The 229,921-nt window shown below is 68.4% G+C and carries 205 protein-coding genes, 1 tRNA gene and 1 pseudogene; 124 read left to right on the top strand and 83 right to left on the bottom strand.

The window, feature by feature from the left end:
• The first annotated feature begins 9 nt into the window (after positions 1-9).
• The 8 genes from AB4070_RS05285 to AB4070_RS05250 all read left to right on the top strand — a co-directional run bounded on the left by AB4070_RS05285 (position 10) and on the right by AB4070_RS05250 (position 10,557).
• Entirely contained in the window at positions 10-1,212 is a 1,203-nt protein-coding gene (locus tag AB4070_RS05285) for a glycine cleavage system aminomethyltransferase GcvT (RefSeq protein WP_441979199.1), read from the top strand.
• Positions 1,209-1,586, top strand: a complete 378-nt coding sequence (gene gcvH / locus AB4070_RS05280; RefSeq protein ID WP_441979198.1) for a glycine cleavage system protein GcvH — start codon at positions 1,209-1,211, stop codon at positions 1,584-1,586. The genes AB4070_RS05285 and gcvH overlap by 4 nt, the downstream gene beginning before the upstream one ends.
• A gap of 61 nt (positions 1,587-1,647) precedes the next feature.
• Positions 1,648-4,500, top strand: coding sequence for an aminomethyl-transferring glycine dehydrogenase (gcvP, locus tag AB4070_RS05275; RefSeq protein WP_441980544.1), 2,853 nt, complete (start codon positions 1,648-1,650; stop codon positions 4,498-4,500).
• Positions 4,501-4,728: 228 nt separating this feature from the next.
• Entirely contained in the window at positions 4,729-6,372 is a 1,644-nt protein-coding gene (locus tag AB4070_RS05270) for a peptide ABC transporter substrate-binding protein (protein ID WP_441979197.1), read from the top strand.
• Between the two features lie 94 nt (positions 6,373-6,466).
• Positions 6,467-7,396, top strand: a complete 930-nt coding sequence (locus AB4070_RS05265; protein ID WP_046749581.1) for an ABC transporter permease — start codon at positions 6,467-6,469, stop codon at positions 7,394-7,396.
• Positions 7,386-8,327, top strand: coding sequence for an ABC transporter permease (locus AB4070_RS05260; protein ID WP_046749580.1), 942 nt, complete (start codon positions 7,386-7,388; stop codon positions 8,325-8,327). The genes AB4070_RS05265 and AB4070_RS05260 overlap by 11 nt, the downstream gene beginning before the upstream one ends.
• Complete coding sequence (locus AB4070_RS05255; RefSeq protein ID WP_441979196.1) at positions 8,324-9,988, top strand: dipeptide ABC transporter ATP-binding protein; 1,665 nt, start codon at positions 8,324-8,326, stop codon at positions 9,986-9,988. Before AB4070_RS05260 ends, AB4070_RS05255 begins: the two co-directional genes overlap by 4 nt.
• Before the next feature lie 8 nt (positions 9,989-9,996).
• Positions 9,997-10,557, top strand: coding sequence for a PH domain-containing protein (locus tag AB4070_RS05250; RefSeq protein WP_441979195.1), 561 nt, complete (start codon positions 9,997-9,999; stop codon positions 10,555-10,557).
• A gap of 82 nt (positions 10,558-10,639) precedes the next feature.
• Here AB4070_RS05250 and AB4070_RS05245 read toward each other — a convergent pair whose 3' ends face one another.
• From AB4070_RS05245 to AB4070_RS05235, 3 genes are all read right to left on the bottom strand, one after another.
• Complete coding sequence (locus AB4070_RS05245; RefSeq protein WP_046749578.1) at positions 10,640-10,858, bottom strand: hypothetical protein; 219 nt, start codon at positions 10,856-10,858, stop codon at positions 10,640-10,642.
• Between the two features lie 124 nt (positions 10,859-10,982).
• Positions 10,983-11,195 carry a hypothetical protein gene (locus AB4070_RS05240; protein WP_441979194.1) on the bottom strand — a complete coding sequence of 71 codons (213 nt, stop codon included), beginning with the start codon at positions 11,193-11,195 and terminating at the stop codon, positions 10,983-10,985.
• A gap of 88 nt (positions 11,196-11,283) precedes the next feature.
• On the bottom strand, positions 11,284-12,090 hold the full coding sequence (locus tag AB4070_RS05235; RefSeq protein WP_441979193.1) for a CPBP family intramembrane glutamic endopeptidase: 807 nt from the start codon (positions 12,088-12,090) through the stop codon (positions 11,284-11,286).
• 102 nt (positions 12,091-12,192) lie between these two features.
• On the opposite strand from AB4070_RS05235, the gene typA reads away from it, so the two are divergent.
• From typA to AB4070_RS05215, 4 genes are all read left to right on the top strand, one after another.
• Positions 12,193-14,106 (top strand): translational GTPase TypA, encoded by a 1,914-nt coding sequence (gene typA, locus AB4070_RS05230; RefSeq protein WP_441979192.1) that lies wholly within the window; start codon positions 12,193-12,195, stop codon positions 14,104-14,106.
• Between the two features lie 196 nt (positions 14,107-14,302).
• A complete protein-coding gene (locus AB4070_RS05225; protein WP_441979191.1) occupies positions 14,303-15,199 on the top strand; it encodes a phospholipase in 897 nt (298 codons plus the stop codon).
• A gap of 97 nt (positions 15,200-15,296) precedes the next feature.
• Positions 15,297-16,343, top strand: coding sequence for a glutaminase A (gene glsA, locus AB4070_RS05220; protein ID WP_441979190.1), 1,047 nt, complete (start codon positions 15,297-15,299; stop codon positions 16,341-16,343).
• Positions 16,340-17,971, top strand: coding sequence for an MFS transporter (locus AB4070_RS05215; RefSeq protein WP_441979189.1), 1,632 nt, complete (start codon positions 16,340-16,342; stop codon positions 17,969-17,971). Before glsA ends, AB4070_RS05215 begins: the two co-directional genes overlap by 4 nt.
• Positions 17,972-17,974: 3 nt before the next feature.
• Here the strand turns inward: AB4070_RS05215 and AB4070_RS05210 are convergent, their stop codons facing one another.
• Positions 17,975-18,523, bottom strand: a complete 549-nt coding sequence (locus AB4070_RS05210) for a helix-turn-helix domain-containing protein (RefSeq protein WP_141371017.1) — start codon at positions 18,521-18,523, stop codon at positions 17,975-17,977.
• A gap of 104 nt (positions 18,524-18,627) precedes the next feature.
• Here AB4070_RS05210 and AB4070_RS05205 point away from each other — a divergent pair, with 104 nt between their 5' ends.
• From AB4070_RS05205 to AB4070_RS05180, 6 genes are all read left to right on the top strand, one after another.
• The gene (locus tag AB4070_RS05205) at positions 18,628-19,350 is read left to right on the top strand and encodes an AzlC family ABC transporter permease (RefSeq protein ID WP_441979188.1); all 723 of its coding nucleotides are present in this window, start codon (positions 18,628-18,630) and stop codon (positions 19,348-19,350) included.
• Positions 19,347-19,661: an AzlD domain-containing protein gene (locus AB4070_RS05200; protein ID WP_441979187.1), complete on the top strand. Its 315-nt coding sequence runs from the start codon at positions 19,347-19,349 to the stop codon at positions 19,659-19,661. The genes AB4070_RS05205 and AB4070_RS05200 overlap by 4 nt, the downstream gene beginning before the upstream one ends.
• 49 nt (positions 19,662-19,710) lie before the next feature.
• Entirely contained in the window at positions 19,711-20,121 is a 411-nt protein-coding gene (locus AB4070_RS05195) for a hypothetical protein (protein ID WP_046749569.1), read from the top strand.
• 9 nt (positions 20,122-20,130) lie between these two features.
• A complete protein-coding gene (gene fdxA / locus AB4070_RS05190) occupies positions 20,131-20,451 on the top strand; it encodes a ferredoxin (protein ID WP_045263079.1) in 321 nt (106 codons plus the stop codon).
• A gap of 11 nt (positions 20,452-20,462) precedes the next feature.
• Positions 20,463-21,575, top strand: coding sequence for a succinyldiaminopimelate transaminase (gene dapC / locus AB4070_RS05185; protein ID WP_441979186.1), 1,113 nt, complete (start codon positions 20,463-20,465; stop codon positions 21,573-21,575).
• A gap of 192 nt (positions 21,576-21,767) precedes the next feature.
• Positions 21,768-23,057: a citrate synthase gene (locus AB4070_RS05180; RefSeq protein WP_045263168.1), complete on the top strand. Its 1,290-nt coding sequence runs from the start codon at positions 21,768-21,770 to the stop codon at positions 23,055-23,057.
• Between the two features lie 69 nt (positions 23,058-23,126).
• Here the strand turns inward: AB4070_RS05180 and AB4070_RS05175 are convergent, their stop codons facing one another.
• Together AB4070_RS05175 and dapD are read right to left on the bottom strand one after the other, a co-directional pair.
• The gene (locus tag AB4070_RS05175) at positions 23,127-24,503 is read right to left on the bottom strand and encodes a DEAD/DEAH box helicase (RefSeq protein WP_441979185.1); all 1,377 of its coding nucleotides are present in this window, start codon (positions 24,501-24,503) and stop codon (positions 23,127-23,129) included.
• 289 nt (positions 24,504-24,792) lie between these two features.
• Positions 24,793-25,740 (bottom strand): 2,3,4,5-tetrahydropyridine-2,6-dicarboxylate N-succinyltransferase, encoded by a 948-nt coding sequence (gene dapD, locus AB4070_RS05170; RefSeq protein WP_441979184.1) that lies wholly within the window; start codon positions 25,738-25,740, stop codon positions 24,793-24,795.
• Between the two features lie 64 nt (positions 25,741-25,804).
• On the opposite strand from dapD, the gene dapE reads away from it, so the two are divergent.
• The 3 genes from dapE (at position 25,805) to AB4070_RS05155 (ending at position 28,345) form a co-directional block, all read left to right on the top strand.
• On the top strand, positions 25,805-26,878 hold the full coding sequence (dapE, locus tag AB4070_RS05165; RefSeq protein ID WP_441979183.1) for a succinyl-diaminopimelate desuccinylase: 1,074 nt from the start codon (positions 25,805-25,807) through the stop codon (positions 26,876-26,878).
• Entirely contained in the window at positions 26,860-28,077 is a 1,218-nt protein-coding gene (locus tag AB4070_RS05160; RefSeq protein ID WP_441979182.1) for a hypothetical protein, read from the top strand. Before dapE ends, AB4070_RS05160 begins: the two co-directional genes overlap by 19 nt.
• A 94-nt stretch (positions 28,078-28,171) precedes the next feature.
• Positions 28,172-28,345 carry a DUF3117 domain-containing protein gene (locus AB4070_RS05155; RefSeq protein WP_071328210.1) on the top strand — a complete coding sequence of 58 codons (174 nt, stop codon included), beginning with the start codon at positions 28,172-28,174 and terminating at the stop codon, positions 28,343-28,345.
• A gap of 117 nt (positions 28,346-28,462) precedes the next feature.
• On the opposite strand, the gene AB4070_RS05150 is transcribed toward AB4070_RS05155, so the two are convergent.
• Entirely contained in the window at positions 28,463-29,101 is a 639-nt protein-coding gene (locus AB4070_RS05150; RefSeq protein ID WP_282848077.1) for an O-methyltransferase, read from the bottom strand.
• 89 nt (positions 29,102-29,190) lie between these two features.
• Here AB4070_RS05150 and AB4070_RS05145 point away from each other — a divergent pair, with 89 nt between their 5' ends.
• Positions 29,191-29,580, top strand: a complete 390-nt coding sequence (locus AB4070_RS05145; protein ID WP_441979181.1) for a twin-arginine translocase TatA/TatE family subunit — start codon at positions 29,191-29,193, stop codon at positions 29,578-29,580.
• A gap of 62 nt (positions 29,581-29,642) precedes the next feature.
• Here AB4070_RS05145 and AB4070_RS05140 read toward each other — a convergent pair whose 3' ends face one another.
• From AB4070_RS05140 to AB4070_RS05125, 4 genes are read right to left on the bottom strand one after another with little or no spacing between them, the layout of a single operon-like run.
• A complete protein-coding gene (locus AB4070_RS05140) occupies positions 29,643-30,137 on the bottom strand; it encodes a YcxB family protein (RefSeq protein WP_441979180.1) in 495 nt (164 codons plus the stop codon).
• Positions 30,138-30,156: 19 nt separating this feature from the next.
• Positions 30,157-31,278: an Mrp/NBP35 family ATP-binding protein gene (locus AB4070_RS05135; RefSeq protein ID WP_441979179.1), complete on the bottom strand. Its 1,122-nt coding sequence runs from the start codon at positions 31,276-31,278 to the stop codon at positions 30,157-30,159.
• Entirely contained in the window at positions 31,275-31,787 is a 513-nt protein-coding gene (locus AB4070_RS05130) for a DUF1003 domain-containing protein (RefSeq protein WP_441979178.1), read from the bottom strand. The genes AB4070_RS05135 and AB4070_RS05130 overlap by 4 nt, the downstream gene beginning before the upstream one ends.
• Positions 31,787-33,055, bottom strand: coding sequence for a magnesium transporter MgtE N-terminal domain-containing protein (locus tag AB4070_RS05125; RefSeq protein WP_046749559.1), 1,269 nt, complete (start codon positions 33,053-33,055; stop codon positions 31,787-31,789). The genes AB4070_RS05130 and AB4070_RS05125 overlap by 1 nt, the downstream gene beginning before the upstream one ends.
• A gap of 85 nt (positions 33,056-33,140) precedes the next feature.
• On the opposite strand from AB4070_RS05125, the gene AB4070_RS05120 reads away from it, so the two are divergent.
• On the top strand, positions 33,141-33,848 hold the full coding sequence (locus AB4070_RS05120; RefSeq protein ID WP_441979177.1) for a general stress protein: 708 nt from the start codon (positions 33,141-33,143) through the stop codon (positions 33,846-33,848).
• A gap of 25 nt (positions 33,849-33,873) precedes the next feature.
• Positions 33,874-34,536 carry an alpha/beta hydrolase family protein gene (locus AB4070_RS05115; RefSeq protein WP_441979176.1) on the top strand — a complete coding sequence of 221 codons (663 nt, stop codon included), beginning with the start codon at positions 33,874-33,876 and terminating at the stop codon, positions 34,534-34,536.
• A 6-nt stretch (positions 34,537-34,542) separates the two neighbouring features.
• Here the strand turns inward: AB4070_RS05115 and AB4070_RS05110 are convergent, their stop codons facing one another.
• The 3 genes from AB4070_RS05110 to AB4070_RS05100 are packed head-to-tail and all read right to left on the bottom strand — an operon-like array spanning position 34,543 to position 37,941.
• Positions 34,543-35,451 (bottom strand): phosphotransferase, encoded by a 909-nt coding sequence (locus AB4070_RS05110; RefSeq protein ID WP_441979175.1) that lies wholly within the window; start codon positions 35,449-35,451, stop codon positions 34,543-34,545.
• Between the two features lie 9 nt (positions 35,452-35,460).
• The gene (locus AB4070_RS05105; protein WP_441979174.1) at positions 35,461-36,882 is read right to left on the bottom strand and encodes an aminopeptidase P family protein; all 1,422 of its coding nucleotides are present in this window, start codon (positions 36,880-36,882) and stop codon (positions 35,461-35,463) included.
• Between the two features lie 36 nt (positions 36,883-36,918).
• The gene (locus tag AB4070_RS05100) at positions 36,919-37,941 is read right to left on the bottom strand and encodes an endonuclease/exonuclease/phosphatase family protein (RefSeq protein WP_441979173.1); all 1,023 of its coding nucleotides are present in this window, start codon (positions 37,939-37,941) and stop codon (positions 36,919-36,921) included.
• 109 nt (positions 37,942-38,050) lie between these two features.
• On the opposite strand from AB4070_RS05100, the gene AB4070_RS05095 reads away from it, so the two are divergent.
• Positions 38,051-38,923, top strand: a complete 873-nt coding sequence (locus tag AB4070_RS05095) for a PHP domain-containing protein (RefSeq protein ID WP_441979172.1) — start codon at positions 38,051-38,053, stop codon at positions 38,921-38,923.
• Positions 38,924-38,986: 63 nt separating this feature from the next.
• Positions 38,987-39,901 (top strand): DUF817 domain-containing protein, encoded by a 915-nt coding sequence (locus AB4070_RS05090; protein ID WP_441979171.1) that lies wholly within the window; start codon positions 38,987-38,989, stop codon positions 39,899-39,901.
• Between the two features lie 77 nt (positions 39,902-39,978).
• Here the strand turns inward: AB4070_RS05090 and AB4070_RS05085 are convergent, their stop codons facing one another.
• The gene (locus AB4070_RS05085; RefSeq protein WP_441979170.1) at positions 39,979-41,499 is read right to left on the bottom strand and encodes a DEAD/DEAH box helicase; all 1,521 of its coding nucleotides are present in this window, start codon (positions 41,497-41,499) and stop codon (positions 39,979-39,981) included.
• 195 nt (positions 41,500-41,694) lie between these two features.
• Here AB4070_RS05085 and AB4070_RS05080 point away from each other — a divergent pair, with 195 nt between their 5' ends.
• Positions 41,695-42,408 carry a ferritin-like fold-containing protein gene (locus tag AB4070_RS05080; protein ID WP_058631835.1) on the top strand — a complete coding sequence of 238 codons (714 nt, stop codon included), beginning with the start codon at positions 41,695-41,697 and terminating at the stop codon, positions 42,406-42,408.
• A 30-nt stretch (positions 42,409-42,438) separates the two neighbouring features.
• Here AB4070_RS05080 and AB4070_RS05075 read toward each other — a convergent pair whose 3' ends face one another.
• Complete coding sequence (locus AB4070_RS05075; RefSeq protein ID WP_441979169.1) at positions 42,439-42,726, bottom strand: hypothetical protein; 288 nt, start codon at positions 42,724-42,726, stop codon at positions 42,439-42,441.
• Between the two features lie 7 nt (positions 42,727-42,733).
• Entirely contained in the window at positions 42,734-42,958 is a 225-nt protein-coding gene (locus AB4070_RS05070) for a DUF3107 domain-containing protein (RefSeq protein ID WP_045263100.1), read from the bottom strand.
• Positions 42,959-43,129: 171 nt separating this feature from the next.
• On the opposite strand from AB4070_RS05070, the gene AB4070_RS05065 reads away from it, so the two are divergent.
• Together AB4070_RS05065 and AB4070_RS05060 are read left to right on the top strand one after the other, a co-directional pair.
• Positions 43,130-46,363: an ATP-dependent helicase gene (locus tag AB4070_RS05065; RefSeq protein WP_441979168.1), complete on the top strand. Its 3,234-nt coding sequence runs from the start codon at positions 43,130-43,132 to the stop codon at positions 46,361-46,363.
• The gene (locus tag AB4070_RS05060) at positions 46,360-49,884 is read left to right on the top strand and encodes a UvrD-helicase domain-containing protein (RefSeq protein ID WP_441980543.1); all 3,525 of its coding nucleotides are present in this window, start codon (positions 46,360-46,362) and stop codon (positions 49,882-49,884) included. The genes AB4070_RS05065 and AB4070_RS05060 overlap by 4 nt, the downstream gene beginning before the upstream one ends.
• On the opposite strand, the gene AB4070_RS05055 is transcribed toward AB4070_RS05060, so the two are convergent.
• Complete coding sequence (locus AB4070_RS05055) at positions 49,830-51,224, bottom strand: hypothetical protein (RefSeq protein ID WP_441979167.1); 1,395 nt, start codon at positions 51,222-51,224, stop codon at positions 49,830-49,832. The two genes, AB4070_RS05060 and AB4070_RS05055, sit on opposite strands and share 55 nt — an antisense overlap.
• Before the next feature lie 64 nt (positions 51,225-51,288).
• Here AB4070_RS05055 and nudC point away from each other — a divergent pair, with 64 nt between their 5' ends.
• Together nudC and AB4070_RS05045 are read left to right on the top strand one after the other, a co-directional pair.
• The gene (gene nudC / locus AB4070_RS05050) at positions 51,289-52,170 is read left to right on the top strand and encodes an NAD(+) diphosphatase (protein ID WP_441979166.1); all 882 of its coding nucleotides are present in this window, start codon (positions 51,289-51,291) and stop codon (positions 52,168-52,170) included.
• Positions 52,167-53,888 carry an ATP-dependent helicase gene (locus AB4070_RS05045; protein ID WP_441979165.1) on the top strand — a complete coding sequence of 574 codons (1,722 nt, stop codon included), beginning with the start codon at positions 52,167-52,169 and terminating at the stop codon, positions 53,886-53,888. Before nudC ends, AB4070_RS05045 begins: the two co-directional genes overlap by 4 nt.
• A gap of 835 nt (positions 53,889-54,723) precedes the next feature.
• On the opposite strand, the gene AB4070_RS05040 is transcribed toward AB4070_RS05045, so the two are convergent.
• Positions 54,724-56,130 (bottom strand): zinc-dependent metalloprotease, encoded by a 1,407-nt coding sequence (locus tag AB4070_RS05040; protein WP_441979164.1) that lies wholly within the window; start codon positions 56,128-56,130, stop codon positions 54,724-54,726.
• Between the two features lie 118 nt (positions 56,131-56,248).
• On the opposite strand from AB4070_RS05040, the gene AB4070_RS05035 reads away from it, so the two are divergent.
• From AB4070_RS05035 to AB4070_RS05025, 3 genes are all read left to right on the top strand, one after another.
• Entirely contained in the window at positions 56,249-57,340 is a 1,092-nt protein-coding gene (locus tag AB4070_RS05035; RefSeq protein ID WP_441979163.1) for a YlbL family protein, read from the top strand.
• Positions 57,341-57,426: 86 nt separating this feature from the next.
• Complete coding sequence (locus tag AB4070_RS05030) at positions 57,427-60,333, top strand: UPF0182 family membrane protein (protein WP_441979162.1); 2,907 nt, start codon at positions 57,427-57,429, stop codon at positions 60,331-60,333.
• Between the two features lie 77 nt (positions 60,334-60,410).
• Positions 60,411-60,812, top strand: coding sequence for an arsenate reductase ArsC (locus AB4070_RS05025; protein ID WP_441979161.1), 402 nt, complete (start codon positions 60,411-60,413; stop codon positions 60,810-60,812).
• Positions 60,813-60,909: 97 nt separating this feature from the next.
• Here AB4070_RS05025 and AB4070_RS05020 read toward each other — a convergent pair.
• Positions 60,910-60,983, bottom strand: a tRNA-Met gene (locus AB4070_RS05020).
• A 95-nt stretch (positions 60,984-61,078) separates the two neighbouring features.
• Between AB4070_RS05020 and AB4070_RS05015 the strand changes: the two genes are divergently transcribed.
• Positions 61,079-61,894, top strand: a complete 816-nt coding sequence (locus tag AB4070_RS05015; RefSeq protein WP_441979160.1) for a carbon-nitrogen hydrolase family protein — start codon at positions 61,079-61,081, stop codon at positions 61,892-61,894.
• On the opposite strand, the gene AB4070_RS05010 is transcribed toward AB4070_RS05015, so the two are convergent.
• Entirely contained in the window at positions 61,891-63,096 is a 1,206-nt protein-coding gene (locus tag AB4070_RS05010) for an aminotransferase class I/II-fold pyridoxal phosphate-dependent enzyme (protein WP_441979159.1), read from the bottom strand. The genes AB4070_RS05015 and AB4070_RS05010 overlap by 4 nt on opposite strands.
• Positions 63,097-63,194: 98 nt before the next feature.
• Between AB4070_RS05010 and AB4070_RS05005 the strand changes: the two genes are divergently transcribed.
• The 3 genes from AB4070_RS05005 to AB4070_RS04995 are packed head-to-tail and all read left to right on the top strand — an operon-like array spanning position 63,195 to position 67,547.
• Positions 63,195-64,811 carry a S1C family serine protease gene (locus tag AB4070_RS05005; protein ID WP_441979158.1) on the top strand — a complete coding sequence of 539 codons (1,617 nt, stop codon included), beginning with the start codon at positions 63,195-63,197 and terminating at the stop codon, positions 64,809-64,811.
• Between the two features lie 49 nt (positions 64,812-64,860).
• A complete protein-coding gene (locus AB4070_RS05000) occupies positions 64,861-66,114 on the top strand; it encodes a CDP-glycerol glycerophosphotransferase family protein (RefSeq protein ID WP_441979157.1) in 1,254 nt (417 codons plus the stop codon).
• A complete protein-coding gene (locus tag AB4070_RS04995; RefSeq protein ID WP_441979156.1) occupies positions 66,111-67,547 on the top strand; it encodes a CDP-glycerol glycerophosphotransferase family protein in 1,437 nt (478 codons plus the stop codon). Before AB4070_RS05000 ends, AB4070_RS04995 begins: the two co-directional genes overlap by 4 nt.
• A 37-nt stretch (positions 67,548-67,584) precedes the next feature.
• Here the strand turns inward: AB4070_RS04995 and AB4070_RS04990 are convergent, their stop codons facing one another.
• Positions 67,585-68,658, bottom strand: a complete 1,074-nt coding sequence (locus tag AB4070_RS04990; RefSeq protein WP_441979155.1) for a glycosyltransferase family 2 protein — start codon at positions 68,656-68,658, stop codon at positions 67,585-67,587.
• A gap of 122 nt (positions 68,659-68,780) precedes the next feature.
• Here AB4070_RS04990 and AB4070_RS04985 point away from each other — a divergent pair, with 122 nt between their 5' ends.
• The 6 genes from AB4070_RS04985 (at position 68,781) to AB4070_RS04960 (ending at position 74,744) form a co-directional block, all read left to right on the top strand.
• Positions 68,781-70,064: a CDP-glycerol glycerophosphotransferase family protein gene (locus tag AB4070_RS04985; protein WP_441979154.1), complete on the top strand. Its 1,284-nt coding sequence runs from the start codon at positions 68,781-68,783 to the stop codon at positions 70,062-70,064.
• Between the two features lie 2 nt (positions 70,065-70,066).
• Positions 70,067-70,837, top strand: coding sequence for a biotin--[acetyl-CoA-carboxylase] ligase (locus AB4070_RS04980; protein WP_441979153.1), 771 nt, complete (start codon positions 70,067-70,069; stop codon positions 70,835-70,837).
• Between the two features lie 86 nt (positions 70,838-70,923).
• A complete protein-coding gene (locus AB4070_RS04975) occupies positions 70,924-71,427 on the top strand; it encodes a PH domain-containing protein (RefSeq protein WP_441980542.1) in 504 nt (167 codons plus the stop codon).
• A gap of 133 nt (positions 71,428-71,560) precedes the next feature.
• Entirely contained in the window at positions 71,561-72,685 is a 1,125-nt protein-coding gene (locus AB4070_RS04970) for a 5-(carboxyamino)imidazole ribonucleotide synthase (RefSeq protein WP_441979152.1), read from the top strand.
• A gap of 140 nt (positions 72,686-72,825) precedes the next feature.
• The gene (gene purE / locus AB4070_RS04965; RefSeq protein WP_282846583.1) at positions 72,826-73,293 is read left to right on the top strand and encodes a 5-(carboxyamino)imidazole ribonucleotide mutase; all 468 of its coding nucleotides are present in this window, start codon (positions 72,826-72,828) and stop codon (positions 73,291-73,293) included.
• Positions 73,290-74,744, top strand: a complete 1,455-nt coding sequence (locus AB4070_RS04960; protein ID WP_441979151.1) for an LCP family protein — start codon at positions 73,290-73,292, stop codon at positions 74,742-74,744. Before purE ends, AB4070_RS04960 begins: the two co-directional genes overlap by 4 nt.
• A 226-nt stretch (positions 74,745-74,970) precedes the next feature.
• Here AB4070_RS04960 and AB4070_RS04955 read toward each other — a convergent pair whose 3' ends face one another.
• Complete coding sequence (locus AB4070_RS04955; RefSeq protein ID WP_046749531.1) at positions 74,971-75,555, bottom strand: hypothetical protein; 585 nt, start codon at positions 75,553-75,555, stop codon at positions 74,971-74,973.
• A 143-nt stretch (positions 75,556-75,698) separates the two neighbouring features.
• Positions 75,699-77,462, bottom strand: coding sequence for a DUF4012 domain-containing protein (locus AB4070_RS04950; protein ID WP_441979150.1), 1,764 nt, complete (start codon positions 77,460-77,462; stop codon positions 75,699-75,701).
• Positions 77,463-77,584: 122 nt separating this feature from the next.
• Between AB4070_RS04950 and AB4070_RS04945 the strand changes: the two genes are divergently transcribed.
• Complete coding sequence (locus AB4070_RS04945; RefSeq protein WP_441979149.1) at positions 77,585-78,658, top strand: glycosyltransferase; 1,074 nt, start codon at positions 77,585-77,587, stop codon at positions 78,656-78,658.
• A gap of 1 nt (position 78,659) precedes the next feature.
• Here AB4070_RS04945 and AB4070_RS04940 read toward each other — a convergent pair whose 3' ends face one another.
• Positions 78,660-79,400: an ABC transporter ATP-binding protein gene (locus tag AB4070_RS04940; protein ID WP_371861874.1), complete on the bottom strand. Its 741-nt coding sequence runs from the start codon at positions 79,398-79,400 to the stop codon at positions 78,660-78,662.
• Positions 79,393-80,229, bottom strand: a complete 837-nt coding sequence (locus AB4070_RS04935; protein ID WP_218867324.1) for an ABC transporter permease — start codon at positions 80,227-80,229, stop codon at positions 79,393-79,395. The genes AB4070_RS04940 and AB4070_RS04935 overlap by 8 nt, the downstream gene beginning before the upstream one ends.
• Before the next feature lie 308 nt (positions 80,230-80,537).
• On the opposite strand from AB4070_RS04935, the gene AB4070_RS04930 reads away from it, so the two are divergent.
• The 3 genes from AB4070_RS04930 to AB4070_RS04920 are packed head-to-tail and all read left to right on the top strand — an operon-like array spanning position 80,538 to position 84,966.
• Positions 80,538-82,148, top strand: coding sequence for a glycosyltransferase (locus tag AB4070_RS04930; protein ID WP_441979148.1), 1,611 nt, complete (start codon positions 80,538-80,540; stop codon positions 82,146-82,148).
• On the top strand, positions 82,145-83,044 hold the full coding sequence (locus AB4070_RS04925; protein ID WP_441979147.1) for a glycosyltransferase family 2 protein: 900 nt from the start codon (positions 82,145-82,147) through the stop codon (positions 83,042-83,044). The genes AB4070_RS04930 and AB4070_RS04925 overlap by 4 nt, the downstream gene beginning before the upstream one ends.
• On the top strand, positions 83,041-84,966 hold the full coding sequence (locus AB4070_RS04920) for a DUF6541 family protein (protein WP_441979146.1): 1,926 nt from the start codon (positions 83,041-83,043) through the stop codon (positions 84,964-84,966). Before AB4070_RS04925 ends, AB4070_RS04920 begins: the two co-directional genes overlap by 4 nt.
• On the opposite strand, the gene AB4070_RS04915 is transcribed toward AB4070_RS04920, so the two are convergent.
• On the bottom strand, positions 84,950-86,200 hold the full coding sequence (locus tag AB4070_RS04915) for a glycosyltransferase (protein WP_441979145.1): 1,251 nt from the start codon (positions 86,198-86,200) through the stop codon (positions 84,950-84,952). The two genes, AB4070_RS04920 and AB4070_RS04915, sit on opposite strands and share 17 nt — an antisense overlap.
• Before the next feature lie 54 nt (positions 86,201-86,254).
• On the opposite strand from AB4070_RS04915, the gene AB4070_RS04910 reads away from it, so the two are divergent.
• A complete protein-coding gene (locus AB4070_RS04910; RefSeq protein WP_441979144.1) occupies positions 86,255-87,103 on the top strand; it encodes a glycosyltransferase family 2 protein in 849 nt (282 codons plus the stop codon).
• Positions 87,096-88,019: a glycosyltransferase family 2 protein gene (locus tag AB4070_RS04905; protein WP_441979143.1), complete on the top strand. Its 924-nt coding sequence runs from the start codon at positions 87,096-87,098 to the stop codon at positions 88,017-88,019. Before AB4070_RS04910 ends, AB4070_RS04905 begins: the two co-directional genes overlap by 8 nt.
• A 3-nt stretch (positions 88,020-88,022) precedes the next feature.
• Here AB4070_RS04905 and AB4070_RS04900 read toward each other — a convergent pair whose 3' ends face one another.
• From AB4070_RS04900 to AB4070_RS04890, 3 genes are read right to left on the bottom strand one after another with little or no spacing between them, the layout of a single operon-like run.
• The gene (locus AB4070_RS04900; RefSeq protein ID WP_058632608.1) at positions 88,023-88,415 is read right to left on the bottom strand and encodes a DUF2304 domain-containing protein; all 393 of its coding nucleotides are present in this window, start codon (positions 88,413-88,415) and stop codon (positions 88,023-88,025) included.
• 11 nt (positions 88,416-88,426) lie between these two features.
• The gene (locus AB4070_RS04895; RefSeq protein WP_441979142.1) at positions 88,427-89,164 is read right to left on the bottom strand and encodes a glycosyltransferase family 2 protein; all 738 of its coding nucleotides are present in this window, start codon (positions 89,162-89,164) and stop codon (positions 88,427-88,429) included.
• Positions 89,165-89,201: 37 nt separating this feature from the next.
• Positions 89,202-91,271 carry a hypothetical protein gene (locus tag AB4070_RS04890; protein WP_441979141.1) on the bottom strand — a complete coding sequence of 690 codons (2,070 nt, stop codon included), beginning with the start codon at positions 91,269-91,271 and terminating at the stop codon, positions 89,202-89,204.
• A 103-nt stretch (positions 91,272-91,374) separates the two neighbouring features.
• On the opposite strand from AB4070_RS04890, the gene rfbA reads away from it, so the two are divergent.
• The 10 genes from rfbA to AB4070_RS04840 all read left to right on the top strand — a co-directional run bounded on the left by rfbA (position 91,375) and on the right by AB4070_RS04840 (position 104,078).
• Positions 91,375-92,244, top strand: coding sequence for a glucose-1-phosphate thymidylyltransferase RfbA (gene rfbA, locus AB4070_RS04885; RefSeq protein WP_058632643.1), 870 nt, complete (start codon positions 91,375-91,377; stop codon positions 92,242-92,244).
• Positions 92,244-93,242: a dTDP-glucose 4,6-dehydratase gene (gene rfbB, locus AB4070_RS04880; protein ID WP_441979140.1), complete on the top strand. Its 999-nt coding sequence runs from the start codon at positions 92,244-92,246 to the stop codon at positions 93,240-93,242. Before rfbA ends, rfbB begins: the two co-directional genes overlap by 1 nt.
• A gap of 5 nt (positions 93,243-93,247) precedes the next feature.
• Positions 93,248-94,663 carry a sugar nucleotide-binding protein gene (locus tag AB4070_RS04875; protein ID WP_441979139.1) on the top strand — a complete coding sequence of 472 codons (1,416 nt, stop codon included), beginning with the start codon at positions 93,248-93,250 and terminating at the stop codon, positions 94,661-94,663.
• Positions 94,660-96,807, top strand: a complete 2,148-nt coding sequence (locus AB4070_RS04870) for an acyltransferase family protein (protein WP_441979138.1) — start codon at positions 94,660-94,662, stop codon at positions 96,805-96,807. Before AB4070_RS04875 ends, AB4070_RS04870 begins: the two co-directional genes overlap by 4 nt.
• 132 nt (positions 96,808-96,939) lie before the next feature.
• Entirely contained in the window at positions 96,940-97,833 is an 894-nt protein-coding gene (locus AB4070_RS04865; RefSeq protein WP_441979137.1) for a glycosyltransferase, read from the top strand.
• A complete protein-coding gene (locus tag AB4070_RS04860; protein WP_441979136.1) occupies positions 97,830-99,095 on the top strand; it encodes a lipopolysaccharide biosynthesis protein in 1,266 nt (421 codons plus the stop codon). The genes AB4070_RS04865 and AB4070_RS04860 overlap by 4 nt, the downstream gene beginning before the upstream one ends.
• 102 nt (positions 99,096-99,197) lie before the next feature.
• A complete protein-coding gene (locus AB4070_RS04855; RefSeq protein ID WP_441979135.1) occupies positions 99,198-101,282 on the top strand; it encodes an acyltransferase family protein in 2,085 nt (694 codons plus the stop codon).
• A 93-nt stretch (positions 101,283-101,375) separates the two neighbouring features.
• Positions 101,376-102,512 (top strand): UDP-galactopyranose mutase, encoded by a 1,137-nt coding sequence (gene glf, locus AB4070_RS04850; RefSeq protein WP_441979134.1) that lies wholly within the window; start codon positions 101,376-101,378, stop codon positions 102,510-102,512.
• A 10-nt stretch (positions 102,513-102,522) separates the two neighbouring features.
• Positions 102,523-103,341, top strand: coding sequence for an ABC transporter permease (locus AB4070_RS04845; protein WP_441979133.1), 819 nt, complete (start codon positions 102,523-102,525; stop codon positions 103,339-103,341).
• Positions 103,341-104,078, top strand: a complete 738-nt coding sequence (locus tag AB4070_RS04840) for an ABC transporter ATP-binding protein (RefSeq protein WP_441979132.1) — start codon at positions 103,341-103,343, stop codon at positions 104,076-104,078. The genes AB4070_RS04845 and AB4070_RS04840 overlap by 1 nt, the downstream gene beginning before the upstream one ends.
• Positions 104,079-104,097: 19 nt before the next feature.
• On the opposite strand, the gene AB4070_RS04835 is transcribed toward AB4070_RS04840, so the two are convergent.
• Genes AB4070_RS04835 through pseB form a run of 3 tightly spaced genes read right to left on the bottom strand, consistent with a single transcriptional unit; the run spans position 104,098 to position 106,942 of the window.
• Entirely contained in the window at positions 104,098-104,829 is a 732-nt protein-coding gene (locus AB4070_RS04835; RefSeq protein WP_441979131.1) for a cytidylyltransferase domain-containing protein, read from the bottom strand.
• Positions 104,826-105,950 (bottom strand): UDP-4-amino-4,6-dideoxy-N-acetyl-beta-L-altrosamine transaminase, encoded by a 1,125-nt coding sequence (gene pseC, locus AB4070_RS04830; RefSeq protein WP_441979130.1) that lies wholly within the window; start codon positions 105,948-105,950, stop codon positions 104,826-104,828. The genes AB4070_RS04835 and pseC overlap by 4 nt, the downstream gene beginning before the upstream one ends.
• 2 nt (positions 105,951-105,952) lie before the next feature.
• Complete coding sequence (gene pseB, locus AB4070_RS04825; protein ID WP_441979129.1) at positions 105,953-106,942, bottom strand: UDP-N-acetylglucosamine 4,6-dehydratase (inverting); 990 nt, start codon at positions 106,940-106,942, stop codon at positions 105,953-105,955.
• Between the two features lie 111 nt (positions 106,943-107,053).
• Here pseB and AB4070_RS04820 point away from each other — a divergent pair, with 111 nt between their 5' ends.
• Positions 107,054-108,547 carry a GNAT family N-acetyltransferase gene (locus AB4070_RS04820; RefSeq protein ID WP_441979128.1) on the top strand — a complete coding sequence of 498 codons (1,494 nt, stop codon included), beginning with the start codon at positions 107,054-107,056 and terminating at the stop codon, positions 108,545-108,547.
• 19 nt (positions 108,548-108,566) lie between these two features.
• On the opposite strand, the gene pseI is transcribed toward AB4070_RS04820, so the two are convergent.
• Complete coding sequence (gene pseI, locus AB4070_RS04815) at positions 108,567-109,628, bottom strand: pseudaminic acid synthase (protein ID WP_441979127.1); 1,062 nt, start codon at positions 109,626-109,628, stop codon at positions 108,567-108,569.
• A gap of 130 nt (positions 109,629-109,758) precedes the next feature.
• Between pseI and AB4070_RS04810 the strand changes: the two genes are divergently transcribed.
• Both AB4070_RS04810 and AB4070_RS04805 read left to right on the top strand, forming a co-directional pair.
• On the top strand, positions 109,759-110,457 hold the full coding sequence (locus tag AB4070_RS04810; RefSeq protein WP_441979126.1) for a hypothetical protein: 699 nt from the start codon (positions 109,759-109,761) through the stop codon (positions 110,455-110,457).
• 46 nt (positions 110,458-110,503) lie between these two features.
• Complete coding sequence (locus tag AB4070_RS04805) at positions 110,504-110,869, top strand: hypothetical protein (RefSeq protein WP_441979125.1); 366 nt, start codon at positions 110,504-110,506, stop codon at positions 110,867-110,869.
• An 18-nt stretch (positions 110,870-110,887) separates the two neighbouring features.
• Here the strand turns inward: AB4070_RS04805 and AB4070_RS04800 are convergent, their stop codons facing one another.
• Genes AB4070_RS04800 through AB4070_RS04790 form a run of 3 tightly spaced genes read right to left on the bottom strand, consistent with a single transcriptional unit; the run spans position 110,888 to position 114,340 of the window.
• Positions 110,888-111,478: a hypothetical protein gene (locus tag AB4070_RS04800; protein WP_441979124.1), complete on the bottom strand. Its 591-nt coding sequence runs from the start codon at positions 111,476-111,478 to the stop codon at positions 110,888-110,890.
• Positions 111,479-111,482: 4 nt separating this feature from the next.
• The gene (locus tag AB4070_RS04795) at positions 111,483-112,445 is read right to left on the bottom strand and encodes a glycosyltransferase (protein WP_441979123.1); all 963 of its coding nucleotides are present in this window, start codon (positions 112,443-112,445) and stop codon (positions 111,483-111,485) included.
• Entirely contained in the window at positions 112,442-114,340 is a 1,899-nt protein-coding gene (locus tag AB4070_RS04790; protein ID WP_441979122.1) for a glycosyltransferase, read from the bottom strand. The genes AB4070_RS04795 and AB4070_RS04790 overlap by 4 nt, the downstream gene beginning before the upstream one ends.
• 151 nt (positions 114,341-114,491) lie before the next feature.
• On the opposite strand from AB4070_RS04790, the gene galE reads away from it, so the two are divergent.
• Positions 114,492-115,481 carry a UDP-glucose 4-epimerase GalE gene (galE, locus tag AB4070_RS04785; protein WP_441979121.1) on the top strand — a complete coding sequence of 330 codons (990 nt, stop codon included), beginning with the start codon at positions 114,492-114,494 and terminating at the stop codon, positions 115,479-115,481.
• A 13-nt stretch (positions 115,482-115,494) separates the two neighbouring features.
• Here the strand turns inward: galE and AB4070_RS04780 are convergent, their stop codons facing one another.
• On the bottom strand, positions 115,495-116,793 hold the full coding sequence (locus AB4070_RS04780) for an O-antigen ligase family protein (protein ID WP_441979120.1): 1,299 nt from the start codon (positions 116,791-116,793) through the stop codon (positions 115,495-115,497).
• Entirely contained in the window at positions 116,790-118,205 is a 1,416-nt protein-coding gene (locus AB4070_RS04775) for an O-antigen ligase family protein (RefSeq protein WP_441979119.1), read from the bottom strand. The genes AB4070_RS04780 and AB4070_RS04775 overlap by 4 nt, the downstream gene beginning before the upstream one ends.
• 69 nt (positions 118,206-118,274) lie before the next feature.
• Between AB4070_RS04775 and manA the strand changes: the two genes are divergently transcribed.
• The 4 genes from manA to AB4070_RS04755 all read left to right on the top strand — a co-directional run bounded on the left by manA (position 118,275) and on the right by AB4070_RS04755 (position 124,391).
• Positions 118,275-119,405, top strand: a complete 1,131-nt coding sequence (gene manA / locus AB4070_RS04770) for a mannose-6-phosphate isomerase, class I (protein WP_441979118.1) — start codon at positions 118,275-118,277, stop codon at positions 119,403-119,405.
• A gap of 161 nt (positions 119,406-119,566) precedes the next feature.
• Entirely contained in the window at positions 119,567-119,887 is a 321-nt protein-coding gene (locus AB4070_RS04765; protein ID WP_082108760.1) for a WhiB family transcriptional regulator, read from the top strand.
• Positions 119,888-119,994: 107 nt separating this feature from the next.
• On the top strand, positions 119,995-123,009 hold the full coding sequence (locus tag AB4070_RS04760) for a glycosyltransferase (protein WP_441979117.1): 3,015 nt from the start codon (positions 119,995-119,997) through the stop codon (positions 123,007-123,009).
• On the top strand, positions 123,006-124,391 hold the full coding sequence (locus AB4070_RS04755) for a DUF5719 family protein (RefSeq protein WP_441979116.1): 1,386 nt from the start codon (positions 123,006-123,008) through the stop codon (positions 124,389-124,391). Before AB4070_RS04760 ends, AB4070_RS04755 begins: the two co-directional genes overlap by 4 nt.
• Positions 124,392-124,451: 60 nt before the next feature.
• Here AB4070_RS04755 and AB4070_RS04750 read toward each other — a convergent pair whose 3' ends face one another.
• The gene (locus AB4070_RS04750) at positions 124,452-124,880 is read right to left on the bottom strand and encodes a hypothetical protein (protein ID WP_441979115.1); all 429 of its coding nucleotides are present in this window, start codon (positions 124,878-124,880) and stop codon (positions 124,452-124,454) included.
• A gap of 77 nt (positions 124,881-124,957) precedes the next feature.
• Between AB4070_RS04750 and AB4070_RS04745 the strand changes: the two genes are divergently transcribed.
• From AB4070_RS04745 to AB4070_RS04730, 4 genes are all read left to right on the top strand, one after another.
• Positions 124,958-125,164: a DUF3499 family protein gene (locus AB4070_RS04745; RefSeq protein ID WP_021199833.1), complete on the top strand. Its 207-nt coding sequence runs from the start codon at positions 124,958-124,960 to the stop codon at positions 125,162-125,164.
• A gap of 101 nt (positions 125,165-125,265) precedes the next feature.
• Positions 125,266-126,192 carry an efflux RND transporter periplasmic adaptor subunit gene (locus tag AB4070_RS04740; protein WP_441979114.1) on the top strand — a complete coding sequence of 309 codons (927 nt, stop codon included), beginning with the start codon at positions 125,266-125,268 and terminating at the stop codon, positions 126,190-126,192.
• A complete protein-coding gene (locus AB4070_RS04735) occupies positions 126,168-126,941 on the top strand; it encodes an ABC transporter ATP-binding protein (protein ID WP_441979113.1) in 774 nt (257 codons plus the stop codon). The genes AB4070_RS04740 and AB4070_RS04735 overlap by 25 nt, the downstream gene beginning before the upstream one ends.
• Positions 126,938-128,152, top strand: coding sequence for an ABC transporter permease (locus tag AB4070_RS04730; protein WP_441979112.1), 1,215 nt, complete (start codon positions 126,938-126,940; stop codon positions 128,150-128,152). Before AB4070_RS04735 ends, AB4070_RS04730 begins: the two co-directional genes overlap by 4 nt.
• Positions 128,153-128,195: 43 nt before the next feature.
• Here AB4070_RS04730 and AB4070_RS04725 read toward each other — a convergent pair whose 3' ends face one another.
• Positions 128,196-129,005, bottom strand: coding sequence for an RDD family protein (locus AB4070_RS04725; RefSeq protein WP_441979111.1), 810 nt, complete (start codon positions 129,003-129,005; stop codon positions 128,196-128,198).
• 16 nt (positions 129,006-129,021) lie between these two features.
• Here AB4070_RS04725 and AB4070_RS04720 point away from each other — a divergent pair, with 16 nt between their 5' ends.
• Positions 129,022-130,014 carry a stage II sporulation protein M gene (locus AB4070_RS04720; RefSeq protein ID WP_441980541.1) on the top strand — a complete coding sequence of 331 codons (993 nt, stop codon included), beginning with the start codon at positions 129,022-129,024 and terminating at the stop codon, positions 130,012-130,014.
• A 38-nt stretch (positions 130,015-130,052) separates the two neighbouring features.
• Here the strand turns inward: AB4070_RS04720 and AB4070_RS04715 are convergent, their stop codons facing one another.
• Genes AB4070_RS04715 through AB4070_RS04695 form a run of 5 tightly spaced genes read right to left on the bottom strand, consistent with a single transcriptional unit; the run spans position 130,053 to position 135,563 of the window.
• Complete coding sequence (locus tag AB4070_RS04715; RefSeq protein ID WP_441979110.1) at positions 130,053-131,360, bottom strand: DUF58 domain-containing protein; 1,308 nt, start codon at positions 131,358-131,360, stop codon at positions 130,053-130,055.
• Positions 131,361-132,284, bottom strand: coding sequence for an AAA family ATPase (locus AB4070_RS04710; protein ID WP_218867656.1), 924 nt, complete (start codon positions 132,282-132,284; stop codon positions 131,361-131,363).
• A gap of 44 nt (positions 132,285-132,328) precedes the next feature.
• Complete coding sequence (locus AB4070_RS04705) at positions 132,329-133,570, bottom strand: DUF4350 domain-containing protein (RefSeq protein ID WP_441979109.1); 1,242 nt, start codon at positions 133,568-133,570, stop codon at positions 132,329-132,331.
• Positions 133,567-134,208, bottom strand: a complete 642-nt coding sequence (locus AB4070_RS04700) for a DUF4129 domain-containing protein (protein ID WP_441979108.1) — start codon at positions 134,206-134,208, stop codon at positions 133,567-133,569. The genes AB4070_RS04705 and AB4070_RS04700 overlap by 4 nt, the downstream gene beginning before the upstream one ends.
• A complete protein-coding gene (locus AB4070_RS04695; RefSeq protein WP_441979107.1) occupies positions 134,205-135,563 on the bottom strand; it encodes a glycerophosphoryl diester phosphodiesterase membrane domain-containing protein in 1,359 nt (452 codons plus the stop codon). Before AB4070_RS04695 ends, AB4070_RS04700 begins: the two co-directional genes overlap by 4 nt.
• Positions 135,564-135,661: 98 nt before the next feature.
• Here AB4070_RS04695 and mtrA point away from each other — a divergent pair, with 98 nt between their 5' ends.
• From mtrA to hpf, 5 genes are all read left to right on the top strand, one after another.
• Complete coding sequence (gene mtrA / locus AB4070_RS04690) at positions 135,662-136,342, top strand: MtrAB system response regulator MtrA (protein ID WP_046749491.1); 681 nt, start codon at positions 135,662-135,664, stop codon at positions 136,340-136,342.
• A 7-nt stretch (positions 136,343-136,349) separates the two neighbouring features.
• The gene (mtrB, locus tag AB4070_RS04685; protein WP_441979106.1) at positions 136,350-138,029 is read left to right on the top strand and encodes an MtrAB system histidine kinase MtrB; all 1,680 of its coding nucleotides are present in this window, start codon (positions 136,350-136,352) and stop codon (positions 138,027-138,029) included.
• On the top strand, positions 138,026-139,744 hold the full coding sequence (locus AB4070_RS04680; protein ID WP_441979105.1) for an LpqB family beta-propeller domain-containing protein: 1,719 nt from the start codon (positions 138,026-138,028) through the stop codon (positions 139,742-139,744). The genes mtrB and AB4070_RS04680 overlap by 4 nt, the downstream gene beginning before the upstream one ends.
• A 91-nt stretch (positions 139,745-139,835) precedes the next feature.
• Positions 139,836-140,483, top strand: a complete 648-nt coding sequence (locus tag AB4070_RS04675; protein ID WP_441979104.1) for a ComF family protein — start codon at positions 139,836-139,838, stop codon at positions 140,481-140,483.
• Positions 140,484-140,615: 132 nt separating this feature from the next.
• The gene (gene hpf, locus AB4070_RS04670) at positions 140,616-141,272 is read left to right on the top strand and encodes a ribosome hibernation-promoting factor, HPF/YfiA family (protein WP_378874669.1); all 657 of its coding nucleotides are present in this window, start codon (positions 140,616-140,618) and stop codon (positions 141,270-141,272) included.
• Positions 141,273-141,353: 81 nt separating this feature from the next.
• Here the strand turns inward: hpf and AB4070_RS04665 are convergent, their stop codons facing one another.
• Both AB4070_RS04665 and AB4070_RS04660 read right to left on the bottom strand, forming a co-directional pair.
• Complete coding sequence (locus AB4070_RS04665) at positions 141,354-142,679, bottom strand: hypothetical protein (protein WP_441979103.1); 1,326 nt, start codon at positions 142,677-142,679, stop codon at positions 141,354-141,356.
• Positions 142,680-142,781: 102 nt separating this feature from the next.
• Positions 142,782-143,420: a PadR family transcriptional regulator gene (locus AB4070_RS04660; RefSeq protein ID WP_441979102.1), complete on the bottom strand. Its 639-nt coding sequence runs from the start codon at positions 143,418-143,420 to the stop codon at positions 142,782-142,784.
• Between the two features lie 188 nt (positions 143,421-143,608).
• Here AB4070_RS04660 and secA point away from each other — a divergent pair, with 188 nt between their 5' ends.
• Together secA and AB4070_RS04650 are read left to right on the top strand one after the other, a co-directional pair.
• The gene (secA, locus tag AB4070_RS04655; protein WP_441979101.1) at positions 143,609-146,410 is read left to right on the top strand and encodes a preprotein translocase subunit SecA; all 2,802 of its coding nucleotides are present in this window, start codon (positions 143,609-143,611) and stop codon (positions 146,408-146,410) included.
• Between the two features lie 65 nt (positions 146,411-146,475).
• A complete protein-coding gene (locus AB4070_RS04650; protein ID WP_441979100.1) occupies positions 146,476-147,702 on the top strand; it encodes a pyridoxal phosphate-dependent aminotransferase in 1,227 nt (408 codons plus the stop codon).
• On the opposite strand, the gene AB4070_RS04645 is transcribed toward AB4070_RS04650, so the two are convergent.
• On the bottom strand, positions 147,626-148,861 hold the full coding sequence (locus AB4070_RS04645; RefSeq protein ID WP_441979099.1) for an AAA family ATPase: 1,236 nt from the start codon (positions 148,859-148,861) through the stop codon (positions 147,626-147,628). The two genes, AB4070_RS04650 and AB4070_RS04645, sit on opposite strands and share 77 nt — an antisense overlap.
• Positions 148,858-149,478 (bottom strand): SAF domain-containing protein, encoded by a 621-nt coding sequence (locus AB4070_RS04640; RefSeq protein WP_441979098.1) that lies wholly within the window; start codon positions 149,476-149,478, stop codon positions 148,858-148,860. The genes AB4070_RS04645 and AB4070_RS04640 overlap by 4 nt, the downstream gene beginning before the upstream one ends.
• A 97-nt stretch (positions 149,479-149,575) precedes the next feature.
• Here AB4070_RS04640 and AB4070_RS04635 point away from each other — a divergent pair, with 97 nt between their 5' ends.
• Positions 149,576-149,854 (top strand): helix-turn-helix domain-containing protein, encoded by a 279-nt coding sequence (locus AB4070_RS04635; protein ID WP_441979097.1) that lies wholly within the window; start codon positions 149,576-149,578, stop codon positions 149,852-149,854.
• Here the strand turns inward: AB4070_RS04635 and AB4070_RS04630 are convergent.
• A complete protein-coding gene (locus AB4070_RS04630) occupies positions 149,842-150,453 on the bottom strand; it encodes a hypothetical protein (protein WP_441979096.1) in 612 nt (203 codons plus the stop codon). The two genes, AB4070_RS04635 and AB4070_RS04630, sit on opposite strands and share 13 nt — an antisense overlap.
• Positions 150,454-150,583: 130 nt before the next feature.
• Between AB4070_RS04630 and AB4070_RS04625 the strand changes: the two genes are divergently transcribed.
• Together AB4070_RS04625 and AB4070_RS04620 are read left to right on the top strand one after the other, a co-directional pair.
• Complete coding sequence (locus AB4070_RS04625) at positions 150,584-150,970, top strand: Rv3235 family protein (RefSeq protein ID WP_045262053.1); 387 nt, start codon at positions 150,584-150,586, stop codon at positions 150,968-150,970.
• Positions 150,971-150,994: 24 nt separating this feature from the next.
• Complete coding sequence (locus tag AB4070_RS04620; protein WP_441979095.1) at positions 150,995-152,479, top strand: sensor histidine kinase; 1,485 nt, start codon at positions 150,995-150,997, stop codon at positions 152,477-152,479.
• A gap of 63 nt (positions 152,480-152,542) precedes the next feature.
• Here the strand turns inward: AB4070_RS04620 and AB4070_RS04615 are convergent, their stop codons facing one another.
• A complete protein-coding gene (locus AB4070_RS04615) occupies positions 152,543-152,791 on the bottom strand; it encodes a WhiB family transcriptional regulator (protein WP_017203224.1) in 249 nt (82 codons plus the stop codon).
• Positions 152,792-153,021: 230 nt separating this feature from the next.
• On the opposite strand from AB4070_RS04615, the gene AB4070_RS04610 reads away from it, so the two are divergent.
• Positions 153,022-153,408, top strand: coding sequence for a hypothetical protein (locus AB4070_RS04610; protein ID WP_441979094.1), 387 nt, complete (start codon positions 153,022-153,024; stop codon positions 153,406-153,408).
• Positions 153,409-153,455: 47 nt separating this feature from the next.
• On the opposite strand, the gene bcp is transcribed toward AB4070_RS04610, so the two are convergent.
• Genes bcp through aroA form a run of 3 tightly spaced genes read right to left on the bottom strand, consistent with a single transcriptional unit; the run spans position 153,456 to position 156,328 of the window.
• Positions 153,456-153,929, bottom strand: a complete 474-nt coding sequence (bcp, locus tag AB4070_RS04605; protein WP_058633158.1) for a thioredoxin-dependent thiol peroxidase — start codon at positions 153,927-153,929, stop codon at positions 153,456-153,458.
• Between the two features lie 9 nt (positions 153,930-153,938).
• Positions 153,939-155,009 (bottom strand): ribosome small subunit-dependent GTPase A, encoded by a 1,071-nt coding sequence (rsgA, locus tag AB4070_RS04600; RefSeq protein WP_441979093.1) that lies wholly within the window; start codon positions 155,007-155,009, stop codon positions 153,939-153,941.
• 2 nt (positions 155,010-155,011) lie between these two features.
• Entirely contained in the window at positions 155,012-156,328 is a 1,317-nt protein-coding gene (gene aroA / locus AB4070_RS04595) for a 3-phosphoshikimate 1-carboxyvinyltransferase (RefSeq protein ID WP_441979092.1), read from the bottom strand.
• Between the two features lie 73 nt (positions 156,329-156,401).
• On the opposite strand from aroA, the gene AB4070_RS04590 reads away from it, so the two are divergent.
• The 3 genes and pseudogenes from AB4070_RS04590 to AB4070_RS04580 form a co-directional block, all read left to right on the top strand.
• Positions 156,402-157,064 (top strand): sigma-70 family RNA polymerase sigma factor, encoded by a 663-nt coding sequence (locus tag AB4070_RS04590; RefSeq protein WP_046749476.1) that lies wholly within the window; start codon positions 156,402-156,404, stop codon positions 157,062-157,064.
• Complete coding sequence (locus tag AB4070_RS04585; RefSeq protein WP_046749475.1) at positions 157,061-157,306, top strand: zf-HC2 domain-containing protein; 246 nt, start codon at positions 157,061-157,063, stop codon at positions 157,304-157,306. The genes AB4070_RS04590 and AB4070_RS04585 overlap by 4 nt, the downstream gene beginning before the upstream one ends.
• A gap of 33 nt (positions 157,307-157,339) precedes the next feature.
• A pseudogene (locus AB4070_RS04580) lies at positions 157,340-158,554 on the top strand (GNAT family N-acetyltransferase); the annotation flags it as partial.
• 132 nt (positions 158,555-158,686) lie between these two features.
• Here the strand turns inward: AB4070_RS04580 and AB4070_RS04575 are convergent.
• Positions 158,687-162,373 (bottom strand): multifunctional oxoglutarate decarboxylase/oxoglutarate dehydrogenase thiamine pyrophosphate-binding subunit/dihydrolipoyllysine-residue succinyltransferase subunit, encoded by a 3,687-nt coding sequence (locus AB4070_RS04575; protein WP_441979091.1) that lies wholly within the window; start codon positions 162,371-162,373, stop codon positions 158,687-158,689.
• A 160-nt stretch (positions 162,374-162,533) separates the two neighbouring features.
• Here AB4070_RS04575 and AB4070_RS04570 point away from each other — a divergent pair, with 160 nt between their 5' ends.
• From AB4070_RS04570 to AB4070_RS04560, 3 genes are all read left to right on the top strand, one after another.
• Entirely contained in the window at positions 162,534-163,988 is a 1,455-nt protein-coding gene (locus tag AB4070_RS04570) for a GuaB1 family IMP dehydrogenase-related protein (RefSeq protein ID WP_441979090.1), read from the top strand.
• 112 nt (positions 163,989-164,100) lie between these two features.
• On the top strand, positions 164,101-165,417 hold the full coding sequence (locus AB4070_RS04565; RefSeq protein WP_441979089.1) for a hemolysin family protein: 1,317 nt from the start codon (positions 164,101-164,103) through the stop codon (positions 165,415-165,417).
• Positions 165,414-166,475, top strand: a complete 1,062-nt coding sequence (locus tag AB4070_RS04560) for a hemolysin family protein (protein WP_441979088.1) — start codon at positions 165,414-165,416, stop codon at positions 166,473-166,475. The genes AB4070_RS04565 and AB4070_RS04560 overlap by 4 nt, the downstream gene beginning before the upstream one ends.
• 64 nt (positions 166,476-166,539) lie before the next feature.
• On the opposite strand, the gene AB4070_RS04555 is transcribed toward AB4070_RS04560, so the two are convergent.
• The gene (locus AB4070_RS04555; RefSeq protein WP_441979087.1) at positions 166,540-167,607 is read right to left on the bottom strand and encodes an NADH:flavin oxidoreductase/NADH oxidase; all 1,068 of its coding nucleotides are present in this window, start codon (positions 167,605-167,607) and stop codon (positions 166,540-166,542) included.
• 56 nt (positions 167,608-167,663) lie between these two features.
• On the opposite strand from AB4070_RS04555, the gene AB4070_RS04550 reads away from it, so the two are divergent.
• From AB4070_RS04550 to AB4070_RS04525, 6 genes are read left to right on the top strand one after another with little or no spacing between them, the layout of a single operon-like run.
• Complete coding sequence (locus AB4070_RS04550; protein WP_441979086.1) at positions 167,664-168,497, top strand: NAD(P)H-hydrate dehydratase; 834 nt, start codon at positions 167,664-167,666, stop codon at positions 168,495-168,497.
• Positions 168,494-169,726, top strand: a complete 1,233-nt coding sequence (locus AB4070_RS04545) for a hypothetical protein (protein ID WP_441979085.1) — start codon at positions 168,494-168,496, stop codon at positions 169,724-169,726. The genes AB4070_RS04550 and AB4070_RS04545 overlap by 4 nt, the downstream gene beginning before the upstream one ends.
• A gap of 4 nt (positions 169,727-169,730) precedes the next feature.
• Positions 169,731-170,105 carry a thiamine-binding protein gene (locus AB4070_RS04540; RefSeq protein WP_441979084.1) on the top strand — a complete coding sequence of 125 codons (375 nt, stop codon included), beginning with the start codon at positions 169,731-169,733 and terminating at the stop codon, positions 170,103-170,105.
• Positions 170,098-170,574 carry a GNAT family N-acetyltransferase gene (locus AB4070_RS04535; protein WP_441979083.1) on the top strand — a complete coding sequence of 159 codons (477 nt, stop codon included), beginning with the start codon at positions 170,098-170,100 and terminating at the stop codon, positions 170,572-170,574. The genes AB4070_RS04540 and AB4070_RS04535 overlap by 8 nt, the downstream gene beginning before the upstream one ends.
• A 9-nt stretch (positions 170,575-170,583) precedes the next feature.
• The gene (locus AB4070_RS04530; protein ID WP_441979082.1) at positions 170,584-171,873 is read left to right on the top strand and encodes an MFS transporter; all 1,290 of its coding nucleotides are present in this window, start codon (positions 170,584-170,586) and stop codon (positions 171,871-171,873) included.
• 39 nt (positions 171,874-171,912) lie between these two features.
• Positions 171,913-172,521, top strand: a complete 609-nt coding sequence (locus AB4070_RS04525) for an NUDIX hydrolase (RefSeq protein WP_441979081.1) — start codon at positions 171,913-171,915, stop codon at positions 172,519-172,521.
• A gap of 9 nt (positions 172,522-172,530) precedes the next feature.
• Here AB4070_RS04525 and metX read toward each other — a convergent pair whose 3' ends face one another.
• The 3 genes from metX to AB4070_RS04510 form a co-directional block, all read right to left on the bottom strand.
• Positions 172,531-173,736 carry a homoserine O-acetyltransferase MetX gene (gene metX, locus AB4070_RS04520; RefSeq protein WP_441979080.1) on the bottom strand — a complete coding sequence of 402 codons (1,206 nt, stop codon included), beginning with the start codon at positions 173,734-173,736 and terminating at the stop codon, positions 172,531-172,533.
• Positions 173,737-173,776: 40 nt separating this feature from the next.
• A complete protein-coding gene (locus tag AB4070_RS04515; protein ID WP_441979079.1) occupies positions 173,777-174,667 on the bottom strand; it encodes an endonuclease/exonuclease/phosphatase family protein in 891 nt (296 codons plus the stop codon).
• A gap of 204 nt (positions 174,668-174,871) precedes the next feature.
• The gene (locus AB4070_RS04510) at positions 174,872-176,194 is read right to left on the bottom strand and encodes a bifunctional o-acetylhomoserine/o-acetylserine sulfhydrylase (RefSeq protein WP_441979078.1); all 1,323 of its coding nucleotides are present in this window, start codon (positions 176,192-176,194) and stop codon (positions 174,872-174,874) included.
• Positions 176,195-176,390: 196 nt separating this feature from the next.
• On the opposite strand from AB4070_RS04510, the gene AB4070_RS04505 reads away from it, so the two are divergent.
• Genes AB4070_RS04505 through AB4070_RS04495 form a run of 3 tightly spaced genes read left to right on the top strand, consistent with a single transcriptional unit; the run spans position 176,391 to position 178,511 of the window.
• Positions 176,391-177,173 (top strand): SDR family oxidoreductase, encoded by a 783-nt coding sequence (locus AB4070_RS04505; RefSeq protein WP_441979077.1) that lies wholly within the window; start codon positions 176,391-176,393, stop codon positions 177,171-177,173.
• A gap of 2 nt (positions 177,174-177,175) precedes the next feature.
• Positions 177,176-177,889, top strand: coding sequence for a uracil-DNA glycosylase (locus tag AB4070_RS04500; protein WP_441979076.1), 714 nt, complete (start codon positions 177,176-177,178; stop codon positions 177,887-177,889).
• Between the two features lie 4 nt (positions 177,890-177,893).
• Positions 177,894-178,511, top strand: a complete 618-nt coding sequence (locus AB4070_RS04495) for a GNAT family N-acetyltransferase (protein ID WP_441979075.1) — start codon at positions 177,894-177,896, stop codon at positions 178,509-178,511.
• Between the two features lie 30 nt (positions 178,512-178,541).
• Here AB4070_RS04495 and AB4070_RS04490 read toward each other — a convergent pair whose 3' ends face one another.
• The 6 genes from AB4070_RS04490 to AB4070_RS04465 all read right to left on the bottom strand — a co-directional run bounded on the left by AB4070_RS04490 (position 178,542) and on the right by AB4070_RS04465 (position 184,497).
• Complete coding sequence (locus tag AB4070_RS04490; RefSeq protein WP_441979074.1) at positions 178,542-179,339, bottom strand: ABC transporter ATP-binding protein; 798 nt, start codon at positions 179,337-179,339, stop codon at positions 178,542-178,544.
• On the bottom strand, positions 179,336-180,127 hold the full coding sequence (locus tag AB4070_RS04485; protein WP_441979073.1) for an ATP-binding cassette domain-containing protein: 792 nt from the start codon (positions 180,125-180,127) through the stop codon (positions 179,336-179,338). Before AB4070_RS04485 ends, AB4070_RS04490 begins: the two co-directional genes overlap by 4 nt.
• Positions 180,124-180,993: an ABC transporter permease gene (locus AB4070_RS04480; protein ID WP_441979072.1), complete on the bottom strand. Its 870-nt coding sequence runs from the start codon at positions 180,991-180,993 to the stop codon at positions 180,124-180,126. Before AB4070_RS04480 ends, AB4070_RS04485 begins: the two co-directional genes overlap by 4 nt.
• Entirely contained in the window at positions 180,990-181,940 is a 951-nt protein-coding gene (locus AB4070_RS04475; protein WP_441979071.1) for an ABC transporter permease, read from the bottom strand. Before AB4070_RS04475 ends, AB4070_RS04480 begins: the two co-directional genes overlap by 4 nt.
• Before the next feature lie 17 nt (positions 181,941-181,957).
• Complete coding sequence (locus AB4070_RS04470; protein WP_441979070.1) at positions 181,958-183,478, bottom strand: ABC transporter substrate-binding protein; 1,521 nt, start codon at positions 183,476-183,478, stop codon at positions 181,958-181,960.
• A gap of 92 nt (positions 183,479-183,570) precedes the next feature.
• The gene (locus AB4070_RS04465; protein WP_441979069.1) at positions 183,571-184,497 is read right to left on the bottom strand and encodes an alpha/beta fold hydrolase; all 927 of its coding nucleotides are present in this window, start codon (positions 184,495-184,497) and stop codon (positions 183,571-183,573) included.
• Positions 184,498-184,669: 172 nt separating this feature from the next.
• Between AB4070_RS04465 and AB4070_RS04460 the strand changes: the two genes are divergently transcribed.
• The 3 genes from AB4070_RS04460 to AB4070_RS04450 all read left to right on the top strand — a co-directional run bounded on the left by AB4070_RS04460 (position 184,670) and on the right by AB4070_RS04450 (position 186,422).
• Positions 184,670-185,146, top strand: coding sequence for a carboxymuconolactone decarboxylase family protein (locus AB4070_RS04460; RefSeq protein WP_441979068.1), 477 nt, complete (start codon positions 184,670-184,672; stop codon positions 185,144-185,146).
• Positions 185,143-185,871: a tyrosine-protein phosphatase gene (locus AB4070_RS04455; RefSeq protein ID WP_441979067.1), complete on the top strand. Its 729-nt coding sequence runs from the start codon at positions 185,143-185,145 to the stop codon at positions 185,869-185,871. Before AB4070_RS04460 ends, AB4070_RS04455 begins: the two co-directional genes overlap by 4 nt.
• A gap of 62 nt (positions 185,872-185,933) precedes the next feature.
• Positions 185,934-186,422: an SIP domain-containing protein gene (locus AB4070_RS04450; RefSeq protein ID WP_441979066.1), complete on the top strand. Its 489-nt coding sequence runs from the start codon at positions 185,934-185,936 to the stop codon at positions 186,420-186,422.
• Between the two features lie 72 nt (positions 186,423-186,494).
• On the opposite strand, the gene AB4070_RS04445 is transcribed toward AB4070_RS04450, so the two are convergent.
• The 4 genes from AB4070_RS04445 to AB4070_RS04430 all read right to left on the bottom strand — a co-directional run bounded on the left by AB4070_RS04445 (position 186,495) and on the right by AB4070_RS04430 (position 190,641).
• Complete coding sequence (locus AB4070_RS04445; RefSeq protein ID WP_441979065.1) at positions 186,495-186,938, bottom strand: Fe-S oxidoreductase; 444 nt, start codon at positions 186,936-186,938, stop codon at positions 186,495-186,497.
• Entirely contained in the window at positions 186,935-187,738 is an 804-nt protein-coding gene (locus AB4070_RS04440) for an arginase family protein (RefSeq protein ID WP_441979064.1), read from the bottom strand. The genes AB4070_RS04445 and AB4070_RS04440 overlap by 4 nt, the downstream gene beginning before the upstream one ends.
• Positions 187,739-187,802: 64 nt before the next feature.
• Complete coding sequence (locus AB4070_RS04435; protein ID WP_441979063.1) at positions 187,803-188,546, bottom strand: PspA/IM30 family protein; 744 nt, start codon at positions 188,544-188,546, stop codon at positions 187,803-187,805.
• Between the two features lie 58 nt (positions 188,547-188,604).
• Complete coding sequence (locus tag AB4070_RS04430) at positions 188,605-190,641, bottom strand: TPM domain-containing protein (protein WP_441979062.1); 2,037 nt, start codon at positions 190,639-190,641, stop codon at positions 188,605-188,607.
• Between the two features lie 122 nt (positions 190,642-190,763).
• Between AB4070_RS04430 and AB4070_RS04425 the strand changes: the two genes are divergently transcribed.
• The 5 genes from AB4070_RS04425 to AB4070_RS04405 all read left to right on the top strand — a co-directional run bounded on the left by AB4070_RS04425 (position 190,764) and on the right by AB4070_RS04405 (position 194,845).
• A complete protein-coding gene (locus tag AB4070_RS04425) occupies positions 190,764-191,603 on the top strand; it encodes a DUF3097 domain-containing protein (RefSeq protein WP_441979061.1) in 840 nt (279 codons plus the stop codon).
• Between the two features lie 53 nt (positions 191,604-191,656).
• Complete coding sequence (trmB, locus tag AB4070_RS04420) at positions 191,657-192,382, top strand: tRNA (guanosine(46)-N7)-methyltransferase TrmB (protein WP_046749446.1); 726 nt, start codon at positions 191,657-191,659, stop codon at positions 192,380-192,382.
• A gap of 29 nt (positions 192,383-192,411) precedes the next feature.
• On the top strand, positions 192,412-193,266 hold the full coding sequence (locus tag AB4070_RS04415; protein ID WP_441980540.1) for a CPBP family intramembrane glutamic endopeptidase: 855 nt from the start codon (positions 192,412-192,414) through the stop codon (positions 193,264-193,266).
• A 67-nt stretch (positions 193,267-193,333) separates the two neighbouring features.
• On the top strand, positions 193,334-193,726 hold the full coding sequence (locus AB4070_RS04410) for a DUF1304 domain-containing protein (protein ID WP_441979060.1): 393 nt from the start codon (positions 193,334-193,336) through the stop codon (positions 193,724-193,726).
• A gap of 45 nt (positions 193,727-193,771) precedes the next feature.
• Positions 193,772-194,845, top strand: a complete 1,074-nt coding sequence (locus tag AB4070_RS04405) for a DNA polymerase IV (protein ID WP_441979059.1) — start codon at positions 193,772-193,774, stop codon at positions 194,843-194,845.
• Between the two features lie 35 nt (positions 194,846-194,880).
• Here the strand turns inward: AB4070_RS04405 and AB4070_RS04400 are convergent, their stop codons facing one another.
• The 3 genes from AB4070_RS04400 to AB4070_RS04390 are packed head-to-tail and all read right to left on the bottom strand — an operon-like array spanning position 194,881 to position 196,803.
• Positions 194,881-195,282, bottom strand: a complete 402-nt coding sequence (locus AB4070_RS04400) for a RidA family protein (protein ID WP_441979058.1) — start codon at positions 195,280-195,282, stop codon at positions 194,881-194,883.
• 55 nt (positions 195,283-195,337) lie between these two features.
• A complete protein-coding gene (locus AB4070_RS04395; protein ID WP_441979057.1) occupies positions 195,338-196,315 on the bottom strand; it encodes a zinc-binding dehydrogenase in 978 nt (325 codons plus the stop codon).
• Between the two features lie 29 nt (positions 196,316-196,344).
• Positions 196,345-196,803 (bottom strand): MarR family winged helix-turn-helix transcriptional regulator, encoded by a 459-nt coding sequence (locus tag AB4070_RS04390; protein WP_441980539.1) that lies wholly within the window; start codon positions 196,801-196,803, stop codon positions 196,345-196,347.
• Between the two features lie 171 nt (positions 196,804-196,974).
• Here AB4070_RS04390 and AB4070_RS04385 point away from each other — a divergent pair, with 171 nt between their 5' ends.
• The 3 genes from AB4070_RS04385 to AB4070_RS04375 all read left to right on the top strand — a co-directional run bounded on the left by AB4070_RS04385 (position 196,975) and on the right by AB4070_RS04375 (position 202,299).
• Positions 196,975-198,615 (top strand): SulP family inorganic anion transporter, encoded by a 1,641-nt coding sequence (locus AB4070_RS04385; protein ID WP_441979056.1) that lies wholly within the window; start codon positions 196,975-196,977, stop codon positions 198,613-198,615.
• Positions 198,616-198,626: 11 nt separating this feature from the next.
• Positions 198,627-199,604 (top strand): FUSC family protein, encoded by a 978-nt coding sequence (locus tag AB4070_RS04380; protein WP_441979055.1) that lies wholly within the window; start codon positions 198,627-198,629, stop codon positions 199,602-199,604.
• Between the two features lie 202 nt (positions 199,605-199,806).
• Positions 199,807-202,299, top strand: coding sequence for a LuxR C-terminal-related transcriptional regulator (locus AB4070_RS04375; RefSeq protein ID WP_441979054.1), 2,493 nt, complete (start codon positions 199,807-199,809; stop codon positions 202,297-202,299).
• Positions 202,300-202,326: 27 nt separating this feature from the next.
• Here the strand turns inward: AB4070_RS04375 and AB4070_RS04370 are convergent, their stop codons facing one another.
• The 6 genes from AB4070_RS04370 to AB4070_RS04345 all read right to left on the bottom strand — a co-directional run bounded on the left by AB4070_RS04370 (position 202,327) and on the right by AB4070_RS04345 (position 210,025).
• A complete protein-coding gene (locus AB4070_RS04370) occupies positions 202,327-204,669 on the bottom strand; it encodes an arylsulfatase (RefSeq protein ID WP_441979053.1) in 2,343 nt (780 codons plus the stop codon).
• A 131-nt stretch (positions 204,670-204,800) separates the two neighbouring features.
• A complete protein-coding gene (locus tag AB4070_RS04365) occupies positions 204,801-205,517 on the bottom strand; it encodes a GAP family protein (RefSeq protein ID WP_441979052.1) in 717 nt (238 codons plus the stop codon).
• A gap of 34 nt (positions 205,518-205,551) precedes the next feature.
• Positions 205,552-206,223, bottom strand: a complete 672-nt coding sequence (locus tag AB4070_RS04360) for a GAP family protein (RefSeq protein ID WP_441979051.1) — start codon at positions 206,221-206,223, stop codon at positions 205,552-205,554.
• Positions 206,223-207,899 (bottom strand): SulP family inorganic anion transporter, encoded by a 1,677-nt coding sequence (locus tag AB4070_RS04355; RefSeq protein WP_441979050.1) that lies wholly within the window; start codon positions 207,897-207,899, stop codon positions 206,223-206,225. The genes AB4070_RS04360 and AB4070_RS04355 overlap by 1 nt, the downstream gene beginning before the upstream one ends.
• A 131-nt stretch (positions 207,900-208,030) precedes the next feature.
• A complete protein-coding gene (locus AB4070_RS04350) occupies positions 208,031-209,170 on the bottom strand; it encodes an AI-2E family transporter (protein ID WP_441979049.1) in 1,140 nt (379 codons plus the stop codon).
• 21 nt (positions 209,171-209,191) lie between these two features.
• Positions 209,192-210,025, bottom strand: coding sequence for a mechanosensitive ion channel family protein (locus AB4070_RS04345; RefSeq protein ID WP_441979048.1), 834 nt, complete (start codon positions 210,023-210,025; stop codon positions 209,192-209,194).
• A 140-nt stretch (positions 210,026-210,165) separates the two neighbouring features.
• Here AB4070_RS04345 and AB4070_RS04340 point away from each other — a divergent pair, with 140 nt between their 5' ends.
• The 3 genes from AB4070_RS04340 to AB4070_RS04330 all read left to right on the top strand — a co-directional run bounded on the left by AB4070_RS04340 (position 210,166) and on the right by AB4070_RS04330 (position 214,536).
• On the top strand, positions 210,166-210,795 hold the full coding sequence (locus AB4070_RS04340) for a hypothetical protein (RefSeq protein ID WP_441979047.1): 630 nt from the start codon (positions 210,166-210,168) through the stop codon (positions 210,793-210,795).
• 70 nt (positions 210,796-210,865) lie between these two features.
• Positions 210,866-211,936 carry a DUF998 domain-containing protein gene (locus AB4070_RS04335; protein WP_441979046.1) on the top strand — a complete coding sequence of 357 codons (1,071 nt, stop codon included), beginning with the start codon at positions 210,866-210,868 and terminating at the stop codon, positions 211,934-211,936.
• Positions 211,937-211,992: 56 nt separating this feature from the next.
• On the top strand, positions 211,993-214,536 hold the full coding sequence (locus AB4070_RS04330; protein ID WP_441979045.1) for a LuxR C-terminal-related transcriptional regulator: 2,544 nt from the start codon (positions 211,993-211,995) through the stop codon (positions 214,534-214,536).
• A gap of 24 nt (positions 214,537-214,560) precedes the next feature.
• On the opposite strand, the gene AB4070_RS04325 is transcribed toward AB4070_RS04330, so the two are convergent.
• Both AB4070_RS04325 and AB4070_RS04320 read right to left on the bottom strand, forming a co-directional pair.
• The gene (locus AB4070_RS04325; RefSeq protein WP_058631318.1) at positions 214,561-215,007 is read right to left on the bottom strand and encodes a DUF6325 family protein; all 447 of its coding nucleotides are present in this window, start codon (positions 215,005-215,007) and stop codon (positions 214,561-214,563) included.
• A gap of 4 nt (positions 215,008-215,011) precedes the next feature.
• Positions 215,012-215,398, bottom strand: coding sequence for an SHOCT domain-containing protein (locus AB4070_RS04320; RefSeq protein WP_046746410.1), 387 nt, complete (start codon positions 215,396-215,398; stop codon positions 215,012-215,014).
• A gap of 165 nt (positions 215,399-215,563) precedes the next feature.
• On the opposite strand from AB4070_RS04320, the gene AB4070_RS04315 reads away from it, so the two are divergent.
• From AB4070_RS04315 to AB4070_RS04295, 5 genes are all read left to right on the top strand, one after another.
• Positions 215,564-216,712, top strand: a complete 1,149-nt coding sequence (locus AB4070_RS04315; RefSeq protein WP_441979044.1) for an AI-2E family transporter — start codon at positions 215,564-215,566, stop codon at positions 216,710-216,712.
• Between the two features lie 82 nt (positions 216,713-216,794).
• Positions 216,795-217,229 carry a DUF6325 family protein gene (locus tag AB4070_RS04310; protein WP_441979043.1) on the top strand — a complete coding sequence of 145 codons (435 nt, stop codon included), beginning with the start codon at positions 216,795-216,797 and terminating at the stop codon, positions 217,227-217,229.
• A 1-nt stretch (position 217,230) separates the two neighbouring features.
• Positions 217,231-217,572, top strand: coding sequence for an SHOCT domain-containing protein (locus AB4070_RS04305; protein WP_378874724.1), 342 nt, complete (start codon positions 217,231-217,233; stop codon positions 217,570-217,572).
• A 47-nt stretch (positions 217,573-217,619) separates the two neighbouring features.
• Positions 217,620-219,032 carry a hypothetical protein gene (locus AB4070_RS04300; RefSeq protein ID WP_441979042.1) on the top strand — a complete coding sequence of 471 codons (1,413 nt, stop codon included), beginning with the start codon at positions 217,620-217,622 and terminating at the stop codon, positions 219,030-219,032.
• 15 nt (positions 219,033-219,047) lie between these two features.
• Positions 219,048-221,381, top strand: a complete 2,334-nt coding sequence (locus tag AB4070_RS04295) for an arylsulfatase (protein ID WP_441979041.1) — start codon at positions 219,048-219,050, stop codon at positions 221,379-221,381.
• Here the strand turns inward: AB4070_RS04295 and AB4070_RS04290 are convergent, their stop codons facing one another.
• Complete coding sequence (locus AB4070_RS04290) at positions 221,382-222,317, bottom strand: HAD family hydrolase (protein WP_441979040.1); 936 nt, start codon at positions 222,315-222,317, stop codon at positions 221,382-221,384.
• Between the two features lie 207 nt (positions 222,318-222,524).
• Here AB4070_RS04290 and AB4070_RS04285 point away from each other — a divergent pair, with 207 nt between their 5' ends.
• From AB4070_RS04285 to AB4070_RS04265, 5 genes are all read left to right on the top strand, one after another.
• Positions 222,525-222,734: a heavy-metal-associated domain-containing protein gene (locus AB4070_RS04285; protein WP_378874728.1), complete on the top strand. Its 210-nt coding sequence runs from the start codon at positions 222,525-222,527 to the stop codon at positions 222,732-222,734.
• A complete protein-coding gene (locus tag AB4070_RS04280; protein ID WP_441979039.1) occupies positions 222,734-223,696 on the top strand; it encodes a heavy-metal-associated domain-containing protein in 963 nt (320 codons plus the stop codon). Before AB4070_RS04285 ends, AB4070_RS04280 begins: the two co-directional genes overlap by 1 nt.
• 63 nt (positions 223,697-223,759) lie before the next feature.
• A complete protein-coding gene (locus tag AB4070_RS04275) occupies positions 223,760-226,087 on the top strand; it encodes a heavy metal translocating P-type ATPase (protein WP_441979038.1) in 2,328 nt (775 codons plus the stop codon).
• Positions 226,088-226,106: 19 nt separating this feature from the next.
• Entirely contained in the window at positions 226,107-226,367 is a 261-nt protein-coding gene (locus AB4070_RS04270; RefSeq protein ID WP_441979037.1) for a YHS domain-containing protein, read from the top strand.
• 70 nt (positions 226,368-226,437) lie between these two features.
• A complete protein-coding gene (locus AB4070_RS04265; RefSeq protein WP_441979036.1) occupies positions 226,438-228,624 on the top strand; it encodes a heavy metal translocating P-type ATPase in 2,187 nt (728 codons plus the stop codon).
• 84 nt (positions 228,625-228,708) lie between these two features.
• On the opposite strand, the gene AB4070_RS04260 is transcribed toward AB4070_RS04265, so the two are convergent.
• Positions 228,709-229,203, bottom strand: a complete 495-nt coding sequence (locus AB4070_RS04260) for a DUF1269 domain-containing protein (protein WP_441979035.1) — start codon at positions 229,201-229,203, stop codon at positions 228,709-228,711.
• Positions 229,204-229,475: 272 nt separating this feature from the next.
• On the opposite strand from AB4070_RS04260, the gene AB4070_RS04255 reads away from it, so the two are divergent.
• Positions 229,476-229,921: pyridoxal-dependent decarboxylase (locus AB4070_RS04255; protein WP_441979034.1), on the top strand; the 446-nt coding region annotated here is incomplete at its 3' end.

Genomic DNA, 229,921 nt, shown 5'->3' with positions numbered 1-229,921 from the left:
GAGAACTCCATGTCCGACCCCCGCTACACCCCGCTGCGCGAACGCCATGAGGCCCTCGGCGCGTCGTTCACCGACTTCGGCGGCTGGCAGATGCCGGTGCGCTACACCTCCGACCTCGCCGAGCACCACGCCGTGCGCCAGAGCGCGGGCATCTTCGACATCTCGCACATGGCCGAGTTCCTCGTGACAGGGGAGGCCGCAGCAGCCTTCCTCGACTACGCACTGGCCGGACGTATCTCCGCGATGCCGATCGGCAAGGCGAAGTACTCCCTGATGCTCTCCGAGGACGGCGGCATCGTCGACGACGTCATCGCGTACCGGCTGGCCGAGGACCGCTATCTCGTGATCGCGAACGCCGGCAACCGGGGCTTCGTCGACTCGGCATTCGCGAAGCGCGTCCGTGATTTCCCGTCCCTCATCGAGCGCGATCTGCCCGATCGAGCGCCGGGCGAGGAGCGCAGCTTCGCGGGATTCCTCGGCGATCGCGGAGTCGACGTCGAAGACGTCTCCGACGACTACGCCCTCATCGCCGTGCAGGGGCCGAACGCCGAGGCGATCCTGGCCGCGACCGCTGACATCACCGACCTGAGCGTTCCCTGGTCCGAGCAGAAGTACTACGCCTGGGCATCCGCGGAGTACCAGGGCAAACCGCTCCTCCTGGCGCGCACCGGCTACACGGGCGAGGATGGCTTCGAGCTGCTGGTCGCCACCGACAGCGCCGCGTCGCTCTGGGACGCCCTGCTCGAGGCCGGCTCACCGCACGGACTCGTCCCCGCCGGTCTCGCCGCGCGCGACACCCTTCGGCTCGAGGCGGGGATGCCTCTCTACGGGCATGAACTGAGCCTCGACACCCGCCCCTCGCAGGCCGGCCTCGGCCGTGTCGTGGTGACCGCGAAGGAGCGCTTCGTCGGCAAGGAGGCGCTCTCGTCCTTCGAGGACTCGACCGAGGCATCGGAAGCACCGGTCCTGGTCGGCCTCGTCGCCGAGGGCAAGCGCGCAGGACGCGCCGGGTACGCCGTCGTCGACGAGGACGGATCCGTGCTCGGAGAGATCACGAGCGGCGCTCTCAGCCCCACTCTCGGCCACCCGATCGCGATGGCCTACGTGACCCCATCTTCCGTGGAAGAGGGAACCGCAGTATTCCTTGACGTGCGGGGAACCAAGATTCCCGCGACCGTGACCGCCCTGCCTTTCTATCGGAGGACCAAATGACCGACCTCGCCGCACTCCACTACACCGAAGAGCACGAGTGGATCGCCGCCGACGGCGACACCGTGACCATCGGCATCACCGACTACGCCGCCGAGAAGCTGGGAGACGTCGTCTTCGTCGAGCTCCCCGCCGTGGGCACCGAGGTGACCGCAGGTGCGGTCGTCGGCGAGATCGAGTCGACGAAGTCGGTCGGCGAGCTCTACGCACCGGTCTCCGGAACCGTCGTCGAGATCAACGACGCGGCCGTCGACGATCCGTCGCTGGTCAACGCCGCCCCCTTCGAGGGCGGCTGGCTGCTCAAGGTCTCCGTCGCAACCGGCGCGCTGGACGGACTGCTCGACCGCGACGCGTACGTCGCACTCACGGAGGGCTGATTCGCCAGTGGTCACTTTCGCCGATCGTCACATCGGACCCACGGATGCCGCGCAGCGCACCATGCTCGCGGCGCTCGGTCTCGACACCAACGGGGCCGACGGCGCGCTGAGCCCGGTCGAGGCGCTCATGCGCCAGGCCGTGCCCGCGTCGATCTACACCGGTCCCTCCTCGGGCGCGGGCGACGCGCCCTCGAGGATCCCGTCCGCGGCGAGCGAGACCGAGGCTCTCGCCGAGCTGCGAGTGCTCGCCTCGCGCAACACCGTGAACCGACCGATGATCGGCCTGGGATACTACGGCACCATCACGCCGCAGGTGATCCAGCGGAACGTGCTGGAGAACCCGTCGTGGTACACGGCCTACACGCCGTACCAGCCGGAGATCTCCCAGGGGCGTCTGGAGGCGCTCATCAACTTCCAGACCATGGTCTCGGAGCTCACCGGGCTCACGACGGCCAACGCGTCCATGCTCGACGAGTCGACCGCGGTGGTCGAGGCGATGCTGCTCTCGCGGCGCGCGTCGAAGTCGGCGTCGACCGTGTTCGCGGTGGACGCGGATGCGCTTCCGCAGACCAAGGCGATGCTCGCCACGCGCGCGGAAGCTCTCGGTATCGACATCGTCACGGTCGATTTCGCCGCGGGTGAGGAGCTGCCCTCCGACCTGTTCGGTGTCTTCGTGCAGTACCCCGGCGCTTCCGGACGCGTCTGGGATCCGTCCGCCGTGTTCGACGCCGCGCACCTCTCCGGCGCTCTCGCTGTCGCGGCCGCCGACCTGCTCGCTCTCACGCTGATCGCTTCTCCCGGTTCGCTCGGCGCCGACGTGGCGGTCGGCACGACCCAGCGCTTCGGCGTGCCGATGGGCTTCGGTGGTCCGCACGCCGGCTACATGGCCGTCCGCTCCGGCCTCGAGCGTCAGCTCCCCGGTCGCCTCGTCGGAGTGTCGGTCGACGCCGACGGCAAGCCCGCTTACCGGCTCTCACTGCAGACGCGGGAGCAGCACATCCGCCGTGAGAAGGCCACCTCGAACATCTGCACCGCCCAGGTGCTGCTCGCGGTCATGGCGTCGATGTACGCCGTCTACCACGGTCCGGACGGGCTGCGGGAGATCGCGACCCAGACCACGGCGAAGGCGGCGCTGCTGCGTGACTGGCTGACCGAGGCAGGGGTGGAGGTCGTGCACGCGGACTTCTTCGACACCCTGCAGGTGCGCGTCCCCGGTCGTGCGGCAGAGTTCGCCGCGCGTGCCCACGATGATCACGGGATCCTGCTGCACGTCGCCGACGCCGACACGGTCGGCATCGCCGTCGACGAGACCACGACCCTCGGCGAACTGCACCACGTCACGGCTGTCTTCGGCGGCAAGAACGACCGCGCGTTCGGCATGTTCGGTGGGGACAAGCTGCGGGGACTGCCGGAAGACCTGCTCCGTCAGGACGAGTACCTCACGCACCCGGTGTTCCACTCCCACCGCTCGGAGACCGCCATGATGCGGTACCTCAAGAGCCTGTCCGACCGGGACTACGCCCTCGATCGCGGCATGATCCCGCTGGGCTCGTGCACCATGAAGCTCAATGCGGCCACCGAGATGGCGGCGATCACCTGGCCGGAGTTCGCAGGGATCCACCCGTTCGCTCCCGCCGCCGATGTGCAGGGCTACCTCGAGCTCATCGATCAGCTCGAGGGCTGGCTCGCGGAGGTCACCGGCTACGACGCGGTGTCCTTGCAGCCGAACGCCGGTTCGCAGGGCGAGCTGGCCGGCCTCCTCGCCATCCGCGGATACCACCACGCGAACGGCGACACCCACCGCACCGTCTGCCTCATCCCGTCCTCGGCTCACGGCACGAATGCGGCCTCGGCCGTGCTCGCCGGCATGAAGGTCGTCGTGGTGGCGACGGACGAGCTCGGCAACGTCGATCTCGACGACCTGCGGGCGAAGATCGCCCAGCACGCCGACGACCTGTCGGCCCTGATGATCACCTACCCCTCGACGCACGGTGTGTACGAGGAGCAGGTCGTCGAGATCACGGCCGCCGTGCACGATGCGGGCGGCCAGGTGTACGTCGACGGGGCCAACCTCAACGCGCTGCTCGGCTACGCGCGCTTCGGCGACCTGGGAGGCGACGTCTCGCACCTCAACCTGCACAAGACGTTCGCCATCCCGCACGGTGGGGGAGGTCCTGGCATCGGCCCGGTGGCGGCGAAGTCGCACCTCGCCCCGTTCCTTCCCTCGCATCCCCTCGCCCAGCGCGCCGAGCACTTCGGTGGATACACGTTCGGTGGCGGGGTGATCTCGGCCGCTCCCTACGGATCCGCGGGGATCCTGCCGATCTCGTGGGCATATGTCCGCATGATGGGCGCCGACGGTCTGCGCCGCGCCACCGCGGCAGCCGTGCTCTCCGCGAACTACATCGCCGAGCGGCTGGGCGGCCACTTCCCGGTGCTCTACACGGGTGAGAACGGTCGCGTCGCGCACGAGTGCATCCTCGACCTGCGTCCGCTCAAGGAAGCGACCGGAATCACCGTCGACGACGTCGCCAAGCGTCTCATCGACTACGGCTTCCACGCACCGACGATGTCGTTCCCCGTGGCGGGCACGCTCATGGTTGAACCGACGGAATCGGAGGACCTCGACGAGATCGAGCGCTTCATCGAGGCCATGGTCATGATCAAGGCCGAGGCGGAGGCCGTGGCGGCGGGACGCTGGCCCGCGGACGACAATCCTCTGGTGCACGCGCCGCACACGGCGGTGTCGCTCATCGCCGGGGAGTGGGAGCATCCCTACACGCGGGAGGAAGCCGCCTACCCCGTCCATGCGCTCGTCGCAGGCAAGTACTGGCCGCCGGTGCGTCGCATCGACCAGGCGTACGGCGACCGGAACCTCGTGTGCGCCTGCCCGCCGGTGGAGGCCTTCGCCTGAGCCCGTGCGCATCTGAGCAGACGGTGTCGCGCTTCCGTGCGGAAGTGCGACACCGTCTTTCGTTTCCCGGTGTTTCCCGGTGTTTCGGGGGTGTTACGGATGGTCACCACTCAGTAACAGTTCGTTAGCTGAGCGCGGCGGTTCCGGAGACGGCGGGTTACGCTCAGGTATCCCTGCGTGCTCGATGGTGAGCGCGCAGACTCAGCACTGTCCACAGGAGGACGAAAAGTGAAACGAAACAGGATTGCCCTCGCGGGCAGCGCTCTGCTCGTGGTCGGCGCCCTGGCGCTGGCCGGTTGCGCAGGCGGGAACGACTCCGGCGATGAGGGCTCCAAGGGCTCGGCATCGGCGATCATCTCGGCGAACGGAGGCGAGCCGGAGAACGCGCTGATCCCGACCAACACGAACGAGGTCAACGGCGGCAAGATTCTCGACTCCGTCTTCGCAGGTCTCGCCTTCTACGACGGCGACGGTGCCCTCGTCAACGACATGGCCGAGTCGATCACGGTCGACGCACCGAACAAGGTCACGGTGAAGCTGAAGGAGGGCAACAAGTTCACCAACGGTGAAGACGTCGTCGCCCACAACTTCATCGACGCGTGGAACTACGGTGCGCAGCTCTCCAACGCGCAGCTGAACCAGTCCTGGTTCGCCGACATCGTCGGCTTCAACGCCGACGCGGACTCCGAGCTCACCGGTCTCACCGAGGTCGACGACCAGACCTTCACGATCGACCTGAGCAGCGACGTCGCCTCCGACTTCGTGACCCGCCTCGGCTACTCGGCGTTCTACCCGCTGCCCGATGTCGCGTTCGAGGACATGGACGCCTTCGGTGAGAACCCGATCGGCAACGGTCCGTACATGCTCGCCAAGGAGGGAGCATGGCAGCACGACGTCCAGATCGACCTCGTCAAGAACGACGACTACAAGGGTGAGCGCGTCGCCCAGAACGGCGGCCTGACGCTGAAGTTCTACACGGCTCCCGAGGGTGCGTACGCCGACCTGCTCGGCGGCAACATCGACGTCATCGACCAGATCCCCGAGGCTTCCCTCGCGGTGTTCGAGGACGAGCTCGGCGAGCGCGCGACCAACCAGCCTGCGGCCATCTTCCAGTCGTTCACCATCGGTGGGCAGCTCCCGCACTTCTCGGGCGAAGAGGGCACCCTGCGCCGCCAGGCCATCTCGCTGGCGATCAACCGCGACGAGATCACGAGCAAGATCTTCGCCGACACCCGCACCCCGGCGAGCGACTTCACGACGCCCGTCATCGACGGCTGGAGCGACAGCGTTCCCGGTTCCGACGTCCTGAAGTACGACCCGGAGAAGGCCAAGGAACTGTGGGCGAAGGCTGACGCCATCTCCCCGTGGTCCGGAACCTTCCAGATCGCGTACAACTCCGACGGTGGACACCAGGTGTGGGTCGACGCGGTCTCGAACTCCCTGAAGAACACGCTCGGTATCGAGGCGTCGGGCGCACCGTACGTCGACCTCGCCACGCTCCGCGCAGCGGTCAACGCACGGGACGACGCCGGCAAGCGCACGATCCAGACGGCGAACCGCTCCGGATGGCAGGGCGACTACCCCGCCGTCTACAACTTCCTGCAGCCGCTCTACGGCACGGGTGCATCGTCGAACGACGGTGACTACTCGAACCCCGAGGTGGACTCTCTGCTCGCAGAGGGTGCAGCGGCCACGAGCGCGGACGACGCGAACGCGGCTTACGAGAAGGTCCAGGAGATCCTGTTCAACGACCTCCCGGTCATCCCGCTCTGGTACCAGAACTCGATCGGTGGCTTCGGCGACTCGGTCGACAACGTCACCGTCGGCTGGAACTCTGTTCCGCTCTACTACGAGATCACCAAGGCCGAGTAGGCCCTTGGAGTGAACGGCAGCGAGGCGGTGGCGGCGACGTCACCGCCTCGCGTCGTGCACTCCGGCTGACTCCGACTCCACGAAAGGAGCAAGGATGCTCGCCTACACCCTGCGGCGACTTCTTCAGCTGATCCCGGTCTTCTTCGGTGCGACGCTTCTCATCTACGCGCTCGTCTTCCTGATGCCGGGTGACCCCATCGCGGCGCTCTTCGGTGACAAACCGCCGAGCCCGCAGCTGCTCGCCACGATCCGAGCGCAGTACCACCTGGACGACCCGTTCCTCGTCCAGTACTTCTACTACATCACCGGCGTCTTCAAGGGCGATATGGGAACGACGTTCTCCGGTGAGTCCGTGAGCACAGTGCTCGCCAGGACGCTTCCTATCACCGGCCGCCTGGCCATCATGGCGATCGCGATCGAGTTCACGCTCGCGATCATCATCGGAACGCTCTCCGCCCTTCGCAAGGGCAAGCTGTTCGACCACGCTTCTCTCATCGTCTCGCTCGTCTTCCTGTCGATGCCGATCTTCGTCGTCGCCTTCCTCGCGCAGTATTTCCTCGCGATAAAACTGGGCTGGTTCCGTCCGACCGTCGGCGGCCAGAACGACTGGGGTGATCTGTGGCTTCCCGCGATCGTGCTGGGGCTGAGCCTGTATGCGACCAGCATGCGGCTCATGCGAGGGTCTGTGCTCGACACCCTCAACCAGGACTGGGTGCGCACGGCATACGGCAAGGGGCTCTCACGCAATCGCGTGATCCCCGTGCACGTGCTGCGCAACTCCCTGATCCCGGTGATCACCAACTCGGCGACGAACTTCGGTGTGCTCCTCGTCGGCGCGACCGTGACGGAGTACATCTTCAACATTCCCGGCGTGGGGCAGACCCTGTTCCAGGCGACGTTGAGACACGAAGGACCGACGATCGTCTCCTTCGTGACGGTGTTCGTCATCATCTACGTTCTCGTCAACCTGCTCGTGGACCTGCTCTACGGGCTGCTCGACCCGAGGATCCGCTATGTCAAGTGACCGTCCCTCCCATTACGTCGCACCGGTGGTGGCCGAACAGCCGCCGACGGATGCCATCAATGTCAAAGGCAAGCCTGCGAGTCTCTGGCGGGACGCGTGGACCGATCTGCGCCGTCGCCCGTCGTTCTGGATCTCGCTCGGCATCGTCGCGCTCATCCTGCTGATGGCCCTGTGGCCGACGCTCTTCACGCAGACGCCTCCGAACAACCAGTGTGAGCTCGGGAACTCCAATGCGGGACCGGCCGCAGGCCACCCTCTCGGCTACACGTTCCAGGGGTGCGACATCTGGTCGCGCATCGTCTGGGGCTCGCGCACCTCGATCAGCGTCGGTCTGCTGGCAACGATCATCAGCTCGACTCTCGGTCTGATCATGGGTGCCTTCGCGGGATACTACGGAGGATGGCTCGACGCCGTGCTCTCCCGCGTCGGCGACATCTTCTTCTCGATCCCCTACATCCTCGCGGCGGTCGTCGTGATGACGGTGTTCGCGCAGTACCGCAACGTCTTCACGCTCGCTCTCGCGATCGGTGGGTTCGCCTGGGCTGCGACGGCCCGCGTGGTCAGAGCGGAAGTGCTCAGGGTGAAACAGGCGGACTTCGTGATGGCGTCGGCGGCGCTGGGGAAGGGGCGTTTCGGCACCCTGCTGTCCCACGTGATCCCCAACGCCTTCGCGCCGTTGCTCGTCCTGGCGACACTGGCGCTTGCCGGCGGTATCGTCGCGGAGGCGACCCTGAGCTTCCTCGGTGTCGGTCTCGGCAGCGATGTCATGTCCTGGGGCAACGACATCAGCCAGGCCCAGCGTTCACTGCGGGTCGCGCCGATGGCGCTGATCTATCCGTCGATCGCGCTCACCATCACGGTGCTCGCGTTCATCCTCCTGGGCGAGCTCATCCGAGACGCCCTCGACCCGAGGGCGAGGGCACGCCGATGAGTGAGTCAACGACACCCCTGCTGAGCGTCCGGGACCTCACGGTCGCGTTCGATACGCAGAACGGCACGCGACAGGTGCTGCATGGCATCAGCTTCGACGTCATGGCAGGCGAGACGGTCGCGATCGTCGGCGAGTCCGGATCGGGCAAGTCGACGGCGGCGACGTCCATCATCAAACTGCTGGCCGGCACCGGAAAGGTCACCGGCGGGAGCATCACACTGGACGGAGAGGAGCTCACGCACCTCTCCGAGCGGGAGATGGAGCGCATCCGCGGGAAGGCGATCGGCTACGTGCCGCAGGACCCGATGTCGAACCTCAACCCCGTCTGGAGCATCGGCTTCCAGGTCGAGGAGGCGGTCCGTGCCAATGGTCTCGCCCAGGGGCGGGCGGCGGTCCGGGCTCGGGCGATCGAGGTGCTCCAGCAGGCGGGTCTCGCCGATGCGGCCAAGCGGCTGCGCCAGTTCCCCCATCAGTTCTCGGGCGGAATGCGCCAGCGTGCGCTCATCGGTATCGGACTGGCGGCAGACCCCCGGCTCCTGATAGCGGATGAGCCGACGTCGGCCCTCGACGTCACCGTGCAGCGCGTGATCCTCGACCATATGGCGAGCCTGACCCGCGACCGCGGAACTTCGATGCTGCTGATCACGCACGACCTCGGTCTCGCTGCCGAGCGCGCGGAGCGCCTGATCGTCATGCAGAACGGCACCATCGTGGAGTCGGGACCGAGCCGGGAGATCCTGCAGAACCCGCAGCATCCGTACACCAAGCGCCTCGTCGCCGCCGCGCCCAGCGTGGCATCGCAGCGCATCCAGGCCGTGGTCGAGGACCGCGGTGTGGAGACGCTCGAGGACCTCGCCGCCATCCCGCCCACGGTGCGAGTGGCCGGTCTCACCAAGGACTACCGCATCCGACAGGGCGGCTTCCGCAGTGAGATGTTCCGTGCTGTCGACGACGTGTCGTTCGAGATCCCGCGCGGGAAGACGCTGGCTCTCGTCGGCGAGTCGGGCTCGGGCAAGTCGACCGTCGCCAAGATGGTCCTCAAGCTGGAGGACCCGACGTCGGGGACGATCGAGATCGACGGCATGGACGTGTCGGGGTTCTCCCGCGCACAGTCGTTCGGTCTTCGTCGGCGCATGCAGCCGGTGTTCCAGGACCCGTACGGTTCTCTGGATCCGTTGCGCAACCTCGAGAACACGATCGCCGAACCGCTCGAGATCCACGGTGTGGGTGACCGCACTTCGCGTCGCGAGCGCGTGCGTGAGCTTCTCGATCAGGTATCGCTGCCGCAGGATCTGGCGACCCGCTACCCGAGCGAGCTGTCGGGTGGACAGCGTCAGCGTGTCGCGATCGCGCGCGCTCTGGCGCTCAAGCCGGACATCGTGGTGCTGGACGAGGCGGTCTCCGCTCTGGACGTGCTCGTCCAGGCGCAGATCCTCAGGCTGCTGGCCGACCTGCAGACGGAGCTGGGACTCACCTACCTGTTCATCACACACGACCTCGCGGTGGTGCGTGTCTCGAGCGATCTGGTCTGCGTCATGGAGCGCGGCAGGATCGTCGAGCAGGGCACGGTCGACGAGACCTTCGCGAACCCGAAGCAGGAGTACACGAGCCGTCTGCTCGAAGCGATTCCCGGTGCGTCCATCCCTCTGGGTGGCCTCTGATCGTGGCGATGCCGAACTCTCCCGAGGGCGGGCGGACCTTCCGCTCGTCCTCGGGCACGGTCGTCATGGTCGTCAGCCTCGCTCTGGCGGTGTTCCTCGTCGGCGACGCCGTCGTGCGCGGAGGTTGGGGGCAGACGCTGCTCCTCGCACCGTGGGTGCTTCTCGGCCTGTGGATCATCTACGAGATCAGCTTCGTGTCGATGGTCCGCATCAGCGACGACGGGGCACTCGTCCAGAACATGCTGCGGCGCACCGAGTTCGGTTGGCATCGGGTCCGTGACATCGACCTGCAGTGGCAGCTGCGGTTCTCGCTCGACGACGACACCGAGCTCACCTGCTGGGGTGGACCGGCGCACGCGCGTCCGAGACGAAGCAAGATGCGCGACGAGGAAGTGCAGGTCTCCGCGTCGTTGCGCGGCCTGACGGACATCCGCGACCGCTGGCAGGCTGCTGCGGGTCACGCGGCGAGTGCGCCGATCCGTCGCTCCTGGGATGCCAGGGCGCTGTTGGCGCTCGGGATCATCATCGTGTGGGCGGTCGTCGCCGTGATGATCGCCTCCGCAGGCTGAGATCCATCCCGCTTCCCCGCACACGTGCCCCCTGGCTTCTCACGAGGACAGGGGGCACGCTGCGATGCGGCTCGGACTCGGTTCAGGAGTAGGAGAACCAGTACCCCGGCTGGCCGCTGCGGTGCACGCAGGAGCCGACGCTGTAGCCCTCCTGCATGAAGATCCGTCGTTCGGCCTGGCAATAGGACAGATCGGTGAACGGGCCGAACCAGCTGGCGGCCTGCGCTGCAGCGGCCCCGCCGAACACCATTCCTGTGACGAGGACGATGCCTGCGGCTGTTGCGGACAGTTTCTTCTTCATTCGAATCCCCCCGGATTGTCGTACCCACGTCGTCGTGGGTGCCCCGAGCCTAGGGGCGAGGTCCGACGGGTGTCAACGATCGAGGCGACGGGCTGATGCCCGCCGCCCCGATCCTCGATGATGCTCAGTACGTCTGGAAGTACCAGCCTCCGGTGCCGGGGATGCAGGGGGCGGCCTTCCCCCCGCCCCTGACATAGTCGGTGCGATCGGCGTTGCACTGCGCCGCCGACGAGTAGGGCCCGAAGACACTTGCCGATGCGGGCGCAACGCTGAGCAGCGTGATCCCTGCTGCCATGGCGATCGCGGCCCCCGCCTTGGTCGTCCTGTTCATCTTCATGAGACTTCCCTCCGTTTTCCATCGTTGGAAGCCTTCAGGCTAGAGCACTCCGTCAGCGAAGGGGGAGAGCCAGCCCACCCGTCGTCACTCAGCCGGGGAGCCCGAACAGCTCCGGCCACATAGCCGCGGCCCAGGGGTACCCCACGAAGGCGGCCGCATCGATGACGAAGTGCGCGACGAGGAAGGGCATCAGCCGTCCACTGCGGTGGTACAGCCAGCCGAAGAGCAGCCCCATCGCGAGGTTGCCGACGAACGCCGGGTACCCCTGATACAGGTGGTAGCTCGCCCGCAGGACCGATGTCGAGATGATGATCACCCACGGGCTCCACCCGAGCTGTCGCAGCCGTGTGAAGAGGTATCCGAGCACCACGAACTCCTCCTGCAGAGAGGCGCGGGCCGCCGCGAGCAGGAGCACGGGGACGGTCCACCAATACGCGTCTATCCCGGCAGGATCGATGGCCACGGTGAGTCCGAGCGCCCGACCGGCGAGATAGAGACCGAGGCCGGGGATACCGATCGCGAGCACGAGCAGGATGCCGCGGCCCGCATCCTTCGCGACACCGGTGCCGTCCAGCCCCAGACGCGCCAGATGGGGGCGTCGCGACTGCCACAGCAGGAAGCACACCAGCACGACGGGGACGAGCGAGAACCCGATCGCGAGCACCTGATAGATGAGGTCGAAGATCTCCCTGTCGCTCCGAGACGGGTTGAGCTTCGCCACCTGATCGGCGATCGGCACGTCGTCCGTGAGACGGTAGGCGAGCTGGACGACCGCGTAGACCGCGGACTGGCCGAGACCCAGCGCCAGGACGATCGCGATCTCCCACCACAGTCGAGCACGGGAGGGAGCGGGGGAGAGGTCGGGGAGGTCCCACGGAGCCTGCGGTCGGGTCACGATCTCGATGCTACGACCTGCTTTTCAGGAACCGGCCCCGAGCTTGCGTTATCCTGGAACGTCGGCTTCCCGGCGAAACCCCACATCTTTTAGGACACCTGCATGGCGCACGCCCTCCGTTCTGACCTCCGCAACGTCGCAATCGTGGCGCACGTCGACCACGGCAAGACCACTCTCGTCGACGCCATGCTGCGTCAGACGGGTTCCTTCGGCGAACACGCTCACGTCGATGAGCGCGCCATGGACTCGAACGACCTGGAACGTGAGAAGGGCATCACGATCCTCGCCAAGAACACGGCGATCACCTACAAGGGCAAGCACGCCGGCGGCAAGGAGATCACGATCAACGTGATCGACACCCCCGGCCACGCCGACTTCGGTGGCGAGGTCGAGCGCGGCCTGTCGATGGTCGACGGCGTCGTGCTGCTCGTCGACGCCAGCGAGGGTCCGCTGCCGCAGACCCGCTTCGTGCTGCGCAAGGCGCTCGAGGCCAAGCTTCCCGTCATCCTCCTGGTCAACAAGACCGACCGTCCTGACGCGCGCATCGCCGAGGTCGAGGAAGAGGCGCACGACCTGCTGCTGGGTCTCGCCTCCGACCTGGTCGACGACGTGCCCGACCTCGACGTCGACGCCCTTCTCGACGTGCCGGTGGTCTACGCCTCCGGTCGTGCCGGCGCTGCATCGCAGAACCGTCCCGCCGACGGCACGCTGCCGGACAACGACGACCTCGAGCCGCTCTTCGAGGCGATCCTCGAGCACGTGCCGGCACCGGAGTACGACGACGAGCACCCGCTGCAGGCCTGGGTCACGAACCTCGACTCCAGCCCGTTCCTCGGCCGTCTCGCCCTGCTCCGCATCTTCAACGGCACCCTCAAGAAGGGGCAGACCGTCGCCTGGGTGCGCGCTGACGGCACGCACCAGAACGCGCGTGTCACCGAACTCCTGAAGACCCGTGCGCTGGAGCGCTACCCGGCCGAGTCCGCAGGCCCCGGTGACATCGTCGCCATCGCCGGATTCGAGAACATCACGATCGGCGAGACCATCGCCGACCCCGAGGATGTCCGTCCGCTTCCGGCCATCACGGTCGACGACCCCGCGATCTCCATGACGATCGGCACCAACACCTCACCGCTCATGGGCAAGGTCAAGGGGCACAAGCTCACGGCTCGCATGGTCAAGGACCGTCTCGACAAGGAGCTCATCGGCAACGTCTCGCTCAAGGTCGTCGACATCGGCCGTCCGGACGCGTGGGAGGTGCAGGGCCGAGGCGAGCTCGCTCTCGCCATCCTCGTCGAGAACATGCGTCGCGAGGGCTTCGAGCTCACCGTCGGCAAGCCGCAGGTGGTCACGAAGAAGATCGACGGCAAGACCTACGAGCCGTTCGAGCACCTCACGATCGACACCCCTGAGGAGCACCTCGGCGCGATCACGCAGCTGCTCGCGAACCGCAAGGGTCGCATGGAGAACATGACCAACCACGGCACCGGCTGGGTGCGCATGGAGTTCATCGTCCCGTCGCGCGGCCTGATCGGCTTCCGCAGCGAGTTCCTGACCACGACCCGCGGCACCGGTATCGCGAATGCGATCTCGCACGGCTACGAGCCGTGGGCCGGCTCCATCACGACGCGTCAGAACGGCTCGATCGTCGCCGACCGTCAGGGTGTCGTCACCCCGTTCGCGATGATCGCCCTGCAAGAGCGCATGTCCTTCTTCGTCCAGCCCACGCAGGAGGTCTACGAGGGCATGGTCATCGGCGAGAACTCGCGCGCCGACGACATGGACGTGAACATCACCAAGGAGAAGAAGCTCACCAACATGCGTGCAGCGAGCTCCGACACCTTCGAGTCGATGACGCCTCCGCGCCAGTTGACGCTGGAGGAGAGCCTCGAGTTCGCCCGCGACGACGAGTGCGTCGAGGTGACCCCCGAGGTCGTGCGCATCCGCAAGGTGAACCTCGACGCGAACACGCGTGCACGCGAGACCGCACGCCTGAAGCGCCAGGACGCGAACGTCTGAGAACAGCCTCGGACACGTTCCGAGTGAGAGGGCCCCGTGTCGCCGAAAGGCGTGCGCGGGGCCCTCTTCTCATGTAAATCCCAGGTGAGGGATGGTTTTCGTTCAGGTTCATCGTTCAGAGTGGTTCACTTGCGCCTGGGACGAGCTCCCGATGAGTCTCCTTAAAGGGCGTACGACCACCCGAAAGTCGAACCCAATGCTTCAGAAGACCCGTGCGCTTCGGCGCGCCTCCGCAGCGGCATCAGCCCGCAACGCGGCCCACCGTCCCATGACCATCCTCGGCGTCGCATCGGCGACGCTGGTCGGCATCACCCTGAGCGTCGGTCTGGCCTCCACCCCCGCGGTGGGAGCCATGAGCCCTGCTGCGGCCGTCACCGCACCCGCACTGGCGGGCGCCCAGCCGCTGGCGGAGATCGCGGAGGATGCCTCCGCCACTCTGACACAGGCGAAGGACGCGGTCACTGCGGCCGAGACCCTGAGCGCTGAGGTCGCCGCCGCCGGCCTCGATGTGGGAGCAGTGACGTCCGTCGACACCTCCGACCTCGAAAGCGACATCGAGAAGCTCGATGACACCGAGGTGACGCCGGTGCTGCTCGTCGGCGTCCTCGCCGACAAGGCACAGGATGAGACCGCGAGCGTGGTCGCGGACACCGCGGAGCTGCGCGGGGCGCTCACCGCCGCCCAGCAGAAGCAGGCCGAGGAAGAGGCAGCGCGGATCGCGGCGGAGCAGGCGGCGGCCCAGGCCGCCGCGGAGCAGCAGGCCGCAGCCGCGCTGGCTGCAGCGAACACTCCCGAGGGTGCGAAGGCAGCCGCACAGCAGATCATGTCGAGCACGTACGGATGGGGCGGGGACCAGTTCTCCTGCCTGAACTCGCTGTGGAACAAGGAGTCCGGCTGGAACTACAAGGCGTACAACCCGAGCGGTGCCACCGGCATCCCGCAGGCGCTCCCCGGAAGCAAGATGGCCTCCGCCGGCTCCGACTGGCAGACGAACGCGGCCACGCAGGTGGCGTGGGGGCTCGGGTACATCTCATCGGTGTACGGCACACCCTGCAGCGCGTGGTCGCACTCGCAGGCGATGAACTGGTACTGATCGCGTCCGCAATGCCGCATCTGCTCTAGGCGACGACGGCCGTCGGGCGCTACGGTGACTCTGACGGCTGGGGGCGTCTCGGATCCGAGGAGGAGATGTGCTCGACCCCGCAGCATGGCACGGCGTCCCTCAGGAGGCGTCCACCGGCGCGCTGCCGGGGTGGGACCGTGTCGAGGAGGTGGTGCGCGATGCTCATGCCCGCTACGCCGACGAGCGAGGCGGGAGCGTCGCGGACTACATCCCGGTGCTCGCCGAGGTCGATCCGGAGCTGTTCGGTCTGGCGGTGATCGAGGTCGGCGGCGGGCTGCACGACGCGGGCGATGCGCTGCATCCGTTCTCGATCCAGTCGATCTCGAAGATGTTCGTGTACGCCCTGGCGATCCAGGAGCACGGCCATGAGCGCGTGCGCGAAGTCGTCGGGGTGAACAACACCGGCCTCGCCTTCAACTCCGTGATGGCGCTGGAACTCAACGACGGCCACCCGATGAACCCCATGGTCAACGCGGGAGCGATCGCCACGACAGCGCTCATGCCCGGCGCGACGTCGGTGGAGCAGTGGGAGCGGGTGCGGGAGGGACTCTCGGCGTTCGCCGGCCGCCCGCTGAGTCTCGACGGCGTCGTGTACGCCTCGGAGGCCGCGACCAACGACCGCAACCGCGCTCTCGGACGCCTGCTGCGCAGCTACGGGCGACTCGCGGGGGACCCGGACGAGGTGGTCGACGTGTACACGCGCCAGTGCGCGCTCGGGGTGACGGCTCACGACCTCGCGGTCATGGGCGCCACACTCGCCGACGGGGGAGTGAACCCCGTCACGGGCGAGCGGGTCGTCTCGGCGGACGTGTGCCGCGACACGCTCGCGGTCGTCGCATCGACGGGCCTCTACGAACGCTCCGGCGACTGGCTGTTCGAGATCGGACTCCCCGCGAAGTCCGGTGTCGCCGGAGGCATCGTCGCGATCGCGCCGGGAAAGGGCGCCGTCGCGGGGTTCTCTCCTCGACTCGACGAGGCTGGCAACTCCGTCCGCTCGCAGATGGCCATCGGCTACCTGTCGCGGGCGCTCGGGCTGAACCTGTTCGCCTCGTCGCCCGTTCCCCACCATGCGGCCTCTCCCGCCTCGCCCTCCGCACCCCTGGAGCTGTCATGACCCAGATCCCCGCGCCGCAGGCCCCGATCAAGACCTCGTGGCTGCCGATGGTCAGCCTGTTCCTCGCGCAGGTGCTGATGTCGTTCAACGTCGCCGCGCTGCCGATCTCACTCGGGGGCATGGTGAGCGAGTTCGGAGTTCCGCCGACGGTCGCGAGCACGACCATCGTCATGTACGGCCTTGCCGTCGCGGCGCTCGTGATGACCGGCGCGAAGCTCGGGCAGCGGATCGGCTGGGTCGTGATCTTCCGGATCGTGATCGCCTTGTTCGCCGGTTCGTCCATCATGATGATCCTCGCTCCCACCGTGTGGTGGGCCATCGCGGGGCAGGCCGTTGCCGGAGCGGCTGCCGCGATCATCGTGCCATCGATCGTCGCGCTCATCGCCGAGAACTACCGGGGGCCTCAGCAGGCGACCGCCATCGGCGCCATCGGCTCGGCGCGCGCGATCTCGGGCGTCAGCGCCTTCCTGATCGGAGGAACGCTGGGGACGTTGGTGGGCTGGCGACCGATGTTCTTCATCGTGCTCGGCATCGCCGTGGTGGTGTTCGCCCTGAGCTTCACCCTGCGGGGTGATCGCGGCGATGCGTCGATCCGCATCGACCTCGTCGCCTCGCTGCTCATCGGTGCGGCGATCGTGCTGCTGACGCTCGGTTTCAACAACCTGAACTCCTGGGGTGCCGTGGCGGCGACGCCCGATGCCCCCTTCTCGGTGCTCGGCCTCTCGCCGGCCCCCGTGTTCATCGTGGTCGGCCTCGTGCTCGGCCAGGCGTTCTTCCTGTGGACGAGGAAGCGGATGGCGGAGGGGAAGGTGCCCCTGATCGACCTGAGTGTCCTCGGGTCCTCTCGCGAGCGCGCCGCGGTGTACGCGATGTTCATCGTGGTGGCGCTGGAAGCGTGCGTGAACTTCACGATCCCGCTCTACATCCAGATCGTGCAGGGCAGGACGCCGTTCGACACCTCGATGGCCATGATGCCGTTCAACCTGACGGTCTTCGTCACCGCCACCCTCGTGGTGCGGCTGTACAAGCGGTTCCCGCCGCGAACGATCGGCGTCGTCGGATTCATCCTCACCACGGCCGCTCTGGTGTGGTTGTCGTTCGTCGTGAACAACAACTGGGAGACGATCCCGACGATCCTGGGCCTGATCGTCTTCGGCATCGGGCAGGGGGCGCTCGTCACCCTGGTGTTCAACGTGCTGGTGACGGCGGCTCCGGCTGAGCTCGCGGGGGATGTGGGCTCGCTGCGAGGCACCACTCAGAATCTCGCCTCGGCGGTGGGCACCGCCCTGGCGGGAGCGCTGCTGGTGTCCCTCCTCGGTCTCAGCGTCGGTCGTGCGGTCGTCGAGCATCCCGAGCTGCCGCCGTCCCTCGTCGCCCAGGTCGACATGGACAACATCAACTTCATCAGCAACGACGATCTGCGCGCCGCACTCGAGGCGACGGACGCGACCCCCGAGCAGATCGACGCCGCAGTGGTGGTGAACGAGGAGTCGCGACTGGGTACTCTCAAGCTCGGACTCCTTCTGCTGGCGGGGATCAGCGCGCTCGCGATCCTTCCCGCTTCCCGGCTGCCTCAGTATCGGCCGCACGAGATCCCGGATCCGTCGCCGGTCTCGGGAGGGGAGTGAGGCTCAGCGCAGCTCCGAGATGAGCACGGCTCTGGTGCCCGCCGCGGTCGCCTCGAAGACGTGGGGTGCATCCCCGGCATAGGTCAGGTAGTCGCCCGGGTCGAGGAGGACGGGATTCTCCGCCGGGCCGATCCGCGCCTGTCCGGCCATCAGGACCACGTGCTCGATCGTCCCGGGGTGATGGGGATCCGATCGACGAGCGTCCCCCGGCTCCGCCTGGATCAGATAGACGTCGCGGCGCGCGCCGGGCGGGCTCGCCGACAGCAGGGTCGCGCTGTAGGCGGCAGCGGAGGACGGCACCCCGGACAAGTCGTCTGCGCGGATCAGCGTCGGCGCATTGGACTGCTGATCGACGAGCACGGCGAACGGCACCCCCAGTGCGACGCCGAGGGCCCACAGCGTCTCGACGCTGGGGTTGCCTGAACCGCTCTCGAGCTGGGACACGGTCGCCTTGGAGACCCCGGCCCGTCGAGCCAGTTCGGATACCGACAGGCTCGCCGCCTCACGTTCCCGGCGCAGGGTGCGGGCGATGCGTGTACGAAGTTCCTCCATGCGTTCATCATGTCAAACGATCGTTCGCTTGACTATGCCGGTGATCGTGTTCAGAATTATGACCATGTGTTCATTGAAACGAACGGCACCTCCCGGGCGACGCGATGACCGCGGAGCGTGAGGTCTGGCGCGAGGCCCTCGGCGTGGTCCTGGCGACCAGCGCGTACGGGGTCTCCTTCGGCGCGCTCGCCGTGGCGTCGGGGTTCGACGTCTGGCAGACCTGCGTGCTGAGTCTGCTGATGTTCACCGGTGGGTCCCAGTTCGCCTTCGTCGGCGTCTTCACTGCCGGGGGCATGTCGGCACTGCCTTCCGCGATCGCCTCGGCTGCGCTCCTCGGAGTCCGCAACGTCGCCTACGGCATGCGGATGTCGCCCATCATCGGGGGCGGACCGGCTCGCAAGGCAGCCGCTGCGCACTTCACGATCGATGAGTCGACGGCCGTGGCGATCTCGCAGGGCGATCCTCGGCTGCGGCAGGTCGGCTTCTGGGTGACCGGGATCGGCATCTTCGTCGGGTGGAACATCACCACTCTCGTCGGGGCGCTCGTGGGCGACGTGCTCGGCGACCCCAGGACGTGGGGCCTTGATGCAGCCGCAGCCGCGGCATTCCTCGCTCTCCTCTGGCCTCGGCTCCGGCAACGGCAGGCCGTCGCGGTCGGCGTCGCAGCGGCTGTCGTCGCCGCGGCCTTCACACCGTTCCTGATGCCGGGCCTTCCTGTTCTGGTGGCCGCGGTCGTCGCGATCGTCGTCGGCTGGTTCGACTGGTGGGGTCGTCCTGCGGCCGCGACCGACGGTGGAGCGGACCGGGGTGCGGGGGCGGCCTCGTGACCGTGTGGAGCGCGATCCTCCTCGCCGCCCTGATCTGCCTCGCCCTCAAGGCGGCCGGATACCTGGTTCCCCCTCGGGCGCTGGAGGCGCCGCGCACCGCCCGCATCTCCGATCTGCTGACGGTGGGTCTGCTCGCGGCGCTCGTGGCCGTGCAGGCTCTCGGCGACGGTCAGGCGATCACCGTCGATGCCCGCGTGCCGGCGCTGCTGGTCGCCGGCGGCCTCCTGTGGCTGCGGCAGTCCTTCCTCGTGGTCGTCGTCGCCGCGGCGGCGGTCGCAGCCCTGTTGCGTCTGTGCGGGATCGCCGCATGATCCACCTCCCCGAACCCGTCCGGTGAGGGCTCCTCGGTAAGATCGACAGGTGCGCGTGAGCTGGGTGTCGAGAGTGTTGTCGTGGATCGCTGCCGCCCTCGTGGGCGGTGTCTACGGCGTCGCGGGCACCATCAGTCACAGCGTGATGTGGGGTCCCATCCCCATCGGGATGATCATCGCGGCCATCGCGTGCGCTGCCATCCTCATCGCCGTCCGAACCCTCACACATGACAGGGGCGCCGCTGTCGCTGCCGGACTCGGGATGATCGGCATGCTGGTGCTGATCTCCGGAGAGGGGCCGGGCGGATCCGTCGTCGTGCCTGCCTCGTTCCTCGGGCAGATCTGGACCTATCTGGTCGCCGGAATCGTCCTGCTCGTCGTCGCCTGGCCCTCCGTCCGACGCCTCCCGGTGCGCACGGAGGCGCCTGCCGCGCAGGAACCCGAGCCGCGCGAGTCGTAGACTGAGGGGGTGACGTATGTGATCGCCCTCCCGTGCGTCGATGTCAAGGATCGCGCCTGCATCGACGAGTGCCCCGTTGACTGCATCTACGAGGGCGAACGCTCGCTCTACATCCACCCGGACGAATGCGTGGACTGCGGTGCCTGCGAGCCCGTCTGTCCCGTCGAGGCGATCTACTACGAAGACGACCTGCCCGATGAGTGGCAGGACTACTACAAGGCCAACGTCGAGTTCTTCGACGAGATCGGGTCGCCCGGTGGCGCCGCCAAGGTGGGTGTCTACTCGTTCGATCACCCGATCGTCGCGGCTCTGCCGCCTCAGGGCGAGTAGGCGCTGGCTCCGTGAGCGTCCGCGATCTCGCCGACTATCCGTGGGATGCCGTCGTCCCGTTCCGTGAGCGCGCGCAGCAGCACCCGGACGGACTGATCGACCTCTCGGTCGGTTCTCCGGTCGACCCCACCCCCGACATCATCCGCCGCGCCCTGGCCGAGGCCACGGATGCGCATGCCTATCCGCAGACGGTGGGCACACCCACCCTGCGGGAGGCGATCGTCGAGTGGTACGCCCGGCGTAGGGGAGTGCCCGGCCTCCGGGTCGACAACGTGCTCCCGACGATCGGATCCAAGGAGCTCGTCGCGCTGCTGCCCACGCTGCTCGGTCTGGGGATCGGAGACATCGTCGTCCACCCGCGAGTGGCCTACCCGACATACGAGGTCGGCGCCCGCGTCGCCGGGGCGAAGCCCCTTCCCGCGGACGACCCCGCTGACTGGCCGGAGGGCACCAAGCTCATCTGGATCAACACCCCGGGCAACCCGGACGGGCGCACATGGACCGTCGACGAGCTCGCCGCTGCTGTGCGTCGTGCTCGTGAGCTCGGTGCCGTGCTCGCGAGCGACGAGTGCTACGCCGAGCTGGGCTGGGACGGTGTCTGGGCGACCGAATCGATCCCCTCGATCCTCGACCCGCGCGTGACGGGCGGAAGTCGTGCGAACCTGCTCAGCGTCTACTCGCTGAGCAAGCAGTCGAACCTCGCCGGATACCGTGCGGCGTTCGTGGCCGGGTGCGCTCGCGTCGTCGGAGAACTTCTCACGGCTCGCAAGCATCTCGGACTGATGCCGCCGGCGCCGGTGCAGCACGCGATGGCGGTCGCGCTCGCGGATGACGAGCACGTCGCCGCCCAGAAGGCGCTCTACCGGACCCGCCGCGATGCCCTGCGTCCCGCGTTGGAGGCCGCAGGCTTCCGCATCGACGGTTCCGAGGCCGGGCTCTACCTCTGGGCGACCGAGGGGCGCGACTCCTGGGAATCGATGGGACGGCTGGCCGATCTCGGCATCCTCGCCGGTCCGGGTCCGTTCTATGGCGGTGATTCCGGGCAGCATGTCCGCCTGGCGCTCACCGCATCGACGGCTCACGTAGCCGAGGCCGCGCGCCGTCTCACTGTGGCCGATATGTAGATTCCCTCCTCGGAGAGGGTGTCCCTTTGGCGGATGTCACAGTAGGCCTGTGCGACTACTAGGCTGTAAAGGCGATTCGGTCGTGACCCGACCTGGCGCCTGAGCGCCGTGAGATCGCCAGTTCAGGCTTGATCAAGATCTTGTTCGAACCCACCGCGACGAGCGGGGGGCGGACACTACGAGGAGGTCCGCGTGAGTGCAGCGGCAGACCAGACGGCGAAGCTGACGATCGGCGACACGACCGCTGAATTCCCGGTGCTGCGCGGCACGGCGGGGCACGACAGCATCGATTTCTCGACGTTGACGCGGCAGACGGGCTACACCGGCCTGGACTACGGTTTCGTCAACACGGCGTCGACGAAGTCGGAGATCACATTCATCGACGGCGACAAGGGCATCCTGCGGTACCGCGGGTATCCGATCGAGCAGCTCGCCGGTTCGACGAGCTACCTCGAGGTCGCGTGGCTCCTCATCTACGGCGACCTGCCCTCCGCCTCCGAGCTGGCGGAGTTCGACGAGAAGATCCGCCGGCACACCCTCCTGCACGAAGACCTCAAGCGCTTCTTCTCGGCGCTTCCCCACACGGCGCACCCGATGTCGGTGCTGTCCTCGGCCGTCGCGGCGCTCTCCACCTACTACGAGGGTCAGACCGACCCGCACAACCCGGAGCACGTCGAGCTGAACATGGTGCGCATGCTCGCGAAGCTCCCCGTGATCGCCGCCTACGCGCACAAGAAGAGCGTCGGCCAGGCCTTCCTGTACCCCGACAACTCCCTGAGCTTCGTGGACAACTTCCTGAAGCTGAACTTCGGCGTTCACAGCGAGGAGTACGAGGTCAACCCGGTGATGTCGAAGGCTCTCGAGCTGCTCCTCATCCTGCACGAGGACCACGAGCAGAACGCGTCCACCTCCACGGTCCGCCTGGTCGGTTCGACCGGAGCCAACCAGTTCGCATCCGTCTCCGCCGGTATCCAGGCTCTCTCCGGACCGCTCCACGGCGGGGCCAACGAGGCCGTGCTGACCATGCTCGGTCAGATCCGCGACTCCGGGCAGAGCGTCTCGCGCTTCGTCGAGCGGGTGAAGAACAAAGAAGAGGGCGTGAAGCTGATGGGCTTCGGGCACCGGGTCTACAAGAACTACGACCCGCGCGCCAAGCTCGTCAAGGACGCTGCCGACGAGGTGCTCTCCTCGCTGGGCGTCACGGACCCGCTCCTCGACCTCGCCAAGGAGCTCGAAGAGCTGGCGCTGGCCGACGACTACTTCCGGGAGCGTCGCCTGTACCCGAACGTCGACTTCTACACCGGCGTCATCTACAAGGCGATGGGCTTCCCCACGCGCATGTTCACCGTTCTGTTCGCGATCGGTCGTCTGCCCGGCTGGCTGGCGCAGTGGCGCGAGCTGCAGCTCGACCCCCAGACGAAGATCGGTCGTCCGCAGCAGCTGTACACAGGATCGCCGGAACGTCAGTTCCCCACGCGCTGAGCGCGTGACGAGAAAGCGCCCCTCCCGCCGAAGCGGAAGGGGCGCTTTCTTCTTCGCCGTGCAGCGGGATCAGCGACCCTGCGAGCCGCGGCCGCCCTGGCGGGACTGACCGCTCTGCGTGGAGTAGCCGCCACCCTGGCCGGCGCCGGGACGGGGACGACGACGGCGACGCGACGGCGGGTTGGCCGCGCTGTTCCTCTCGCCGCCGGCGGGACGCTGCTTCGAGGACTGACGCTGCTGCTGCTGCGGTGCCTGCACGGGTGCCGGGCGCACGTGCGGCGCACGCTCGGGAACGAGCTCGGCGACCGCAGCGGCGCTGACGTCCTCGAGCGGTGCCGTGATGGCGGCCTTGCGCAGAAGATCCTTGACGTCACGGCGCTGCTCAGGGAGCACGACCGTGACGACGGTTCCGGCAGCGCCGGCGCGGGCGGTGCGGCCGGAACGGTGCAGGTACGCCTTGTGCTCGACGGGCGGGTCGACGTGGACGACGAGGTCGACGTTGTCGACGTGGACGCCGCGCGCAGCGACGTCGGTCGCCACGAGCACCCGCACGCCGCCGTCCTCCGGAGCGGTCGAGAACGCACCGAGATTGCGCTCGCGCGCGTTCTGCGAGAGGTTGCCGTGCAGGTCGACGGCGGGGATCCCCGCGGCGGTGAGCTGCTTCGCCAGCTTCTTCGCCTGGTGCTTGGTGCGCGTGAAGAGGATGCGTCGACCGGTGCCGGACGCGAGCTCGCGCACGAGAACGGTCTTGTTGTCGGTGGAGTCGACGACCAGCACGCGGTGCGTCATCTCGCCGACGGGAACGCTCTCCTCATCGACCTCGTGGCTGACTGCGTTCGAGAGGAACCGGCGCGCCAGGGTGTCGATACCGCGGTCCAGCGTCGCGCTGAACAGCAGACGCTGTCCGCCGGCGGGCGTGGCCGTGAGGATGCGGGTGACGCCGGGGAGGAAGCCGAGGTCGGCCATGTGATCGGCTTCGTCGAGCACGGTGACCTCGATCGCGCTGAGACGGAGGACCTGCTGCTTCATGAGGTCTTCCAGGCGGCCGGGGCAGGCCACGACGATGTCGACCCCGCCGCGCAGTGCCTGCTCCTGCGGGCGCTGGCTGACGCCGCCGAAGACGGTCGTGACGCGAAGACCGGCGGCCTCGGCGAGAGGAGTGATCGTCGCGGCGATCTGGGTGGCGAGCTCACGGGTGGGCGCGAGGACGAGACCACGCGGCAAGCCGGCGCGGCGCTGACCGCCCGAGGCCGCGAGGCGGGCGACGAGGGGGAGCGCGAAGGCGATGGTCTTGCCGCTGCCGGTGCGTCCGCGACCCAGGAGGTCGCGTCCGGCGAGAGAGTCGGGGAGCGTGTCGCGCTGGATGGCGAACGCCTCGGTCTTACCCGAGTCGGCGAGAACGGCGGCGAGCTCGGCGGGAACGCCGAGTTCAAGGAAAGTAGACATGCAGAAACTCCGTCAGCGCACGAATGAACGGCGCGAGATAGGGGTGAGGTGGGCGACGGCGCGGAATCGCGCATCGGTTCGCCGTTCGAAAGGCCAGCTCGTGCTGGTGGTGGGAGCGGTTCCGCTCGCTTCGGTCCTCGGAGACCCCGTGACGACGACGATGTTGGGTACCGGCGGTACACGCAACGGGATCAGTCTACCAGGGCGTGCATGGGCTCGGCTGCACGTCGGCTCCTGCGCGGGTCGTGGAGGCCACCCTGCGCAGGCTCACACCCGTCGCCCGGGGGTCTCAGGCGTGCAGCGCCTCGTTCAGCGTCACCCCGACGCCGGCGCGGCGGACGGCCTCGACGGCACCGCTGAGCGAGTTGCGTCGGAACAGGAGTCCGTCCTGACCGGAGAGTTCGCCGCCCTTCACCGTCCTCCGCCCGCCATCGGCGGTCACGGGGCCGTCGACCAGGACGATCTTGGTGCCGGCCGTCACATAGAGGCCTGCTTCGACGACACAGTCGTCACCGAGGGAGATGCCGATGCCGGCGTTGGCGCCCAGCAGCGTGCGCGCGCCGATCGAGACGCGGTGCGTCCCTCCGCCCGAGAGCGTGCCCATGATGGAGGCGCCCCCGCCGATGTCGCTGCCGTCGCCGACGACCACGCCCTGGGAGATGCGGCCCTCCACCATCGACGCGCCGAGCGTCCCGGCGTTGAAGTTGACGAACCCCTCGTGCATGACAGTGGTGCCGGGGGAGAGGTATGCGCCCAGACGCACGCGGGAAGCATCCGCGATGCGGACACCGGTCGGCTGCACGTAGTCCGTGAGACGGGGGAACTTGTCCAGACCCTGGACCTGGATGCCCGACCGCTGAAGGAGCGGCCGCAGGCGAGCGGCGTCCGCGGGCAGGACGGGTCCCGCGTTGGTCCAGGCGACGTTCGGGAGATGACCGAAGATGCCGTCGAGGTTCACGTCGTTGGGGCGCACCACCAGGTGGGAGAGCGCGTGCAGACGAAGATAGGCGTCGGCGGTCGAAGCCGGTGCGGCGTCGAGGTCGATCTGCAGCTGCACGACCTCCACAGTGACGTTTCGTCGCTCATCGGCTCCGGTGAGATCCGCGAGCGCGGTGACGGCGACCTCATCCGCCTCCGCGGTTCCGGTCCGCACCTCGGGGTACCACGCATCCAGGACGGTGCCGTCTCCGGCGATCGTGGTCAGTCCGATACCCCATACCGTGCGCGCGTCGTTCATTCCTCCACGCTATCGCGCCCGCAACGCGGTGACCGCACGCGTGACGGGTAAGTAGTCTTGACCCATGGTGCTCGATCTGACCGCGTCCTCCGTCGACCTCACCCGTGCGATCTGCGACATCCCCAGCGTGTCCGGAGACGAGAAGACGCTCGCCGACGTCATCGAGGCGGCCGTCACGCCGCTGGGGCACCTGCAGGGCTTCCGCTACGGCAACACCGTCGTCGCGCGCACGGATCTCGGTCGCGCGCAGCGCGTCGCGATCGCCGGGCACATCGACACCGTTCCCATCAACGCCAATCTCCCCACCCGCGACATCGAGATCGACGGTGTGCCGTACCTCTGGGGTCGTGGGACCGTCGACATGAAGGCAGGGACCGCGGTGCAGCTGAAGCTCGCTGCGGAGCTGGTCGACCCCGCTATCGACATCACGTGGATGTGGTACGACAACGAGGAGGTCGAGGCGTCGAAGAACGGCCTCGGGCTGCTCGCCGCCGTGCGCCCCGACCTGTTCGAGGCCGACTTCGCGATTCTCGGTGAGCCCTCCAACGGCGAGGTCGAGGGCGGATGCAACGGCACGATGCGGGCGATCGTGCGTACGTCGGGCGTCCGAGCGCACAGCGCGAGGGCATGGATCGGGGAGAACGCGATCCATCGTGCCGCACCGATCCTCACCCGGCTCGCCGAATATCGGGCCAGGGAGGTGGCGGTCGAGGGGCTGCTGTACCGCGAGAGCCTGAGCGCCGTGCGCATCGCAGGTGGCGTCGCGGGGAACGTCATCCCCGATGCCTGCGAGGTCGAGGTCAACTACCGCTTCGCGCCGAGCAAGTCCGCGGCAGAGGCCGAGACCCATCTGCGCGGAGTGCTCGCGGGTTTCGACGTCGAGATCACCGACGCCGCCGAAGGTGCGCGCCCCGGTCTCGATGCGGAGATCGCGAAGCAGTTCGTCGCCGCCGTCGGTGCGGAGCCGCGTCCGAAGTACGGCTGGACGGATGTCGCCCGCTTCTCCGCTCTGGGGATCCCTGCCGTCAATTACGGCCCCGGTGACCCGCACCTGGCCCACCACGACGAGGAGCGCGTGCCGCTCGCGCAGATCGACGCCGTGGAGCGGGGCCTGCGCGCATGGCTCACCTCGCACTGAGCGCAGCGCGCCGTTGGGCGAGAGCGCCGATCGCGCTGCGCGTCGCGGTGATCTACCTCGGGGCGCGGGTCGTGACGACGGTGTTCCTCATCATCGCCGCATCGCTGTCGACCTCCTTCTCGCGATTCGGCGCCGGGGCGGGCCTGATCGACTTCGTGCTCGGCTGGGATGCGCAGTGGTACTGGCTCGTCGCCGAGAACGGGTACCCGACCGAGCTGCCGCTCACGGACGCGGGCGACGTCGCCGAGAACGCCTGGGCCTTCATGCCGGTGTTCGCATATGCGGCCAAGGGGATCGGTCTTCTGCTCGGCTCCTGGGGTGCGGGTGCCCTCCTCCTCTCTCTCGGGGCCGGATACCTGGCCTGCCTCGTGCTGCACCGGTTGCTGCGCGATCGCATCGGCGATTCCGCCGCGCTGTGGGCGGTGGTCTTCTTCGCGGCCGGCCCGATCGCGGCGATGTTCCAGGTGGGATACGCCGAGACGCTGTTCCTCCTGTTGCTCTTCCTCGCCCTCGACATGACGGCGCGGCGGAAGTACGCCTGGCTGTACCTGCTCATCCCGGCGATGGCCTTCACCCGTCCCGGTGTCCTCGCCTTCGCGCTCTATCTGGGGTTGCATGGCGTGGTGCGCTGGGTCCGTCGCCGCGATGATCCGTTGGCGGGTCGGGAGATCGCGCACATCCTCGCGCTCGGCGCGCTCGCGACCGTCTGCGGATTCGCCTGGCAGGTCATCGCCGGCATCGCGACCGGGGATCCGGGTGCGTATCTCGCGACCGAGCTCGCCTGGCGTCAGCACTGGATCACCGGCGGCGTCGAAGGGTTCATCCCTTTCGAGGGGTGGATCCAGGCCTCGCAGTTCTGGTTCGGTCTCTGGGGCTTGCCGCAATGGTGGGGGCCCATCGCCCTGGTGCTCCTCGTGGCAGGTGCCGGCGCAGTGCTCCTGCTCTCACCCCAGGTGCGGGCGCTCGGCGTCGATCTTCGCCTGTGGAGTGCGAGCTACCTGCTGTACCTGCTCGCCGTCTTCTTCCCCCAGTCGAGCACCTTCCGACTGCTGCTCCCGCTCAGTCCGTTGTGGGGCGCGGTGGCCGTGCCGCGATCTCGGCTCTGGCGTCTCGGCGTCCTGGCGGCTTGCCTGGTCGGTCAATGGGTCTGGATATATCACGTGTATGGGCTCGGGAACACGTTCTGGCAGGTCCCGTGACCGTCGGGCTCGACCCAATTGTTGCTCCGTGACCTCCAGGTCCCGGTGACACCCGATAAACTCATCCCATACCACCGGAGGAAAGGGAGCCACGATGGCAGCGATGAAGCCGAGGACCGGAGACGGACCTATGGAAGCCGTGAAGGAAGGACGACTCATCATCGTGCGCGTTCCACTCGAAGGCGGCGGCCGCCTGGTCGTCTCCGTGAACGACGCCGAGGCCAAGGAGCTTCACGACGTGCTTGGCGCCGTCGTGGCACCGGCCTGATCGACCAGGGATCCGCGTCAGCGGATCCGAAAGGGCGGTGGTTCCTCGGAACCACCGCCCTTTCCCATGGGTCGGCACCTGCGTGGTCGGATCCGCCTCCGCCGGGAATCCGGGCGATCAGCCGCGCTCTGCGAGGCTGATCAGCTGCAGCAGGCCTTCGCCTGCCGGGGAGAGCGTCGCGAGCACGGCCGAAGACTCCTGCGTCTCCTGCACGAGGGACCGGTAGGCGGACGTGATCTCGTCGCGCTGCACCGGGTCGGCGACGCGGCCGCCCGCCAGGACGCGGGGCACGAGCACGAGGCCGCCGGTGCGTGCGAGACGCAGACCGTGCTCGACGTACTCGATGACGTGCTCGGGGTCGGCGTCGACCAGCACGATGTCGTAGGAGTTCTCGTTCATGCGCGGGAGCACGTCGATCGCACGCCCCGTGATGAAACGTGCTCTCGTGGAGGGGATCTTCGCGTCGGAGAAGGCCTGCCGTGCGGCGGCGAGGTGTTCCGGTTCGTTGTCGATCGAGGTGAGCACGGCCTGAGGCGCTCCGCGGAGCAGCCAGAGTCCGGAGACACCGGCACCGGTGCCGATCTCGACGATCGACCGGGCGCCGGTCGCGGCGGCGAGGACAGCGATCTGAGAGCCGACGGACGCGCTGACGGGCATGGCCCCGAGCTCGAGCGCATGCGCACGGGCGCGAGCGATGGCGTCGGGCTCCACGATGGACTCGCGCAGAAAACGCGCGTTCGCGTCATGCTCGCTCATGGCCTGTCTCTCCCTGCCTGCCTGTGATCTTCTCCAGCGTATTCGGTCCTCGAGTGCGGGGACCGCAGGCGCGGCGGTAGCCTATAGAGATGACGTTCGGGCTCACCTTCGAGAAGCTGCTGCTGATCGGCCTCATCGCGGTTCTGATCATCGGTCCCGAGCGTCTCCCGCGCGCAGCGGAGAGCTTCTCCCGGATGGTCCGCAAGGCCGGTGAGTACCTTCGTGCGACCAAGTCGAGGGTGCGCGAGGAGATGGGCCCCGAGATCGACGACGTCGACTGGCGCAAGCTCGATCCCCGCCAGTACGACCCGCGTCGGATCATCCGCGATGCCCTCATGGAAGAGCCGCAACCGGCGACCCCGATGCAGGCCACGGCGACGATCGCGGAGCCGGTCGCAGGACCCGTCGCCCCCACGCGCGCGGTTCCGCAGGAGTTCAGTGCGACCAACCGCCCGCCGTTCGATCCCGAAGCGACTTAGCCCGAAGCGACCTGACCCGGTCGGCCTGATCTGCTCGTGACGCCGGGGCCCGCCGTCGAAGGCTAGGAGATCCTGGAGCGGAGAGCGGCGATGTCGTCGTCCGTCAGCAGCTCGCGGGGTATCGCGGTCGCGGCCGAGGTGTCGCGCAGTTTCAGCAGCACTGCATCCCTTCCCACGTGCATCCTCTGGAACGTGCGGTACGCGATATCGGAGCGACGTCGCCCGCTGCCCATCTGCAGACCCTCGTCTTCCAGCGATACCCATACGCGTGTCCCGACGGGCATCGCGATCCGTACGGCGGTGCGCGCCCCTGACACCGACATGAACACGGCGAATCCTGCGAGCGCGACGATGAGCACCGGCATCCAGCCGGCGCCGAAAGGTCCCTCGTCCCCTCGCGCCACCGGCGCGGTGAGGTTGACGACGCTGAAGACGAGCGCTGCCGCGAGTGCGACCCACATGACGATGGCCGTGGGACGGGTCAGCGAGTAGATCGCGGCGTCGCGTGCCATCCTTCGCAGCAGGCTCTCGTCGACGATCAGGGAACGTGCAGGCATCCGATCATCCTCCCCGCCGCTAGCGGACCGACATGGGCAGGGACCGTCCGGAGAGCCCTCTGCCCCGGTGGGCGAGCGCGCTCGCGAGGCCGCGGATGGTCACGGCTGCGGCATCGTCCGTGTCGTCGGAGACGATCGGCCGTCCGGCGTCTCCGCCTTCGCGCAGGGTGGGGCTCAGCGGGATCGATGCCAGTAGCGGGACTGCGGCTCCCGGTTCGGAGAGTGCTTCGGCGACGGCTGCGCCGCCTCCGGAGCCGAACAGGTCGACGACAGTGCCGTCGGGGAGGGTGTACGCCGCCATGTTCTCGATGACGCCGATGACGCGCTGCCCCGTCTGCCGGGCGACGAGACCGCTGCGGATGGCGACGTCGGCGGCGGCGGTCTGCGGCGTCGTGACGACGAGCACCTCCGCATGCGGGAGGAGCTGGCCGATCGAGATGGCGATATCGCCCGTTCCCGGTGGCATATCGATCAGGAGCACATCGAGGTCGCCGAAGAACACGTCGGTGAGGAACTGCGACACCGTGCGGTGCAGCATCGGGCCGCGCCACGCGACGACGGATTCGCCGTCGCGGAGGAACATCCCGATGGAGATCGTCTTCACGCCGTGCGCGACAGGGGGGAGCATGAGGTCGTCGATGCGCGTCGGCTGTGTGCCTGCCGGGATGCCGAGCAGACCAGGGATCGAGAAGCCGTGCACATCGGCGTCGACGAGCCCGACGGAGAGACCCTGCGCGGCGAGGGCGACCGCGAGGTTGGCCGTGACCGTCGACTTGCCCACGCCGCCCTTGCCGCTGGAGACGAGGATCACGCGGGTGAGGGAGTCGGGACCGAACGGCATGTGCCGTGCCGGCCTGCCCGCGCGGAGCTTCTCCGTGAGGGCCTTCCGCTCCGCCGGAGTCATCACGCCGACCTCGACCTCGACCGCGGCGATACCGGGAACCGACGCGGCAGCCTCGCGCACATCCGTCTCGATCCTGGCGGCCGCGGGGCAGCCCACGATCGTCAGGACGATGCCGACGTGCGCGCGGTCACCGTCGACCGAGATTTCGCGGACCATGTCGAGTTCGCCGATGGGACGACGCAGCTCTGGATCCGTCACAGCGGCGACGGCGGATCGGACGCGCTCCACCGCCGTCACGATGCGGAACCGGATCGGGTCTTCTCGGGAGAGTCTTCGAGCTCGGCGAGAAGAGCCTTGAGCTCCTGACGGAGCACGTCGCGCGTCACGACCTGCGAATTGCGCTCCTCGAGCGACATCCGCAGCGCCACGATCTCGCGGGCGAGATACTCGGTGTCGGCGAGATTGCGCTCTGCGCGCTGGCGGTCCTGTTCGATCTGCACCCTGTCGCGGTCGTCCTGACGGTTCTGCGCGAGCAGGATGAGGGGTGCCGCATAGGAGGCCTGCAGCGAGAGCATGAGCGTCAGCGCCGTGAACCCGAGCGCGGCGTCGTCGAAGCGCAGCTCGTCCGGCATCAGGGTGTTCCACACGATCCACAGCACGCAGAACAGGGTGAGGATCAGGAGGAACGCCGGCGTCCCCATCGCCCGTGCGACCCACTCCGTGAAACGGCCGAAGCGGTCGCGGGAAGTCGCCCGAGGTCGAGTGGTCGTGCGCCCGGGCGCATCGAGGCGGGGGGAGCGGGGCATCAGCGCACCTCCTTCGCCGGAGCGGCGGCGTCGTCATTGTCGTGCGAGCGCCAGTCGTCGGGCAGCAGGTAGTCGAGCACGTCGTCGATGCTGATCGCTCCGACCAGGCGGTGCGCCGCGTCGATCACCGGGAGCGACACCAGGTCGTAGCTGGCCAGGAGGCGTGCCACCTCGGCGGCGGAGGCGGTGACGGGCACGGGTTCGAGGCTGTCGTCGAGGATCGCGCCGAGGCGTTCATGCGGCGGGTAGCGCAGCATCCGCTGGAAGTGCACGAGCCCCAGCAGGCGCCCCGTCGGCGTCTCGAACGGAGGGAGCGTCACGAACACCGCGGCGGCGAGGGCCGGATGCAGCTCGTGGCGGCGGATCAGCGCGAGCGCTTCGGCGACGGTGGCATCGGCGGACAGGATGATGGGTTCAGGGGTCATCAGACCGCCCGCCGTGTCCGGTCCGTAGCGCAGCAGCATCCTGACGTCTTCGGCCTCCTCGGGCTCCATGAGCTCGAGGAGCTGTTCCAGACGGTCCGGTGCCAGCTGCGCGAGGAGGTCGGCAGCGTCGTCCGGCTCCATCTGGTCGAGGATGTCGGCCGCGCGCTCGTCTCCCAGGCGATCGAGGATATGCACCTGCTCGTCTTCGGGCATCTCCTCGAGGGCATCTGCGAGGCGGTCGTCGGAGAGCTCCTCCGCGACCTCGATCATGCGCTGCTGCGGGAGATCGAGGAGGGTGTTGGCGAGGTCGGCCGCATGCAGCTCGGAGTACGAGGCGACGAGCTGTTCCGCCGATTGCGACTCGCCGGGAGCGCGCTGCTCCGTCACCTCGCTCCAGGCGGCGAAGGTCGTCGGGCCCTTCGCGAAGGGAGAGGCGCTGGTCTTCGGCCGGCGGAGGAACAGCTGGCTGATCGCCCACTCGCCGAGCCGGTTGGGCTCGATCGCGATGTCTTCGATCACGGCAGTGCCGCTGCCGTCGACGAAGCTCACCCGTCGCCCGAGCATCTCCGCCAGCACGCGGACCTCACCGGCGCGGGGGGAGAAGCGGCGCACGTTGATCAGACCCGTGGTGATCACCTGGCCGGAGCGGATCGAGGTGACGCGCCCGATCGAGAGGAACACGTGGCGTCGCCCCGGGATCTCCACGACCAGGCCGATCACACGGGGCGCCGCGGTACTTCGATAAACGACGACGACATCCCGGACCTTGCCGAGCCGGTCGCCGACGGGATCGAAGACGGCGCACCCGGCGAGGCGCGCGGCGAATACCCGTTGTGTGCTCACCTCTCCAGAGTAGTCGGCGGCTCAGGTCTCGGGCGGGATGGCCGCGCCTCGGGCCGTCCATCGGCGCGCGTGGAAGAATAGCCGGATGAGCATGCTGAACCGGCCCGCGAGCGGCACAGACACCGGCGAGATCGTCGCGTCGATGCGCGACTACGAGAGCGCGCAGAAGACGGTCTCGAAGCTGATCGCGGGGGAGGTGCCGGCGCGCGACATCGCCATCGTCGGACAGAGTGTGCGCACGGTCGAGCGCGTGACCGGGAAGCTCGGCTATGCTGCCGCAGCGCGCTCCGGCGCGATCAACGGCGTGCTGATCGGTCTCTTCCTCGCGGCGATCCTCGTGCTGGGCAACCCCGAGGTGCCGATCCAGCTCTTCCTGGGCTTCGTCCTCATCGGCGTCGCGGTCGGAATGCTCCTCAGCCTCATCACGTATGCGATCGTGCGTCGTCGCCGCGACTTCGCCAGTGTCACGCAGTTCGCCGCCGATCACTATGAGGTCACGGTGCTCTCGTCCTCGCTGGGCAAGGCCCGTCAGGTGCTCGGGGCCAACAAGGTCGCACCGGTGCGTCCCCCCGTCAACCTCGATGAACCGCCCCGCTACGGCGAGCGGATCACCCCTGGGGCGACGTCGCCGGAAGCCGCTCCGGCCCCCGAGCCCGCCCCGGCGCCCGAGGAACCCGTCATACCTCCGCGTCCGGCCGATCCGGTGGCGGAGCCGGTGGAGCCGGAGCGCACTCCCGATCCCGCTCCCGATCCCCGCCCGGACTCCGACGGAGTCCAGGGCGAGCGGGCATGACGTCGGTGCCGGTCCCTGCCGCCTGATGGTCGAGATCCAGCTCGAGCTGCCGACCGGGCCCGCCACGGTGTCCGCCGACTGGGTACCCGGCGACAACGGCGCGACGGTGATCGTCGCGCACGGCGCGGGCACGGGCAAGGACCATCCGTTCTTGACGGGCTACGTCGACGCGCTGAGCGAGAGCGGGTTCTCGACTCTGCGCTTCAACTTCCCCTACGTCGAGCAGGGGCGACGCATGCCCGGTCCGGCCCCGCATGCGATCGCCACCTGGAACGCCGTCGTGGCCTTCGCCCGCTCGGCCGACCCCGCGGCGACCGTCTGGGCGACGGGAAAGTCGTACGGCGGGCGGATGGCGTCGATGGCGGTCGCCGAAGGTCTGCGTGTCGACGGACTCGCCTACCTCGGCTACCCGCTTCATCCGCCGGGGCGGCCCGAGAAGCCGCGCATCGAGCACTTGCCGGACATCACGGTGCCGCAGCTCTTCGTCGAGGGCACCAACGATCCGTTCATCCAGCCCATCTCGCAGTTCGAAGAGGCGATCGCGAGCTGTCGAGACGCGCGCGTCGTCTGGGTCGATGGCGGCGGGCACACCTTCGAGGTGAAAGGGCGGAAGCGCCCAGCGGAGCAGATCGGAGCGTCACTCGCGCCGATCGTCGCAGAGTTCGTCCTCGCTCGCGGATCCGGCTGAGAGCGGTCAGTCGATGAGCGCGGAGAGACCTGCATCGGCCAGCAGGCGTCGCATCGTCGACATGCCCAGTGCGCTCATGGTCGGGTTCGAGGCCTCGTAGTACCAGCCGAGTCCGAGCGCCTGTTGGAGCGCCCATGCCGCGCCGCGCTGCCATTCGACGTCCTCCGCGCCGACGTCTTCACGGAGGACGCGCCGTGTCGGTGCCTCGAACAGGTGCCAGGCAACGACGAGGTCGAGGGCAGGATCGGCGGGTCCGAAGCTTCCGCCGTCGAGCACGCCGGCCAGCCGCGTCTCACCCGCACGCTCGGCGACCAGGAGATTGAACGGGGTGAGGTCCGTGTGGCTCATCACATCCGCGACCGGGGACGGGAGCTCCCGCAGTGCGGCCCAGAGCTTCTCGGCGCGTGTCGCATCGAACAGGTGCGCGCTTCTGGCGAGGCAGTGCGCGACCCACTCGTCGTGATCGCCGAGGCGTCCGCCGCGACCGTTGCCGTCGAAGGTGCGTCCGCCGAGGTCGACGGCGCGCAGTGCCCGGATCAGCGAGGCCAGGTCGCGCGCCAACGCCTGGGCGGCGGCGGAGCGCGCAGGGTCCGCCGTCTCGCCCTCGACCCAGGCCTGCATCGCCCAGGCCGAGGGGAACTCCGGCGACGGTGAGGCGATTCCGTACGGTCGCGGCGCGGGGTAGGGACTGGCGGTGGCGAACTCATCGAGCGCGGCGGCTTCGCGCGCGAGCTCGGTCTCCGTGGCCCCGAGCAGGGGAAAACGCGCGACGTGTTCCCCGCCCACGCGGAAGATCCTGTTCACGGTCCCCGTGAGAGGCACGTGTCGCACCGGCCCTCCGCGCAGTTCGGGGAATCGACGGGCGATCAGGCGTGCCGCCGCCGCCGCGTCGAGCGCGATTTCCCCGTCATGCATCCGCTGGGGTCAGCTCTGCAGGCGTGCGATCCACGCTTCGACCTCGTCGGCCGTGCGCGGGATGCCGGCCGAGAGGTTCACCGGGCCCTCCTCGGTCATCACGATGTCGTCCTCGATGCGCACGCCGATGCCGCGGAGTTCGGCGGGCACGGTGAGATCGTCGATCTGGAAGTACAGCCCCGGCTCGATCGTGAACACCATGCCCGGTGCGAGGATGCCGTCGTAGTACATCTCGCGGCGGGCCTGCGCGCAATCGTGCACGTCGATGCCGAGGTGGTGCGAGGTGCCGTGCACCATGTAGCGCCGGTGCTGACCGCCCTTGTCGGCGTCCAGAGCCTCTTCCGCGGTGACGGGGAGCAGACCCCACTCGGCCGTGCGCTCGGCGATGACCTTCATCGCGGCACCGTGCACATCGCGGAAGCGTACACCGACCTTGGCAGCGGCGAATGCGGCATCCGCTGCTTCGCGGACCGTCTCGTAGACGCGGCGCTGCACCTCGGTGAACGTGCCGGAGACCGGGAGGGTGCGGGTGATGTCGGCGGTGTACAGGCTGTCCGCCTCGACGCCGGCATCCACCAGGATCAGATCACCGGGAACAACGGTGCCGTCGTTGCGGGTCCAGTGGAGATAGCAGGCGTGCGGCCCCGATGCGGCGATCGTGTCGTACCCCTCGCCGTTCCCGTCCTCGCGTGCGCGGCGGTGGAAGACACCCTCCACGACGCGTTCGCCGCGGGCGTGCGCCGTGGCGGCGGGAAGCTCACGGATGATGTCGTCGAAGCCGTTCGCCGTGATCTCGACCGCCCGGCGCATCTCGGCGATCTCGAACTCGTCCTTGATGAGACGCAGCTCGGAGACGAAACGGGTGAGAGCCTCGTCCTCGTCGAGAACGAGCTCGCCCTCGACCGCCTCGAGCTCGTCGAGGTGCGCCGTCGTGATCTGGAGGTCGGCGGCGACGCCGGCGAGGGAGGGGCGCGGACCGATCCAGAACTCGCCGACGGTCGCGTCGGCGTAGAACTCGGTCGTGGTGCGGTCGGCGCGCTCGCGGAAGAAGAGCGTGATGTCGTGACCGTTCTCGGTCGGGGCGAAGACGAGGACGGAGTCGGGCTCGGCATCGGAAGCCCACCCCGTCAGGTGCGCGAACGCGGAATGCGCCCGGAACACGTAATCGGTGTCGTTGCTGCGCTGCTTGAGCGACCCTGCAGGGATCACCAGACGCTTGCCGGGGAACGCGGCGGAGACGGCGGCGCGGCGGACGGCTGCATATGAGGCCTGTGCACGCGGGGCAGGGAGGGTCTCCGGGCGCTCGGCCCAGCCGGTGGAGATGGTGTCGAGGAAGCCCTGCGGGAACGGCTGCTTGCGGTTCGTCGTGCCGTTCTCGGCAGACGCTTCGACGGTGGGCTCTGCGATCGTGTCGCGCTCTCCTGTGCTCATCCCTCCAGTCTGTCACCTGGTGGGCGGGCGTGGGACTCAGCCGGCGGGCTCGAGCTGCACGACGAGGGCACGGTGGTCGCTTCCGCCGGCGTCGTCGAGCACGACGGAACCGCTCGGCGACCAGTTCTGCGACGCCATCACATGATCGATCGGCGCACCGGCGAGGGCGGGCAGCGAACTCGGCCACGTGCCCGTGAGCCCGTTCCCGGTGCGGGAGGCCACATCGCGGCAGTACCCGATGTCGCCGCCCTCCACCCCGAGCGGAGCCATGTGATCGAGGGTGGCGTTGAAGTCGCCGGCGAGGATGAAGTCACCCTGCGGGCACTGATCGGCGATCCACTGCAGGTCGCTCCGCCACTGCTGCATCTCCTCCATGCGCGGGGCCACCGCGTGCACCGCGACGATCGTCGGGCCGGTTCCATCCGTCGGCATGAGCACGACGCTGGGAACCGAGCCGGTGTTGCTCGTGCCGTCCTTGGCCGATTCGATCACGGAGTACTCGCCGAGATCCGGGGCGACGAGCACGGTGGTGTGCCAGGACTGCGGGCCGTCCTGCACATCCGGTCGGAACTGCACGTGATGCACCCACATCGGATGTCCCTGCTCGCGCAGCATGATGGCGATGCGCTCGCCGACGGCCTCGGTCGTCTCCGGGAGGGCGACGATGTCGGCTCCCTGATCGAGGATCCGCTGCGCGATCACCTCGGCGGAGACGGCCTCGCCCGCGGTGTTCCAGGTGAGCACACGCACACTGCCGTCGGTCTTCTCCGGGAGTGCGGACGATCCGAAGCCGCGGACGGCTCCGATGGCCGCGGTCGCACCCGCGCCCAGCAGCGCCACGATGAGGATCGAGGCGGCGAAACCCCTCAGCGGGCGGGCGAACAGCAGGAAGAGCGCCAGGACCGCGACGACGAGGAATCCGCCGAGCACGAGACCGCGCGCCGATACCAGCTGCGCGAACGGATAGGTCTGTTCCAGACGGAAGAACTGCGGCCACACCACGATCGCCGTAGCGATCGCGAGAAGCACGGTGAAGAGGATCCCCAGGAGACGAAACATCTCCTCCAGCCTAGGAGCGCCGCCTGGGAAGTCCCTGCCTCGACATCCGCGTCGAGCGGCCGCAGGCCTGAGCAGGCCGGAGGTCGCCGATGCTCGGTACGCTCGGAGGATGGCCACTTCGTCCCCCGGGTTCGCCGGTCCCGCCGACCTGCACCTGCACTCCAACCATTCCGATGGCACGGAGTCGCCGGCCCAGGTGGTCGCCCAGGCGCACGCGCACGGGGTGCGCACTCTGGCGCTGACCGATCACGACCGCACCACGGGGTGGAGCGAGGCCGGAGATGCGGCGGTCGCGCTCGGTATGACGTTCATCCCGGGGATGGAGCTCTCCGCGAAGCACGAGTGGCGCAGCGTGCACGTGCTCGGGTACCTCTTCGACCCGGAGGATGAGGCGCTGCGAGCGGAGACCGATCGCATCCGCGGCGATCGGATCGGCCGGGCAGAGCGCATCGTGCGCAACATCGGGCGGGACTACGACCTGCAGTGGGACGACGTGGTCGCGCAGACCACGCTGGACGCCACCGTGGGGCGCCCGCACATCGCCGACGCCCTCATCGCGCGCGGCATCGTGCGGGACCGGACGGAGGCCTTCGACGGCATCCTGCACCCTCGCGAGGGCTACTACGAGCCGCACTACGCGCCCGATCCGCTGACGGCCGTGCGTCTGATCACCGACGCCGGGGGAGTGGCGATCATCGCCCACCCTGTGACGGCGGGTCGCGACCGCATGATGCCCGTGCCGTTCATCGAGCGGCTCATCGCCGCGGGGCTCGGCGGATTCGAGGTCGAGCATCGGGAGAACACGGAGTCGGGCAAGCGGGTGCTGCGTGAGATCGCCGCGAAGCACGACCTCATCATCACCGGATCGAGCGACTATCACGGCACCGGCAAGCCGAACCGCCCTGGCGAGAACACGACCGCCGAGGAGATGGTGTCCAGGCTCATAGCACGAGGCACCGGCATCGCCCCGCGTTTTCCCTGACCCTCGGCGTTCTGTCGGCGACTTCCCTGCGGGCTGTCGAGCCGGACCGATACCGTCCGAGGCATGCAGCGAGCGACTTCCCTGGAGCGGCGCGTCGACGCGTGGGCTCACCGCCTCCTCCGTGACGCCCCGTCGAACGGTGTCCGCGCCGGCCTCATCGAGTTCTCGGTGTTCGTGGTCAAGCAGGCGTGGGCGTGCATCTTCGGTGGCGCGCTCCTGGTCCTCATCGTCGCCGCGCGCCTGTGGTATCCCGACGACGCGGCGCTGGCTCGCAACGACGCGCTGACGATCGCTGCGGTGCTGATCCAGATAGCGATGCTCGTCTTCCGCTTGGAGAGCGGCCGTGAGCTGTGGGTCATCGTCCTGTTCCACATCACCGGTACCGTGATGGAGCTGTTCAAGACCGATGTGGGTTCGTGGGCGTATGCCGCAGACGGGATCCTCCGTATCGGCGGGGTCCCGCTGTTCAGCGGTTTCATGTACGCGGCGGTCGGGTCGTACATGGTGCGTGTCTACCGCCTGTTCGATCTCGGCTTCACTCGGTATCCGCGACGCTGGATGACGGCGATCCTCGCCGGGGCGATCTACGTCAATTTCTTCACGCACCACTGGTGGTGGGATGCGCGGTGGGTGCTGCTCGTCGGAGTGGTGCTGCTGTGGCTGCCGACGGTGATGCACGCGCGCGTCTGGCGGCGTACGATCCGCCTTCCCTTACTGGCCGTGTTCGCGGGTGTGGCGGTGTTCATCTATCTCGCCGAGAACATCGGCACCTGGGCGGGCGCGTGGGCCTATCCGGATCAGGCCGGTGGATGGCAGCCGGTCTCGCTGAGCAAGCTGAGCTCGTGGTTCCTGCTCATGATCATCTCGGTCGTCCTGGTGGCGTGGGTGTATCCGCCTCAGGTTCCCGGAGCGCTGTTGCGTGCGACGGGTGGTGGCACCGTGGGGAGGGCGGAAGAGGGCGGCGAGGGACGAGACTGACGCTCGTCGCGCGTGCATGCGAGAGGGCGCATGGTTCGGGGGAGTTCCCGACCCATGCGCCCTCTCGGTGTGACGGCTCAGGCTCCCGCGACGGGAGCGGTCCCTGCTCCGGAACCCCCGCGGCGACGCCGGCGGCGGCGTGCGGGAGCCGGCTTGCCGTCGTGGTGCTCCTTGCCCGCGCCATCGTGGGTGCCTGCGCCCTCGGCTCCGCGATCGGACGACGGCGCGGTCTGTCCCTCGCCGTCGGACGACGACGTGGCGCCTTCGGTGAAGGTCGAGCCCACGGGTGTCGAGCTGTTGCGACGACGCCGACGACGGCGTGTTCCGCTCTCGTCTGTGCCCTCGGCTGCGGCATCGGTCGCCCGCTCGGGGCGGCGGCTGCGCTCGGTCTTGACGGACTCGGTCTTGGGCGCCGACACCAGGCGGCCCTTCGTGCCCTGGGGGATGTCGAGGTCCTCGTACAGGTGCGGGCTCGACGAGTAGGTCTCGATGGGCTCGGGCTGGCCGAACTCGAGGGCGCGGTTGATGAGGGCCCACTTGTGCAGGTCTTCCCAGTCGACGAAGGTGACCGCGATCCCGGTCTTGCCCGCGCGGCCGGTACGGCCGGCACGGTGCAGGTACGTCTTGTCCTCGTCCGGGATGGTGTGGTTGATCACGTGGGTGACGTCATCGACGTCGATGCCTCGAGCGGCGACATCGGTCGCGACGAGCACATCCTTCTTGCCCGCCTTGAAGGCGGCCATCGAACGCTCACGCTGGTCCTGGCCCATGTCTCCGTGCACGCCGCCGACGTTGAAGCCGCGATCGCTCAGCTCGTCGACGAGACGCTGCGCCGCACGCTTGGTGCGGGTGAAGATCACGGTCTTGCCGCGCCCCTCCGCCTGCAGGATGCGGGCGATGACCTCGTCCTTGTCCATGGAGTGCGCACGGTAGACGAGGTGCTTGATGTTGGCCTGCGTGAGGCCCTCATCGGGGTCGTTGGCGCGGATGTGGATCGGGTTCGACATGAAGCGACGCGCGAGGGCGACGATCGGACCGGGCATGGTCGCCGAGAACAGCTGCGTGTGGCGGACGGCCGGCACCTTCTGGAAGATCTTCTCGATGTCGGCGAGGAAGCCGAGGTCGAGCATCTTGTCGGCCTCGTCGAGCACGACCTCGGTCGCGTTCGAGAGGTCGAGCAGGCGCTGGCCGGCGAGGTCGATCAGTCGGCCGGGGGTGCCGACCACGATCTGCGCTCCCGCCTTCAGCTGGTCGATCTGTCCCTCGTAGGCCTTTCCGCCGTAGATGGCGACGACGCTGGTGGAGCGGTTGCTGGTGAGCAGGTCGATGTCCTCGTACACCTGCACCGCGAGCTCACGGGTCGGCACCACGATGAGCGCCTTGACGCCGTGCTCAGGGTCCTTGCCGAGACGCTGGACGACCGGGATGCCGAAGCCGAAGGTCTTGCCGGTTCCCGTCTTGGCCTGACCGATGATGTCCTGGCCGGGAAGGCCGAGGGGGATGGTCTGCTCCTGGATGGGGAACGCGTCCACGATGCCCTTGGCGGCGAGTGCGTCGACGATGTCCTGATCGATGCCGAGATCGGCGAAAGTTGTCACTTTGTTCAGATTGCCTGTCCGGCGACCCTGCGGGATCGCCACGTTCACGGATCCACGCCGTCTCTTGTGCCACAGGCGCGGGCCCCGCTCCGACGGCGGGGACACGCCCAGCCTACCCGAGGGGTGCCGCAGGCCGGGAAGAGGGCTTCCGCACGAGTATTGTGAACGTCGTGGTGGACTCGGGAGGACGACCTCGTGGTTAAGTGGTTCTGGCAGCGCGATGCGGCGCCGCGACGCACCCTCGCCTTGCGCGGCAGGGGAGAGCAGGGAGACGCGACGCGCATCGACTTCGCCGAGCTCGCCCCCGAGCTGAACCGCTTCCTCGGACAGGCCGCCTATCTCCAGCTGGGCTACTTCGAGACGCTGACGCGTCTCATCCGCGCCACGCCCGAGCTCTCCGAGAAGGAGTCGCTCTCTCGCGCAGCCGGAGCCGCGCTCACCAAGCACCGCGGGATCGTGGAGCTGATCGCGGAGCGGGGGGACGACCCGACGCAGCTGATGCTGCCGTTCCGCGAGAATCTCGATGCGTTCCGTCGGAAGACCATCGGCGCCCGGCCTCGCGAGACGCTGCTCGCCGTCTACATCACCGCAGGGATGCTGGACGACTTCTACCTCGCGCTCGCCTCCAGCTACGGGGAGACCGGGCACCGCGTGGCGCAGATCCTGCGCGAGGACGATGCCAGGCACGAGATCGTCGCCATCGTGCAGGAGACCATCGAGAGCGACGAGGAGTGGCGGTCGCTGCTGTCCATGTGGGCCCGCCGTCTCGTCGGCGACACCATCCTCGTCTGTCGCTCCGCGCTGCGGCCGGAGCGTCTCGACGTCGACGAGGAGCGGATCGAGCCGGTGTACACCGAGCTCATGGGCGCTCACGCACGGCGCATGGACGCCATGGGACTCGCGTCCTGACCCGACATCGGCGGTGTCGGATAGCGGCGGTCAGATCCCGAGCGCGACCCGCTTCTGGGCGTCGGCGCGCTTGCGCATCCCGGTGATCGCCACGGTCGCCAGTGCGGCGACGATGGGGGCTCCGAGGACGCTCGCGAGCCACAGCCAGATGCTGTCCTCGCCCACGCCCGCCCACTGCAGCGCGGTGTACAGGACCGCAGCCACCGCGGTCGCGATGGCGGGGGTCAGGGCGACACCGCGCAGCTCACGATCGCCGATCAGGAAATGCGCGGCGATCCCGAGAGCGCACGCGCCGATGAGTGCGAGGAGGATGTACATCGTCGGGTCAGGCGACGAAGCCGACGCGGCGGGATTCCTCGGTGCCCAGCTCGATGTACGCGAGGTTCGCGGTCGGGACGATGTAGGAGTTGCCCTTCACATCGGCGAAGCTCACGTGCGACGCGCTCTGCTCGAGGGCGGTGGCGACCTGGGTGCGCACCTCTTCGGCGCTTGCGCCGGTGTCGAAGCTCAGTTCACGGCCGGTGTTGATGATGCCGATGCGGATTTCCACGCGTGCTCCTTGAAGTTCGGGGACTGCGCCAACTCTACCCCGGGAGCACAGGCCGGGATCGGCGGTCGCGGCCGGTTTCGCCGTGAGCGCACAGGGGGAAGGCCCCATGGCTGCGGGCTGCGTCACGCGGGTGGGACGGTGATGTCCGCGCGTCCGGATAGCGTGGATGTCATGACACCGGATTCCGCTCAGCGTGCTGTGATCGCTGCAGAGTCGCACGCGTCCGGCGTCATCATCGGCGCACCGGGAACGGGGAAGACCCGCACCCTCATCGACCGCGTCGTCCACCTTCTCGATGCAGACGCCCTGCGCCCCGAAGAGGTGCTCGCCCTCACCCCGAACCGTCAGGCGGCGACGGCGCTGCGCGACCGGATCGGGGTCAGGATCGGGCAGGCCACGCCGGGTCCGCTCGCGAGATCGCTCGGCTCGTTCGCCTTCCAGCTCGTGCGGGGTGCGATGGTGAAGGAGGGGTCCGAGCCGCCGGCGCTGTTGACGGGCGCGGATCAGGACCGCATCATCGCCGAGCTGCTCGCCGGTGACGCGGAGGACATGCGCATCCCGTGGCCGGAGAGCCTGAGCGTAGCGGTGCGGGCGTCGAAGGGATTCCGCTCCGAGCTGCGCGCTTTCCTCGCCGAGTGCACCGAGCTCGGGGTGGATGCTGCGGAGCTTCGTGCATCGGGCAACGCCGTGTGGGCGGCGACGGCGGAGTTCCTCGTGGAGTACCGAGCCGTGCTCGACGCCCTCAGGTCCGCACATCGCGATGCCGCCGACCTGCTCAGCGAGGCGAGCGCCATCCTGCACACGGCCGATCCGGCGACTCTCGGCCCGCTGGCACCGCTGCGGGTGGTGCTCATCGATGACGCTCAGGAGCTCACCCGCGGCGGCATATCGGTCGTGAAGGCCCTGCGGAGTCGGGGGATCGCCGTGCTGGCGTTCGGCGATCCGGACATCTCTTCCGGCTCCTTCCGCGGAGCCAGCCCCGAGTTGTTCGCGCAGCTCGCCGGGGTGCTGGGGGATGTGCACGTGCTCGACGGCCCCCATCGTCAACGTCCGGCGCTCACGGCGCTCACCCGCACGGTGACGCAGGCGATCGGCGTGTCGGGGCGGGTCGACCACCGGCGGGCGCCTGTGCCGGCGACGGCCGATGACGTCGACGCCGGAGTCTCCACGTTCATCGCCCCGTCTCCCTACGAAGAACTCGATCGCATCGCCGGTGTCATGCGCGAATGGCACCTATCCGAAGGGATCCGGTGGGATCGGATGGCGGTCATCGCCCACGACACCCGGCAGGTGACCACGCTCGAGACCGAGCTCGCCGCCAGGGAGATCCCGACGCGCGCAGCCGGTGTGCAGCGCCCGCTCGGCAGCGAGGGGATCGTGCGCGACATCGTCGGAATCGTTCGTCTGGCGCTCACGCCCGTCGAAGAGCGCACCTCGACCGCGCTCGAGGAGGCGCTGCGCACCCCCTTCGGGGGGATGGACGCCATCGGGCTGCGGCGCCTGCGGGCGCGGCTCCGACACGTCGAGCTCGAGCAGGGCGGCTCCACCCCTGCGCGGGAGCTGCTGCGGCAGGCGATGGCGAACCCTGCCCACCTCACTCTCATCGACGCTCCGGAGTCGCGCACCGCGGAGAGATTCGCCGATACCATCCAGGCTCTCGCCAGCGGCGCGGATGCCGGCGAGACGATCCACGACCTGCTGTGGCGGGTGTGGGACCAGGCCCGAGCCGTCGACGGGCGTCGGCTGCAGGTCGCCTGGCGCGAGATCTCGCTGCTGCCGACGGGAGCGGAGACCGCGCGTTCGCTCGACGCGCTCGTGTCGCTCTTCGACGCGGCCAAGCGCTTCGTCGAGCGCACGCCCAACGAGAGTCCTGAGGTGTTCGTGCGGGATATCCTCGACAGCGAAGTTCCCGAGGACTCGCTGTCGACCCCCGATCGGCCGGGCAAGGTCACTCTGCTGACCCCTGCGACGGCGCTCGGCACCGAGTTCGATGCGGTCGTCGTCGCCGGCGTGCAGGACGGCATCTGGCCGAATGTGCGCCTTCGCGGTGGACTGCTGCAGACCTGGCGTCTACCAGACGCGATCCAGGCCGTCCGCACGGGGACGGCGATCGAGCCGCCGGGCGTCCTCGACCGGCGACGGGCTGCGCTCCACGACGAGTTGCGTCTGTTCGTCCGTGCCGTGTCACGTGCGCGCGATCGGCTCCTGATCACGGCGGTGGACGACGACGATCTCACTCCCAGCCCGTTCTTCGGCTTCCTGCCCGCTCCCGAGCCGCCTGAGCGGCATGCCTCGGCTGAGCATCCGCTCACCCTGCGAGGCCTGGTCGCACGGCACCGACGCGCTCTCACGACGACCTCCGCCGAACCCGTGCGACGCGTCGCCGCTGCGCAGCTCGCCGTCCTCGCCCGCGAGGGGGTCCCGGGTGCGGATCCCGCGGAGTGGTACGGGGTGACACCGGTCTCCACCGATGCGCCGCTGCGCGACCTCGCCGTCACGGGTGCGCGGGTCTCGCCCTCGAAGATGGAGTCCTACGAGGAATGCGGTCTCAACTGGGTCGTCTCGGCACTCGGCGGCGACACCGTGATGCCGCCGACGGCCGGAATAGGCACGATCGTGCACGAGGCGATGGAGCGGGTTCCCGACGGAGACCTGGAGCGGATGCGGGCGATCGTGGCCGAGCATTGGCCGGAGCTCGATTTCGAGACCGAGTGGATCGGACGCAAGGAGCGACGCCGTGCTGATCTGCTCGTCGACAGGCTCCACGCCTACCTGGGCGATGTCCGTCGGGAAGGCGGAAGGGTGATCGGCAGCGAGGTCGAGTTCCGCTTCGCCGTCGACGTGGCGGGGGCGAGTACCGAGGACGACGGCGAGGATGTCCCGCCGACCGTGCATGCGGTGGGGGAGGACAGGGCGAACCAGGCGATCATCCACGGCTACATCGACCGGGTCGAGGCCTACCCCGCCGGCGCGGGCGAGCATGCGGCGGCGCGAGGCCGCGGATGGCAGCCCATGTCGGGCGGTCCCGAGGGCCCGACGGTCGTCGTCGATCTGAAGACGGGTAAGAACGATCCGGAGTCCGACTCCGGTGTGCTCGAGCATGCGCAGCTCGCCGCATATCAGATCGCGGTGCAGCAGGGCCTGGTCGAGGGTGCGCCGCCGGCCTCACTCGCCGGGGCGCGGCTCGTGATCGTCTCGAAGACCCTTGCGAAGAGCGACTACCGCATCGCCCATCAGCACACGCTCGACGACGAGTCGCGCTCGGCCTTCCTGATGCGCGTGTCGGATGCGGCGCGTGGCATGTCGGCCTCGAGCTTCACGGCGCAGGTCGAATCGCACTGCGCCGGCACCCAGCGTCGGGTGCATCCGTGCCGTATCCACACGGTGCCGGCGGTGAGCTCGTGACGGGGGAGAACCGCGCGCGGTGGAGTGTCGGCGCCTCGATCTCCGCGACCGACATCGCCGCCGCGCTGGGCCAGCCTTCGCCGACCCCCGCCCAACAGCGTGTGATCGAGGCGCCCCCGGAGCCTGCGCTCGTGGTCGCGGGGGCCGGCAGCGGGAAGACCGAGACGATGTCGGGGCGCGTCGTGTGGCTCGTGGCCAACGGGCACGTGCGCCGCGACGAGATCCTCGGCCTCACCTTCACGCGCAAGGCTGCGGGTGAGCTCGCGGAGCGGATCGGCCATCGGCTCGCGGTCATCGACGAGTACGGTCGACGTGGACTCCTGCCGCATCTCCCGGCGATCGTGGCCGACGGATCACTGCGCAGGGTGGAGAAGGCAGCTCCCGGCCGTCAGCGCGAGGTGGTCCGTGCACACGTGCTCGACGAGCTCGCCGTCCAGCGCGGGACCGGATGGGATCCGGTGACCCCTCGGGCGGCGGAGGACCTGATGATCCGGCCTCGGGTCTCGACCTACAACGCCTTCGCCGACGGCATCGTCCGTGAGCACGCTGCACGCATCGGGCGAGACCCCGACGTGGCGATGCTCAGCCAGGCGGCGTCCTGGATGCTCGCTCGCGAGGTGGTGCTCCGCAGTGATCTCCCTGAGCTGGAGAACATCGACTTCGCGCTCGGCACGGTCATCGATGCGGTGCAGCGGCTCGCCGGAGACGCCCTCGACCACCGTGTGGACCTGGATCTCGCCGAGCGCATCGCCCGGGAGCAGGCGCTCGCCTTCGAGCCCTATCGGAGCAACGGCGACGTCGAGAAGGCCGCCGTGAACCTGCTCAGTCTTCCGACGCTGTCGAGCCTGGTACGCGACTACATCGCGGAGAAGCACCGTCGCGGCGTGCTCGACTTCGCCGATCAGGTCGGCGGCGCGTACGACATCGTCGAGTCGGCGCCCGACGTGCGCGCCGAGCTTCGCGAGCAGCATCGCGTGGTGCTGCTCGACGAGTATCAGGACACGTCGGTCATTCAGACCCGCTTCCTCGCGGAGCTCTTCCGTGACGCGGCGGTGATGGCCGTGGGCGACCCGCACCAGTCGATCTACGGTTGGCGAGGGGCGAGCGCCGACAACCTCTACGCGTTCTCCGGCACGTTCTCGAGCACGGGCGCGGCGCAGACCTACAGCCTCATGACCAGCTGGCGCAACGACCGCCGCATCCTCGGGATCGCGAACCGGGTGCTCGAGCCGCTCCAGCGCCCCGGGCTCGACGTGCCCCCGCTCGAACCCCGTCCTGGGGCGGGAGAGGGCACCGTGACCGTGGAGTACCCCTTCACGGTCGACGAGGAGGCAGCAGCCGTGGCGGAGTGGTTCTCCGAGCGCCGCGCGGCACACGATGCCCGCGACGCGGCAGCGGCACACGCGACGAAGCCGCACACCGGCGCGATCCTGTTCCGCTCGAAGCGGCACATGCAGACGTTCGCGGCTGCGCTCGCAGCCCGGGGTATCCCGCATCGGATCCTCGGTCTCGGCGGACTGCTGGCGACGCCGGAGGTCGTCGACGTCGTCTCGACGCTCCGCGTGGTGCACGACCCCACGGCGGGATCGGCGCTCATCCGACTCCTCACCGGGCCGCGATTCGGCGTGGGGGTGGCCGACATGGCGGCGCTCTACGACCTCGGGCGCACGCTCTCGGAGCGCGACCCCGCGATGGCTCCGCTGCCCGAAGAGATCCGGTCGCGGCTGCGCGGGTCGCGGGGTGCCGACGAGGCCGTGTCGATCATCGACGCCGTCGACGTGGTCAGGGCCGTGCGCGACGACTACAGACTGCTCGAGGCGATCACCCCGGACGGGCGGGCACGCGTGCGTGCCGCGGGAGAGATGCTGGAGCGTCTGCGTCGAGCGTCCTCGCAGCCGATCCCGGAGCTGATCCGCCTGATCGAGCTCGAACTGCGGCTGGACATCGAGTTGGCGGCGAACGAGACCAGAGGGCCTGCCCGGATCGCCGCGACGCAGCTGCGCGCGTTCTCCGACGAGGTCAGAGCCTTCCTCGCCGCCGACGACCGCGGGAGCATCGGCAGTCTGCTGGCCTGGCTCGACAAGGCGGAGAGCACGGACGAGCTCATGCCTCGGCCGGAGCCGCCGGAGCCCGGCGTCGTGCAGCTGCTGACGATCCACGGCTCGAAGGGCCTGGAGTGGGATGCCGTCGCAGTCGTCCGACTCGTGGTCGACGAGCTTCCGAGCCGTGTCTCCGACACCTCAGGGTGGTTCGGCTTCGGCGTCGTTCCCTTCGCTCTGCGCGGCGACCGAGATGCGCTTCCCCGCTTCGAGTGGGACCCGGTCGGGGCGATGGGCGACGAGACCGACCCCGTCAAGCGTCAGAAGCTCGCGCAGGTATCGCTCTCCGGCGGTGCGACCAAGGCGAATCCGCAGGGCGGCGCGATCAAGCGCTTCAAAGATGCGTACCGGGCGTATCAGCAGCAGGAAGAGCGACGTCTGGCATACGTCGCGGTCACCCGCGCGCGGACCGATCTGCTCTTGAGCGGCTCCCACTGGGCGGGGCAGAAGTCTCCCCGCACACCGAGTCCCTATCTGCTCGAAGCCATCGAGGCGCAGGGGTTCGAGGAGATCGATCCGGTCGATCCCGACGACAATCCGTACGAGGGCCCCGGCTCCACGCTCCGCTGGCCCCTCGACCCGCTGGGGGCTCGGCGGGGCGTCGTGTCCGCGGCGGCAGCGGCTGTCGAAGAGGCCACGCTCAGGGGAACAGCAGAGCCCTCGGTCGAACTCGCCCGTCTGCTCGCCGAGCGTGCGGCCAGACAGCGCGGCGCCGATGCGGAAGCGCCGACGCGTGTGCCGGCCTCGAGGTTCAAGGACTACGTCACCGACTTCTCCGGAACCCTGTCGTCGATCGTCAGACCCATGCCGGAGCGGCCCTACCGGCAGACACGCCTCGGCACGCTGTTCCACGCCTGGGTGGAGCAGCGGTCCGAGCTGGTGGGTGTCGGCAGCCGCGTGGATGAGGCTCTCTGGGAGCTCGATGAGGACGAGTCGCCGATCGAGGCCGAGCACCTGACGAGCGCGTCAGGGCAGGGGCGCGGGACGACGGCCGATGCCGCCGACCTCGCCGTGCTGCAGGCGACGTTCGAGCGCAGCGAGTGGGGCGGGTTGCAGCCCATCGCCGTCGAGATCGAGATCGACTTCGCGCTCGGCGCAGGCCTCTCCTCGGACGAGGCGGCGGGCGGCCACATCGTCATCTGCAAGCTCGACGCCGTGTACCGGCGGGCCGACCGCGGCGGCCGCGTCGAGATCGTCGATTGGAAGACCGGCAAGGCTCCGCGCACCGCCGCCGAGCGGGAGGAGCGCATGCTGCAGCTCGCGCTCTACCGTCTCGCGTACCACCGGCGATTCGACGTGCCGCTGGAGGAGATCGATGTCGCGCTGTACTACGTGGCCGACGACCTGATCATCCGCGGCGATCGGATCTACTCGGAGGAGGAGCTCTTCCAGCGCTGGAGTGCCGCTCGCGCGGCGCGCTGAGCTTCCTCGGAGTCATCCTCGTCGTACGCGGTGTCCGAGTGCGCCTGGGAAGTGCTCTGCCTGTCCCCGGCATCGGTGCGGTGGGTGCCGGCGAAGATGCTCCGAGCTTCGGAGAGATCCTCGGTCTCGCGGTCGAGCATCTCGGCGCGGGGGGAGTTGTCGTCCCAGCCCTGTCCCTGTCCCTGGCCCTCGTCCCGGCCGTCGATACCGGTGCCGAGCGGTTCGACGACATCGGTGGAATTCTCGTCGGTCGGGCCCCCCTCGGATTCAGCCGGAGCGTCGATCCACAGCTCCTCGGGGTTGTAGGCGTCGGTCTGCATCGACGTGTCGACCTCGGTCACGGCGTCTCGGGGCACGCGGTCGAGTGCGTCCATGGCGGAGTCGACCCCGGCGCTGCGGGCATCGATCACATTCAGGTCGTCGGTGCGCAGACCCTCGGCGAGGGCCTCGAGCAGCGCGGCCGCGTCGTCGACGATATCCGGTCGATGCATGGAGTCGCCGTGCACGAGCCACCGCGCGAACTCCAGTTCGGCGAGCAGACGAGCGCGAACTTCCAGGCCGGCGTCCGGTGCGCGGTCGAGTGCGCTGGCATACGCGGCGTGGACGTCGTCGGACGCCTCGGGTGCCGCGGAGAGCCAGGACAGATCGAGCGCCGGATCACCGATCGACAGCCCGTGCCAGCCGAGGAGCCCGATGACTTCGGGGCCGCGTTCCGGGTGGTCCTCGAACAGGAAGGACGTCGACTGCAATCCGCCGAGCACGACGGTGGATTCGAAGCGCCACAGGTCGTCGTCAGCGACGGCGTCGCGCCAACGCACGGTGAGACGCGCGGGAACCCGCCCCGTCGATGCGGCCGTGTCGATCAGACGATCCAGCTCGGCGCGGCTCTCCTCGGCTGTGCGTGTGGCCAGTCCCGCCCCACGGACCACCGACGTGGGCATGCTGTGCACCGCGGCGATCGATGACCCCATCGACGGGGCGGCACCGCGCCCCGCTGGCACGTGAGCCGCGTCGATCTGGAACCCGGGCAGCAGCTCGGTGACGAGCGCGCGTCCCTCGCCGAGTCGCGTCTCACCGATGTAGGCGGGCACCCGGAACGGCAGCATCGCTCGAGCGCCGTCGGTGAGAGCACGAAGCGCGATGGCTTCGGCGGCGAGCTCCCGCGCCGTCTCGTCGTCGTCGGCGACGCGGATCGCGAGCTCACGACCATCGGCCAGGGTGGCGATGGCCGAGTCGAACCGGCCCTCGCCGTCCGCGCTCAGACCACGGGCCCCCGTGACCTCCGCCCCGGGCAGTGCGGCGGTCACTGCCGCGGCTAGAGTGAAAGGAGAGCGTCCCATGCCCCCAGGGTAGGTCGGCTCAGGGGCGGTCCCGCCTCCGCCACGCCCGTGAAAGAGGGAGTCGATGACCATTCAGCGCCCGTCCCTCGACCGTGCGGCCGAACTCCGCGAGGAACCGGATGTGCTCGCCCGTCTCCGCGACGACCCTGCGACGCGCGTCGTCGTGGTCCGTGAAGGTCGTGTCAGAGTCGTCGACTCCGCGCTCGTGCGCGTCGCACCCGATGCCGTCGTGGAGGCGAGCTGGGCGCTTCTGGGGCGCGATCTCGACGGCACCCTGCTGCTCCTCGCGGCAGCCCCGCCGGAGAACGACGCGCTCGATACGGCGCCGGACGAGATCTGGCTGGGACTGCGCGACCTGGGTGGTCGCATCGACGGCCAGGAATCCGAGCTGCTCATCAGCGCGATCGCCCTTGCCGGCTGGCTTCAGGACGCGGCGTTCTGCCCCACGTGCGGCGGGGAGACCGAGCTCCGCCAGGCGGGCTGGTCCCGGCGCTGTCTGGTCTGCGGACGGCAGCACTTCCCCCGCACCGACCCCGCCGTGATCGTCGCCGTCGAGAGCAGGGACGGCGAGCGGCTGCTGCTGGGCGCCAACGCGAACTGGGGTGGGCGGATGTTCTCCTGCTTCGCGGGCTTCACGGAAGCGGGGGAGTCCCTCGAATCCACCGCCTACCGTGAGATCGAGGAAGAGTCGGGTGTGCGTCTGTCCGCCCTCCGATACGTCTCTTCGCAGCCCTGGCCGTTCCCGCGGTCGCTCATGGTCGGCTTCCGCGCCGTCGTCGACGACGAGACGACCGCGCGCGCCGACGGTGAGGAGATCATCGAGGTCCGCTGGTTCACACGTACCGAGATCGGATCCGCGCTCGCCGGAGACGGACCGGTCGGGCTTCCAGGGCCGGCATCGATCGCTCGCGCCCTGATCGTCGACTGGTACGAGGACAGGGCGTGAGCGCACTCGATGCCCTCGATGAGCGCCAGCGGGCGGCGGCATCCGTGCTGCGCGGTCCCGTCGTCGTGCTCGCCGGAGCCGGAACAGGCAAGACCAGGGTGATCACCCATCGCATCGCCCACGGTGTCGACACGGGGGCCTACTCGCCGTCGCGTGTCATGGCCGTGACCTTCACGGCGAAGGCAGCGGGGGAGCTCCGCGGTCGGTTGCGCGCGCTCGGCGTCGAGGGGGTCGCCGCTCGCACCTTCCACGCGACGGCACTCGCGCAGCTGAACTTCTTCTGGCCTACTCTGGCCGGCTCGCCTGCGCCGTCGATCATCGACAACAAGGTGCGGATGCTCGGGCAGGCTGCCGATGCGATCCGCCTCCGGCCCAGCACCGCGACGCTGCGAGACATCGCCTCGGAGATCGAGTGGCGCAAGGTCTCGATGCTCTCGATCGACCAGTACGCCGCGCTGGGTCGGCCGGTCTCAGGGATCGACGCGACGCAGCTGGTCGAGCTGATGCGCGGGTACGAGGCGCTCAAGGACGACCGCCGTCAGCTCGACTTCGAAGACGTGCTCCTGGCCTGCGCCGGCATGCTCGAGGCGGAGCCGCGCGTCGCCGCGTCCGTCCACGAGCAGTACCGTCACTTCACGGTCGATGAGTTCCAGGACGTGTCGCCGTTGCAGAACCGTCTGCTCGAGCTGTGGCTCGGGGACCGGCACGACATCTGCGTCGTCGGCGACGCCAGCCAGACCATCTACTCGTTCGCCGGGGCCGAGCAGCGGTTCCTCCTCGAGTTCGAGCGTCGTCACCCCGACGCCACGGTGGTGCGGCTGGAGACCAACTACCGCTCGCAGCCGCCGATCCTCACCGCGGCGAATGCGCTGATGCGGGGTCGTCCCGGCGCGCTCGAACTCGTGCCGGCGCGCGAGCAGTTCACTGCGGACGCGCCGACGATCACCGCGTACGACACGGAGGGAGAAGAAGCTGCGGGGATCGCCGCCGGCATCTCCGCCCGTATCGAAGCCGGCACCTCTCCCGACGAGATCGCGGTGCTCTATCGCGCTCATGCCCAATCCGCCGTGCTGCAGCAGGCGCTCGCCGCCGAAGGCATCGCGACCTCGGTGCTCGGGGGGACGAGGTTCTTCTCGATGCCGGAGGTCCGCCAGGCGATCCTCGCCCTTCGCGCTGCGGCCGTCGCCCCGACCGAGCAGGGGTTCCTCCCCGGAGTGGAGCGCGTGCTCCGCGAGCTCGGACTCACGGAGCAGCCACCCGCTGCCGGAGGAGCGCAACGGGACGGATGGGAGGCCCGGCGGGCGATTCTGCGGCTCGCGGAAGAAGCCGGCCCCGACTCGAACCTGCGCAGTTTCAGCGACGCCCTGATGGCGCGAGCGAAGGACCAGCACGAGCCGACGATGCGCACAGTCACCCTGTCGACTCTGCATGCAGCCAAGGGCCTGGAGTGGCCGCACGTCTATCTGGCCGGGTGGGCCGAGGGGTCGCTGCCCATCTCCTACGCGACAACGTTCGAGGCCGTCGACGAGGAGCGCCGCCTGGCGTACGTCGGTGTCACGCGCGCCGCGCGGACGCTGGCGCTGTCATGGTCGAGATCGGCGGGCCGGGGAGAGCGCGCACCGTCTCGGTTCCTCGCCGAGATGGGAACCACGGGCCGCGGCACCGGCATTCTTCGTGAAACGTCACCGAACGCCACGCGAGGGAGCCGTCAGCGCTGACCCGCACCATGCGCCCCATGGCCGCGGCGTCGTCGGCGAGGAGCACGGCCGCGAGTCGGCCGGCCTCGGCGACCTGCGCGGCCCTGATCGGACCGGGGTCTCGGCCGATCATCTGCGCGTGCAGAAGCGGCCAGGCCGGCTCGAGGTCTCGGGCATGGGCGTCGCGACATGCGAGGCAGGCCGACGAGCCGGGAACCACGAGCGGCCCGACGGTGACCCTTCCCGGTTCGAACGACACGGGCAGGTGCGCGGTGTCCTCGCGCAGAAAGCGGGCGAACTGCAGCGCGGCGGTCGCTCCGTTCACGAGCACGACACCGACACCGGGCCGCCGACCGATCTCGACCAGGGGGATTCCTTCGTCCGTCAGCACTTCCCGCATGCGGTACTCGCCACGTCCGTCTGAGAGCCCGATGCTCTCCACCCAGGCCGATCGGGCGGGGGCGCGGTCGTCGACCAGGAGCGGGTCGAGTCGAGCGAGGAGCATCCGTGCCGCCTCCCGGGGTGCGCCGGCCGCATGGGCGATCACGTCGAAGGAGCCGCGGCGGAAGCCGGAGCGCAGCCGACTGAGCAACCGCTCCACCCAGGCCTCCGCGGCATCGAAGCGCGGACCGTCGTCGTCGCCGAGCTGGAGCGTGCGCTCGTCCCGCCAGAGCAGCGGAGAGCCCGGGTCCAGGCGGGTGAGGAGCGGAGGAGTCAGCGGCATCTCTCCGATTGTGGAGAGGAACCGCACGGCGCGGGGCCGTCTGCGGGCATCGGTGGAGAACTCCGTCGTATCCGCCTGACAGGGGAGGACGGGTGCGGTCGCCGGGAGCGCCCTCGACCGCACCCATCGTGCTCAGACCGGTCTGTCGCCTTCCGGCGCTGCGTCGTCTCCGTCCGAATCCGCGGAGGTCCCGTCTGCGGGCTTGTCCTGCGAGAAGTCGTCGCCGTCGAGCAGCCGGGCCAGCGCTTCATCGAACTCGTCGGCGACCGGCTGCTCGCCGCGCTCGGCGGCCTGGAGACGAGCAACGAGCCCGCTCGGGTCGTCGATGTCCTCGGCGGTCGGCATGAGGTCCGGGTAGTCCCACAGGGAGTCGCGGCCGCTGAGGCCGACAGCGTCCGTCACCGCCTGCCACATCGCGGACGCCTCGCGCATCCGACGGGGGCGGAGCTTGAGCCCGACCAGCGCGCCGAGCGCGTCCTCAGCCGGTCCTCCCGCGGCGCGACGGCGTCGAGCGGCCTCCGCGATCCGGGCGCCGTCCGGCAGACGGGAGGTCGCCTCGGCGGTCACCACGTCCACCCATCCGTCGATCGTCGCGATGAGGTTCTCGAGACGGGTCAGGGCCTCGCGCTGCGCCTCGCTCTGCACGGGGAGCAGTGCGCCACCCTCGATGGCCGCACGCAGCTCTTCGGGATCGGAGGGGTCGAGGCGACTGGCGACGTCTTCCAGGGCATCGACGTCGACGGTGACTCCCCGTGCGAAGTCGGTGATCTGCGCCATCACGTGCAGGTGCAGCCACTTCGCGTGCCTGTAGAGCCGCGCGTACGCGAGCTCGCGGGTGGCGAGGTACAGCGCGATCTGGTCCTCCGGGATCTCGAGCCCCTCCCCGAAGGCCGTGAGGTTCTGCGGGATGATCGCCGCGGTCCCCGCCGGGAGCACGGGGATTCCCACGTCGCCGCCGGAGACGACCTCGAGTGAGAGGTTTCCCAGAACCTGCCCGAACTGCGCGGCGAACACCGAGCCGCCCAGGCCCCGCATGAGCTTCCCCGCTCCCTGCACGACGCCGCGCATGTCCTCGGGCACCTGCGTGTCCAACGCCGAGGTCAGGGCGTCGGCGATGCTCGTCGATACCGGGTCGGCGATCTCCTTCCACACCGGGAGCGTCTTCTCGACCCACTCGCCCCTGGTCATCGCCGTCGGGGCCTCGGAGAGCTCGGAGATCGTCGTCGCCTCGCCGAGCCACAGGTTCGCGAGCGCGAAGGAATCGGCGAGCGAGGTGCGGGAGCCGTCGGTCACTCCCTGCCCGTCGCGGTTGGCGATGAAAAGGGCCTGGCGCAGGGCGTTCTCCCATGGATCACCGCCGAAGGCGCCCTGGAGCTGCGACATGATGGTCTGCATCATCGCCGGGTCGAGGGTGAATCCATCCATCCCCTCGAACGCGCCTCGGAGCGCTTCGGGGTCGATGTCCCCGCCGCCCTGGTTCGAGAGCATCTTCCGCAGGAACTCCTGGAAGTCCTCGGGTGTCGGGTCGTTGTCTGCCATGTCACTCGCCCTCTCAGCAGTTCTGTTGCCGTGGCATCTACGCTAGTCACAGGTTTCTGCGCGCGAACCCGATGCGGGCAGATCGGTGTACGCCGCTCGCGAACGACGGAGGAATGCAGTGGATCGAACGCGGTCTGGGAAGCTCGGACTCGGAGTCTGGGCGCTGATCGTCGCGCTCCTCGCGCTGGTCCTGCTCACCTTCCTTCCGTCGCCCTATGTGATCCAGCGGCCGGGGCCCGTGTACGACACTCTCGGCACGGCGAAGGGCGCGGACGGCGAGCAGGTGCCGCTCATCAGCGTCGAAGGTGCGGAGACGTTCGAGACCGCCGGCACCCTCGATCTGACGACGGTGCAGGTCGTCGGCAACCGCGAGCGGACTCCGAGCTGGTTCGAGCTCGCTCTGGCCTGGATGGACTCGTCGAAGGCGGTCGTCCCGCTCGATTCCGTGTTCCCCCAGGGCGTGACGACCGAGCAGCGCGATGAGCGCAACGCCACGCTGATGGTCGACTCCCAGCACGAGGCGACGGCGGCAGCACTGAATGAGCTCGGCTACGACACCGGGGCGCAGGTCGTGGTCGTCGACGCCGTCGCGGACTCGCCGGCCGACGGCATCCTCGAAGCCGACGACGTGATCACCGCCATCGACGGCACGGCTCTCACCTCGGCCACTCAGCTGAGAGAGGCGATCCAGGCCGCGGGAGGAGCCCCGGTGCAGCTCACCGTGGTCCGCGACGGCACCGAGCAGACCGTCGAGGTCACCCCGGAGGAGCACACCGAGGGTGACAAGACCACCTGGCTCATCGGCATCACGCTCCGCACCGACTACGACTTCGAGATCGACGTGACGATCCAGCTCGACAATGTCGGCGGGCCGAGTGCCGGGATGATGTTCGCACTCGGCATCATCGACACGCTCACCGAGGGTGAGCTCAACGGCGGCGAGGACATCGCCGGCACCGGGACGATCGACGCGGCCGGCACCGTCGGCCCGATCGGCGGCATCCGGCAGAAGCTCTACGGCGCCAGGGATGCCGGAGCGGAGTACTTCCTCGCGCCGGCCGACAACTGCGACGAGGTCGTGGGTCATGTGCCCGACGGGCTTCAGGTGATCCGCACGGCGACCCTCGACGAGTCGCTGGCCGCCCTGCAGGTCATCGCCGACGACGGAGACGTCGCTGCGCTCCCGACGTGCGACGTCGCCGGCCGGTGACCGCGGAAGCGTCCGCGACCGCGCCGTGATCGCCCCGTGACCGGGATGACAGCCTGCGCACAGTGAGCGATGCCTAGGATGGAGGGGTGACCTCCTCGCCCTCAGCTCCGAATCCGGCCACGCCTCGAACGTCCCGACGTATCCTCGGCATCTCACTGGTGATCATCGCCGCCCTGATCGCGGTGTTCTTCGTGTTCGCCTCGCTCTACACGGAATTCCTCTGGTTCGACCAGGTGGGCTTCACCGGTGTCCTCACCACGCAGTGGATCGCGACGGCGGTGATGTTCGTGGTCGGCTTCCTCGGGATGGCCGTGCCGCTGTTCGTCGTCATCCAGCTCGCCTACCGGCTCCGTCCCGTGTACGTCCGGCTCAGCTCGCAGCTGGACCGCTACCAGGAGGTCATCGAACCGCTTCGTCGCCTGGCGATGTGGGGCATGCCGATCTTCTTCGGCCTCTTCGCCGGTTTCGCTGCCGCCGGGCAGTGGAAGACGGTCTGGCTCTGGGCCAACGGTGTGGCGACGGCCGACGTCGACCCCCAGTTCGGCATCGACACCGGCTTCTACATGTTCGCGATGCCGTTCTACTCGATCCTGCTCGCGTTCGTCTCCGCGGTGCTCCTGCTCTCGCTGCTGGTCACCGCACTGGTGTCGTACCTGTACGGCTCGGTGCGCATCGGCCAGGGCGAGCTGCGCATCTCGAAGCCCGCCCGCATCCAGCTCGCGGTGATCGCCGGCCTCTACCTGCTCGTGCAGGCCGCCAGCCTCTGGCTCGACCAGTACAAGACCCTCGTCGAGCCCGATGACCGCATCACCGGTGCGGCCTACACGGGCGTCAACGCGACGATCCCCGGTCTCGCGATCCTCGCCATCATCGCCGCCGTCGTGGCGATCCTCTTCTTCGTCACCGCTGTCATCGGCCGCTGGCGCTTCCCTCTGGCGGCGACCGCCCTGCTGATCGTCGCGTCGCTCGTCGTGGGCATCGGCTACCCCTGGGTGGTCACCACCTTCCAGGTGAAGCCGAACCAGAACGCCTACCAGGCCGAGTACTACCAGCGGAACATCGACGGCACCAAGGAGGCGTACGGGGTCGCAGACCTCGAGACCACGCCGTTCGCCGCCAAGACGGACGCCGAGGCCGGCCAGCTGCGCGCCGACGCCGAGACCACCGCCTCGACGCGAATCATGGACCCGAAGGTGATCCCGCCGACGGTGCGTCAGCTCGAGCAGTACCGCGGCTACTATCAGTTCCAGACCACGATGGACGTGGACCGCTACGAGATCGACGGCAAGATGCAGGACACCGTGGTGTCCGTGCGTGACCTCGACATGTCGGGCCTCGGCGACGGAGACAACTGGAACAACCGTGTCGCGGTGTACACGCACGGCTACGGTCTCGTGGCCGCAGCGGGCAACCAGCGCACCACCGACGGCGAGCCCGTGTTCCTCGAGCGCGGCATCCCGACCTCGGGCTTCCTGTCCGACCGCGAGAACTTCGAACCGCGTGTGTACTTCGGCGAGAACTCGCCCGAGTACTCGATCGTCGGCGCTCCCAAGGACTCCGAGCCCGCGGAGATCGACTACCCGCGCGGCAAGGACGGCTCGAGCGAGACGAAGACCACGTTCGAGGGCGACGGCGGTCCGAAGATCGGCGACACGTTCACGAAGCTGCTCTACGCGCTGAAGTTCCAGTCCGAGCAGATCCTGTTCTCGAACCTCGTCAACGAGGACTCGCAGATCCTCTACGACCGCGACCCCAAGACGCGTGTCCAGAAGGTGGCGCCGTACCTCGAGCTCGACAGCGACCCGTACCCGAGCGTGGTGGACGGTCGTATCGTCTGGATCGTCGACGGCTACACGACCAGCCAGACGTACCCGTATTCGACGAGCGTGAGCCTGTCGGACGCGATCGCCGACTCCAACATCCCGTCGCCGACGCTCGCGATCGACGACATCAACTACATCCGCAACTCGGTCAAGGCGACCGTCGACGCATACGACGGTTCGGTCACGCTGTACGCGTGGGACGACGAGGACCCGGTGCTCAAGACCTGGCAGAAGGTCTATCCGTCGACGCTCAAGCCGATCAGCGAGATGTCCGGTGAGCTCATGAGTCACGTGCGCTACCCGACCGACCTGTTCAAGGTGCAGCGCGACATCCTCGGCGTCTACCACGTCGACAAGGCCGGATCGTTCGCTCAGCAGGACAACCGCTGGCAGACGCCGAACGACCCGCGCAGCGAGTCGATGCTGCAGCCGCCGTACTACCTGACCATGCAGATGCCGGGTCAGGACGCTCCGCGGTTCTCGATGTTCTCCACGTTCATCCCGAACTCGCAGGGCGCGGGCGGAAGCCGTGACGTGCTCATGGGCTACCTCGCGGTGGACTCGGACGCCGGCTCGGAGAAGGGCGTGAAGGCGGACGGCTACGGCCAACTGCGCATGCTCGAGATCGACACCGACACCACGGTCCCCGGTCCCGGCCAGGTGCAGAACACGTACAACTCCGACACGTCGGTGGTGCCCCAGCTCAACCTGCTCCAGCAGGGGGAGTCCGAGGTCATCTACGGAAACCTGTTGACGCTGCCCGTCGGTGGCGGTCTGCTCTACGTGCAGCCCGTCTACGTGCAGTCGTCCGAGGGAACCCAGCTGCCGCGACTGCAGAAGGTGCTCGTGGCGTTCGGTGATCGCGTCGCGTTCGAGAACACGCTCACGGAAGCGCTCGACACGCTGTTCGGCGGTGATTCCGGTGCGACCGGCGGTGACGACACGGTGGAGCCGGATCCGAACGCCGAGGTCCCGGACACCGGAGAGGTCCCCACGGAGCCCTCGCAGCCCACCGACGCCCAGGCGGACGCACTGGCGGCCGCTCAGGCGGCGCTGGTCGACCGCGAGACCGCGCTCAAGGCAGGTGACCTCGCGAAGTTCGCCGAGGCCGATGAGCGCCTCACTGCCGCGGTCCAGAAGCTGATCGAGCTGGACTCCGCGGGCAACTGACCTGCGGCAACGATTCGAATGGGCGTCCCTCGGGGCGCCCATTCGTGTCTCGACCCCCTCACACTCACAGGAGCGACATGACCGAGATGAAGCCTTCCGTGCTCTTCGTCTGCGTGCACAACGCCGGCCGTTCCCAGATGGCTGCGGGGTTCCTTCGCGACCTCGCCGGGGACCGGATCGAGGTGCGCTCCGCCGGATCCATGCCGGCAGATCAGATCAATCCGACCGCGGTGGACGCCATGGCCGAACTCGGCATCGACATCACGGCCGAGGCACCCAAGGTGCTCACGACCGAAGCCGTCCAGGCGTCGGACGTCGTGATCACGATGGGATGCGGAGATGCCTGCCCCTTCTTCCCAGGGAAGCGCTACGAGGACTGGAAGCTCGATGACCCCGCAGGGCAGGGCATCGAAGCGGTCCGTCCCATCCGCGACGACATCCGCACCCGGATCGAGCGCCTGGTGGCCGAACTCCTCTGACCCCGCTGACCGCTGCGGCTGATGCGATTCAGGCGGAACAAAGAAAGCGAAAGGCCCCCTGACCTGGATTTCTCCGAGTCAGAGGGCCTTTCATTTGTTGCGGGGACAGGATTTGAACCTGCGACCTCCGGGTTATGAGCCCGGCGAGCTACCGAACTGCTCCACCCCGCGGCACAAGAAGAAACTTATCACGGATTCCGGGGTCGGTCTAATCGAGGGGCCCTCCCGACGGTGCCCCGGGCGTGTCGATGCGCGAGGATGGAGGCATGTCCGAGACTGCAGCCGTCCCCGTCGCCGTGTGCCAGTTCGCGCCGACCGCATCCCGAGCCGACAATCGCGAACGGATCGCCGAGCTGACAGCAGCTGCGGCTGCGCGCGGCGCGAAGCTGATCGTGTTCCCGGAGTACTCCAGCTACTTCGTTGATCCGATGGACGAGAGCCTGGTGGCGAACGCGGAAGACCTCGACGGGGAGTTCGTCTCGACGCTGACGGCACTGGCGGGGGAGTACGCGGTCGTCATCGTCGCCGGCCTCGCCGAGCGGGCATCCGACGAGCAGCGGGTGCGGAACACGGTCGTTGCGGTGCGGGGCGACGGCGTGCTCGCGGTCTACCGCAAGCAGCACCTCTACGACGCGTTCGGGCAGACCGAGTCCGATTGGGTCGAGCCCGGCGAGGTGGGAGTCGCGGCCACCTTCGACCTTGGCGGTCTGCGGTTCGGGCTCATGACCTGCTACGACCTCCGATTCCCGGAGGTCGCCCGCTCCCTCGTCGACGCGGAATCCGACGTCCTGGTCGTGCCGGCGGAGTGGGTCAGAGGCCCGCTCAAGGAGCACCACTGGACCACACTGCTCGCCGCGCGCGCGATCGAGAACACCGTGTACGTGCTCGCGGCCGACCACCCGACGCCGATCGGTGTCGGGCACTCGCAGATCGTCGATCCCCAGGGCGTCGTGCTCGCCGGAGTGGGCACCGGTCCGGGGATCGCGGTCGCGGCCGTGGAGCGGGACATGATCGAGCGTGTCCGCGTGACCAACCCTTCGCTGCGGGCACGACGGTATGTGGTCGAGCCCGCACGGCCCTAGCGGCCGGACAGACCGGCGAGGCGGTCCGCCGCCTCCTCGAGCACCTCGACGCGCTTGCAGGCGGCGAATCGCACCAGACCCGAGTACTCGCTCCTGTGCGCTGCGGAGACGAACGCCGTGAGCGGGATTGCCACGACACCGGCGCGCTCAGGCAGGGCCCGGCAGAATTCAGCGGCGTCCCCTCCACCCAGCGCGGTCGCGTCGGCGACGGTGAAGTAGCCGCCCTGCGGGGCATGCACGGTGAAGCCCGCCGCGCGCAGACCATCGCCGAGGATCCCGTGCTTGCGCGCGAGCAGGGCTGCCGAGTCCGCGAAGTACGCGTCGTCCATCCGCAACCCCACCGCGACGGCGGGCTGGAAGGGCGAGCCGTTCACATACGTCAGGTACTGCTTCACGGTGAGCACGGCGGTGATGAGGGCGGCGGGTCCGTGCACCCACCCGATCTTCCATCCCGTCGCGGAGAAGGTCTTCCCGGCGGACGAGATCGTGAGCGTGCGGTCGGCGGCTCCGGGGAGGGTCGCGATCGGCGTGTGCGGAGCATGGAAAGCCAGATGCTCGTACACCTCGTCCGTGACGATGATCGCGTCGTGCTTCTCCGCGAGTCGCACCACCTCCTCGAGCACATCGCGCCCGAAAACCGCGCCCGTCGGGTTGTGCGGGTCGTTGACGAGGATGATCCTGGTGCGGTCGTTCACGGTCGCGGCGAGGCGCTCGAGGTCGGGCTGGAAGTCCGGAGCCCGCAGCGGCACCGTGCGAAGGGCTGCGCCGGCCAGGGCCACGGCGGCCGCGTACGAGTCGTAGTAGGGCTCGAACACGACCACCTCGTCCTCTGGCCCGTCGATGAGCGCCAGGAGCGTCGCGGTGAGAGCCTCCGTCGCCCCTGCGGTCACGATCACCTCGGTGGCCGGGTCGACCGAGAGCCCGTAGAAGCGCTGCTGATGCGCGCTGATGGCTTCGAGGAGATCGGGGATGCCGCGACCGGGCGGATACTGATTCGCTCCGCTCGCGATGGCCGCTCGTGCGGCCTCCAGAACCAGGGCAGGGCCGTCCTCGTCGGGGAAGCCCTGCCCGAGATTGATGGCACCGGGTCTGGCCGCTGCCGCCGACATCTCTGCGAAGATGGTGGGCGCGACGGTTCCGTCCGCAGCGAGCAGACCTGCACCCGCTGCCGTGCGCCGCCATGCGCCGGGAATGACACTCATGAAGAACAGGCTAAGGGCATAGCTGAAACTCATCCTCGACATAAGGAACGCACAGATACAGGCGTCATTCTGAAATGGTCGTCGAAGGAGCACACACCATGAACGAAGACAACCCCCAGGACCAGTCGGTACCCGCGTCGAACGACGCCGTGCCGTCCACCGAGGCCGCAGAGGTCGCCGCACAGCCGGCGACGAACGCCGCCGCTGACTCGACCGCGCCCTCCGCCGCGTCGCCATCCGTGCCGTCGGCGCCTGTCGCTCCGGCCGCCGCCGCGCCGACACAGGGCCACGAGATGCCGTCGTCCTTCACCTCGCAGGCCCCGGCCGCGCCCGTGATCGCCCCGGTTCCGCACGGCTACGCGGCACCGGCTGCCGGCGCATCGGGAACGGCCACTGCGCAGGGAGCCGCGTTCGGCATCCCCACCGCGACGGCGCACACACAGCCCACCCAGCCTCTCGGCGAAGGCGCTCCGTACGGTGCCCACGGCGACGGGACGAAGACCAAGGAGCAGAAGCCTCGTGGCGGCGCGAAGTTCGCCGCCTTCATCGTGGCCGCGGCCCTGGTCGGCGGAGTCGCCGGATTCGGCGGAGGGGCGCTGCTCAACGGCATCCAGGACCGCCCGTCGTCGGGCACGGCCACAGGTCCGCAGACCGTGACGGTGAACAACCCCGGATCCGTCAACGAGACCACCGCCGTCGCCACGGCAGCCCTTCCCTCCGTCGTGACCATCGAGGTCGCCGGCTCCGACCAGGCGGGCAGCGGGTCCGGCGTGATCATCAGCGACGACGGGTACGTGCTCACCAACACGCACGTCGTGACGCTGGGCGGCGCGGTCGCCGATCCGACGATCCGCGTGACGACGTCGGACGGGCGCATCTACGAGGCGACCGTGGTCGGCACCGACCCGATCTACGACCTCGCCGTGATCAAGCTGAAGGACGCCAAGGGGCTCACCCCGATGGAGTTCGCCGATTCCTCGAAGCTCAACGTCGGAGACACGGCCGTCGCGCTGGGTGCGCCGCTGGGGCTGGCGAACTCCGTCACGACCGGCATCGTGAGCGCCCTGAACCGGAGCATCCAGATCGCCTCCTCCGCGCTGCCCGACTCCTCGTCCCAGGATGCGCCGGATCAGCAGCAGACGCCCGATCAGGGACAGGGACAGGGACCGTTCCAGTTCGACATTCCGGGCAGCGGCACCCCGCAGACCTCCGACTCCATCTCGATCGCGGTGATCCAGACGGACGCGGCGATCAACCACGGCAACTCCGGTGGCGCTCTGGTGAACAGCAAGGGCGAGCTGATCGGCATCAACGTGGCGATCGCCAGTTCGGGGAGCTCCGAGGAGTCCGGCTCGATCGGCATCGGTTTCGCCATCCCGTCGAACGTCGCCAAGCGCGTCTCTGACGAGATCATCGCCGACGGGGTCGCGACGCACGGCCTGCTGGGCGCCTCTGTGCAGGACGCCTCGAGCGTGCAGGGAGCGACCGTCTCCGGGGCGTACATCGCCAAGGCGAACGAGGGCGGCGCAGCAGCGGCCGCTGGCATCAAGGAGGGTGACGTCGTCACCGAGTTCAACGGTGTCCCGATCACCAGTGCGAGCGATCTCACCGCCCAGGTCCGTGCGGCTGCGGCCGGCAGCGATGCCAAGGTCACGTACGTGCGCGGAGGCAAGGACTACGACGTCGACGTGACGCTCGGCGAACTCGCCGGCTGAGCACGCCTCACGCACAGAGAAGGACGCCACCCCGCGATAGGCTCGCGGGGTGGCGTCCTTCTCTTTCGGCACCGGCAATGCGGCCAAGCTGCTCCGGATCCCGCTGTATGCCGTCGGACGCATCGGCACGCTCGTGCTGCCGCGCGGACGGCGCTGGGTCTTCGGCTGTGGAGCCGGGGTCGGTGACGGCGCCCTCGCGCTGCAGCGTCATGCCGCGCGGCTCGGTCACGACACGGTATGGCTCACCTCGTCGGAGCGCGAGGACCGCGACGCCGCCGCACTCGGCATCCGCTTCGTCCGCAAGAGCGGGCTGCGAGGCTGGTGGGCGACAGCGCGGGCGGGCGTGCTCGTCGTGACCCACGGATTGGGCGACGTGAACCGCTACGCGAACGGGGGCGGGTTCGTCGTCCAGCTCTGGCACGGGATTCCGTTGAAGCGGATCGGGCTGGACTCCCGGGCCACGACGGAGGTCCCCGCCATCCCCGGAGCGGCGCTGCTGAGTCGCGCGGTCGGGGTCCTGTACCGTGCGGCCGCCCAGCGCATCCGTGTGCTCCCCGCGGCCTCGCACCGCGCGAGAGGGCGCCTGGAGTCGGCGTTCGGCCTCGGCGACGACCGCGTCGTCGTCACGGGGGAGCCCCGAGTCGACGTGCTCTCCTCCGGACCGGCCGATGAGGTGCGGTCGCACGCGTCCGCCCTGCTCTGTCGAGTCGCGGGCGATGTCCCCGCGACCTCGCGCATCATCCTGTACGCGCCGACCTGGCGCGACGGTGCCGCGGACCCCGCGGTCCCCACCGGCGACGAGTGGATCCGCATCCTGCGGGTTCTCGAGCAGCACGACGCCGTGTTGTTCGTGCGCTCCCATCCGCTGGGCGAGGGCGGGTATGCGCCGCCCCTTCCGAGCAGGCGGGTACGCACGCTCGGCTCGTCTCTGCTGGCGGACGTGACCCCCGTGCTTCCTGCGGTCGACGTGCTCATCACCGACTACTCCTCGCTCGCGTACGACGTCGGTCTGCTGCGCATGCCCGTGCTCTTCCTGGCTCCGGATGCGGAGGAGTACGGCCGCACCCGCGGCTTCTACGGCCGGTTCGAGGACGTCGCGGGGTCCGATGCGGCTTCCGACTGGACGAGCCTGTTGATGCAGCTCGACGCGCTCCTCGGCGATGCTGCCGTGCGCGACGCGGCGTCGGAGCGTTCCGCTACGCTCAGCGCGGAGATGCATGCATATCGGGACGGACGGAACACAGAGCGCGTGTACCAGGTCATCCGCGCGCGGGGGATACCCGCGCCGAAGGGAGCAGTATGACAACGGCCCGCATCGATGACGCGGCGGAGGCCCTGATCATCGAAGGGACCGGTCAGCGACCGGAAGCGGCTGAGCTCGTGGGTCCGCGAGCGCAGGTCGAGGCCCGCCTCACCGGCGGAGGGAGAACCTGGAAGGCGACCTTCCCGCTGCAGGCGTCGCGGTGGGGTGGCCCTTCCCTCCCGCTGCCGACCGGAGCCTACGATCTGCGCATCCCCGGTGTCGATCTCGATGAGCTGCAGTTGCCGCCCACGGTGCTCACGGGGGTCCGCGTCGCCGTCAACGCGGGCACCGTCCGCATCGCCGCTCCGATCGACCCGGTCTACGAGACCGCGGAAGGACGTTCGACCCTGGAGGAGCGCTACGTCGCGCAGACGGGCGGCACCGAGAACGCGGTGTTCTTCGAGAGCTTCTACGGCCGCAGCGTGGGCTGCAACCCGCGGGCCATCGATCGCGAACTCGCGGAGCGTGCTCCCGAGGTGCGGCGATACTGGAGCGTCGTCGACCTCTCCGTCGAGGTCCCCGAAGGAGCGATCGCCGTCGTCGAGGGCAGCCCGCAGTGGTGGCACGCACGCGGGGCGGCCCGGCTGCTCGTGGTGAACGATTGGCTGCGCCGACGTTTCGCACGCAAGCCGGGTCAGAAGGTGCTTCAGACATGGCACGGCACTCCGCTCAAGCGACTGGCCCTGCACCGCCCCGGCTTCGACCCCCGGCGCATGGCCGCTGTGGTGAAGGAGTCACGGCGCTGGGACGTCCTGCTGGCGCAGAACACCTACTCCGAACGCATCCTCCGCAAGGCCTACGCCTTCTTCGGACGCCCGATCTGGGTGGAGGGCTACCCGCGGAACGACGCGCTCATCACGGGGGATCCCGTCGCGGTCCGCGCGTCGTTGGGTATCGGAGCGGATGAGCGCGTCCTCCTCTACGCGCCGACCTGGCGGGACGACCGCGCGGAGATGGTGGACTTCGTCGACGCCGAGCTGCTGGCACGCGAGGCCAACGCCGTGGTCCTCGTCCGCGGGCACTCGCGCACCCTGGAGCAGGGGCGGGATCGCGCAGGTGCGCGTGTCATCGACGTGACCGGGTACCCGGAGACCGCGCGGCTGCTGCTCGCCGCCGATGCGCTGATCACCGACTACTCGTCGGTCATGTTCGACTTCAGCGTGACCGGCAAGCCCATGTACTTCCTGGTCCCCGACATCGAGCACTACCGCGGACAGCTGCGCGGCTTCTACTTCGATCTCGCCGAGAGGGCACCGGGGCCGCTCGTGCGCACGCAGGAGCAGCTCACCACCGCGCTCGCCGACTCAGGTCACGAGGCCGCCTACGCGGAGCGGTACACCGCCTGGCGGAGGCAGTTCAACTCTCGCGACGACGGTCACGCCGCCCAGCGGGTGGTCGACCGGATCCTCGATCTGGGGTTCGTCACGCGCTGATAGCGCCCAGTGATGTGGGCTGGTGTCTGCCGCTGGTTCAGGGCAGAGGCGTGTTGCGGGTGCCGAGACGCGAGGCATCCACGGTGTCGCGGGCGCCGCGAAGGACACCGCCGAGGAAGCCGAGTCCCCACGAGACGTGCATCGTCGGCAGCACCAGGATCGTCCAGAGTCGTTGGCGGACACCGCCGCCGCCGGGTGCGAGCGCGACCCCGAGGACGAGAAGAAGGTACAGCGCGAGCGGTCCGTAGACGAGGATCGACGCGACGAGGGAGGCCGCTCCGGCGAGCACCCCCGTCACCTGCAGCACAGCGAGGACGACCGCGAGGGCGATGACCACGACCAGCGCCGGGGGAGCGAAGTAGCGGATTCCGTTGCTCCTGCCGAATCGGCGTACGAGCTCACCCCTCCAGGCTCCTGTCGCCCGGAACTGTCGAGCCAGGCGCAGCCAGCTCTCCCGCGGCCAGTAGGTCACCGAGAGGGCGGGGTCGAACCACACGCGGTGTCCGGCCTGACGGATCCTCAGGTTGAGTTCCCAGTCCTCGCCTCGTCGGATCGACTCGTCGAACAGGCCGACCTCGTCGAGCACCTCGCGTCGCATCACACCGAGGTAGGCCGACTGCGCCTCGCCTTCGTGTGCGCTCCCGTGGTACGCGCCGCCGCCGAGTCCGACCGGGGAGTTGTAGAGCCGCGCGACCGCTTTCTGGAACGGAGTGCGCCCTTCGGCGTGCATCACCCCGCCGACATTCGCCGACCCGGTCCGCTCCAGGGTCTGCATCGCGCGGGCGGCGTAGCCGGGGGAGAGTTCGGAGTGCGCGTCGACGCGCACGATCGTGTCATAGCGACTCGCGCGGATGGCGGCGTTCAGGCCCACCGGGATGTGCGCGGCGGGGTTGTCGACCAACCGGATCCGGTCGTCTGCTTCGGCGAGTCGGCGTGCGAGCTCGGTGGTGCCGTCCGTCGACGGTCCGAGCGCGAGCACGAGCTCCATCGGCGCATCGACGTCCTGCGCGAGCACCGAGGCGATCGCATGCTCGAGGTATGCGCGCTCGTTGAGCACCGGCATCACGAAGGACACCCCGGAAGGGGGAGCGGGGAATTCGTCTGCGGGCACATGACGATCATGGCACGGCGCCGACGGACGTTCCCTGAGGGGTGCGGGAACGGCGCTCCTCGGTCAGCGCGAAGCGGCGCCCACGGCCGATGGGCGAGAGCAGGACGAACTATCCTGGAGGGATGGGTGCACTGTCTGACGCGAAGAAGGCATACCGTCTGCTGAAGCGGGCGCTCGCGTCACGCTCGGCGGTGCAGCGCGTGCGGCGGCACCTCGCGGAGCAGGAACCGCTTCCCGCCGGTCGCTTCAAGGTCGCGGTCTACTTCGCCGACGGTGCCGTGAACATGTACCAGATGCGCCAGTGGTACCGCCCGCTCATCGAGCTGTCGAAGCGCTGGCCCGTCGTGGTGCTCTCCCGACAGGCGACCGGGGCCGAGAAGCTGATCGAGGAGGACTCGCCGCCGGTGGCGTTCGTGCCGACGGTGCGTGATCTGGAGCGCTTCATCGCGACGCAGGACATCCGTGTCGTGCTCTACGTGAACCAGAACACCCGCAACTTCCAGATGTTCCGGTACGGACGGCGCTGGCACGTCTTCATCAATCACGGCGAGTCCGACAAGATGTACATGACGACGAACCAGTACAAGGCATACGACTACGCCTTCGTCGCCGGGCAGGCCGCGCGGGACCGGCTCTCACGAACGCTCTGGGATTACGACGTCGACCGCCGCACGATCGAGATCGGCCGCCCGCAGGCGGATCACTACTCCGGGACGCTTCCCTACACGCCGGACGAGCGCACCGTCGTGCTGTACGCGCCCACCTGGGAGGGAGATCGTCCCAGCGCGCACTACGGCTCCATCGCCTCGCATGGCGAGAACCTCGTGACCCGTCTGCTGGCGACCGGCGCTCACCGCGTGATCTACCGTCCCCACCCCCGCAGCGGGGTGGTCGACGAGGAGTACGGTGCCGCGCATCGACGCATCGTGGCGGCGATCGAGGCTGCGAACGCCGCCGATGCGACCGCTCATCACGTCTACGACGCGGCCCCCGAACTCGGCTGGCAGCTCACAGCCGCCGATGTCGCGATCGTCGACATCTCCGCCATGGTCTACGACAGGCTCGCGGCAGGGAAGCCGCTCATGATCACCCGGCCGATCGACGAGCAAGCCTCGATCGACACGCAGGGCTACCTGTCGGACTGCGAGTGGCTCACCGTCGAGGGTGCCGACGACATCGTGGCGGAGGTCGAGAGGGTCCGGGCCGACGAGGCCGCGATCGCCCGACTCCGGATGTGGGTGCAGCACTACTTCGGTGACACCACGCAGGGGGTGGCGACGGCGAAGTTCCATGCCGCTGTCGAACGCCTGATGCAGGAGTGGGAGCACTGGCATTCCCGCGAGGTCGGGAGCGTCCGTGACGACGAGGACGATGACGACGAAGAAGCCGACGACGAGGACGCCTGAGCATGCGGTTCCCGTTGTCGAGCGCGATCGTGCCCCGCTTCGTGCAGGTGGATCACACCGGTTCCACGAACGCCGACCTCCGGGCGCACGCTGATGAGGTCGAGGGGTGGCCGCACCTGGCGACTCTGGTGACCCGCGATCAGCGAGCCGGACGCGGCCGTCTCGACCGTACCTGGGTCGCTCCCGCCGGCTCGGCCCTCGCCGTCTCGGTGCTGTTGCGCACGCTGCCGGCGGAGCCCACAGCACGTGGGTGGATTCCGCTCGCGGCCGGCGCCGCGATGGTGAAGGCGATCGCCGCGCAGCTTCCCGGTCACGACGTCTCCATGAAATGGCCGAACGACGTGCTCGTCGACGCACACAAGATCTGCGGCATCCTCGCGGAGGCGACCACGGACGCAGTGGTGGTGGGTGCCGGCGTCAACACGGCGATGACACGCGAACAGCTTCCGCTGCCCACCGCGACGTCGTTCGCCGCTGTGGGCGCTGCCGTGGACGAGGACCTGCTGCTGTCGGTGTACCTGGAGACGCTCGACGGCCATCTGGCCGCCCTCACCGCATCGGAGGACGCAGTCGCCAGCGGTCTGCACGGTATCGTCTCGGCGCTGTGTGCGACCCTCGGGCAGGCGGTGCGGGTGTCGATGCCTGCCGGAGCGGTACTCGAGGGCGTGGCGTCGTCGATCGACGCGGAAGGCCGTCTTCTCGTGGTGGCGGGCGGTCGGGAACATGCTGTCTCGGCCGGTGACGTCGTGCACGTGCGGCCTGCCGGAAGCTGACACGCCGCCGCACAGACGGCTTTGTCGCAGATCACGGGCACAATGGTGGGGTGACCCAGCCTGTGACGCTCGGCGGACGGCCCCTGATGCCGCCGCCCGGAACGCCTTCGGAGGAGTTGCTGATCGCGCGCTTCCGGAGCCACGCGCGGCGCCTGTTCTGGTCTGCCGTGGTGCTCATCGCGACGTTCGGGGCCACCGGCTACTTCTTCGGCAACCTGCCGGAGGGCTTCGAGGACTGGATGCTCCTCGCCGCTGCCGGGGCGTTGGTGCTCTTCGCCGTCGTGCTGCCGTTCGTCATCTGGTACTCCCGGACCACGACGGTCACCACCAGACGGGTCATCGCCCGTCAGGGGCTCGGAGCCCGTAGCCGCCATGAGATGTCTCATGCGCGCGGCTATACCATCGCCGTGCGTCGCGGTCCGCTGCAGCGCCTGTGGGGCTCCGGAACCATCGTCCTGTCGAACGGCGTCGATGCTCCCCTCCGACTGCCCAACGTCCCCAACGTGACCCTCGTGCACGAGACGCTCGCGGACCAGATCGAGGTCGGGCAGATCCTCGCCCATCGCGACGCACAGGCCGTCGGCGACTGAACCGCGAGTCGACCGCGGCGGGTGCACCGTGCAGGTGCACGGGAGAGCAGCACCATCGCACCACCGTGTCCGCAACCTGTCGTGCGCGCCATGATCGGTGCGCGAGAATGGGAAGGACGAATGGAGGCGGCACATGGCGCTGCGTGTGGGCGTGATCGGCGGAGGACAGCTGGCACGGATGATGATCGCTCCGGCGGTCGAGCTCGGACTCGAACTGCGAGTGCTCGCCGAGGATGAGGGGATGTCCGCCGGGCTCGCGGCCACGGCCGTCGGCGACTACCGCGATCTGGAGACCGTGCGTGCATTCGCGGCCGATGTCGATGTCGTCACCTTCGACCACGAGCACGTTCCGCAGGATGTCCTTCGTCAGCTGGTCGACGGCGGTGTGGTCGTCCACCCCGGACCGGACGCGCTGCAGTACGCCCAGGACAAGATCGTGATGCGCACGCGCCTCGCGGAACTCGGAGTTCCTCAGCCCGAATGGGCTGCGGTGCGCACGGAGCCCGAACTCCAGGCCTTCCTGGACGGACACGGAGGCGCCGGCGTGGTGAAGACGCCGCGCGGCGGGTACGACGGCAAGGGCGTGCGCGTCGTGCGTGCGGCCGCGGAGGCGCAGGACTGGCTGGCGGCGCTCGCCGAGGGTGACGCGCTCCTCGTCGAGGAGCTCGTCCCGTTCGTGCGTGAGCTCGCGCAGCAGGTCGCGCGTCGCGCCGGTGGCGAGATGGTCGCGTATCCGGTGGTCGAGACGGTCCAGCGTGACGGCGTGTGCGCCGAGGTCATCGCTCCCGCTCCCGCTGCGACGGAACGACTCGCGGAGGTCGCCGAGGAGATCGGCCGCTCCATCGCCGAGGGGCTGGGGGTGACCGGGATGCTCGCGGTCGAGTTGTTCGAGACCGACGACGAGCGAATCCTCGTGAACGAGCTCGCGATGCGTCCGCACAACAGTGGGCACTGGAGCCAGGACGGTGCCGTCACCGGCCAGTTCGAACAGCACCTGCGTGCGGTCGCCGACCTTCCGCTCGGCAGCACTGCGCCGCGGGCGCCCTGGTCCGTCATGGTGAACATCCTCGGTGGGCCGGCTGAGGGCACCATCGACGAGCGATTCGGTGCGGCGATGGCGGAGCACCCGCAGGCGAAGATCCACACGTACGGGAAGGCTCCGAGGCCCGGTCGCAAGGTCGGTCATGTGAACGTCGCGGATGTGGACCTCGACGATGCGGTCTACGTCGCGAGAGCCGTCGCCGCCCACTTCGACTGATCAGCGGCCGGCATGGTCGACTCCCGGAAACATGCGGGACCAGAGGTGTGCCGTTCGGGGAATCTCACAGCACCAGACCGTACCCTGATCTGGTGACTGAGCCACTGCACTCCTCCGCCGCACCTCTCGTCGGCGTCGTGATGGGATCCGACTCCGACTGGCGTGTGATGAGCGACGCATCTCAGGCCCTCTCGGACTTCGGAATACCGCACGAGGTCGAGGTGGTGTCGGCGCACCGGACCCCCGACAAGCTCATGTCCTACGCGCGCGACGCACGGTCCCGCGGCATCCGCGTCATCATCGCCGGTGCCGGGGGAGCTGCTCACCTTCCGGGAATGCTCGCTTCGATGACGCCGCTTCCCGTGGTGGGAGTGCCGGTTCCGCTCGCCTTCCTCGACGGCATGGACTCGCTCCTGTCCATCGTGCAGATGCCCGCAGGCATCCCGGTGGCGACGGTCTCCATCGGCGGAGCCCGCAACGCCGGTCTGCTCGCCGCGCGCATCCTCGGGACATCGGATGCCGCGCTCGCGGATCGCGTCGAGGAGTACGCCCGCGACCTCGAGGCGCAGGTCGAGGAGAAGAACGAACGGTTGAAGGGCTCGCTGTGACCCTTGCGCCTCCGCGCGCATCACAGCGCCCACTCATCGAGACCCGGCCGCTGCGGCACCCGGACTCCGCCGACCCCGGCGTGATGACCAAGCGCGGCTGGTGGCTGCTCGTCCTGAACCTCCTGGTCCCGGGCTCTGCGCAGGTCGTCGCGGGCAATCGGCGACTCGGTCGATTCGGGCTCGGCGCCACTCTGCTCGCCTGGTTCCTCGCGATCGTCACGGTGGCGCTCGCCCTGTTCGCCCGTCCCGTCCTGCTGTGGCTCACGATCGGTGGGGGGTTCTTCTCCACCGTCGTCCTGACGCTCGTGCAGGCGCTGCTCGTCGGCTACGTCGTGCTCTGGGCGGTGCTGACGTTCGACACGTTGCGCATGGTGAGGCTCGTCAAGGTGCCCACCGCGTCCCGGCTCGCCATCCCTGTCGTCGCGCTGGTCCTCCTGGGACTCGTGGGCGGCGGGGCGGCTTATGCGGCCACGGCCGTGGGATCCGTCCGCAACACCATCGGATCGATCTTCGGTCAGAGCGGGCCCAGCGTCGCGCCCAGCGACGGCTACTACAACATCCTCCTCCTCGGAGCCGACAGCGGCGACGGCCGTGACTCGATGCGCTTCGACAGCATCTCTGTGGTCTCGGTGAATGCCGACACCGGTGCCGTGACGATCACCGGCATCCCGCGAGAACTCCCGAACGCGCCGTTCAGCGACGGCAGCCCGATGCAGGAGCTGTATCCCAACGGTTTCGAGGGGCATGGCTCCTCGACCTGCGGCTGGAACGGGTGGATGAACCACGTGCGCAACGCCGCAGAGGTCTGCCGGGAGGACGGCGGCAAGGGGCTCTACCCCGACGCCGTCGCCAAGGGGTCGGAACCGGGCATCGAGGCCACGAAGGACGCCGCGGAGGGCATCCTCGGAATCGAGATCCCGTACTACGTGTTCGTCGACATGCACGGGTTCGCTGAGCTCGTGGACGCGCTGGGCGGAGTCGAGATCAACGTCACGGAGCGACTCCCGAAGGGCGGTCCGCCCGAGGGGTGGACGGGCAGCGATGTGAACGAGTGGGCCATCGGGTGGATCGAGCCCGGCACACAGCGCATGGATGGCGACACGGCGCAGTGGTACGCCCGCTCGCGGTACACCACCAGCGACTGGGATCGGATGAAGCGGCAGCGGGAGCTACAGGCGGCCATTCTCGCGCAGTTCACCCCGCAGACGGTGCTCACACGTTTCAACGAGGTGGCGGCGGCGGGTACGGCGTTGATCAGCACCGACCTTCCCTCCGACAAGCTGCCCGAGTTCTTCGACCTGATGCTGAAGGCGAAGGAGCAGCCGGTCACCACGATCGAGCTCACACCCGATTCGGGCGTGGATGAGCACCAGCCGGACTACGCGTTCATCCGCGACATGATCCAGCAGAAGCTGCACCCGCCGACGGCGACGCCGACGCCCTCGCCGTGATCGGGAGTCTCGGAGGAGCCCTGGCCTTCCCGCGGCGGCCAGAGCGAAGCCGTGTTGCCGTGCCCGTCGCTCCTGAGCCCACGCGCGACAAAGCCCACGGCCACCTCCCGGAGGAGGACAGCCGTGGGCTTCCGGCGACTTTCCACCGGATGCACCAGACGACGGTGATCGGAGGGGGAGGGATCACCGTCGTCCAGTCGACCACCGCACGAGGCGGCAGCCGGACCTAGGCGCGCTTGCGGCGCGAGGCTCCCACTGCGACGAGGGCTCCGCCGGCCACCAGAGCTGCTGCTCCGCCGCCGAGGATCCACGGCGACACGTCTCCACCGGTCAGGGCCAGCTCGATGCCGCCCCCGGTGAGGGGAAGCTCGGAGCCGGCAGCCGCGACGCCGGGATCGTGGTCGCAGCTGGCCGCGGCATCGTGCCCGTGCGACACGGTGATCGTCGCGGTGTACGAGCGCGAGCCGTTGAAGGCGACCGCGTAGGAGCCTTCACCGTCGGACGGCGGGCGGAACGTGAGCGTCATGCTCCCGTCAGCGGCAGCGGTGTTGCCCGAGATCGCAGCCTTCGCGGCGTTGTAGCCGGACACCGCTACGTTGACGTTCTCGGACGGAACGAAGTAGCCGGGACCGAACACGATCGTCGAGGCTTCGCAGATGTCGATGATGGGGTCGCCGACCTTGGCGCCGGGAGGCGTCGGATAGGAATCGGACGACGCGACAGGTGCAGTCGGCGCAGCGGTGGCCACGGTTGGCGCGACGAAGACGAGCGCGCCGGCGGCAAGGCTGATGGCAGCCAGTTTCTTCAGCATGATTTCTCCCCAGAATTTCACGCGGAATCGCCTTTGGACACACCCCTGCGTCCAACTGCGTGGCGTCTTCCTGCCCCCACGGCAGGATGACAGACGCCAGATATTCCCCAGTGAGTCGACGATACCCTATCGGGCGGCGAAAGTCACGAAGCGCATCGCAGCGGTTCTCGTGTCGTCTCGGGAGTGTCGATGAGGGGGGTGTGCAGCACCTCGGTGAGTCTCAGCCCTGCACCCGTGCCCTGGAACTCGACGGTTATCGTCGTCGACTCGCCGGGCGCGAGCGACACCTCGTGCTGAACCGCCGAGCGGTCGCCGAGCATCGCGGTCTGCACACCCTCTTCCGTGCCGTCGCGATCGATGTGCGAAGGCGTCGCTCCTTCCGGGCCGTACACGGCGATCAGAGTCCGCACCGTGCCAGCGGGTACGCCGTAGAAGCCGTCGGCAGTGACGTAGGTGGGCAGTGAGGTGGCGGCGTCGGCGGGGGCGGTGTTGGTCCACGTCACGCGCACCTGCGTCGTCGGCTCGCCCTGACAGGTGCCGACGGACGTGGAGAGGGACGCCCTGGTGTAGTAGTCCATCTTGCCGCCGGTCGTGTCGTTCATCAGCACGCCGACATAGGTCGCATCGGCGGTGTCCGCGGGGATCGTGCCGCCGAGGTCGGAGTCCGCGAGCACGGCCTCCTCATCTTCATGAGCACTCCAGATGCGGATGCGTCCTTCCGCGGCGGACTCCGCGAGTGCTCCCAGCAGGGCGCGCGGCTCTGCGCCGGAGAGCGCGGCGCCGAACAGCGCCCCTGCGGCCTGCGCGAAGATCTCGTCCTGCACCGCAGGGTCGGGGACAGCGGCGTAGATCTGCGAGAGAAGGATGTCGGTGACGTTGTCGGAGCTCGCCGTGAAAGGTCCGAACGTGAGGTCGCCGGTGGCCGCGAGCAGGTGCTTCGCCACGACGGCGTCGACGGCGACGACACCGTCTACGGTTCCACCGAATCGGCCCTGCCACCGCGTGGCGATCGCGGCGCCTGCTTCGCGGAAGTCCGGGATGCTCGTGATGTTCTGCAGATAGCGACCTGGACGATCCTCGAACAGGGCGGTCGTCGAGTCGCTGAGCGGCAGGGCGGTGTCGAGCGGGGGGAAGTCGCGGGTCGACGCCTGAGTCTGGAGCGTGATCCTTCCGTTCTCGGCGTGCAGCAGCGCGATCGCCCCGATGATTCCCCCCGAGGAGCGCAGCTCCGCATTGTTCTGCATCGCGAGCACGTAGGTACGAGGGCCTTCGCCGCCGAGCATGGTCGGCAGCAGCACGGCAGCACCGTGCAGCGAGCCGACCACCGTCGCTGCTTCGGTGACGGAGGAACGCATGGTGCGGATGGCATCGGCCAGCGGGGGGAGCGTCGCATCGGCGTCGATGCGACGCGCCTGCTGCTGCGCGGCCGTGAGTGCGGTCTCGGCGGTTCCCAGGGGACCTGCGATCTCTGCGAACGGTGCGAGGTCGATCGAGCCGCCGGTGAAGCCGAGGCTCGCCAGATCGAAGTCCGCCGCCACGTCGAGGAGCGGCGTCAGTGCGTCGGATGACACGTCGTCGGCGATCTCGGCGATGTCGCTGACGGCACTGAAGTTGGGGCCGACCCATGGCAGTGCTCCGAACGCGTGCCACACCGGGTCGGAGGTGAGGTCGTGCGCGGATTCCGCATTGTGCGCGATGCTCTTGGCGAGGGGCTTCGCCGCGTCGAGGTCGCCGGCCGCGATCGCCGCCTTCAGCTGCGCGGCCCCTTTGGCCACCTGCTGCAGATCGTTCACTGCGCCGAACCCTCGGATGGCGACCCAGCCGATCGCTATGACGAGAAGGGACAGAAGAACGCCGACGGTCCACCCGATCCATCGGCGTCGGACGGGAAGTCGGCCATCGCTCACTCGAGCATTCAAGCACGAACCTCTGCCGCCGTGGTGGGCGGAAACTGTGCGAACGCTGACATTCGCGTGTCTCCGGCGGTGTGCTCCGCGGGGGAGCGACATCGCGAGGATAGCCTGGGGCCATGGGTGCTCGGCTACGCGTTGTTCTGGATCAGCTCGCGAGCGTCGTCGATCCCGACCACGCGGAGGCAGCGGTCGGGTTGGTCGCGGGTCTCGTCGCCACGGCACCGTCAGGATGCGCGGTCGATGCGATCGTCCCCGCAGGTGCTTCCGTACCGGTGGCGGGGATCGTCGACGTGCGCACGCTCGCCATGGGGCGGCGTGAGCTCGCCGCGGCCTGGCAGCTCGGGATCGCTCCCGGTGTCGGCGGAGGGCTCATCCACTCGCCGACCCTGATGGCGCCGCTCGTCCGGCATGACCGGCTGCACGACAACGATCAGACGACCGTCACGGTGTGGGATCTGCGTGCCTGGGACGCGCCGGAGCAGTTGTCCAAGGGGAACGTCGCGTGGCAGCGCGGCATGCTGAGACGTGCCGTGAGACACGCGGACGCGGTGGTGGTGCCCTCTCATGCCGTCGCCGAGAGACTCTCCGAGCTCGCGAAGCTCGGCGACCGCATCCGGGTGATCGCGGGTGCCCCGCCGCAGGGTTTCAGCGGTGCCGGCGACGTGTCAGGCCACCGCGGTGCGCTGTCGCCGGCTGACCGATATCTGGTGCTCACCGGATCCGTCACCGAGGTGGCGGAAGGTTTCCGTGGAGCGGTGGCTGCCGGTCTCGATGCCGTCGTCATCGACGCACCGGAGGGATCGGAGCCCCGCTACGTGGAGGTGGCCTCCGCGTCAGGACTCCCCGAGCGACGCGTGCATGTGCGAGGCGCCCTGTCGGCCCAAGACCGTGCTGGTGTCCTCGAGGGTGCCTCGGCGTACGTGGCCGCTGACGCCACGGCAGGATGGCCGTGGCGTGCCGTGGAGGCGATGACGCTGGGACTGCCGGTCGTCGCCGTCGACAGCGGTTCGCATCGTGATGTCATCGCCGACGGCGGAAGGGTCGTCCCCGGGGAAGCGATCCCGGAGGCGGTCGAGGATGCGGCAGGCGGATCCGCCGAACGCCTCAAGGTGCTCGCGTCCGATCGGTCGCGGGCCTTCTCCTGGGCGAGTTCAGCCGAACGCCTCTGGGGACTGCACGCGGACCTCTGAATCAGGCTCGCATCAGTTCGACGGCGTCCTTGCTCGGACCGTCGAAGTGCACCTTCCCGCCCTTGAGCAGGATGCCGCGCTCGCAGAGGTTCGACACCATGTTGAGGTCGTGGCTCACGACGACGAGGGTCTTCCCCTGCGCGTGCAGCTCTCGAACGCGGGCGAGGCACTTCTTCTGGAAGGGCTCGTCGCCCACCGACAGGATCTCGTCGATGAGGAGCACATCCATCTCGGTGTGGATCGCCACGGAGAAGGCCAGGCGCAGGAACATCCCGGAGGAGTAGTGCTTGACCTCGGTGTCGATGAACTTCTCGATCTCGCTGAAGGCGACGATCTCGTCGTAGCGAGCCTCGGTCTCCTTCTTGCTCATGCCGAGAATCGCGGCATTCAGGAAGATGTTCTCCCTGCCGGAGAGATCGGGGTGGAAGCCGGCGCCGACCTCGATGAGTCCGGCCACTCGACCACGCGTGAGGGCGGTGCCCGTGTCGGGCTCGAGCACTCCGGAGATCAGCTTGAGCATGGTCGACTTGCCGGAGCCGTTGAAGCCGAGGAGCGCGACCGATTCGCCCTCGCCGATCTCGAACGACACTCCGTCGAGCGCGTGGAAGTTCGTCGTGAGCGGCTTACGGCGGATGGCCGCGAGGGCTGTCTCCTTGATCGAATGCGTGTGACGAAGCTTGAAGGTCTTGTGCACGTCGTCGATCACGACGCGGGGCAGCGTCTGCGTCAGGGGCTCAGAGATCTTGGGCAAAACGGCCCTCCAGTCGGCGGAAGACGAGCTGGCCGATCACCAGCGCGGCGAGAGACGTCACGAGGGCGATCAGCCCGTACATCCAGAGGTCGGGGAGAGGAGAGGCGTTGTCGGGGCCGAGGGGGAACCAGATGCCGTAGTGGAACAGCTCGACGGCCGCCGTGATCGGGTTCAGTCGGTAGAGCACGAAGAGCCACTCCGGTGCGACACGGGCCACCTGCGTCCACTCGTACATGACGGGCGACGCCCAGATCGCGACCATGACGATGATCTCGACGAAGCTCTGCGCGTCGCGGAACGTGACGTTGATCGCGCCGAAGAACAGCCCGAGACCACTCGCCAGCACGGCGATGATCACCAGCGAGAGCACGATCGCGGCCACCGACGCCAGGGAAGGCGCCCACCCGAAGAAGAGGGAGATCCCCACGACGACGATGATCTGCGGAACCGTGTTGACGGCGGCGATCATCATGCTCGCGATGGGGAACATCTCACGGGGCAGATAGATCTTCTTGATGAGCGCCGCATTGTCGACAAGGGAGCGCGTGCCGTTCGAGAAAGCCTCGTTGAAGAAGGTGACGACCGTGATTCCCGACAGCAGATAGATCGGGAAGAACTCGACTCGATCGTTCAGACCGAGGAAGACGCCGATGGCGACGAAGAAGACGACGAACTGGACGAGCGGCTTCACGTACGACCAGAGCCAGCCGAAGATGGAGCCCCGGTACCTGATCTGCACTTCCTTCCGCACGATGAGCGAGAGGAGATAGCGCTGTCGGAAGACTTCGAGAAGTCCTCGATTCGCGCCGGGGGTCGTCAACCTCTGCGCCTCGAGCGTGCGAGCCTGTTGCACCGCGAATCCACCTTCCGTATGCGCCGACCGTCTCGCGCGCACCGGAGACAATCATACGAGTGACTCTGGGCGCTACCTGGCAACCAGGAGGGACCGGATGCCCGCCGTGGTGGCACAGCCGAGACCCAGGGTGACGCCTGGTGTCGCTGATAGGCTCGCCGAGGTCTGTGCGTCCGTCGATCCGAAAGCAACAGGTACTCGTGACACTTCTCCAAGCTCTCGATCAACCCGCCCTCTTTCGCTTCTCGGACGAGCGGACGGGAACGGAATTCTCCTTGCGGGAGCGTCGTCTGCTGGTGGGGGCGCTGAACTTCCACGCCCTGATGGCGCCGGAGCGGGAACTCCGCGTGCATCTCTACGACGGCACGCGTGAGACGCCCCCGCGGCTCACGGACGACAGCACCTTCGACGGCATGTCGCGGTTCAACAGGCGTCGTCTGACGACTTTCGATGTCGTCAGCACCGTCGCACCGGAGAGCCGCACGATTCTTCCTTCCGAGGCCGCGTCCGCCGCACTCACGGCTTCGCACACACGGCACCTGCACGTCTCGGCCGACGTGGTGTTGGAGTCCGATCCTTATCAGATGCCGCGCCAGGACCTGATCGGCCGTGTCGCACGGCAGGTGAAGGCCCGAGCACCCCTCTTCTACGACGACCTCCGCGATCTGTCGCTTCTCCGGTTCCGGCGCCAGCTGCACACGCCGGTGCAGCGCCGTCACTACGCATCGGAGTTCCGTCCGGGCGAACTCCATGAGGACGACGTCATCGTCCCGGCCGCGCAGACGCCCGCCGGCGCACAGAAGGCCGTGATCATCGGTCTGCACTGGTTCCAGCTCGGAGGGGCCGAGCTCTGGGCCTTCGAAACCGTCCGACTCGTGCGCGAGGCCGGCTTCCTGCCCATCGTGCTGACGAACCGTGACTCCCACCAGCCGTGGATCACGAGGCCGGAGCTCGACGGCGCGCTGCTCATCCCGTTCTCCGAGCCCACGGTCGAGTCGCAGACCCCCGGTATCGAGCCGCTGCTGCGAGCTCTACTGCGCACGTTCGACGTGCGCGGCGTCGTGATCCACCACAACCAGTGGCTGTATGACCGCATCGCATGGATCGCCGCCTCACGGCCGGGCATCCCGATCATCGACAGCACTCACATCGTCGAGTACCGAGGGGGCGGATATCCGCTGAGCAGCGCGATCGCGGCCGAGTCCCTGACGAAGCACCATGTCATATCTCCCAGCCTCGCGCGGTGGATGACCGAGGTGCAGGGCATTCCCTCCGAGAAGGTCGTGATGGCTCCGCTGGGTGGACTCACGGTCAAGCCGAAGGATGCTGTCTTCCGGTCCAGGGCTGAGGGGGAGACCTTCACCGTCGCTTTCATCGGCCGGCTTGCGAGACAGAAGGCGCCGGAGGTCTTCGTCGCGATGGCCGGTCACCTCAAGCGCCAGGGCTATTCCGTGCGGTACATCCTTCATGGAGACGGCGAGCTCGCCGGGTGGGTGGACGACATCATCGCCGCAGCGGACATGACCGACGACATCGTCCGTCGCACCTCTCATACGCCTGTCGCCGAGACGCTCGATGAAGCGCACGTCCTCGTGGTGTCGTCCCACAACGAGGGACTCACGCTGACGACGCTGGAGGCGATCGCGCACGGTGTGCCCGTCGTCTCGACAGACGTCGGCGCTCAGCGTGACATCATCCCCGCTCCCGCTCTCGTGCCACGTTTCGCGCACCGCGCGGCACGGCGACTCGCGGATGCCGTCGCGCCGCTCATCGGGGACGAGAAGGCCAGGGAGTCGCTCTGGCGCAAAGAACGCAAGGCGGAGAAGAAGCTGCTGTCGCAGCCGTCCGCGAGTTCATGGTTCAAGGAAGAGGTGAGCTCGTGGTGAGCGTCGCAGCGGTGGTCGTCACTTTCAATCGGCTGGAGAAGCTCAAGACCGTCCTCGCCTCCATCGCCGCGCAGACGCACCCGGTGGAGACGCTGTTCGTGATCGACAACGCCTCGACCGACGGTACCGCGGAGTACCTGTCGGGCCTCGAGCTCCCGGTGCCCGTCGAGGTCGTCACCATGGCGACCAACTCGGGAGGAGCCGGTGGATTCACCGAGGGTATGCGCCGGGGGTACGCTTCCGGTGCCGATCACGTCTGGATCATGGACGATGACTGCTACCCGAAGCCGGATGCTCTCGCCGCATTGATCTCAGGATTCGATGGTGCCGTGTCGGAGCTAGGCCCCGACGTGCCGTTCGCCTGCTCGGTCGTGGAGTTCACGGACGGCAGCATCTGCGAGATGAACAATCCCGTCCCGACGTGGGACTGGGGACGGCTCCTGGTCAAGGGCCAGCAGAACGTGATGGTCACCGCGTGCTCCTTCGTCTCCGTGCTGATCCCGCGGTGGGCGATCGCCGAATACGGCTTCCCCTACGCGGAGTACTTCATCTGGTTCGACGACCGTGAGTACACGTTGCGTCTGACCGCCCGCTGTCCCGGCGTGCAGGTGCTCGACAGCTCGGTGATCCATGACATGGGCGACAACCGCGGCGTGAACTTCGCGATGGTCGACCGGAAGAGCCTGTGGAAGTTCGCCTACGGCGTGCGCAACGAAGCCTCGTGGCAGCTGCACCACCGCGGACTCCTGCATTTCCTCGAGTTCGGCGCCCGGCTGTTCGTCAGCCTGCACCGCGGAAAGGTCTCCCTCGACCTTCGCGCTCGCCTCCTCGGCAAGTGGCTGCAGGGGATCACCTTCAACCCCAAGGTGCGGTATCCCGAGGCGGAAGACGCGTGAGCTGGCTGGGGGCGGCGCCTGTCATCCTCATCTCGGTAGCCCTTCTCTTCCTCCCCGGATACGTCGTCGCCAGGGCTCTCTCGCTGCGAGGCCTCTGGGCGTGGGGGGTCGCCGCTCCGGCGTCGGTGAGCGTCATCGTGCTCGCGTCGCTGGGGGCAGGCCTCCTCGGCATCCCCTGGTCGGTGCTCCCGGTACTCGTCACCGCTCTCGGCCTGGCGATCGTCGCGTACCTCGTCGCCCGATTCACCCGCACCCACGGTTCGGTGCACAAGGTCTCGCGCCGCACGGCCATGATCGCGGCATCGTTCGTGGTCGCGGCTATTCTGTTCGGACTTCAGATCGCGCTCGTGGTGGGGGCACCGGAGAACATCTCCCAGACGTTCGACAACGTCTTCCACCTGAATGCCGTCCGGTACATCCTCGACACCCAGGACGCCTCTCCGATGAGCGTGGGCGGCATGACGAGTGCGCCAGGAGCGTCGGCGTTCTACCCGGCAGCCTGGCACTCGATCGTCGCCCTCGTCGTCCAGCTCACCGGCACGACCATCATGGTCGCCACGAACGCAGTGACGATCGCGACGGCCGCCGTGGTGTGGCCCGCCACGGTCGCGCTCCTCACAGTGGTGCTCTTCGGGAGACGACTGACGATCGTCGTCGGCGCGGTCCTGTTGAGCGGGCTCCTTCCGGCGTTCCCGCTGCTGATGCTCGATTACGGTGTGCTCTATCCCTACCTGCTCGGAGTGAGTCTCGTGCCGGCGGCACTCGCTGCCGTCATCCAGCTCGTGCGGCTCCACGGCGATGACGATCGGATTCCGGACGCCGTGCTCGTCCTGCTCGTGCTCGGACTCATCCCCGGTATCGCCGTGGCGCACCCCGGTGCGCTCGTCGCGCTGATCATCCTCTCCATGATCGCGGTCTCCCTCGCCTTCATCGGATTCCTCCGCACGCGTCCGGAGCGTCGTCGTGTGATCATCACCTCGATCGGGTTCGGCGCGCTCGCTCTCGTGAGCTTCATCGCGTGGCGTGTGCTGCGTCCGCCGCTCGAAGCGCGCGGTTGGCCGACAGAGCAGACCATCAGCCAGGCGCTCGGTCAGGCACTCACTCTCTCCCCGCGCTACCAGCTGATCCCTCTGCTGATGGCGGTGCTGTTCGTCGTCGGTGTGGTCGTCGTCGCGAAGCGCCGGCATCGTGCGGACGTCGTCGCCCTCGCCCTCATGCTCGCCGTCACCGTGCTCTTCGTGGTCGCCAGCGCGATGCCTTTCCAGCCGTTGCGCGACCTCATGACGGCGGCCTGGTACAACAATGCTCCGCGCCTGGCGGCGCTTCTGCCCATCATGGCGGTACCGCTCGCGGCGGTCGGGGCTGCGTGGGTGCTGGCCTGGGTGCGTCTGAAGGTGGGAGCCCCTTCGGTGCGGCGGTCCGTCGTCGTCGGGATGTCCGTGGGGGCCGTGGTGCTCCTCGCCGGCCAGGCGCTGGCGATGGCGCAGGCGATGACCGCCGCTGCCGTGGCATACCGATACACCGAGACATCGCCTCTCATCTCGACGGATGAGCGCGCTCTGCTGGAGCGGCTTCCCGATGAGGTGCCCGACGACGCGCTCATCATCGGCTCCCCGTGGACAGGGACCGGGATGGCTTACGCCTATGCCGACCGCGAGGTCGTCATGCCGCACATCCTGATGGGGATGAGCCCCGACGAGCAGGAGATCATGGACGAGCTCTCCCGGCGCGGATCGGAAGCGCAGGTCTGCGACGCGGTCGAGCGGTCAGGGGTCGACTACGTGCTTGACTTCGGCTCGCAAGAGATCCACGGCGACGAGCATCGTTATCGTGGTCTCGAGCGACTCGGGCGATCCGATCTGGTCACCGAGATCGACGCCGAAGGCGACGCCGTCCTCTACCAGATCACCGGCTGCGACTGACGTCCTCCTGCGGCTGAGTGTCCAGAAGCGCGGCGTAGACACCTCTGAGCCTTTCGCGGAACGCGTCGAGACCGTACACGGATACGGCCCAGGCCCTGGCCGCGATCGCCGTGTCCTCTCCGGCTCCGCGCAGCGCACTGATCACGGCGTCCGCGAAGGCGTCGGGATCGTCGACGACCGCGTGGAGGAGGTCTGCCCCCTCGATTCCCTCCGCACCGACGGAAGTCGTCACAGCCGGGATGCCCCACATCATCGCGTCGATCGTCTTGAACTTCACTCCGGCGCCGTTGAGCAGCGGCACGACGCAGACGTCGGCATCGGCATACACGTCGTCGAAGGATTCGACGGCTCCGGTCACCTCGACTCCATCGGAGCGGGACGCGGCCGCGCGAAGGGCGGAGCTCGGATTCGCCCCGACGATCCGGAAGCGTGCATCGGGCAGCGTCTCGGATACGCGCGGCCAGACGGCGGACAGGAACCAGCGCGCAGCTTCGTCGTTGTCGGGCCTGTTCATCGCGCCGGTGAACACGACCGTGCTGTTCCGACGGTCCCGCTGACGAGCGGGAGGCACGGGGAAGCCGGGATGGACCACCACCGGCGCAGACGAGGGCGAGAGCTCGCGGACCAGCGCGGCGTCCTTCTCGCTGAACGTGATCACGACATCCACCTCATCGAACGAGCGACGCTCACGGCGCCTGCTCGCCCGAGCAGCGGCCGAGAACGCCAACTTCTTCAGCGGGTTCGTCGCCTGCTCGGCTGCGCGGTCCCAGCGCTGCGTGATGACATCGTGAGCGATGATGACGGTCTTCGCTCCGGGAGCCAGACGGCGCACGGAGCGGGTGAGGCTCGACATCTCCGACCACTGGTACTCGACGATGTCTGCTGCGGACAGGACCACACGCGAAGGCGCGTCGTTCGCCAGCGCACGGCGGAACCAGGGGTGCGCGCTGCTTCCCGAGATGACGGACTGAAGATCGGCGAAGGGCTTGCCGGCGTCCGTCGACAGAGGGCTCCTGCTCTGCAGCAGCCTGTAGTCCAGGTCGGGCTCGGTCGCGGACGCATCGCGGTTCAGGCGTGTCGATGGGGCGACGACGTGGATCGCGAACATGTCGCGGAGCGCTCGATAGTGCTGCAGTGCGTATTGGCCTCCCGCATGACGGATACCCTCGAAGGGCAGGTACTTCGAGACGCTGACCAGGGATGGACGAGCGGGCGGATCGGACGGTCTGGACATGTTAGCTAGCCTAGGCGTCGTTGCCTTCAGGCGACTGAAGGAGGAATCACGCCAATGAGCGACTATGCCGCGCTGGTCATCGGATACCGACGCCCTGACCTGGTCAGGGACGTGCTCGCGCGCTTGGACTCTCAGGAGGCGCCCTGCGCACAGGTCATCATCGTGGACAACGGCGGCGATCTGCCTGATGACGTGCTGACGGATGTGAACGGGAGACCACCTGTGATGATCCGACGGGGTGACAACCCCGGATACGGGGCAGCCGTCAACCTGGCTCTCGACGTGTGCGAGCAGCGAGGGATCGAGAATCTGCTCGTGCTGACGCATGATGCCTGGTTCGAAGAGGACCTCAGCGCGCGCATGCTCGATGCCTTCGATCGTCTTCCGGACGTGGGCGCGGTCGCGCCGACCCTGTACTGGGTGTCCAGGCCCGATGTCGTGTTCTCGGCGGGTGGAGTCCTCACCAAGGGTGGGCGCGCCTATCACCATGTGACCGCCCCCGCCTCCGGATCCCGCGATGTCGACTGGGTCGACGGCGCGGTCGTGATGTACCGCACCCGTGCGCTCCGCGAGATCGGGGGCATGGAGGAGATGTACTTCCTGTACTTCGAGGATGTCGACACGGGGTGGGCCCTCAGAAGACACGGCTGGCGGACCGTCGTGCTCGATGTGCGCGCCGCGCAGGAGCCCGGAGCCCATCCGCTGCGACTCGGGGTCCGGAACATGGCGCTGTTCGCGCGCAAGGCCGGGCTCGGCAGGGTGCGCAGTTCGCTCGCGCTCGGTCGTCGGGCGGCGGAGGAGCTCATCGTCGGATGGCGCAGGACAGGACGGGTACCGGTGGGGGATGCCTTGGCCGGTTGGCGAGATGCCAGGGCCGGCCGCACCGGGAAGATCGATGACTGAGCCGGGCCGTGTGACGATCGACGTCATGCTGCCCTATTACAGTCACCCGGATTCGGCATGGGAGGCGATCCGCTCGGTCCTCGAGCAGACGAGCGACTCCTGGCGACTCGTCTGCGTCGACGACGCGTACCCCGGTGATCCGATCCGAGAGCGACTCGAAGCGCTCGGCGACCCGCGCGTGGTGTACGTCAGGAACGAGCAGAACCTCGGGCTCGCGAAGAACTTCAATCGCTGTCTCGATCTGGTCGAAGCACCCTACTTCGTGATGATGGGGGATGACGACCGGATGCATCCGGACTACATCGGCGTGCTGTCAGGGCTCATCGCCGACAATCCCGGGGTGGACGTGTTCCAGCCGGGAGTGAGCGTCATCGATGAGTCTGGCCGACCCGTTCTGCCCCTTGCGGATCGCGTGAAGCGCTGGGTACGGCCGCGGGTGGGGGAGGGCGGCCGGATCCTCGACGCCCGGCACATGGCGGAGAGCCTGATCCGAGCGGACTGGGCGTACTTCCCGTCGATCGTCTGGAAGAGCGAGGTGGCGCGCGCCCACGGTTTCGATGATCACTGGGCGGTCGCGCTCGATCTCGGGCTTCTCCTGGACATCGCACTGGACGGTGGGTCGATGCTGGTGACCGACGACGTGGTCTTCGACTATCGCAGGCACATGAGTTCCGTGTCGTCGGTCACGGCCGCGTCGGGCAGCCGCTTCGAGCAGGAAGCCGCGTTCTTCGACGAGTACGCCGCGCGGATGAAGGCCAAAGGCTGGGCGCGGGCGGCCAGGATCGGTCGGCGACGGTGCATCTCCCGACTCAACGCCGCGAGCGAGATGGTCGCTGCGCTCGCAAGTGGAGACCTCACTCGGGCTCGACGCCTGTTCCTGGCCGCGGTCAGGCCCAGCGGCGCGGTGAGGCGCTGACGGTCAGCTTCGCGGACCGCCGTCGAGCTCCTCCAGTCGAGCTTCGAGCGCGCTCAACCGATGCTGGACCTCGGTGATGTGCGTCTCGGCGAGCCCCGCCTCCTCGGCGAGGACTCTGATCTCCTCTTCCGATGTCGACAGCTCCCACGAGAGATGGAGGGCGACACCGAGCAGGAGCAGGATGGCGAGCAGGAAGAAGAGGTTCGCGGGCAGCTCGACTCCGAGCACTCCGGTGAGCCAGAAGAGCAACTGCGGGAACACCGATGCGACGAGGGCGGCGACGCCGATCAGGAGCCACAGCACCGCATACTTCTCGCGGAGGCGCCGTGTCAACAGCATCCAGAGGATGAACGACAGCAGAGCGATGGACAGCACGAGTGCGCCGAGAACAACCATGGGGTGCCTTCCTACGCTGACACGACGGGGGACGGGGCGGAGGAGCGTCGGATCGGACGTCGCACGATGGCCAAGGTCAGGGCGAAGACCGATCGCAACAGGTAGACGGATGCCGAGAGCGGCCCCTGGCTGGGCTTTCCGTGCAGGCGCGGACGCATCGCGACCGGCACCTGGGTGACCGTCAATCCTGCGTGCACGGCTGCGACGAGGGAATCGAGCGTGTCGCCGAGGTACTCCGCGGGGTAGTAGGTGATGTACTGGGCGATCGCCCGACGGTTGGCCGCGCGGAATCCGCTCGTCACGTCGGTCAGCGTGGCGCCGGAGACGCGGGACACCGTCCGTGCGAGCACGCGCATCGCCCACCGGCGAGGACCCCGGGCGACGTAGTCGCCGACCTCGGCGAATCGCGCGCCGATGGAGATGTCGGCGTGCTCGAGCCCTGCGAGCACGCGATCGATGTCCTGCGGGTTGTGCTGGCCGTCGGCATCGACCTGGATGACGCGGCTGTAGCCGTGACGCGCGGCGTACAGGAACCCCGCACGCATCGCGCCGCCGACACCCAGGTTGAACGGCAGCCGCACCACGCGGGCCCCCGCGGCATCGGCGACCGCGCCGGTCGAGTCGGTGGACCCGTCATCGATGACCAGCACGTCGTACGTGGGGCATGCAGCCGTGATCTCGCGGATCGTCGTCGGGATGTTCTGCGCTTCGTTCCAGGCGGGGACGATGATCAGCGTGGTTTCTGGCATGATGTCTGAGCCTACCAAGCCGACCCTGACGGCGACCCTAGGCGGTCGGAGCGCCGACAGGCATCACCGGTGCGAGTCTGGCCGGGATCGTTGCGATCGTCGGCGCCTTTCCGCCGCCGATCCTCAGCAGGGCCTCGTACGTCGTGATGTGCGAGAGCTGCGAGCCGTTCCATCGGAAGACACGGCCGTCGCCGGCGAACTGCACGACGGTTCCCGAGGGGATCATCGGCTTGGTGACGCCGAGCACGCCCACCGTGGCGTCCTTCCACCCGACCAGGCGGATGGTGCCACCCGAGAGGGTGACCAGGTCCGAGTACGACGAGATGTACTGCAGCTGGCCGTCGAGCAGACGGTACACCTCGCCCCGTTCGTCGGTGCGGATGAAGAACGGCTGGGCGGTCGGGGTGTTGTTCGGGGTGAACGCGGCGCAGTCCGCGGCCGTGAGGGCAGTCGTGGTGAACCGTGTCGGGGGAATGCTTCCGGAGATCCGCTGCAGGCCGGCGCTCGAGATGACATACGGCGCCGCGTCGCAGGTGACGAAGGGAGACAGCGTCGTAGCGGCGGGGGTGTATCCCGTGAGCGCCCCGGACGGGAGCACGGTGACCGCGGTCGACGTGCCGAACGCCGCGCCGAGTTCGAGGCTGGGGGTGTGGATGAGCGTCGTGCCCGCCGTCGCGAGGTAGACGGCCGGCTTGTCGACCTCGCGCACCATCGACCGCGGCATGAGGACCACGCGCCCCTGCGGGAACTTCGCCGCCGCAGTCGGATCCATCGAGGCCACATAGCCGAGCTTGCCGCCCGAGAGGTATCGCCAGGTCTCGACGCTGGGGACGTATCTCTTCTGCCCGTTGTCGAGCGAGTAGATCTGGGTGTCGACGCCGACGTGGAAGAGGCTCCCGACATCCTCGCCGCGGGGGAACGCGTCGATGAGCGCGGGCGCGAGATTCACGTAGGAATTGAAGGCGTAGCCGAAATCGAGGATCTGCTTCTCGCTGCCGAACCGGTGGCGGGTGCCGTCGGGATCGATCAGATAGAGGATCCCCTCACGGGCGTCGTGCACGTAGCGGGAGATCTGCGAACCCAGGGGGATGGTCTTGAGGTAGGAGGCCGGTACCTGGCTCACGGCGCCGAGCTTCGCCGAGAACGCTCGCAGGTCCTCAGCCGTCTTGATGTGGAAGCGGTATCCGCCGGACAGCAGATACACCTCGGGGCCGTCGCCGCGCACGATCACGGAGGTGATGCGCTGCGTGCTGCCGAACCAGTCGGTGAAGTACTGGTAGAAGTTCCGGTTGCCGTAGGCAGAGCATCCGTCTCCCTCTCCGTAGCCAGCGTTGAGCGCGGCGCGGTTCGGCTGGTACGGCGTGTAGTAGTAGAGCGCTGCCGTCGCGGTGTTCTCGATGTACACCGGTGCGGAACCGCAGTTCCGCTTGGGCTCCGGATGGTACAGGATGTTCCACGTGCGGCCGGGAGCGTAGTAAGTGAACCAGCGGCCCTCGGCGTAGATCTTCATCTGCCTGGCCGCGCCGTAGACCTGGTAGAAGAACCCGGAGTACGCGGGGTCACATCCTGCGGTGTCGGGGCAGCCCTGACCCATCGCGATGTTGAAGCGACCCGCCGGTGGGTAGCTGTCGGTGACCAGGCCCTGTTCCTTCTGCAGCATCACGATGAGCACCTGGGGGTTGATGCCGCACGACTTGGAGACCTTGTCGATGATGGTCGCCGCCGATTCGTTGCCGGCACCGGCGTAGCCGTTGCAGTAGGCGTCGGCGGGACGGGTCGGGGTGTTCTGCCGGTAGTCCTTGAGGCAGACGTAGCCCGCGCGGCAGGTGGAGACCTTGCTCCGCAGGAATGAGTCGATCTGCCCGGCATTCATCGTCGCGGCGTTGAAGAAGACCGCGTCGGCGATGATGTTCCCCGGGCGGAACAGGGACAGGTCCGCTGTCTTGACGATGTCGGTCGCTTCGGGTGCGGATGCCGCGGCGCCAGCGGCGGGATCACCCCCTCCGGCAGCGGTCGCAGGGCTCGCGAGAAGCAGGGAGGCAGCAAAGACGACTGCGGCTGTACTCGCGACGAGGGCGCGCAGGCGTGGGGAAACTGAGCTGGTCACTTGCCTAGTGTGACGGAAAGATACAGATGATGCCACTGTGATTGAAGTGGCGCAAGCGAATCCTCCCACCGCGCTCTCCGCCGGGATGTGGCACGATATGGGGGTGAAAGGCATTATTCTCGCTGGCGGCTCCGGAACTCGACTGCACCCGATCACGATCGGAATCTCGAAGCAGCTGATCCCGGTGTACGACAAGCCGATGGTCTACTACCCGCTGTCCACGCTGATGCTCGCGGGCATCAAGGACATCCTGATCATCACGACACCGCACGACGCGGAGCAGTTCGAGCGTCTCCTCGGGGACGGCTCGCAGTTCGGCGTCAACCTGACATTCGCGCAGCAGCCCTCTCCGGACGGGCTGGCCCAGGCCTTCGTGATCGGCGCCGACTTCATCGGCGATGACAAGGTCGCTCTGGTCCTCGGAGACAATCTCCTCTACGGCCCTGGCCTCGGCACGCAGCTCAAGCGGTACACCGATGTCGAGGGCGGCGCGGTGTTCGCGTACTGGGTGGCGGAGCCGAACGCCTATGGCGTCGTGGAGTTCGATGCCGACGGTCGTGCGGTCTCCCTGGAGGAGAAGCCGGCGCAGCCGAAGAGCAACTACGCCGTACCCGGCCTCTACTTCTACGACAACGACGTCGTCGAGATCGCCCGCTCGCTCGAACCCAGCCCACGCGGGGAGTACGAGATCACCGACGTGAACCGTGCCTACCTCGAGCGCGGCGCGCTCCAGGTCGAGGTCCTGCCCCGCGGCACCGCATGGTTGGACACCGGCACGTTCGACCAGATGTCCGACGCCGGCGACTACGTGCGCACCATGGAGCGTCGCACCGGGCTCCGCATCGGCGTGCCGGAGGAGGTCGCGTGGCGTCAGGGCTTCCTCGACGATGACGAGCTCCGCGAGCGCGCCGAGAAGCTCGTCAAGTCCGGTTACGGCACTTACCTCCTCGAGACCCTGGAAAGAGGTCGTTGATGTCGAACATCCTCGTCACCGGCGGCGCCGGTTTCATCGGCTCCAACTTCGTGCACTACGCCGTCGAGAACACCGACCACACGGTCACGGTGCTCGACGCGCTCACCTACGCGGGCAACCGAGCCTCGCTCGAGGGTCTGCCCGAGGACCGTGTCCGTTTCGTGCACGGCGACATCACCGACGCCGAGCTGGTGGACACGCTCACCGCCGAAGCCGATGCCGTGGTGCACTACGCCGCGGAGTCCCACAACGACAACTCGCTGCACAGCCCGCGTCCCTTCCTGGACACCAACATCATCGGCACGTACACGCTCCTCGAAGCCGCGCGCCGGCACGAGAAGCGCTTCCACCACATCTCGACCGACGAGGTGTACGGCGACCTCGAGCTCGACGATCCGGAGCGCTTCACGGAGCAGACGCCGTACAACCCGTCGTCGCCGTATTCGTCGACGAAGGCCGGCAGCGACCTGCTGGTGCGGGCGTGGGTCCGCTCCTTCGGCGTCCAGGCGACGATCTCGAACTGCTCGAACAACTACGGCCCGTACCAGCACGTCGAGAAGTTCATCCCCCGACAGATCACGAACGTGATCCGCGGCATCCGTCCCAAGCTCTACGGCGCCGGCGAGAACGTGCGCGACTGGATCCACGCGAACGACCATTCGTCTGCGGTGCTCACCATCCTCGAGAAGGGGCGGATCGGCGAGACGTACCTCATCGGGGCCGACGGCGAGCGCAACAACAAGGAGGTCGTCGAGCTGATCCTCGAGGAGATGGGTCAGCCGCGCGACGCCTACGACCACGTCACCGACCGTGCCGGCCACGACCTGCGGTACGCGATCGACTCGACGAAGCTCCGCACAGAGCTGGGCTGGTCTCCGGAGTATGCCGACTTCGAATCCGGTCTCGCAGCGACCATCCAGTGGTACCGCGACAACGAGGCATGGTGGGCGCCGTCGAAAGACTCCACCGAGGCCTTCTACGCGACGAAGGGACAGTAGACGTCGTGAGCGACATCGAGTTCGGCAAGAAGCTCGGTCGAGCGGAGACCGGGATCCCCGGGCTGGTGATCTTCGACCTGCCAGTGCACGGTGATTCGCGCGGGTGGTTCAAGGAGAACTGGCAGCGCGAGAAGATGACAGCCCTCGGCCTGCCCGATTTCGGGCCGGTGCAGAACAACGTGTCCTTCAACGACGCCGTCGGCACCACGCGGGGCATCCACGCGGAGCCGTGGGACAAGTGGGTCTCGGTCGCGACGGGGCGGATCTTCGGCGCGTGGGTCGACCTGCGCGAGGGACCCACTTTCGGTGCGGTCTTCACCGCCGAGCTCGACCCGTCCAGGGCGATCTTCGTTCCGCGCGGCGTCGGGAACTCGTACCAGACGCTCGAGCCCGACACGGCGTACACCTACCTGGTGAACGATCACTGGTCGCCCGACGCGTCATACTCCTTCCTCAACCTCGCCGACGAGACCGCCGCGATCGCGTGGCCGATCCCGCTCTCAGAGGCCGAGGTCTCGGAGAAAGACCTCGCACACCCCCGCCTCGCGGACGTGTCGCCCATCTCTCCGCGTCGCACGCTCGTGATCGGCGCATCCGGTCAGCTCGGCTCGGCGCTGCGCGAGGAGTTCGACGGTTCGGAGAACATCGAGTGGACGACGCGCGCTGAGATGGACCTCGGCGCGGCCGACCTGGGATCCGCGCGCCGGTGGCGCGACTACGACACCATCATCAATGCCGCCGCGTACACCGCGGTCGACCGTGCCGAGACCATGGAAGGACGGCGGGACGCGTGGGCGGTCAACGCCGCAGGGCCCGCGGCGTTGGCTCGCATCGCCGCCGAATACGGCATCACGCTCGTGCATGTCTCGAGCGACTACGTCTTCGACGGGTCGGGGGAGCGCCCGTACCGTGAAGACGATGCCGTCTGCCCGCTCGGCGTCTACGGACAGTCGAAGGCGGCGGGTGACATCGCCGTGGCCACCGCTCCGCTGCACTACATCATCCGGACATCCTGGGTTATCGGTGCAGGCAACAACTTCGTGAGGACGATGGCCTCGCTCGCCGAGAAGGGCGTCGAGCCGACCGTCGTCGACGATCAGCACGGTCGGCTGACCTTCGCCTCGCAGATCGCCGAGCTGGTCCGCCACCTGCTCGCCGTGCGCCCGGCGCCCGGCGTGTACAACCTGACGTCGGCAGGCGACGCGGTGACCTGGGCGGACATCGCGCGGCGCGTGTACGAGCTGACGGGCCACGACCCGTCCCGCGTCACGGGGGTCTCCACGGAGCAGTACTTCGCTTCGGCATCCGGTCCGATCGCTCCTCGGCCGCGCAACAGCGAACTCGATCTGACGCGTGTGCGTGCGACCGGCTTCGACCCTCGCACGGGCGACGATCTGCTGCGGGAGTACCTCGGTTCGTGAGCGCTCCGCTGCCTACGGCGGCACCGCCATCGGCCGTCCCTCGTGAGCGTGTGTTCCGCACCGACATCCAGGCTCTGCGTGCGGTCGCCATCGGGCTCGTCGTCCTGAACCACCTCTGGCCGACGCGCATCACCGGCGGCTATGTCGGCGTCGATGTCTTCTTCGTGATCTCGGGGTTCCTCATCACCGGGCACCTCGTGGGGGAGATGACACGGACCGGCGGGGTGCGTCTCGGAGCCTTCTACGCCCGCCGGATCCGCCGCCTGCTCCCGGCGGCGTTCGTCGTGCTCGCCGTCTCCCTCGTTCTGCTGATCGCGTTCCTCCCCTATCCGCGGTGGGCCCGCAACGCCTGGGAGATCGCCGCGAGCGCCGGCTACGTCGAGAACTGGTATCTCGCGGCGATGTCGGTGAACTACTCGGCACTCAACGACGCGGCGAGCATGGTGCAGCATTACTGGTCGCTCTCGGTCGAAGAGCAGTTCTACATCGTGTGGCCCCTGCTGCTGCTCGCGGCCCTGGCCGCCTCAACGCGCCTCGGCCGCAGTTCTTCTTCTCGGCCAGGGGGTGGCGATCGGAGCGCTTCGAGAGCGCTGCTCCTCGTCGTCGCGACGGTCGGCGTGCTGTCGCTGGGGGCGAGCGTCGTGTACACGATCCTCGCCCCGCCCCAGGCATACTTCGCGACCTTCACCCGGGGCTGGGAGTTCGCGGTAGGCGGCGCCGTCGCGCTGCTCGGTGCGCGATTGCGGCTTCCGCGTATCGTCGCCCAGATCGTGAGCATCCTCGGCTTCGTGCTGATCGCTTTCTCGGCGTTCGCGTATGACCACACGACGTCCTTCCCCGGGTACGCGGCCCTGGTCCCCGTATTGGGCACCGCTGCCGTCATCGTCGCGGGCACGTCGTACGCGCGGCTCTGGCACGCGAGAGTGACGGCGTTGGCACCCGTCCAGTGGGTGGGAGGGATCTCGTACTCGCTCTACCTCTGGCACTGGCCGCTGATCGTCGCTGCTCCGTTCGTGATCGGCGCGGAAGCCAGCACGCTCTCCAAGCTGGGCGTCCTCGCGATCTCGATCGTCCTCGCGGCCCTCACCAAGACCTTCGTCGAGGACAGGGGGCAGAAGTGGCGCTACTGGCGCACGTCGACCCGCAGAGCACTCGGTCTCATGCTCGTCGGCATGGTCGTGATCGGCGGCCTCGTCGCCGGCGTGCTCGCCTGGTACCAGACACGCGTGGATGCCGACCGACCTCCGGCAGAGGTCGTCGCATCGTCGTGCGAGGGTCCGCTGGCGATGGCCCCTGGGGCGGATTGCGCCGACGCGTTCGGGCCGGCGGAGTACTCGGTGATGACTTCGAAGAACGAGTACTTCTTCACGCCGCCGGAATGCGGGACCTTCCTGCCGATCCTCACATACGGCGAGAAGCAGACGACGTTGGAGTGCGATTTCTCGGGAGGCGCTTCGGACCCGAAGCAGGTCTGGCTGGTCGGCGACTCGCACGCACAGCAGTGGCAGGGAGCCATCTTCGATATCGCCAGGGAGAACAACTGGATCGTCACGACGAGCTATCTCGGCGGGTGTCCGGTGGCCGATGTCGACTTCCTCGGGTTCCGCGGTGCGTGGGGGCAGGCGGAGGCAGATCGATGCAACACCTGGTCGGACGACCTCGCCGCGACGATCCGCACGGCGAAGCCCGATCTGGTGATCACCGCGATGGCGGCACGACAGGATCTGGTGGACGACGGCAGCGGAACGCCCGCGTTCGACCAGATGAGTGCAGGCCTGATCGACTATTGGACGGCGTGGGCCGACGAGGGGATCGACGTCCTGGCGATCGCGGATCCGCCGTACAACGGGGAGGTGCGCGGCGCGGACTGCGTGCTGCTGAACTCCACCGACCCCGAGGCCTGCGCGCGTCCCCGGGCGGAGGCGCAGCCGGCAGACCCCGTTCTGATGGCCGGCGCCGCCGAGCGCTCGGACTCGATCACGGTGCTGGATCTGACGGATCGCTTCTGCGATGCGGAGCGATGCTATGCCGTGATCGGCGGTGTCCCCGTCTACTACGACGCCGATCACCTGAACTTGGAATACGTGCGGATGCTCGCTCCCGAGATCTCGGCGACGATCGGGAAGATCCTGTCCGATGAGTGAGGACCCGGACTCGAGGGAATGATCCGGCCCCCGCTGAGCGAGCCGTCCAGCCGACCTCGGTAGGATCGTCTGGCCCGTTGCCGGCGGATGTCCGCTGCTCCGGTTCACCCGCCACCCTTACAGGAGCACTTGATGCCGCATCGCATAGTCGCCGTGATCCCGGTGTTCCGTGCACCCGAGAGTCTGCCGAGCACGATCGAGTCGATCCTGCGGCAGGTCGATTCCGTCGTGGTCGTCGACGACGGCTCCCGATCCGTTGACACCATCACGTTCCCGGAGCGGACCGAGGTCATCTCCGCCGAGGAGAACCGCGGTATCGCGACCGCTTTGAACACGGCGATCAGCCGGGCGCGCGAGCTCGGGGCGACGCACATCCTCACGCTCGATCAGGACTCTGCTCTGGCCGACGGGCATGTGGAGCGTCTGTTGAGCCGCATCGACGCAGCAGAGGCGCAGGGCGTGAACGTCGCGGCCGCCGTGCCTGGCGTCGTCGGAGGAGCACCGGTGCTGAACGACCCGACCGGTGGTCCGTTCGATCCGATCCAGTCCGGGCAACTGCTCCCGGTCGGTGCGTTCGAGGCGATCGGCGACTTCCGTACGGACCTGTTCATCGACGCGGTCGACTCCGAGTTCACCGTGCGCGCACGCGAGGCCGGTTACCAGTTCCTCGTCGATGAGGGACTCGCGATGGAGCACGCTCTGGGGGAGGCTGTCCCGCTCTCGGTGTTCGGACGGCCGCTTGTCATCCTCGGAAAGCAGCGGCACGTGCTGTACCACGCTCCGTGGCGCACCTATTACATGGTCCGCAACAGCGTGTGGCTGTCGCGGCAGTACGGCGCGGACCACCGGGGGTGGATGAGGCGTCGCAATCGCAAGATGGCGGAGATGGTGCTGTGGGGGAGCGTCCTCGCCCCCGACCGGGTCGCGCAGCTGCGCGCCGTCCGTGCCGGCTGGCGTGATGGCAGGCGCGGCACGCTCGGTCGCATCCGGCCCGACGTGCTCGGTAGGCTCGGTCGGCGAGCGTGAGCCGGCTGGGAGCGCTGCTTCGACACGACCTGCTGCGCCGGAGCGCGCTGTTCTCGGTCTCGATCGTCGCGTCCACGGTGGTGGGCATCGTCTCGATCCCTCTGCTGATCAGCACGATCGGCACCGACGAGTGGGCGCGTCTGTTCGTGCTCCAGATCATCGGCCAGTTCGCATCGATCTTCGTCGCGTTCGGGTGGGGTGCGACGGGCCCCAGCACCGTTTCCGCGCTCCCCGCGAGCAGCCGACGGCAGTTCCTCGCCGATTCGGTCGTCGCCCGAGCGCTCCTTTTCCTCATCGTCGGGCCGCTCGCCGTGATCCTCGGTATCGTGCTCGGCGCGGATCCGCTCGCGGCTGTGCTCGCCACGATCGCCTATGCCATCCCCGGAATCGGGGCCGCGTGGTACTTCATCGGGACCAACAGACCCGTGGCCATGCTCGTGTTCGACGCGCTGCCTGCCGTCCTGGGGCAGGTCGCCGCGCTGGTCGCCGTGGTGATCGCGCCGACGTTGACCTCCTACCTCTACTGCGTCGCGTTCGCGACCGTCGCGGGCGTCGTCGGCGGTCTTCTCTTCGCACTGCGCAAGCGCGACGGAGTACGCCTCCATCGCACGAGGGTGAAGGAGCTCGGATCGACGATGCGCGCACAGATCCCCGGACTCGCCACGGTGCTCTTCGGCAACCTCTCTACCATGCTCCCGGTGCTCCTCGTCGACGTGTACATGAAACCCGTCCTGCCGATCTTCGCCGCCGTCGACAAGCTGTACCGGTACGGCGTGCTCGTGCTCGCCCCCATCCTTCAGGCCGTGCAGGGGTGGGTGCCGGAAGCAGGACCGGAGCAGACCCGTCTGCGCGCACGGGGCTCGCTGTGGGTGGGCCTGGCGGTGGGTCTGTTCGGCGGCGCCTGCTTCGCGTTCCTGGCAACCCCGATCTCCATCCCCTTGACGGTGGGGAAGGCCGTCATCCCGTTCGAGATCGCGCTCATCGCGGGGATCGGCTTCGCGGGGGAGTGCGTCGCGCAGATCGTGGGTCTCGCCGGGCTCGTCGCTCTCCACAAGGAGAGAGAGCTCGCGAAGTCATCGGTCGTCGCCGCCGTCATCAGCCTCCCGCTCATGATTCCTGCCGTGCTGATGTGGGGTCTCGTCGGGATCGTCGGTGTGATCGCGGCATCCGCCGTGCTCGTCGCGACCTATCGCACGACCGTGCTGCTGCGAGCGAGCAGCGCCCGTCTCCTCGCCTCGGAGACACCGCTGACCGATCATTGAGGACGGGGCGACCACTTTCCGTCGTCGCGACGTTAGGCTGGGTGCGGCTACGGTCTCCCCGAACAGACCGCGGTGCCCGTTCGCCGGCATGCCTGCTCCGCTATGAAACAGACGTTCCTCGCGCCGTCCCCGGGCGCTCCTCACGCCTCGGGGGGAGTGTCCTCGCGCCGCGCCGACATCGACGGCCTCCGCGCTCTGGCGATCCTGCTCGTCGTCGTCTATCACGTGTGGCTCGGACGGGTCTCCGGCGGCGTCGACGTCTTCCTCATGGTCTCCGCGTTCTTCCTCACCGGGTCGTTCGCCCGGAGGATGCAGGAGGGGAGACCGTTGCAGCTCGGGTCGTTCTGGATCCGACGGTTCCTGAGGCTGGTCCCCGCCGCCGCTGTCACGATCGTGGGAGTGCTCGCCGTGGCCTTCCTCGCGTTCCCGCGGACCGAGTGGCCACGGGTGTGGAGCGAGGCATGGTCGAGCCTGTTCTACGTCGAGAACTGGACCCTTGCCTTCTCCGAGGTGGACTACTACGCGCGTGCGTCGCAGACTCCGAGCGTGTTCCAGCACTTCTGGTCGCTGTCGGTGCAGGGGCAGGTCTTCCTTCTGTGGCCGTTGCTCCTCGCCGGGGTATGGCTGACGCTCAGAACGCGTCGCCATCTGATCCTTCCCGCGCTGTTCGCCGTGTTCGGCGCCATCTTCGTCGTGTCCCTGGTGTTCTCCATCATGGAGACGAACAGTGCGCAGGACTTCGCCTACTTCGACACCCGCACCCGGCTGTGGGAGTTCGCCGCGGGTTCTCTGGTCGCGTTGGCGCTGCCAGCTCTGCGCGGTCCGATCCGCGGCGCAGGAACGCTCGGCTGGATCGGTGTGCTCGGGATCGCCGTCTGCGGCATCGTCATCGACGTGCAGGGAGGGTTCCCCGGCTATCTCGCGCTGTGGCCGATCCTGTGCGCAGCGCTCGTGATCATCGCCGGTCGGGACGGGGCTCGCGGCGGACCGACGGCGTTCCTCGCATCACGTCCTCTCCGGTACGTGTCGCGCGACGCCTACGCGCTCTACCTGGTCCACTGGCCCGTTCTGGTCATCTGGATGGTCTTCTCCGGTCGATCCGAACCGGGGATGCTGGCGGGCCTCGGCATCATCGGGCTCTCCTTCGTCCTCGCGAGGCTGCTCTCCCGTTTCGTCGAGCAGCCTGTCCGGGAGGCAAAGGCTCTCCAAGGGTCGAAGAAGCTCGGGATCGGCGTGCTCGTCGCGGCCGTGCTGGTCGTCGCGATACCGCTCGGCGCGTGGCAGGGCACCATCGTGCAGCGCACCGACGCGATCCAGGCGAGTGCCTCCCAGGGGTACCCGGGCGCGGCCCAGATCGATTCTCCCATCGACCTCGCGGGCATCGACCTGCCGTTGATCCCCGGCCCCACGGCCCTCGATGCGGAGTGGGTCTATCTCGGACAGGAGTGCACCGGCGACCTCGTCGCCCTCGAACCGGCCCTGGAAGACTCGTGCACGCAGACTGTGCGAGCCGCCGAACCAGGGACTCGGCGGGTCCTCGTGATGGGAGACTCGCACGCCCAACAGCTGATGTCGCCGCTCCGGGTCTCCGCGGAGGGTCAGGACTGGGAGCTGATCGCTCTGCTCAGGGGCGGATGCTCTATCGCGATCGGCGCACCCTCCACCTCCACCGACACGACTCCTTCTTCGGAGACCGCCTCCGATGTCGCCTCCTGCGAGGAATGGAGGTCAGCGGCGATCGACTACGCCCTTCGCGTGCAGCCCGAGGCGGTCTACCTCGTCGTCACACGTGCCAGCGCGGCATCACCGGAGGTCTTGGTGGACGGGATCGAGGACATCGTGTCGCTGTTGCTCGACCGCGGTATCCAGGTGATCGCCGTACGTGACAATCCGCGGTTCGACTTCGACATGTACGGCTGCGTCTACGCGGCCGAGGAGATGTGCGGTGTGCCGGAGATCGGGTTCGACGAGGGGGTCTCCCTGGATGCGCTCGCTGAGCGCGAGGGGATCACCGCCGTCGACTTCCGACCGTGGATGTGCCCGGACTCCATATGCCTCGGCGTGATCGGTAACGTCGCCGTGTACATCGACGACAACCACGTCTCCGACACCTACGGGCGCACACTCGCCCCGATGCTGCAGGCGATGCTGGATGAGGGCGAGGTGCTTCCGCCGACGGGTGGCTGACAGGGTTCCCGTGGTGAGCCCCGGTAGAGTGGAAAACCTGTGTGGCGCGCGTTCTCGTGCGCATCGGAGCCTCATCGGGCAGAAAGCAGCAACATGGATCTCCTCGTCGTCGGATCGGGCTTCTTCGGCCTCACCATCGCAGAGCGCGCCGCGAACGCCGGCCGCAAGGTCACGGTCATCGACCGTCGCCACCACATCGGCGGCAACGCCTACAGCGAGGCCGAGCCGCAGACCGGTATCGAGGTGCACCGCTACGGCGCCCACCTCTTCCACACGTCGAACGCCACGGTGTGGGAGTACGTCAACCGGTTCACGAGCTTCACCAACTACGTCCACCGGGTCTACACCACGCACAAGGGCGTTGTCTTCCCGATGCCGGTGAACCTGGGCACGATCAACCAGTTCTTCCAGGCGGCGTACACGCCGGACCAGGCTCGGGCTCTCGTCAGGGAGCAGGCGGGGGAGTTCGACGTGAAGTCGGCGACGAACTTCGAGGAAAAGGGCATCGCTCTCGTCGGGCGTCCGCTGTTCGAGGCGTTCTTCCGTGACTACACCGCCAAGCAGTGGCAGACCGATCCGCACAAGCTCTCCGGCGACATCATCAGCCGTCTGCCCGTGCGCTACACCTACGACAACCGCTACTTCAACGACACCTGGGAAGGTCTGCCCACCGACGGCTACACCGCCTGGATCGAGCGGATGGCCGATCACCCGAACATCGAGGTCAAGCTGGGCGTCGACTACTTCGACGACTCGCAGCCGCTGAACAAGAAGTCCACGGTCGGTCAGCTGCCGGTCGTGTACACCGGGCCGGTCGACCGCTACTTCGACTACGCGGAGGGTGCGCTCAGCTGGCGCACGCTCGACTTCGAGCAGGAAGTGCTCAGCGTCGGCGACTTCCAGGGCACCAGCGTCATGAACTACCCGGACATGGACGTGCCCTACACGCGCATCCACGAGTTCAAGCACTTCCACCCCGAGCGCAAGGACGTCTACGCGCAGGACAAGACGGTCATCATGCGGGAGTTCTCGCGATTCGCCGAGCGCGACGACGAGCCGTACTACCCGGTGAACACCCCGACCGACCGTGACGGCCTGCTGGCCTACCGCGAGTTGACCAAGGGGGAGACCGACGTGCATTTCGGCGGCCGTCTCGGCACGTACCAGTACCTCGACATGCACATGGCCATCGGCTCTGCGCTGTCGATGTGGAACAACGAGCTCGCCTAGACTCGGCACTGTGAGTCACGCTGCTGTCGGGGCGCCGGGGACGCCGCGGCGATACCTTCACTCGCTGTGGCTGCTCTCGGCACGGGACCTGAAGGTCCGCTATTCCACGAGCATCCTCGGCTACCTCTGGTCCGTGCTCGATCCGCTCGTCATGAGCGTGATCTACTGGTTCGTCTTCACGCAGGTGTTCAAGCGGGACGTCGGGGAAGAGCCGTACATCATCTTCCTCATCAGTGCGCTGCTGCCCTGGGTGTGGTTCAACAGCTCGGTCTCGGACTTCACGAAGGCATTCAAGAAGGACTCGCGGTTGGTGCGCTCGACGGCCATCCCCCGATCGATCTGGGTGAACCGGATCGTGCTGAGCAAGGGCATCGAGTTCCTGTTCTCGCTGCCGGTCCTCGTGCTGTTCATCGTCGTGAACCTTCTCGTCGAGGCTGATCCGAACCGGACGGTGCAGATCGGCTGGGGCGTCCTCTGGCTTCCCCTGGCTGTCGTGCTGCAGACCATCCTCCTCATCGGGCTGGGGCTGTTGGTGGCCCCCCTGTGCGTGCTCTTCGTCGACCTGGAGCGCACGACGGCGCTGATCCTGCGGGCGATGTTCTACGCCACGCCGATCATCTACAACGTGACCGATCTGCCGGGGATGTTCCAGACCCTCGGAGCCTTCAACCCGCTGGCGGGCATCTTCATGCTCTATCGGATGCCGTTCTTCCCGGACCAGTGGAACACGTTCACGCTGACGATCAGCATCGCGATGAGCCTGCTGATCCTCGCACTGGGGATCTGGGCCTTCCGCAAGCTGGAGCGACCCGTGCTGAAGGAGCTGTGATGGCGACCGCGATCGAAGTCAGCGGCCTCGGAGTGCGTTTCCGTCGCAACCGACGCGGGTCCCGCAGCTTCAAGGATCTGTTCGGCGGCGCCTCCCGCCGCTCACGACCCGGAGAGTTCTGGGCGCTTCGGGACGTCTCCTTCTCGGTCCGATCCGGAGAATCGATCGGCGTGGTGGGCCGGAACGGTCAGGGGAAATCGACACTCCTCCGGCTCGTGGCGAAGGTGCTCCTTCCCGATGAGGGGACGGTGACCGTCAACGGCGGAGTCGCACCGCTCATCGAGATCACCGGCGGATTCGTCGGCGATCTCACGGTGCGGGAGAACGTCCGACTCACCGCAGGTCTGCACGGGATGTCGCGCGAGGAGGTGTCGCGGCGCTACGACGGCATCATCGAGTTCGCCGAGCTCGCCGGCTTCGAGGACACTCCGTACAAGCACCTGTCGAACGGCATGAAGGTGCGGCTGGCCTTCGCGGTCGTGTCGCAGCTCGACGAGCCGATCCTCCTCGTCGACGAGGTGCTCGCGGTGGGGGACAAGGCGTTCCGCGAGAAGTGCTATCGACGGATCGACGAGCTGCTCGCGGATGGGCGCACGCTCTTCTTCGTCAGCCACAACGAACGCGACCTGCGCCGTTTCTGCACGCGCGGTCTCTACCTCGACAAGGGCGCTCTCGTCCTCGACGCGCCGATCGCCGAGGTGCTCGACCGCTACAACGACGACTACAACTCGCGCTGAACCCCGCGAGCCCGGAAGATCACTCTCCGAGCTTCTTCTGCTCCACGTCCGCGTTCATGGCCACCAGCTCGGGCCGGGCTTCGAGGACCTCGATGATCTCGCCGGCGCTGAGGTCGGCCGCGCCGTAGGTCTCGACGAGGGCGCGGATGACCGCGAGGTCTTCCGGGGTGTCGACGGTGACGCGGAAGCGCGACGCATCGCGCGTGCCGGTGATGGCGTGCAGGCTCGTGTCGGCTCCGCGGCCGCTGTACAGGTAGGGGGTGACGTGCTCGCGATCGACCGGAAGGGAAGCCCGTGCGTCCGCTTCGAGAAGCGCAGCGGCGGAGAACACCTCGAAGTCGAAGCCACGAGGATAGGTCCGCTCGAGCACATTGGACACGTGTGCGGTGGGGTCGTCGAGTTCGGCGAACCGCTGGATACCCTGCCCGATGAGCGCGGGGTCGATGAGGGGGCAGTCCGACGTGACGCGCACGACCACGTCGAGCCCGGCATCGCGCGCGGCACCCGCGAATCGCCCCAGCACGTCGGTCTCGCTGCCGCGGAAGACGCGCACTCCGCGGGACAGGGCGAGTGCCGCGATCGGATCGTCGCTCGCATTCGTCGTCGTTGCGACGATCAGCGGCACATCGAGCATCTGCAACCTGTCGATGTGATGGTCGAGCAGGGTGCGTCCTCCTGCGGTGAGCAGGACCTTGCCGGGGAGCCGGGTGCTGGTCATCCGCGCCTGCGTGATGATCCCGACTCGTGTCACCGCAGCGCTTCCGCGAGGGCGTCGACGACCTGGTCGACCTGCGAGTCGGTGAGCTCGGGATGGATCGGCAGCGACAGCTCCTCGCGGTAGAAGGCCTCCGCGTTGGGGCACATCCCTCGCCGGTAGCCTGCGTCGGCGTACACCGGATGCCAGTAGACGGGCATGTAGTTGACCTGGACGCCGACGCCGAGCTCTCGCATGCGATCGAAGACCTCACGACGTCGCCCGTCGAGGATGCGCACGGGGTAGAGGTGACGCATCGCATCGACGTTGTCACGCTGGATCGGGCGACGCACGCCGTCGAGATCGGCCAGTGCGTCGTCGTAGCGCCGCGTGATCTCCGCACGCCGACGTTTGAACGCGTCGAGTCTGGAGAGCTGGGACAAGCCGAGCGCGCAGGCGATGTCGGTGAGTCGGTAGTTCACGCCGAACTCGTGCACCTCCTGATGCCAAGCCCCTTCATCGTGCACCTGGAAACGTGCGGCGTCCCGCACGAGACCGATGTTGTGGAACTCGTGCGCACGCTGTGCCAGCTCGGGGTCCTTGGCGACGAGCGCTCCGCCCTCGCCGGTGGTGAGGTTCTTCGTCGGGAAGAACGACAGCGTCGTGATGTCGGCGAGGTCGCCGACCGGCCGACCGTTGTAGGTGCTGCCGATGGAGTGCGCGGCATCGTCGAGGACGAGGGCTCCATGACGCGAAGCCGTCGCGGTGAGCCGGTCGTAGTCGGCGGGGTGACCGGCGTAGTCGACGGCGGCGATGACGCGGGTGCGTTCGTCGATCAGGGCGTCCACCGCGGCCGGATCGATGAGGGCGGTGTCCTCTTCCACATCGGCGAAGACGATCCGCGCACCGCGCATGGATGCGGTCGACGTCGTCGCGATGAAGGTCATGGGCGTGGAGATCACGACGTCGCCCTCGGAGATCCCTGCTGCCGCATAGGCCATGTGGAGCGCCGCCGTGCCCGAGGTGGCCGTCACCGCGCGATGTCCGCCGGTGAGCTCGCTGATCTTCGACTCGAAGGCGGAGACGAGGGGCCCGGTGGTGAGCCAATCACCCCGGAGGACGTCGACGACAGCCTGGATGTCATCTTCGGAGATGGACTGTCTCCCGTACGGCAGCATCCTCAGATACCCGCTTCGATGATCGCCGCGATCTCGGCCTGCGAGTACCACCGGTCGTTGCTGTCGGATCGGTAGGCGAAGCCTTCGGGCACCGGAACGGCATCCTTCGGAACGCGATAACCCCACGACGCGAGGTCGGGCTGGATGATGAAGTACCTGCCGTCGGCGACCACCACGGCACGACGCCCTTCCTCGGGGCTGATCATCTCCTCGTGCAGCTTCTCGCCGGGGCGCAGGCCCACGTCGACGAGGTCTGCGCCTGGCACGACGGCGTGGGCGAGGTCGGTCACCTTCATCGACGGAATGCGGGGGACCAGCAGCTCACCGCCCTGCATGAGCTCGAAGGTGTCGACGACCATCTCGACGGCTTGCGGCAGCGTGATGAAGAAGCGCGTGCAGCGCAGATCGGTGATCGGCAGCGGCTTGCCCTCGGCTCCGAGCCTCTCGAAGAACGGGATGACCGAGCCGCGCGAGCCCATGACGTTCCCGTACCGCACCACGGCGAAGCGCGTGTCGTAGGCGGCCGCGTAGTGGTTCCCGGTGATGAAGAGCTTGTCGGCTGTGAGCTTGGTGGCGCCGTACAGGTTGATGGGGCTGGAGGCCTTGTCTGTCGACAGGGCGACGACCCGCTTCACGCCCGCATCGATCGACGCCTCGATCACGTTCTGGCTGCCGAGCACGTTGGTCTTGACGAACTCGAACGGGTTGTACTCCGCGGTGTCCACCTGCTTGAGCGCGGCTGCATGCACCACGTAGTCGACTCCGTGCAGAGCGCGAGCGAGGCGCCGCTCGTCGCGGATGTCGCCGATGAACCAGCGCAGCCGGGGGTCGTCGCCGAACTGCTGCCGCACCTCGTACTGCTTCAGCTCGTCGCGGGAGAACACCACGAGGCGCCGTGGATCGAGGTGCGTCAGCGCGTGGCGGATGAACGCCTTGCCGAACGATCCTGTGCCGCCTGTGATGAGGATGCTCGAGCCCTCGAGAACCGACACTCTGTCTCCCTCAGCGTCGTGGAATGGTGCGGATTCCCGGGTTGAATCACGCCCGGCCTATCCTATCGGGTGGGTACGGGCGTGCCCGCGGACGGTGATGAAGGGCGAACGATGAGTCGACGACGAGCCCTCCTCCATTGCAATGCCGGGGTCGAGTACGGCATGGGGCACCTCATGCGCACGCTCGCGATCGCCGCCCTCGCCAGGGAACGCGGATGGTCGGTGTCGCTCATCGGCGACATCGACGAGGCCGGGTCTGCCGCCGCGCACCGCATCGAGCCCGATCTCGCCATCCGGTCCGTCCGCCCGGCAGAGCTTCCCGAAGCGATGATCGCAGCGGCACGAGAGGTGGACGTCCTGCACCTCGACGCATACACGGACGTGCCCGACGTCCGCGGCTCCGGGACTCTGGTGAGCAACATGCAGGACGGCCCCTACGGCGTCAGGTCGGCCGATCTGTCGATCGACGCGAACCTCGGAGGGGAGGAGACGTTCGCGCGGCCCGACCTCACCCGCCACCCTCTGGCCGGTCTCGATGTCGCAGTGGTGCGCGAGCAGGTGCTCCGCCAGCGCGCCGCAGCGCACCGGCCAGGCGCAGTGCCCCGTGTGCTCGTCGTCATGGGCGGCTCCGACCCCCGGGGGCTCACGGCTCATGTCGTGCAAGCGCTCGACGGTGTGCCCGCGCCGCTTCGTGTCACGGTGATCGATCCGCGCGGCCGGGAGGAGGTGCGGGAGGCCGCCGCCGCATCCGCCCATGACGTGCAGGTGCGCGGGTTCGTCGACGATCTGCCTGCCCTGGCGCGTGAGCACGACTTCGCGGTGACGGCGGCCGGGACATCCGTGTGGGACTTCGCGTGCATGGGCGTTCCGATGGCCGTCCTGTGCGCGGTCGACAATCAGCGTCCGGGCTACACGAACGTCGTGAGGCGGGAGCTCGCGGTGGGACTCGGTGTTCCGCCCCACGCCGATCTGGAGGCACGGGTCGCCGCGCTGGGCGCTCTTCTGCGTGACGGCGACGCGCTGGCGGCGCAGTCAGCCGCGCTTCGGGACACGGTCGACGGGCTCGGGACGTGGCGGATCGTCGCATCCTGGGAGCAACTCGTCGATGCAGGGCCCGACGAGCCCCGTCCCTCGCCTCCGATCAGCGTGCGCCCGGCGACGCGGGACGACGCCAGGGTGCTCTACGACTGGCGCAACGACGAAGCCGCTCGAGCTCACTCCCGGTCGAGCGAACCTCTCGAATGGGGTTCGCACGTCTCGTGGCTCGACCGCACCCTCTCCGATCCGGACCGCCGGCTCCTGGTCATCGAGTCGGAAGGACGACCGGTGGCCTCGACGCGGTGGGACCGGCGTTCCCCGACGGACTGGGAGGCGTCGATCACGATGGCCCCGGAACAGCGCGGACGTGGCCTCGCCGGCGCCGTGCTCGCCGCCTCGGAGCAGGCGCTGATCGTGGATGCGCCGAGTCGCCTCCTCGCGACCGTCCACACCACGAACACGGCCTCTTCGAAGCTGTTCCAGCGGGCAGGATACCTGCCGCACCTTCCCGCCGACGCCGGCGGCTTCGCCACGTTCGCGAAGTGGCGTCTCTCGCCGAATCGCTGACTGGAGCAGATTCCAGGAGCTAGAGCAGGTCCCAGGACAGAGGGGTGCCTCGGTCCGCATCGCGAGTGAATCGACGCCCTTCGACCAGTCCGTAGGCCTCCGGTGCCAGACCGCCGGCGGGGCGGATCGAGCGGACGTTCGCCGCGCTGACGACGTCGCCGGCGCGGACATCCGCCGTCACGTACAGGGACCGGCGGAGTGCGAGGACGGTCTGCTCCTGCGGTGTGGGACCGAAGGCGGTTCCGCTTCCTGCGGCGATCCGTGCCTGCTCCGACGCGCTGACCAGCGAGGCGAACTCGGCGGGACTCAGGGAGAAGTCGGCGTCCACGCCTCCATCGCCCCGGTCGAGGGTCACGTGCTTCTCGATCACCACGGCCCCGAGAGCGGCCGCCGCCACGGCGACCCCGATGCCGAGGGTGTGGTCGGAGAGCCCGATGGGCACGTCGAAGGCCTCGCGCAGCGTCCGGATGTTGCCCAGTCGCGCCTCCTCAGGGATGGCGGGGTAGGCCGCCGTGCAGGCGAGCAGCACCAGCTGCGTGTTGCCGGAGTCGCGGATCGCCGTCACCGCGGCGTCGATCTCGGAGAGAGTGGCCATCCCCGTCGATACGATCATGGGCTTGCCCGTGCGAGCGACCTCGCGGAGGAGCGGAAGGTCGACGATCTCCGCGGACGCCGTCTTGTAGAGCTTGACGCCGAGACTCTCGAGGAACTCGACGGAGGTCGGATCGAATGGTGTGGAGAAAGGGATCAGGCCGTGCGCGGCGGCGCGCTCGAAGATCGGCGCGTGCCACTCCCACGGCGTGTGCGCCTCCTGGTACAGGGAGTACAGATTGCGTCCACCCCAGAGATCGTGGTCGCCCTTCACACGGAACTCGGGGCGGTCGGAGTCGATCGTGAGGGTGTCGGCGGTGTAGGTCTGGATCTTGAGGGCGTTCGCCCCGGTCGATGCCACGGCATCCACGATCGCGAGCGCTCGTTCGAGATCTCCGTTGTGGTTGCCCGACATCTCGGCGATCGTGAACACGGGGGAACCGGGGCCGATCTTCGCCGAGGAGAGATCGATGGTCTGTGCAGAAGTCACGCCGACAACTCTAGACGGGGGAGTTCCTCGAAGATGCGACCTGCGTTGCGCGGGGAGGTGCGCTCCGGCCCCGCGGACTGCAGGACCGTAATTCCGGATGGGCCGGAATATTGCCCTAAGCTGTGGGTCTATGGGGCGTGTGACGGAGCTCGTCGGGGACGAGCGTGGGACGACTGGCGAGGAAGCCTTCTACGACCGCCTTCGACCGCTCGTGGAGTCGTTCGGCCGACCCGAGGGGATCCGCCGAGTCGCGGTGGTGGGAAATCAGCCTCTGGACGAGTCTTCGGAACGTGCGGAGCGGATCGACTCCGCAGACCTCGTCATCCGCGTCAACGGCTTCCGCATGGATGACATCGATGGGCCGGCGACCGTCGGGCGACGCGTGGATGTCGTGGTCTTCAACCGTGGTGTCCGACCCACCCCGTGGTTCTTCTCGGACTACACCGACCGTCTCTACCTCATGATCGAACCGGGACGTCTGCTGTGGGAGAACCCGAAGACCCCCGAGTTCTGGCCGCCGGACCTGGGCATCGTCACGATGCCGAACCGCGAGGTCATCCTGCCTCTCGGCGAGGCGATGGGGGTGGATCCGCACCAGGGCGGACAATGGGCGACCACGGGCACGGTGATGCTCTGGATCGCGACCAGACTGTTCCCTGATGTCGAGATGGATGTCACCGGGTTCTCCTTCGTGGACGCGCCGGAACAGACCGCCTGGAACCACGCGTACGGAGACCCGTCAGCCGTCGGGGCCGAACACCGCATCGACCTCGAATCCATGCTCGTGCGCGAGTGGATCGATTCCGGGCGCATCTCTTATCACCGCTGATCTCCAGACCCGACCATCACCAATCACCCGAATGATTGAGGACTGAATGCTGAACCGAATCCGTCGACGGATCGACGCTGCCGTCGTGCGCCGCGTGGATGCCAGAGTGGACGCGCGCCTCGAAGAGGCCTTCGCGAGCCTCGAGCGCACCCGCGCCGACTATGAGGCTCGCTTGGCCGGCAACCAAGCAGACTTCTCCTACATTCGCTCCGAGTTCGATCGCATCGCCCCGCAGGTCGCTGCGTTGGAGCAGCGCTTCGAGTGGCTGCGTCATCAGCTCGACCTCGCGAACGAGGATCCGGAGAGCGACCTCGTGCGGGCGAGAGCCGAACACGAGCGGGCACGTATCCGGCTCGAGCTCGCTTCGCACTATGAGGAGCGTCTCCGTCGTCTCGAGTCGCCCGCTCGATAGCCGCGGGCGACTCGGAGGCTAGAAGCCGGCGAGGCTGCGCAGCTCGTCGACGCTGACGCGTGCGGCGTCGACGGCCTGACCCACGTTCGATCCGGAGGATACGGCGGAGCGCAGCGCACTCAGTCGGCTCGAGTACTCGCGCGTCGTCGCGTCCCAGTCCTCGGCGATCGACGACGGCGGCAGCGCCTCCGTCAGGCGCTGTGCGTCTCCCTGCATCGTGTTCAGGACCGATTCGAGATCTCCATCGCCTTCGGAGACGATGTCCAGCCCGACCAGCGCGGATTCCAGCCACACGCCGACGCGGTCGCGGAACGCGGGAAGCGACGGATCCTGCACGGGTGGGGGAGTGTCGACCGGAGTCGTGGGATCGGGGGACGCGGACGGAGGCGCGGACGGCGTCTGCGTCGGCGTCGGGGTCGTCGTCGCCGTCGGAGACGTCGAAGCGCCCGGCGCCGGTGACCCGCCCCTGGGAAGGAGGAAGAACAGCAGCGCGGCGACGACGAGCAGGGCCAGGACGGAGAGGCCGATGATCAACCAGACTCGTCCGCGATTGCGCGGCTTGGGTTCGATGGGGGCCCAACGGAGCTCGGGCTGCGGTTCGTCGGTCATGGCCTCATCCTTCCAGCGGAGCCATCGGCTGCCAGGACCGATCGCGGGCGAGTCTGCCGCCTTCTCTCAGGCCTCGGAACAGGTTGCTGGTGCCGCGGACCGTCCTCTCCACGAACACCAGTCGGATGAGCTCCTTCGCGAAGGTCATCGCCGTCCCCAGACCGAACAGCACCGGGTTGTAGACGCCGTGCACGCGGTAGTAGTTCTTGATGTAGGCGCGATTGCGCATGATGTAGAAGCGGTAGGCGTTGCTCGACGCGTTCATGTGCCGGATGCCCATGTCCCACTGCTTGATCTCGCGGGTGCGGCGCAGCACGAACTCGTCCACGATCACCGCGGTCGTCTTGCGGGACGCGAGCCACCCGTACATCTGGTCGTCCCAGTAGATGAAGAAGCGCGGGTCGGGCAGGCCGATCTGGGCGACGACGGAGCGGTGGATGAACATGCCCTCGAAGCAGCCGCTGTTCATCTCCTTGTAGCCGGAAGTGTCGAAACCGGACGGTGCGAACGGGATCGGGATGCCCATGCGCTCGGCGATGCGGTACTGCCAGTAGAACTCGCTGCCGTCGTAGTCGTAGCGGCGTCCCTGGATGCTCTTGAACCGCGGAGTCCAGAAGCCCATCCTGGCCAGGCCGTCCGGAAGGACCTCGACGTCGTCGTCCATCATCCAGATCCACTCGGAGCCGAGGTCGTATGCGGTGCGCATTCCCTCGCTGAAGCCGCCTGATCCGCCCGTGTTGGTGTCGAGACGGCGGTACACGATCTCGGTACCGATGCCCTCACGGAACGAGTCGACCACGTCCGTGGTGTCGTCCACCGACGCGTTGTCGATGATCACGATACGACCCGGCTTCGGGTCCATCGCGGTGATGCTCGTGAGCAGTCCGGTGAGAAGGTGCGAGCGGTTGTAGGTGACGATGACGATCGTCGCCGTGGTCGGGTCGAATGCAGCGGGTGCCGCGGTCATGCCTTCTCCTTGAAGATCTGCTGCCAGGACGTGGAGGAGACGAGCTCGGGGAGCGCGTCACGATAGTGCTTCTGCAGTTCGGGCCAACGGCGGCGCAGCTCGGCGTGCAGCCGGAGGGAGTCGCGGAGCATCCGGCGGTGCGTGCGCCTGTCACGGATGTAGAGGAGCTTTCCGGCGGAATCCGCGGTCTCGACGAGCGCACTGTCGACGCTTCCCAGCCGCCACCAGACGGCATCCTTCTTCCGGAACTCCGTCTCGGGGGCCGTGACGTTCTCCGGAGCAGGACGGTGGAACCAGTTCGAGACGAGTGTGGAGAGGGTCAGCCACCGCAGCTTCATCCCCTCGGGGCTCACCGGTTCGTGCAGGTACCGGCGTCGTCCGGTCCGCGGGCGCCCGAGGTTCGACGTGTCGTGGTGCACGACCGTCTCCGGGAAGTCGGACGCGATCGCCCGGGCTGCGGGCATCGCTGTCGCGAGGCTCTCTCGCAGATGACGCGGCCCGGATAGGACGTCGCGCAGTGCCTTCGCGCGAAGGGCCACGGGGTAATACTGCATCATCATGAGGTGTTTGAGGTCGACGCGACGGCTGTGCACCAGGAGTCGTCCGCTGCGGGGGGCGTTCGAGTGCAGGAGCGCGGCGACGATCCGATTCCGGGCATGGAAGTACGCCTGCCAGTCGATCATGTCGTCCTTGTGCACCCACGACACGTGCCACAGGGCGACGCCGGGAAGCGACACGGTGCGGAAACCGGCCTCGCCCGCGCGCAGACAGAACTCGGCATCGTCCCACTTGATGAACGCCGGCAGGGCGAGTCCGACTTCGCGGATCACCTCGAGCGGGATGAGACACATCCACCACCCGTTGTAATCGGCCTCCATGCGCGCGTGCAGGAACGGGGAATCACGCAGGCTCGCCGTCGCGAAGTCGTGGGGCATCCGCTCCGGGTTGGTGTCGCCCCAGGCGAAGGCCAGCTCGTCGACGACCTCAGCCCAGCCGTGCAGTGTGCAGCGTGCCATCAGGTCGAACATGTGGCCACCGACGATGGTGGGCTCGGTCGTGAAGCGGGCGAACACGATCGAGCGACGGAGGGACTCAGGCTCGAGTCGGACATCATCGTCGAGCAGCTGCACGAACTCGCTCTCCGGACGCAGGAGCGATTCCTGCATGGCCCGAGCGAATCCACCGGATCCGCCGAGGTTGTCCTGCCGGATCACACGAAGCGTGTCGCCGAGGAGGGCGGAGACGGCTTCATATCCATCCTGCTCGGCGACCAAACGGGTGCCTTGGTCGACGAGGAAGATGCGGTCGACCAGCGACAGCACATCGGGGGACGATGCCAGCGTCCTCAGCGTTTCGATGCAGTAATCCGGCTTGTCGAATGTCGTGATCCCGAGCGATGCCTTCCCGGTGCGGACCGGCTCGTGCTCCGTCTCCCAGCGCGCACCGACCAGGACGACGGGCTCCTCATCCGCGACGACATCGAACCAGATCCAGCCGCCTTCCTCGTGGGGGCCGAGATCGAGATCGAAGGTCGTCGTGGCGTCTCCCACGACGGAGCGCGCCTCGATCCGGTGGGACTCGCCTTGCGCATCCGAGCGATGCAGCTGCACGGTGCCAGAACCGGCGGAGCGCACGGTGAGACGCACGTCCCGCACGCTCGTCCAGTGGCGCCAGTACGCGGCGGGGAAGGCGTTGAAGTAGGTGCTGAACGACCAGGTGCTCTTCGCCGGGATCCGCGCACTGGAGCGGTCGAGGATGCCCTCGATCGGTGTGATCGCGGCATCAGCGGCGGGTTCGTCCTCAGTGCCAGGTCGATGCTCGGCGTCCACGTAGAGCGGGAACACATCGGGGTCGTCGCCACCGGGGAAGACGACGTTCTGCAGGACGTATGCCACGGTTTGGTTTCTCCGATGTTGGTGTCACAGGCGGCCGTCGTGGGGACAGCGGCCGGACTCGACGAGCAGAGAGTAGCCTACCGTCCGCTCCCTTCAGATCAGCGGAGAGGCTCACCTCGGTGGCGAAGGGGCGACGGTTAGACTGGCTGCGATGAAGGTACTGATCACCGGCGGCGCCGGATACATCGGATCCACGGTCGCCACCGCGTGCATCGAGGCTGGCATCGACGTGGTCATCCTCGACGACCTCTCCAAGGGGCTCCGAGCCTTCTGCGAAGGTCGCGCGTTCTACGAGGGCGACATCGCCGACCCGGTGGTCCTCGGGCGTCTGCTGGGCGATCACCCCGATATCGATGCGGTGATCCACTGCGCTGCGCGTATCGTCGTGCCCGAGTCGGTCACGGATCCTCTCGGCTACTACGAGACCAACGTGGGGAAGACGATCGTGCTGCTCCAGCGTCTGCGTGACGCGGGGATCCCTCGCATCGTGTTCAGCTCCTCGGCTGCCGTCTACGAGGGGGAGAGCGGTGCGGGGGTCGATGAGGACGCTCCGCTGGCTCCCTCGAGTCCCTACGCCACGACGAAGGCGATGGTCGAGCAGATCCTCGAGGATGCGGCGTCCAACGGCGACTTCCGTGCGATCGCCCTCCGCTACTTCAACCCCATCGGCGCCGATCCGCAGATGCGCACCGGGCTGCAGAACCCGCTGCCTTCGCATGCGCTCGGGAAGATCATGCAGTCCCATGCCGCAGCCGAGTCCTTCTCGATCACCGGAACCGACTGGCCGACCAGGGACGGATCCGGGCTGCGGGACTACATCCACGTCTGGGACCTCGCGCTCGCACACGTGGCGGCCGTCGAGCGGTTCGACGAGGTCGCGACGGCGGACGACCCCTATCGGGTGATCAACATCGGTACCGGGGAGGGCGTGACCGTCCGCGAGCTGGTGGCGGCCTTCGAGCGGGTCACGGGTGAGGCTCTTGCCGTCGTCGAGACCGCGCGGCGTCCCGGCGATCAGGCCGGTGCGTTCGCGATCGTCGATCGTGCGGCTGAGGTTCTCGACTGGCGTGCCGAGCGCTCGGTGGACGACGGGGTCCGCGACGCGATCACCTGGGCGGCGAAGCTGCCCTCCGTCCGCTGACGGCCCTCTTCGGCTACTCCTGCGGCCGGAGCGTCGGTATGGCGCCCGTGTGCGCCGCATCGATGTTCTCGCGCCAGGAACGCGACTGTCCTGCACGCAGTGCGCACAGCACGAGCATGAACCATCCGGCGCCGACGAGGGTGAAGCTCTCGAACATGGAATCGACCGCCAGCGTCACCAGCATGATCGGCGTCCAGGCGTACACGACGGAGCGGCGCGTGCTCGCCACGAGCCAGGAGCGGATGAGAGCGACTCCGCCCAGCAGGAGGAAGAGCACCAGCCCCGCGGCGCCGAGCTGGAGCAGTACGTCGAAGAAAGCGTTCAGAGCGCTCTGGTGGCGGTCGTCGAGTTGGAAGTTGATGTAGGTGAACGGGTACTCGCCCCGTGCCCAGTCACCGAACCATCCCCACCCCTGGACCGGTTTCACGGCGACGAAGTCGAGGATCGTGTTCCACAGCGAGCCACGGATCGAGAAGTCGGAGCCCGCATCGAGCACGGCGATGATCTGATGGCGCAGCGCGAACGCCGCGGCGAGGGCGAGGGTGACGACGACGCCGAGCGTCCACTGCACGATCGTGCGACGGTCGGCCGGGGTATGGCGGACGATCGTGAGGGCGACCGTGACGACGCCGACGGCACCGGCGAGCACGAGGACCGTGGGGGAGGAGGACAGCACCGCCAGGAAGCTCGCGAGTGCGATCGACGCCACGGCGAGCGGGGCCTTCACGGACTGCGTGCGCCACTCGATCACGAAGGTGATGAGCGCGATCACCGCGACGAATCCGAGCATGTTGCGGCTGCCGAAGAGGCCCTGGATCGGGCCGCCGACAGCGAGATTCCCCTGGATCCCGAGGAAGGTGAAAGGCAGGTCGAGCAGCACGCCGGACAGGATCTCCACTGCGAGCGACGCGGCCAGGAGCACCCGGAGCGTGTCGCCGATCGCGCGGACCGTCTGGAGCGTGTCGCGCACGTGGCCGATCGTGATGGCGAGGAACGCGAAGCCGAACAGCGACATCCAACCGAAGATCGTGTCGGACTTGTCCGTGGTCCAGAAGACGCTCACGAGGGCCCAGGCGAGGAAGGCGAGCAGTGACGACGGCGCGATGCGCAGCAGTGACAGCTCGTCGCGACGTATCCAGAGGATGGCCGCTCCCAGCAGGCAGAGCGCGGCGATGATCGTCGCGAGCGTGGTCGCCGACGTCATCTGCCGGATGGCGTAGGACCCGAACACGGCAGCCAGCGCTGCGAGCGTGAAGGCGCGTGCCAACTCCACGGAGCCGAGCAGCCGCACGATCGGGCGTGCCGACGTCACGGCACCCGCCGCTGCCGAGTGCCGCGTTCGAACAGCAGGTCGCGTTCGCCGACGCCGACCAGCGGCACCGACTTGAGCTTGAACGACAGCAGCACGAGCAGCATCCAGCCCCACAGCATGATGGGCGTCGACTCGGTCAATCCCTGCACGAGCAGGACCACCGTGAACAGACTGGGCAGCAGGGTCAACGGCGAGAACGGACGTGCGTCATCGAGGTCCCAGCGGGGACGATCGACCGCGAAGAACCAGGAGCGCCACAGCAGCGTGCCGTAGGCCACCGCCATCAGCACCACTCCCACCACGCCGAGCTGGAGCAGGACGTCGAGCCACATGTTGTGCGCGTGGAACACGGTGATCCCGTGATCGGTGATCCACCGGTCGAAGGCGGGATCGTCGGGGATCCACGGGCTCGAGAACCCGTTGCCGACCATCGGGTGCTCGGCCGCACGCTCCAGCACCTTGGTCCAGATCTTCTCGGATCGTCCGGTGAGGTCGCTGCTGCGACCGAGAAGCCCCAGCAGTGGCTCGCGCAGCAGCCAGATCCCCAACGCTGCGACCACCGCGCCGCCGATCGAGACCACGTAGATGCGGGTGCGCGCTCCCGGAGTGCGGGCCCGCCGCATCAGCAGCGCGACAGCGAGCACGACGGCGACCGCCGCCGCGCATACGAGGGCCGTCGCCGATGCGGTCCGGAACAGGAAGTACGCGGCGAGAAGCATCCACAGGGCCAGCGTGGTGCGCCAGCGCGCCTTGGCTGCGAACAGCACCCCGAAGGTGATGATCGCGAAGAGCGAGATGATCGCGAGCAGATTCGCGTTCCCGACGATGCCCTGGATCCTGCCGCCGTCGAACAGGTTGTCGCGGACCCAGTACCACTGCGGATCGATCTTGCCGTCCGGGAGGGTGAGGAAGTTCGGCAGCAGCGGCCCGTGCAGCACCAGCGAGACCCAGAGCTCGATCGCCAGCGAGAGACCGAGGATCCATTTGAATGCCGACGAGAGGGCCCGGACGATCTCGTGCCAGGTGAGCACATGGGCCAGGAAGAGCGCGTTCACCGTGACGGCGGCGAGAAGGATCCAGGTGACGAGCGTGGGACCGCGCCACTGCGACCAGGCAACGGAGACGAGCGCGAAGGCGGTGTAGCCGAGGGCTGTCCAGGGCAGGCGCCGCCAGCGGAACGGCTGTGGGCGATTGCGGGCGAGCATCGGAATGCCGATGCCGAGAGTCGTGAGCGTGAAGACGGCGAGCGTCACGGCGGCCCCGTCCCGCCCGAGCAGGTTGTAGACCGCGGAGTGGGCGAAGGTCACGAAGAGCACGAGGATCGCATACCCGCGCAGCAGCAGATGCCCCGTCGACTCGCGCTCCGGCGCGGTGGGCGGGGCAGACACCGGATGCTTCGTGTACTGGGCCATCGCGTTCAGGCTACCGCGCCGTGCTCCGGGCGTCGCTGAACGCCGCAGCACCGCTCTACGCTGGGGTGCATGCTGCTTCGCCTCTCGAACACGCCCCGTGACTACGCCTGGGGATCGGACTCGCTTCTTGCCGGACTCGAGGGGCGCACGCCCACCGGTGCGCCGGAGGCCGAGGTGTGGTTCGGGGACCATCCCGGCGACCCCGCCGACGTCGCAGGCGCCGGCACGCTCGACCAGATCACCGGGGGCACGCTCCCGTACCTGCTCAAGCTGCTCGCCGCGGGGAGCCCGCTCTCGATCCAGGTGCACCCGACGATCGATCAGGCCAGGGCAGGATGGGAGCGGGAGAGCGATCTCGCCGCGGACGACCCGCGGCGCAACTATCGTGACGCCAACCACAAGCCGGAACTCCTCGTCGCACTCAGCGAGCGCTTCGAGTCCCTGAGCGGACTGCGTCCCGTTCCCCGGACGCTCGCGTTGCTCGGTGCTCTCGACGACAGCCACGGCGTCCAGGAGCTTCGGACGCGCCTGAGTGCGGAAGGCGACGCCCTGCGCGACGTGATCGCCTGGCTGCTCGGTGGCAGTGCCCGCGCTGAGGTCGACGACATCATCGCCGCGGTCGTCGCTGCGTCCACCCGCGCCGATGCGGGGGAGTGGGGCACGACTCTGCAGGCGATAGCGGGCGTGGCGCAGACGTACCCCGGCGACCCGGGCGTCGTGGTGGCGCTGCTCATGAACCACGTCGTCCTCGCGCGGGGCGAGGGGATCTTCCTCCGTGCCGGTCTCCTCCATGCCTACCTCTCCGGACTCGGCGTCGAGATCATGGCGGCGAGCGACAATGTGCTCCGCGGCGGACTCACTCCCAAGCGCATCGACGTCCCTGAGCTTCTCGCGATCCTCGACACCGCTCCCGGAGAAGTGCCGGTGCTGCGGGCGCGGGATGAGGGTCCCGTCACGGCCTACCCCGTTCCGGTGCCCGACTTCGCCCTCGAACGGGTGGTCGTCGACGGCGCCCCGCTCACGATCGGGCTCTCCGGGCCCACGATGGTCCTCGCGACGGCCGGTGAGGTGACGGTGACCTCTCCGGAGGGCGAGGCGCTCACACTCGCGATCGGGACCGTCGCCTTCGCGGACTCCGCCGAGGAGACGATCACCCTCACCGGCGCTGGTGAGGCGTTCGTCGCCGGACCCGGACGCTGACACGGGCTCATCGGACGGATCCGACACGCCGGTGACAGGTCAAGAACCTTAAAGAGTTCCTTGAGGGTTTACGATCCGCGACTTGACCGGAGCGAATGACACGGGTGTAATTAGTCATGCGCACGGCCCGCCGGGGGGCGGAGACAGGGTTGGAGATCGAGATGACGGGATACCGTTCAGACGTACCGGAGAACTGGTTCGTCGATCCGATCAACCTCGGTGTTCCCGGGGTTCGACGCGCGGACGCCGCGGAGGATGACAATGCCCTCGCCTGGCAGAGCGACGCGCTCTGCTCGCAGACGGACCCCGAGGCGTTCTTCCCTGAGAAGGGCGGCTCGACCCGAGACGCCAAGCGGATCTGCACCTCGTGCGATGTCCGTGGCGAATGCCTCGAATACGCTCTCAACAACGACGAGCGATTCGGCATCTGGGGTGGGCTCTCCGAGCGCGAGCGTCGCAAGCTCAAGCGCCGCGCGAGCTGAGCCGTCATCCGCTCCCCGGGGCAGAACCTCAGGGAATGCGTGGCTTCGCGGGCGCGCCGCGTCCAGTACGCAGACGTCGGCGGTCACGCGCATAGGCTGACGACGTCATGCCAGCCCGAGTTCACGCCATCATCGTCGCGCGCACTGGATCGTCCTCCCGAGCGCAGCTGCTCCGCACTCTCGACGCCCTCCGCGCTCAGACCACTCCTGCCGCCGCCGTGACGCTCGTCGTGTGCGGTGACGCATCGTCAGTGCGCGAGAGCGAGGCCGTCGCGAGCACCGTCGAGGGGATCATCGAAGCGCGCGCCACCACTTCCTTCGCCGAGGCCGTCGAGCTCGCGAGGCCCCGGGTCTCGGAAGGTTCGGCGATCTGGCTGCTCGCCCAGGACACCACGCCGCACCCGCGGGCGCTCGAACGCCTGAGCGGGATGCTGGAGCGCTCGCCCTCCGCCGCGATCATCGCTCCCAAGCTCGTGGCCTCGGACAACGACCGCGAGATCGTGTCGCTCGGCGTCAGCATGACCGCTCTCGGACGCTCGGTCGAACTCGCGGCGGGTGAACTCGACCAGGGACAGCACGACCGCTCGGACGACGCACTCGGTGCGGACGTGCGAGGTCTCCTCATCCGTGGCGAGGTCCGCGATGCCCTGCGGCCGGATCCGGCGCTCGCCGGAGCAGACGAGGGCCTCGACCTCGGAGTCCGTGCACGCTTGGGCGGAGGGCGCGTCGTGCTCGCTCCGGGCGCGCGGGTCTCCGTGTCGCCGGATGGTCCTGCCGCGCTGCCGTCCGGCCGATTCCGGCGGGCCTTCGTCACCCGGCTGGCGCAGCTCCATCGGCGTCTGGCTTATGCGCCTGCCGCAGCCGTTCCTCTGCACTGGCTCAGTCTGCTGCCGCTCGCGCTGTGGCGCTCCATCACCGATCTCGTCGCTAAGCGCCCGGAAGCCGTTCTTCCCGAATGGGGTGCAGCGCTCACGGCGATGTCGCGGTTCGGCGCGGTCGTGCGGTCGCGCGCGGCGATTCGAGCGTTCCGCACCTCCAGCTGGGCCAGCATCGCGCCGCTGCGAGTGACGTCGTCGGAGTTGCGGCGACGGCTGGACGATGGCCATGGGAGCGAGGGTGGTGCGGTCAGCGAACTGCGCTTCTTCTCGGGAGGTGGCGCCTGGGCCGTGCTCGCAGCGCTGGTGGTCAGCATCGCCTCCTTCACGAGCCTGCTGGCGTGGCCGACACTGGGGGGAGGGGCGCTGCTGCCCCTCCGGCAGACCGTGGGTGCGCTGTGGAGCGACGCCGCGTGGGGGATGAGGGATGTCGCCCTCGGCCTGGTCGGCCCGGCCGACCCCTTCGCCTCGGTCGTGGCCGTGCTGGGCTCGCTCTGGCCTGCCGGCCCCTCTTTCTCGGTGGTTCTGCTGTGGATCCTCGCGCTCCCGCTCGCCGTGCTCGGCGGCTGGTTCGCCGCAACGCGTGTGACCGATCGTGAGGGCCTGCGCATCTTCGCGGGAATCGCGTGGGCTCTCGCCCCGACCTTCCTCACCGCGCTCGTGGAAGGGCGCCCGACTGCGGTGCTGGTACACCTCCTGCTCCCGTGGCTCTTCCACAGCGCGGTGGTCGCGCATCGGTCCTGGGGTGCAGCGGGAAGCGCCTCGCTGCTCCTCGCCGCAGTCGTCGCCTGCGCTCCCTCGCTCGCCCCCGCCCTCGCACTGCTGTGGGTCGTCGCACTCGGCATCGTGCTCGGCACCGCGCAGTTCCGCGGTGCGGGGCGGTTGCTGTGGCTGCCGGTGCCCACGGTCGTCCTCTTCGCGCCGCTCGTGTTCTGGCAGCTCGCACACGGCACGCCGTTGGCACTGCTGGCCGATCCCGGACTCATCTGGGCAGGCCCGCAGGTCGCCGCCGACGCCGCAGGACGTCTCGCGCTCGCCGGCGGCTTCCCGACGCCGGGGCTGGCCGGATGGATGGAGATCGTCCCGCCTTCGATCGCCGTATGGGCTCCGCTGCTCTGCGCCCCCATCGCCGTGCTCGCGCTCGGCGCAGCGGTCGCGCCGCGCTGGCGTGCGGGGATCACCCTGCTCGTCGTCGCCGCATCCGGCCTCGCGACGGCCTTCCTCGCGGCCGGCGTCACCGTGAGCTTCGCTCAGGGAACTCCGGTCGCGATCTGGCCAGGGGCAGGGCTCAGTCTGGCCTGGATCGGCGTGGTCGGTGCCGCGGTCGTCACCCTGGACACCGCTCTCACCATGCCGCGACTGCGGATCTCCGCCGCGGTCGTCGCGGCGGTGGCACTGGCGGTATGCGCGATGCCCGCGCTCAGCGCGCAGCATACCGGCCGTTCGGTCCTCACCAACGGTCCCGATTCGACGCTGCCGGCATATGTGGCGGCGCAGGCGGCCGGTGATCGCCCGATCGCGACCCTCGTGCTGACCCCGCAGAACGATGGCGGGCTCGCCGCTGAGGTGACGTGGGGCGCGAGCGAGACCCTCGGTTCGCAGTCGACCTTGACCTCCACAGCCGTCGAGCCACAGGGCGCCGACATCTCGACGCTGGCCGTGGACCTCCTCTCCGCGCGCGACTTCGATGCGCCGGGTGCCCTCGCGGAGACGGGCATCAGTTACGTGCTCGTCGCCCAGGTCCCGGGAGAGGGCGACAAGGCGAGGGCTCTGCGCACCGAGGCCGTCGCAGCGATCGACCAGCGTGCCGGCCTCGTGCATGCGGGGACCACCGACCGTGGAGTGCTCTGGCGGCTGGAAGCCGAACCTGCCGCGCAGCCCTCCCTCACCTCGGCCCAGCAGGGTACGGCACGACTCGTGATCACCCTGCAGCTGCTCGCGGTGTTCGCCGCCCTCCTGCTGTCGATCCCGACCAGAGCATCGCGCCGCGCCGCACGTTCCCGCTCACGGATCGTCGGCCGTGTGCCGGACGAGCCGATCGTCCTGCCGCGGCACAGGGAGGACGCTGATCTCATCGACGAAGCGCCGGTTGGGACGATCGAGGACCCGCAGGACGAGCCCGCACTGAACGAGGACGCGCTCGCGCCGATCGCAGAGCCGGCGGGCGACGAGCCGTCTTCGTCGGGTACGGAAGCATCGACGGACCGCGGTGGACGACGCCCGACCTCGACCGAGGAGGACCGATGAGCAGTGGCAACCGCGCATTCCGAGTCGCCGCGACCGGTGCCAGGGTCATCACGGGCGTGGCGGTCATCGCCGCGTGTGTGATCGGCGTCGCGACGGCGGTGCACGCCCCGTGGCCTGTCATCGCGCACGACCCGGCACAGGTCGAGGTCACACCGGTCCCCGGTGACAGCATCCTCGTCTGCAACGGCGACCTCCGTGCACTCGGGCGCGACGCCGCGGCGCCGCTGGACATGCTCCCCGTCGCCTCGCCGTCCCTGACGACGGGAGGTACCGCGGGAGCTCCGGAAGCGGAACGGCTCGCGGTGACGGATCTGCCGGAGGCCGAGGGGCCGGAACAGCTCACAGGGCCGGTCGACGGGCGCACGGCGCCGCTGATCGCCGGAGCGGAGTCGATCACGATCGCCGCCGACGACCTCGCCGGATACGCCGCCCTCCCGTGCGGTCAGCCGCGATTGGAGTCGTGGCTCGTCGGAGGAAGCATCGACACCGGGACGGAGGACATCGTGACGCTGACGAATGCGGCCGATGTCCCGTCGACTGTCACGCTGTCGGTGTACGGACCCGCGCGGAGCACGCGGACGGTGATCGTCCCCGCGCGCTCGCAGACAGCCCTTCCCCTCACGTCGTTCACCACCGGCAACGACGTGCCCGTGGTGAAGGTGAGCGCTGTGGGAGCCCCGGTGCGGGCTGCCCTCCAGTCATCGCTGGTGCGGGTTCTCGACCCCGCGGGCATCGACCTTCAGGACTCGGTCCCCGGGGCACAGCAGAAGCTCGTGTTCACCGGGGTGGAGGCGTTCCCGGCGAGCGGCGACGACTCCGAGATGACTGTTCTGCGCGTTCTCTCGCCGGGCGTCGACGCTCGCGTCCAGGTGAAGGTCCGCGCGGAGGGGGAGGCGGGCCTGGCCGACGAGTTCACCGTCCCGGTCGAAGCCGATCTCCCGTCCCAGGTGTCCCTGTCCGGTCTCGAGCCGGGTCGGTACACGGTCGAGGTGGAAGCGGACGTGCCGCTCATCGCCGCAGTCCGACAGCAGGACGGATTCGGGCTCGACTCGGACTTCGCCTGGGTGATGCCGGCTCCGGAGATCGATGTCGACGTGGTGTTCGCCGTGCCGTCCGGTCCGGCGGCCAGACTGCAGCTCGCCAACACGTCCGACGCTGACGCCACCGTCACGCTCGAACCCGTGGGCGGGGGGCAACCACAGGAGATCGTCGTCCCGGCAGGCGAGACCGCCGGGGTCGCCGTCGCGGGGCGCACGACCTACCGGATGCAGACGACGGCGCCCGTGCATGCGGCGGTGGCGCTCACGGCTCCCGGCGCCATCGCGGTGATGCCCATCCAGACGAGCGCGGGCGGCGAGAAGCCGATCACGGTCTATCCCTGAGCGGCGCACCCCGTTCGGGGCAGCACGCCGGCAACGAGTGTCGTGGTGTCAGCGGTGGTATCAGTGGTCGTGGCCGAGGTCCCACGGCTCGCGGCCGACGTACTCGGCTGCTGCCCGGAACACGGCGCTCTCGATGGCCATGCGCCGGTGCGCGGCATCGTCGTGCCCTGGGGGCAGGAGCCGTTCGATAGGGAGTCGGAACAGCACGATGCGTCGGTTCTCGCGGTCGAGATACCACCGGGGCACTTCCTCGGTCGCGTCGAACCCGGGGATCGCGCCGATCTCGAACCGGACGTCCTGCAGTTCCGGCCAGGTGCCGCGGAGGAATTCGACGGCTGTGCCGACCGTGAGGTCGAACCGATCGATGCGTCCGTCGAGAGGAGCCAACGGCGGCCGCACGACCTCGCTACGGCCCAGGCGACCATGTCGCCCATGCCGTGCACCGCGCCGAGGAGCGGCGGTGGCGGGGGTGGCGCGTCGACGAGGCATGACGAAAGTCTAGGCGGTGGTGACTCGCCCGGCGCGGCATCCGTCGCCGCGTCGGAGTGCGCCGTACGCTGACGGAGATGGACGGACGACTGTGCTCGAAGGTCGGCTGCGCGCGAGAGGCCGTGGCCACCCTCACCTACGACTACGGCGATCAGATGGCGGCCCTCGGCCCGCTCGGTGCTGCGAACGATCCTCAGGCGCATGATCTGTGCTCGCCCCATGCCGACCGGCTCTCGGTTCCCGCCGGATGGCTCGTCGTTCGTCACGAGGCACTGCGCGCCTGACACCGGTGGATCGACACGCGGTCACAGCGGACCGCTGAGTTTGCGAAGTCTGGATACGCTGACCGCAGGCGTGCCAGGGCGGCGCGGCCGGAAAGGCACTCGTGATCGTCTGGCGTCGCTGGATCTTCCCCCTGCTTCTCGTCGTGGTCTTCGGCGCGTGCGCCGCGGCGCTCGTCAAGATCGCGTTCTTCCCCGACCGCGCGGAGAGCGTCGTCAGTCCCGAGGCCGGGATCACGGATCCCGTCGTGGCTGTCGAGCGCGGGTCGGTCGTGAACGCGTTGAGCCTGAGCGGGAATGTGGCGCGCGACGACGCCTTCGCTGTCCGAGGTGAGCTCAACGGCACCGTCCTCGCCGTGCACGTGGGGGAGGGGGCGACCGTGGCCGCAGGGCAGAAGCTGTACACCGTGCGCCAGGAGGAGCCGCGCAAGGACATCGACGTTCTCGCGCCCGAAGCCGGCGACGTGTCGGAGTTCGCTGTCGTCAAGGGCCAGGCCACCACGGTCGGCACCGAGACGTACAAGCTCACGCCCGCGCGCTACCACCTGCTCGCCACCGTCGACCCCGTGCAGCTGTACCGGCTCGTCAATGCTCCCAGCGAGGCCACGGTCACCATCACAGGCGGCCCTGCGCCGTTCGCATGCACCGGTGTGGGAGTCCAGGTGACGGCCGAGGGCACCGCGAATGTGCGCTGCGCGATTCCGGTCGACCAGACGGTCTTCGCAGGTCTCCCCGCGAAGATCGACCTCGCTCTCGGACAGGTCGATGATGCGCTGGTGATCCCGGTCACCGCCGTCCAGGGCGGTGCGGAGTCGGGGAAGGTCTGGGTCGACGCCGGTGACGGTTCCGACCCCGAGGAGCGGGCAGTGACGCTCGGCGTCAACGACGGCGTCATGGTCGAGGTGACCGAGGGCCTGGCGGAGGGCGACAGCATCCGTCAGTTCGTGCCCGGCTTCGTCGCGCCGGTCGAGGAGTTCTGCTACGAGGTCTCCCCGGGAGTGGAGCAGTGCGACACCGGGACCAGCTGGTGAGCCTGGTCACGCTCGACGACGTCTCCAAGAGCGTCCTGCTGGCCGACGACTCGAGCCTGGAGATCCTTCGGGGGGTCACCCTCGAGGTCGGCGCCGGTGATCACGTCTCCATCGTGGGCCGCTCGGGGTCGGGCAAATCGACGCTGCTCAACATCCTGGGGATGCTCGATGCGCCCACCTCCGGCTCCGTCGCGTTCGAAGGTCGGGAGGTGCGCCGGATGCGCTCCGGCCGCCTCGACCGCCTTCGCGGCGACAACGTCGGCTTCGTCTTCCAGCAGTTCAACCTCCTGCCGGGGCGTACGGCGATCGACAACGTGATGATGCCGCTCGGCCATGCGAAGGGGCGGATGTTCTGGAACCGTCGCCAGATCGCGGCCGACATGCTCGAGCGCGTCGGGCTCGGGCATCGCGTCGACCAGATCGCCGACAAGCTCTCCGGCGGTGAGCAGCAGCGTGTCGCCATCGCGCGGGCACTCGTCCGCAGACCGGTCCTGATCCTCGCGGACGAGCCGACCGGAGCCCTCGATATCGACACAGGGGCATCGGTCATGTCGCTGCTCGACGAAGTGGCGACGGAGACCGACGCGGCGCTGGTCACCATCACACACGATCTCCATGTCGCGGCGCGGGCGCGTCGCCACTACCGACTCGACGCCGGACGGTTGGAGATCGCCGACCTCAGCCGCGCCTTCGAGGCGTCGACCCTCGCCGCCCCCGTGCCCTCAGCCGCACCGGAGGTGGTCGCATGACCGGTTTCCTCGGCGCCCTCTCCGACGCCTGGGCCGAGATCCGTGTGCACAAGCTGCGCGTGCTGCTCAGCCTGATCGGGATCGCCGTATCCGTGGGCGCGCTCACCGCGGTCGTCGCGATCTCCGAATACCAGCGACAGTTCCAAGCCGAGCAGTCCGACCGGTGGGGCGGACGAGCGGCCACCGTCGTGGTCGCGGTCAACAGCGACGACGGCACGCCCGTCGACGCCGACGACTTCGATGCCCGCTTCGACCGCGTGTCCGAGCGCTTCGGTTTCAGCCACACGGCGCGCATCTCCCAGGGGCTGATGCTCGACGTCCAGCTCCCCGACGGGATCGTGCAGGTTCCGGCCCGTGTCATGGACCCCGCGTTCTCGCAGATCCATCGCGCGCGCCTGCTGGAAGGGCGATGGTTCCTCGATTCCGACAGCGAGGCGATGGCTCCGCCCGTCGTCATCACGGAGCCCCTGTGGGACCGGCTGGGGCGCGTGTCGTTGTCGCAGCACCCGACCGTGACGCTCGGCGGCCCGGCCGGTGGGACGTACCAGGTGATCGGCATCACTCCGCGCCAGGGCATGGGCGACGAGGAGATGCGCGTCGATGTGCTGTACGACTCCTACCGCGCCCGCGTGGATGCACTCCCGACCGATGCGTGGACGCAGTACGAGATCTGGATGGGGACCGGTGAGGTGGATCGGATCGCGCCCGTGCTCGCGATGGACCTCAGGGCGGGGCTTCCCGAGGGGCAGACGGTGTCGGTGAGCAGGTCCGACTGGGCTGCGCAGCCGGGGGCTCTGGATGCGCAGGCGACGTTCGAGATGGTCACCGGTGGCATCGCGGCCCTGATCCTCGCCCTCGGGGCGCTCAGCCTGATCAACATCCAGCTCGTGGCGATGCGTCAACGCGTTCGGGAGATCGGGGTCAGGCGCGCTTTCGGTGCGAGCTCGGGGCGGGTCTTCTTCGCGGTGTTCCTGGAGAGCCTCGTCGCCACGACGGTCGCTGGCGTGATCGGGATCGCGATCGTCGTCGCCGTGCTGCGCTCGGAGTGGGTCATCACCTCGATGTTCTACGGGATCCAGGACATCCCGCCCTTCCCGATGCGTGCGGCGCTCATCGGCCTCCTCGCGTCGGTCATCGTCGGTGCGGTGTCCGGGTTCATACCCGCCCTGGTCGCTCTCCGTGTCAAGGTGATCGACGCGATCCGCTTCTGACGCACGGGGAAGGTGCGGCGGACGCCGCGGTGACCGGCGCCGTTCAGACGCCGACGTGTCGCCCTGTGAGCCGTTCGGCGCGACGGTCGGAGTTCTCCAGTGCGCGGCGTTCGCGTTCCCGGCGCAGGACGGTGATGCCGATCAGCGCCTGCTCCGGTGGAGCCGGAGGCGGCGGCGAGACGAACGGGGTGGCTTCGGTCAGCAGATCGAGCGCGACGCGTGCGCGTGCGGCCGGGATCATGCGAGGGGCACTCTGCAGGAACTGCGAGATGCGCCGCGCCAGCCGGTCGGGGAGTCGAGCGACATCGGCGATCTGAGCCCAGCCGCCCAACGACGGAGGAAGCACGGGTACGTGCGAGACGAGAGCGGGGGTGCGCACGCGCTGGCTGTAGGTGCCGGCGACCAGGTCGCCAAGGCGCTGCGAGCGCGCGTTGAACGCGCCGGTGAGCACCGCCACACCGCCGAAGGTCATGTAGATCTCCAGCACGCCGAGGAGGGCGCGGATGAAGGCGTGTCGGAACCCCGCGGCGCCGCCGTCCACGCGCACGATCCGTCCGCCGACTGCGAGCTTGCCGAGGCTGCGTCCCTTCAGCGCGACTTCCATCGTGATCGGCAGCACCACGAAGCTCACCACGAAGGCCGAGACCACGACGATCCGATCCGTCGTCTCGTCGAGCACACCGGCGTCGAGCAGCCAGATGCGCAGGAAGATCCACAGGAGGAACACGGCGTACCCGAGGAGCATGTCGATCGCCGCGCCGAGCGCTCGGAGCAGGAATCCGATGGGCTGCACGTCGATCGCCACGGCCTCGCCGGAGAGCACCTCGTCTGCAGCATCGATCGGGGTGGACATGAGTACAGTAAATCAGGTGGATGCCGATGCGCTGACAGATGCACGCCGCGCCGAATGGGAGCGGCTGGACCAACTCAGTCGCGCCCGTCTCGACGGGGACGGGGTCGACGAGCTCATCGTCCGATACCGCGCCGCCTCCGCCGACCTGGCTGAGCTGAAGACCTCGGTCGGCGACTCACCGCAGGGCGCCTACCTGTCGACCATCCTGGTCCGCGCACGCCTGCGTCTGACCGGCGCATCGGACAGCATCCTCACGCAGACCGGACGCTTCTTCCGTCTGCAGCTTCCCGCTGCGCTGTATCGCCTGCGTTGGACGACTCTGGCCATCGCGATCTCCTTCATCGCGGTCGCGGTCGGCACCGCGGCCTGGATCGCGAGCGACCCCGCCCTCGTGGCGACTCTGGGCTCGCCGTCCGCGCTCGAGCAGTATGCGGACGAGAGCTTCACGGGCTACTACACCGAGAACCCCGCTGCCGCGTTCATGGGCATGGTCTGGACGAACAACGCCTGGATCGCGATGCAATGCGTGCTCTTCGGCGTCACGGGGATCTGGCCGGTCTACATGCTCGTGCAGAACGCGATGGGTCTCGGGACCACCGGCGCGGTGATGGCCGTCCACGACAAGGCCGACCTGATGGTGCTGTACATCCTTCCGCACGGCATGCTCGAGATGACCTGTATCTTCGTCGCGGCCGCGGCAGGTCTGCACGTCTTCTGGGCCTGGGTGGCGCCGGGGCGACGCACGCGCGGCGAGGCACTCGCCGAGCAGGGCAGAGCACTCGCGACCGTGGCGATCGGTCTGGTCTTCGCCCTGTTCCTCGCGGGGCTCGTCGAAGGTTTCGTCACCGGTTGGGCACTGCCGTGGCCGGTCAAGATCGGTATCGGGGGTGCGGCGCTCGCCGTCTTCCTGATCTACATGCTGGTCATCGGCGGGCGCGCGCACCGCCAGGGCGAGACGGGAGACCTCGTCGAGTACGAAGCGGGTACGCCGCGTCTGGTGACTGGCTGACAGACGGTGAGCCGCCACGTCGCACCGTCGGTGCGGGCTCAGAGCCGACCAGCCGCTTTCAGCTCCAGATAGCGGTCGGCGATCCGGGGAGGGAGCTCCTCCGGATCGGCGGCGATCGCCTCTCCGCCCGCCCTGCGGATCGCATCGGCGACGTTCTCCGCATCGCGGAGGGTCCTCTCGGCCGCTGCTGCGAGGTACACGTCCTCCCGGGAGTCGCGTCGGCGCGCGAGCGCGGAGATGCCGTCATCGGTCACGGAGCCGACCAGCACGGTGGTCGCGCGTGACGCGTTCGGGAAGGCGCCGAGGAATCCGCGCGCCGACTCGGCGGCATCCTGCGCGGTCAGAGCCACGATGAGCGAGGGGCGTGTGGTGAGCGTGCGGACGGCGGTGAACGCGCCGTGCCAGTCCGTGTCGACCAGTCGCGCGTGCACCGGAGCCATGGCGTCGGTGAGCGCCGGCAGCAGGGCGGCGCCGTCGACGCCCGTCACCCGCGCACGGACCACCCTGTCGTACATCAGCAGGTGCACATGATCGCCGGCGCGGGAGGCGAGCGCCGCCAGCAGCAGCGCGGCCTCCAGGGAGGCATCCACGCGGGTGCCGTCCCCGACGCGTGCCGCGGCCGTGCGTCCCGTGTCGATGATGATGACGACGTGGCGGTCCCGCTCCGGCCGCCAGGTGCGCAGCATGGTGGTCCCGGCGCGCGCCGTCGCCCTCCAGTCGATCGAGCGCACATCGTCTCCGCGCACGTACTCCCGCAAGGAGTCGAACTCGGTGCCCTGACCGCGCACCTGGATGCTCGTGTTGCCGTCCAGTTCGCGCAGCCGGGCGAGGCGCGACGGAAGATGCTTGCGAGAGGAGAAGGCCGGGAGCACACGGATCGCCCCGCGGACGGCGTGCCGTGCCTGTCGACCGGCGATGCCGAGTGGGCCGCGCGAACGCAGCATCACGAACTCGCTCACGAGTTCTCCGCGACGGCGGGGGAGAAGCGGAATGGTGACCCGGCCGCGCTCGCCCGGAGCGACGCGCAGACGCTGCCGCTCGAGCGGAGCGCCCGCTGTCGGCTGCCACGCGTCGCGGAGCGTCGCGTTCAGTGCCCTGTTGCCGTGGTTGTGCACGGCGACGCTCACCGGGACCGGCTCGCCGAGCCGCGCGCGTGCGGGCAGCCGGCGGCTCACGGTGACGGAGCGCGGACTCGCGGCGAGGGCGACGTCGACGGCGACGAGCACCAGGCACAGAGCGATCCAGGCACCGAGCACCGCGTACGCCGGGTACCCCGCGAGCCCGGCGATGACGAGCGGGACGATGCCGACGGCGATGGCGACGGCGAGGCGACCGGTGATGAACACCTAGATCGGCACCCTGGTCTGCTGCACCACCGAGGTCAGCACCGCATCGGCGGATACGCCTTCCATCTGCGCATCCGGGCGCAGCTGCAGACGATGGCGCCACACCGGGACCAGCATCGTCTGCACATGGTCGGGGGTGACCGCCGAAGACGCGTTGAGCCAGGCCCACGCCTTCGCCGCGGCGAGCAGCCCGGTGGAGGCGCGAGGACTGGCACCGAGCTCGACGGACGGCGACTGGCGGGTCGCGCGGGCGAGATCGACGACGTACCCGAGGACGTCGTCGGTCACCTCGACCGCGGCAGCAGCGTGCTGCGCCGCCCTGATCTCCTCGGCGGTGACCACCGCCTCCACTCCCGTGAGCTCTCTCGGGGAGAAGCCCGAGGCGTGCCGACGCAGCACCGAGACCTCCGCGTCGCGCTCCGGCATACCGACGACGAGCTTCATCAGGAAGCGGTCGAGCTGTGCTTCGGGCAGCGAGTAGGTGCCCTCGTGCTCGATCGGGTTCTGGGTCGCCGCCACGAGGAACGGGTCGGGGAGGGGGCGACTGACCCCGTCAGCCGACACCTGACGCTCTTCCATGGCTTCGAGGAGTGCGGCCTGGGTCTTCGGCGGCGTGCGGTTGATCTCGTCCGCCAGGAGGATGTTGGTGAAGACGGGACCGGCCCGGAAATCGAACTCGCCGGTGCGTGCGTCGTAGACGAGGGAGCCGGTCACGTCGCCGGGCATCAGGTCCGGAGTGAACTGCACGCGCTTGGTGTCGAGGCCGAGTGCTCGCGCGAAGGAGCGCACGACCAGCGTCTTCGCGACACCGGGCACACCCTCGAGGAGCACGTGTCCGCGAGCGAGCAAGGAGACGAGCAATCCGGTGACGGTGCCGGCCTGGCCGACCACGGCCTTGTCGACTTCCGTGCGCACCCGGTGCATGGCCTGACGCAGCGTGGCGTCATCGGTGGGATGGTTCTCAGCGGTCACGTGTTTCCCTCTGCTTCTCGGGGATGGGCGGTCGTGTCGGTGCGGGCGGTCTCGTCCACCGCCGTCTCGAGCTGGTCGAGGCGTCTGGCGAGTTCTATCAGGGCAGCGTCGTCTTCCGGCAGGGGGCCTGCCAGCAGCTCCTGGAGCGTGCCGCGCGGGACCCGCAGCCGATCCGATGCCGCGTCGGCGACCTCATCCGCGCCGGCGTGGACGGCGAGTCCGAGCCGACGGGCGAGGCGTCGCCGAGTGCCGTCGCGGAGCGCCTGTGCGGCGTGTGCGGAGTCCGCGGCTCTGGCCGTGAGACGTGCGCGTCCCTGCATCGTCTCCGAGGCACGCACGGTGACCGGCAGCGTCTCGGCGACGAGCGGACCGAACCGCTGGCCGCGCCAGATCGCCGTCGCGACCCCGACCGCGATCAGCAGCAGGATGGCGGGCGTCACCCACGGAGGCGTGAGGCTGCCCAACGTGTCGACCGGCTCGGCTTCGATGTCGGAGTCCGCGAAGCTGGGAACGTACCAGACGACGCGGTCGGTCTGACCGAGCAGGGCGAGTCCGAGCGCCGCATTGCCGTTCTCGGCCAGGTAGGCGTTGCCGAAGAGTCTCGATCCCTCCACCACGGTGCGCTGGGGGCTGGTGCGGCGATCGACGAGGACGGCTGCGCCTTCGGAATCCCCGAAGCAGGCCTGCACGCCGTCTGCGGCGGCGAAGAGACGGTCGGCGCGGATCGTCCCGACCTTCGCGAACTCCGCGACATCGCACTCCGCGCTCACGGCAGATGACGTGCCAGGCGCGTTGTCGCCGATGCGGAGTTCGTTCAGGAGATGTGTGCTCGTGGACAGGAACACCACGCGCTCCGCGGGTTCGGTGAGCGTGGCGAGCGCTTCATCGGTGAGCGTGTAGGGGTTGGCCATGACAAGTGTCGTGTCGGCGTCGATCGCCGCGCGGGCTTCGACCCGTGACCGATGGATGTCTACCTCGACGCCCTGATCGCGCAGGATGTTCGCGAGCGCGAGTGCGCCGGCATCGTCGCGGGCCTCGGGGTCGAGGGCGCCGCGCGCACCGGGTGCCGTCGCGGCGACGCGAAGACCCACCACCGTGACGATCAGCACGAGCGCCGCGACGATGGCCCAGCCGATGATGGACTTCGCCCGGCTCGGGCGGCGTTCGGCGGTGGAGAGGAGCTCGGCGTCGGGGGCAGCGGGGAGCGGGACGGTGCGCTCGCTTTCGGTGATGCTCACGCCGGCACCCCTTCCAGGCGGCGTCCGCGGATCCGATCGTCGGTGTCGACGAGATCCCGATACGCCTCCGCCGTCGCGTGATGTCCGAGATAGCGCACATCGTCGAAGGTGAGGGCGGCGCGTCGCATCGCCTCGGCTTCATCGGCGAACACCGTGCTGGCCTCGCGGGCGATCCCCTGCGCGGTCGCGCCGGGTGCCGGATCGATCAGATCGCGTTCCCGCAGGCTGCGGGCGATGGCGCGGTAGCGCAGGATGGTCGCGGAGTCCCAGTCGCCTTCGCGTGCGGCGCGCTCGGCATCCGATCTCAATTGTGCGGCGCTGCGGTCGTCGGCCGCTCCCAGGAGGTCTCCGTGCGCCCGCCTGATCGACCGCGAGCTGCGCGGCCGTCCCCAGACGATGAGTGCGGCGATCAGGGCAGCCGCGATGATGACGCTCACGATGATGAGGGCGGACGGACCGACGTTGGCGCCGTTGTCCGAGCTGAACAGGTCGGCGAGGAAGCGGCCGATGTCGCGAGCCATCAGATCGAACCACGTGGGCTTCGCGTCCGCGTAGCGAGGGTTGGAGAGCTCTTCCTCCGCCCAGCGTCGGGCCTCGTCGCCATCGGGCACGAAGAGGTCGTCGAACCGTCGGGTCATGCGGCGCCGTCGGAGCCGGGCGCTGTCCAGCCGCTGTCGGCCGGAGCGTCTCCGGGGGCGGGCATCGCGGGTGGAGGCGGCGGGGGGAATGCCCCGGCCGCCGGCTGCGTCGGGTATCCCTGCGTCGGTTGAGGAGGCGTCGGGTATCCCTGCGCCGGTTGAGGAGGCGTCGGATATCCCTGCGTCGGGTACGGAGGCGTCGGGTAGGGCGACGCGGAAGACGGCGGGTATGCGTATCCCTGGGACATCATCACGTGTTCCGGAACCTGACGGGGCGGGGGAGCCGATGTCACCGCGCGTGAGGGATCGACGCGGAACGGATCCTCCTGCTGCTCATCGGTCCATCCGAGGTCGCGGCGCTCCACATAGGCGATCAACGTCTGATCCAGGCCCTCGTAGCGCATCCGGCAGTCCAGGTAGACGAGCGCCGCTCCGGTGCTCTGCACCACGAGCGTGATCGCCTGGATGACCAGGAGCAGGATCTGGGGAGCGATCAGGGTCACGACGAACGCCACCACAGCGCTCGGATCCGCTGCGCCGGTGGGGGCGACGACGGAGCCGAGGAGCGATCCGAGCAACGTCGCCGGCACGCTCACCACCTGTGCCGCGATGCCCATGATCGCGCTGATCAGGAATGTCACACCGAACGCGACCCAGAACCGCCCGCGGGTGAGACGCCAGGAGCGGACGAAGGCGTCGCGGAAACGTGCCCGCTCCAGGACCAGGATCGACGGCACGAGCAGCAGCTTCGTGGTGAGCCACACCGCGAGGGGGATGCAGGCGAGCACGATCAGGATCACCACGAGCACGACGACGCCGGCCATCTCCATGCTCCCCCCGAGGCCTCCGGCGACGAAGCCCGCGATGATGACGGCGGCGATGATGAAGAGGCCGAACACGGCGGCGACCGAGAGAGAGGCGAAACCGGCGAGTCTCCAGAAGGCGGGGACCATCCGCCGCCACAGCATCCGCAGCGTGGCCTTCACCCCGATCGCGGCGTACCCGATCTCCGCGGCGACGACCCCCTGCATCATCGCCGTGAAGGCGATGGAGGCGACACCGACGGCCAGTCCGGCGATGACGTTCACCGCGATGGTGCCCGCCATCACCGCCTCGAAGTCCGGAGAAGAGGGGGAGACGGTCTCCAGGCGGCTGAACGTGGTGAAGAGGACGACGCCCATCACCACAGCGGTCACGATGACCACGATGAGCTGGATGACGACGGCGAACCCGAAGAGCACCTTGGGGTTGTGCCGCAGCGCCGCGAAGGCCTTGCCCAGCAGCATCCCGAACGACAGCGGATGAAGGGGGATGATGCCCTTCTTCGGGGCAGGCGTCCACGTCTGTCCGGTCACAGGCACTCCCTCTCCATCGTGCGCCTCCATCGTGTCATATCCCCTGCACGGAGCGCAGACCTGGGATCGCTGGGACTCGGTGCCATAAGGTAACTCTTATGACCTCACGTATTCTCGTGGTCGACGACGACACAGCGCTCGCCGAGATGATCGGGATCGTGCTTCGGACCGAAGGCTTCGAGCCGGTTTTCTGCGCCGACGGCGCGCGCGCCGTCGATGAGTGGCGCGCCCAGCGGCCCGATCTCGTGCTGCTCGATCTGATGCTTCCGGGCATGGACGGGATCGAGATCTGCACGCGCATCCGTGCGGAGTCCGGCGTGCCGATCATCATGCTCACCGCTCGCAGCGACACGGCCGACGTCGTCCGAGGACTCGAGGTCGGCGCTGACGACTACATGGTCAAGCCGTTCAACCCGAAGGAACTCGTCGCGCGCATCCGCACCCGCCTCCGCCCGACACCGCAGACCACCAGCGAGCAGCTTCGCGTGGGCGATCTCACCGTCGACGTCGATGCGCACGAGGTCCGTCGCGGCTCTGAGCCGATCGCGCTCACACCGCTGGAGTTCCAGCTTCTCGTCGCGCTCGCTTCCAAGCCGCAGCAGGTGTTCTCCCGGGAGATGCTCCTGGAGCAGGTGTGGGGGTACCACTACAAGGCCGACACCCGGCTGGTGAACGTCCACGTCCAGCGCCTGCGCGCCAAGGTCGAGCTCGACCCCGACAACCCGAAGATCGTCATGACGGTGCGTGGAGTGGGCTATCGCGCCGGGAGCGTCGGCTAGGCGCACGATGGCCGCGACGACAGCGACCACCACGACGGTCGCTGTCCTGCGCGACTGGCGCGGTTGGCCGACGATGCTCGGGATCCTGTGGCGCCGCTCGCTGCGTTTCCGTACGCTCTCGATCACACTGCTGGCGACCTCGCTCGCGATCTTCATCACGTGCGTCACGATGGCGCTGGTGATCCAGAACGATCTCTTCATCTCGCGCAAGGACGTCGCGCTCGAGGATTCCCGCCGCGCGGTCGACCAGGCCCAGGGGATCCTGGATGTGGCGGAGGTGGGCGACGACTCCGCGGCTCTCACCGACCTGTGGAACAGTGTGCAGTCGAATCTCACCCGCACGTCGAGCACGGATCAGCTCGCCGGTTTCAAGGTCGACGATGCCAAGGGCGTGCGGCTGAACGGGTTCGAGGCCGGACTGAGCCGGAGTCTGCTGAGTCCTGAGCTCCAGGCGCGTGTCATCGAGTTCGACGACCGTCAGGCCTGGCAGTCGGTGGCTCTGCCGGCCGCAGACGGTGGCGAAGTGCCGGGCATCATCGTCGGGCAGCAGCTCCAGGTCCCGGAGGCAGGGGCTTTCGCGATCTACTTCGCCTACGACCTCGGCGACGCCGACCAGACCCTCGTCTTCGTGCAGCGCACGCTGTGGATCGCGGGAATCGGCTTGGTGGCGATCGTCGCCGCCATCTCCTGGATCGTCCTCCGAGCCGTGTCGACCCCGATCGTGCAGGCGGCGGAGACGAGTGCGCGGTTGGCGGCAGGTGACCTCGGCGTGCGTCTCGAGGTGCACGGGGAGGACGAGCTCGCCACGCTCGGGCGTTCGTTCAACGCGATGGCCGACAGCATCGAGTCTCAGATCAAGGAGCTCGGCGAACTGTCGATGGTGCAGCAGCGATTCGTGTCCGACGTCTCGCATGAGCTGCGCACACCGCTGACCACGATCCGTCTCGCCGCCGACATGCTCAATGATCAGCGTGACGAGTTCGACCCGACCACCGCACGCACGGCCGAACTGCTGCACGCTCAGGTGCAGCGCTTCGAGACGTTGCTGTCCGACCTGCTCGAGATCAGTCGATACGACGCGGGGTCGGTGCAGCTGGAACTGGAGGCGACGAGCCTCACGCACCTCGCCGAGGACATCATCGAGCAGATGCGTCCTCTCGCCGAAGGGCACGGCACCGAGCTGAGGCTCGTGGCGCCTGGTGGATATTCCCCGGTGGACATGGACCCGCGGCGCGTGCGGCGTGTCCTGCGCAACCTGATCGGAAACGCGATCGAGCACGGCGAAGGTCGTCCGGTGGTCGTCACCATCGACAGCAATCAGCACGCGGTGGCCGCCGGAGTGCGGGATTTCGGGCTCGGGATGGATCCGGCGGATGCGGAGCGGGTGTTCGACCGGTTCTGGCGTGCCGACCCCTCACGTCAGCGGACGATCGGCGGGACGGGGCTGGGGCTCTCCATCGCTCTGGGAGACGCGACGCTGCACGGCGGCACGCTCGATGTGTGGTCCGAGCTGGGCGTCGGGACCAACTTCGTCCTGACGATTCCTCGACACGAAGGGGTGCTGGACGGTCCGAGCCCTATCCCCGTGGAGCCGCAGGAGCCGTTCGCGGAGATCGGGGACGCGACCCAGCCGATCTCGCTGACCGATGCGCCGGCCGGCATGTTCGATGAGGAGGATCGGCAGTGACCGAGCACCGAGGTGAGCGAAGACTGCGGGGACTCGCGCTGGTGCTCGTCGCCCTGCTGCTTCCCGCCTGCGCCGGGTTGCCGACCAGCGGCGACGTCGCCGTCGGCCTCAAGCTCGGCGAATCCCCGCAGGACATCGACATCCTTCCCGTGGCCTCGGGGCCGATCACGGGCGCCGGACCGGAGGAGATCGTCGACGGCTTCCTCGAAGCCGGCATCACGACCACCGACAACTGGGACACCGCGCGCGACTTCCTCGCGCCATCGCTGCAGCGGAGCTGGAGTCCCACCGCCGGTGTGTCGATCGACATCGGCCCCGACACCAGGACCGTCACGTCCTCGGTCCCGGACGACGAGGTCGAGGACGCGGACACGGCGGAGGTCCAGGTGACCCTGGACCTCGTCGCGAGTGTCGACGACTCCGGCGGATACGCCGAGGCGGTCGGCTCGTCTGCGGTGGCGTTCACCGTGCAGCGCATGGAGAACGGGGAATGGCGCATCACGCAGGCGCCGGATGGCGTCGTGATCGACGAGACGCGATTCACCAAGGTCTTCGAGGGGTATCCGCTGCAGTACTTCGACCTCGGCTGGTCGCGCCTGGTGCCCGACATGCGCTGGTTCCCGCGGCGGCAGAGCCCCGCGACGACGGTGACACGGGCGCTCATCGGAGGTGCCCCCAGCGAATGGCTCGACCCGGCAGTGCAGAACGCCTTCCCCGCCGACGTGCAGCTGGCGCAGGATGCGGTGCCGATCGTCGGACAGGTGGCTGACGTCGCGCTCACGCGCCCCGCCAGCGGACTGGATGCCACGACGCTGTCGCGCATGCGCACGCAGCTCCAGGCGACCCTCAGAGCCTCCGGCGTCGCCGTCACGCAGGTGCGATTCACGGTGGACGGGCGAGACCTGGACGCGGGTCAGGCCGAGGTCAAGGAGCCCTCGACCGAGATCGGCACACTCGTGCTGCAGAACGGCGCTTTCGGGCGCATCGTCGGGGACGAGATCTCGCCGCTCGACGGGATCAGCGCGGAGATCACATCGATCCCGCAGCCGATCGTCTCGATCGATGTGGCCGCCGACGATTCCCACGCCGCCACCAGACTCGGCGACCAGCACGTCTACCTCATCGGAGCGGGGAGCCTCGATGAGCTCGACGCCCGCCCTGGGCTCATCAATCCCTCGCTCGATCCCTACGGCTACACCTGGTCGGTGCCCACGGGTTCCCCCGCGGCCCTGCAGGCGTCGGGAAGCGACGCCGTCGCCCACCCGATCGCGAAGGCGTGGCCGAGCGCGTCGGGGATCTCGCATCTGAGGGTCTCGGCGGATGGTGCGAGGGTGGCAGCCGTCGTCACGGTCGGCAAGCAGATGTGGGTCGTCGTCGCGGCGGTCGTCCGGGACTCGGCCGGTGTTCCGATCGAACTCGGAGAGGTCAAGCAGCTGACGCAGCTCGCCGACCCGGCGACAGGTCTGGTGTGGCTCGGACTCGACCGGGTGGGGGTGCTCGCCGATCCGAGCAGCCCGCGACTGATCACCCAGATGGTCGGGGGGCCGGGGGCGACGGAGGCCGCACCGAACAATGCCGTCTCGATCGCCGGGGCGCGCACCGCGTCCGGTGTCCGCATCCTCGGGGCGAACGGTGAGCTGTACGCCCATGCAGGGTCGGCGTGGCGGGAAGTCGCCTCCGGCGTCGCGGTGCTCGCCACGCGCGTCGGGGAGTGACTCTCCCTGCACGCGAGAGCGAAGTGCTCCTCTTCGCCCGCACACCCTGAGATCGTCGAAGTGGCAGACCGCCAGACCGCAGAATCGTCGGATGTGGACGAAGACTCACCTCCCGGATCTGGGCGCCGAGATCGCAGCCTTCCTTCTCGCCGCGACCTGCGCGGGGTGCGACGAGCCCGGCACCCTGCTGTGCGGCCGATGCCTGCAGGCGCTGCAACCGGACCCGCAGCGGCTCGCGACGCCGCAGGGGCTTCCCGTGACGGCCGCACTCTCATTCGAAGGGGTGGCGGCGAAGTGCATCCGTCGTCTGAAGGGAAAGGGCGAGACGCTCCTGGCCCGCCCGCTCGGCGCGGCGCTGGCGTCCGTGCTCACATCGTCGGAGAGCGCGAGCAGGTGGATCGTGCCGGTGCCGACGTCGCGGAGCGCCTTCCGCCGTCGGGGATACCGTGTCCCCGACCTCCTGATCCGGAGGGCTGATGCCGAACCGCAGCGGCTGCTCAGCGTCGTGGGCGGAATCTCGGATCAGCGCGGGCTGGGTGCGCGGGCGCGTGCGACGAACATGAGCGGCGCGATGCGCGTGCGTCGGGCAGGCGAAGGCACCGAGGTCGTGATCGTGGACGACGTCGTCACCACGGGGGCGACCTTCGACGAGGCGGCACGGGCGCTGACCGCGGCAGGCTTCCACGTCTCGGCGGCGGTCGCGCTGGCCGCCACGCCGCGCCGTGACGGATTCGGATGAACCTCATCGGGAACGCATCGGCGACACAGGGGGAAGACCCCGTGACATCCGCCGACGGGCGGACTACGGTGGGGGGACACAAGGCGACCACGGTCCGCCCTTGGCCGGGAGGACCGGGACAAGGAGGCAGCAATGGAAACAAGCATCGTTGGCGTCGGAGTGGGTATCACCGATCGCTTCCGAACCGTTGTCGAAGAGAAGATCGCCAAGATCCAGATGCTCGCGTCCCGTGCGCAGCGACTGGATGTGAAGGTCACCCACCGTGTGTATCGCAACGGTCGTATCCCCGACGAGACCGTCGAGCTCACGCTGATCGGTAAGGGCCCCGTCGTCCGCGCAGAGGCGACGGACGGCGACAAGTTCGTGGCCCTCGACCTCGCCGTGGACAAGATGTCCGAGCAGCTGCGTCGCGCGAAGGAGAAGCGGGTCGACGGACGACAGCACCCGCGCGGCGCCCACTTCGAGAAGGAGAGCGGGGTGCTGGAGGGCATCGACGTCCAGCCGGCATCCGCTGACGTCCTCCGTGCGGTCGCGACCGGCAGCGTGCCGGTGCAGCAGGCAGAGGAGGACGAGTACTCGCCCGTCGTCATCCGCACGAAGAGCTTCGATGCCGAGTGGATGACCGTCGAGGAAGCCGTCGACAGGATGGAACTGGTCGGACACGACTTCTTCCTGTTCGTCGATGTCCGCACCGACCACCCGAGTGTCGTCTATCGACGCAAGGGCTGGGACTACGGAGTGATCGCGTTGAGCACCCAGGCTCCGCCGTCCGAGGCGCTCGCCTCCTGATCCGGAATCGCAGAATCGCAGAACGGCCCGGTCCCGCAAGGGACCGGGCCGTTCTGGTGTGCGAAAGCCGAGAAGGGCGGGTCAGTCGAAGATGCCGTCGAGCAGACTGCCGATCACGAGCCCGCCGAGGATGCCGGAGGCGAGGTCTCCGCCGCCGCCTCCGCGTCGTCCGCCGCCGCCCCAGCCGCCCCCGCCGCCCCAGTCCTGATCCTGCGGACGGGAGGAGTCGATGTCGCGCTGCGCGAGCTGCAGTGCTTCGGAAGCCAGATGAGCCACGCGGCGCGCCTGGACGAGAGCGGCTTCACGGGTGTCTTCTGCGGGCAGCAGGTCCGAGAGGTCGACACGCAGCCGCTCCGCCTCCGCGAGTCGGGTGCGGGCATCCGCGCCGATCCACCCCCGATGGCCGGAGATGAGGCCTCGCGCGACGCCCAGCTGGCGGTCGGCGTCGTCGATGGCATGCTGCACCTGAGCGATGCTCGGCAGCGGGTTCTCCGCCCGGTGACGGGCCTTGGCGATCGCCTCGTCGAGCGCGGAGTTGGCATCACGCAGCTGGGACAGCTCGGCGAAAGGGTCGTTCGGCTGCCCAGAGGGTGTGAGCGCGGCCAACGCTCTTTGGAGGGCGGCGACGGCGTCGGCGACGGCCGGGACGTTCGGGGCGGTTCGAGCCGCGATGAGATCGCCGCGCGAGTCGGCGACGACCTCGGCGAGGGTGGATTCCGCGCGAAGTGCTTCGATCTCGAAGTCCTCCACGGCGTCGAGCAGAGCGGACGCACGGCGGGTGGCCTCGGTCGCCGTCTCGAGTGCCACGTTGGCTTCCTCGTTCTGCTTCGCGGCCCGACGGCGCTCCGACACATCGGCGCTGTGGGTCGCGAAGCTGATGAGCTGCTCCGCTTCGGCGGCACTCGCGGTGATCTGATGCATGGCGGAGTCCGCGTACCGCGACGAGAGGCGGGCGATGGCTTCGCTGGTCTGCGGGATGCGGGCACTCAGCGCCGCGGCGTCTGCCCGCACCTGGGCGATGATCTCGGGTGCGCGGCGCACCTTGGCGACCGACTCGGCGAGCACGGAGGTCTTCTCGTCGAGAAGGTCCTGCGCCCAGTCGCAGAGCTGGAGGATGCGTGCGTTGCGTGTGCGCAGCTCTTCGTCGGTGTCGGGGATCTCGTCGTGGTTCAGCTGGTGGAGCTGGAACGCTTCGCGCAGGTGGGTCCGCACCGCCGCGAGCGCCCTGCGCAGGTCGGCTGTGAGCGACTCGCCGAGTTCGGCCTCAGCGAAGGCGAGCTCATCGGAGGTCGTGCGGATCCGCTCGTCTGCGCTGACCAGGGCCTGCTCGGCGCGGCGCGCGAGATCGGCGTCCTGTGCGGCGAGTTCTTCCTGTTCGCGTTTGCGTCTGCCCCAAAATCCAGCCATGACCCGATCCTAGTTTCCCGGGGACCAGCGGTGGCTGAGCATCCGCTCCGGGCGAACGAGGATCCGATCCGCATGAGCGATCCGGGCGGCGTCGAGGCGGGGTCAGGGCGCTGCGATCGCGTCGGCCGTCGCCGTCGCCGTCGCGGTCGCCGTCTCAGCCTTCGTCGGGCGTCCGCGCTTGGGGCGATCGGCGGTGAGCTCGAGTGTCATCGCGTGGCGCGGGTGGGCGCCCAGTCGCTGTGCGGCATGGTCCAGCCATCGGATCTCGGCCTCTGCCGCGAAGATCATCGAGTCCGCGACGAGCGACCACGCCAGTCCCTCAGGGGCATCGATATCCCGATGCGCCCGTCGCTCCCTCTGCAGCGCCTCCAACTGTCGGAGCGATGCGGATCTCTGGGACTGGATCGCGGCTGCGGGGTCGACGCCGGGGAGCGTGGCGGCGACCGCGACCTTGATCGCGAGTTCGTCTCTGGTGCCCTGGGGGCGCACGACGGGGGAGGAGAGCCAGCGATCGACCTCCGTCCGTCCGGCGTCGGTGATCTGCCAGTACACATGGCCGCGGTCGTCGGCCTCTCCGCGCGAGACCAGGCCGTCGCGTTCGAGACGCTCGAGCGTGTTGTAGATCTGCCCGACGTTCAGCGGCCAGATGGAACCGGTGCGGCGATCGAACTCATGACGGAGCTGATAGCCGTAGCACGGCCCCTGCGCGAGGATCGCGAGCAGGCTCTGGCGTACTGACATCGTTCGTCTCCTGTGGCCGTCCGGGAATGCGATACCGAGTATATGGTCGCAGCGCGAACCTCCGATTCGACGCGCGGGACGGCTATGCAGGCGACGTGCAGGTCACAGCCCGGTAACATGGCGAAGTATGCCTGGCGTCGGGTTCACCGACGACCGGCGGTTCACCCATCGACAGGGAGATGACATCCGTGGCCAATCCTCTTGAGAAGCTCCTGCGTGCGGGCGAAGGGCGGGTCATCCGCCGCCTGAATCAGGTCGTCAAGGCAGTGGGCGCACTGGAAGAGGACATCTCCAAGCTCACCGACGACGAGCTGCGCAACGAGACCACCGAGCTGCGCGCGCGCTTCGAGAAGGGTGAGACGCTCGATCAGCTGATGCCGGAGGCCTTCGCCGCCGTGCGCGAGGCCGCCAAGCGCACGCTCGGCATGCGCGCCTACGACGTGCAGATCATGGGTGGGGCCGCCCTTCATCTCGGGAACATCGCCGAGATGAAGACCGGTGAGGGCAAGACCCTCGTCGCGACGCTGCCCGCGTACCTGAACGCGATCGCGGGCAAGGGCGTTCACGTCATCACGGTCAACGACTTCCTCGCCAGCTACCAGGCCGAGCTCATGGGGCGCGTGTTCCGCGCGCTCGGCATGACCACCGGCATCATCGTCTCCGGGCAGACTCCCGCGGTGCGCCGCGAGCAGTACGCCGCCGACATCACCTACGGCACGAACAACGAGTTCGGCTTCGACTATCTGCGCGACAACATGGCGTGGCGCAAGGAGGACCTCGTCCAGCGCGAGCACTTCTTCGCGATCGTCGACGAGGTCGACTCGATCCTCATCGACGAGGCGCGTACCCCGCTCATCATCTCCGGCCCCTCATCGGGCGAGGCGAACCGGTGGTTCGCCGAGTTCGCGAAGATCGCCCGCACCCTCGAGGTCGGCGAGGACTACGAGGTCGACGAGAAGAAGCGCACGGTCGGCGTCCTCGAGCCCGGCATCGAGAAGGTCGAGGACTACCTCGGCATCGACAACCTCTACGAGTCCGCGAACACCCCGCTGATCTCGTTCCTGAACAACTCGATCAAGGCGCTGGCGCTCTTCAAGAAGGACACCGACTACGTCGTCATGAACGACGAGGTCATGATCGTCGACGAGCACACCGGCCGCATCCTGGTCGGACGGCGCTACAACGAGGGCATCCACCAGGCGATCGAGGCGAAGGAGGGCGTGCCGGTCAAGGCGGAGAACCAGACCCTCGCGACCGTCACGCTGCAGAACTACTTCCGTCTCTACGACAAGCTCGCCGGCATGACCGGTACCGCCGAGACGGAGGCGGCGGAGTTCATGTCGACCTACAAGCTCGGCGTCATCCCGATCCCGACCAACAAGCCGATGATCCGCAAGGATCAGTCCGACCTCGTCTACAAGAACGAGACCGCGAAGTTCGCACAGGTCGTGGAGGACATCGCCGAGCGGCATGCCGAAGGCCAGCCGGTGCTGGTCGGAACGGTGAGCGTCGAGAAGAGCGAGTACCTTTCGCGTCTGCTCGCGAAGAAGGGCATCAAGCACGAGGTCCTCAACGCGAAGAACCACGCGCGTGAGGCCGAGATCGTCGCGCGCGCCGGTCGCCTCGGTGCCGTTACGGTCGCCACGAACATGGCAGGACGAGGAACCGACATCATGCTCGGCGGAAACGCCGAGTTCCTCGCGGTCCAGGAGCTCAAGGGCAAGGGCCTCGACCCCGTGGAGACGCCCGAGGAGTACGAGGTCGCGTGGGACGAGACCTACGAAGCGATGAAGGCCGTCGTCGCCGAGGAGGCCGAGAAGGTCATCGAGGCCGGTGGCCTGTACGTGCTCGGCACGGAGCGCCACGAGTCCCGCCGTATCGACAACCAGCTCCGCGGTCGTTCCGGACGTCAGGGCGACCCCGGAGAGAGCCGCTTCTACCTGAGCCTCACCGACGACCTGATGCGTCTGTTCCAGTCGGGCGCCGCCGAGGCGATCCTCGCCAGGACCAACTTCCCCGACGACGTGCCGATCGAGTCCGGTCTCGTGTCGCGTGCGATCCGCAGCGCTCAGTCGCAGGTCGAGTCCCGTAACGCGGAGATGCGCAAGAACGTCCTCAAGTACGACGACGTCCTGAACCGCCAGCGCGAGGCGATCTACGCCGACCGTCGTCAGATCCTCCAGGGCGACGACATCGCCGACCGGGTGCAGCACTTCATCGAAGACGCCATCAGCGGTGTCGTCCGCGACCACACCGCTGAGGGCCACAACGAGAGCTGGGACTTCGATGCGCTCTGGACCGAGCTCAAGACCCTCTACCCCGTGGGCGTGACGATCGATGAGGTCGTCGCCGAGGCTGCCGACCGCAAGGGCGGTATCGACGCCGACGGCCTGACCCGCGAGCTGCTCTCCGATGCCAAGATCGCGTACGAGGCCAGGGAAGAGGCCCTCGGCGAAGCGGCGACGCGCGAGCTGGAGCGTCGCGTCGTGCTGCAGGTGCTCGACCGCCGCTGGCGCGACCACCTCTACGAGATGGACTACCTCAAGGACGGCATCGGTCTGCGGGCCATGGCCCAGCGCGACCCCCTCATCGAGTACCAGCGCGAGGGCTACGCCATGTTCCAGTCGATGATGGGACAGATCAAGGAGGAGTCGGTCGGCTACCTCTACAACCTCGAGGTCGAGGTGCGTCGCGCCGGCGACTCCCAGACGGCGGAGGTCGAGGCCAAGGGGCTCGCCACCGACGGGGGAGAGCAGCGTCTCGAGTACTCGGCGGCCAACGATGCGGGCGAGGTCGAGGTCCGCAACGACCGCGGCCAGGTCCAGCAGGCGGCGACGGATCGCGTACGCCAGGCCGCTGCCCGCGCTCAGGCTCCGCAGAGCGAGCCGGAGGAGGCGCCGCGAGGAGCCTTCGGCCAGCGCACCGATGCAGAGGCTCCCGCCGCAGGCAACCGCGAGCAGCGTCGGGCCCAGGGCAAGAAGAAGAAGTAGGGCGTGCACAAAGGAGGGCCAGTCCGCGTGGATTGGCCCTCCTTTCGTCGCTGTAGGCTTGGCCGATGACCCCAACGCGCAACTTCGACCAGTCGTCGAAGCTCAAGAACGTCCTGTACGAGATTCGCGGAAACGCCCTCGTCGAGGCGGCGCGGCTGGAGGCGGAGGGCCACAAGATCCTCAAGCTCAACACCGGCAACCCGGCGATCTTCGGCTTCGATGCCCCGCACCAGATCGTGCGCGACATGCTGGCGGCGCTGCCGACCGCACACGGATACAGCGACAGCAAGGGCATCATCTCGGCCCGACGTGCCGTGGTCAGCCGGTACGAGGAGATCGAGGGCTTCCCCCGGTTCGACCCCGATGACGTGTACCTCGGAAACGGTGTGTCCGAGCTCATCACCATGACGATGCAGGCGTTGTTGGACGAAGGGGATGAGGTCCTCATTCCGGCACCGGATTACCCGCTCTGGACGGCGATGACCAGTCTCGCCGGAGGCACACCGGTGCACTACCTCTGCGACGAGGAAGACGAGTGGCAGCCCGACCTCGAGGACATCCGCTCGAAGATCACTCCGCGGACCAAGGCTCTCGTCATCATCAACCCGAACAACCCCACCGGCGTCGTGTATTCGCGCCAGATCCTCGAGGGGCTGGTGCAGATCGCCAGGGAGCACCAGCTGCTCCTGCTCTCCGACGAGATCTACGACCGGATCCTGTTCGACGGAGCCGTGCACATCCCCACGGCCACGCTCGCTCCCGACCTGCTGTGCCTGACCTTCAACGGCCTCTCCAAGACCTATCGGGTCGCGGGATACCGGTCGGGCTGGATGGTCATCACGGGGCCGCAGGATCATGCGAAGGGTTTCCTGGAGGGGATCACCCTCCTCGCGTCCACGCGACTCTGCCCCAATGTTCCGGCGCAGCATGCCGTACAGGCGGCGCTCTCAGGGGTGCAGTCGATCGAGGCGCTCATCGCGCCGACGGGGCGTCTCCACGAGCAGCGGGACATCGCGTGGGAGGGGCTCGAGTCCATCCCCGGAGTGTCGTGTGTCAAGCCGCAGGGTGCGCTGTACGCGTTCCCTCGACTCGACCCGAACGTGCACGAGATCAGGGACGATGCGCGTCTGGTGTACGACCTGCTGGTCTCGGAGCACATCCTGCTGGTCCAGGGCACCGGATTCAACTGGGCGACCCCCGACCACCTCCGACTGGTCACGCTTCCCGAACCCCGAGTGCTGAGCGAAGCCGTCGAACGATTGGGGAACTTCCTCGCGAGCTACCGGCAGTAGCCCTCGCCGGCGGGGAGAGGGATGCCGCCAGTCTCCGCACGGCGGCGGCGAACGGCGAGCGGGGCGCGACATCGGTCATCGGCCGTGCGTGCAGCAGAGCCGAGTCCGCCGCGCGCAGGTCGAAAGGGAGGAAGAAGACGTCGGTGATGCCGGCGAACCTCTCCAGGGTGCGTCGCACCTGCCCGCGCGCGTCGATCCCGAGGGGGCCGGGGCGCACCTGATTCACCACGACGATGACGGGCGTGGGAGAGGTGAGGCGGCGAAGCTCGGCATGATCACGGATGAACCTGCTGATACCGAGCGGATCGGCGGATGCGATCGCCACGATCAGATCCGCCTCCTGCAGTGCCGCCGTCGTCGCCGCGTGACGTCGTGGCCCGGAAAGGTCGTACGTGACTTCGTCGTCGGCGTCGAACGCACCGGCGACGTCCACCACTGTCTCGTCGATCCACTCGCGGCAGGTGCCGAGCGCGGCGGCCAGGCGCGCGGACGACAGCTCGGGCCAGCGGCTGGGGCGGTTGATGCCCGACAGCACTTCGATGTCACCCGCGCTCGTCGTCACCGTCGTCGCCAGTCGCGTCAGCTCAGCCGGATCGAGCGCGCCGCGCTCCGCCCTCCGGCAGGCGGCGGCGATGCCGGGAGCATCGTCGCCGAGACCGAGGAGCATCGCGAGCGAAGGAGCGACGGTGTCCGCGTCGACCAGGGCTGTGCGGCGTCCGGTGCGCGTGAGCTCCACGGCCAGCTGGATCGACAGGGTCGACCGCCCCGGCGCCCCATGTGGTCCCCAGACGGCGACGATACGAGGGGGGAGTTGGGGCTCTGGCGGGGGTGCCGTGTCCGTCTCGGCCATCAGCGCGGCTGCGACCTCCCACCCCGCCGCGTCAGGTCGCAGCGCCGTGGAGAGACCGAGACGGCCCAGCAGTCGGCTGTCCTCGGCGCCGAGAGCCAGGATGCGAACCCCGGCACGGTCGCACAGTGCGATCAGGTCTGCATTCAGGATCGATCGAGTGGCGGGAACGATGACCGCTTCGGCCCCGGCCGGGATCTCTGCGAGCGGGGCGGAGGGTACGGTCGCGATGACGTCGACGCCTTCGAGGGCGAGTTCCGCCGCCAGCTCATCCGCCCGGGGCTGCGGGATGGCCACGACGACGCTCGTCACGATCCCGCCCCTACCGGCACGACGGAGAGCGCGGAGCCGCCGGTAATCGCCGCGAGTACGTCGGCGACATCGGCGCGGTCGATCACGACCTCGAGCCGGGTTCCGGCCTCGGCGAGCACCCCCTCGGGTTCGAGCACGTCGCGGACGATCACGTCCGCGACCAGGATGCGCGGGACATCGTACGAACGCCCTTCATCCACCGGCGGTGCCTGCCAGATCTCGACGACCGTTCCCGCGGCGACTCCTTCCGGTATTCCCGTCGTGCTCTGGATGACCACCGTCGTCGATCGGCTGTCCTGGGCGTCGGTCAGCGCCGAGACGGGGACGAGTTCGCCGCCGACGAGCGTGCGGGTGGCCACGCTGTCCGCGATGAGGTCGTCGGGCCCGAGGTATCCCTCGCCGGCAGTACCGAGCCGCACGTCGACGACCTGGAGGTCCGCGGCGGTCACGGGCTGACCCCGCGTGATCGTCCGGGTGGTCTGGAGAACGGGTACCGCGTCGTCGGCGGCCGAGACGATGAGCCAGACCCCGCCGATCGACAGGGCGACCAGGGCGATGCCGATCAGGAATCGCACGTCGCCCCAGAAGGCGCGACGGGGAGGAGAGAGGGAAGCCATGGCGATATCGTCACAGAATCGGCTTCGGTGCTTCGCGAGTTATCCACAGCGAAGCATCCGGTGGCACCGGCGGGAGCGGCTGGGAGAGAATGGGCACATGGTTGCCACCCCCGTTCGCGCACCGCGTTATCTCGCGCCGGCGCAGGTGGCGGAGCTGCTGAGCATCGGCGTCGACGAGGTGGTCGCCCTCGTGCAGGAGGGGAGGCTGAGCGGCGCTCGGCTCGGTTCGCCGCCTCGCTGGCGTGTGGAGGAGTCCAGCCTCGACGGCTATCTGTCCGAGGAATCGGAGATCGCCCGCCGGATGGCCCTGTGGCGGCAGTCTCAGACGGCGAGTTTCCCCGAGGTATGGGGAACGTCCGCGGCTCAGGGCATCTGACCACTCGAGGCCCGTAGCGCGACGAGCGACGAGAACGGGACGACGCGGAACGCCTGCACCGCCGCGGCTGATCGCGCTTCGCCGGGGTCGTGCACGGCCAGATCCAGATGGTCGGCGGCCGCACGATCGATGGTTCCGTGAAGGTCGTCACCGACGAGGGTGCTGATGCGCACCGGCACTCGACGTCTGGCGAGATCGCGCAGCACGAAGCCGAGCGTCATCCGTTCCCGCAGCGGCACGTCGGCGGCCGTGGGCTCATCGAGACTCGCGAGGATCATCCCGTGGTCCAATGTGATACCCGCGACCGCGAGGAGGGGAAGGAGCGACGTGCCGGAAGCGGCGCTCCCACCACCGGTTCCTCTTGTCCTCACGGCGATCCAGTCCGCTCCGAGGGTGTGCAGCGAGACGGGCATCCGTCGCCCGCTCACGAGGTCGATCGTGGCCTCGGCGCCGCCGCCGCACAGCGCCCGCAGTCGATGGCGCAGATCCAGCCGCGCGATGCGCAGTCGCTCCGACTCGGCATCGAGCACCGCACGCTCCGCCTCCCATTCCGAGGCGAGCTGGCCCTCGAGGTCTTCGAACAGTCGGTCCCAGTGCATTCGACAGAGCGTAGGCGACCGGGATACGGGGCATACGAGTTATCCACATTCTTCGTCGATCCCGACCCGGATGAGGGGCACGCGCTGCTGTACTGGCTCACTCGCAGACCGTCCCGATCGAGAGTCCGTCATGATGCCGCACGAGTACTTCGCACCCCAGCCGACGTCGACCAGCGAGCTTCCCGATCCCGTGCCGCTTCTGCGCAGCCTCACACACGGCGTCCTCGAGGTCCTCGCCGGAGTCAGGGAGGTCGACCAGCTCGCCCGATGGCTCAGCGAAGACGCGTTCCGGAGCCTGGTGACCCGCGCGAACCTGTCCGCCAGGGCTCGCAGCGCGCGCGGGGTGGTGCCCGCGCGGCCGACGTTCGAGATCAGGGCGCTGCGGGTCACAGAACCTCTCGACGGGGTGATCGAGGCGGTCGTCGTGGTGGCGGGGCCCGGACGCACCCGCGCGGTCGCCGTCCGGCTGGAGGGGATCGATCGTCGGTGGCGCGCGACCTCGCTGGCGATTCTCTGAGGCATCTGACCGTAGGCTGGTCAGGTGTCAACCCTCAGTGATCTCGCCCATGCCCAGGGGTGCCTGAACGACAGCGATGTCGAATGGCTCCACCGACTCGCCGGCGACGGTCAGCTTCTCGCAGACCTCGCCTCTGCCGACATCGTGATCTGGATCCAGACCGAGGACGGGTCGTTCATCGCCGTCGCGCATGCCCGGCCCAGCGGTGCGGCCACGCTCTTCTATCGCGACATCGTCGGAGAGCGGGTGCGGCCCCAGTGGCGCACCCAGGTGCAGGGGGCATTCGAGTCCGCCGAGATCGTCGATTCCTCCTCGCCTGATTGGTTCGAGGAGACGCCGACGAGAGTGCGAGCGGTGCCGATCGTCACCGTGAAGCGCGGAGCGGACGCCCAGTCCACCGTGATCGGCGTCGTCACCCGTCACACGAACCTCGGCGAGGTGCGCACGCCCTCGCGACAGCAGATCACGTTCGACGAGTGTGCGAACGATCTGTTCCGCATGATCGCCGACGGCAGCTTCCCTGACCTGACGGCCCCCACCTCGCCGCGCCGAGGAGCCCCTCGCGCCTCCGACGGCCTCATCCGCATCGATGTCGACGGGATCACGACCTTCGCCAGCCCGAACGCGCTCTCCGCATTCAACCGGATGGGCTTCGACGATGAGCTCGAGGGGGAGTCGCTGGCCGAGGTCACCACCCGACTCGTCCCGCCCTCCCGCCAGGTCGACGAGTCGCTGCCCGTGGTCGTCACGGGGCGCGCTCCGTGGCGCACAGACATCGAGGCCCGCGGCGTGACGGTATCCCTGCGTGCCATCCCCCTCAAGGACCATGGCACGCGCATCGGCGCCATCGTGCTGTGCCGTGATGTGTCGGAGCTCCGCCATCAGGAGCAGGAGCTCATCACGAAGGACGCCACGATCCGCGAGATCCATCACCGGGTCAAGAACAATCTGCAGACCGTCGCCTCGCTCCTGCGCATCCAGGCCCGCCGCACGCACTCGGACGAGGCACGCGACGCCTTGACGCAGGCCATGCGCCGCGTGGACGCGATCGCCGTGGTGCATGACACCCTCGCTCAGGGCCTCACCCAGAAGGTCGATTTCGACGAGGTCTTCCACCGTGTGCTCAAGCTCGTCGCCGAGGTCGCCTCCGCGCCGAACACGCGGGCACGGACGCAGTCGACCGGAAGGTTCGGGGTGCTGCCGAGCGAGTACGCGACCCCGCTCGCGCTCGCGCTGACGGAGGTCGTCACGAACGCGGTCGAGCATGGGCTCGCCGGACAGGAGGGTGTCGTGACGATCGACGCGAAGCGCACAGAGGACAACCTCCGTGTGACGGTGCGCGACACCGGCCTCGGTCTGCCGGAAGGGCGGATCGGTCAGGGGCTCGGCACGCAGATCATCCGCACCCTGATCCAGGGCGAGCTCGGAGGCACCATCGAGTGGCACGGGAGCGACGGCGACGGCACCGAGGTGGTCATCGACATCCCCCTGCGCTGGCTGGAACGCTGAGCGCAGCAGGGGCCGGACAGACGGAAGCGGCCTGAGAGTCGATCTCAGGCCGCTTCCGGAAGGTCAGGAGGCGCGGCGTGCGCGGGCGGCGCGACGCTTGAGAGCGCGGCGCTCGTCCTCGGAGAGGCCGCCCCAGACGCCGGAGTCCTGGCTGGTCTCCAGGGCGTACTGCAAGCAGATCTCGGTGACCGTGCAGGTGGCGCAGACGGTCTTCGCCTTCTCGATCTGATCGACAGCCGGACCGGTGTTCCCCACGGGGAAGAAAAGCTCGGGGTCGACAGTCAGGCAGGCGGCCTTATCGCGCCAGTCCATGGGGGCTCCTCGGTGTGGATTTCAAGAGATGTCGCGATGCGACCGCTCGGATTCGGGTAGTAGTTCGGGTTCCGCTACCCTGTTGAGATGCGGACGGAATGTCCGCGAATTGTGATGCGAGCGTGAACGCTCGCCCCACGCCGCTGTGGGAGCACATGACTTTCTCTATTCTGTTACATGAAAACCGTGAAATCAAGGGTTTTCTCCTCATTCGCTCCAAGGGAGACACCGTGCGCGCACCAGGAATCGCCCTCGCGGCGGCGGCCGTCCTCGCTCTCGAGGCAGTGGCGCTCCTGGTCTTCGCGGTGATCGAACTCGCCGGTCTCGGTGCGGGTGACGCAGCCTCTCTCCCGACCGCCCTCGCGCTCATCGTCCTGACACTGATCGGTGCCGCAGCCCTCATCGCCTTCGCGGTCGGCACGCGCTCCGGCAAGTCCTGGGCGCGCTCAGGGGGAGTGGTCTTCCAGGTGCTCGCCGTGGCCCTCGCACTGGCTTCTCTCACCCTGCAGCCGATCTCCTGGCCGTTCACGCTCGGAGTCGGGCTCCCCGGCCTGGTCGGCTTCGTGCTGCTGATCTCGAGCGCTCGTCGCGAAGGGCCGCAGCGCGCGGCGGAGTGACCTCCTGAGCTCTGAACTCCGAGGCTCGGGAGGGCCTACGGGACAGGTCAGGCGTCGATGCCGAGCTGCTTGCGCAGTCGCGCGACGTGGCCGGTGGCCTTGACGTTGTACTGCGCGAGCACGATCGTGCCGTCCTCGTCGAGGACGAAGGTCGAGCGGATCACGCCCTCGACGAGCTTGCCGTAGTTCATCTTCTCCCCCCACGCACCGTACGCGGAGTGGACCGCGTGATCGGGGTCGCTGAGGAGCGGGAAGGTGAGGGCATCGCGCTCGCGGAACTTCGTCAGCGTCGCGGGGTCGTCACGCGAGATGCCGACCACGCGGTAGCCGGCACCCTGGAGGGACGAGATGCTGTCGCGGAAGTCGCAGGCCTCCGTGGTGCACCCGGGGGTCATCGCGGCAGGGTAGAAGTACAGCACGGTCTTCTGGCCGCGCAGATCCTCGAGGCGGACGGTGTTCCCATCCTGGTCGAGGAGCGAGAAGTCGGGGGCGGCGGTTCCTGGTTCGAGGCGCTGGGTCACGCCCCCAGCCTAACGCCCGGGCGTCTGCTCCGCCTTGTCTGCGAAGGTCTGCAGCAGACGTTGCAGGGAGTCGAGCCGCGCACGACCGGTCTCTCCCAGTTCCCCTCGTTCCGCCGCCTCGATGAGCGCGCAGTCGGGGGCATCGGCCAGATGGGTGCAGCCTCGGGGGCAGTCCTCGGCGATCGCTGCGAGCTCGGTGAAGGCCGCGAGGATGTTGGCCGGATCGACGTGGCCGAGTCCGAACGAGCGCACCCCCGGAGTGTCGATCACCCAGCCGGTGCCACCCGCTCCCTGATAACGCAGGGACACGGTCGACGACGACGTGTGGCGGCCGCGTCCCGTGACCTGGTTCACGTGCCCCGTGGCGCGCAGTGCCGTCGGAACGAGCGCATTGACGAGTGTCGACTTGCCGACTCCGGAGTGCCCGACGAACACCGTGGAGTGACCGATGAGAGCCTCGCCGATCTCCTCCACGGGCATCTCGTGCTGGGAGCTCGTGAACACCCGGAGGTCCAGCCCCTCGAAATGCGTGAGGAACTCGGTCGGGTCGGCGATGTCGGTCTTCGTGACGACGAGAAGCGGGCGGATACCGGCGTCGAGTGCGGCCACGAGATAGCGATCGACCAGGCGCGCGCGGGGTTCGGGGTCGGCGGCCGCGACGACGACGAGCATCTGGTCCGCGTTGGCGACGATCACCCGCTCCACCTGGTCCGTGTCATCCGCGCTGCGTCGGAGAAGAGAGGTCCGTTCGACGATGCCGACGATGCGGGCGAGGGTGCCCTCATCTCCCGAGGTGTCGCCGACCACTCGGGCCTGGTCGCCCGTGACGATGGGGGTTCGGCGCAACTCGCGGGCACGTGTGGTGGTGATCGTGCGTTCCTCCGCCGTGTCCTCCCCGAGCAGGACGGAGTAGCGACCCCGATCCACACCGAGCACTCGCCCCACCTGCGCATCCTCGTGCGCGGGACGGCGCTTCGTACGCGGTCGGTTGGCCTTGGGGTTCGGACGGGTGCGGATGCTGCTCTCGTCGAAGTCCTCGAAGTCGTCTTCGAGGTCGTCGGAGTCGTCGAGCCAGCTCACCGTCAGCCCCGCAGCATCCGCTCCCAGAGCATCGTGAACTCCGGGAGGGTCTTCGCAGTGGTGCCGATGTCGTCGATCTCCACGTCGGGGACACGGAGGCCGATGAGCGCGCCGGTCGTGGCCATCCGGTGGTCGTGGTGAGCAGCCCAGCGTCCACCGTGCAGCGGGCGCGGGATGATGCGGAGCCCGTCCGGCAGTTCCTCTGCCTCGCCGCCGAGGGCGCGCAGATTTCCGATGAGCGCAGCGATCCGATCGGTCTCATGCAGACGGATGTGTCCGATGCCGCGGATCGTCGTCGGGGAGTCCGCGAAGGCGGCGAGGCCGACCAGTGTGGGGGTGAGTTCGCTCGCTGCCGAGAGATCGAGGTCGAGACCGCGGATGCCGGAGCCGGCGCGCACCGTGAGCGTGCCCCCGTGCCGTCCGACGTGCGCTCCGGTCGCCTGGAGGATCTCCGGCAGGAGGGCGCCCGGTTGGGTCGAGTGCGGAGGCCAGCCCGTGATCGACACGGATCCGCCGGTGACGAGCGCGGCGGCGAGGAACGGCGCGGCGTTCGAGAGATCGGGTTCGATCGCGATCTCCTTGGCGCGGGGTACGCCCGCCTCGACAAGCCATTCGCCGACGGCGGGGCGCTCGATGCGGATGCCCCGGCGGCTGAGCGCCTCGATGGTCATGTCGATGTGCGGAAGGCTCGGCAGGTGCTCGCCGGTGTGGACGAGGTGCAGTCCCACGTCGAAACGCGGAGCGGCGAGCAGGAGTCCGGAGACGAACTGGCTCGATGCGGAGGCATCGATCTCGACGCGACCCCCGCGGATGCGCCCGTGGCCGCGGATCGTGAACGGAAGAGCCCATGTGCCCTCGTCGTCGATGTCGACCCCGAGGTCGCGCAGCGCGCTGATGAGGCCGCCCATCGGCCGATGGAGGGCGGTCTCGTGCGCGGTGAGATGCACGTCGTGCTCCGCGAGCCCTGCCAGTGGAGCGATGAAGCGCATGACGGTGCCGGCCTGTCCGCAGTCGATCGTGGTGCCGCCGTGGAGCCTCGCAGGGGTGACGACGAGATCGGGCCCGAACTCATGTCCGGCATCCACTTCCTCGATGCCCACCCCGAGGGCGCGCAGCGCGTCGACCATGCGCGCGGAGTCGTCCGAGTGCAGAGGAGCGATCAGGCGGCCGGGACCGTCGGCGATCGAGGCGATGATCAACTCGCGGTTCGTCAGGGACTTCGAACCGGGGATCGTGAGCTCGGCGTGCACGGGCACGTCGGTCGAGGGCGCGGTGTAGGCGCCCTGCACGCGGGAGGGGGAATACCTGTTGGCGCTCATCGGTTCTCACCTTAGTAAACGCAGGGAGCTTCGTCGCGAACGACAGGCTCCCACCCCCACCGAAGGAGCGAGTATGACGGCGACGTTGGAGCGCGAGGTGATCGACCTCAGCGGCCTAGACTGGCCGGTGATGGATGACACCGCAACCGCAGACACCGTCGGCGACCCTCGGCGCGAGTTCGAAGAGCAGGCGCTCCCGTTCATGGACCAGCTCTACGCCGCCGCGATGCGCATGACGCGCAATCCCGCCGACGCCGCCGACCTCGTGCAGGAGACCTTCGTCAAGGCCTACGGGTCCTGGGCGACGTTCTCGCAGGGCACGAACCTCAAAGCCTGGCTCTACCGGATCCTCACGAACACCTACATCAACATCTACCGCAAGCGTCAGCGGGAGCCGTTCCAGGGCACGATCGACGAGCTCGAGGACTGGCAGCTGGGCGGAGCGGAGTCGACGACGGCATCGCACAGCCGCTCGGCCGAGGCGGAAGCCATCGATCGGATGCCCGCCTCCGTCGTCAAGGACGCGCTGCAGGCCGTGCCGGAGGACTTCCGTCTCGCGGTCTATCTCGCGGATGTCGAGGGTTTCGCGTATCAGGAGATCGCCGACATCATGAAGACCCCCATCGGCACCGTCATGAGCCGTCTGCACCGTGGCAGGCGGATGCTGCGGGAGCTGCTGGCAGATTACGCCGCTGAGCGGGGCATCGCCGCGGCCGAGACGAGGAGCAAGAAATGAGCGACTGCGGCTGCGACAAAGCCCGTCAGGATCTGGAGGAGTACCTCCGCAACGAGGTGTGCAAGACCGAGCACACCGAGATCCGCGAGCATCTGGAGAACTGCCCGTCCTGCCGGGATGAGGCTCTCGTCGCCACGACCCTCACCGACGTGATCGCTCGGGCCTGCAAGGAGACCGCGCCCGAGGAGCTCCGCGACCAGGTGTTCGCGCGGCTGCGGGCCGTGCAGGCAGCCCAGCACTGACACCGCGTCTCAGGCCGTCGGTAGTGTGGGTGGATGACCTCCATCGATGCGAGAGACGTACCCGCTGACACCACCTCGAGGGAACGACTGGCCGGAGCCGGTCTCGACTATCGCGTCGTCGATCTGAGCGATGACCCGACGGCTTCGGCATTCGAGCGCGCGGTCGACCGCGGGTTCCTCGGTCCTGAGCCGAGCACCGAGATGATCGCCCAGGTGCGCAAGACCTTCGCCGAGCGGCGGAACGTCGGGGTGTACGAGCAGGGCGCGGTCGATACCGACCTTCCCGTCGCGACGATCAACGGCTGGGTGACCCCGCTCACCGTCCCCGGCGGTGGCGAGATCGACATGTGGGCCATCAGCGTGGTCACGGTGTCGGCGACGCATCGACGTCGCGGTATCGCCAGGGCGCTTCTCGAGGGCGAGCTTCGGGCTGCGGCAGCCTCCGGTGTGCCCATCGCGGGCCTCACGGTGTCGGAGGCGACGATCTACGGTCGCTACGGCTTCGGCTCCGCGATCCCGGTCGCACGTCACACGGTCGACACCCGACGCGCCGGCTGGAGCGGCCCGACTCCGCTCGGCACCCTCGAGTACGTCGACCGGGAGACCCTCGCTGCAGACCTCGGCACGGTGCACGAACGCGCACGGGGAAGGGCTGCGGGGCAGATCCCCGGGTGGCAAGGTCGATGGGAGGGGTACGCGGGCGTGTCTCCCACCCCGGAGCGCGACCAGGCGCGTGGGGTGCGCTATCGGGACGAAGACGGCGTGCTGCGTGGCGTCATGGCCTACACCGTCGGTGAGGCCGCCGGCACCTTCCGGTTCCGGATGGACGTGCGCCTGCTGGTCGCCGAGACGGCGGACGCGCGCACGACGCTCTGGCGCTTCGCCCTGCAGCACGATCTCGTCGACGAGGTGGTCGCCGACCTCCGCCCGGTCGACGACCCGCTGCCATGGCTCGTGCACGACACCCGCGGCGTGAAGCAGGAGGTGCACGACCACGGCTGGCTGCGCATCCTCGATGTTCCGGCCGCGCTGACCGCCCGTCGCTACTCGGCGCCGATCGACGCCGTCATCCGGGTGGAAGACTCCCTCGGCTTCGCGAACGGCGACTGGCGCCTGCACGTGGACGACTCCGGTGTCGCGGCCGTCGATCCGGTGACCGATTCCGCGGCAGGCGTCGATGCCACGCTCGACGTCTCCGCGCTCTCTGCCATGTACGCGGGAGGGGTGCGCGCTGCGACGCTGCACGGCGCCGGCCGCATCGCCGCCGATGCTGCTGCGGTCGAGGCCCTCGATCGAGCCTTCATCGCGTTCCCGGCGCCGTCCCTCGACATCTGGTACTGGCCGCGACCTGGGTCGCGGCGCCCCTTCTCGTACCGACGATCAGCCGAGTGTGACGGCTGCCTTGATCAGTGCAGCCTGCTCTGCCGCGTGGACCTTCGAGGATCCGGTCGCCGGCGAGGCCGAAGCCGGACGCGAGACCGGACGGAACGAGCGGTCTCCCGGCACATCGGCGAAAGCGAGCGCGAGGAAGGGCCATGCCCCCTGGTTCTCCGGCTCTTCCTGCACCCACACCAGCTCGGCGTTCGGGTAGGAGTCGGTGATGGCCTTGAGACCGTCGATCGGAGTCGGGTACAGCTGCTCGAGCCGGACCAGAGCGATCTCGGGGTTCGGGTTCTTCTCGAGCTCGGCCCGGAGGTCCCAGTGCACCTTGCCCGAGTGGACGAGCACGCGCTTGACGGCTGCGCGGTCGAGGCCGCGGTCGTCGTCGAGCACAGGCTCGAACCGACCCTGGGTGAATGCCTCGACGGGGCTGGTCGCTCCACGCAGACGCAGCATGGCCTTCGGGGTGAACACGATCAACGGCTTGCGCGGACGGGCGTAGGCCTGGCGACGCAGCAGGTGGAAGTACGAGGCCGGAGTCGACGGGCGCGACACGATCATGTTGTCCTGCGCGCACATCTGCAGGAACCGCTCGATGCGCGCGGACGAGTGATCCGGTCCCTGACCCTCGTAGCCGTGGGGGAGGAGCAGGGTCACGCTGGACTGCTGCCCCCACTTCTGCTCGGCCGCCGAGATGTACTCGTCGATGACGGACTGGGCGCCGTTGACGAAGTCGCCGAACTGCGCCTCCCAGAGCACGAGCGCCTCGGGGGCCTCGACCGAGTAGCCGTACTCGAAGCCGAGAGCCGCGTACTCGCTCAGCAGCGAGTCGTACACGAAGAAGCGTCCCTGGGCGTCGGAGAGGTTGGACAGGGGCAGCCATTCCTGCCCGTTCGCGCGGTCGTGCAGGGTCGCGTGACGCTGCACGAACGTGCCGCGCCGTGCATCCTGCCCGGCCAGGCGGACCGGGGTGCCCTCCACGAGGAGCGAGCCGAAGGCGAGCAGCTCGCCGAAGCCCCAGTCGATGGCTCCGTTGCGACTCATGTCGAGGCGCTTCTCGAGCAGCTGCTGGATCTTCGGGTGCACCGTGAAGCCCTCGGGCTTGTTCACGAAGGCATCGCCGATCATCTGGATGACCTCGCTCGGCACGCCGGTGACCTCCGGTGCGCCGACCTGGTCCTCGACGGGCGGCGTCTCCGGTGCGACGGGGAGGGCTCCGGTCTCGGCTGCGTGCGTCTCGGCGAAGGCTATCTCCAGTCGGTTCTGGAAGTCGGCCTTGGCCTCGTCGTACTCCTGCTCGGTGATGTCACCGCGGCCGACGAGCGACTCGGTGTACAGCCGGCGGACGGAGCGCTTCGCCTGGATGAGGTCGGTCATCAGGGGCTGCGTCATCGAGGGGTCGTCTCCCTCGTTGTGGCCGCGTCGGCGGTAGCAGACCAGGTCGATCACGACATCGCGGTGGAAGCGCTCGCGGTACTCGAACGCCAGCTGGGCGACGTGGATGACGGCTTCGGGGTCGTCGCCGTTCACATGGAACACCGGCGCCTGGATCGTCTTCGCGACGTCCGTCGAGTAGATCGACGTGCGCCCGTCGTTCGGGGTGGTGGTGAAGCCGACCTGGTTGTTCACCACGACGTGGATCGTGCCACCGGTGCGGTATCCGCGCAGCTGCGACATCTGCAGCGTCTCGACCACGACGCCCTGGCCGGCGAAAGCCGCGTCGCCGTGCACGAGGATGGGCAGCCACGCGAACGTGCCGATGGGCTTGCGGTCCTGCTTGGCGCGGACGATGCCCTCAAGCACACCGTCGACCGTCTCGAGGTGCGAGGGGTTGGCGGCGAGGTAGACGGGAAGCTCCGACTTGTCATCCGCGACGAAGGTGCCCTCGGTCCCGAGGTGGTACTTCACGTCGCCGGAGCCGCGCTGGTTGCCTGGCGTCTGCGTGCCCTCGAACTCGCGGAAGACCTGACCGTAGGTCTTGCCGGCGATGTTCGTGAGCACGTTCAGGCGACCGCGGTGGGCCATGCCGATCGCAGCCCCTTCGAGGCCTGCCGTGGCCGCGCCCTGCAGGATCTCGTCGAGCAGCGGGATCAGCGACTCGCCGCCCTCGAGGGAGAAGCGCTTCTGGCCGACGAACTTGGTCTGCAGGAAGGTCTCGAATGCCTCGGCCTCGTTGAGCTTGCGGAGGACCCGCAGCTGCTCGTCGTGGCCGGGCTTCTGGTACTTGACCTCCACCTTCTCCTGGAACCAGCGGCGCTGCTCCGGGTCCTGGATGTGCATGTACTCGATGCCCAGCGTGCGGCAGTACGAGTCGCGCAGCACCCCGAGGATGTCGCGGAGCTTCGCGATGCGTCGTCCGCCGAATCCGCCGGTGACGAACTCGCGGTCGAGGTCCCAGAAGGTGAGGCCGTGGCTCTCGATCTCCAGGTCCGGGTGCGAACGCTGCACGTACTCGAGCGGGTCGATGTCGGCCATCAGGTGACCGCGCACACGGAACGAGTTGATGAGCTCCTGCACGCGGGACTGCTTGTCGACGCGCTCGGCGAGGTCGACCGCGATATCGGGGTTCCACCGGATCGGTGCGTAGGGGATGCGGAGCGCCGCGAAGATGTCGTCGTAGAAGCCGCGCTGCCCGATGAGCAGCTCGTGCACCTTCTTCAGGAACTCGCCGGAGCCGGCTCCCTGGATGACGCGGTGGTCGTAGGTGCTCGTGAGCGTGATCGTCTTGCCGATCGCCAGCTCGTTGAGCGTCTTCTCGCTCGCGCCCTGGAACTCGGCCGGGTACTCGAGGGCGCCGGCGCCGATGATGCAGCCCTGGCCCTTCATGAGGCGCGGCACCGAGTGCACGGTGCCGATTCCGCCGGGGTTGGTGAGCGACACCGTGGTGCCCTGGAAGTCGGCGGCGGTCAGCTTGTTGCCCCGAGCACGTGTGACCAGGTCTTCGTACGCGGAGAGGTACTCGGTGAAGGTTAGGGTGTCGGCGCGCTTGATGCTGGGCACCATGAGGGCGCGTGTGCCGTCGGGCTTGGGGAGGTCGATCGCGATGCCCAGATTGACGTGCGCCGGCGCGACCACCGAGGGCTTGCCGTCGACCTCTGCGTAGAACACGTTCTGGCTGCGGAACTCGTCGAGGGTGCGGATGAGCGCCCAGCCGATGAGGTGGGTGAAGCTGACCTTGCCGCCGCGGGTGCGAGCCATGTGGTTGTTGATGACGATGCGGTTGTCGATCATCAGCTTCGCCGGCACGGTGCGCACGCTCGTGGCGGTCGGCACGGTGAGCGACTCGTCCATGTTCGCTGCGAGGGTCTTCGGCAGACCGCGCAGCGGCGTGACCTTGTCCTCTTCGGCGGGAGCGGGAGCCTCCTTGGACTCCGACTTCGCGGCGGGCTTCGGGGCCTGGGCGGGGATGGGGGCGGCTGCGGCGGGCTTGGCGGTGGTGCGCGCGACGGGCTGGGAACCGATCACGGGGATCGGTGCCGTCACGGGGTGCGCAGCCTGGGCCGGCGCGTCGGACGCTGCGGCGGGAGCGCCGGACGCCGTCTCGGAGTGGTACTTCTCCAGGATGGGCCACCACTCCTTGTCGACGGAGTCGCGGTTCACCTTGAACTGCTCGTAGAGCTCTTCAACGAGCCAGGAATTGGCTCCGAACCCCCCGTCGCCGTTGACGCCGGTCACCTGGTTCGACACTCTCGATCGCCCTCTTTCATCGCTGAAGCTCTCTGGTGCGGACGTCGACGCAGGATGCGTTCGGGCCCGCACACTCTCGACCAACAAGCCTAACGTGTTTCCCTTGGGGAATCGTCGAAGCCGAGCGCCCACCGCGTCGCGATCTGGGTACCGTGGAAACATGAAGTTCTCTGGAGCGCAGCCGACCGTCGATCTGACCTACTCCGACGTGTTCCTGGTACCCCGCAGATCCGCGGTCACCAGCCGTCTCCAGGTCGATCTGGCGCCGCAGGACGGCACGCCGGCGACACTGCCGCTGGTCGCGGCCAACATGAACTCCGTGACGGGTCCGCGCATCGCCGCGGTGCTCGCTCGGCGTGGCGCTCTCGGCGTGCTGCCTCAGGATCTCCCTCTGCAGGAACTCGATGCCGCGATCCGCGAGGTGAAGTCGCAGCCCGTCCTCTGGGACACGCCGATCGTGCTGCCCCCGGAAGCCTCGGCCGCAGACGCGCTCCGCCTGCTGCCGGCGACCAGCGGCCACGGCATCGTCGTCGCCCGCGGCGCTGCCCCCATCGACGTCGACCGGATCCTCGGCATCCTGCCAGCGACCAGGCTGGCGACCGCGCTCCCCGATGCGCAGCTGGGTGACCTGGTGCATCGCGGCACGCCATCGATCGACGCGGACGACATCGGCTCAGAGCGGCACGCCTTCGACGTCATCACCGACGCGGGCGTCGAGATGGTCACCGTCGTGCACCACGGGCACCTCGTCGGCACACTGAGCGCTCGCAGTGCGCTTCGTTCGACGCTGTACCGCCCGGCGGTCGACGCCGACGGGCGCCTCGCCGTCGCCGCTGCGGTCGGCATCAACGGCGACGTCGCGGCCAAGGCCAAGGCCCTCGCCGCCGCCGGCGTCGACGTGCTGGTGGTGGACACGGCCCACGGGCACCAGGAGGGCATGCTGCGAGCGCTGCGCGCCGTCGCCGAGCTCGACCTCGGTCTTCCCGTCGTCGCGGGCAACATCGTCACTGCGGACGGCGTGGCCGACCTGGTGGACGCCGGTGCGTCGATCCTCAAGGTCGGCGTGGGTCCCGGCGCGATGTGCACCACCCGCATGATGACCGCGGTCGGCCGCCCGCAGTTCTCCGCTGTGCTCGAGACGGCGCAGGCGGCGCGGGAGCTCGGCGCGCACGTCTGGGCCGACGGGGGAGTGCGCTACCCCCGCGATGTCGCCCTGGCCCTCGCCGCAGGTGCCGCCTCCGTCATGGTCGGTTCGTGGTTCGCGGGGACGATCGAAGCTCCGGGCGAGTTGCAGCGCGATGCGGAAGGGCGCCTGTTCAAGGAGTCGTGGGGCATGGCGTCGACCAAGGCGGTCCAGGCCCGCTTCGGCAGGCTCGACGCCTACGAGCGTGCACGTAAGGAGCTGTTCGCTGAGGGGATCTCCTCATCGAAGATCTACCTCGACCCGCTCCGGCCGGGCGTGGAGGATCTCCTCGACATGATCACCTCGGGGGTGCGCTCCTCGTTCACCTACGCCGGGGCCGCATCGGTCCCGGAGTTCCATGACCGCGCCGTCGTGGGGCTGCAGTCGGCGGCCGGCTACGAAGAGGGCAAGGCGCTTCCGGTCAGCTGGTGATCGTTGCGCGCATACAGGTCGCGTTGGGTACAATCGTCGGCATAATGGACGACCCTCCCAGTTGTAGAACATCGCCCCACTGTCCGCCTCTCTCACAGGAGAGGAACCTCTGATGGACTACATCATGTTGGGCGTGGGGCTCCTGCTCACGGTCGGCACCGGCCTCTTCGTCGCGAGCGAGTTCGCCCTCGTGAACCTCGATCGCGCGGAACTCGAGGCCAGGCAGGCGAGAGGCGAGTCGCGGCTCTCCCTCACCATCAGCGCCCTCAGGCACACGTCGACCCATCTCTCCGCGGCGCAGCTCGGGATCACGCTGACCACCCTGCTCACCGGGTACACGATGGAGCCTGCGCTGTCGAACCTGCTGCGTCCGACGTTCATCGCCTGGAGCATCCCCGAGGCGGCCGTCACCCCGATCGCGACCGTCGTGGCGATGCTGGTGGCGACGGTGCTCTCGATGATCCTCGGCGAGCTCGTCCCCAAGAACTTCGCCCTCGCGCTGCCTCTGGCCACCGCGAAGCTCGTGATCCCGTTCCAGATCGCCTTCACGACCGTGTTCAAGCCGGCCGTCGTGGTGCTCAACGGCAGTGCGAACGGCGTGCTGCGCAGCATGGGCATCGAGCCGAAGGAGGAGCTCTCGGGGGCTCGGAGCGCGGAGGAGCTCTCCTCTCTCGTGCGCCGTTCCGCCAGCGCCGGTCTGCTGGAGGCTGACACCGCGACCCTCCTCGACCGCACGCTCACCTTCGCGCGGCTGACCGCCGCCGATGTGATGACAGCGCGTCCGAGCATGCATGCGATCGCCGCCGGAGACTCCGCCGACGACGTCATCCAGCTCGCCCGACGCACCGGGCACAGCCGTTTCCCGGTGTACGACGACGACCTGGACGACATCACCGGTGTCGTCCACCTCAAGGCGGCCATCTCCGTGCCTCGAGAGCGTCGGACCGAGGTTCCTGCCGGAGCGCTGGCGACGGAACCGCTCCGGGTACCGGAGACCGTGCACGTCGACGCGCTGATCGCCGAGCTGCGCGCGCGCGGGTACCAACTGGCCGTCGTCGTCGACGAGTACGGTGGCACGGCCGGTCTGGTGACTCTCGAAGACCTCGTCGAAGAACTCGTGGGTGAGGTCGCCGACGAGCACGATCGGACCAGGGCCGGAGTGATCCGCAACCGCGAGGGCATCACGTTCCCCGGGGAGCTCCGACCGGACGAGCTGCGTCGTCGCGCCGGTGTGGAGGTGCCGGAGGGCGACGTCTACGACACTGTCGGCGGCTACGTCATGAGTGTGCTCGAACGGGTTCCGTCTGTCGGCGACGAGGTCGAGCTCGACACCGGCACGCTCCAGGTCGTGCGCATGGACGGTCGGCGTGTCGATCGGGTGCGCTACGTACCGAGACCGCTCGCTGTCGATGAGGAGGTGACCCGATGAGCGACTGGGGAGGACTCGCCTGGCTCGTCGTGCTCCTGGTCGCGAACGCGTTCTTCGTCGGCGGCGAGTTCGCCGTGATCTCGGCCAGAAGATCGCAGATCGAGCCGCGCGCAGATCAGGGCTCGCGTGCAGCGAAGACGGCCCTGTACGCGATGGAGCATGCCACTCTGATGCTCGCGACCTCGCAGCTCGGCATCACGATCTGCTCGCTGCTCATCCTGAACGTGTCGGAGCCGGCCATCCACCACCTGCTGTCGGTGCCGTTGCACGCGCTGGGGTGGCCGGACGGCGCGGTCGATGCCGTGTCGTTCACGGTCGCGCTGCTGGTCGTCTCGTTCCTGCACGTGGTGTTCGGCGAGATGGTGCCGAAGAACCTCGCCTTCTCCGTACCGGACCGCGCCGTGCTGATCCTCGCCCCGCCGCTGGTCTGGGTGTCGAAGGTCTTCATGCCCGTGATCTGGGTGCTCAACGCGGCGGCGAACGGCGTGCTGCGCCTGTTCCGCGTCGAGCCGAAGAATGAAGCGGCATCCACGTTCACGCTCGAAGAGGTAGCGACCATCGTCAGCCAGTCGCGGCGCGAGGGCGTGCTCATGGACACGGCGGGAACCGTCGCCGCCGCCGTCGAGTTCACCGACAAGAAAGCCAGGGATGTCGCTGTGCCCCTGAGCGATCTGGTCACTCTTCCGCAGTCGACGACGCCGGACGACATCGAGAAGGCGGTCGCCCGCTACGGGTTCTCGCGTTACGTGATCGTCGACGAGGAGTCGGTTCCGATCGGCTACGTGCACCTCAAGGACATCCTGCGGGCGTCCGAGGGAGCGGACGCCGAGACCAAGATGATCCAGCCGGTCCCGGCCAAGCGCATCCACCACATGGTGCCCGTCCAGGAGAACACCGACCTCGAGGACGCCCTCGCGGTCATGCGCCGCGCGGGCCGGCACCTGGCCAAGGTGCGGGACGCAGAGGGGAACACCACTGCTGTCCTGTTCCTCGAGGACATCCTGGAAGAGCTGGTCGGCGAGGTGCAGGACGCGACACGACGCTTCCGAGGACGCTGATCCTCCACCGCACGACGAAGGCCGCCGGATCCTGCACGGATCGGCGGCCTTCGTCGTTCGGCGCTCAGCGGGGACGGGCGCGCTCGTACTGCGGTGGCCAGGTGATCTCGGCGTCGAGCTCATGCGCGGCGCGGAGGGCGAAATGCGGGTCGCGCAGCCATTCGCGCCCTGCGAAGATCGCGTCGGCGGCGCCATCGGCGAGCACCTGCTCCGCCTGAGCGGCCGCCGTGATGAGTCCCACAGCGGAGACCGGGATCCGGCCCCCCTGACGCACTCCCTCGGCGAGGGGCACCTGATACCCGGGGAACACGCTGATCCGCTGGTGCGCCACGAGGCCACCGCTCGATACGTCGATCAGGTCTGCACCGTGCTGCGCCGCCCAGTCGCCGACGGTCGCCGCCTCTTCCGGCGCGAAGCCGCCGTCCGCGTGGTCGGTGGCGGAGATGCGGACGAACAGCGGCACGTCGGCGCCGGCGGCATCGCGGACGGCGTCGACCACGCGCAGCAGCAGGCGGGCGCGGTTCTCGAGCGAGCCACCGTATTCGTCTTCACGGTGGTTGGACAGCGGGGAGAGGAACTGGTGGAGGAGGTAGCCATGCGCTCCGTGGATCTCCAGCACGTCGAACCCCGCGGCGACCGCGCGACGAGCTGCATCGGCGAAGGCCTCCACCACGCGGTCGATGCCTGCCGCATCGAGGGCGAGCGGGGTGTCGAAGCCTTCGTACGCGATGGCGGACGGCGCGGATGTGGTCCATCCACCCTCAGCGGGCGGCACAGTACCTCGTTCGGGAGCCCAGGGCCACCACGTCGAGGCCTTGCGACCGGCGTGGGCGAGTTGGATGCCCGCGTGCGATCCCCGATCGTGGATCGCCTGGACGATCGGGGCGAGCGCGTCGCGCTGCTCGTCGTTCCACAGCCCCAGGTCGCGTGGCGAGATCCGCCCATCGGGGACGACGGCGGTCGCCTCGGCGATGATGAGCCCGGCGCCGCCGGATGCGAACTGCGCGAGGTGGGTGTGATGCCACTCCTGCGCCACGCCGTCGACGGCGCTGTACATGCACATCGGCGACACCCAGAGGCGGTTGCGCACAGTGACGGAACGGATGGTCAGCGGGGAGAAGAGAAGACTCACCGTTCGACGCTACCGCCGCGCAGGCGACCCGAGGGCCGTCGCACTAACGTGGAGTCATGGTCGAGGTGCGCGAGTGGACGCGAGATGACACGGCGCGGTTGTTCCGTGTTCCCACAGCCGACGACGACAAGTACGCCCGTGGTGTGGTGGCGCTTCGCACCGGGTCGCCTGCGTATCCCGGTGCCGCCGTGCTCGGGGTGGAGGCCGCGTGGCGCGCGGGCGCCGGATTCGTCCGGTACGTGGGCGCGGAGCGGGTGGCAGATGCTGTTCTCGCCCGACGTCCGGAGACGGTGGCGGGGGCGGATGTCGGCCGATCGCGGATCGACGCCTGGGTGATCGGTTCCGGCACGGACCCCACCGACCGGGTCGACGCGGAGCAGGCTGCCCTCGAGGCGATCGTCGCGGGCGATGCAGCCGTGGTGATCGACGCGGGCGCACTCGATCTCGCCGGGAAGGCGCGCGCTCCCTTCCTGGTGACCCCTCATGCGCGGGAGTTCGCCCGGTTGCAGGAGCAGCTCGGCATCTCCACGTCCGACGAGGATCGCGCGTCGGCGGCCCGGAGGACGGCGGAACGGATCGGAGGCACCGTGCTGCTGAAGGGCGCTCGCACGCTGATCGCGTCTCCTGACGGCGGCGTCATCGCCGTCGACGCGGGTACAGGGTGGCTGGCGACCGCGGGGACAGGGGATGTGCTCGCCGGGGTGCTGGGTGCGGTGCTCGCAGCCAACCAGGGCAGCCCGATCGCCGAGGTCGCCGCCGCCGGGGCGTGGATACACGGACATGCGGGGCGAGTGGCCGCGGGGATGAGCGACGGCGGGACGGGGCATCCGATCGTCGCCATGGACGTCGCTGCGGCACTGCCGCAGGCGATCGCGGACGTCCTCGCGTGAATCGCCCGCCGACCGGGGTGGCCGTGCTGTGGGTCGCCTTCCTCCTCGCCCACCTGCTCACGGCATGGGCGGGCTGGGTCTACCCCAGTCAGCCCATGGGCGATGTGGTCCTCGTGTACGAGCCCTGGGCTTCGTCGGCGCTCGACGGGGGCCCGATCGTCGGCGTCACCGAGACCTGGGTGTACCCGCAGCTCGCGCTCGTGCCGATGCTCGTGACCAAGATGCTCGCGGCGCCGCTCGTGCCGTTGCTCGGGGTCTCCGGTGCGTACCTGATCGGATGGGCTGCGCTCGTCGTGATCCTCGATGCGCTGGCGTTCGGAGTGCTGGTCGGCCGCTCGCCCTCGCGCCCGCGCCGCGTGGCCGCCTGGTTCTGGTGTGCGGCGCTGCTCCTGCTCGGACCGATCGCGCTCTATCGGATCGATGCGATCACGGTGCCGATCGCCGTGATCGGCGGGCTCTGGCTCGTGAGACGGCCCGTCGTCGGCGCTGCCCTCTTCACGATCGGCGCCTGGATCAAGATCTGGCCCGGCGCGCTCGTGCTCGCCGCCGTGATCGCGCTCCGGGCACGCATGCGGGTGCTGTTCGCCGCGCTGGCCGTCACGGCCGGAGTCATCGCAGCGCTGCTGCTGCTCGGAGCGGGTTCCGAGATCCTCGGCTTCCTGACGGAGCAGACGGGACGGGGACTGCAGATCGAAGCGGTCGCGGCCACGCCGTTCCTGTGGCTCGCCGTCACCGGGGCCGCCCACATCGAGTACAGCTTCGAGATCCTGACCTTCCAGATCACGGCGCCGGGCGTCGATGCCGTCGCGGCTGTGCTCACGCCCCTGATGGCGGTGTGCGTGCTCGCGGTCGCCGCCGTCGGCGCGCTCAAGTCGATCCGCGGTGCGAGCTTCTCTCGTCTGTTCCCTCCGCTCGCCCTCGCACTCGTGACGCTGCTGATCGTCACCAACAAGGTGGGTTCCCCGCAGTTCCAGACCTGGCTGATCGCGCCGGCGATCCTGTGGCTCGTGCTCGACCGCGTCAGGGCGCGCGTCCCCGCCGCCGTCATCCTCGCCCTCTGTCTGCTCACCTGCCTCGTCTACCCGATCGGCTACGACGCGCTGCTGCGAGCCGACACCCTCTCCGTGGCTGTCCTCACAGTGCGGAACGTCCTTCTCGTCGTCCTGCTCGTGCTGGGCATCCGTGCTCTGCTTCGCGTACCCGTCCGCCAACCGAAAACCCTGGAGTGAAACCATGTTGATCGCCTTCTCCGTCGCCCCGAGCGGAACCCCGACCGCGGGTGCCGAGCGCACCGATGCGTCGGTGCACGACGCCGTGGCCGCTGCCGTGCGCGTGGTGCGCGAATCGGGCCTGGCGCACCGCACCACCAGCATGTTCACCGAGATCGAGGGCCCCGACTGGGACACCGTCATGGACGTCGTGAAGCGTGCGACCGAGGCCGTGATGCCGTTCGGATCGCGGGTCTCGCTCGTATTGAAGGCAGATATCCGGCCGGGGTACTCCGGAGAGCTCGATGCGAAGATCGAACGCCTCGAAGCGGCCATCACAGAGGCGGGCTCAGAAGAGGCGGGATCAGAAGAGGCGGGATCCGAGCGCGCGGATGACTGACGTCGTCTCGGCGGCGTCGATCGCCCTTCGACCGGCGCTCGCCGAGGACGCCGAGTGGATCGCGGAGCTGAGGGCCGATGTGCTCAGAGCCGACCTGGAGCGACTCGGACGTTATGACGAGGTTCGCGTCCGGCAGCGCTTCCGCGACGCGTTCGAGCCTGCTCAGACGCGGATCATCGTCGTGGATGCCGTCGACATCGGCTCGGTCGCCCTCCGCCCGGACGGACGCACTCGCTGGCTGGAGCACTTCTACATCGCTTCCTCGCACCAGGGTCGCGGGATCGGGGGCCGCGTGCTCACGACGGTGCTCGACGGCGCCGGCCGGTATCGCCTCAACGTGCTCAGCGGCAGCCCGGCCCGCGGTCTGTACGAGCGCCACGGGTTCGTCGTCGATTCCGAGGACGACGTGGATGTGTTCATGACGCTCGACTGCGAGCGTGAGACGAGTCGGGCGCCAGAGGGCCGGTAGGCTGTTCCGGTGAATCCCTCGACTGAATCGAGGGGTGCGGCGAAGTGGGCGCTCCTCTCTCTCGCCATAGGCAGCTTCGGAATCGGCATGACCGAGTTCGTGGTCATGGGCCTGCTTCCCAACATCGCCGCCGACCTGCTCCCTTCGCTCTGGGCGACCAGCCAGGAAGATGCGCTGAGTCAAGCAGGGTGGTTGATCTCGCTGTACGCGCTGGGCGTGGTGGTCGGCGCCCCGACCATCGCCGGTTTCGTCGCGCGATATCCGCGGCATCGGGTGATGATCGTGCTGGCTCTCGCGCTGACGGTGTTCAACGCACTCACCGTGGTGCTGCCCACGTTCGAGCTCGTCGCCGCGTCGCGCTTCCTCGCCGGTCTCCCGCACGGTGCGTACTTCGGCATCGGCGCACTCGTGGCGGCCGACGTGATGGGGCCGGGCAACCGTGCCAAGGGTGTGGCCTTCATCCTCACCGGCCTCACGGTCGCGAACGTCGTCGGCGTGCCGCTGGGTACCTTCCTCGGACAGCAGTGGGGCTGGCGCTCGGCCTTCGCCGTCGTGGCCATCGTGTTCGCGCTCGCCACGCTCTGCATCGCTCTGTTCGTGCCGGAGCATCCCGGGGATCCAGGGCGCACGATGCGGCAGGAGCTGCGGGTGTTCCGGATTCCGCAGGTGTGGTTCACGCTGGGTGTCGGAGCGATCGGGTTCGGCGGGTTCTTCGCCGTCTACAGCTACATCGCGCCTCTGGTGACCGAGGTGTCCGGTTCGCCGGAGTGGGTCGTGCCGATCGTGCTCGTGCTGATGGGGCTCGGGATGACGGCGGGAAACCTGGTCGGCGGTCACCTCGCCGACATCGATCTGCGTCGCACGCTGCTCTTCGGCCTCGCCGCGATGGCGCTCGTCTTCGCGCTGCTCGCCTTCCTCTCGTTCTGGATCGTCAGCCTGGCGGCCGTGGTGCTCGTGGTCGGATTCGTCTCGTCGGTGCTGAGCCCCACGATCCAGACCCGCCTCATGGACGTGGCCGGTGACAACCAGTCGATCGCGGCAGCCATGAACCACTCCGCGCTCAACATCGGCAACAGCCTGGGCGCCTTCCTCGGCGGTGTCGTGATCGCCGCAGGCTGGGGCTTCACGGCGCCGGCATGGACAGGAGCGGCGCTCGCCGTGGCGGGCTTGCTGATCGCCCTGCTGTCGTATCGCATCGAGGGCCGTCGTCCCGCGCCGGTGGAGCTCGTCACAGCGGTATCGGCCGGATCGACACCGACCGTTTCGACATCGACCGCACCGACGACGACCGCCCCGTAGACGACCGCCCTGTAGACGACCGCACCGTAGAGTGACGGGGTGAGTGCTCCCGAGACAGCTCTGCCCGTGGCCGGGACCGTCGTCCTGCTGCGGGCGTCGGATCCGGGGTTCGAGGTGCTCCTGATGCGGCGGCCCGATCGCGGCTCGTTCGCGGGAGCGTGGGTCTTCCCCGGGGGCAAGGTCGAGCCCGGTGACGTCCGCGGGGGTGACGACATCGACGATGCGCGGCATGCCGCCATCAGGGAGACCGCCGAGGAGGTCGGCCTCACGATCGAGGATCTCATCGTGCTGTCGGAGTGGCAGCCGCCGCTCGAGGCGCCGACGCGCATCCGGACGTGGTTCTTCCTCGCTCACGCACCGACCGGGGAGGCCGCGCCCTCCGCCGGCGAGGTCGAGGAGATCGCGTGGGTGCGCCCGGCAGAGGCGCTCGCGCGGCATGCGGCGGGGGAGTGGAGCCTGTACCCGCCCACCTGGATCACACTGCATCAGCTCTCGGCGTTCGGCGATGTGCCCTCGGCGCTCTCCTCGGGCGGCGCGGCCCAGCTGTTCCAGACGCGGGTGCTCGACTCCGATGCCGGTCGGGCCTTCGCCTGGGAGCAGGGGCGTCTCGAGGCGGGGTCGCTGCCCTGGCGATTCGAACCGAGCTGAGCGGAGGGGTCAGCTCTCGAGCAGGCGCCGCAGATTCGAGCCGACCGCCTCGGTCTCGATGAGGAAGCCGTCGTGCCCGAAGTCGCTGGTGATGACCACGGCTTCGTCGTCGATGACGTTCGGGATGCTGCGGGCGATGCGCTGCTGTCCGTCGACAGGGAAGAGTCGATCGCTGTCGATCCCGAGTACCAATGTGGTCGCGGTGACGGCGTGCAGCGCCTCTTCGACGCCCCCTCGACCGCGACCGACGTCGTGCGAGTTCATGGCTTCGACCAGGGTGATGTAGCTGTTCGCGTCGAAGCGGCGTGTGAACTTGTTGCCGTGGAAGTCGAGGTACGACTCCACCGCGAAGCGTCCACCGTGACCGAGCGGTGACACGTCGGACTGCCAGGAGCGCTGGAACCGCTGATTGAGCTCGATCGGGCTGCGGTAGTTCAGCAGAGCCATGCGTCGGGCGAGGGCGAGGCCCCGATGCGGACCGTCGCCGTCCGCGAGGTCGTAGTACTCACCGCCCTGGAAGCGCGGGTCCATGCGGATGGTCTCCAACTGCACGGTGTTGAGCGCGATCTGGTCGGCGGTGGTCACCGGGGGAGAGGAGAGCACGGCGAGGCGCTGCACGCGTTCGGGATGCGTGGCCGCCCATTCCAGCGCGTGCATCCCTCCCATGGAGCCGCCGATGACCGCGGCCCAGCTGTCGATGCCGAGAGCATCGGCGAGGCGCACCTGGGCGGCGACCTGATCGCGGATGGTCAGGTAGGGGAAGCGCGACGCCCACTCGTAGCCGTCCGCGGCGATGCTCGCAGGTCCCGTCGACCCCTGGCATCCTCCGAGCATGTTCGGGGCGATCACGAACCAGCGGTCCGTGTCGAGCGGAGCGCCCGGACCGGTGATGTCCTCCCACCAGCCCGCGGTGGGGTGACCGGCGCCCGCGGCTCCGCGCACGTGACTGTCGCCGGTGAGCGCGTGCAGCACCAGGACAGCGTTGTCCCGCGCCGCGTTCAGCTCGCCCCAGGACTCGTAGGCGATGCGGATGCCGGGGAGCTCTGCACCGCTCTCGGTGGCGAACGGTCCGAAGGCGGCGAAGCGACGACCACCCACGGGGTCGCCGTCCCGCCAGGCGCCGGTCGCCGGTGGGCGGGCGCGGAGCAGCCTGACATCGGCCTCCGTCACGGGCGCAGAGGGCACCGTGTCCTCGGAGGTCGTCTGCCAGTCCATGCTTCCATTCTCGCCTGGCCGAGCTCCCCTCGCTGGCAGGTTACGGAGTGATCGCGGATCGGGCTCGGGTGACGGTCGCCAGATGGTCGCTATTGCCTGCGCGCATGGTGCCAGACGTGACGACGTCGAGTCCGCGCACGAACACCTGGTCGATGCGGACGAGCGGGAAGGCCACGGGCCATGTGAAGCCCAGGCTTCCGTCGGTCGGGCGCACCCAGTCGGTCTCCGCGCGCAGGGCGGCCAGGCTCGGGTCGGTCGACGGTGCGTTGAAGTCGCCGACGACGATCAGCGACTCCGCCGGGTCGGCCGCGACCTCTTCCGCGATGCCGCCCAGCATGGTGTCACGGTCTTGCTGGTGCCCTGGCCGTACCGATGCCGCGTGCAGCACGTAGACGGCGACGGGAGCGGATGGGGCCTGCACCTCGACGCGAAGCGCGCGCTTCCAGCTGAGTCCGAGAGTGAGGGGCTCGGCATCCGCGAGGGGATACCTGCTCCAGACGCCCACCGTCCCGACGGTGTACGAGTGCGGGTACTCCGCTGCGAGCGTGTCCTGCGCGGCGGAGAGGCTGTCTGCGTCGAGCTCGACGAGGGCGATCACGTCGGCACCGCTCTGCGCCAGCTCGGAGGCGGAGGCTGCGGCTCCACCTGAGCGCGCCCGCACGTTCTGACTCACGACGGTCAGCTCGGATGCGGCAGCCGGCTCCGCGTCCGTCCCGCCGGGGAGGCCCGGGAACGCCGGCACCATCGCGAGGACCCACAGGAGTGCGGGGACCAGGATCAGGACGAGAACTCGCGGCGCACGCAGGAGTGCGACCAGCACCAGCGCGACGAGGATGAGCCCCAGCCACGGGAGGACAGCCGAGACCGCGGTGCCGACGATCCCCGGGATCCAGCCGCAGGCCACGACGAGTGACAGGAGGACACCGGTCACGGCGAGCCACCGGGCTACAGACCGTGAGGCAACGGTCCGTGACCGCCGCGCGCGGTGCGGGGGATGCTGAGCGTCGATCATGGTCTCCTCGGGGCGGAGTCCCATTCTCGACGGAATCGCCTGTGGGTCGGCCGGGTGAGGTCGTCGCCGGCGCACGAAGAAGCCCCGGAACGCAGGGCTCCGGGGCATCGACGTGGTGCGGGGTCAGGCGCGGGCGGCCTCCGAGACGGCACGTGCCGCGGTGAGGGCCTGCTCGAGGTCGGCCTTGAGGTCGTCGACGTTCTCGATGCCGACGGAGAGCCGGACCAGACCGGGGGTCACGCCCGCGGTCAGCTGCTGCTCCGGCGTCAGCTGCGCGTGGGTGGTGGATGCCGGGTGGATGACGAGCGAGCGCACGTCGCCGATGTTGGCGAGGTGGCTGAACAGCGACAGGCTGTTGACGAACTCGCGACCGGCCTCGACGCCGCCCTTCAGCTCGAACGACAGCACGGCTCCGACGCCCTTGGGGGCGTACTCGTTCGCCTTGGCATACCACGGCGACGAAGGCAGGCCCGAGTAGTTGACGGTCGCGACGTCGTCACGGCTGTCCAGCCACTCGGCGATCTCCTGCGCGTTCTGCACGTGGCGCTCGATGCGCAGCGAAAGGGTCTCGACGCCCTGGATCAGGTTCCACGCGCTCTGCGGTGCGATCGCCGGCCCCAGGTCGCGAAGCAGCTGCACTCGCGCCTTGATGATGTATGCGAGCGGGTCGCCCACAGCAGCCGTGTAGCTGGCGCCGTGGTACGACGGGTCGGGCACCGTGAGGCCCGGGAAGGTGTCGACGTGCTTCGACCACTCGAACTTCCCGCCGTCGATGATGACGCCGCCGATGGTCGTGCCGTGGCCGCCGAGGAACTTGGTGACCGAGTGCACGACGATGTCTGCGCCGTGCTCGAACGGGCGGATCAGGTACGGGGTGGCGATCGTGTTGTCGACGATCAGCGGGACGCCGTTCTCGTGGGCGATGTCGGCGACGGTGCGGATGTCGAGGATGTTGATCTGCGGGTTGCCGATCGTCTCCGCGAAGAACAGCTTCGTGTTCGGACGGACGGCGCGGCGCCACTCCTCGGCGTCGTCCTGGTTCTCGACGAAGGTGACCTCGATGCCGAGCTTCGCCAGTGTGTACTTGAAGAGGTTGTAGGTTCCGCCGTAGATCGAGCTCGACGCCACGAAGTGGTCGCCGGCCTGGGCGATGTTGAGGATCGCGAAGGTCGATGCCGCCTGGCCGCTCGCGAGGACGAGCGCCCCGGTGCCGCCCTCGAGTGCGGCGAGACGCTGCTCGAGCACGTCCTGCGTCGGGTTCTGGATGCGGGTGTAGATGTTGCCGAACTCCGCCAGCGCGAAGAGGTTGGCCGCGTGGTCGGCGCTGTCGAACACGTACGAGGTGGTCTGGTAGATCGGCGTGGCACGCGCCTTGGTGACCGGGTCGGGGGCGGCGCCGGAGTGGATCTGCTTGGTCTCGAAGCGCCAGGACTCGGGTGCGGACATGTGATTCCCCCAGAAGTGGTCGGAAGGTCGGATGGCGGATGCCGTTGCAGCGACAGTACGGAATATCGGTGCTTGTCAACAACAGGTGGGAAATGTGACGTAACAGAGGGGAGGCCCGGAAACACGCGGCGGGAGGGTTCCACGACAGCGCCGTGGGGGAGCTCGCAATCGGGGGAGAACGCCGTACGGTGGAGGCATGGTGAACAGACGAGCAGTGGTGACAGGTGCGAGTTCGGGCATCGGTGCAGCGACGGTGCGTGCGCTCCGTGCCAGGGGATGGGACGTCGTGGGCGTGGCACGCCGCGCGGATCGACTGGCGGCGCTCGCCGCGGAGACCGGGGCTTCGGCCATCGCCTGCGACCTGACCGATTCTTCCGCCGTCGAGGCGCTCGTGGGCGAGATCGAGCGATCCGGTCCGGTCCACGCGCTCGTCCAGGTGGCCGGTGGCGCCCGCGGCACCGATCGCATCGAGGACGCGTCCGTCGAGGACTGGCAGTGGATGTTCGACGCCAACGTTCTGGCGAGTCAGCGGCTCGTCGCCGGTCTGCTTCCGCTTCTGCGCCGCGCGGCTGCCGTGGACGGCCACGCGGATGCGGTCTTCGTGACGTCCACTGCCGCGCAGACCGCCTATGCCGGAGGCGCGGGCTACAACGCCGCGAAGGCTGCGGAGGGGATGCTGGTGAAGGTGCTCAGGCAGGAGCTCAACGGCGAGCCCATCCGTGTGGTCGAGGTGGCTCCGGGAATGGTGCACACCGAGGAGTTCACGCTCAATCGTCTCGGCGGTGACCCCGTGGCTGCGGAGGCCGTGTACGCCGGGGTCGAAGCCCCGCTCGTGGCCGATGACGTCGCCGACGTGATCGCCTACGCCCTGGAGTCTCCCGCCCACGTGAATCTCGACCTGATCACGATGCGCCCGGTCGCACAGTCCGCACAGCACCTGCTCGCCCGCGGGCCGCTGCGCGTGCGGTCGGTCGACTGACGATGGCGCAGACTCTCGCGGAGCTCGCCGCCGAGGGGCGGATCGATGCGGGCTGGGCCGCGGCGCTGGCCCCGGTGCAGGACACGATCACCGCGCTGGGTGAGCGCCTCCGTGCCGAGCAGCAGGCAGGGCACGGCTACCTCCCGGCGGGTGCGAATGTGCTCCGCGCGTTCCAGCGGCCCCTGTCGGACGTGCGGGTGCTCATCACAGGACAGGACCCGTACCCCACTCCTGGGCACCCCATCGGCTTGTCGTTCGCGGTGGATCGCGACGTGCGACCCCTGCCCCGCAGCCTTGCGAACATCTACAAGGAGCGGCAGAGCGATCTCGGGATTCCGCCGGCACCGCACGGAGATCTCACCGCGTGGAGCGACCAGGGCGTCCTCCTGCTCAACCGGGTGCTCACCGTGCGCCCCGGTGCGGCGGCGTCGCACCGGGGCTGGGGGTGGGAGAAGGTCACGGAGCTCGCCATCCGCACCCTCGTCGCCCGCGATCAGCCGCTCGTCGCGATCCTCTGGGGCAGGGACGCGGCGAACCTGCAGCCTCTTCTGGGCGAGACGCCGGTGATCACGTCCGCGCATCCGTCGCCCCTCTCCGCCAGCCGTGGCTTCTTCGGGTCGCGACCGTTCTCCCGCGCCAACGCTCTCCTCGAGGAGCAGGGCGCTGCGGCGGTGGACTGGCGGGTGGATGGCGAAGGCCCTCTCTCCCTAAGCTGAGCGCATGCAGTTCGAGCCGGGGGACCGTCGCCGGGTTCTCCCGCGCCATCTCCGACCGGCGCCGGCGCCCGAGGTCTTCTCCTATGCGATCCGCCCGGTCCGCCCGGCGGATCTCCCGCACGTGCGCGAGATCTACAACCACTTCGTGAGCAACTCGGCCGTGACTCTCGATGAGCGCCGCAGCAGCATCCCCTACTGGCGCGAGAAGTACGCGCTGCTGACCAGGCTGCAGCTGCCGTTCCTCGTGGCGGTCTCCCCTGGGGGCGAAGTGATGGGCTACGCGCTGGCGCAGCCCTGGGCGGGGAAGAACGCCTACAAGTACACGGTCGAGGACTCGATCTACCTCGGTCCCGGAGCCGGGGGCAAGGGGCTCGGCGCGGCACTGCTGCAAGCGCTCATCGACGCCTGCGAGCAGATCGGCCTGCGCGAGATGGTCGCGGTCATCAGTGATCACGGGGCCGAGGCGTCGATCCGCCTGCACGAGAAGCTCGGCTTCGTCGAAGCCGGACGGATGGGGCGGGTCGGCTACAAGTTCGGCAGGGACCTCGGCACCGTGTATATGCGTCGGGTGCTCAGGCCGACGGGGCGGCGACGAGGAAAGCTGTTCGGCGCGCGGCGCTAGGCCGGGGGAGCCCCCGTTGACCCCGGCCGCTCAATCGCCCCGCGGGCCGGGGATGACGGGGATCGCCGCGAGCAGCCGCCTGGTGTAGTCCTGTGCGGGGTGCAGGAGCACATCGCTCGTCGCGCCCCGTTCGACGATGCGCCCGTCCTTCATCACGACGACCGTGTCGCAGAGATTCTGCACCACGCCGATGTCGTGGGACACGAGCACGAGTGTGAGGTCGCTCGTGCGTCGCAACTCGATCAGCAGCTCGAGGATCTGCGCGCGCACCGTCACGTCCAGGGCGGACAGCGGTTCGTCGCCGACCAGTATCCGCGGACCGTGGACGATCGCCCTCGCGAGCGCGATCCGTTGACGCTGCCCGCCGGAGAACTCGTGGGGATACCGGTCTGCCATGTCGGGCTCGAGGCCAACCTGGGCCAGCACCTCGCGGACGCGCGCGCGGTGGTCGCCTTCGACGCCGAGCGCCCACAGCGGTTCGCGGACGATCTGACCTGCCGTCATGCGGGGGTCCAGCGACGCGTAGGGATCCTGGAAGACCAGCCCCGTCTCCCGCCGCAGCCAGTGCAGGGACTTCGCGGAAGCCGACGCGTCCACGGGACGTCCGTCGACCGTCACAGAGCCGGATGTCGGGCGGTCGAGTCCGAGCAGCAGCCGCACCAGGGTCGACTTGCCCGATCCCGACTCGCCGATGATGCCGACCGACGACCCCTCGACGATGTCGAGGTCGGTGGGAGCAAGGGCGGTCACGGTGCGGGCACGCTCGAACGCGGAGCGCTTCGGGGCGAAGAAGTCCCGGCCGAGGCCTCGTGCTTCGATCAGGCTCATGCGGTGCCTCCGTCCGGACGCCAGAGCGTGGCTGTCGCATCACGCAGCAGTCCCTGGGTGATCGGCGAAGAGGGGCTCGACAGCAGAGTGGAGACCGGTGCGGCTTCGACGACCTTGCCATGTTCGAGCACGACGCCCTCGGTCGCGACCTGAGCGAGCACGGCGAGGTCATGCGTGATGAAGACCAGCGACATGCCCTCGTCCGCGACGAGCGCCAGCAGCAGGGAGAGGATCTCCGCCTGGATCGTGACATCCAATGCCGTGGTCGGCTCGTCCGCGATGAGCAGACGCGGACGGCAGGCGAGAGCCATCGCGATGGCGACGCGCTGCCTCTGACCACCGGAGAGCTGGTGCGGGTAGCGGTCGACGATCGACTCCGGGTCGGGCAGCCGCACCCGTGCCGCTTCCGCGATGGCCCGTTCCCGCGCCTCGCGGCGTCCGAGCCCTTCGTGGATGCGGATCGACTCCGCGATCTGGCGGCCGACGGTCCTGATCGGGTTGAGTGCGGTGCGAGGCTCCTGGAACACGATGCCGATGTCGTCCCCTCGGAGGCGCGCGAGCTCGCGGTCGGGCATCCCGATCAGTTCGATCCCGTTCCAACGGATGCTCCCCCTGGCGGTCGCTCCGTCCGGGAGCAGCCCCAGCACAGCGAGGGCGGTGAGCGACTTCCCCGAGCCGGATTCCCCGATCAGACCGAGTCGCGCGCCGTCCGGGACCTCGAAGGAGACGCCGTCGACCACCGGCCGTCCGTCGATCTCGATCACGAGGTCGTGCACCGAGAGGCTCATGCGACCACCCCCGGAGTGTGGATCTCGGCTGAGCGGTGTCGCAGGGTCGGATCCGTCGCCTCGCGCAGACCGTCACCCAGCAGATTCAGCGCGAGCACCGTGATGGTGATGGTGAGTCCCGGCCAGATGACCGACAGCGGATGCACCCCGATGTAGCGCTGGAGGTCGGCGAGCAGCAGACCCCAGCTGGGATCGACCACGGACGCGCCGAACCCCAGGTACGACAGGCCGGCCTCCGCGAGGACGGCGACAGCCATCGACCAGGACAGCTGCACGATGAAGACGGGCGCCACGTTCGGCAGCAGATGGCGCACCAGGCTCTGCGCGGGCGTGACTCCTGCGGCTCTGGCTGCGAGGACGAAGTCGCTCTGCTGCACGCGGCGAAGCTCCGGTCGCGTGACCCTCGCGATGTTGACGCCGAAGCCGATGCCGACCGCCCAGATCACGACCCAGAGAGAACCGCCCCAGACAGAGGAGATCATCATCGCGATGAGCAGCACGGGGAAGGCGATCAGGATGTCGACGAGCACGGCGACGGTCTCGCGCATCCACCGTGCGGTGAGCGCTCCGAGTGCGGCCAGGGCGATCCCCACCGCCGTGGCGACGATACCGGCCCCCACGCTCACGAGCACCGTCGTACGGGCTCCCGCCATCAGCAGACTCAGGATGTCGCGTCCGGTGTCGTCGGTCCCGAGGACGTGAGGCCAGCTCGGCGGCAGCCACCGGTCGCCGATGTCCGAGGCCTGCGGATCGAACGGCGTCCAGAACAGCGAGATCAGCGCGGTCACGACGATCACCAGGACGACGACGATGCCGAAGCGTCCTGTCGAGGTGTCCCAGAGGCGGGCGAGCCAGCGCGGCTTCATGCGGACTCCCGCTGACGAGGATCGATCGCGCGGTGCAGGAGGTCGACCAGGAAGCCGACGACCAACACGAATCCGGTGAGTACGAGGAGTTCGCTCTGCACTTTGATCAGGTCGCGCGTGCCGACATCGGCCACGAGCATGCGGCCGATTCCCGGCAGGGTGAACAGTTGCTCGATCACGACGGACCCGACGATGATGCCGGCCACCTGGAGCCCGAGCACGGTGATGATGGAGAGGCCGACGGCGGGGATGCCGTGCTGGATGAGCGCTCGGGTACGGGTGAGCCCCTTCGCGGCGGCGGTGCGGACGAAGTCCTGTCCCGCGGCCTGCAGGGTCGCGCTGCGCACGAACCGCATGAGCATCGCCCCCTCGACGATCCCGATCGTGAGGGCGGGCAGCAGCAGTGACTCGATCGCCTTCCCCGGTGTGGACCAGCCGGTGCGGGGGAAGCCCTGGGGAGGAAACCATCCCAGCCATACCGAGAACACGACGATCAGCATCATGCCGGCCCAGACGACGGGGACGGCTGCGAGCGTCTGGGCTCCGACGCTGAGCGCCGTCCCGCCGCGCCGGTCGCGAAGGAGAGCGGCGAGGATGCCGAACGGCACGGCGATGACGACGGCGATCAGGAGCGACATGGCTCCGAGCGGAACGGTGACCTGGGCCTTGAGGAGGATCTCTTCGCCGACGGAGGCGCCGGACAGCAGCGATGTGCCGAGATCGCCGCGGAAGATGCCCCCGATCCAGTCGGTGTACTGGGCGAGGAGCGGGCGATTCAGGCCGAGGGATTCGCGGAGCGCTTCGACCTCGGCGGGTGAGGCCTGCGTGCCGGCGATGAGCTGCGCGACATCACCGGGGAAGACGCGCAGCGTCAGGAAGATGAGCGCGCTCGACACGAGGAGCCCTGCGATGAGCAGGGCTCCTCGGACGAGCGCATAGCGGATCACGACGCGGTGACCGCTTGCTACTTCTCAGCGGAGACGGTGACGCCCGTGAGGTTGATGCGGGAGTTGATCGAGTCTTCGGGGAAGCCGGACACGATGGGGCTCACGGCGGTGATGGTCTCTCCGTTGTAGAGCCAGTCGGCGGCGTGGTCTTCCGAGACGATGCGCGCGGCCTGTGCGAGCAGGTCGGCGGACTTGTCGGGGTCGACCTCGGCCAGAGCCTTCGTGTACAGATCCTGCACCTCGGCGTTGTCGTAGCCGAAGTAGTAGTCGGGGTTGGCGAAGTTGCCGAAGTCGCGCGGCTCGACGTGCAGCACGAAGCTGAGGTCGTAGTCGTGGTTCGTGTACACGTCCTCCAGCCAGGTGGGGAACTCGACCGAATTCACCTCGAGCGTCACGCCGACCTTCTTGAAGTCCGAGATCAGCACCTTGGGCACGGTCGTGCCGTAGAACGAGGGGATGGTGAGGGTCAGCTCGAGGTCCTCCTGGCCGGCCTCAGCGAGGAGCTTCTTCGCCTTCTCCGGGTCGTAGGAGATCACGTCGGACAGGTCCTCGTAGCCCGGGTCGAGCTCGGGGATGGGCCCGTACAGTGCGGTGCCCGCGCCGACCGCGTCGATGAGCGCCTCGTGGTCGATCGCGAGGCGCAGGGCCTCGCGCACCCGTACGTCGTCGAGCGGCGCCTTCTTGTTGTTGAACGCGAGAGTGGCCTTGTCGGTGGTGCGTCCCGTGGTGAGGGTGAAGTCCCCCGAGTCCTCGAGCTGAGGCGCGAGGTTCGGGTCGACGGCGGTGAGCACGTCGACGTCACCGGCCAGTGCGGCGTTGACCCCGGCGGTGAAGTCGGGGATGTACTGGAACTCGACCTGCGCGACTCCGGCAGGATCCCCCCAGTAGGCGTCGTTGCGCCCGAAGGTGATGGTGCTTCCCTTGTTCCAGCGCGTCAGCGTGAAGGGACCCGTGCCGTTCTCCGCAGTCTTCAGATCGGTGGTGTCACCGGTCTTGAACACGAGACCGGCCGGGCCGGTGAGTGCGAAGAGGAAGTTCTGGTTCGGAGCGGACAGGGTGATCTGAACCGTGGTCGGGTCCGGCGCCGTGATGGCTGTGACCGACGCGAAGTCCCCGTTGCCCTGAACGGTGGCGTCGGTGCGCACGGTCTCGTACGAGGAGACGACGTCCGCCGACGTCAGCGGGGTGCCGTCATGGAAGACCACGCCGTCGTTGAGGGTGAAGGTGTACGTGAGCCCGTCCGAGGAGACCTCGTAGTCGGAGGCGAGACGTCCCTCGATCTCGTTGTCCTGCGTGCGCGTGACGAGGCCTTCGTAGATGTTGTCGATCAGGATCTGCTCGAGTGCCGCGCCGCTGGTGTGGCGGATGTCGAGGTTGGTGGGCTCGAGGACGAGGCCGACGTGGAGAGTGGCGCTGGGGTCGGGTGCGCCGGGTGCGCTGCTGGTCTCCGGCTCGGTGGTGCCGGAGCAGGCGCTGAGGATGACGGCGGTGGCCGCGAGGGCGGATATCAGCGCGAGACGTCGGGTACGTCGGAACATGGGTGTTTCCTCTCGGTGCGGCAACTGCTGTGTGCCGTGGAATCGAGCCTAGAGATGTGTGAAGGGGTCAGGGTCGGGTGTGGAACGGAAGGTCATATTCCGTGGGCGGGCACGGCGGCGTCGATCAGACCGGCGAGGGCGACCGGAGCAGTCTCCTGCACGTTGTGGGTGGCGTCGAGCACGACCACCGCAGCCGCGGGGACGCGTCGCTGGAGCTCGATGGCGTCGGCTTCACTCACGAACCCTCGTGCGGCGCGCACCAGGGTGACCGGCACGGTGACCGCGGTCAGATCATCCCAGCCCGTCTCGTGCAGCACCGATGGCGCAGCCGGGGACCCGGGGTCGTGAGCGGCGAGTGCCTGGGCGGCGAGGTGGGCGAAGTGGTGCTTCCACTCCACCCGCCCGTCCGCGCGCACTCGCGTGTTCAGGAAGACACCGCGCTCGGTCTCGGGGCGGGAGCCGCCGAACCCCAGTGAGATCGCCTTGTCGACGAGCTCGTCGCGCGTCGCGAAGTCGGTCGGACCGGCGTAGAACTCGCGCAGCGCCGCAGGGCCGGCGGTCACGTCGATGCCGGGAGTGATGTCGACCACGATGAGCTCGGAGACCAGATCCGGTCGCGCTGCTGCCAGAGCGGCGCCGGTGAGTCCGCCGAGGGACTGCCCGACCACGACCTGCGGCCCTTCCGCCCAGGCGTCGAGCGCTGCGGCCACGTCGCGAGCGAGTGTGCGCGGCGTGTAGTCGACGTCGTCTCGCCAGGAGGAGTCGCCGTGTCCGGCGAGGTCGATCGCGAGCAGCGGCTGCTGCAGCGCGAGCGAAGTGGTGTCCCACGTGTGTGCGTTCAGGCCGGCGCCGTGGAGCAGCGTCACACGCGGTGCTTCATTGCCGAAACGCAGGGCGCTCAGGGTGCGGCCGTCGGCGAGCGGAAGGGTGAGGCGCGTGACCGGAGGAACCGGAACGCCGAGCGCTTCGGCCTGTGCGGGAAGATAGCTGAACTCGCTGTTGTCGATCGCCACCTCCACATTCTGCGCCCTCGGGAAGCAGCGTCGGAAATGCCGGACCAGTATAGCAAGCAATTATGTCCCGGCATTTCGCAAAATGTCACATGATGTCTGGATCTAATGGGCGACTTGATCTCAGCGGCGTTCCGTCTGCACCAGAGCTTCCCGGTCATCCGCCGAATATCATGGAGTCATGAGCGAGACGCGTGTGCACCTGTCCAAGACCGAGCCGGCCGCGTACCAGGCGCTTGACGCGTTCTCGAAGACGGTGGGCCAGATCTGCGCGGCCAACGGCATCGACGACCGTCTCAAAGAGCTCGTCATGATCCATTGCTCGCAGCTCAACGGCTGTGCCTACTGTGCGCGGATCCACGTCGACAGGGCGGTGGCCGCGGGCGTCGACGCCGACACCCTGACCCAGATCCCCACGTGGCGGGAGAGCGGTGTCTTCAGTGAGCGGGAGCGTGCCGCTCTCGAACTCGCCGAGGCCTTCACGTTCATCTCGGAGGACGGGATCTCCGACGAGGTGTACGACCAGGTCGGAAGCGTCTTCACCGAGAAGGAGTATGCGGCGCTCAGCTGGGCATGCGTCTCGATCAACGCCTTCAACAGGATCGTTATCGCCGGCCGCTACCCCGTGCCCCCGCGAGGACAGCAGGCGGCGGGATGACGATCCTCGTCTTCGAAGGGGTCTCCAACGTCCGTGACGTGGGTGGCATGCCGGTAGCGGGCGGTCGGATCCGCTCCGGCGTGCTCCTGCGCTCCGGGCAGCTCTCCGGAGCGACCATCGCGGGCGCCGCCGCGTTGCGAGCGAGCGTCTCCCACATCGTCGACCTGCGAGACGGCGAAGAGGTCGCCGCCGAGCCGACGGAGATCGACGGACCGGACACCACCCACCTCCCGCTGTTCCTCGGCTCCGTCCGCTCCTTCTTCGAGGCGGACACCAGTCTCGACGACCTCTACCTCCACCTCCTCGAAGAGAGCGGGGAGCGGCTCGTCGCGGCCATCCGCATCGTTGCGGCGAGCGGGCGCACGCTGGTGCACTGCACCGTGGGCAAGGACCGGACGGGCGTGACCGTCGCTCTCGCGCTCTCCGCGGTCGGTGCGGATCGGGAGGCGGTCATCGCCGACTACGCGCTCACCGAGTCCCAGCTGCCGGCTCAGCGCACCCGGTGGATCGCCGACTACCTGCGCGCGCAGCATCCGGAGGCGGTGCACGCGGTGGCGCTGGCCACGCAATCGCCGGCCCCCGTGATGCGCCGTCTGCTCGCGCAGGTCGACGAACGATGGGGCTCGGCTGCCGGGTATCTGCGCGCGCAGGGGATGACCGACGACGAGCTCGCCGCATTGACTGTCGCACTCGTCGAGCACGATCAGCGGCCCGAGCACGCATGATCATCACCCGGCCGATGCCGATCGTCGCCCGGGGGATGCAAGGTTAGGCAAGCCTTCACTTGGTGTACGATGAAGACACCATGAACACCTCGCTCGAGACCCGCGGCACGCGCGCCGAACGTCGCGCAGCACGTCGGCGCTCCCATCACCTGGTGACGGCTGATGAGAACTCCCTCACGGAGCTCGAGGTGTTCCTGGCCACGCTGCCGCTGTGCGCCTCCGGGCGCATCTTCATCGAGGTGCCGGCGGTAGCCGACATCGGCGTCATCGAGGCTCCCGGTCGAATGACGGTCACATGGCTCGCTCGTGAGCAGCGCTCCGGAGCTCCCGGAAGCAGCCGTGCGTGCGCACCCGGCCAGGCTCTCACCCGTGCGACCTGCGCCTGGGCGGACGAGATGATGTGCGACGACGAGATCGAGACGCACGTCACGCTGCTCGGGGGTTACCTCGGCACAGCCGACATCGTCGAGCACCTGACGAGTCATCTGGAGATCTCGCCGGCGCTGATCCGTACCCCCGAGCGTTTTGGCCTGCTCCCCGCCGACAGCTGACTCCGCGTCCGCGCGCCGGACGCGGTTCGACCACTCGCGGTCTGAGGGGTCCGCGCAGAGACCGTCGTCGGGTCAGCGCGTCCGTCGAACGTAGTTGCCGTCTTCGAGGCCCGCCTCGATCTCGAAGCGGTTGCGCAGGGGGTCACGCCCCGCGAGGAAGTACAGGATCGGCATCAGGAACCCGTAGCGGAGCCACTGCGCCTTGTGTACAGCCTCATGACGGAGCACCGCGTCGCTCGGTCGCACGTCTCCGGTCAGGAAGCAGCCGCCGACGCACACTCCGCCGCGATTGAACGTCCATTCCGGCATGCCCTGGAAGACCCACAGGCCCGCCCGCTTTTCGACGGGTCCTGTGCTCCACAGCGAACCCCACAGCCAGCCGACGGCGGTGCCCCACAGGTAGCCCAGGTGGCTGATCGGGGAGCGCAGGAGAAACGAGGGGATGCGGCGGTCGAGACGTCGTCCCCGAGCCAGGGCGGCACTCGCCGCCGGTCGCCAGTCCGGAGCAGTCGTCATGCCACCGCTCCGACCAGTCGCAGCAGCGCACCGAGATCATCGACGGCATCGGCCGGTGACCTCGGTGCGAAACCTGCGATGGTCGCGCCCGCCAGCGGTACTTCCGAGCGCAGCGCGCGGATGGCGGTGCTCAGCGCGGCGGGGGACAGACCGAACGGCACCGACGATGACACACCGGCGAAGTCGGACGGATCGAGCACGTCGACGTCGATGTGCACCCAGACCCGTGACGCCCCGGTCGCGCGAACCGCGTCGAGCAGGGCCTCGGGATGTGCGAGGTCGTCGACGGAGAGGTTCGTCAGAGGCGCGAGCTGCTCGACCTCCGCGTCGTCGAGGTTCCGCATGCCCACGGTGATCACGCGATCGGCGGGGATCGCGGGCGAGAGCACGAGCTGCTCCTCGCCCTCGCCGAGCACAGCCCTCAGTGCCATGCCCGAGAAGGCACCGGAAGGGGACGTCTCCGGCGTGTGCATGTCGGCGTGCGCGTCGCACCACACCACGGCGAGATCGTCGGTTCCGCCCGGCAACGCGTCGAGGGCGGCGACGGTGATGCTGCAATCGCCCCCGATCACGACGGTGTCGGAGTCGATGTGCCCGTGCACGAGCTCACGAGTGCGCAGCAGAGCGCTCAGGCGGCGTACGCCTGTGCCGAGGGACTCACCGGCTTCGACAGGCACGTCGAGAACGGTCGTCGCCGCGCGGGGGAGATCTCCGGCGATCGCTGCAGCGCCGTCCGTGAGGAGCATCGCGCGCGCTGCGGGCGAGCCCTGCCACTGCGGGATGACGAGGAATCGCACCATGGGTGCCTCCGAAGAAGAGGGGACGGATGCCTCGGCGCACGGCCGAGGCATCCGCCGAGTGATGTCAGTTGCCTTCGATGGCCTGACGGGGAGCGCCGCCGCCGGCCTTGAGCTCGGCCAGACGTGCCTCGACCTCGGTCAGCTCGCCGAGATCCTCCAGGCTCTCGAACTGGGCGTCGAGGCTCGACGCCGCGAGCTCGATCTTGCCCTGGGCGATGGCCTCCTGGCGGCGGACCTTGTCTTCGAACCGGCCCAGCTCGCTGGTGGGGTCGAGCACATTGATCGAGCCCACGGCATCCTGCACCTTGGTCTGCGCCTCGGCGACCTTGGCACGGGCGAGGAGTTCGCTGCGCTTGTTCTTGAGCTCGACCAGCTTGTCCTTCATGCCGTTCAAGCCGCTCTTGAGCTTGTCGACGATCTCGGTCTGCGCCGCGATCTGCGGCTCGGCACCGGTGGCCTCGCGCTCGGCGCTGATCTGACGCTGCAGAGCGATCTTGGCGAGGTTGTCGAACTTGTCCGCGTCGGCCGTGTTGCCGCTCGCGCGCATTTCGTCGGCCTTGCGGCTGGCGGCGAGAGCCTTGTTGCCCCACTCGGTCGAGGCCTGGACGTCTTCCTCGTGGTCGCGCTCGAGCAGGCGCAGGTTGCCGATGGTCTCGGCGATCGCGGACTCGGCGTCGGCGATGCTGTTCGTGTAGTCGCGAACGAGCTGGTCGATCATCTTCTGCGGGTCTTCCGCAGAGTCCAGCAGGGAGTTGATGTTCGCGCGGACGAGGGTCGAGATACGTCCGAAGATGGACTGCTTGGTCATGCGTGGTTCCTTTCAGAGGGCGTCTTCGAGAGCTTGTCGTACATGTCTGTGTGGGGGATCAGAAGCGTCTACCTCCCGATCGGCCGCTGCGGCCGCTGCTGCGGGAGCCGCCTCCGAAACCGGAGCTCCGGAAGCCGCCGCCGGAGGAGCGCCATCCGCTGCTGCTTCCTCGACGGGAAGAACCGCCGCCACCGCCGGCGAGCAGCCCACCGATGATGCCTCCGAGGATGTCGCCGCCGAGTCCTGAGCCGCCCGACGAGGATCCGGACCCGCCGAACGGGCCGCCGAAGCCGCCCTGGTCGTAGCCGGAAGGGGTGTACGCCTGCACGTCCGACCGCGCGGCCGACGTGGCCTGCGCCGCCAGAGCGAGCGCACGGTTCGCCTCCGCGAGCGCCGCATCGGGGTCGGTTGCCCGCAGATTCAGCGCCTGCGACAGGCTCGCCTCCGCGTTCGCGAGGCGGGTGCGCGCGGTGGAGCCCACCGTCCCTCGACGGGTCTCGATGAAGTCCCGAGCCGCGCGGACCTCGGAGTTCGCCTGCGTGAGAGTCTGATCGAGCAGCTGCTGCACGCGGCGGGCACGCTCGACGCTCTCCCTGCCCTGTGCGATCGCGGCGTCGATCTGCGTGTTCGCGGCGGTGAGAGCCTCGAGCACGCGCTGTGGATCGCGTGCGGTACCGCTCAGATCGGTCTGCGCCGCCTCGAGCTGCTGGGCCGTGGCAGAAGCGGCAGCGGCGATGGCGCCGGAGGGGTCGGGCAGCTGCTGCCCGGCGGCGAGGTCGCTCTGCAGTTCGGCGATGAGGGCCCGAGATTGGGCCTCGATCGTCGCCAGCTCCGCTCCCAGCGTCGTCACCGCCTGGGCGAGCTGCGCGGCCTGCGCGACGGACTGCTCGGCCGTGCGGATCGCGAATGCGGCCTCGCCTGAACGTCCGGCTGCGATGGCCTGCGCCGCCGCCTCGATCGACCGATCCGCGAGGTCGGCCCGTTCGCGTGCCTGCAGGGGGTTGTCCGCGACGGTGGCGAGAGCCGCCGGCGCATAGGTGGCGGACAGCGCGTCGAGGGTTGGCGCCGCAGAAGCGAGGGCAGCATCGAGCGCCGCACGCTCACCGCGGACACGCTCGAGCGCCTGCGGGGCGTTCTGCTCCAGTTTTCGGAGCTCGTCGAACGCTTCGGTGTTGTCGTCCAGGATGTCGTCGATCTCGTCGGCGATCCGGATGATGCGTATGTGCCAAGCGCGGCGGTCGTGGATCGAATCCTCGATCTCGTCGTCGAGCTTCTGCTTCAGATCGAAGGCCTCGGAGATCTTCGCCTTCGCCGCATCGACGACCCGGGTGAACTCCTCGGTGGCTGCATCGCCGAACTGCGCGACGGCGAAACCGAGCTCCTCCTTGCTCGAGGTGATGGCATCGTCCGCCTGCACGAGCGCGAGTCCTGCCTGCGTCTCTACCTGCTGGTCGGTGAGAGTGGAGAAGGGGTCGGCGGGATCCGGAGTCTCCGGCATGGCGCCTCGCTCGCGGATCTCCGCCCGCCGGCGAGCTCGGCGCACCAGTGCCACGACGAGCCACACGAGCAGCGCGACGACGACGACGGCGACGACGATCAGCCCGATGCGGAGCGCGCCGGCGCCCCCGTCGCCCTGGATCTCGTCGGCGGCGAGAGTGATGGCGCCGACCCAGTCGCCGTCCGTGGCGAAGGGGACCATCTTGTCCTCGATGCTGTCGAGCTGGCCGAAGCTCACCGGACCGTCGGGGGCAGCGGAGATGTAATAGCTGCGCCCGTCGACCGCGATCGCCAGGAGGTACTGCTCGGTACCGAGATTGTTGTTCTGTGCGACCGTGTCGGCCCACTGCACGTTGTCGGACGGGTTCGTGAAGTCGTCGACGAGCACGACGAACAGATCGGCGCTCGAATTGTCCGTCAGCTCTTGGAGCCGGGCCTCCACGGTCGCCTCTTCGTCGGCACTCAGCACTCCGGCCTGGTCGGTGACGTATCCGGCATCGAGAGTGACGGGATCGGTGGCGGATGCCGCGGAGGTGCTGAACGCACCGGCGACGACGGCGAGAGTGAGTGCGGCCAGCGTGAGCCACCGTTTCGTCATCGTGTTCCCTCCGACCGGCAGCCGAGCCCCATGTCACGAGTCTATGCACTGGGCCCGACACGCGACAGCACTCGACACGGGTTCGCCGTTCGCCCTCAGCGGAGGCACATACGCTGGAAGGCATGGACGACATCTACGGTTCCGACGTGCTCGCGGCGGGCTGGCGCGAGCGCGGCGCGAAGAAGGTGCCCCAGGTCGCGGCCGAGCCGGACCTCGTGGTCGAGGTCGCCGACGACGGCTTCTGCGGTGCGGTCACGCGCGTCCAGGGCGGCAACGTCGAGTTGGAGGACCGCGTCGGCCGTCGGCGGCTGTTCCCCCTCGGCGGAGGGTTCCTCATCGATGGCGCACCCGTGAGGCTGATCGTGCCCACCGCTGCCGACCAGGGGCGGCGGCGCACGGCATCCGGTTCGTTCGTGGTGGCCGATCAGCGCGCCCGCGTCGCTCTGCCCAGCCGAATCCTCGTCGAGGGCAAGCACGACGCCGAACTCGTCGAGAAGGTGTGGGGCGCGGACCTGCGGGTCGAGGGCGTCGTCGTCGAGTTCCTCCAGGGCGTCGACCTGCTCGATGACCTGTTGGCCGCAGAGCCGCCCAGCGCGACACGGCGTTACGGGGTGCTCGTCGACCACCTCGTCGCTGGGTCGAAGGAATCGCGCATCGCCGACGCGGTCGCACGGGGCCCGCACGGACGCCATCTGCGCATCGTCGGTCATCCGTTCGTCGACGTCTGGCAGTGTGTGACGCCGCGAGCCCTTGGCATCACGAAGTGGCCTGAGATCCCGCGCGGCATCGAGTGGAAGGTCGGAATCTGCCGTGCCTTCGGCTGGCCGCACGAGACGCAGGCCGACATCGCGCGCGCGTGGCAGCACATCCTCTCGAAGGTCACGACCTATCGGGACCTGGAACCGGCGCTGCTGGGCCGTGTGGAGGAGCTCATCGACTTCGTCACCGCGCCGGCGGCCTGAACCCGGGTACCGGGGACGCCGGAGCGTCGGATGTCGACGGCTACCCTGGAAACATGCCCGAACCCCGTACCTTCCGAGACGAGCCGGTGTCGTTCGTGCGCCGCAGCGGCCGGATGTCCGACGCGCAGGAGCGCGCCTTCGCCGAGCTCGGCCCGCACTATCTGCTCGACGTTCCCCGTGACGTCGCCTGGACCTCCGTGCACCCCGAGGCGCGCCTCGATCCTGCGACCGAGTACGGGCGCACCGCCGACCTCTACGTGGAGGTCGGATCGGGTCAGGGGCACGCGATCGTGGCCGCGGCCTCGTCGCGCCCCGAGGACGATTTCCTCGCCGTCGAGGTGTTCCGCGCCGGCCTCGCCAGGACCATGCTCGACGCCGACAGGGAGGGCGCCCGCAACCTGCGCGTCGTCGAGGCGAACGCGCCGGAGGTCCTCTCATCGTTCCTCCCGGAGGCGGCGGCACGCGAGGTGTGGATCTTCTTCCCCGACCCGTGGCACAAGAAGAAGCACACCAAGCGACGCCTCGTGAGACCGGGATTCGGCGACGCCGCGGCGCGAGCGCTTCGTGATGGCGGCCTGCTGAGGCTCGCGACCGACTGGGAGGACTATGCCCTCCAGATGCGCGATGTGCTCGACGCGGATCCGCTGTTCGAGCGTGCGTTCGAGGGGGAGTGGGCCGAACGATTCGACGGTCGCGTCATGACCGCGTTCGAGCGCAAGGGCATCGCGAAGGGGCGGGACATCCGCGATCTCGTGTACCGGCGCAGGACCCGCGCGTGACCGACACGCGGCGCGACACGGCGTCGCAGATGGGGATCCTTCCCGCGCTGCTCGTGTGCTCCGCAGCCCCGGCATTCTTCGTGCTGGAGATCCCGTGGCTGGGCTGGACGCTCCTCGCCGCCGGCATCGCGGTCGCCGGCCTCCTCGAACGCCGCCTGGTCGAACGCCGCCTCGTCGAACGCCGTCGCGGCGAGCGGGGCGTGGATCCAGCCGGGAGCCCACGCCGCCCTTCGCTCACACGCGATCTCTCGCTGATCGCGATCGGCTTGCTGATCGTGAGCATCATCCCGCTGGCAGCGGAACTCGACAACCTCGCGATGCTGCGGTTCACGCTCGCCCTGGGCGGCGCGGTGGCGGTTCCCTACGTGATCTCGAGGTTCGTCTATCGCGACCGGGCCATCGGCTTCCCCTGGCGTACGCACAAGCGCTGGGGGCGGCTGCAATGGGGGTGGCTCGTTGCGGTGCTCGTGCTGGGCTGGCTGATCCTGCCCTTCTACTTCATCACCAGCGGGGTGTACCAGAACTGGCCGGTCGTGGACACTCCCGACCTCATCGCCCGCCTCTTCGTCGGGGTCGGCGCCGTGGGCATCTGGGACGAGCTGTTCTTCATCTGCACCGTGTTCGCCCTGCTGCGCCGGCACTTCCCCGACCTGCTGGCCAACATCCTGCAGGCCATCGTCTTCGTCTCCTTCCTGTGGGAGCTGGGCTACCGCGAGTGGGGACCCGTGCTGACCATCCCGTTCGCCATGCTGCAGGGGTACATCTTCCTGCGCACGCACTCGCTGGCCTATGTCGTGACGGTGCACCTGCTCTTCGATGCGGTGGTGTTCGCCGTGCTGGTGCACGCACACAACCCTGGGCTCCTTCCGATCTTCCTCGTGTGACGAGGAGGTCCGAGCGCGCCGGTGCTGTCGGCTTGCTCCCGGCCCGCGAGAACGGAAGAATCAGCCCATGCTCATCGTCGGACTCGTCCTCGCTGCCGCAGCTGCGGCCTTCCATGTCTTCATCTTCGCGCTCGAGTCGCTGCGGTGGACCGAGCCGGAGACGAGGAAGATCTTCGGCGTCCCCAGCGAGGCGGACGCGGTCACGATGAAGCAGCTGGCCTTCAACCAGGGCTTCTACAACCTCTTCCTCGCGCTGACGGCTCTGCTCGGCATCGGCCTGGTGATCGTCGGAGCCGAGACGGTGGGGCTCACCCTCGTCTTCGCCGGAACCGGGATGATGCTCGCCGCCGCGCTCGTGCTCGTGCTCTCCGACCGGACCAAGGTGCGCGCTGCGGCGATGCAGGGAACCCTGCCGTTGCTCGCTGTGATGGTCACCGCGATCGGTCTCGCGATCCGGTGACGATCGAGGGGTGACATCCACGCCGGTACCGGTCACACTCATTGCATGGCCGACTGGGTGCTGCACGTGGACATGGATCAGTTCATCGCGGCGGTGGAGGTGCTGCGCCGACCGGAGTTGGCCGGTCGTCCGGTGATCGTGGGCGGACGCGGTGACCCGACCGAGCGAGCGGTGGTCTCGACCGCTTCCTACGAAGCCCGTGAGTACGGCATCGGCTCGGGCATGCCGCTGAAGATCGCCGCACGGAAGGCGCCGGACGATGCCGTGTTCCTCCCGGTCGATCGGGACGCCTACGCACAGGCATCCGACGAGGTCATGGCGGCTCTCCGTGCGCTGCCGGGGGTGGTGCTCGAAGTGGTGGGATGGGACGAGTGCTTCCTCGGAGTGCAGACGGACTCTCCCGAAGGCGTGGCCTCCTCCGCGCAGGAGGCGGTGTTCGAGGCGACACAGCTGCACTGCTCGGTGGGGATCGGGGACAACAAGGTCCGGGCGAAGATCGCCACCGAGTTCGGCAAGCCCCGCGGCGTCTTCCGCCTCACCGCGGACAACTGGTTCGAGGTGATGGGCGACAAGCCGACGCGCGACCTCTGGGGTGTCGGGCCGAAGGTGCAGAAGCGTCTCGCAGTCCACGGCATCTCGACGGTGCGAGATCTCGCCGAGGCGGACGAGCAGACCCTTGTGACCGAGTTCGGACCGCGGATGGGCGTCTGGTATCACGGGCTGGGCTCCGGGATCGGTCCGAGCACCGTCGACGACACGCCCTGGGTTGCGCGAAGCCACAGCCGGGAGATGACCTACCAGGAGAACCTCACGACGCCGGAGCAGGTCGATACGGCGATCCGCGATCTGGCGACCCACGCGTTCGACGACTGCGCCGCGGAGGGGCGGCCGGTCGTCCGAGTGCACCTCAAGGTGCGATATGCCCCGTTCGAGACCAAGACCTTCGGCCGCAAGCTCTCCGCGCCGACAACCGACCGTGCAGAGTTCGTCGCGGTTGCCGCGGCGCTCGCCGGCACGCTCGAGCGGGAGCGGGAGGTGCGACTGCTCGGGGTCCGTGCGGAGATGACCGCACCGGAGGATGACGGCGTCGAGCGCACGCCGGTGCGGGGGAGGATCTGACCCCGCACCTGGACATCGTGGGAAGCATCGTCCGCTCAGGGGCGCAGCACGGCTGCGACCGCGCTCACCTCGATCAGGGCGCCGGGGACTCCGAGCCCCGCCACGAGAGCCGCGGTGACGAGGGGAGGGGCTCCGTCCCGTGCCAGCCGCGAGGCGACAGCGCCGTACGCCGCGCGCAGGTCCGCGTCCTGATGGATCAGCACCGTCCAGCTGATCACGTCTTCGAGCCCTGCACCCACGGACTCGAGGGCGATCCTGGCGTTCTCGACAGCGCGAGCGGACTGCTCGCCGGCATCGCTCGAGACGACGGCTCCGGTGGTGTCGACACCGTTCTGGCCGCCGACATACACCGTCGTGGCCCCGGGCGGGACGACGGCCACATGGCTGAATGCGGGACTGACGACGAGCCCCTCGGGCTGTCCGAGTGTGATCTCCATGGCCACACTCTGCACCGGGTCGCCGACATGCGGAAGACCCTCGTCGGCGACCCGCTCAGAAGCGGAGCAGCACCTTGCCGACGCGACCCGGCGTGTCGCTCGCACGCACCGCCGCGCTGATGTCGGCGGCGTCGAAGATGCCGGCCACGGGCAACGTCAGGCTGCCGTCGGCGAGGCGCTGGAAGAGTTCGCCGAACAGCGCGCTGCGGGTGGCCTGATCGAGGCTCGGGATCACCTTGCTGCCCCAGAAGCCCTTCACCGTGGCCTGCTTGAAGATCACGTCGGAGGAGGCGATCTCCATGGTGGGGGAGTCCATCGCCCCGAACGCGACCAACGTGCCGCCTTCCGCGAGCAGCGAGAGAACCTGACCGGCGGATGCGCCACCGACGGAATCCACGCCGGCGGCGATCGGCGCACCTCCGGTGATCGCCTCGACCTGCTCCTTCCAATCGGGCTGATCGGTCGCGACGATCCTGTCGATGCCCTGTGCGCGGAGCTCGTCGACCCCCGCGCTCCGGCGCACCAGGCCGAGCACGTTCACTCCGCGTGCTGAGCCGAGCTGCGCGAGCATGCGTCCGACGGCTCCGTTCGCGGCGTTCTGCACGATCCAGGCACCGGCCTGCACATCGAGGAAGTCCAGCAGCGTGATCGCGCTGAAGGGCATCGAGACCAGCTGAGCTGCCGTCTCGTCAGGAAGGCCGTCCGGGATCGGGATCACCCCGGCGGCATTCGTCACGATGTACTCGGCCCAGGCGCCGAAGGTTCCGCCGGTGGCGACGCGCTGGCCGACCTCGAGGTGCTCGACTCCGGCGCCGAGCGCGTCGACGACTCCGAGGGCTTCGGTTCCCGACGCGGCGGGGAGCTCCGGCTTGAAGCCGTACGTGCCGCGAACGGTCCACAGGTCGTGGTTGTGGATGGGGGAGAGCACGATCCGCAGACGGACCTGGCCTTCACCGGGCTCCGGAAGGGGTCGATCCTCGACCCGGAGGACTTCCTCCGGAGCGCCGAAGGTGGGGTGGATGAGTGCGCGCATGGCGATTCCGTTCTCTCTCGGGGTTTCGATCAGGGCCGGTCGCTCTGGTGGGCGTCGGCGAGATCCTTCGTGGTCTTCTGAAGACGGTCGGTGATGTCGTGCAGTTCGGCGATGAGCTGACGGCGATGCTCCTCATCCTGGAGCCCGGAGATCGACGCGATGGTGGTGTGGATGGGCGCCACCTCGGCCCGCAGATCCTGGCCCTTGTCGGTGAGTGTCACCATCACCACGCGCTCGTCGTCGCGGCCGCGGGTCCTGGTCACGAGTCCGGCCTGCTCGAGTCGCCGGACGAGCGGGGAGAGCGTGCCGGAGTCCAGGCGCATCACCGCGCCCAGCGACCCGATCGTCTGCTCGCCGTCGAGCCAGAGCGCGGCGAGCACCAGGTACTGCGGATAGGTCAGACCCCAGGGTGCGAGCAGCGTCCGGTATGCCTGCGTGGTTGCACGCGCGGCGGAGTACAGGGAGAAGCAGAGCATCTCATCGGTCATCGGCACGAAGACAGCATTGCACGCTATTCGATTGTGCACAACTCGATCACGATCGACGGGCGCAGCGCACCTTTTCCCGGTGGAGTTCACCAGGGTGAGCCGATCGCGGGATCACTCGATCCCCGCATGCCCCCGCAGTACGCTTCTGACGACCGGAGGACGGAGAAGCGGATGACCGCGACGAGAAGACCGCCATGGCTGTTCAGCACGGTCGAGGGGTATCGTCGGCAGTGGGTGGTCCGTGACGTCGTCGCCGGTCTGTCGGCTGGCGCCGTCGTGATCCCGCAGGGGATGGCCTACGCGACGATCGCCAATCTTCCCGTGCAGGTCGGGCTCTACACGTGCATCCTGCCGATGCTGGTCTACGCGTTCCTCGGTGGAAGCCGCGCCATGAGCGTCTCGACGACCTCGACGATCGCGACCCTCACCGCGACGACCCTGGTGTCCGCGGGAGTCGCCGCGGGATCCGACGATGCGATCGGCTCCCTGATGATGCTGACACTGCTCGTGGGGGTGATCCTGTTGATCGCCCGACTCTGTCGCCTCGGCTCGCTCGTGGAGAACATCAGCGGCGCCACAGTCCTCGGGTTGAAGATCGGTGTCGGCGCGACGGTCGCCGTCGGACAGCTCCCGAAACTGTTGGGCGAGAGCTATGACTTCTCCGGTCATGGATTCCTCAAGTCGCTGGGCGCGGTTGCACAGGCCTTCGACAGTGTGAACTGGCCGACCGTCGCACTGTCCGCCGGCTCGATCCTCGTGATCGTCGTGCTCAAGCGGTTCGCTCCGCGCGTGCCGGGCACGCTCGTCGCCGTGGTCGCCGGAATCCTCCTGGTCGCCTTCGCCGGTCTGGATCGCTACGGTGTCGACCTGATCGCGCCGGTGCCGAGCGGACTCCCTGTTCCGGGCATCCCCGATTTCTCGCAGACGGTCGTCCTCGTGCCCGGCGCCCTCGCTATCGCCGTGATGGCGTTCCTGGAGTCCGCGGCCGTCGCGCGCAGCCTGCGGGCGGCGACCGAACCTCAGATCGACAGCGACCAGGAGCTGTTCGCGACGGGCGCGGCGAACACCGTCGGCGCATTCTTCGGCACGATGCCCGCTGCGGGAGGCTTCTCGCAGAGCGCGGTCAATCAGAGCGCAGGGGCGCGCTCCCAGGTGGCGACCCTGATCACCGTGGTGCTCGCCGTGCTCGTCGCGCTCTTCCTCGGACCCGTTCTCAGCCTGCTCCCCGAGGCGACGCTGGCCGCGATGGTGTTCGTCGCCGTCGCCGGGCTCATCAACATCCCCGAACTCGTGCGGTGGGCGCGGATCAGTCCTGTGGATTTCTGGATCGCTCTCGCGGTCGCGATCCTCGGGCTCACCGCCGGCCTTCTCCCGGCTGTGGCGGTCGGCGTGGTCGTGACCTTGATCCTGGTGCTCCGCGAGCTCAACGTGCCGAAGGTGACGGTCGAGGCTCGCGTCGGCGACGCGCTGGGACTCCGTCTCGAACGGGGACTCTACACGGCGAACGCGATGGCCAACGAGAAGCAGATCCTCGCGCTGGTCGGGGCCGAGAAGCAGCCGGTCCGGGTGCTCGTACTGGGTCTGATGCAGCAGGAGGTGATGACGATCACCGTCCTCGACGCTCTGGAGAACCTCGACGGAGAGCTGGCTCAACTCGGCATCGTGCTGCACATCGCAGCGCTTCCCGAGCGTGCAGCCGCGGTCGCACGCCGCACACCGTGGTTCCTCGGACTGGAATCGCACGGTCGCGTGCACGCATCTGTGAGTGACGGCGTCGCGTCCGCGGATCGGGAAGACGGCAGACGGAGCTGAGGGAGAGATGGATGAGTGACGATGCCGGGCTGCGCTGGCGATGGTCGCGATTCGGCCTCGGCCTGCTGTTCGCCGCGCCGGCGATGGTCGTCGCCCCCTTCCATCCGACGCTCGGTGTCGCGCTCGGGATCGGCGTGATACCCGCCGCCGCCTTCGGCCTCCCACCCCGCAGGAGAGCGCGCACCACCATCCCCGTCGTCGGCACGTTGAGCGCCCTCGGCCTGCTTCTCGGGGCGCTGCTGGCGGAGTGGCCCGTGGTCGCCGTGGTCGCCGTGCTCGGGCTCGCGATCGTCGCGAGTCTCAACGCCCCGCGGGGTCGGCTCGGGCAGTTGGTCCTCGTGCTGGTGCTGCCGATGACGGGGATCGGGCTGAGCTTCTCCTGGTCCTCGGCCACGGCGGGATTCGCCGCCTGCATCATCGCCGGCTCGGTGTACGCGTGGATGATCTCCCTGCTCTGGCCCGAGCGCGAAGAGCGGGCCCGTGCCGCCAGTCCGCTACCTCGGGGGCGGGCTCTCCTGGTCTACGGGATCCTCCTCGGTATGGCTGCGGCGCTCGCCGCCGCCATCGGCTTCGCTCTCGATCTCGAACACGTGGGGTGGGCGACGGGCGCGGTGCTCCTGGTCATGCGTCCGGTCAGGGGGCAGTTGATCGCGCGCAGCATGGGTCGTGCGGCGTCGGTGCTCATCGGGGCTTTCGCGGCCGCGGGTCTGGCTGTCCTGGCTCCGGGGGGTCTCGAGACCGGGCTCGTGGTCGGCGCTGTCGTCGGATCCACCTGCGCCATCCAGGAGAGCCGATGGTACGTCGTGCCCGGCTTCACCACGTTCCTCGCCCTGACCCTCATCATGTCCACCTCGCCGGAGCCGCCGGGGGCTCGATTCGCGGAACGCGCACTGGAGACGCTTCTCGGAGTGGGGCTCGCTCTGCTGTTCGGCGCTGTGCTGCCCTCGGTGGTCGGCTTCATCCGGCAGCGAAGCGCGATCTCCCGTTGAGGGTTCTGGACGAAAGTCGCTTGATGTGCGCGCTCCCATGGTGGGATACTTCGAGAAGGGGAGGACGTAGCATCTAACATTTCACCGGGGGCTCTTGATGGTCGAAAAACAGCCAGACGTCGATTCAGCGTGGATTCCTCCACTCCCCACAGGCCCTGGTGACATCCCCAGAGCCCGACTGCTGTCACGACTCTCCGCTGCGTTGGACGAGCCCTGGACACTCACCGTCCTGTCGGCCCCCGCGGGGTCGGGCAAGACCCGGCTGCTCACCCGGTGGGCGCATTCGATGGCCTCCTCGGACGACGATCGATCGCGTGTGGTGTGGCTATCGATGCAGCGTTGGCACCGGGACCTCGAGCCCCTGCAGTCTGCACTCGGGAGCGTCGAAGACCCCCTGCTGCGCGAAGCGCTCGACCGCCTCACGGGCCCGTGGTCGACGGAGAGGGCGCGCGCTCTGGCACGGGCCCTCCGCGTCGCGGACCGTCGGGTCGTCGTGATCATCGACGATGTGCACCTGATCGAGACAGGGTCGCTCGTCGAGATGCTGTCGGCTTTCTTGAGCGCAGTGCCGGGCACCGCCCACGTCGTGGTCTCCGGACGCGGAACCCGGCGTCTGCCTCTTGCGCGTCGACGTATCGTCGGCATGGCGCTGGAACTCGGAAGCCGTGACCTGGCATTCACGCCGGCGGAGGTGCGAGCGTTCTTCCGTGCGAGGGGGATGCGGCTCTCGCAGGGCGAGATCACCTCCGTGCTGTTGCGCACCGAGGGGTGGGCTACTGGACTCCGGCTGCTGGAGCTGGCGGCGCTGCATGACTCGTTCGCCACGGTCCTCCCGCTGCGCGGTGACTCTCCGACGGTGACGGACTACTTCGCCGAGGAGGTCTTCGCAGATCTCGACGAGAGCCTCAGCGAGTTCCTCGTGCTCACCTCGGTGCCGGAGTCGTTCACACCGGCTCTGGCCTCGCAGTTGACAGGCGGAACGCCGGCCGAGCCGCTGATCGAACAGCTCATGAGACTCAACGTGCTGATCAGCCGCAGCGGTCAGGAGCCGGTCTGGTATCACTACCATCCTCTGTTGCGGGAGTTTCTCTATGCCCGCCTGAAGGACAGAGGAGAGGCCGCCGTCGAGGAGCTCGAGAGCGTGACCGCGGAGTGGTTCGCGGTCGAGCAGGACCACGAGCGAGCGATGTTCCATGCCGCGCGGAGCGGCGACCACTGCTCGACCTCACGGATCCTCCGTCGCAGTGGGATGCAGCTGATCCTCATGGGCTATGCCGCTGAGGTGGTCGCAGCGATCGCGCGACTTCCTCGTCCTCTGCTCGCGGAGCCTGCCATGCGGATGCTGACGGCGTCCGCGGAGCTGGCACAGGGCGAGCCCGCCAGCGCTGCGGCGCTGCTCGAGTCGGGGTCCGAACTCGAGGATTCCGTTCCGGTCCGTCAATGGCTCAAGGGTCTCGAGTTGCACACGGCGGTGCGTCGCGGTGGCCTCTCGGACACGCTCGACCGGCTGGAGCCGGGTCTCGACGAGGTGTCGGGGGAGTCGCAACTCGATACCTACGTGTTCCTGCAGGCCGCCATGGCAGAGCTGTACACGGGGGCGCTGAACGATGCCGACCGGTTCGCCCGGCTCGCGGGCGACCATGCTCACGCCGCGGGCACTGCCGCGGCGGAACTGCAGGCGGCCGCGATCCTGAACACGGCCGACCTCTTCCGAGGGCGGATGCGAGAGGTGTTGCGTTCCGGTGTGCTCCTCGACGAGCGCTGGCGCGCGCTCGGCACGCCCGCGGACTCCTTCTACGAGGTCACGCGGGTGTGGCGGTACTGGGTGCCTTTCGAACAGATGCTCGTCGCCGACGTGGATCAGACGCTGCGTACGGCGACCGAGATCATCGAATCCGGAACGGAGCCGGCTATCGCACGCGGTCTGCGCGGCATGATCGCCCTGCTGAACGCCGATGGCGCCATCGACGCGCATGCGGCGGCTCTCGCGCTTGTCGAGAACCTCGCACCGCGCGATGACATGCCGCTGCCTGTGCACTGGTACGCGATGATGAGTGCCTTCGCGACGCGCGCCTTGAACGATCTCGGAGAGTACGCCCTCAGAGACCGCTTCATCCACGATGTCGGAGACGCTCTCGGAGAGGTCGGCGAGGTGGCCGTGCTCCGCGCGATCGCCGCGCTGCACGATCAGGAGTTCGAGCCGGCGCGGGCCGCTCTCGCTCCGGTGCTGGAGGGGATGGCGCCGTGCCTTCTCCCCGCGTCGATGATCGACGCCTGGCTGGTCGCTGCCTGTATCGAAGTGCAGGCCGGCTGTCCCGATCAGGCGCAGGTGTCGCTGTCGTTTGCGCTCGCCCTGGCCGAACCGGAGGAGCACATCCGACGATTCGCCGACGCCGGGCCGGTCGTCGCGCGCCTTCTCGCCGCACGCGCGACTCCCGGCTCACGCGGTCGTTTCGCGGATCGCGTCCGCGAACGACTCACCGCAGCCGGAGTGCTCGTCGAGGAGGAGCTCACGCGTCGCGAACGCATCGTGCTCGCGGCGTTGAGCCGCAACGCGACGCTCAGGGAGATCGCGGAGCAGGAGTTCATCTCCCCGAACACGGTCAAGACGCACGTGCGCAACATCTACCGCAAGCTGGGCGTCTCCGACCGGGACAGCGTGACGGCGGCTGCGCACGCTCTCGGGATCGAGTAGCGCGCGCAGCCGCCGCGGGGGAGCGACTCAGTCGCGTGCCATGGCTGCTGCCAGATGTGCTTCGAGGTCGATGTAGGCGTCGTCCGCGATGTCGAACACGACCTTCGCGATCTCGCCCCCGGTGAAGTCGAAACCGTACCCGTACAGCGACGACACGGGATCGGCGCTGTCTCGACCGATCGTCAGGCCCTCGCCGCACAAGGAGAAGTGACCGAGCACCGTGCGGATCTGCTTCTCACCGACGACCTGTTCGTCGACGTACAGCTTCACGGGCCCGACTCCCTCGCGGTACTCACCCATGCCCTCCTTCGTGAACTCCACCCCGATGATGTGCTTCCCGGAGGTCGGAACGGGTGCGGATACGCGGTCCTCCGGCGGGATGCCGAGGAAGTTGTACACGTAGTGCACCTGCCCGTCCTTCACGACCAGGGCGTGGCCGCCGAAGCGCGAGCCGTGCGCGAAGATGACACCCTCGGTGTCGGGTGTGAACTCGACCTCGGCCGCGATCTTGTAGGAGACCCCGTGCACGTTCGCAGCCGACCGTTCAGGGACTTCGCTGGTACCGGGGTAGTAGATGAACCGGCCGGAGGGTGGCGCGGGCTGGTGGAACTCCATGGCCACGAAGGTCTCGAAGTCCTTCGCGTTTCCGATGATCTGGAGATCGTTCAGCGGCAGCACGTCGTTGGCCTTCGCCTCGGTCATCCAGAGCGCTTTGAGCTCCTCGACCTTCTCCGGGTGGTCGGCTGCGAGGTTCTTCGCCTCGGCACGGTCGGTGTCGGTGTGATACAGCTCCCACTCGTCGTTCTCGAAGTCGCCCTTGCCGCTGACCGGACCATGCACCGTGACGGCCTTCCAGCCTTCATGCCAGATGCCGCGCTGGCCGAACATCTCGTAGTACTGCGTCTTCTTCTCCGTCACCCCGTCGGGCGCGGCATCGAACGAGTACGCCATGGAGACACCCGAGAGCGGGGTCTGTTCGACGCCGTTGTACGTCTCGGGGAACGTCACCCCGCACGCCTCGAGGATCGTCGGCACGATGTCGGTCGAGTGGTGGTATTGATGGCGCACCTCCCCCCGTGCCTTGATCCCGGCGGGCCAGTGGATCACCAGCGGGTCGCACACGCCGCCCTGATAGGTGTACCGCTTGAACATCTTGTACGGGGTGGAGAACGCCGCGGCCCATCCGGTCGGGTAGTGGTTGTACGTCTCCGGTGAGCCGAGCTTGTCGACCATGCGGAGGTTCTCCGCCTCGTCGTCGGGGTAACCGCCGAAGATCTTGCCCTCGTTGACCGAGCCGTTGGGGCTGCCCTCGCCAGATGCCCCGTTGTCGGCGCAGTAGATGATGAGGGTGTTGTCCAGCTGCCCCGACTCCTCGAGATAGTCGACGATACGGCCGACCTGCGAGTCGGTGTACTCGCTGAAGCCGGCGTAGACCTCCGCCATCCGCGAGAACATCGCCTTCTCCTCGTCGTTCAGCTCGTCCCACGGGCGCACTTCGTCGCTCGGGGTGAACGTCCCCTCTGGCATGGGGTTCAACGCGGTCAGGTCGGTGTCGGCGGGAAGGATCCCCTTCTCGATCATCCGGGCGAGCACCCATTCGCGGTAGGCCTCGTAGCCGTCGTCGAACTGCCCCTTGTACTTGTCGATGTACTCCTGCGGGGCATGGTGCGGAGCATGGTTCGCGCCGGGGCAGAACCACAGGTACCAGGGCTTCTCCGGCTCGGTCTGCTTGACGTCGCGGATCATCGTGAGGGCCTGGTCGGCGAGGTCCTTCGAGAGGTGGTACCCGTCTTCCGGCAGGTACGGCTGGTCGATGTAGTGGTTGTCCTCAGCCAGCGAGGGATACCAGTTGTTGGTCTCTCCGCCGATGAACCCGTAGAAGCGGTCGTACCCCTGGGCGAGCGGCCAGTGCTTCTTCGACGCACCGGCAGTCCACTCGTCGATCGGCACATTGTGGTTCTTCCCCACCCAGAAGGTCGACCAGCCGGCGTCACGGAGCACGTGCGCCATGGTGGCGTTCGATTCGGGGATGTGGGAGTTGTAACCGGGGAAGCCCGTGGAGGACTCCGAGATCGTCGCGAAGCCGTTGAGGTGGTGGTTGCGTCCGGTCAGGAACGTCGACCGCGTGGGGGAGCACAGCGCCGTCGTGTGCCACTGGGAATAGGTGAGGCCGTTCTGAGCGAGACGGTCCATCGTGGGCATGTTGATGCGCCCGCCGTACGGCGACCACGCCGCCATGCCCGTGTCGTCATACAGGACGACCAGCACGTTCGGAGCGCCGCTCGGTGGCGTCGGCGGCCGGAAGGCGTCCCAGTCCGGAACGGAATCGCGCACGTCGAGTTCGATCTTGCCTTGGAATTCGCGAGCCATCGTGGGTCTCCTTCATCTTGGTGGAACGATGCGGCTCCCCGCCGCGTTCAACGTACTGCGGTGCGAGTCGCGGGGGCATCAGAGTCGGGTGCGCTTCATCCGGGTGAACTCTGCGCGTCCCCGTGTGGACTTCAGATCAGCGCGGCGATCCCCTTCTCGAGTTGGAGGGCGCCGATCACGAGGAGCAGCGCCGCGTTGAGCACGTGTGTGTTGCCGGCGATCCAGGAGCGCATGCGGTCGAGCACGGGCTGGGCGTGCGCGCCACGGGCGAGGACGAAGAACACCGGCAGGGCGATCGGCAGGGTGCCGAGCACGATGAACACCCCAGCGACCGCGGTCGCGGCGCCGGGCGCGACGTCGGACTGCGTGATGTCCAGGGCGGCGAGGATGGCGCACGACGCGTCCACGGGGTTGAGCACGAACAGGCCGAGGCCGAGCAGGAAGGTGCGCCCCGGCCGGAACGACTCGACGGAATGCAGCCAGCCCGGCAGCTGGGGAGAAGCGTCCACCACATCGCGAGGAGTTGCGGCCGCCGCCATCTGCTCGATGCGGGCACGTCCCTTCCGGTAGACCCAGACAGCCGCCGAGACGAGGAAGCCCCCGATCAGTACGCGGACCACCGGTACCCACAGGGGCGGCTCGTTGTGCTCGTGCACCGCGAACATGGGGAAGAGCCAGAGACCGAGCGCCATGATGCCGGCGAGGCCCAGGAACCAGCCGAGCAGGTAGGCGATCCCGTTCGTCCTCGCGTTGCGGGAGAGCAGTACGGCGACGAGCGCCATGATGGCGAGGGGGCTGAGCACGACGCCGAGGGCGACGGGCACCAGGTCGAGGATCAACTCGCCCACGTCATCCCTCCTTCCACAGCCCCGCTGCTGTGCCTCAGAAGCTGCCGATGCCCTTTCCGATCATCGAGATGCCGATCACCAGCAGCAGAACCGCCATGATGACGGCGTTCTCCGCCGCCAGCCAACCGCGGAGAGCATCCAGGGGTGCTCGGAGCCGATCAGCCGCGACGAGGTAGCCGATGACCGGGACCAGCACCGTCGAGGCGGCGATGATCGTGTACACGGCGATCACCACGACGATCGAGCCCACGGGAAGCGCCGCGCCGCCGATGTCCGTACCGGCGCCGGCGGCCATGATCAGGTTCTTGGGATTCACCGCCGACAGCAGGAAGCCGAGCCCGAACGCGAACGGGAAGGTGATCGTGTCGATCGCCTTCATCCACTTCGGCAGTTCGGCCTCCTCTCCCGGTCGGGGGCGTTTGCGCCATTGCCCGAAAGCCAGCAGGAGGAGCAGAGCCCCCAGAACCAGCTGCACCACGCCACGGATCGGATGCGACGCGTCGGCGTCCTCTTCCGGCAGGAGCGAGGACACCAGCGTGAAGACCGTCACCGCGACGACGATCCCCAGCACCCAGCCGAGAAGGAAGCCGACGCTGGTCACCCGCGCCTTGGGCGAGAGCAGCATGAGGATCGCGGCGATGATCGGAATCGGACTGATCGCCACGCCGAGCGCGAGCGGGAGGATGTCGCCGATGACGGTACCCATCAGGGTCCTTTCTCGAGGGGGGCTCGTCCCGCTTCCGGAGCGGCGAGCATCGCGATCGCCTCGCGGTTGGTCGCGTAGACGTGTTCGGAAGCCAGGAGATCCAGGGCCATCAGCCGGTGCACGGTGTTGGGACGCACTCGGCTGAAGGACAGGGAGATGGAGCGGTCGGAGAGCCATTCCTTGAGGGAGGCGAACGATTCGGCGCCGGTGACGTCGACGTCGGTGACCGCTTCCATATCGACCACCAGATGACGGACATCGTTCTCACCGGCGGCGCGGACGGCGGTCTTCACCGCAGAGGAGAACACCGCCCCGTTCGCGAAGAACAGGGGTGCGGCGAGTCGGACGACCACGACCCCCGGGGCGGTCATGGTTCCGGCAGGGGCATCCTCCAGGAGGGACTCACCGGGGTCGCCGGTGGATTCGAGGACGTCGATGGCCGGATTGGCTGCGCGCTTGGCCAGGTTTATCAGCGCGAGGACGAATGCGACGAGGATCCCGGGGATCGAACCGATGAACAGGGTGACCAGGAAGCAGGTCGCGCCGATCAGGAACTCGAACCGGTCTTTGCGCCACAGATCGATGAATTCGCGGATGCCGAGCAGGGGGATGATCGCGACGCCGACGATCGCTCCGATCGCCGGGGACGGGATATCGGCGAGGAGCGCGGTGCCGAACAGCAGCAGCAGGAGAGTGCCCGCCGCGAGGATCAGCGCGGGGAACTGGGTACGAGAACCCGCCTGGTCCATGGCGGCGGTGCGGGAGGTCGATGAGCCGACCGAGAAGCTGCCCTGGGCGCCTGCGGCGATGTTCGCCGCGCCGAACGCCAGGAGATCGCGGTTCGCGTGGAACGGGTAGCCGTGCTTCTCGGAATACGACCTCGACACCAGAAGCCCCTCGGCCGTGGTGACCAGCGTCAACGCGATCGCCGACGGGACGAGCATGAGCCACAGCGACCAGTCGATCACGGGCCAGGTGAGCACAGGCGGACCGGCGGGGACCTCACCCAGGACGTCGACTCCTCGCTGGTCGAGCCCGGTCAGGACGACGACGATGGTCGTCGCCACCAGGACGATCAGCGCCCACGGGACGGCACGGAGGAACCTGCGTCCGAGCAGCAGCACGGCGACGGAGCAGACCGAGATCAGCACGGCCCATCCGTTGAGCGTCGAGAGTCCGCCGATCAGATCGGCGACCTTCCCGGTGAAGTCCTTCCCGGAGTCGATGCTGACGCCGAGCATCTTCGCGAGCTGGCTCACCATGATGTCGAGGGCGAGACCGCCGACGAACCCGACCAGGATCGGCTTGGAGAGGAAGTTCGCGAGGAACCCGAGCTTGAAGACCGCGAGCAATGCGAACATGATGCCGCAGATGATGGCCTGGGCGAGCGCGAGCGTGGCGTAATCCGCGCTTCCGGCGGCGGCGAGCCCGCCGATCGAGGAGGCGACGAGTGCTGCCGCTGCGGCATCGGGTGAGGCGACCAGCTGGCGGGAGGACACCACGAGGGCGTAGACGATCGTGGGGACGATGAGCGCGTACAGCCCGGCGGTGGGCGGCAGGCCCGCGATCTGCGCATACCCGATGTTGAGGGGGATGGCGATCGCGAGCAGAGTGACGCCCGCGGTCAACTCGGTGACGAAGTTGCGTCTGGTCAGTCCTGCGAGTGGACGTTGCACATCGCCTCCATCCGCCGGCGCCCTGGTCGAGCGCTCCCGCGTCCACGATCCCACCGGAGGGGTCGCCGGACCACGGATCGACCGCAACTCACCCCTGGTGATTTACGACGGGTGCGTCCTGAGGTGCATTCTCAGCGGCGACGAGGTGTGCGCCGCCGTCGGCCCCGCCGTGTCGCCGGGGCGGGCTCCGGCTCCCGTACAGGGGGGACGGCGGTGCGGTCGCCCGAGAGCCACCGCACCCAGAGCGCGTCGGGATCGCCCTCGAAGACGAGCGTGCGTGCGAGGAGCGTGAGCGGGATCGAGAGGATCGCACCGAGCGGGCCGATGATGAAGGTCCAGAAGATCACGGAGAAGAAGCTCAGGGTCAGGCTGAGATCGACGGCGTCGCTGACGAACTTCGGCTGCACGAGCACCTGGAGCACCACGTTCACGACGCAGTAGACCGCGACCACACCGATGAGCAGAGGCCACCCTCCGACGACGAAGGCCAGGATCGCGGGCGGGATGAGCCCGAGCACGAAGCCGATGTTCGGGATGAAGTTCGTGACGAACGCGAGGATCGCCCAGACCACGGGCGCGGGAACACCCATCCACCACAGTGCGAGACCGTCGATGACAGCGACGATCGCGCCGAAAGTCGCGTTGACGATGTAGTAGCGGCGCACGCCGGTGTTGAGCCGAGTGATCCGGGCGATGACCGCGGCCTTGGACGCCCCGAACACCGACGGAGCGTCCCGATAGCGGGCCGCGTCGACCGCCATGAAGATGATGTAGGCGCAGACGAAGAACAGGGCGGTCGCGACGCTGATCACGGTCCCGCCGATGCTGCGTGCGAGTCCCAGGAGCGTCGTCGGATCGAGGACCGAAGCCGCGGCGGCCGACGCCTCCTCGTCCAGGCCGAGGGACTGCAGCCAGGCGACGAGATCATCGACCGTCTTCGCCAGTCCGCCTTCCGAGACGAGGTCGGCGATGAGGCGCGCGAACTGCGTGCCGGCCAGCCAGAGCAGCGCGCCCATGACCAGGAGGATCAGGTAGGCGACGAGGATCACGGCGGTCGTGCTGGCCCACTGCGGCCACCCCCGCCGTTCGAGCGGTCGACGCAGAGGATCGCAGATCACCACGATCACGATCGCGAGCGCGACGGGTCCGAGGAGATCGCGCGCGAAGTAGACGCCGGCGAGAGTCACTGCGCTCGCCGCAAGAAGGAGCAGTACCCGCAGGCTGGGGGGCATCCGGTCGGGGGAGCGCTCCGGCGCAGGCGAGGTGGTCACGCGGAAAGCGTAGTCGACAGGTCAGAAGGGCTCGGGAGCGACCAGCGGCGGGACGTCCTGATGTCCCGTGACGACAGCTCGCAGACCCGCATCTTCCAATGCCGCTGCCACGTGGCGGACCGTGGCCGACACCACGGAGGTCCCATGGAGCGGGTGATGCCAGATACGGAGCGCGAGCATCCACCGGGTCGGGGAGACCGATGTGAAGATCACGCCCGGATGTTCGCGGGTGTGCACTCCTTCGGCCTCGCTCGCGGCGCGGGAGATGATCGACACGACATCATCGGCATCGATCCCGTCAGCCCGCTCGACCCGGATGTCGAGGGTGCTGCGCCGCGCACCGTGGCGAGAGTCGTTGACCAGGACCCCGGTGAGGAGGGCGGCGTTCGGCACGTGCACCGTCCGACCGTCGACCGTCGAGAGGATGACCGACCGGCCGTTGAGCTCCTGCACGACCCCGCGCAGTGCGCCGTCGGGGCCGTCGACCTCGACCTCCTCGCCGATCTTCACGGACTGGCGGGATTGGATCAGCACCCCGGCCGCGAAGTTGTCCGCGACGCCACGGAGCACGAGTATCAGCACGACGACCGCGATCGCGGTCATCGCCAGGAGCGGCTGGACATTCGCGCCGAGGAAGGCCAGCCCGACCCCGATACCGATCAGGAGCAGCGAATACTGGGCGAACCGTGCGGCCAGCTGGGCCACGGAATCGGAGATGCCCGGCGCCCGCTTCGTCAGCTTGAGAACGCCCTTGCGCGCGATACGGGAGAGGAGCCAACCGACCAGGACCGAGAGGACAGCGAGCACGATCTGCCACGGCGAGAGGCCGTCCGGGAAGAGGGCGTCCAGACTCACGGGCAGCGACCTGTCGCTCGCAGGTTCTTCCGCATCATCCGACCAGCATGCGACGTGGGCGCTCGCCGGAGACGGACCCCTCATCCTGCCAGGGTGAGAAGCCGGACCACGAGATCGCGTCCGACGGCCACTATGGCCGGATGGACGACCGGCCTGCTTCCGCGCGCACCCGCAGATACGGCGTGATCGAGATCAGTACCGTGCTGCTCCTCTCGCTCACCGCTGTGCTGACCGCCTGGTGCGGCTTCGAGGCCTCGAAGTGGGGCGGTGAGATGTCGATCGCGTTCAGCCAAGCATCCAGTGCGAGGGTTCAGGCGGCCTCGGCTCAGGCCACGGCACAGGCGGCTCGACAGTACGACCTGACGATCTACACCCAATGGGTCCTCGCCGAGGACGACGGCCGTGACGAGCTCAGGGCCTTCATCGAGGACCGGTTCACGGAGGAGTTCGCTGTCGCCTTCGAGGCCTGGAACGCCGAGGGGCGCGTCGCGGCCGGGCCGTTCGCCATGGAGGAGTACGTGGCCCCTGGCGAGAAGGAGGCGGAGAAGCTGAATACCCGCGCCGATGCGAAGTTCGACGAAGCCCTGCGCAACAATCAGCGGGGTGACGACTACTCCCTGCTGACCGTGCTGTTCGCTCTCGTCCTGTTCTTCGCAGCCCTCTCGCAGAACCAGCGAGCGCCGTGGAGACGCACGGTCTTTCTGACCCTGAGCGGGGTGCTCGTCATCGCCGGCGTGATCGTGCTGGCCACGTACCCGATCAAGATCTGACGCCAGCGGTATCGCCTGCGGGAGATGAAGGAGGGTCGCTGACGGGCGAGTGCGCTCGGAGACTGTGATCATGTCGTCGACGCCCCCATCACCGGACCTCCTCACGGCAGCACGATCGCGGGGATCGACGCGGGAGCGATCTCGAGAGGCCATCGGTCTCCAGATCTCGATCTTCGCCTTCATCGTGACGGCGCTGGTCGCCCTCGTGGTGTTCCGGCTGCAGGAGGCGCCCATCTCCGGTCCCGGATCGCTGGGGCAGTTCGCGGCGCTGGCATCAGCCGTCACCGCGATCGTCGTCTTCGTGGTGGGGCGGATCATCGCCGCCGACCCCGCCGCACGGCGGAAGCGTCTCGGCGCGCTCGATATCGTCGACATCGCGGCGTTCGCGTTCGCGCACGCCGTGATCGCGCTGCTCGGATGGACGCTCGGCGCCGTCGTCGTCGAATCCGCCTTCATCGGAGCAGTCGTCTTCCCGTTGCCCGTGCTGATGCTCTCCGGGGCGGCGTCGGGACTCACCGCCTACGTGACGTACTACTCCGCGACGCATCTCGACCTCCAGCTGCTGGCCACGATCCTGGCGGTGTTCCTGGTGCTGGGCATCCTGTCGAGCATGTTGACGGCGAGTGATCCGCAATGGTGGAAGGAGAACCTCAGCGCGCTCGGCATGACGGACGATCTGTCGGCGCGCGCGTTCAACCTGACGCTGATCGTCGCCGGGGTACTCGTCACGACGCTGGCGAGGTACGCCACCAAGGGCATCCCCACGACGCACCCCCGTGGGGTCATCGTGGTGCGCACCTGCCTCATCGTCGTCGGCATCTTCCTCGGTCTGGTCGGCGTCTTCCCGGTGGACGAACACTTCGCGCTCCACACCGGGGTGGCGTCGGGGATGGTCGTGGCCTTCGCCGTCGTCGTCATCGGTCTTCGGCGGTGGGTCCCGGATGTCTCGCGCACCTTCCTGCTGCTGGGGTACGCGTTCATCCTTCTGATCGTGATGCTGTCGGTGTTCTTCGCCACCGGCTACTACACCCTCACCGCCGTCGAACTGGTGGCAGGCACCGTCGTCTTCAGCTGGATCATCCTCTTCATCCGCACGGCGGATGCGCTCAGACGCGATGCCGCAGAGGTGCCGTCGCAGTGAAGATCACCCGGGGGATGACCTTGATGGTGCTTTCGTCGCGCGACTAGCTTGGTGCCATGCCGCACCCCGTACGCTCGACGAGGCAGGGACCCACTGTGCGATTCCGGCCGCCGGCGCCGCAGCCGGGCGCCATCCGTCGCGAGCGGGTGAGTGCGGCGCTCACGGAGGCCGCGGGCGGTGCCTTGACGGTGGTCAGCGCGCCGAGCGGATTCGGGAAGACGACTGCGGTGACGGATTGGGCTTCGAGCCTCGAACACGTCGGGTGGCTGGGACTGAGCACGTTCGATTCCGATCCGTCGCGGTTGACTCAGGGCGTGGTCAATGCGTTGCTCGTCGGTACCGCACGCTCGGGGCACCGCATCGATCTCGACCGCGACATGGATGACCCGTATCAGGCGTATCAGGAGATCTGCCGGGCTCTGGAAGGTCTGCCTGGCCGAGTTCACCTGATCGTGGACGATGCGCACCGGGCAGGGGAGACCTGGCGTACGGGAATCCTGGGAATGCTCGCCGAGCAGGCGCCGGACAACCTCAGCGTGGTGTTGGTCGGCACGACGTTGCTCGAGGTCACCCTGTCCCGGCATCGGCTGATGCACCCCGAGTGCTTCATCGGGGCCGACGTGCTCAGCTTCAGCGGCGCGGAAGTGCAAGAGCTGCTCGACCGGGAGGGTCGTGGCCTCACTGCCGAGACCGTCTTCCGCGAGACTCAGGGCTGGCCCATCGCGGTGCGGCTGATGATGATCGGCGGTGCGGAGCCGGACGCTCGCGCACGGAGCGCCTCGAGCTTTCTCGGAAGCTACGTGAGGGAGCACGTGCTCGGTGCTCTGCCGCCCGGTGTCGCCGACTTCGTCCTGGAGGCAAGCGTCTGCAGCGAACTGACCCCCGAGCTCGCATCCGCGGTGACCTGTCGCATCGATGCGCTCGAAATGCTCGAGACCTGCGTGCGGCTCGGCCTCTTCCTCGACCGGTTCGAGGGACCCCACGGCATCGTCTATCGCTGGCACGCGTCCTTCGCGCGACGGTGCGCCGAGATCCTGGCCATGGACCGAGCGCGCGCCGATGCGTGCCACCGTCGTGCGGCCGTCGCTCTGGAAGGCACGGATCCGACCGCCTCGATCGCGCACTCGCTGCTCGCGGGGGCCTTCGATGAGGCGAGGGAGACCCTGCTTCGCCACTGGCTCGGGCTCGTCGTCGGCTCCGGGGCGGACGAGGTCGAACGTACGACCATGGAGATGCTGCGACGTGCTCCCGACGATGCTCAGGTGCTCTTGGTGCGTGCGTGCGCGAGTGACGTTCTCGGTGACCATCGCGTGGCCAGGGAGCTGTTCCGTCGAGCTGAGTCCGCGTTGGCGGTGGGAGGTGCGGAGAACGAGCCCGCGGTGTTGCAGATCGCGCGTCTGTTCATCGCAGACGCGCGTGCAGAGGTGGCGGAGGCGAGCGCGAAGGTGCGGCAGATGCTGCTCGAAACGGATTCGACGGATCTCGGCGACCGCGCCGCGCTCAACTATCTGCTCGGGTGGACGGAGATCCGTCATCGCGGGAACCCGATGGTCCCGTTGGAGTACTTCTCCGCGGCGGCACGGGAAGCGCAGAGCTCGGGGGACCGGGAACTGGCGAAGCGTTCGCTCGGGCACCTCGCGTTCGGGCAGACCTGGGCCGGTCGCTTCGTCGATGCCCAGCAGACCCTCCGTGCAGTCGAGTTCGTCGAAGACGTCGGCCTTCCGTGGAGCACCTACGCGGGAGGAAGCGCAGCCGCTGCGGCCGGGTACGTCTCGTACTGGGCGGGCGAGCTCGATGATGCGATCCACGAGTTCAGCACCGTGGTCGACAACGGCAGCTCGGACCGCTCCTTCACGAGCGTGGCGCGCATGATGATCGCCTACGCGGCGGCCGAGAGCGGCGATGTCGCGGCCTGTCGCCGTGCGGCCATCGGTATCCAGGACATCCCGCTGGACGTGGTGCACGGCATCTCCTGGCCGGCCTTTCGCGAGTCGTCGGTCGCGTTGCTCGAAGAAGCCGTCGGACGGCAGGACCGCGCCATGCGGATCGCGAGGAGGTACATCCACTGCCCGGATCTGCCGGTCGTGAACGTCGCCCTCTCCGGTGTGCTCCGACGAGCGGGGGACTACGTCGCCGCGCTGGAGATGCTGAGGTCCCTCCGTGCCTTCGGGGAGGTCTCGTACGTGAAGTCGGCGACACTGCTCACCGCAGCTCTGCTCCGGCGTCATACCGGGCACCACGATGAAGCTCAGGAGCTGTGCGAGGCTGCTGTCGCGGTCGCCGCGGGGGAGAACATCCGCATCTCCTTCGGCCCGCGGGAGACAGCGGTGCGCAAACTGCTCGCGGAGCACGTGCATTTCGGCACGCAGTTCGAGGACTTCATCGGCAGAGCCCTTGCGAGGGACACCGCCGGGTCGCTGGTGGATGCGCTCTCCGACCGGGAGCGGGACGTGTTCCGACAGCTGCAGACCGCGCGCACGCTGCAGGAGATCGCTCGCGAACTCGCCGTGTCGATCAATACGGTCAAGACGCACCAGCGCTCGATCTATCGCAAGCTCGGAGTATCGTCGCGTCGAGAGGCCGTTCGCACGACCGTCTGATCCGCCGCCCTGAGGGCTCCGAGGTCACTGATTCTGTAGGGCTGACGCGAGAACGGCATTCGCGACGGATGCGGGAATCGGCTGCTTCGCGAGTACCGGATCAGTCCGGCAGTCGACATCGCGGGCGAAGCTCTCCACCCAGATGGGCTCCACGAGGATCAGCGCAGCGAGGGAATCCATCGGGATCTCGGACGCGAAGTACCCGACGTCGTCCTCGCAGATGAGTCCTGGGGTTCCGAGTGCGAGACCCGCGAGCGAGAAGTCATCGCGGTCGACCTCGGTGAGGCGATAGTGCTCGTGATCGAGCCTGCGCACCACGAGGAAGTCGAGCAGACGGATCGTGCCGCTCTCCACCTGGCGCAGGAGCGCCCCAAGGATGGTGGAGCCGAGGCGGTCGTCGTCCAGGCGCACCACGACGAACTCCACGTCGCCGAGCGCCTGGAGGCCTGTCACATCGACCGCCTCAGCCATGGCGTCAGCTCAGCGCGCGGGCCTTGATGGCCGCGAACTCGTCGGGCGTGATCGTCCCGGCGGCGAGCAGCTTGGACGCCTTGTCGATCTCGTCACTGGGACTGGAGCCGGCGACACTGCGGATGTACGAATCCGCCGCGTGCTGCTGTTCGCGGTACGCCGACGCGCTCCGTTCGCCCATGCCCCTGCCGCGCGCGATCAGGTAGATGAGCGCCGTGAGGAACGGGACGAAGATCAGGAAGATGATCCAGAGGGCCTTCCACCAGCCGTTGAGGGTGTGATCCCGGAACAGGTCGGCGACGATGTTGAAGAGCACCATCAGGTAGGAGACGAACACGAAGACCCAGAAGAACCACCAGATGATGTCCCAGAAGCTTTCCCAAATGGACACGTCGCACCTCTTTCGTTGAGTTGTTGCTTACGGCGATGGTGACAGGGGGAGTCACAGTGCGGGGAGGCCGCTCACCCGGCGCGGGCGACCCCGCGCCGAACGCCGTCATCAGGAACGGGTGAGCGTTCTGACCGGGGGGTCTCCGGGGCACGTAACGTGCGGTCTGTGAACGACGAACCGTCCGCTCAGCCCTCGGAGCGAGGCCGCAGACCCCGAAGCTCGCGGCTCCAGCGTGTCCTGCCGGCCAAGCCGTTGCTCTCCGGGTTCTCGGTCGCGATCGGTGTGCTCCTCGCGATCGCCCTCGCGGCCACGATCGCCGGCATATCGACAGTGCTCATCTCGGTCTTCCTCGGGATCTTCCTCGCCCTGGGACTCGATCCGGCGGTCAGAGCCTTCGAACGGCGTGGAATGAGCAGGGCGATGGGCGTCACGATCGTGGCGGTGGTGTTCCTGGCCGTCGTCGCGGTGATCCTCCTGGTCCTGATACCCGCGACCGTCCGACAGGTCGCTGCAGCTGTGGATGCCGCGCCGGAGACCATCGCCGCCGTGCAGCAGAGCGACTGGTACCGGACGCTCGAGGCGAACCTCGGTGTCGATCTCTCCGTCGTCATCGCCGAGGGAATCCGCTCCCTGACGACTCTCTCGTCGTTCCTGGCCATCTCCGGCGGGGTGCTGAAGGCGGGCTTCGGGGTCATCGGAGCCATCTCGAGCTTCGTCATCGTCGTGGTGCTCACCCTGTACTTCCTGTCCTCGCTGCAGAGCATCAAGGCGTCGATCGCGAGTCTCATCCCGTTGTACCGGCGGAGCAGGTTCGTCGCACTGCTCGACGAGATCACGCAGTCGGTCGGTGGCGTCGTGGCCGGCGGAGTGACGCTCTCCGCCATCAACGCGGCGGTGGTCCTGCTGATCCAGCTCGCCGTCGGCTCGTCGATTCCCGCCGTCATGGCGATCGTCGCGTTCTTCGTGACGCTCGTGCCCATGATCGGCTCATTGGTGTTCCTGGTCATCGGTGGCATCGCGACGCTCCTCGTGAGCCCCACAGCCGCGCTGATCTTCGTGATCGCGTACCTCGTGTACATCCAGGTCGAGGCGTACGTGGTCACACCGCGGATCATGGGCAGGGCCGCCGCCGTCCCCGGTGTGCTCGTCATCATCGGCGCGATGATCGGTGCGACGCTGCTCGGTCTGCTCGGCGCGCTGGTCGCGATCCCCTTGACCGCGTCGATCCTGATCGTCGTGCGACAGGTGTGGATCCCGCGTCAGAATCGCCGGACCCAGCCACCCGACGATGACGAGCTCATCCTCGAGGGGTGAGTGCCAGGCTGTGGCCGGCGAGGACGATGCGACGATGGGTCGCAGTCGCGGTCGGTGTGCGCCGTGAGAAGGGACCATCGTTATGAATGACTTCCGCTTCGGGCCGGCCGAGTTCTACCTCGTCGGTTTCGAGGGGACGCGTCCGGATCCGGCGACGTTCCGTGCATTGACAGACCTCGTCGAGAGCGGGGTCGTGCGGCTGCTCGACTTCGTCGTACTCGCGAAGTCGGAGACGGGGAAAGTCGAGATCGTCGAGCTCGAGGATGACGACGGCTCCCTCGGTCTGGATGATTTCGAGCCGATCGCCGCGGGGTTGGCAGGTGAGGAGGACGTCGAGTCGCTGGCCGCGCCGCTCGCGCCAGGTCAGTCGGCCGCGCTCGTCGTGCTGGAGCTCACCTTCGCCCGCGCGCTGGCTCAGAATCTCGCTGCCGCCGGCGGGCAGGTGTTGCGCACGGAGCGGGTACCGGCCCCCGTCGTGAACGCCATGATGGACATCCTCGATCAGGAAGGTGAATGACATGCCCTTGAGAAGATTCGGCCGCCCAGGGCTCATCGGTCTCGCTGCCAGGACAGCGGTCGTCGCAGGCACCGCGTCCGCGGTCGGGGGCGCGATGTCACGTCATCAACAGGAACGCGCACAGGGGCAGTACGAGCAGGAGCAGTACGAGGCCGCGCAACAGCAGGCCCAGGTGGACGCTGCCGCTCAGAACGCCGCTGCGCAGTATTCCTCGCCGCCGCCGGCAGCCCCCGCAGCCGGGAACGACCTGATCGCGAAGCTGCAGCAGCTCGCATCCCTGAAGGACTCCGGTGTGCTCTCCGAAGCCGAGTTCGCCGCGGCGAAGCAGAAGCTCCTGAGCTGACGAGGAGATCGCCCACCGCCGGAACCACAGCAGAGACGAGAGCGCGAATGAGCGAACTGGACGATCTACGGGCACGAGTCGCCCTGCTGGAGCAGGAGAACGCCGAGCTCGCGAAGCCACGGCACCGGCCGGTGGCCAGGAGCATCGTCGCGGGAATCGTCCTCGCGGTGGCGGTGCTGATGGCGCCGATCGCCGCCATGGGGACGTGGGCACGCCTGCAGCTCGTCGACGCCGATCGCTTCGTCGCGACGTTCGCCCCTCTCGCAGCAGACCCCGACGTACAGGACTTCGTCGCCGATCAGGTGAGCTCCGCCATCCAGGAGCAGGTGGACTTCGACGCCGTCGTCGGCGAGGTGTTCGACGGGCTCCGTGAGCTCGATCTGCCAACACGAGCCTCGTCGGCGCTCTCCCTGTTGGAAGCGCCGGCGGCCAGCGGTCTGACCTCCCTCGTCGACGGCGTCATCCATGACGTCGTCGCCTCCGATCAGTTCGCCGACATCTGGGCGCAGTCGCTCCGTTTCACTCATGAGCGCGCCGTTGCGATCATGCAGAACAGCCCAGGCACCGCGCTGCAACTCGCCGATGACGGGGTGCTCTCGATAGATCTCGGCCTCGTCGTCGACCGGGTCAAGGACGCCTTGAAAGAACGCGGCGTCGGATTCGCCGACCTCATCCCCGCGATCGACAGATCGATTCCGATCGCTCAGGCCGACGCGCTGGTTCTGGTGCGCACCCTGTACCAGGTCGCCGTCGCCGCCGGCTTCTGGTTGCCATGGGTCGTTCTCGGTCTCGTGATCATCGGCATCGCGGTGGCGCGCAACCGACTGCGGGCATTGTTCTGGACCAGCGCGGCGTTCGCTGCCGTGTTCCTCCTCCTCGCAGGAGGGATGGGTATCGGGCGCACGTTCTTCGTCGGCGCCGTCAGCCCGTCCATCATGACCGCCGCGGCCGCGCAGTCGCTGTTCGACCAGGTGACGTCGCTGTTGAGCCCGACGATCGCAGCGCTGGCGATGGTCGGTGTGCTGATCGCGGTCTGGGCATGGGGCGCAGGCACGAGTCGTGTAGCCATGGCACTCCGGAGCGCACTCGACAGCGGGTTCTCCGCGACGCGCGCCACGTGGGAGCGTCGCGGATTGTCGACCGGTCGGCTCGGCCTCATGATCGAGCGGTTCCATGGGCCGCTCCTGCTCGTGGGGATGGCTATCGCCGTGCTCGTCCTCGTCGTCACCAGACCGGTGACGTTCGGGACCGTGTTCGGTGCGACCGTCGGGCTCGTCGTCTTCGTGATCGTGATCGAGCTGCTTCGACGTCCGGAGCTTCCCTCCGCCGCGGTAGCGTCCGATGCCGACGGGACGAGCGCGGGCCGGAGCGACACAGACACAGACACAGACACAGACACAGACACAGACACAGACGTGGAGGGTGGCGCCGCTATGACGTCACCGGCCTCGCATTCATGATCGAAGGAGCAGAGGATGTCGGAATTCAACGCGGACTTCGCCGGTGAGATCGAACTGGACGTGCGGGACGCGGTCCCGGACTGGTCGCCGTACGAGCTGCGGAAGGCTCCCGATGGTGCACCGAACGTCCTCGTCGTGCTCTACGACGACACCGGACTCGCCTCCTGGTCGCCGTACGGTGGCCGCATCAGCATGCCGACGATGGACCGCCTGGCAAGAGACGGACTCACGTACACGCAGTGGCACACCACGGCGCTGTGCTCGCCGACCCGATCGACCATGCTCACCGGGCGCAACCACCACGTGAACCGCGCCGGGGTCATCATGGAGGGCACCAACGGCTTCCCCGGGTTCGCGGGACGCCTGCCGGGGGAGTGCGCGACGATCGGCCAGATCCTGCAGCAGAACGGTTACTCGACCTTCTGGGTGGGCAAGGACCACAACGTCCCGGAAGAGGACAACGCCCCCGGCGGGGACCGCTCGATGTGGCCCCTGCAGCTCGGCTTCGACCGGTTCTACGGATTCCTTGGCGGAGAGACCAACAACTGGTACCCGGACCTGGTCGAGGACAACCACTTCATCGAGGCGCCCGCCACGCCGGAACAGGGTTACCACCTGTCGAAGGACCTCGCCGACCAGGCCCTGAAGATGATCCGCAACCAGCAGGCTTCGAACCCTTCCAAGCCCTGGTATCTCTGGTTCTGTCCCGGCGCGAACCACGCACCGCACCATGCGCCGGAGGAGTACATCGCCAAGTACAAGGGGCGGTTCGACGACGGCTACGACGCCTACCGGGAGTGGGTGCTCGGTCGCATGATCGAGAAGGGGGTGTTGCCGGAGGGCACGGCGATGACCCCGCTCAACCCGCTTCCCGACGAGGTGGCGAACCCCGCGGATCGCGTGCGCCCCTGGGGTGAGCTCAACGACGACGAGAAGAGGCTGTTCGCCCGCTTCGCGGAGGTGTTCGCCGGGTTCTCCGAGTACACCGATGCACAGGTGGGTCGCATCATCGACTACCTGGAGGAGACGGATCAGCTCGACAACACGCTGGTCTTCTACTGTGCCGACAACGGAGCTTCGGGGGAGGGATCTCCGGACGGCTCGGTCAATGAGAACAAGTTCTTCAACGGGTACCCCGACGACCTCTCGGAGAACCTCGCGATGATCGACCGCCTCGGATCCCCAGACACCTACAACCACTATCCGACCGGGTGGGCCGCCGCGTTCTCGACGCCGTTCCAGATGTTCAAACGCTACTCGCAGTATGCAGGGGGAACGTGCGACCCGATGGTCATCCACTGGCCGAAGGGGATCAGTGCGAAGGGGGAGCTGCGTCATCAGTACCACCATTCCGTCGATGTCGTCGCCACCGTGCTCGACGTGATCGGGATCGAGATGCCGGAGACGTTCCGAGGTGTGCAGCAGCATCCGCTCGACGGAGTGTCGATGAAGTACAGCTTCGACGCCGATCCGGACGGGCCCACGCAGAAGCAGACGCAGTACTACTCCATGCTCGGCACCCGCGGCATCTGGAAGGACGGCTGGAAGGCGGCCGCCGTCCACGCGCCGCTCAGCGGCAAGGGGCACTTCGACGATGACGTGTGGGAGCTGTATCACGTCGATTCGGACCGTTCGGAGTCGGAGGATCTCGCGGCCGAGCATCCCGAGAAGCTGCAGGAACTCATCGCCGCGTGGTTCGACGAGGCGAAGGCGAACTTCGCGCTTCCCTTGGACGACCGCTCTGCGCGCGAGCTGCTCAACGTCGAGCGCCCGCAGGCGGAACCGGCTCGAGAACGCTACGTGTACTACCCGGGGACCGATGCGGTGCCGGAGAGCGTCGCGGTCAACCTGCGCGGACGGTCGTACAAGATCGTCGCCGACGTCGTGCTGGAAGAGGCCGCGGAAGGAGTGATCTTCGCGCACGGATCGAGATTCGGTGGTCACACCCTGTTCATCAAGGACAACCGTCTCTCGTACGTCTACAACTTCCTCGGCATCCCCCCGGAGCAGACGTTCACCTCCGCGGAGCTCACGCCGGGACCGCACACGCTGGGTGTGGACTTCACCCGCGAGAGCGCCGGTGAGCACGGTGAATCGGTGGGAACAGCCACGCTCTACGTGGACGATGAGGCGGTCGCCTCCGGGCCGATGCGCGCGCAGGTCGGCAAGTTCACCCTGTGCGGGGACGGGCTCTGCGTGGGATGGGACAGTGCGGATCCGGTGAGTCGGCAGTACCGCAATCCGTTCCCGTTCACGGGCGGCAGGGTGATGGGCGTCGGCGTCGACGTCAGTACCGAGCAGTACCGCGATCTCGAGCTCGAGGCTGCGGCCATGCTGTCCCGTGAGTGATCAGGAGGCCGCGGGGAACACCGTCGCCCAATCGTCTTTCACACTGACCACCGTGTAGCCCTTGTCCTCGGCGCTCGCGAGTGCGTTCTCTGCGCCGGCGTCATAGGGGGCGTCCCCGCGCGACGGGTCGTCGTGGTGGACCAGGATCGCGAATCCGGGGCGGGGCCCGCGTCGGGCGAAGTCCATCATCGCGGTGTCGCCGTTCGAGTTGCCGCCGACGAACAGCGGGCGCCGGCCGATGCGCGTCCAGATGCGGACGGGTTTCTCCGGCCCGTCGTCGAAGAAGGCGAGGGAGGAGGAGTACCGCACCGTCGCGTCCGCATCGTCCCATGTCAGGCCGAAAGCCGATCCGACCACCCGCTCAGGAGGGATACCGTAGTTCGCCTGCGTCATGGGACGCATGAAGTCGCGCTCGCCGCCCGAGACGATGTAGCAGGTGAAGCCATGGTGCTCCAGATATCGGAGCAGCTCGACCATGGGCTGATAGACCGTCTGGGAATAGGGGCGCTTCAATGTCGGGTGCTGAGCGGTGCGATAGAACTCGGCCACCGAACGCGCGTAGTCCTCGACGCTCATCCCGTCCGTGAGTCCGACGAGCGCCTGGATGATGATCGTCAGATCCGAGTCGTCGCCGCCGTAGTGCTTGTCGATCGCGGTGCCCAGCCAGCCGTAGTCGCCGCTCACAGCGGCGCGGTAGGGCTGGCGCTCGGCGAGCTCGGGTGTGCGCTCGGCGGCGGCTCGCCACTGCTCGACGACGTAGTGCAGTTGCGTGATCATGGGTTTCTCGGGCCACAGCGTCCCGTCGTTGTCGAACACGGCGATCCGCTCCTCGATGGGGACCGCGTCCGGACCCACGGTGACGGATGCGACGAAATCCTCGATGTCCGTGCGTGTCGGAGTATCGCGCCACGAAGGCAGGGAGGGGTGTCCGGTCATGTCTGATCCTCGCTTCTCGCCGAGTGTCGGCAGCGGGTCCAGGCTGTCATCCCGCAGCGGAACCGAGACGCTTCGATCACCTTCGACGGGCGATGCGCGCGCTCGCCGAGAGGAGCGCACCCGGTTGACGGGAATACCCCTGGAGGGTATAGAGTTGGCACGAAGGAGTACCCCACCCGGGTATATCAGATCGAGAGAGGATCCGTCATGAGCACGAGCGAGTACCAGGTGAGCGGGATGAGCTGCGGCCACTGCGAGGTCGCGATCCGGAGTGAGGTCGGTCAGGTTCCCGGAGTCGACTCGATCGACGTCAGCGCGCAGACCGGCAGGCTCGTCGTGACGAGCGCACACCCGCTCGACGATGCGGCGATCCTCGCAGCCGTCGACGAGGCCGGATACCAGGCGGTACCGGCCTGATGAACACCGCGGGCCGTCTCGGCCTCTACGGCGCGGGACTCGTGATGGTGTTCGGCATCGCATTCGCCGCGGCGGGCGCCATCGTCCCGGACAGTGCGGTCGCGTCCTGGATGGGGCGCGCGGGCGCCGGTCATGACGAACTCTCGCCGCAAGGTGCAGAGCAGAGCACTCAGAACGGGGAGGACGAGCGGATCGACGTGAGCGGAGTGACCATCGCGGCATCGGGCTACGTCATGGGCGCGGTCGAAGCGCCCGAGGACAGCGGAGTCGCGGGGGAGCTGTCCTTCGTGATCCGGGACGCCGCCGGCACTCCCGTCACCTCGTATGAGACCGCGCACGGCACGCAGTTGCACCTGATCGTGGTGCGCAGCGACGGCAGCGGATACCGTCATGTCCATCCCGAACTGGACGAACACACGGGCGCCTGGTCGCTGCCGTGGACCTGGGATGCGGCGGGAACCTACCGTGTCTATGCGGACTTCGCCGCGACGGGCGGGCCGTCGGTGACGCTTTCGCGGACGGTGGACGTCGCGGGCGCCTTCGAGCCGCGGCCCCCGGTCGGAACGGAGAGGCGCGTGAGCGTCGACGGCTTCGACGTGTCGATCACCGGCGACCTCGTCGCCGGTGCTGCGAGCGAGCTGACCGTCGAGGTCAGCCGAGGCGGCGTGCCCGTCACCACTCTCGAGCCCTACCTGGGCGCCTTCGGTCATCTCGTCGCGCTCCGGGAGGGAGACCTCGCCTACCTGCACGTCCACGCGCACGGCGATGAGCCGGCTCCCGGTGACGTCGCCGGCCCCGAGGTGGTCTTCACCGCCCAGACGCCCACCGCAGGACGATATCTGCTGTACCTCGATTTCCAGGTCGAGGGGACCGTCCACTCCGCACCGTTCGTGCTGGAGGCGGAAGCTCCGGCTGACGGCTCTTCGACGGACACGGGCGAAGACGAGCACGACGGGCACTGAAGCCGTTCACAGGAAGTCCGCTTCCGCCGTCGTGCGGGCAGCGCAAGGATCGAGGAGATCATCATGACGGACACGCAGTCCGCGGCCGTACCGACCAGCGTCGAGCTGGAGATCGGCGGCATGACCTGCGCATCGTGCGCGATGCGGATCGAGAAGAAGCTCAACCGGATCGACGGCGTCACCGCGACAGTGAACTACGCCACGGAGAAGGCCAAAGTGACAGCACCCGAAGGATTCGACCCGGCGCTGCTCATCGCGGAGGTGGAGAAGACCGGCTACACCGCCGTTCTCCCGATGCCCGAAGCGAAGGCGTCGGAGGGTGAGGTGGCCGACGCGTCGGACGCCGAGCTGACCAGCCTCAGGCACCGGCTCGTCGCCTCGATCATCCTGACCGTGCCCGTCATCGCGATGGCGATGATCCCGGCGCTGCAGTTCACCTACTGGCAGTGGCTCTCGCTCGCTCTGGCCGGTCCCGTCATCGTGTGGGCGGCGTGGCCGTTCCACAAGGCGGCGTGGACGAACCTCCGGCACGGCGCGGCGACCATGGACACCCTGATCTCGATGGGGACGATCGCCGCACTGCTGTGGTCGCTCTACGCGTTGTTCTTCGGGACGGCGGGGGAGGCCGGTATGACGCACCCGTTCGAGCTGACCGTGGCGCCCAGCGACGGTGCGGCGAACATCTATCTCGAGGTGGGCGCCGGGGTGACGATGTTCATCCTCGCCGGGCGCTACTTCGAGAAGAGGTCCAAACGCCAGGCCGGGGCGGCGCTGCGGGCGCTGCTCGAACTCGGCGCCAAAGACGTCGCCGTGATCCGCGACGGCATCGAGACGCGGATCCCCACCGCCGAACTGAAGCCGGGGGATGAGTTCGTCGCGCGCCCCGGAGAGAAGATCGCCACGGACGGCATCATCGTTTCGGGGACCTCAGCGGTGGACGCCTCGATGCTCACCGGTGAATCGGTGCCGGTCGAGGTGGGCGAGGGCGATGCCGTGACCGGTGCGACCGTCAACGCGGGCGGTCGTCTGATCATCCGTGCCACGCGCGTCGGGTCCGATACGCAACTGGCGCAGATGGCGAAGCTGGTCGAGGATGCGCAGACCGGGAAGGCCGAGGTTCAGCGGCTCGCCGACCGCGTGTCGGGGATCTTCGTGCCCATCGTCATAGCGATCGCCCTCGCCACGCTGGGGGCATGGCTCGGGGCCGGATTCCCCGCGTCGGCCGCTTTCACCGCTGCCGTCGCCGTCCTCATCATCGCGTGCCCGTGCGCGCTCGGGCTCGCCACTCCGACCGCGCTGCTGGTGGGAACGGGACGCGGCGCGCAGATGGGCATCCTGATCAAGGGTCCCGAGGTGCTCGAGTCGACCCGCAAGGTCGACACGGTGGTGCTCGACAAGACCGGGACCGTCACCAGCGGCAGGATGACACTCACCGCGGTGCACACCGTGGCGGGCGTCGAAAGGAGCGAGCTGCTCCGCCTTGCGGGTGCGGTGGAGGACGCCTCGGAGCACCCGATCGCGCAGGCGGTGGCGAAGGCCGCGACGCAGGAGGTCGGAGCGCTCCCCGCAGCGGAGGACTTCGTCAACGTCGAAGGCAAGGGCGTCCAGGGCGTCGTCGACGGACATGCCGTGCTGGTGGGGCGTGAGTCGCTCCTGGCGGAGTGGTCGCAGCACCTGCCCGCCGACCTCGCTTCGGTGAAGGCGGAGGCGGAGAGTCAGGGCAAGACCGCCATCGCTGTCGGCTGGGACGGGGAAGCCCGCGGCGTGCTCGTGGTGGCCGACGCCGTGAAGCCGACCAGCGCGCACGCCATCTCTCAGCTGAAGAGTCTGGGGCTGACGCCCATCCTCCTCACCGGTGACAACAGATCGGTGGCCGAGCAGATCGCGGCGGAGGTCGGGATCGCCGAGGTGATCGCGGAAGTGCTGCCGAAGGACAAGGTCGACGTGGTCACCCGGCTGCAGCGCGAGGGCAAGGTCGTGGCGATGGTCGGCGACGGCGTCAACGATGCGGCCGCCCTCGCCCAGGCAGACCTGGGGCTGGCCATGGGCACGGGCACCGATGTGGCGATCGAAGCGAGCGACATCACGCTCGTCCGCGGCGATCTGCGCAGCGCCGCGGACGCCATCCGCCTCTCGAGAAGAACGCTCGGCACGATCAAGGGCAACCTGTTCTGGGCCTTCGCCTACAACGTCGCGGCGATCCCGCTCGCGGCCCTCGGTCTGCTCAACCCCATGCTCGCCGGTGCGGCGATGGCGTTCTCCAGCGTCTTCGTCGTCGGCAACAGCCTCCGGCTGCGCTCCTTCCGGAGCCAGGCGGCGGATCCCTCCCCGGCACGGAGCGGTGCGGCGCAGGATCGCGCGACACCGGTCTCCACGGCCGGAACCCATTGATACCCCAGAGGAGAACGTCATGTCCGATTCCCCCGCAGCCTCCTGCTGCAATGTGAACAGCACAACCGCGGTGTCCGCCGATGGACGCAAGGACCTGTTGGCGCCCGCCGCCGGGGGCATGGCGGAGTGTCCGGTGATGGTCGGCAGTCCTGTCGTCATCGCAGACGCGGAGGCCGCCGGCCTGTTCCGTGACTACGAGGGCACGCGCTACTACTTCTGCTGCGCGGGGTGCGGACCGGCGTTCGATGCCGACCCGGCGAAGTACGTCGCCGCAGCCTGACCGTTTCACCCGTGCGGGGGCGCACACCCGCGGCCCCGCACGGCATCGATCTTCCGAGGAGGAGAGGGTGATGAGCACTCCGCACCACGACCACACCGCGCATGAGGCGCACGGTGCCGCCCAGAGCGAGCCGGACGGCCGTGAGCTGCCACAGGGCGCCGCCGCGCATGCGGGCCACGGCTCCCATGCGGGTCATGACTCCCATGCGGGTCATGACTCCCATGCGGGTCACGACTCCCATACGGGTCACGGCGGGCACGGGGGCCACGGCGGTCACGGCGATCACGTGGCCCAGTTCCGGCGACTGTTCTGGATCATGCTCGCCCTCGCCGTCCCCACCGTCGCGCTCTCCGGCATGTTCGCGATGATCCTCGGCTACCCCCTGCCCGACGTGCCGGGCCTGGCCTGGGTCTCGCCCGTGTTGGGAACCGTGATGTACGTGTGGGGAGGCAAGCCCTTCCTCACGGGTGCCGTCAGCGAGATCAGGTCGCGCAAGCCCGGCATGATGCTGCTCATCGGGCTGGCGATCACTGTCGCATTCCTCGCATCGTGGGGCGCGAGCCTCGGCATCCTGCACCACGAGCTCGACTTCTGGTGGGAGCTCGCGCTCCTCATCGTGATCATGCTGCTCGGGCACTGGATCGAGATGCGATCGCTCGCGCAGACCACGTCCGCTCTCGACTCGCTCGCGGCGCTCCTGCCGGACGAGGCGGAGCGTGTGGAGGAGGGTCAGGTCGTCGTGGTCTCACCCGCCGACCTCCGGGTCGGCGACATCGTGATCGTGCGGCCGGGCGGAAGCGTCCCGGCCGACGGGCGGATCGTCGACGGACGTGCGTCCATGGACGAATCGATGGTGACAGGGGAGTCCCGCACGGTCACACGCGGCAGCGGCGACCAGGTCACCGCCGGCACGGTCGCCACCGATTCCGGGCTGCGAGTGGAGATCACGGCGACCGGCGACGACACCACGCTGGCCGGCATCCAACGACTCGTGACCGAGGCGCAGAGCTCGTCCTCGCGCGCGCAGCGCCTTGCGGACACCGCAGCGGGATGGCTGTTCTGGTTCGCGCTCGGATCCGCGGCGATCACCGCGATCGTCTGGACGCTCGTCGGCTTCCCCGACGCCGCGGTGATCCGCACGATCACCGTGCTGGTCATCGCCTGCCCGCACGCTCTCGGCCTCGCGATCCCGCTCGTCGTGTCGATCGCGACCGAGCGGGCGGCCCGCGGTGGTGTCCTGGTCAAGGACAGGCTCGCGCTGGAGAGCATGCGCACCGTGGACACGGTCCTGTTCGACAAGACCGGGACACTCACCAAGGGCGAGCCCACCGTGTCGGAGGTCTCGTTCTCCGAGGGGCATGACGCCGACCGGGTGCTGGCGCTCGCCGCCGCAGCCGAGGCCGACAGCGAGCACCCTCTCGCGAAGGCGATCGTGCGCGCCGCGGCCGAAAAAAGACTGGCCGTGCCGGCGAGCCGCGACTTCACGTCGTCGCCGGCGGTCGGTGTGACGGCGACCGTCGACGGGACGACAGTGCGCGTCGGCGGTCCGCACCTGCTGACGGAGGAGCGGTCCGACGAGCTTCCTGTCGCCGAGCAGTGGCGCACGGATGGTGCGATCATCCTGCACGTGGTGCAGGACGGGCGGGTGATCGGTGCGCTGAAACTCGCCGACGAGATCCGCCCGGAGTCGCGGGAAGCCGTCGATGCGCTGCATGCGCTCGGGGTGCAGGTGGTGATGATCACCGGCGATGCGGAAGCCGTCGCGCACACGGTCGCGGCGGATCTGGGCATCGACCGTTTCTTCGCAGGTGTACGCCCCGAGGACAAGGCCGCGAAGGTGCAGGAACTGCAGCACGAAGGCCGCAAGGTCGCGATGGTCGGCGACGGCGTCAACGACGCACCCGCACTTGCACAGGCCGACGTGGGTCTGGCCATCGGTGCCGGGACGGATGTCGCGATCGCCTCGGCGGGAGTCATCCTCGCCAGCGACGATCCGCGTTCCGTGCTCTCGGTCATCGAGCTCTCGCGTGCGGCCTACCGCAAGATGAAGCAGAACCTGTGGTGGGCCGCAGGCTACAACCTGCTGTCCGTCCCGTTGGCTGCGGGTGTGCTCGCGCCCATCGGCTTCGTGCTGCCGATGTCGGTCGGGGCGATCCTGATGTCGCTGTCGACGATCGTCGTCGCGCTCAACGCCCAGCTGCTGCGGAGGCTCGATCTGCGGCCCGAGGTGACGACCCGCGCCATCCTCGATCACTGAGGGCAGGGCGGACACGAAGAAGGGCCCCGCTCCAGGAGTGGGGCCCTTCTTCCTCGAGGGTTCTGGTTTCCTCGAGGGTGCTCGTCAGCTCACGCCGCCGAGGTCGTGGATGAGCTCCTTCTCGTCCTCAGCCGAGAGGGAGGTCTGCACGACGGTGCCCTTGAACGGCGCGAGAGCGGCGGCGAACTTGTCCTCCGTGATCTTCGTCGCGTAGACGACGACGGCGGACTTCCCCTCGGAGACCGCGTTCTTCACCCGGTCGCGGAACTCGGCGTCGATACCGGTCTTGTCCAGCCCGGCGAACAGTGCGCCGAAGAGTCCACCGAACAGCAGCCCGGCGAACGGGACGAAGAAGAGCAGACCGATCAGCATGCCGAACAGCGCGCCTCCGGCGGCACCGACGCCGATGTTGCCCGCTGCACCCGGGTACTCGACCTTCGTCTTGCCCTTCTCATCGACCTTCACGAGCGCCAGGCCCGCGAGCTCGACGACCAGATCGTTCTGCAGCGACAGGATCTCGTCGTAGGCACCTTCCGCCTGCGGCTCGCTGTCGAACGAGATGACGATGAGTTCAGCCATGGATGCTTCCCTTCTTCGGGCTGAGTCGACCGCCCTCAGCCGATGATCTCGGGGGTCCACTCCGCGGCGGAGCCCCGCTCCGCACATGCTAGGCACGTCACTTCCGCGTTCGTCCGGCTCCGCCCCGAATTCACCCGGGGGAGCTTCGGTCTGGCCGAAAGTGGGGTGGTGCGGCATCGTCGCTCTTGGGATAGTGGTCGGCACACGGCCAGCGATGAGGATCGAGCGTGTCGCCGGCGGTGCGCCGACAGCGATGCGAAAGGCCAACAGACATGAGCACTCCCTCCAGCGCCGACCAGCCGATCTTCACGAGGCCGGGGGAGGCGACGCTCATCTCGCGCCACGTCATCCCGCCAGGGGAGTCGCTTCCCGATACGGCGAAGCAGATCGTGGAGGACGAGACGATCCTCGACGGGAACGCGCGCTTGAACCTCGCCACGTTCGTGAGTACCTGGATGGACGACGACGCGAAGCAGGTCTATGCGGCGTCTTTCGACAAGAACATGATCGACAAGGATGAGTATCCGCAGACGGCGGCGATCGAGGACAACTGCTGGCACATGCTGGCCAATCTCTGGAACGCGCCTGATGCGGAGAAGAGCATCGGCACCTCGACGATCGGGTCGTCGGAGGCGTGCATGCTGGGCGGTCTCGCGTTCAAGCGGCGCTGGCAGCAGGCTCGGCGCGCGGCGGGCAAGGACACCTCGAGTCCGAACAT

The sequence above is a fragment of the Microbacterium sp. 2RAF4 genome, from assembly GCF_052115285.1.
In the GTDB taxonomy this organism is placed as follows: Bacteria; Actinomycetota; Actinomycetes; order Actinomycetales; family Microbacteriaceae; genus Microbacterium; species Microbacterium oxydans.
Note: the sequence above shows the minus strand (reverse complement) of the source record. Positions and strands in the feature narration are given on the sequence as shown.

What these genes read in the sequence shown, in the direction of transcription:
- AB4070_RS04400 (WP_441979058.1), bottom strand. Translation starts at nt 195,282, where the DNA reads ATGGAGATCACACTCGGACAGCCCGAGGGGCTCGTCGTCAGTCCCGCA.
- AB4070_RS04415 (WP_441980540.1), top strand. Translation starts at nt 192,412, where the DNA reads ATGGGGATCCTTCCCGCGCTGCTCGTGTGCTCCGCAGCCCCGGCATTC.
- AB4070_RS04750 (WP_441979115.1), bottom strand. Translation starts at nt 124,880, where the DNA reads ATGCCTCGTCGACGCGCCACCCCCGCCACCGCCGCTCCTCGGCGCGGT.
- AB4070_RS04285 (WP_378874728.1), top strand. Translation starts at nt 222,525, where the DNA reads ATGAGCACGAGCGAGTACCAGGTGAGCGGGATGAGCTGCGGCCACTGC.
- AB4070_RS05100 (WP_441979173.1), bottom strand. Translation starts at nt 37,941, where the DNA reads ATGTTTCGTCTCCTGGGGATCCTCTTCACCGTGCTTCTCGCGATCGCT.
- AB4070_RS04380 (WP_441979055.1), top strand. Translation starts at nt 198,627, where the DNA reads ATGAGTGACGATGCCGGGCTGCGCTGGCGATGGTCGCGATTCGGCCTC.
- trmB (WP_046749446.1), top strand. Translation starts at nt 191,657, where the DNA reads ATGCCCGAACCCCGTACCTTCCGAGACGAGCCGGTGTCGTTCGTGCGC.
- AB4070_RS04910 (WP_441979144.1), top strand. Translation starts at nt 86,255, where the DNA reads ATGAGCGACTATGCCGCGCTGGTCATCGGATACCGACGCCCTGACCTG.
- AB4070_RS04430 (WP_441979062.1), bottom strand. Translation starts at nt 190,641, where the DNA reads ATGACGAAACGGTGGCTCACGCTGGCCGCACTCACTCTCGCCGTCGTC.
- AB4070_RS04560 (WP_441979088.1), top strand. Translation starts at nt 165,414, where the DNA reads ATGAGCGACTGGGGAGGACTCGCCTGGCTCGTCGTGCTCCTGGTCGCG.
- AB4070_RS04945 (WP_441979149.1), top strand. Translation starts at nt 77,585, where the DNA reads ATGGGTGCTCGGCTACGCGTTGTTCTGGATCAGCTCGCGAGCGTCGTC.
- AB4070_RS05205 (WP_441979188.1), top strand. Translation starts at nt 18,628, where the DNA reads ATGACCGCGGAGCGTGAGGTCTGGCGCGAGGCCCTCGGCGTGGTCCTG.
- AB4070_RS05055 (WP_441979167.1), bottom strand. Translation starts at nt 51,224, where the DNA reads ATGGGACGCTCTCCTTTCACTCTAGCCGCGGCAGTGACCGCCGCACTG.
- manA (WP_441979118.1), top strand. Translation starts at nt 118,275, where the DNA reads ATGCTGCTTCGCCTCTCGAACACGCCCCGTGACTACGCCTGGGGATCG.
- AB4070_RS04295 (WP_441979041.1), top strand. Translation starts at nt 219,048, where the DNA reads ATGTCGGAATTCAACGCGGACTTCGCCGGTGAGATCGAACTGGACGTG.
- gcvP (WP_441980544.1), top strand. Translation starts at nt 1,648, where the DNA reads ATGCTCGCGGCGCTCGGTCTCGACACCAACGGGGCCGACGGCGCGCTG.
- AB4070_RS04540 (WP_441979084.1), top strand. Translation starts at nt 169,731, where the DNA reads ATGTTGATCGCCTTCTCCGTCGCCCCGAGCGGAACCCCGACCGCGGGT.
- AB4070_RS05025 (WP_441979161.1), top strand. Translation starts at nt 60,411, where the DNA reads ATGACCGAGATGAAGCCTTCCGTGCTCTTCGTCTGCGTGCACAACGCC.
- mtrB (WP_441979106.1), top strand. Translation starts at nt 136,350, where the DNA reads ATGGCCGCGACGACAGCGACCACCACGACGGTCGCTGTCCTGCGCGAC.
- AB4070_RS04455 (WP_441979067.1), top strand. Translation starts at nt 185,143, where the DNA reads ATGACGATCCTCGTCTTCGAAGGGGTCTCCAACGTCCGTGACGTGGGT.
- AB4070_RS04360 (WP_441979051.1), bottom strand. Translation starts at nt 206,223, where the DNA reads ATGGGTACCGTCATCGGCGACATCCTCCCGCTCGCGCTCGGCGTGGCG.
- AB4070_RS04280 (WP_441979039.1), top strand. Translation starts at nt 222,734, where the DNA reads ATGAACACCGCGGGCCGTCTCGGCCTCTACGGCGCGGGACTCGTGATG.
- AB4070_RS04485 (WP_441979073.1), bottom strand. Translation starts at nt 180,127, where the DNA reads ATGAGCCTCTCGGTGCACGACCTCGTGATCGAGATCGACGGACGGCCG.
- AB4070_RS04865 (WP_441979137.1), top strand. Translation starts at nt 96,940, where the DNA reads ATGCCGCATCGCATAGTCGCCGTGATCCCGGTGTTCCGTGCACCCGAG.
- dapD (WP_441979184.1), bottom strand. Translation starts at nt 25,740, where the DNA reads ATGAACGACGCGCGCACGGTATGGGGTATCGGACTGACCACGATCGCC.
- AB4070_RS04955 (WP_046749531.1), bottom strand. Translation starts at nt 75,555, where the DNA reads ATGCTGAAGAAACTGGCTGCCATCAGCCTTGCCGCCGGCGCGCTCGTC.
- AB4070_RS04855 (WP_441979135.1), top strand. Translation starts at nt 99,198, where the DNA reads ATGAAACAGACGTTCCTCGCGCCGTCCCCGGGCGCTCCTCACGCCTCG.
- AB4070_RS04675 (WP_441979104.1), top strand. Translation starts at nt 139,836, where the DNA reads ATGTGGACGAAGACTCACCTCCCGGATCTGGGCGCCGAGATCGCAGCC.
- AB4070_RS04300 (WP_441979042.1), top strand. Translation starts at nt 217,620, where the DNA reads ATGAGCGAACTGGACGATCTACGGGCACGAGTCGCCCTGCTGGAGCAG.
- nudC (WP_441979166.1), top strand. Translation starts at nt 51,289, where the DNA reads ATGACCATTCAGCGCCCGTCCCTCGACCGTGCGGCCGAACTCCGCGAG.
- AB4070_RS04915 (WP_441979145.1), bottom strand. Translation starts at nt 86,200, where the DNA reads ATGTCCAGACCGTCCGATCCGCCCGCTCGTCCATCCCTGGTCAGCGTC.
- AB4070_RS05105 (WP_441979174.1), bottom strand. Translation starts at nt 36,882, where the DNA reads ATGAGCACAGGAGAGCGCGACACGATCGCAGAGCCCACCGTCGAAGCG.
- AB4070_RS04625 (WP_045262053.1), top strand. Translation starts at nt 150,584, where the DNA reads ATGATGCCGCACGAGTACTTCGCACCCCAGCCGACGTCGACCAGCGAG.
- AB4070_RS05090 (WP_441979171.1), top strand. Translation starts at nt 38,987, where the DNA reads ATGCAGCGAGCGACTTCCCTGGAGCGGCGCGTCGACGCGTGGGCTCAC.
- aroA (WP_441979092.1), bottom strand. Translation starts at nt 156,328, where the DNA reads ATGAGCGCCAACAGGTATTCCCCCTCCCGCGTGCAGGGCGCCTACACC.
- AB4070_RS05115 (WP_441979176.1), top strand. Translation starts at nt 33,874, where the DNA reads ATGGTCGAGATCCAGCTCGAGCTGCCGACCGGGCCCGCCACGGTGTCC.
- AB4070_RS05155 (WP_071328210.1), top strand. Translation starts at nt 28,172, where the DNA reads ATGGCAGCGATGAAGCCGAGGACCGGAGACGGACCTATGGAAGCCGTG.
- AB4070_RS04700 (WP_441979108.1), bottom strand. Translation starts at nt 134,208, where the DNA reads ATGACCCGACGGTTCGACGACCTCTTCGTGCCCGATGGCGACGAGGCC.
- mtrA (WP_046749491.1), top strand. Translation starts at nt 135,662, where the DNA reads ATGACCTCACGTATTCTCGTGGTCGACGACGACACAGCGCTCGCCGAG.
- AB4070_RS04840 (WP_441979132.1), top strand. Translation starts at nt 103,341, where the DNA reads ATGGCGACCGCGATCGAAGTCAGCGGCCTCGGAGTGCGTTTCCGTCGC.
- AB4070_RS05265 (WP_046749581.1), top strand. Translation starts at nt 6,467, where the DNA reads ATGCTCGCCTACACCCTGCGGCGACTTCTTCAGCTGATCCCGGTCTTC.
- AB4070_RS04755 (WP_441979116.1), top strand. Translation starts at nt 123,006, where the DNA reads ATGAGCAGTGGCAACCGCGCATTCCGAGTCGCCGCGACCGGTGCCAGG.
- AB4070_RS04810 (WP_441979126.1), top strand. Translation starts at nt 109,759, where the DNA reads ATGGGGCGTGTGACGGAGCTCGTCGGGGACGAGCGTGGGACGACTGGC.
- AB4070_RS04335 (WP_441979046.1), top strand. Translation starts at nt 210,866, where the DNA reads ATGTCGTCGACGCCCCCATCACCGGACCTCCTCACGGCAGCACGATCG.
- AB4070_RS04800 (WP_441979124.1), bottom strand. Translation starts at nt 111,478, where the DNA reads ATGACCGACGAACCGCAGCCCGAGCTCCGTTGGGCCCCCATCGAACCC.
- AB4070_RS05145 (WP_441979181.1), top strand. Translation starts at nt 29,191, where the DNA reads ATGACGTTCGGGCTCACCTTCGAGAAGCTGCTGCTGATCGGCCTCATC.
- purE (WP_282846583.1), top strand. Translation starts at nt 72,826, where the DNA reads ATGGGATCCGACTCCGACTGGCGTGTGATGAGCGACGCATCTCAGGCC.
- AB4070_RS05175 (WP_441979185.1), bottom strand. Translation starts at nt 24,503, where the DNA reads ATGTCTACTTTCCTTGAACTCGGCGTTCCCGCCGAGCTCGCCGCCGTT.
- AB4070_RS04970 (WP_441979152.1), top strand. Translation starts at nt 71,561, where the DNA reads ATGGCGCTGCGTGTGGGCGTGATCGGCGGAGGACAGCTGGCACGGATG.
- AB4070_RS05075 (WP_441979169.1), bottom strand. Translation starts at nt 42,726, where the DNA reads ATGTACATCCTCCTCGCACTCATCGGCGCGTGCGCTCTCGGGATCGCC.
- AB4070_RS05110 (WP_441979175.1), bottom strand. Translation starts at nt 35,451, where the DNA reads ATGCATGACGGGGAAATCGCGCTCGACGCGGCGGCGGCGGCACGCCTG.
- AB4070_RS04660 (WP_441979102.1), bottom strand. Translation starts at nt 143,420, where the DNA reads ATGTCAGTACGCCAGAGCCTGCTCGCGATCCTCGCGCAGGGGCCGTGC.
- AB4070_RS04435 (WP_441979063.1), bottom strand. Translation starts at nt 188,546, where the DNA reads ATGACCAAGCAGTCCATCTTCGGACGTATCTCGACCCTCGTCCGCGCG.
- AB4070_RS05250 (WP_441979195.1), top strand. Translation starts at nt 9,997, where the DNA reads ATGCCGAACTCTCCCGAGGGCGGGCGGACCTTCCGCTCGTCCTCGGGC.
- AB4070_RS04635 (WP_441979097.1), top strand. Translation starts at nt 149,576, where the DNA reads ATGGTTGCCACCCCCGTTCGCGCACCGCGTTATCTCGCGCCGGCGCAG.
- AB4070_RS05225 (WP_441979191.1), top strand. Translation starts at nt 14,303, where the DNA reads ATGCTTCAGAAGACCCGTGCGCTTCGGCGCGCCTCCGCAGCGGCATCA.
- AB4070_RS04495 (WP_441979075.1), top strand. Translation starts at nt 177,894, where the DNA reads ATGCAGTTCGAGCCGGGGGACCGTCGCCGGGTTCTCCCGCGCCATCTC.
- AB4070_RS05140 (WP_441979180.1), bottom strand. Translation starts at nt 30,137, where the DNA reads ATGCCTGCACGTTCCCTGATCGTCGACGAGAGCCTGCTGCGAAGGATG.
- AB4070_RS05160 (WP_441979182.1), top strand. Translation starts at nt 26,860, where the DNA reads ATGGCTCACCTCGCACTGAGCGCAGCGCGCCGTTGGGCGAGAGCGCCG.
- AB4070_RS04330 (WP_441979045.1), top strand. Translation starts at nt 211,993, where the DNA reads ATGCCGCACCCCGTACGCTCGACGAGGCAGGGACCCACTGTGCGATTC.
- AB4070_RS05240 (WP_441979194.1), bottom strand. Translation starts at nt 11,195, where the DNA reads ATGAAGATGAACAGGACGACCAAGGCGGGGGCCGCGATCGCCATGGCA.
- AB4070_RS04385 (WP_441979056.1), top strand. Translation starts at nt 196,975, where the DNA reads ATGACCGCGACGAGAAGACCGCCATGGCTGTTCAGCACGGTCGAGGGG.
- AB4070_RS04340 (WP_441979047.1), top strand. Translation starts at nt 210,166, where the DNA reads ATGGACGACCGGCCTGCTTCCGCGCGCACCCGCAGATACGGCGTGATC.
- AB4070_RS04410 (WP_441979060.1), top strand. Translation starts at nt 193,334, where the DNA reads ATGCTCATCGTCGGACTCGTCCTCGCTGCCGCAGCTGCGGCCTTCCAT.
- AB4070_RS04290 (WP_441979040.1), bottom strand. Translation starts at nt 222,317, where the DNA reads ATGACCGGACACCCCTCCCTGCCTTCGTGGCGCGATACTCCGACACGC.
- AB4070_RS04665 (WP_441979103.1), bottom strand. Translation starts at nt 142,679, where the DNA reads ATGGCTGGATTTTGGGGCAGACGCAAACGCGAACAGGAAGAACTCGCC.
- AB4070_RS05210 (WP_141371017.1), bottom strand. Translation starts at nt 18,523, where the DNA reads ATGGAGGAACTTCGTACACGCATCGCCCGCACCCTGCGCCGGGAACGT.
- AB4070_RS04710 (WP_218867656.1), bottom strand. Translation starts at nt 132,284, where the DNA reads ATGCACCGGGTGCGCACGGAAGTCGACAAGGCCGTGGTCGGCCAGGCC.
- glf (WP_441979134.1), top strand. Translation starts at nt 101,376, where the DNA reads ATGGATCTCCTCGTCGTCGGATCGGGCTTCTTCGGCCTCACCATCGCA.
- AB4070_RS05215 (WP_441979189.1), top strand. Translation starts at nt 16,340, where the DNA reads ATGACCCAGATCCCCGCGCCGCAGGCCCCGATCAAGACCTCGTGGCTG.
- AB4070_RS05150 (WP_282848077.1), bottom strand. Translation starts at nt 29,101, where the DNA reads ATGAGCGAGCATGACGCGAACGCGCGTTTTCTGCGCGAGTCCATCGTG.
- AB4070_RS04265 (WP_441979036.1), top strand. Translation starts at nt 226,438, where the DNA reads ATGAGCACTCCGCACCACGACCACACCGCGCATGAGGCGCACGGTGCC.
- AB4070_RS05010 (WP_441979159.1), bottom strand. Translation starts at nt 63,096, where the DNA reads ATGAGTGTCATTCCCGGCGCATGGCGGCGCACGGCAGCGGGTGCAGGT.
- AB4070_RS04270 (WP_441979037.1), top strand. Translation starts at nt 226,107, where the DNA reads ATGTCCGATTCCCCCGCAGCCTCCTGCTGCAATGTGAACAGCACAACC.
- AB4070_RS05065 (WP_441979168.1), top strand. Translation starts at nt 43,130, where the DNA reads ATGACACCGGATTCCGCTCAGCGTGCTGTGATCGCTGCAGAGTCGCAC.
- AB4070_RS04615 (WP_017203224.1), bottom strand. Translation starts at nt 152,791, where the DNA reads ATGGACTGGCGCGATAAGGCCGCCTGCCTGACTGTCGACCCCGAGCTT.
- AB4070_RS04510 (WP_441979078.1), bottom strand. Translation starts at nt 176,194, where the DNA reads ATGTCCGCACCCGAGTCCTGGCGCTTCGAGACCAAGCAGATCCACTCC.
- AB4070_RS04760 (WP_441979117.1), top strand. Translation starts at nt 119,995, where the DNA reads ATGCCAGCCCGAGTTCACGCCATCATCGTCGCGCGCACTGGATCGTCC.
- AB4070_RS04730 (WP_441979112.1), top strand. Translation starts at nt 126,938, where the DNA reads ATGACCGGTTTCCTCGGCGCCCTCTCCGACGCCTGGGCCGAGATCCGT.
- AB4070_RS04650 (WP_441979100.1), top strand. Translation starts at nt 146,476, where the DNA reads ATGACCCCAACGCGCAACTTCGACCAGTCGTCGAAGCTCAAGAACGTC.
- metX (WP_441979080.1), bottom strand. Translation starts at nt 173,736, where the DNA reads ATGGACTGGCAGACGACCTCCGAGGACACGGTGCCCTCTGCGCCCGTG.
- AB4070_RS04975 (WP_441980542.1), top strand. Translation starts at nt 70,924, where the DNA reads ATGCCGCCGCCCGGAACGCCTTCGGAGGAGTTGCTGATCGCGCGCTTC.
- AB4070_RS04445 (WP_441979065.1), bottom strand. Translation starts at nt 186,938, where the DNA reads ATGACGACTGCTCCGGACTGGCGACCGGCGGCGAGTGCCGCCCTGGCT.
- pseC (WP_441979130.1), bottom strand. Translation starts at nt 105,950, where the DNA reads ATGCTGCCGTACGGGAGACAGTCCATCTCCGAAGATGACATCCAGGCT.
- dapE (WP_441979183.1), top strand. Translation starts at nt 25,805, where the DNA reads ATGGTGCTCGATCTGACCGCGTCCTCCGTCGACCTCACCCGTGCGATC.
- AB4070_RS04440 (WP_441979064.1), bottom strand. Translation starts at nt 187,738, where the DNA reads ATGGTGCGATTCCTCGTCATCCCGCAGTGGCAGGGCTCGCCCGCAGCG.
- AB4070_RS05285 (WP_441979199.1), top strand. Translation starts at nt 10, where the DNA reads ATGTCCGACCCCCGCTACACCCCGCTGCGCGAACGCCATGAGGCCCTC.
- AB4070_RS04460 (WP_441979068.1), top strand. Translation starts at nt 184,670, where the DNA reads ATGAGCGAGACGCGTGTGCACCTGTCCAAGACCGAGCCGGCCGCGTAC.
- hpf (WP_378874669.1), top strand. Translation starts at nt 140,616, where the DNA reads ATGGAAACAAGCATCGTTGGCGTCGGAGTGGGTATCACCGATCGCTTC.
- AB4070_RS04275 (WP_441979038.1), top strand. Translation starts at nt 223,760, where the DNA reads ATGACGGACACGCAGTCCGCGGCCGTACCGACCAGCGTCGAGCTGGAG.
- AB4070_RS04490 (WP_441979074.1), bottom strand. Translation starts at nt 179,339, where the DNA reads ATGAGCCTGATCGAAGCACGAGGCCTCGGCCGGGACTTCTTCGCCCCG.
- AB4070_RS04310 (WP_441979043.1), top strand. Translation starts at nt 216,795, where the DNA reads ATGAATGACTTCCGCTTCGGGCCGGCCGAGTTCTACCTCGTCGGTTTC.
- AB4070_RS04985 (WP_441979154.1), top strand. Translation starts at nt 68,781, where the DNA reads ATGGGTGCACTGTCTGACGCGAAGAAGGCATACCGTCTGCTGAAGCGG.
- AB4070_RS04640 (WP_441979098.1), bottom strand. Translation starts at nt 149,478, where the DNA reads ATGGCTTCCCTCTCTCCTCCCCGTCGCGCCTTCTGGGGCGACGTGCGA.
- AB4070_RS05130 (WP_441979178.1), bottom strand. Translation starts at nt 31,787, where the DNA reads ATGCCCCGCTCCCCCCGCCTCGATGCGCCCGGGCGCACGACCACTCGA.
- AB4070_RS04390 (WP_441980539.1), bottom strand. Translation starts at nt 196,803, where the DNA reads ATGACCGATGAGATGCTCTGCTTCTCCCTGTACTCCGCCGCGCGTGCA.
- galE (WP_441979121.1), top strand. Translation starts at nt 114,492, where the DNA reads ATGAAGGTACTGATCACCGGCGGCGCCGGATACATCGGATCCACGGTC.
- AB4070_RS04590 (WP_046749476.1), top strand. Translation starts at nt 156,402, where the DNA reads ATGACGGCGACGTTGGAGCGCGAGGTGATCGACCTCAGCGGCCTAGAC.
- AB4070_RS05015 (WP_441979160.1), top strand. Translation starts at nt 61,079, where the DNA reads ATGTCCGAGACTGCAGCCGTCCCCGTCGCCGTGTGCCAGTTCGCGCCG.
- AB4070_RS05255 (WP_441979196.1), top strand. Translation starts at nt 8,324, where the DNA reads ATGAGTGAGTCAACGACACCCCTGCTGAGCGTCCGGGACCTCACGGTC.
- AB4070_RS04470 (WP_441979070.1), bottom strand. Translation starts at nt 183,478, where the DNA reads ATGTTCCGACGTACCCGACGTCTCGCGCTGATATCCGCCCTCGCGGCC.
- AB4070_RS05040 (WP_441979164.1), bottom strand. Translation starts at nt 56,130, where the DNA reads ATGGCAGACAACGACCCGACACCCGAGGACTTCCAGGAGTTCCTGCGG.
- AB4070_RS04725 (WP_441979111.1), bottom strand. Translation starts at nt 129,005, where the DNA reads ATGTCCACCCCGATCGATGCTGCAGACGAGGTGCTCTCCGGCGAGGCC.
- AB4070_RS05005 (WP_441979158.1), top strand. Translation starts at nt 63,195, where the DNA reads ATGAACGAAGACAACCCCCAGGACCAGTCGGTACCCGCGTCGAACGAC.
- AB4070_RS04895 (WP_441979142.1), bottom strand. Translation starts at nt 89,164, where the DNA reads ATGCCAGAAACCACGCTGATCATCGTCCCCGCCTGGAACGAAGCGCAG.
- AB4070_RS04980 (WP_441979153.1), top strand. Translation starts at nt 70,067, where the DNA reads ATGCGGTTCCCGTTGTCGAGCGCGATCGTGCCCCGCTTCGTGCAGGTG.
- AB4070_RS05120 (WP_441979177.1), top strand. Translation starts at nt 33,141, where the DNA reads ATGAGCATGCTGAACCGGCCCGCGAGCGGCACAGACACCGGCGAGATC.
- AB4070_RS04775 (WP_441979119.1), bottom strand. Translation starts at nt 118,205, where the DNA reads ATGGCCCAGTACACGAAGCATCCGGTGTCTGCCCCGCCCACCGCGCCG.
- AB4070_RS04395 (WP_441979057.1), bottom strand. Translation starts at nt 196,315, where the DNA reads ATGCGCGCACTCATCCACCCCACCTTCGGCGCTCCGGAGGAAGTCCTC.
- AB4070_RS04905 (WP_441979143.1), top strand. Translation starts at nt 87,096, where the DNA reads ATGACTGAGCCGGGCCGTGTGACGATCGACGTCATGCTGCCCTATTAC.
- typA (WP_441979192.1), top strand. Translation starts at nt 12,193, where the DNA reads ATGGCGCACGCCCTCCGTTCTGACCTCCGCAACGTCGCAATCGTGGCG.
- AB4070_RS05095 (WP_441979172.1), top strand. Translation starts at nt 38,051, where the DNA reads ATGGCCACTTCGTCCCCCGGGTTCGCCGGTCCCGCCGACCTGCACCTG.
- AB4070_RS04995 (WP_441979156.1), top strand. Translation starts at nt 66,111, where the DNA reads ATGACAACGGCCCGCATCGATGACGCGGCGGAGGCCCTGATCATCGAA.
- AB4070_RS04425 (WP_441979061.1), top strand. Translation starts at nt 190,764, where the DNA reads ATGGACGACATCTACGGTTCCGACGTGCTCGCGGCGGGCTGGCGCGAG.
- AB4070_RS04550 (WP_441979086.1), top strand. Translation starts at nt 167,664, where the DNA reads ATGGTCGAGGTGCGCGAGTGGACGCGAGATGACACGGCGCGGTTGTTC.
- AB4070_RS04565 (WP_441979089.1), top strand. Translation starts at nt 164,101, where the DNA reads ATGGACTACATCATGTTGGGCGTGGGGCTCCTGCTCACGGTCGGCACC.
- AB4070_RS04765 (WP_082108760.1), top strand. Translation starts at nt 119,567, where the DNA reads ATGACGGGATACCGTTCAGACGTACCGGAGAACTGGTTCGTCGATCCG.
- AB4070_RS04795 (WP_441979123.1), bottom strand. Translation starts at nt 112,445, where the DNA reads ATGACCGCGGCACCCGCTGCATTCGACCCGACCACGGCGACGATCGTC.
- AB4070_RS05245 (WP_046749578.1), bottom strand. Translation starts at nt 10,858, where the DNA reads ATGAAGAAGAAACTGTCCGCAACAGCCGCAGGCATCGTCCTCGTCACA.
- AB4070_RS04480 (WP_441979072.1), bottom strand. Translation starts at nt 180,993, where the DNA reads ATGAAGCCGCGCTGGCTCGCCCGCCTCTGGGACACCTCGACAGGACGC.
- AB4070_RS04630 (WP_441979096.1), bottom strand. Translation starts at nt 150,453, where the DNA reads ATGCACTGGGACCGACTGTTCGAAGACCTCGAGGGCCAGCTCGCCTCG.
- AB4070_RS04370 (WP_441979053.1), bottom strand. Translation starts at nt 204,669, where the DNA reads ATGGCTCGCGAATTCCAAGGCAAGATCGAACTCGACGTGCGCGATTCC.
- AB4070_RS04585 (WP_046749475.1), top strand. Translation starts at nt 157,061, where the DNA reads ATGAGCGACTGCGGCTGCGACAAAGCCCGTCAGGATCTGGAGGAGTAC.
- AB4070_RS04505 (WP_441979077.1), top strand. Translation starts at nt 176,391, where the DNA reads ATGGTGAACAGACGAGCAGTGGTGACAGGTGCGAGTTCGGGCATCGGT.
- AB4070_RS04745 (WP_021199833.1), top strand. Translation starts at nt 124,958, where the DNA reads ATGGACGGACGACTGTGCTCGAAGGTCGGCTGCGCGCGAGAGGCCGTG.
- AB4070_RS04305 (WP_378874724.1), top strand. Translation starts at nt 217,231, where the DNA reads ATGCCCTTGAGAAGATTCGGCCGCCCAGGGCTCATCGGTCTCGCTGCC.
- AB4070_RS04405 (WP_441979059.1), top strand. Translation starts at nt 193,772, where the DNA reads ATGGCCGACTGGGTGCTGCACGTGGACATGGATCAGTTCATCGCGGCG.
- AB4070_RS04535 (WP_441979083.1), top strand. Translation starts at nt 170,098, where the DNA reads ATGACTGACGTCGTCTCGGCGGCGTCGATCGCCCTTCGACCGGCGCTC.
- gcvH (WP_441979198.1), top strand. Translation starts at nt 1,209, where the DNA reads ATGACCGACCTCGCCGCACTCCACTACACCGAAGAGCACGAGTGGATC.
- rfbB (WP_441979140.1), top strand. Translation starts at nt 92,244, where the DNA reads ATGTCGAACATCCTCGTCACCGGCGGCGCCGGTTTCATCGGCTCCAAC.
- AB4070_RS05260 (WP_046749580.1), top strand. Translation starts at nt 7,386, where the DNA reads ATGTCAAGTGACCGTCCCTCCCATTACGTCGCACCGGTGGTGGCCGAA.
- AB4070_RS04500 (WP_441979076.1), top strand. Translation starts at nt 177,176, where the DNA reads ATGGCGCAGACTCTCGCGGAGCTCGCCGCCGAGGGGCGGATCGATGCG.
- AB4070_RS04325 (WP_058631318.1), bottom strand. Translation starts at nt 215,007, where the DNA reads ATGGCTGAGGCGGTCGATGTGACAGGCCTCCAGGCGCTCGGCGACGTG.
- AB4070_RS04570 (WP_441979090.1), top strand. Translation starts at nt 162,534, where the DNA reads ATGAAGTTCTCTGGAGCGCAGCCGACCGTCGATCTGACCTACTCCGAC.
- AB4070_RS04820 (WP_441979128.1), top strand. Translation starts at nt 107,054, where the DNA reads ATGAGTCGACGACGAGCCCTCCTCCATTGCAATGCCGGGGTCGAGTAC.
- AB4070_RS04260 (WP_441979035.1), bottom strand. Translation starts at nt 229,203, where the DNA reads ATGGCTGAACTCATCGTCATCTCGTTCGACAGCGAGCCGCAGGCGGAA.
- AB4070_RS04805 (WP_441979125.1), top strand. Translation starts at nt 110,504, where the DNA reads ATGCTGAACCGAATCCGTCGACGGATCGACGCTGCCGTCGTGCGCCGC.
- AB4070_RS04900 (WP_058632608.1), bottom strand. Translation starts at nt 88,415, where the DNA reads ATGGTTGTTCTCGGCGCACTCGTGCTGTCCATCGCTCTGCTGTCGTTC.